A 230686-nucleotide genomic window follows, 5' to 3' on the forward strand; every position below is an offset into this window, starting at 1 on the left:
CAGAAAATCAAGAATACTACCCAAATACAACCATATGCCGAGATTAACACTTTGGATAGTTTGTTAAGTTATGTTAATCCACAATATTTTTATAACAAGTAAAAGCAATTTCATATATATATTCAAAAATATAAAAAGAGAAACTATCATTAATTTCATTGACCGTATTAGTAATAAAAAATAGATATTTACAATAAAAAATAGTGGCGATTTTAATAGTTGCGGCTAATTTAATCTATGGTTAATACGAAGTTTTTTAAAATAATTTTACTCATACTGTGTAAATTATAAAGGGGTGGGACTATGGAAATAAAGAAAGTAGTAATCGATGGAATCAATATTGCGGTCATTAGAAACGATAAGGTATTAATATCGGATGTTCAGTCTGCATTAGATACTATAGCAACAGTTCAATATGAGGTAGATGCGAAACATATTATTATCCATAAATCTTTAATAAGTGAAGATTTCTTTGATCTAAAAACACGCCTTGCTGGTGATATCCTTCAAAAGTTTATAAATTACAGAGTAAAGATTGCTATCATTGGAGATTTCTCTATGTATACGAGTAAAAGCTTAAAGGATTTTATTTATGAATGTAATAAAGGAAAAGACATTTTTTACTTAGCAACTGAACAACAAGCAATTGAAAAACTAAGTACATTAGAATGATAACAATACCTCTTTTTCATGTCGTTTATTATTTACAACATATAAGAACTGACGTTTGTGGTAAACTAAGAAATGAATAAAGGGGGAGTTCTCTTGAACAATTTTAATGATACGATCCGAAATTTAAACAATATAGTTTACAAACCTAACAATTTAATAATTACGAATTTAAAAGAAGAAAAGCAAAACGCAGAATATGCAGGATGTTTATTTCACTTAAATAACAAAAGCATTCGTTTTAGAAAATCAAAAATTACTCCTAATAAAATTGGTCAATTTGTTTCTTTTTGGGAGAAAGATGACAATATGCAAAATCAAGCGTTTTCTTATGACGCTGCTCCTGAATTATTAGTTATCACTTGTATAGATGATAATAAACTAGGACAATTTATTTTCCCTAAAGAGATTCTTCTTAAGGAAAAAATCTTGAGAACACAAAATCAAAAAGGCAAGATGGCTATGAGGATTTATCCTATATGGGATAACCCTGTTAGCAATCAAGCTAAAAAGAGCCAAATGTGGCAACTTCAATATTTTGTTGATTTAAGCGATCATAATAATTTACCTATAGACAAACTATTACATTTGTATTCGTAACTTCTTATCTTAAGTAATCTTGTGAGTTAGACTTTTTGTACCGGTACAGTTAAACGAAATGTACATTGTTTCCGTACCCCATCAAATTTACAATCAGCATATACTATTTTAACTTATACATTTTAAGGGGTGCTGACTATGACAAGTCTACAACATAAGCTTTTTACAAGATTGAATCTTGCAAAGCGTACTGAAGTGAAGTTTGAAGAATTAAATACAATTCTCTTTGCATTTGCACACACTATACCATTTGAGAATTTGGATGTTATAGCACGTAATACGAATGCAATTACTATGGAAAATTTACAGGATAAAATTTCAACTAGATCCCGCGGCGGACTTTGTTATGAATTAAATACTCTTTTTTACTACTTTTTAAAAGATTGTGGTTATGATGTACAACTTGCATTAGGTACCGTATATAAAAATGATATAAACGCTTGGGCACTTGAGGATGGACATATAACGATTATTCTAAATTATGATAACGTACGATACTTAATTGATGTAGGTATTGCTTCCTTAGTACCTTTAATCCCTATACCTTTTACTGAAGAGCCTGTTTCCTCTAAAAATGGTTCGTATCGAGTGAGAAAACGAGACACAAGTAAAGGAAATTACGTTCTAGAAAAAAAAGATACGAACGGAGAGTGGAAAGTTTGTCATGCCTTTTATAATCGTATCATTGATGAGGCAGTAGTGAATGATGTTCAAAAAAGAGTAATAGAAGATGAGAAATCTATTTTCAATAAAGGACCTATTGCGGTCAAATTAACAGACTCTGGCCATGTCTCTTTAACGAATACAAGTTTAACTGAAATGATTCATGGGGAAAAAACGAAACGTGAAATTACAGAAGATCAATATAGAGAGCTTTTATATACTTTATTTGCAATTAAGTTATGATAAAACAAATAGCCGGTTCTTATTCAGAACCGGCTATTATATTAATTTTGATTTAAAATAACTATTAAAGTTTAATTTTCTTAATAGATATAATACACTAGAACGGTATGAAAAAGTATGTACAATGAATTTTGAATGTAAAGGAAGATTTTTATGTCAGTTATCGATAAATTGAAGCTTAACAAGTATACGAATATGGTTGTTATTAATGAACCAAGTGATTACGAAGTTTTTACAGATAAAGAAACTGTATTTTCAAAAGAACACGATGCCATTTTTATTTTTGTAGAAACACTTGATGAAATGATGAAACAAACGAATTATATTATTAGTAATGAAGAGTTACTAATTGAAAAAGGTTATATATTCTTCGCATATCCGAAAAAAGGTAACTCTCGCTACAGTACGTTTATTCACCGTGATGAGATGTTTCCAGCATTAAACGTTGGAGAAGATGGATATGTGGGAAAAAGCGATATTAAATTTGCGCGAATGGTAAGTATGGATGACGTTTTTACTGTTGTAGGTTTAAAGCGTGAGAAGAAAAAAGCGACGAAAACGCCTGCCATGAGCCAATGTGTAGCTGATTATGCAGATCGAATTCAAGATGTTGAAGTTTTATTAACTAATCATCCAAATGAACTTAAGTTTTATCAAAGTTTAACACCTGGATACCAAAAAGATTGGGCACGTAATCTGTTTTCTGTAAAACAAGAAAAAACACGTGAAAAACGTCTTGAAAAAATGATTGAAATTCTTTCACAAGGCTATAAAACAATTGAATTATTTCGTAAAAAGAAAAAGTAAGACTAGGCAATTCACAATGATGCAACAATTAATTGCGTTTGGCACATTGAAAAAAGGATTCCTTTCAGTATACTAAAGTATGTTCTTATATTTAAATAATTAGCAAAAGAAAAAAGGTGTTTGAAATGAAATCGTATATTGTAGTTGGAGCTGGCATTTTAGGAGCGTCTACTGCCTATCATCTTGCTAAGGCTGGCGCGAACATTACTATCGTTGATCGTCAACAAGTAGGTCAAGCAACGGATGCAGCAGCAGGTATTGTCTGTCCATGGCTTTCGCAACGTCGTAATAAAGCGTGGTATAGAATCGTTAAAGGCGGTGCACGTTACTATTCTTCCTTAATTCAGCAATTAGAAGAAGACGGTGAAACGGATACAGGTTACAACCGTGTAGGTGCAATTAGTTTACATACTGATGAGAAAAAACTAGATCAGATGGAAGAGCGAGCTTATAAACGCCGTGAAGATGCACCAGAGATTGGTGAAATTACGCGTTTATCAGCTGAAGAAACGAAAAAATTATTCCCGGCATTATCAGAAGAATATAGTTCTGTTCATATTAGTGGTGCTGCACGAGTAAACGGAAGATTATTACGCAACGCATTAATAAGCGCTGCGAAAAAACATGGTGCAACTTTTATAAAAGGCGATGCAGTATTAGTCTGTGAAGGTAATCATATTAATGGAGTTAAAGTAAACGATGAAACAATTTTAGCAGAAAAGGTTATTGTAACTGCAGGTGCATGGGCGAACGAAATCTTGAACCCATTAGGAATTAATTTCTTAGTTACGTTCCAAAAAGGACAAATTGTTCATCTGCAAATGGAAAATACAGCAACAGAAAATATGCCAGTTGTTATGCCGCCAAATGATCAATACATTTTAACGTTTGACAATGGCCATGTCGTAATTGGTGCAACACATGAGAATGATACTGGTTTTGATCACCGTGTAACGGCTGGTGGTTTAAATGAAGTTTTCCAAAAAGCATTAACAGTTGCACCTGGATTAGAAAATGCTACCATGCTTGAAACGAGAGTTGGATTCAGACCATTTACGCCAGGATTCTTACCTGTTATTGGCCCGCTTCCTAACTTTGAAGGCATTCTCGTTGCGAACGGATTAGGTGCTTCAGGTTTAACTGCAGGTCCATATTTAGGGTCAGAACTTGCTAAATTAGCGCTGGGACAATCAATTGAATTAGATTTAAATGATTATGATGTTGCTGGCGCAATTGAATAATATGGGGTACTGCTAACATTTAGAAAAAAACACGCTAAGCGAATTCGACAGGAAATAAGCGGTTTTTCCCTCCGTTAAGAGTAAGTCTGTATATGAAAAATAAAATTCTTTAAAAATAGAGGGCTGACACCATAAACCTGCATTATTAATGTAGAATTGTGATGTTTGCTCTTTATTTATATTTATTTAAAGCTTATTTTTGAGAGGAGGTTAAGCAATGAGAGCACCATATCAAGTATTAATATTTCCTTATATAAAAACTGACGATTCTATTCAATATGCCATTTTCAACCGAAGTGATTATGGTTATTGGCAAGGAATAGCTGGTGGTGGAGAAGACGGTGAGATTCCTATTGAATCAGCAAAACGGGAAGCGTTTGAAGAAGCTGGTATTACAAGAGAATGCCCATATATAAAATTAGATTCTGTGTCTTCACTACCAGTAGAGGATGTAGTTGGAGGATTCCTTTGGGGAGAAGATGTTTATGTAATAAAAGAATTTTCTTTCGGAGTTAAAGTCCCTACAAAAAACATCTCATTATCTAAAGAACACTTCAATTATAAGTGGTTATGCTTTGAGGAAGCAGTAACGCTTTTGAAATGGGATAGCAACAAAACAGCATTATGGGAATTAAACAAAAGACTATTAAAATAATTAAAGTGTTAGCTAATAACGATATTAGTGGAACAAGAATTAAACAATTTAAAAAAACCTTGCTACATATGGAGTGTAGCAAGGCTTTTATTTTTCGTAGCAATATTTATAGACATATGTAACACATCCCTTCTTGTTTTCACATAAACATTTTTTCTTTTATACAATAAAAGAAATTTAACAAGAATATATATACAGCATTACAAATCAATATTTTCCTGTTAAACCACCTGTTTTAAATAGAAATACGACTGATAAAACGATAACAACAGCCTTCAAACTTCCCCAATATGGATAAACAGTATGATCTGTTAAACTAGCATATTGAAAAATATTCTCTAAACCGAAAATTCCTATAATGACTGCCAAAAGAAATGCAGCTTTTCCTATATTCGTATTACGATAGAGGGTAAATAAGTATATTGCACATATAAGCGGTACGATGATTTGTAGTAAGATTGCCATAGATTGTCCCCCTAATTTATGTTTTATACTTATTATTATACTATAAATGTAATAATAAGGGATATAAGTTAATTGATGCTAAGTAGAAAACTGACTTGTCTATAGTTTTGATACTAATTGAACTACTCTAATCATATTCTTCTATATAAAAAAGAATACAAAGGGGTGTAAAGTTAATTGACAAAAGTTAAGGTTAGTTTACGACCCATTGTTCATAACATAAATTTACCCACTGTAATAAAAACAGTTATTCTTCCAGGCGAATCGACTGAAAGGCTATTTATCGCAACCCAATTAGGGGAGATTTTCTACATAGGAGACGGCGTCATAAAAACATTTTTAAATATTCGTCATCTGATAATTACATTAGGCACATCTGAAGAAGGTGTTTCTAGTAGTGGCTATGATGAGCGGGGATTGCTAGGACTTGCGTTTCATCCACAATTTTATCAAAACGGTTTATTTTATCTTCATTATTCAGTAGCTGGAACCCAAGGTCCAGGTGCGCTTTCTGAACAATTTAAACCGAATCCTTGTGACCCGAAAACTTTAAACTTAAAGTGGCTAAATAGAGATACTCAATATGATCATATTGATACAATTGAAGAATGGATTTTACAATCAAACGCTCAACCTCAAAAACGGAGAACATTACTTCATATAAAACGCCCATTTTTTAATCATAATGGAGTAAATACATTAAACTTTTCTCCAGAGACGGGGAAACTTGTTTTTACAAATGGTGATGGTGGCTCGGGTTATGATCCATTTAATTTAAGCCAAGATGATTTAGAAATAGCAGGTAAAATCATTGAAATCGATGTAAGCAAAAATATATTTATAAATAATCCTCCAGTAGTTACGCGCTTTAATGAACTTCCTCTATCTATACAAGAAACACTTACAGTAATTGTGAAAGGTGTTCGTAATATAACCGGCATTTCATTCCAAAGATTTTATAATCAATATATCAAATACGCCGGTAATGTCGGGCAAGATATTGTAGAGTCTATTTTTTCATTTGTCCAATATAAACCGATACCGGTTACTGAACTTGTTCAAATGCATGTAATGAGATTAACTCCCAATCAAGATGGATTTATTAATTTTGGTTGGAGAGGATGGGAAGGAGAATTACCTACTTCTTTTATAAGGCACTGTTCTGAGAATCCTAATTTGGATAAGAGAACAATGGCTTATTATAATGAAACAATAGAAACATCAGTGAAGCGAATTCAGCCACTAATTAGTTATTTTCATAAAGACCCCAGACCAGATAAGTTTGGAGGAACTTCAGTAACAGGAGTTCAGCCATATATGGGAACTGCAATCCCAAATTTAAATGGTAGCGTTGTGTTTACCGACCTTGCTAAGAAAGAAGATTCACGGCCGCCAGTTAAAGGTGTTTTAGCATATGTTAGGGCAGGTACAGACGGTAAACATACTGACTTTCATGTTATTGAAACCAATTATGATTTCGGTACGCAAGCAGCTTATTATATGAGTTTAGGGACAAATTCGGATCAAACCAGGTTATATTTAGGAGTTTATGGTTCTATGAAAGTAACTGACTTTAACAAAGGTACTATTTTTGAAATTGTTCCTTAATATGATATAAATTCTCTGATTCATTCTTTTTACAATTGTCTAATGTATAGTGATTGATTTCTAGAGGAGGATACAAATAAACAATAAGTGTATGAATAAAATAGAAAAGTGATGAATTAGGTATCTTTAGGGGGATTTTGATGAATCGGTTTGTACGTTATTGGTGTCAACTTATGATAGAGAATGATGCGAACTTTGTTCATAAAAGAAAATTGTCCCTAGCAAATAAGTTAGTCATTACAGCTTTAATGAGTGCTGTGGCCACTATGTTTCAAGCGGCGGGAAACTTAATTCCTGGTATAGGATTATTCATTAGTCCTTTTGCGACATTACCAATTTTTTTGGCTATTTGCTACTCTATTCGTGAGGGAGTACTTTCTTATATTCTTACTATTCTCCTATTATTTATTATTGAGCCAAGTGAACTAATTGTATTTCCCTTTACTACAGGCTTATTAGGTATAGCCTTAGGACTTTCCTTTATACAATTCAAGAGGAGAATTTGGGTAATTTCCTTTTCTGCGATTTGTCTACTTATAGGAATTATGATTGTTCTAGATATTTTCCGTTTTCCAGTACTTGGTCCTACTATTCATACAACTATGGATATAAAAATTATTTTATCAATATTTATACTGAGCTTTCTATACTGCTGGATCTATGCAGGGCTTTGTAGAATATTGTTGAATAGAGTATATAAAGTATGGTTCTAACAACTGCATAGAATGGAGATTTAAATCATGTATAACATTGAAATTAGAAGACCTAATTCGGATGATTTAGTGGAACTTCACTTGTTTTTCCATATAGTTATAACGAATGCATATAAAGACGAAGGATTATCACAATTATCGGATGACATAGAAAATGAAATTAACATGAAAAAGCAATATTTGAAAACAGATTTTGATAGTAATGGAGAAAAACGTTACTTTTTATTAGCAATTGATACAAATAACGATAAAATCATTGGAACAATTGAAATTGGTTCAGCAAGTACGTTGATTAATAGTTGTACAGGCGGTGTACTTAAGGATTTGTATGAAATAGGAACTGTATTTATACTTCCGGAGTATCAAAGAAAGGGTATAGGGAGTTTACTACTAAACACAATGTTTCTTACGCTACTTAGCAGGGGAATAACAGAATACTGTTTAGATAGTGGCTACAAAAAAGCGCAAAGTATATGGACGAAGAAGTTTGGAGAGCCTAGTTATGTACTGAAGGATTATTGGGGAGAATCAAGTGATCATATGATTTGGAAGAAGAGTTTACATGATACTCCTATAATATTTGAATTATAAAATGAAATATGCCTCTGAACGTAGCTTTTCTTACGTATGTATGCTATTATTTATCTTTATAATAAAAGAGGACGTGAATGAACTTGATTAAAATTAATATTCCTGAAGCTGATGTTTCAATTACTGAACGTAAACAAGTTATTAAAGGAGACGAGCCAATAATTACTCCAATTAATGGATTTATCGATTTCCACTTGTTCCCTAGAGATAAAGGCGGCATTTTTATGTTTTACAATATTAATGACGAACTTCTTTTCGTAGGTAAAGCTCGTAAAATTAGACAACGTATTAAGAAACATTTTGAAGACAATGTTTCACCAATTAAAAATCACCGCGATGAAGTGTACCGCATTGATGCATGTATCGTAGAAGATCCAACAGAAAGAGAAATTTACGAAACATATATCATTAATGAATATAAAGCAAAATATAACGTTGATAAAGTATTTTATAAATAAGCAACAAAAAACAATCCTAGCACATATACTGGGATTGTTTTTTTGTTGTTTCATTCTTCATTTCTTTCTCCTTTTTTAAAATGATTAGCAGCAATTAAACAGAAAAGCCCTATAAATAAAATTATAATTCCAACAGTTTTATGTTTTCCCTCAAAGAAAGGAATATCTGAAATAACATTTGTCATACATAATCCTATAAATACAAGGATAGGTCCTGCCCAAAGTAATACATTGCCGAACTTCGTATGTTGCCACATAGTAACCCTCCTCACTTCTTTTTACATATATATCCATAAAATGAAAGTAAATTCATAGAGAAATATAGTTTTTTTCATATCGAAAATTTAACCTTCATATATTGGTACAAGCAAACGAGAAAGGGGACCATCATGAATTGGTTAGAAGCTTTTATATTAGGGATCATTCAAGGTTTAACAGAGTTTTTGCCGATAAGCAGTACAGGGCATCTTTATTTAGGAAGGCATTTGTTTCAATTGGATGAAGCAGGATTGTTTTTAGATACGATGCTACATATTGGGACTTTACTTGCGGTATTTATTTATTACAAAAAAGAATTTATATATTTAATTAAAAATCCATTTTCAAAACTAATGTTACTACTTATCGTCGGGACGATACCCGCAGTTGTAATCGGCTTATTATTTAAAGACTTCTTTGAGGATATTTCAAAAACAGGTATTACGATAGGATGGGAGTTTTTAGTGACAGGATTCTTTCTCTACATGGCTGATAAACAAAAAAATGGTCGAAAAAAAATGGATAACATTACATATAAAGACGCATTTATTATCGGTTCCTTTCAAGCTGCTGCTATTTTTCCGGCAATTTCTCGCTCTGGTATGACAATCGTCGCTGCTTTATGGAGGAAGTTAGACCGTGAAACTGCTGCTTACTTTTCTTTTTTATTATCAACTCCTGCTATTGTTGGAGCTATCATTTTACAATTTGCAGATGTTTTTCAAGGGAAAGCTGAATCTATTTCTAGTACATCTTTAATTGTCGGAACGTTATCAGCAGCGTTCTTTGGTTACATAGCTGTTTCATGGATGATTCAATATTTAAAAAATCATTCCTTAAAAGTGTTTGCGTATTACGTATGGGGATTAGGCATTTTAATTTTAACGTTGCAATTTACTCATGTGTTTTAATTTAGTAACCATTCGTTTAGATCCTGTTTCATTCATACAAGGCAGGGTCTTTTTTCATTAAGGGGGAAAATATGTTTAATAAGGCTATCGTTATTGGTGGAAGTATCGCAGGAAAACTCGCAGCAAAAGCATTATCAACTTCTTTTAAAGAAGTAATCATTATAGAAGCTGGCGAAAAATGGGATGGAAAAACTTCGAGAAAAAGAGTTCCACAAAGTAATCATCCTCATGTGTTATTAAAAGGTGGAGAAAAAGCGATTGAGGAATTGTTTCCTAATATCACTAATGAATTAATCGAAGCAGGTAGTATCGTAAATAACTTTACTCGTGATATAAAATGGCATCAATTTGGTTTATGGAAACAGCCATTCATAGGAGAAATACATATGATTCAACAAAGTAGGTTTTTGCTTGAATGGCATATTCAAACACGAATAGATCATATTTCGAATATCACGAGTAAATTTGAAACATTGGTTGAGGGATTATTAGTAGATGGGAAGTTTAACAAAGTATGTGGAGTAAAAGCTAAATGTTTAGAGGCGGGCACACAAGAAGAAATTCAAGCAGATATTGTTGTTGATGCAAGCGGATTTGGTTCAAAAAGTATAGCGTGGTTACGTGAATACAATATTGAAGTGCAAGAAGAGAAAGTGCGCATTGATTTGTTTTACACAACTAGAATGTTTAAACTCAATGAAAATGAGAAATTAGACTGCTGTAATATGCTAATGTCTCCAAGTTTCCCTGACAATCCGTATGGTGTTCTTATTCAAACGATTGAGGATAATCGCTATTTTGTTACTTTCAGCGGATATGCAAATGAGAAAGCACCGCAAACAGATGATGAGTTTTATGATTTTGCTGAAAACCTATCAATTTCTAATGTGACAGATTTTCTAAATAAATCTGAGGCAATTTCAAATATCAAAACGTACAAAATTCCTTATCAAGTACGTCGGCGATTTGATTTAGTTAATCATTTACCAGAAGGGTTGTTAGTAGTTGGGGATGCACATTGTCGTTTTGACCCTGTTTTCGGGCAAGGTGTTTCAGTTGCTGCTATGGAAGCTCACCAATTGCAGTTACTTTTACAAAGGAGACAAAAGTTTGATAAAGCATTTACACAGCAATTTTATAAAAAGACCTCTAATATTATACAAACTCCTTGGGAAATGACTATAACGGAAATATCACGTCATCCGCAGCTAAAAAGAGAATTAACGATAAAGCAAAAAATTCAGCTTTGGTATACGAAACAAATCTATCAACTATCTGCAAGTGACTCTGACGTTTATATTCGATTAGTAAGAGTGATGAATTTAATTCGTAGTCCATTTCACCTATTTCATCCGAAAGTGCTACTTGCTGTTTTACTGAAGCGAAAGAAATAGCAGGAGATGAATCGATTGAAAAAGAATATATAACAGTTAGTAGATATAGAGGGAGTAATCGAGATGAAAATATACATAGAACAATTAAAGAAACACGATGCGAAGGATTTATTTACGTTTGAACTTACGAATAAGTCTTTTTTTGAAACAATGGTGCCAAATCGTGGCTCACAATATTACGATTTTGAATATTTTCAAAAACTACTAGACGATTTATTATTAGAACAGGCGGATGGAGATTCTTATTTTTATTTAATTCGTAATGAAGAAAAAGAAATTGTAGGACGAATAAATTTAGTAGATATAGATACGGAATTTCGAAGCAGTTCGTTAGGCTATCGAGTCGGAGAAAAGTTTACTAAAAAAGGAGTTGCAACAGCAGCTGTAAAATTAGTTTTAGACGTAGCGCAAAATAATAAAATTAATGAGATTCATGCTAAAACAACTACTAATAATCTCGCATCACAAAGTGTATTAGAAAAAAGCGGGTTTTCTTCTTATCAAGACGAAGCAGATATAAATTCTGTAGAATTAAACGGGGAACATGTGAAGTTTGTGCATTATATATGGAGAAATACTTCGCGCTTATAATAAGGGGGACTTATACATGAATGATTTACGTTATCCAATTGGGCAATTTACATACAAACGTCCTATAACTGAAGAAATGATTGATACATGGATTCAAGAAATTGAAGATTTACCTAATGAACTAGCAAAAGCAATTAAAGATTTAGATCAGAAGCAGTTAGACACACCGTATCGAGTTGGTGGATGGACGGTTCGTCAAGTAGTTCATCACGTTGTTGATAGCCATATGAATAGCTACATACGCTTTAAATTAGCACTAACAGAAAAGAATCCTACTATTAAACCATATAAAGAAGAGAAGTGGGCAGAACTACCTGATTCTAAATTACCAGTAGATGTTTCACTAGTAATGTTAGATTCATTACATAAAAGATGGGTTAACCTTTTATATTCTCTAGAAATTGAAGATCTAGAAAAGACATTTAATCACCCTGAAACTGGTGAAACAAAACTTGCTGCTGCAATTGGACTATATGCATGGCACGGACGTCATCATACAGCTCATATAAATTCATTAAGAAAGCGACTAAATTGGTAACATGGATATTACATTAGAGAAGGCAACAGAAATTGATGCAGCAGTTTTATTTCAAATGCAAATAGACTCATTTCGCCCTTTATTAAATAAATATAAAGACTATGAAACAAATCCAGCAAATGAATCTATTGAAAAAACTATTTTAAGGATAAATAATCCGAGTAACAACTTTTATAAGATGATAATTGATTCGAAACTTGTTGGAGCGATTTGTATATCCCAAAAAGAAAGACCTTATAAGTTTTGGATCAGTCCAATGTTTATTCATCCAAACTATCAAGGGAAAGGAATCGCTCAAAAGGTACTTATTTTAATTGAAAAGATGTTTCCAAAAGCACGGAGCTTTGAACTTGCTACGATTTTAGAAGAAGAAAGAAATTAAATGATAAAACTACACTTATTTATTACAAAAAAGAAAGGTAAAGCATTTGAAATACGCTTTACCTTTTTATGTTATTTCAGATTAAATATACAAAAACAATGCATATTCTTCCAAAATACTCGGGTTAGTAATTTTGATGATGAATAAACATACGGAAAGGCGTTATTTCGTCGTATATGTTACTAACGCTTTTTGAATGCTTAAAACACTATCGTCACCTTTAAATTCCTTCGTAATTGGCGTACTCAAACTAGATACCCAAATTTTAAGCTCAGCATCTAAATCAAAATGCCCAGCTGTTTCAATGCTAAATTGTGTAATACTTTTATAAGGAATAGAATGATACTCTGTTTTTTTACCTGATATCCCTTGTTTATCTACTAAAATAAGACGACGATTTGTAAATACGATTAAATCACGAATTAATTTATAAGCGTGTTCAACTTTCTCATCGTCTAACATAATCTTCTCTAAATCACGTTCTACACTTTCTGTACTCGCATTTGATGCATTTCCTAAAATACCGCTAAATAAACCCATAGGAAATTCCTCCTCCGTTATTTGTGGATTGTGTTACTTATATTGTACCATGCTATTTACTAAGAAATTATGACATTACTTTAGTAGTTTATGGTTATTATTGCAATTCATTTATATAACCTCATCTTAAAGTCTTGTGCTAACATGTAAGTAAGAAAAAAGAAGCAGAGGGATATAGCATGAAAAATATAGGTTTAGTATTAGAGGGCGGAGGAATGAAAGGTCTATATACTGCAGGAGTACTCGAATATTTTATGGAAGAGAACTTATTCTTTCCGTATGTAGTTGGCGTATCCGCTGGTGCATGTATGGGCGCAACTTATTTATCACGTCAAAAAGGAAGGAATAAAAAAGTAAATACAGAGCTAGTGTCAGATTACCGATATATATCTTATCGAAATTTGATTCGAAAACGTGAATTATTTGGAATGGACTTTTTATTTGATGAAGTCCCTAATAAAGTTGTTCCATTTGATTTTCAAACTTTCTTAAACTCAAGTGAACAGTTTGTCATAGGAACGACTGATTGTGATTCAGGAAAAGCAGTTTATTACAATAAAACAGAACATGGAAATGATATTTTAAAAATCATTCGCGCATCAAGTTCTGTCCCATTTATAGCGCCTGCTGTAGAATATGATAATCGAAAATTGTTAGATGGAGGGATTATAGATCCTATACCGGTTCTAAAAGCACAAACTGATGGTTATCAAAAGAACGTTGTCATTATGACAAAGCCAGAAGGATATGAGAAGCAACGAAATAAATTTTCAGGATTGGCTAAAATTTTATATAGAAAATATCCAAATATCGCAGAGTCTTTAGTAGAACATTATCGTTTCTATAATGAGACGATATCTTATATGAATCATATAGAACAAAAAGACAACTTTTATGTCATTCAGCCTAGCGTACAGCTTCCTATAAGCGGAATAGAAAGAAATAAAGAAAAACTCGTTAATTTATATAATCTTGGTTATACAGATGCTCAATATCATTATGAAAAATTATTAAGTTGGATAGAGAAATAAAGGGGTGGAAAGTTGAAGTTAGGAAAACGAATTATTTTTAAGGAATTGCAGAAAATACATAGTCCACTGTACAAACCATTTCCGAATTGTGACATTCGAAAAGTACGAAAAGATTTTAATAATATGTTTACAGAAGATGATTGTATAAGCGCTGATTTAAATTGTTATTGGATGCATACAGCAGGTACTTTAAGTTACGTACTTAATAACAACGAAAAGGAGATTGTGTTTGATCAAATAAAGTGGCTAAGGAAATCATTTTATGAATGGTTTCCACAATATCGTTTTATAGAAACAGAAATTGTGAAGTATCCCATTTTATATAGAGATTTCATGAATTATGAGAAGGCCCGAAAACTATTACTATATTATCTTACTGAATAAAAATAAAAACGTACAAATTATGCTACTTGTACTTTTTTTGTTCATAAAAAATACAATTTTAATACCTTGTTTAAATAGGGATTCTAATACGAAGAAAGAAGTACATATAGAATGATGTAAGGGAGGGAGAGATGTTTAGTGGCCGTTTTCCTTTAATTCATTGTCCAACTCGAATATAGTTAGTTAACTGTGTTAAAATATTTCGAGTGAAATCAAGTACTTATTTTATCAAACATTAAACAAAATAAGTTAGAAGGGACAACATTAACATGGAAAACGTATCAAATATAGATAAATTGGAATCAATAAAATCTTTACAATCGACAATTCGTAAACTTGAAAATGCACTATCACAGATGACTGAAAAAGGTGCAAATACTATATTAGTGAAAAAACGACTTAATGCTGTTTGTGTAGGGTTAGCAGTGCTAGAAAACGTGTGGAATCAAGAAAGCCACCAGTATAGTCAAGAAGAGTTAGCAGAAGCTCGTCATGTACTTGCTGGTTTGCTTCCATCAATTGAGAGAGCCTATGATAAGTCTAAAGTTGGTAGTCCGCAAAGAACACTTTTAACAAGACGGATCAAAGCGTTGGAACTTTCTATTCAGGCAATTGATAAACTTACCTAATAAAAAGAAAGAACCACAACGAAGGAGGAAGTGGGGGTGACTTCAATAATTAGTCCTAAGTTAGAGGAACTGAATAATCAATTAAAAAATAGAAACGAGAAAGCTTTTTATACTTTTTTGCATGAAATAAAGTCAAATCATACGCCACTAATAGAACAATGTCCTGTAGATAATCAGTATAAGCTTATAACGTATTTATGGTTAGGAGACCAAAAAACTGAAAATGTTTATGTATTCGGAAGTTTTCCTGGTTGGGATCTGTCTGTAAATCAATTAAAACGATTGTCACAGACAGATATTTGGTATGTTACGTTTAGGACGAATCAGAGTTTTATTTCAACTTATTATTTTACAGAAAATGATTTTTTCGAAAATGATTGGATAAAGCGTAGTGAACAGTATCGACTAGACCCATATAATGAAAATACATTTGGAGAAGGTGCTAATAAAGCATCTGTGTTAAATATAGGAATGGAAGTACAGTATAGCAGTCGTTTTCCTTCAAATCATTATCCATCTGGGAGAATTGAAACATATTCTTTTCATAGTTCGGTTTTAAATAACACACGTAACATTCATATTTATACGCCTCATGATTATTCTCACACTTCACATCTTCAAAAACTTCTCATTGTATTTGATGGAAATTCATTCATTAATGACCTTTCAATCGCAAAAACACTTAATTATTTAATTTACGAAAAAGAAATCCCATCTTGTATTGCTGTTGCTATAGAACCAGTTGATCGATTAGAAGAGCTAACTTATAACGATAAAATGAATTTATTTTTAACGGAGGAATTACTTCCATGGATTCAGACAAAGTATCGTGTGCATCAAAAAGCGAACCATACAACAATTGCTGGATTCAGTCTTGGTGGCTTAGCAGCTTTTTATGCAGCGCTTCAAAATCCACATGTTTTCGAAAACGTGTTATCAATGTCTGGATCCGTGCATTGGAAAAAGGATGGTTATGAAAATCAAATTCCTTGGATTGAAAATCAAATTTCATCTATAGATTCCAATACGAGTCAAACTCATTTTTACATAGCAGCAGGAGAATTTGAAAACAAACCTCTTTTAACGGCTAATAGGCGCCTGTATAAAGCTTTAAAAGAAAAGGGATACCAAATTCACTTATGAAGAGTTTCGAGGCGGACATGACGGTGTGTGGTGGCGAGAAAAGTTGTTTGATGGATTGAAAGCATTAAAACTTAAAAAAACGACACTATAAAATAAAAAGGAGCGAGAATCTATGAATCAAGAAGAAATAGATAAAAAACTGAAAAAGCAAGAGATTTTAGTAAAAGATGAGAAAGTTTGGTCCTATACGTATGAGGATCATATTAGTTCTATCGTTAAAGAAGCAGAAAAGAAAGGGTCTTTTGATAATTTACTCGGTAAAGGGAAACCTCTTAATCTTGATAAAGACCTTTCGTACAATCCTGAAAAACAATTGTATAGAACGTTAAAGAATAATCATGTTTTACCTAGGTGGATTGAGCTTTCAAAGGAAATTGATGAATTAAAAGAAAAACTAAAAGATAATACAAATACTGCAGAAGCGGCGGATCTAATTCGAACTATTAATAAAAAGGTATTAGAACATAATTTACTTTGTCCACCAAGTGCGCAAAAAACGAGGGTGAAAACGGATTTTTAACAATTTTCAATTAAGCCATCTCTTGCTATATAATTAAGTAAGGTATTATCCATTCATTTTTAAAGGGAGGCAAATGTGATGAAGAATACGTATCAACTTCAAATTCCAAAAGAACTAGAAAAATATCGTAGTATTTTAGAAGAAAGTGTGAAACCGTATGTTAAAGTGTCTGGAACATTAGCAGAGACGACGCTTTTTGAGAGTAAGTTTGGTGGTTATCCGTATTTACCTATAGATCAAGAGCATCCTAAAGATTCAAATGGACAACCTATGATGTTACTTGCGCAGTTAAACTTTGAAGAAATGCCGCATGTTGAATATATGCCTCAAAAGGGAATATTACAGTTTTTCGTAAGTGCTGATGATGAGCTTTATGGAGCAGATTTAGATCATCGAACAAACCAAAAAGACTTTCGAATTATTTATCATTCTACAATTATAGAAGATTTAAATAAGGTTATTACTGATTTTAGTTATTTAAACACTTTAGAATTAGAGGACTTTATCATACCCGAAGCAGCGAAACTAAAGTTTGAATTAGGTTATCAACCCGTAACATCAAGAGATTATCGATTTGAAAAGATTTTTAGCGATAACATTGATTGGGAAGCAATTGTTGATGAAGAAAATAATACAGAATTAGGCGAACTGTATGATGATTTATGTAAAGATCAAGGGCATAAAATTGGTGGTTATCCATTTTTCACACAGACAGATCCAAGGGAATGGGAAGAAAAATACCAGCAACATGACATGTTATTGTTGCAAATTGATACAGATGATTCATTAAATATTATGTGGGGAGATTCTGGTGTTGCTAATTTCTTTATAAAGAAAGACGATTTATTAAATCTAGATTTTTCCAATGTTATTTACAATTGGGATTGTTATTAAAAACATATAACTAAAATACTAGCAAGCTAAAAAATCTTCCTAAAGGTGAGGGAGATTTTTTTATGTTAAAAATAAACGTTATGTTAACTAGAATAAAAAACAATGAGTGTAATGAAAGTCAAGCGTAAATAACAAAATAACAACAAATAATGTAAAGTTGTAAAACGTGTGTAAATAGCAATAAATTCATTAAGTAAAACATAAAATAAAATTACTAATTTATATTTTGTATAGAAATAATTTTTCTGTATAAAAATTTCTTGCCGATCAAAAATGATTTTGATTCGATAATTCTTATTGGATTATTGATTTGAATTTGCTGTGATGGATTGTATAGCAAAACAAACGATAAAAACTGTAGAAATACGTCTAGATAAAATTTTATGCAAATCTCACTAAAAATCTCCGTTTCGTCTCATTAAGTATAGTTTACTTGGTTTTTGATACCTGATATCGCTTTGTTTCTATAACTGCCTATAATATATATTATGTCAACTAGTAAAAAGTAATAAACTTATCATAAGTTAGTAATGTTCGGTATACTTCCCTTTTCTTTTATTTATTAGTGAATAGTTCGTTGATGCTGGATTAGTGTAAATAATCATTAATAAAACATAATAAAAAGCAACTTGTTTAATTATTAAATTTAAACAAGTTGCTTTGAACTTGAAAAATATTGTATTTACGCTTTAAATGCAAACCTTTATTTTTATAAATCCACTGTGAAAATTTATTAACATTATTTTTACCACTTAGGTAAATACGATATTGTTTTTCTTTGTCAACAAAACTTAATTGGAATTTATTATTCTCAAGGATATCTTTAAAAGAATTCATAAAATTATATGATCCTCCAACAAAGCTAACAAAGTATTTATGAGAGTTAACATGACCATCCCCATCAAAATATCCACGAACAAAATGATGTAAATATTCTTTAGGCACGAATGGAAATTTGATATTTAATGATTTACATGGCATAATTCCGTGTATGTTCATAAGGTCGTCTTTTATTGTTTTGCTATTAATATTTAGCATATATACACCTGTTTTTTTGTTTTGGTATAGCGGTTGATTTGTTTTTAGTTCTTTTTTTATATCTTCTAAAATATAACTTTCTTTTTGTGATACACTAACACATTGATTTTCTTTTTGTATGACACCATCCGCTGCTATAAACCCTAAAATATAAGCCATATTATGTGACCACGTTTTAAAATAATTTTCTGTTATGTCATACTTTCTCTTCCAACTCCCTATAGCGCGCCTTGGAACGTTGCTGTCTGATAGAACCATACGAATATACCTCGCAGACACATTAGCAAGCATAGCGATTTCTGAGGTACTCTTCCCTTCTACATACAGATGAATAATTTCAGATTTTGATAGTTTACATTTTGCTTTCTTTTTTCTCTCTATTTGCACTTACGTCCTCTCCTTCCTTTTAATAATTAGAGACATATTTTCTTCTATAACATATAACGAAACGTACGTTCTTTGCTGCTTATAAGAAGAACTTTACAAAATGAAAACAATTTACATTTACTTCGTATTCATTTTATCTGCTGCTGCATGGTTTTTATTTTATATATAAGAATAATGAATTTGACAAATTTATGAAATGTACTGCATTTAAGGTGAAAGGTAAAATGATTTCGTTTAAACTACAGATAGCTACAATAACAACATACGTATATTGTTAAACGTAAAAAGGAGAACGAATGAAAAAGAAATATATAAATCAAATCGATACTGATGTAAGTTTTAAACCGAAAGATATTATAGGTTTAATGACTGATTACTTAAAAATGAAGACAAAGCTGCGTCCTATAAAGAATTTACCGATCGTTTTATCAAATAAAGATAATGAATCTTTAGAGAGTGTGACATGGTTTGGCCATTCTGCTTCTCTTTTAAAAATAGAAGGTAAAAAATTGTTATTAGACCCGATGTTTGGAGATGCCTCTTCCCCGTTTCCTCTGTTTAATAGTAAACGTTATAGTGGTACCTTTTCTTTAGAACGTGAAGAACTTCAAGAAATTGATGCGATTATCATTTCTCATAATCACTATGACCATTTGAATTACAAAAGTATTATGCAGTTAAAAGATCGTGCAAAGCACTTTTATGTTCCATCTGGAGTTGCGCAATATTTAATTAAATGGGGCGTTTCACCTAGTAAAATTAGTGAGCATAATTGGTGGGACGAAATTACGTTTGATAATATTAAGTTAGTATGTGCTCCTGCAAGGCATTTCTCTGGACGGAGTATGACAGATAGAGATTGTTCGTTATGGTGTTCATGGCTTATTCTTGGTCAAGAGACTAAAGTTTTCTTTAGTGGTGATAGCGGGTATGCTCCTCACTTTAAGGAAATTGGAAGTAAATACGGTCCGTTCGATCTTACTTTAATGGAATGCGGGCAATACGATCCGAGGTGGTCTGCTATTCATATGTTGCCAGAAGAGACGGTACAAGCTCATATTGACGTGAAAGGAGAACTCCTTCTTCCGATTCATTGGGGTGCTTTTACATTAGCATTACATGAATGGAGTGATCCTATTGAACGTGTGACAAAAGAAGCAAATCGTTTAGGAGTTAATATTGCAACACCTCAAATCGGTGAATCTATTACGTTGAAATCTACAGACTATCCTTCATCAGCCTGGTGGAGAGAAATTTAATTATAAATAAAAAAAGAGCGCACCTTTCTATAAGTGATTCGCTCTTTTTTCTGTATTTAAGTTTATATCACTATATTCGCTTTCCTGCTTTTTATAATTGAATTATATTATCTATAGAACTGTCCTGCTTAGCCAATTCTTCATTCCTATAATCTATTAATTTATGATTAGATAAAACAAAGTTGTGTTCTAATATTAATTCATTGAGGAGTACTTCAGATAAAAAATTTGGTATCATCTCTCCTACGCCGTAATTATAATCACTTAGAATCCAAGAAATCTCTTTCCAATCTAGAATTCCTTCTGAGACTTTTTTGGGAGTTAGATATGCAAATTCATTATGTAGCTCTACTAGATAAACATACATACCGCCAGAATATGAAGAATCCTCCCATTTAATAATACCTTTAAACTGAATATTGTCATGCGTAACTTCTATATTAGTCTCTTCTTTTATTTCACGAATTGCATTTTCTAAAGCTGTTTCTCCCTTTTCTATCTTTCCTCCTACCCCATTCCACAATCCTTTTACAGGGTCATATTCTCTATTTAACATAAGTATCTCTTCATTTCTTTTTATAAAACATAAAGTATGCTTGTACATCATGTAATTCCTTCCTTTGTTATTAATAAGGTCTTACTGGAGATATAAGATGTACTGCTGCAGATTGTTTCCCTGCTTCAATTAATATCGGTCTCATAGAACCGCTGAAACTTAAAGTAACCGTTTCTTCTTTTATCGCCTTTAAAGCATCCATCATAAATCGTCCATCAAAAGTTATGTTTAATTGTTTTTCACCTTGAATCATATCTATCTGTTGTGTCTCGGATATTTTTCCAATCTGAGAAGCGTTAGAAGAAATTTTAATTGTTGATTCGTTTATGATTTCTAAGTTTACATTGTTATTTGCCCATTCACTTGCTAATAAGTTTGATCGATCTACACCTTGTAAAATCTTTTTTCTATCTATGTTAATGACTGTCTGAAAATCATTTGGAATTAAACTAGATATACTAGGATATTTCCCTTCAATTAGTCTTGAATATAATGTAGTTGTGCCGAATGTAAAAATAATGTGACTTTCTGAAAGATAGATGTATACGACTTCGGAAGTACTGCTCATTAATTTTAAAAGTTCACTAATAGTTGCACTTGGTACGATACAACTTGCTTTCACATCTGTAGATATTATCGTTTCACGTATAGCAAGTCTATGTGAATCGGTTGCTACACAAATTAATTTATTATGATCTAACTCTAAATGAACGCCAGTAAGAACAGGTCTTGATTCATTTTTAGCTACTGCAAAGACAGTTTGTTTAAACACCTCAATCAAGCTTTCTGTTTCCACTTGTATTTTTGCATGATCGTCTATAAGTGGTACATTCGGAAACTCATATGCTGGAAGTCCATTTAAGTTTAATGTGATTTCTTCTGACTGTATCGTAATTGTTTGGTCATTCTTACTTTTTATTACTATATCACTTGGCATTTTCTTTATTATTTCAATGAAATACTTTGCAGGTACGACAATAGTTCCTGCTTTTAAAATAGTTACAATTTTTTCGTCTTCAATTGAAACAGCAAGGAATTTTTCGATAAAAACATTTGAGTTACTTGCGATTAAAATAATTCCAGATTGATCCACAGTTATTTTTATGCCGGATAATATAGGGATAATAGCTTTAGTAGATATAGCTTTACTTACTTCTGAAAGTGCTTGAGTGAAATGTTTGTGATTAACGATAAACTCCATTCTTTCCCCGCCTTACATGAAATGATAATTTTATGAAGATTGATGAACGATTGTTCCATTAAAAAAGTAAGGTACTGTTTCTTTCCTTTGTAATCTATTTAGTAAATGTTCTGGTATACGTAAATATGGTGCTGCTCTATGTAATTCCATCCAAGTAATCTCTTCAATTTCTTTTGGCCTTGAAATATTTGTCTCTCCGCCAATTATTTCACCTAAAAAATTAAAGAAAATTGCATGATGACCTCTCTCTTCGAAAAAAGCTTCGCTGATGTAACAAATACCGTTTACAGTTATATGTAACCCGGTTTCTTCTTTCACTTCCCGAATTACTGCCTCTTCTAACGTTTCTCCCAATTTAACTGCGCCACCTGGTAGCGTGTAATAAGAACCATTCTTCCCTTTGTTTTTGACCATTAAGATCTTTTCATTTTCTTTATCGTATAAAATTGCATATGTAACATTTACTTTTTTCATCTAAGTTCACCTCTAATAACAGGAATTTTCTGTCTTTATTACATTCTACCATTTAATCGTTTTAAAATATAAAAAAGTTAATTGAGTATTTCATTTATCCGCTCTTAGCAAAGTTAATAATCGATAATCCTTCATTACTATATAAAAAAGAGCGTATTTTGAAAGTGGTCATTTAACGTACGCTCTTTTTTTTGCTATAATTCATTCATTTTTAGATTCTATATACTTTATAACCTTTTTTCTAAATAGTATCGATTGTGCCCTTTAGGGTGGTCTTCACTTACTCCAATCACTTTATATCCATGCTTTTTATAAAAATTAGGTGCCTGAAAGCTAAAAGTATCTAAATTGATTAGCCCACAATCTGTTTCAATTGCAAATTCTTCAATAAGTTTTATTAACCTGCTTCCGTAGCCTTCGTGTCTATGTTCTTCAGAAACCCATAGGAAATCAACATGCACGTGGTGCCAAAATGTAATTGCAGTTATTCCGCCTACTATGTCTTCCTTTTCATTTTTCACTATAAAACTAATTTTTTCTGAAGGCTTTTTATCTTCATCTGAAATATGTTTTTGGTTATATTCAATTACTTTTTCTCTTATGTAATCACTATCTTCCTGGACCCATTGTTTTACTATTTTCATTTTAAATAGCACACTCCTTTTATGGTATCTATTCAATTTAATAATCGTAATATCCTGTCTAACTTAATAGTCATAGGGCACTGTTTCATTTCACTAAAATAAAGAAAAACCCTACTACATTTCATCTGTAATAAGACTTTTATACGCTGTATAGAATCGAATTAATCTAAAGGAATGTAATTATCGAAAATATTTACGTTGTTCGATTCTTTTTTAATTAAAACTTCCGTAAGTTCAACACCTTAGTAGAATAATTGAATTGTATCACTGCGAAAAAGAATGAATATTCCTAAACCAATTAGAATAATTGGAACGATAATATGGCAGGTTTTCTCAAGTGCTTTAGCTAGAATAGGTGCTCTTATCAATGTGTAGCTAATAAAACACCATATTGCTATCATAGAAAAAAGATAATTAATGTAACAATATTCGTTTTAAGATTTTGACTAGCGAACAGTGGTATATAAATTGAAATATTGGCAGATCCATTAGCTAATGTAATCAAAGCTACTTTAAATAATGAACCAGAAATGTTATCAATGACTTCATTACTTTTATAAGAACGAAGTGACAATAGTCCTTTAGCCCCCATATAAATTGGCACGAATCCTAATAACCCGATCCACGAAACGGGAATGAAAAAAGAGCTTAAAGAACCAATGATGCTTAGAGAAATAATTACACTAAACCCCAAATATTGTCCAATAACTATATAAAGTCCTTTTACCTTAGCTTTTTCGCGGACGGCTCTACCTTCTTTTTTAATTACTCCTGTCCTTACTTGTGAAAATAAAACAAGGAGTATAAAAATGTCATCAATATTCGTTGTAGCGAATGCCATAAAAGAAGAAATTATGATTGTAACCAATATAAGCCAACTACCTTTATAATAAAATAATGGTATTTAAATGAATTTGCCTAATAGCAAAGCTGGTTTACTGTAGTTTTATAACAACATTTTGATTCCTTTATAAAACAATATGAATATTTTACTAATCTGCTACTTGGTTCGTTAAGAAATAAATTACTTTATTACTTTTCAAATCATTTCACTTTGAATTAAGTAACTCTATACTTCCTACACAATGACTAAAAAGGGAAAATCAAATGTTTTGTAATATAAAAAGAGTCCTTTATGAGGACTCTTTTTAAAATTAAGCTATTTTCCGATGTAAATGTTTTATTTCCTTTTTCTTCTCTGCTTTTGGTGGACGAATTAATATCGAAATAATGAAGGAAATAACGCTTAAAACACCGATTATAATAAAGGTCGGTTGAAATCCACCAAGTAGTGCTCCGATGAATGATCCTGCAAGCGCACCAAATCCGAAACCTTGGTAAACAATTCCGTAATTTGTACTATGATTTTTCAAGCCGAAGAAATCACCGACAATAGCTGGGAATATAGTGATATTACCGCCGAAGCAAAAGGCGACACTTGCTACACAAGCGAAATAAATGCCGTAATTTAGTGGGATAAAACTTAAAGTAAAGACTGACAATCCAATAATAACAAACGTCGCAGAGACAATTTTCATTCGGCCAATTTTATCTGATAACGTTCCAAGAACAATTCTACCTACCGTATTAAAAATTGCAATCATTGCAACGGCGTTAGCGGCAGTTGCTGCACTAAGTCCAACGAGCTGTACCCCAATATCTTTTACCATACCGATTAAATATAGACCGCCCATACACGATGTGAATAGCATAAAAAATAAAAGATATACTTGTTTCGTTCGCATCATTTCACGAGGCGTATAATCATTGTGTAATGTCTCAGTTACAGCATTACTCACTATTGCTTCACGTAAGAAGAACGATCCGGTTAATACTAAAAGTAAAACGATGATACCCCAATATAGAAATGCTTGTGATACACCAAGACTATCGATAAGACTTCCGTTTATATATCTAAAGATTAAGCTGCCCATTCCATATGCCGAAACAGATATGCCAGAAATAAGTCCTTTTCGATTTGGAAACCATTTAATTAAATTAGATAGTGATGTAATATAAGCAGTTCCATCTGCATAACCAACAACGACACCAGCTAATAAATATAGTAATGGTAAGGAAGAAACTTGTGAACTAAGTATTAAACCGAGTCCCAGAACAATCCCTGCAGTAGCGATGAGTTTACGAAGTCCTAATTTTTGCTGCAACTTTCCTGCAAATAAGGTTGAGAATGATAATGAAAAACTTGTTATGGAGAAAGTTATCGCTACGGAATTGAGGTTCCATCCAAACTTACTAACAAGGGGTTGATTAAATAAACTCCATGTATAAATTGTTCCAAGGCCAATTTGAACAATAATTGTACCTAGAACAATTAGTAAAGGATTTATAGAAGTTTGTTTCATACTAACTGTCCCCTTTTTTTATCTTGACATGAATTTTCACAGTTAGTATAACCATCATAAAATGCAAGATACTGTGTGAAAAATGGAAATTAAGTTCATATACACAAAAAAACACTTCATAATGAAGTGTCTTTTCGCAGGTTATATTAGATTTACTTAAAGAAAGCTTTGTTAAGATAAGACATTTTCAAATGCTTATGTATATAGGATACCAAAAGATTTTTGTTATGTGATGGGACTTAAGATGTATTTTTCATTCATCATATAGTCCGATGAATGAAAAATTAATATTCAATTTCATCAAAATCTTTCGGCTGCGGTACCGTTTGCATATTAGCAGCATCTTTAGGATCACTATAAATAGCATTTTGTTCTGTATTTACATCTTTTATATTTTGCTTTTTGTTTTTATTCATTTTATCTTTCACTTTCTCTCACTCCTTTTCATTATAGGAGTAATTATGCCCTATTACCGTTACGAAATGTATCAGCGACTAAATTGCTAAATTCACGTAAATAATATAAATAATTATCACCGCCGTAGTTATATCTTTTATTATACATTTTCGCAACAACTACATTACATTCAGGTATTACTAAAAGAGTCGGTCCTGTAATTCCTAATATTTGATACGACCCTTTCGGCACTCGTTCACCAAGTTCACTTGAAAGCGCAGGTTCATTTTGAACAAACCAAAACAACCCGTTTTGTGGTAGTTCATTGTTTGTAAATGTTGGACTTTGCAAACTCGTAGCAATTTTTATAACTTCTTTTGGAACAATTTGTTTTCCGTTTATCACACCTTGATTTAAATGAAGATTGCCCCACTGTGCAAATTCTCTAGCTGAGACAAATAGATTTTTTTCAGTACCATCATCTACCGTACCAATTTAACTAATCGCGTCTTCATTTGGATTATCAACAACTTTAACTAATTTTTCATGTTCTTGAATTCTCCAACCTGTTTCTTTGAAGTTAGCTAGATCAAATACACGCTTCTTTAACAATTCAGGAAAACTTTTGTTATATAGCTGATAAATAAGACGTGTTATCATTCTGACATTAATATCTCTATACGCCCATGCTTGTCCAGGTTCAAATTCACGAAAAATTGTCCCGTCATTCGTTTCTCCTAAACCGTGCGAATGGGTTACTAAATGTCTTATCGTTGTTTTACCAAGTAATACAGGGTCGAAATCATTAAAGTACTTTATCGCCTCGTCATCAATAGAGTTTATTTTCCCCTCGTAAAGCGCATATGCTACCATTAATCCTAAATAACTTTTTCTCGCAGAAGCAACGTTGAATTGTGAAGATGCTGTTATTTTTTTACTTGTAGATATATTTGAATGATGGCCACTATAATGCTCTAGTACGATTTTGTTATCTTTTATAATACAAAGTGCTGTTGCAGAACTATGATTATTTTCTTTTATATTTTCTACCCAAGAAATTAACTTATCGTATGTATACAAATAAATCCCCCTTAATACGCATAAAAATTACAGCTTGAAAGAAAAGTGCAAAATAGTATTCACACCTTTCTTTCAAGCAAAATAGCTTTGATGTTTTATACTTAAATGATCCACCAGTTCCAGCAATTAAAGCAACCGAAACATCCAGCACAGCCTACACATCCGCCGCAACGACCTGCACAACCACCGCATCTACCGCCACATCCGCCACAGCGTCCACCACAACCTCCGCATCCGCCGCAACGACGCGCGTCATCTTGAATGTAATAGTATGGATATTGATTTTGTTGCAGTTGATCCCAATACACAACATTACCAGATTGATAATCATTAAGGTTTAATGATTGTAGTTCTTGTTGAAACTGATTCATTACGAAACCCTCCATTTATAAATATAAATTCCGTCCAAATATGAAAAGTAATATATTTTTGCAAACAAAGTAGAAATAAGGCTATCGACTAAATGCGTACATCAACAAAATATGAACTTACACTAGGTGATGTACCTTGTTTTTTAGCCTATTTTCTTAATCTTCTTTCGGTGGACGTATTTATTATTAATAGAGGTGTTTAAAAATTACTAATCCAACAGTTTAGTAGTTCATCGCTTAATTTTCTTTCCAGTAACTCTTTAACTGAAGGCGCTGGCATGATTTTATACGTATGTAAAGCTTCTTGATTATAATCTATCCAGTGAAACGCTAAATGAGATTCTTTAGATTTTGGTCTTAAATTAATATGTAACTCTTGCGAATCTACTTCAAAAATGTGATTGATTTCATAATGAAGAACTTCTCGGTCTTCCCATTGGTTTTCTATGACTCCTAAAAATTGTTTTATACTACAGTTTACTCCGAGTTCTTCTCGTAGTTCTCTAATTAATGCATTCTCAGCTGATTCGCCAATTTCAACATGACCACCCGGCAAAAAATAATGATGGCCAATATATTCAGCCACTAACAATTTATTATCCTTTAACATAACAGCTCGTACAATATGATGGAATTTATTTTTCAATTGTTAATCCTCCCAGTCATTCACTTTATATTTGATTAAAATAGTCATTTAATAAAGGGATAATATAAATCATAGGTGTTTCATACGGGTGAATTTCGTTAATAACTTTAAGTACATCCTTTACAAGGTCCCGTTTACACTTTATTTCAATTTTACATTCTTGCCCTTCGCATATTTGACCTATTTCCCCATTAAAAGGTGATGCATCGTCTAATGGTCTCCAGTATCCTTTCACGGAACTATAGGAACGACAATGATCATATTTCCCCGTTTTACAAGCTCCAATTCTATTTAGTTCATTCCGTAATATTTCAATGTATTCTTCGGGAATAAACACTTCGATTTTCACTTCTGAAAATTGCATCTTTCATTTCACACCTTTACTTCATAATGGTTAAACGAATAAACGATATACTTGCTCTCCATCATAATCATGTCCCAATGGTTGAAAACCGTACTGTTCATATAGTTTCTTTGCAGAGATATTATCTTTATGTACTGTTAATCTAATTTCTTTACACGCCTTACATGTATTTTTTATTAAGTAAATACTTTCTTGCAACGCCGCTTTTCCATAACCATTACCTTGCTGCTTTTGATCGATAATAAAACCGTTTATCCAATACATATCAGTTGTCTCTCTTACAACAGCATGCATAATAAAACCAACTATTAGATTGCCGTCGTAAATCGCAAATGGTATGTACTCCACATTGTCACCATCTGGTTTTATATACACTTTAGCAAGTGAAACTGCTACAACCGGGACAAATTTTCTTTGATCTTTTTTAACTTGTAACTTTAATGCATCTTCCCAATTTTCTCTCGTAACAACCTTTAACTGGACATTCAATATTGTAAGCTCCTTTATACAGAGAATATATGTTTTTATATTCTACACAGTGAAATAACTTCCTTTTTCGACAACAACTTATAACATGATTTTTATAAAGTCTTGAATGAATTTTTGTTCATCTATCTCTAAAGCTATACGGGCTCCTTCAGATAAAGAGCTAGGGCGAAAATCAGCAAATGTTTGTCCTTTCGTATCTCCGAATGTATCTACATTCACTGTACGATGCGCAAATTTAAAAAAACTTGGGTTAACTAATCCACTTATAGCAACCACATCATGTAGCAAAGGCCCTTCGATAGATGGATTAAGTTTTTGGTATGCAGATAAATAGTAATCATACATTGGTTTCATTATCGTATGAAATGGATTCTTTGAATTAGCTTGGATATAGTTAAATACATTTGGAGTTAACGCAGCTTTATTTGTTACATTCAAAGGGAATATAAATAAATTCTTTGCTTGCTGAAAAATAATTTTACTTGCTATAGGATCTCCATACACATTTGCCTCTGCTAATGGCGTAACGTTACCTACTTCTAAAAAGACACCACCCATGAAATAGATTCCTTTTACATTCAGCATTAAATCATTCCATAAATTAAAAGCAATCGCTAACGAAGTAGATCTGCCTACATCGACAATTGTTAAATCCTTTCCGTACCTTACAAGAATCGAAGCAATACTACCAAAATTGTATATTGGGATAGACAATACACTTTCCGGCACATGAATAGGACCTAATCCTTCTGGTCCATGAATTTCAGGATAATATGCTGTAATTTCTTCTGTAAGTGGTTTTGTTGCCCCGCTAATTACAGGAATGTCTTGTCTATTTGCTAACTGTAAAATATACGCTGCATTATGCGCAGCATGTATATGTTCAACATTTCCATATCCGGTTACAATACCGACAATTTCAATTTCGGGATGCAATAAACCATACATAATGGCGAACGAGTCATCAATACCTGGGTCTCCGAAAAATAATACTTTTTCCAAGAAATCCCGCCCTTTCATAAGGAAAATAGATGATGTTAATTATGTATATGTGAAAATATAATTAAACTATACAATTTTATATGAATATTACTAGTAAGAATTGTATAAATAAAAAGGATTAACATTATGTTAATCCTTCCTCTAATAAGAAATCTAATTAACAGTTCTATGAAATTTCTTGCAAATACTAACCAAACTACCTTGCTGTATTGCTGTATTGCTGTATTGCTGTATTGCTGTATTGCAGTACTCTTCACTTTGCATTTCTTTTTTTAATGATACATGTGCAATTAAAACCCCAAGTATAGTAATTCCCCCGCCAATTATCGAAACAAATGTGGGCACTTCACCTAACCATATCCAAGCAATAAAACATGCAGTTACTGGAGTTAAATATAGAGAACTTGTTGCCTCAGCAGCACCAGAATGAGATATGATATATGCCAATGCGATATATGGGAGTACTGTTGGAAATAAACCTAAATATATAACGCTCAAATTCACTTCAATTGGAGATGCCAGTATTTCTTGATAAACTCCTGGTAAAAAAATAAGCATACATATAGTACTAGACAAGATTGTATATATGGTAAATGGCAAGAAGCCATACTTTTTCAAGTAAGAAGTTTGGAAAACGAAAAATAAGCTTTCTGAAATCGCTGCTAATAAAATAAATAATCCTCCACTATTCAATTGAATAGCATCTCCTTGACTAAATGATATGAAAGCAATTCCTATAAAACTAATTACACCACCGATCCAACCATTTAATTTCATTTTTTCATTCAAAAAAACAGATGCAAAAATAGCCGTTACTATAGGTGTGACTGAAACAATTAAACTTGCAGATCCAGCATTTACTGTTTTTTCGCCGTAGTTTAATGCAATGTGATAAAAAGTAAATCCTAAAGCACCAAATATAAAAATTGCTGGGATATCCTTTAAATCTGGCAGTCGTAACTTGTATATAAAGGAAAACAACAGAAGAATAAATGAAGCGATTAATAAACGTAGTAAAGTAAGGTGCTCAGGTGTATAAGATTCGAGCCCCATACGAATTGCTGGAAAGGCAGTCCCCCATATTAAAATCGTAAAAGCATGAGCACAAATAATCCGAAAGTCCCATTTTTTATAATTCATGTTTTTTTCTCCCCCTTCAAACCAACCACTTTATAATTACCAATTATTTCTTTTCATCATATTTAATAGTTGTTACAATGTCTTCAACCAGTTATTTATCGTAAAAACCAACCACTTGGCATTTATAAAGTGAACGAGGGAGTTTTTTTATGACAACTAATAAAAAACTGCCTAAGTATCGGCAGATAGTAGACTATATGAAAGAAAAAATTGAAAATGGAGAATGGCCTATTGGAAGTAAGATTCCTAGTCAACGGCAGTTAGCCAAATTATTTCATGTAAATCGAAGTACTGTAATAACTGCGCTAGATGAACTTATGGCAGATGGATTGATTCAAGGGAAAATTGGAGCAGGAACAATTGTAACAAATAATACATGGTCATTATTAGCGACGAATCCCCCGCCTGATTGGAGTGAATATGTAAAAGCTGGTATTCACAAACCTAGCAAGTTAATGGTAAGAGAAATCAATGAAGCAGAAGCAAATAAAAAACTTATCCATCTTAGTAAAGGTGAACTTGCGCCTCAACTTTTCCCGCTAGAAACTATGCAGTCCATTATGAAAAGCGTAAGTGACGAAATAGATTATTTTGGATACGAAGAACAAAAAGGTTTTTTGCCGTTACGTGAAGCAATTAGTAAATACGTAAAATCATTCGGAATACATACATCAGCCAGTTCTATATTAATCGTCTCTGGTGCATTACAAGCACTCCAATTAATATCAATTGGTCTTTTGCATAGAGAATCAACCGTTTTACTTGAACAACCTTCTTACTTATATTCACTTCATGTATTTCAATCAGCAAATATAAATCTCTCTGGTATATGTATGGATCATCACGGTATTTTACCTAACGAATTATTAAAACGTATTAAATATAGTCAAAAGAAAAACATTTTATATTCTATCCCTAGTTTTCAAAACCCAACAGGGATATTAATGTCTAAAGAGCGAAGAAAAGAAATAATAAAAATATGTGAAAAGGAACAGTTACCTATAATTGAAGATGATATTTACCGAGAGTTATGGATTGATGAACCACCTCCAGCTCCTTTAAAGTCGATAGATAAACACGGACATGTATTATATGTTGGTAGTCTTTCTAAAACACTTAGCCCAGGACTTAGAATTGGATGGATCATTGGACCCGAACCAGTTATTGATAGATTGTCAGATATAAAAATGCAAACAGACTATGGATCGAGCTCTTTATCTCAAAGAGTTGCTGCTGAATGGATAAATAAAGGTTTTTATGAAGAACATGTTGCAAACGTAAGAATCAAACTAAAAGAACGAAGACAAATCATGATACGAGCTTTAAATAAGTACTGCGCAGATATTGCATCGTGGGATATTCCTAGTGGTGGATTATTTATATGGCTAAAGATTGTACCTAGCATTCCGATGAAGAAATTATTTTCAGAGGCGCTATCAAAAGGAATTCTTTTAAACCCAGGACGTATATATGAAGAAGAATCAGATCGGTACATTCGTTTATCATATGGATATGCTTCTACGGAGCAAATTAATTATGGGATGAAATTGTTGAGTGAATTAATCCGTAAGTTAATGACATAACAAAAACTCCTCTATAAATAAAAGAGGAGTTTTTGTGTATCGTATTTACCACAATCTCATTTCCTGTCCCAATAAAATAAGTTCGTCATAAGGATCTCCGTCAATATTTAATACTTGAGCAAAAGCAGGTTCTGTTTTTAAACCGTTCTCTTTTAAGTGAAGAATTTCTTCCCTTATATGGGGATGCTGCATTAATAACATGTGCTCTACTATCATATGTCTATATGCATTTTGGTTACGTACTGGCTTAGGCTGAGCAAATAATTCAAATTCAAAACCTTCAAACTCAAAATTTACCTTTATCGATTCTGTAGTTTTAATTTTTTTCTTTTTTATTTTGAATCCTTTATAAGAACCGTATAAAGATCTCATTTCCTGTTCAAAAACATCAAAGTTATGTACTTCCATTACTATATCTAAGTCAGATTGAAGAGTATCAATTCTAATAGGAATTGTCCCGCAAAGAACCGGACTATACAAAGTTAAATCCTCCATAATGTTAAGTTTATTCAAAACATCATACACTTTTTGTTGCTTCTCATTCCCAGATTGTAAATATGTAATTGATGTAAACATGGAAGTCTCTCCTTCATTTCACGTAATACGTGTATCATTAAATTCAAGAAAAATTTATCCGTTGAAACTTGTACTAGGAGTACCAATACTTCAATATATTAAGACGAACAAACAATATGTTTCAACTTTCCTCCTATACTGCAATACTATAAAAATAAAAAAGGAGGAATTATTATGAGCATTTTTCACATTCTTTTAACCATCCACATATTATTTGGAACGATATGTTTAATCACCGGTATTGTAGCGATGGTTGCTCAAAAGAAGAAAGGAAAACATACGGAATGGGGTGAAATATATCATGCATCCTATGTTGTTATCGCCGTTACTGCAATTATATTATCCATTATAAACTGGGATAAAATCGCATATTTATTTTATGTAGCAATTTTCTCTTATTTATTTGCGATATATGGATACCTCGCACGAAAAAAACGTTGGAAAAATTGGCTTCACCACCATATTAGAGGTATGTTAGGCTCTTATATAGGTGCCGTTACCGCACTTTTAGTAAACGTCGGTATTCATATTCCCATAATTAATTTATTACCGCCTATATGGTTTTGGTTTTTACCTACATTAATCGGTATTCCTCTCGTAGCCAGTGTATCAAAAAAATATAAAAATCGTAGTTAAAATTCATTACAATTTCGTTACTTTCTGATGGTAATTACAAAAAATCATACTCAATGTAATATTTTATTAACAAATTCAAATTCATATTGCTTTAAGTTCGTCACTTAGAGCTAAATAAAAAGAATCCAATAAAAATATTGGATTCTTTTTCGGATTTCATTTCAATATCGGCTCTATGTAGATGACGAACTATCTTTGTATACTTGTGGGTACTTGTATTATTGATTCAGTGATAATTACACCATTATAGTTTAAGGTTGTAATAATGAATGTAAACGATCTGGGTAATTCGTAAACATCCCGTCAACTCCCCATAAAATTAACTTTTTCATATCTGTTTCATTATCTACAGTAAATGGATGAACTTCTAATCCGTGTTTCTTTATTCTCTTTACATAAGTTGAATCAATATATTTATAGTTCATCCCAAGACCGATACAGTATGTTTTATACTTTTTCATCTCTAATTCAGTTAATTGAGCTGCCTTTTTGTAAGGTAGTAATTGTACTAGAGGTATATTAACATCTAAACTATGAATCTTTTGCAAACTTGCTTCACTAAATGATTGAATAATAACTTTATCATTTATTCCGTAGTGCTTTATAATTTCTAATAACTTTTCTTCCATACTAGGATATTCATCTGGTGATTTTGTTTCAATATAATAGTTTGCATTATGCCCGAACGTTTTAATAATTTCTTCTAGTGTTGGAACGTTCGCATTTTCAAATTCTTTCTTTGCTAAACTTGGATGCTTTTCATAAAAAAAAGAACCTGCATTAAGTTGCTTTATTTCTTCTAATGTATGTTCCTTAATTAGCCCCGTACCGTTTGTAGTGCGGTTTACTGTTTCATCATGCATAGCTACTAAATGTCCGTCTTTTGTCATTTGGAGATCAATTTCTATATAATCTCCTCTCAATTGTTGCCCTAATTTATACGCTGCTATTGTATGTTCCGGCGCATACGCAGAAGCGCCTCTATGTGCAATGTTTTTTATATGATTTAATTGACTAATAGCTTTCGTGTACTTAAGTTCATTTGCTTTATGAAAAACAAAAGTACCTATTACTATAAAGGTGCAAATGATTGTAACGATATATATCTTCTTCATAATGATGTTTTAACTCCTACATGAAAGCAATTTGACTTGGATGATTTATTCCATTAAATGTCGATTTTCAAAAACAGTCATTTGTCCTACAGATTGAAAACCAGTCTTTTTATAAATATTAATGCCATCAGGTGAAGCTTGTAATACGCATTGAGCAACTTTCAATTCCTTTGCTTCTTGCAGCAAGTAATTAAACATAGCAGAGCCGAACCCTTTCCCTCTCAATTCTTCTTTAGTTGCTATATCATAAATACCAATACTATCTTTTGTACATACTAATGAACCAACCGATACGACTTCTTCTTTATAAAATCCTAAGTACAGTTTCATTTGTTCACTATTCCATAAATCGAAAGAAGCAGTTTGATTGTAGAACGCTTGAACATGTATACCTTCCTCTGATGTACCAAATAGACTAGCTAATGTTTCCCCAAACTTTTTAATTTGTCCTGGTGAAAAGGCTTTTTGTATCTTAAAATCTTTTGGCATATTTATTGTTGGATGTATTGTTTTTAAGTTTGCTACCATCGCGATATTTTGTTCTGCTTCTTTTAAGCCAAGTTTTATTAATTCGCTTTTTATAGTCTGCTCATGCCTATCATCCCAAAACCAAACACTCATTGGAAGTTTCTTTTGATTATAGTTGTTTACCACTTTATATAGTTTCTCAATACCTTCCGTTAAATTATTGTTTAGTATAGTAATGATATTAAATGTATCTGCCGGTAAACCACATTCGACAGCAATGTAGTCCTTCGTTTCTTTTACATTCATTCCATGTAACTGCCGCGCAATATATGAGGTTTTATATGTGAAGTTATCTATTAGTAACTGTTTATAATTCATTCATTTTGCTCCTTTCATAAAAATTCGTTTTCGAATTCTTCAGTATTAAATATAACACATAAGAAATGTATCTATTTCTATAAAAATATCTCTATACATTACTCTTTTTTCCCCTAAAAGAATTAAAAATGATATAACGTTGTCGGAATGAAAAAAGTGGTATATAATAAACAGTAACATTACTAGTAATTATTTTAGGTATTCCTAGAATAAAGGAGCGATACATATGAAAATTACTATTTATTTCGGAAGTCATGAAGATCAAGATGTTCGTACTATGGACTGTCATTTAGATGTAGAAGATACAGAAGAGATCGTTTCTGTATCATAATATAAATAGTTGGGATGAACCCTCTTCCCTACAGCGTTTAAGGCACCTTTTACAGGTGTCTTTTTTGTTATTTTTTCATCAAAAACCCTTTACTTTAGAGCGTTTTAATAGTAAAATATAAATATACGAACAAACGTTCTTTTTATTTTAATTGTACATGAAGGGATGATTTTTACAATGGCTCAAGCAAAGCGCAGAGGAAGAAAAAAGCAAACACCTATTATTTCAAATACAGGCTTTATCGGCTCTGTCTTTATTGATACATTGGAGTTACAAAAGAAATCCTATTATTTCGCTCGTAAAAAACTTCAAATTGTTCATCACGTACTTGATGGCCTCTCTGGAGCAACAAGTTCTCTATTTAAAGAACATAACATTTCAGCATACATGTCATGTGTGTATTTACATAAACAAAAGAAAATCGGCTTTGTTCTTTCAACGAAACCATTTGAACAAAGTGACGGTGTTTCTTACTTTATAAATTATTTAATCGAAAAGAATTTTTACGGTAACGAAGAAGTAGAATATCAAGAAGTATTTAATACAGGTTTTATTGGTGTAGTATTTGCTGATTTATGTAGCATAGATCGCTTTAATTTCGAGTTTGAAATGGGTATGTTAACGAAATTAATGAAAGATATGATTATTCCGGTTAAAGAACTCTTTTTACGCCACAATGTACCGGCCTACATCTCCACTTCTCATTTAGAGGAACAAAATAAATTAGGTTTCGTTCTATCTGTAAAACCATATGATGAACGTGCAGAGGCAGATTTATATTTTGAGGCGTATTTAAAAGAACGCGGTTTATTTATTGGTGATGAAGAAGATGATATTGATAAGATTGTTATTAGAAAGACAGCTGAATTACGATAAAAAGCGCAGGATAATAATCCTGTGCTTTTTATAATTTATGAAACGGATTTACCAAATAAACGGTATTAGTTTTTTTGTTTTCTGTTTATACACCGTAAATTGTTCACCGTACTTATTCTGTAAGTAATTATCCGATTGCGGAATATAGTCAAAAACAAATACAAAGAATAGGCCTATAGGAATTAACAAACTATAAATTTCGTTTTATAGTATTTGCTTTTCTTAGCTTGAAAGAGGTAGCAGTATCCATTCTATAAATAATCTAAGAATCTACTAAGCACTATAATCTTTCGAATGAACCTCTAACATGAAACGATTTGATGAAACTTTAATTACTATTAAATATAAGAATCCCCCTACAATTGGAATGGTGTACGCTGGGATATAATTTAATAATAGACCGGATAGTGCCATTGCTATAGGGAGCATCATTTTACCTATACTTAATCCAATGCTGAGAACCCTTCCCCTGTATTCATCGGGAATCTCATTTTGCATGAAATAAATTAAAGGAATATCAATTAGCGCTATAATAAACCCTAAAAAGATCATAACAACACAATACGTAATAACGAATACTAAATCATTCACTTCAAAACTTTTGAATAAAACTGGAATTCCTAAAATAATCATAAAAACTGACAACATAGAACTTAGTTTTTTCAAAAGATAAGAGTAAGAAAAACGATCAGTTATCTTTTTTACTACAATTGCACCAATTATCATCCCTACTGGAAAAGTCCCTTGAATGATACCAAATTGTTCAGAACTCAGATTGAGAACTGTATTAATAATGTATGGTAATGGAACAGTTACAGCAAAACCTAAGAAAAAATTAAGGGAAATTAATATATTAAACGTATTCTTTAAGCTTTCCTTTTCAAGTAAGTAAGAAACCCCCTCTTTTATATCTTTAATAAAATTAACTCCTCTTTTTGAATTTCCCTCATTTATGTTGTACTCGAACAGTTTAAAATGAATAAATAGTAATGCTATCCCTGAAAGAATAAAAGAAATACCGTTTATAATTATAAAAGTCTTAATATTAAATACTGAAAAAACGATGCCACCTAACATAGGGCCGAGAATTAAAGATACAGAATCGATAATTTTACTTATAGAATTAATACTCATAAGCCTCTCTTTAGAGACGATATTTGGTTTTGCAGCTTCTAATCCTATTCCAAAAAAGGTTGTAAACACTGTCATAAGAAAGGTTGTAGTATAAATGATGAATAAGTTTAATCCATAATAGCTGCTTAATATATAAACAGCTATTAATAAGGATCCACTTAGTAGATCCATACAAACGACGAGTTTCTTTTTATCAACTTTATCAGCAATTACACCCGCAAATGGATTCATAACAATCATTGGAATCGTTCCTAATATGAGCGTAATTGCGAAATTTAACGCAGATCCAGTTATGTGTAAAACATATAATCCTAGTGCGAAACTATACATAGAGCTACCGAATATTGATACTGTTTTTGCAATTGAGTATAAACAAATATTTCTTAGTTCTTGGTTTCTTTTTTTATTTTCTATATGTAATCGTAAACTTCCCATCACTTTTCCCCCTGCCTAACTTTGTATTACGTACATTGTAAGTTCTTGGGTCAACCCGATAGCAATATGTACTATTTGAAAAGTATTAAGGGAAAATAAATAAAAGATGGGGTTAACCCCATCTTTTTCCGAAAAATGAATATGTATAAATTTCTTCTCCTTGAACAAAGAAATCCTCGTACTTTCCTCCTCGTTTCAAATAATTTGAAGTGCTTTCATCGATGGATTGAAAGTGTAGATTTTGGATTTCTTTCGTTACTTTTGAAAGTGTAAAATTTTCTCGAAAGTTATTTGTAATTTGGCTATTTGAGCTGAAATTTTTAAATAAAATAAATAAACTTACTAAATAACAATCCGTTTTAAAAAGTGGATTTAGTTCGTGAAGTAAAAAATCCTCATGCTCAAAACTATAATTGCTCGTACCAGAATGATCAATTACAATATCAACTGACTGATTCTGAATAGGGATATTCAAAAAATCAGCACAGATAAAGAGAATGTTTCTTTTCGGATTTCTTCTCGCTAATACATCTTTTAAAAATAAAAGTTTATTTAAATCTCGATCCACTGCAATGTATAGGCAATCTTCGGGCAGTTCTTCATAAATGTTTCTCAAAAAGAATCCAAGTCCCGATCCTAAATCCAGTATTAATTTGTTATTTAAATTTAAATGTATTAGTTTCTTTTTCGCCCATTCCCCTTCCCTATGCATATTTTCCAAATAGGCATTATCAGTTTCATGAATATAATCCGAAATAGTATCTTCAAGTGACGTTTGCTCATTTACTTTAAATGATTTACCCGCAGTTATAATTCCTGAAGTAATAATATATTCTTCACCACAATTACAAATTAGCTTCCCCTCAGTAATTTGATTGTTAGTAATAATTCCATCTTGAAGAATTAGTTTTTTGCTACAATTAGAACATGTAAGTAAATGAAGTACGCTTAAATCTATCCCAATAATTGAATTTGAAGTTTCATTTGTTAATAATAAATCTTGTAACACTTCCTTTAATTTATCCCGCCTCTTCCCCAAAAGCTCTATTTCCTGTTCTATCTTGTCATATTTCAATTTAAATAAAGATTGGTAAAAAGTATCATTTTCGTAATTCATAGATTTCGCTAAATTTTTATAAAAAAATAGTTCTTTAATTTCATTCAAGCTAAAACCTAGCTCTTTGTAATGTAATATAAGCTCTAAATCTGTTTGACAATACTCGTCAAAAAAATTGTGACCGCCCTTTTTTTCAGGAATAATGAGGCCGAGATCCATATAATGTCTAATTGTATCAATACTTATGTTATTTACTTCTCCAAACTTTCCAATTTTCATAACATCCCTACCATTTGCATATATTTTTATATAGATTTCTATTTTTATCTTTAAAAATCCTTTTATCTCTCTATACAACAGAATTTAAGGTATGTATAGGATATTTCAATGCCACATATTTTGTAAGTGTATAATACATGTAAACGGATATCGTCACCTCTCCTTTATTTAACCAGTGGAGCAGGACTACTATTCTGATGACACTTTTATTTCTATTTCTGTATGTGATGAATTACACCAACTTGCTCGAGAAAGTTAAAGATTCTCATTTCCAAATACCTTACGAAGTTATTGCTAAAAATGTTGGTTTTGTAGAACGAATCGGTAGAAACTAAGCAGAAGATTTAATTGATTTATATGTTTGGGTGAGTTAAAAAATTGCTAACACCTCTTTCAAATGCATGGAATATACAGGGATTTATAACTTAATATAGAACATAAAACAGGAGAAGTTCATCTTGTAAATAACGGGCCATACTTATGGAATTAGAATCAAATGTTAAAGTAATTGTTTTATTAGAAAAGTTAATTGGCACTGGTAACAACAGTAAGGGGTGGATTAGAAAATGAAAATTGCAATAGTCTGTTTTGATAACTTTACTGATATAGATGTTTTTCTACCATGGGATTTATTAAATCGTGTACGTTTAGTTGGCGGTATTTCTGATTGGAACGTTCAACTATTAGGAACGGGAAAAACTCATATATCCATGTCTGGCTTACGTATTCCCATGACAGGAAGCATATCTGATATTCCGTCTGCTGACGCTGTAATATTTGCAAGTGGTAAGGGTGTACAAAATTTATATAAAAATCAAGAGTATCTTAATAGCATTCATGTAGATCCTCAAAGACAATTAATAGGATCTATGTGTTCTGGTTCATTACTACTAGGAGCTAAAAAATTACTAACAGGTAAGAAAGCCACTACATATCCGTCCGTAGTAGAACAGCTTAAAGAATTTGATGTAGACGTTATTGAACAAAGTTTCGTAAACGAAGGAAATATCTCGACTGCTGCAGGCTGTTTTGCTGCTCAAGATCTCTCAGCCTGGATTATAAGAACCCTAATCAATGAAGAAATGGTCGATACTGTTCTAGAAACTGTTCAGCCAGTAGGCAAAGGTTTATATTTTTAATTTCAAATCAAGTTGAGAGATTGGTTGCTCCTCAAAACGATAAAATGAGCCTTTTTGCTTGATGGCGACATAATATCCCTCCATTTTCAATTTAATTTAATAAAAAACCCGCGAATCATTCACGGGTTTTTTATTAATAACTAATTGCTATTGTACCTTCACCTGCATGTACTGCAAATGAAATTGGTAATGGGTATAATTTGAAATCCATTTCAGGGAATGCTTGTCTAATATCTGAAATCCATTCTTCAGCTCCATCTTTATCGTTAGCATGGAACATATGAAGTACTTTTGGTAATTCTTTTTCAAGTTCATTTTTAATGTATTCTCGACATTTTTGGATTTTGCGAACTTTCTTTTCAAGTAAAAGCTCTCCACCTTTTACTTCTAATATTAAGTTGACACTTAATAAACTTCCAAGTAAAAATTGAACTCCCTTTACACGTCCACTTGCGTAAAGGCCTTTTAAACTTTTCGGGAATACGTGGAAAGGTCTTCTTTTTTCATCTACTAATGTTTTGTGTATATCTTGTAACGTCATACCATCATTGTATAACGATTTCGCTTTTCTAATTAGTTCATCCATTGGATAACTTGTTGTTTTACTATCCAATACCGTTAATGGGAAACCTGCCATGTCTGCAGCTAACTTCATGTTTTGATAAGTTCCACTTACTTTTCCGCTAATAGCAACTGCAAATCCCTCTTCATATTCTTCTTTGCATTTCGAAAATAACTCTACCATTTCCCCTATGTTAGGTTGTGATGTAGTGACAGTTTTACCTTCGTTTAACGCATTATAGACGCGCTCACGCACACCATCTTCACAATCTTTGTACGACACACCATCAATAATAACTTCAATTGGGATAACAAAGTTATCTCCTTCTGTTGTAAAACTCGCAGTTGTACTATCAGTAATCCAAGCAACACGCTTCATGTTGTTCCTCCCTTAATTCAATTCCTCTTTTCTGACTTTTCTATATATTTATGTTACGAAAAGAGAATATCCCTGTAATAGTAACAGGACTTTATTGTTTTGGCTATAGTAGATGGATATTAAATGTGAATATTTTTTGTCATTTTCACGAAAAAAAGAAGAAAACCGAAGTATTTGCCCGATTTTCTTCTTTTTATACATTATTTAAAGGTTTCATTATCTAAAATTACAACATAATCATTCGTCAATCGGCCAGCTTCCTTCGTATAACTAACAAGTCTTTGTACGTTATCACAGCAAAGTTTCGCTCCCCATACGAGTAACGGTACGCCGATGAAGTCGATGTGAAATCTTCTAGAAAACAGACCACCGAAAGTCATTGGTAAAGGTACTGTTGGTGATGTATTAGAAAAAATAATCTTTTCATGACTTTGATAATGTTTTTGCAAAATCTCTCCTAAATGTTTCATCGCAGGTACAACGACTTTTGATGCGCCACATCCAATTGTATAAACCGGATTACCATTTTCATCTATTCCATGAAAAATGATTTTGCCCATATCTTCTGTTTTTAATTTATTAAAGTAATCTACATTCAAAATTTCTTTTTTCGTTAACTTACGATCAGTTGGTAATTTATTTAAATGATAAGCAGCAGCGAGTGAAGTTGAATGTGTTCCACCAAAATCTGTATAAATGAATATCATATTATCATCCCTTGTTGTAAAAGTTCAATGTTATTTAGTATTACCGTTCACAGCATTGATAAACAAAGGATGAATGTATTTACAATTTTTTTGTTAATTCATTATATATTTTTCAATTATACTATCGTCTATTTATTACGGTACATAATGTAATAGTCGTAAGCATTATTAATAAAAATAAACAGACGTACTTTTGACTCGTACATCTGTTAGCATCTTTATTCAAAACAAACATATCTATTAACCCGTATGAACTGTCAATTATCAATAGATTCTACACCTTTAGAATTAGTCTTATTTAATACTTGAATATTAAATTTACTAGCTAGCATTAAAGTGATTTTATAAATAAAATATCCTACAATAGAACCTATAACGTTAAAAATCACATCATCAATATCAGTAATACGTCCCCATCCACTAAATAAAGACTCTGTTAGTTGTAATAACTCAATACTAATTGATATAGCTAAACCTAATAAAATAGTATTTTTAATTTTTTTGAATTTATCCCATATAATTGGTGCTAAAAATCCTAAAGGCATTAATAATAAAATATTTCCACCTACATTTCTTACGATGAGGCCAATCATAAATAGAACATCACCATCATAAGCAATTCCTATTTTATCAATATCTTTAATAATTGAAGCAAAGGGGATACTATTGATTGAAAGTCTTATATGCCCAAAACTAGTTGGAAAACCGATTGGAATAGGGAATAAAGTTATTGCAACAACCATACCAATATATATTACGAATAGAAAACTAATTAGTTCTTTCCACCAATTCACACCTTTTTTACTTTTCATTCCAATAAAAATACTTCGTACAATCAAATAACAGATAACTCCTACTATGATAAACACACTACCATTGATCATATACAAACTGTTAACACATCCTATCATAGTAATATTTTATAAATCTGCAGATATAAATATAATGTTCTTAAATTCACTTGTATAGAATTATATTTCATTCTAGAAAACATTTATTTATAAAATAAATGTTTTCTAGTTAAAATACTTTTCAAAACAAAAACAATCGTGAACTCGTTTAAATTGTTTTCTTATCTCTTCTTTATTTTCACCTGTATAATGAGCAAATGTTTGAACTGGATATAACTGATCAACGTTACTTTTCATTACACCTTTTATCTCGTCTGTATGATCGGAATATACATGTAAATATGAATCTACGTTTACAAATCCGTTCTTTTCATACCATTCGTGAACCCATAAATTGTCCCTAGTCCACGCTTCCAATCGATTTAGGTTAAGTTCTTTCGCTAACTTTTCTGCCGCATTTAATAGTTGATTAGCAATCTTCATTCTACGAAAATCCGGATGAACTGCAATATGCCAAATCATGCCGCCAAGACCAGTTCCTCTTGAACAAACTGCACGTTCTTCTAATTCATATTCGATATCTATTAAACCCACAATTTGATTTTCATATACTGCTACTAATTCAATAGCAGGATTTTCATATTTTTCTTTCTCTCTAAATACATTATCGTAATATGCTGTATCTAAAAAAGACAACACACGACAACGTACCCAACCAGCTTCATCCTCTTTTCTATACGCTCTAATTTCTATATCCATATAATTAAAAAGCTCCTTCTATTTCTGTCATTAATTTTTCGGGTCCTGCTCCTTTATTTGATGGAATAACTAATGTAATTCCTACACCTGGATATACGGCTGAGCGAAAACTGACTCCTGGATCATATCCCATTACATGATATTTGAATGTCTTGTTTTCTCTTGTTTCAATCCATATTCCATAGCCGTAAGACTGATTTTTATTTACTTGAATGTGCGGAGTTAAAAGTATGTTTGTATATTCTCGGCTTATGATTTCATAGTTAAATAACGCTTCCCAGAATTTCAGCATGTCTGGCGCAGTAATAAAAGCACCACCATCAGAACCACCTTTTATTGGTATAGAGTAGGCGTTTGTTCTCCAATTTTGGTTAATTTCGTCTTTTATATATCCTAGAGCTGTGTGTCTTGGTAATCTATCTAAAGAAAAATAGCCAGAATCATTCATACCAATTGGATTGAATATGTTTTTTTCTATATACTCCGTAAATTTAAGTCCTGTCTGTTCTTCGATTATTAATCCAAGTATGATAAAACCTGCATTGTTGTAATGAAACTTACTTCCAGGTGCAAACATCATATTTCTGTTTTGGAATAATGGTAAGAAGTCTTTTAAATTTTTTAATAGATACATAGGAGTTTCTTTCCAAAGATCCTCAAAGTTATCCATAATACTTTCATCAAAATAATCCGGAATACCCGAACTATGCGTCAAAAGATGATGTATTGTAATATCTTCATTAAAGTTTGGAAAGTTTATACGTAAACACTCTTTTAACTTTGTTTGAAGAGTAATTACACCTTTTTCAACAAGTTGACAGATACCGATAGCAGTGAATATTTTACAACCGGAGGCAATTCCGAACCTTGTTTGTAGCGTATTATTTATACATTCATTGCGATTTGCGTAACCAAACGCCTCTTCATAGACTAAGCCTTTTTCTTCTTTTACTAAAATTACCCCAGAGAAATCTATATACTGATGCATTTCTTTTACAATGCTGTCTATTTGATCTTTTGTTTTCATTACAAAAACCACCCTCGTTTATCAATATTGTTCACCTTTCTTATATTTCCATATATAGGAGGGTAAACCCTCCTATTGAATACCGTAAATCAAAACCAAGATTACTATTTTGAATTGATTGACTCAGAGGAATGCACTTTAGACTGTGATGGCAATAAAATAAACACACATAATATGATAGTTATAAGCAGCATTACCAGTGAGCCTAAAATAACCACAAGTTGGATAGAAATAAATTGAGTTGCGACTCCGAACAAAATCGTAATTAAAATGGTGATGCCCGCAATCACAAGCCCATATATACTCCCAATCCGTCCCATCATATGGACAGGTATATTATTTTGATAAAAGGTATAAAATCCTGTATTTGCATACGCCATAGAGAAAGATAAAATAAAGAATCCGATAGCAGCTATTAAAAATTCATTTGAAAAAGCATAAATTAAATAACCGATTGCTATGAATAATGATCCTATTCTAATTAAAAATGAAGGCGATATTTTTTTGGATAAAATTGTATTTGTTATAGCTCCTAAAATAAACCCGGCTCCAGCGATACTAACTAAAAAGCCATATTCACTATCTGTTAACAATAAAACTTTTTTCGCAAATGACAATTCAAGTGAATCAGTTGCGGCAACTAAAACCATCATCCCTTGAAATAAGAAATACACAAAAACGATATATAAAGATTTTTTACTGAAATTTAAAACGATGTTCCAATCTTTTTTTAGTACAGCTAAAGATAACTTATCATTTGACGTAGTAATATCGGATTTTTTATCAAGATTAGGTAACAGCAATGTAATTACTCCTGATAAGAGAAATGCTATAGCATTTATATATATAGCAAACTCCGGTGTACTTGCTATTAACAATACTCCCGCTATCGCTGGACCAATTAAAGATGCACCAGATCCTATTAAACTACGTAATGAGTTGAAACGTTGTCTTTGCTCTACTGGAACTAATTTCGTCATATATGTCATAGCAGCAGGCTCATAAATCGCATTTGCCATACTAATAAAGAATACGAATACATAAACAACCCAAAGTGATGGAAGTAACGGTAAAATAGCGATAAATACCGCACGATATATATCGAGGTGAATCATTAACTTCCGTTTATTTAAACGATCAATCATACTTCCTGACCAAGCGTTTGTAAATAAAGCGGCTAATGGTTTAATTACATATAAAGTAGCAACAGCTAAAGCTGATCCCCCCATATTATAGACAAGTACATTTAGTGCTATTAAGTAAATCCATGCCCCTAAATTCGCAATACCAACTCCAGACAGTAGTAAAAATGGATATTTCCAATCTTTAAGTAAGTTTTTCATTTTAGGCCCCCGCTTTCCAAATTGTTGTGAAACAATAAAAAAATCCCACCCCCAAGACTTTTAGTCTTAGGGACGAGATTTATCATCGCGGTGCCACCCTAGTTTGTTAATATGTCGCCATATTAACCTTATCAGGTACTGCATTCTAATTCATGCTTATACCATAGCTCTATAACGGGAGCTCCCGTCACACTATCCCCTAATAAAAGGTTCCGATGTGCTGCTCAGAGGCTTGGTTCAATAAAGAATTTTTACTCCTTTTCAGCTAAATGGAGCTCTCTGTGAAAAATTCATTTTATTTACTCTTCTCTTCACTGCATTTGATTTTCCCCATATTATCACAAGTTTATTTAACTGTAAATATAAAATAATCAGATATTTACCGACATGTCACTGGTGATTATCTTATTTATTATTTTTTCAAAAAATTACGGTGCGTGAAATTACTTAAATCTATAAAAAAAGAGCCTATTGTATATAGACCCTTCACATTGCCCAAATTAATTTGTATTCGCCTCTGCTAACGGTTGTAACGGTGGTTCTAATTCTAGTTCTAATATATCGCCTTCTTGTATATCATGTCCCTTTTCAATGCTTTGACTCGTTACATAGCCCGTACCTGTAGTTTTTAAATCTAATTTTAATAGTTTAGAGAAATACATAACATCACGCATGGACCAACCTTGTAAATTTGGCATTTTTGCGTTATTCCCTAGTAGAAATATACGATCGCCTTCACTCATTACTTCGCCAGACTGCGGATATTGTTTCATTATTTTTCCTTCTCCTAAAATTATCGGTTGTAGTTTCTCCTTTTTTACACTATTCTCTACCGTATCCATTGATTGATTGACATAGTTTTGTACTTTTAATTGGGATCGTTTCGTTGCATCTGCCATTTGTATTTCTGTATATGGTTTCACCTTTAAATATTCAAGGCCATTTTTCATAACTGGTTTAAATATTTCAGCAAGCGGCTGAGCTCCATATTCGTCTCCTTTTAACTTTGGTTGCTTAATAGCTAAGTATACAATTAACTCTGGATCATCAATTGGAGCCATTCCTAAAAATGAAAAAATATAATTCTCTTTTCCTTCCATATATCGTCCATTTTCAGGATTCGGAATTTGAGCTGTTCCTGTCTTACCTCCTATTGGATAACCATCCACTTTATACATTGTACCAGTACCTTTTGAGGACGTAATAACACGCTCCATTAAGTTCCTTACCTTGTCCGCTGTCTCTTTTTTTATTGGATTCCCAATTTCTTTCGGTTGATTTTCCATAATAACTTGTTTGTTTGTTGGATTTACAACTTTGTCAACGATATATGGTTGCATCATTTTCCCGTCATTTGCTATAGCAGTAGCTGCTTGGATTAATTGAATGGGAGTTACTGTAGAACCTTGTCCGAAAGAAGATGTCACTTGTTGAATTTGTGTATTTAATAATAAAGTATTTTTACTTTCACCAGGTAAATCTATTCCGGTTTTTTGGTTGAATCCAAATTTTTTCATGTATTGCTTAAATTTATCCGGTTTCAATAACTGATCTTCTAAAATAGAAAAAGCTACGTTTGATGACCTTTCAAACCCTTCATCAAATGTAATAGATCCCCATCCAAACCCACCGTTATGATCTTTAATATCAGATGAACCAACTGAATATTTTCCGGATTGGAAATATTCTTTCCCGTTATATACCCCTTCATTAATTGCAGCAGCTAACGTAAATACTTTCATAGTTGAACCTGGTTCAAATGCATTTGCGATTGGGTCATTTAAAAAATATTCAATATCGCCTTTATTAGGATTAAAACTTGGTTTACTAGACATCGCTAAAACTTTCCCTGTCTTTGGATCCGCTATGATTCCTACTAACATAGAAGGATCATAGTGATCTTGTGCCTTATTCATCGCTTCTTCTAAAAAACTATTAATTTGTTTATCAAGCGTAAGGTACACGTTATTTCCATTTTTAGCGGGTTCTATTTTTCCTATATCATTTGTAAGGGGGATGCCTTTTCGTGCTCCCACATATTCTATTTTCCCATTTGTCGAGCGCAAATATTTATCCAGACTCTTTTCAAGTCCGAATTTCCCTTCTGTATTTCCTTTATCGTCAGGTCTAGCAAAACCAAGAATATAAGATGCAAAATCTTCATTTGGATACACTCTTGCTTTCTCTGGCATAAAAGAAACACCCGGAATTTTCATTTTTCTGATTTGTTCTTTCAATTCTCTAGATAAATTCCGACCAACTTTTCCGATTTCAACTTGCGTACGTCCATCATGAAATTTTTTTAATACGTCCTCTTTATCAATTTCAAGCGCATCAGCTAATTGCCTTGCGGTTTCATCTTTATTTTTCACTTTATTTGTTCCTTTTAAATTCACAACAACACGGTAAGTTGTGGAATCTTGGACTAATACTTTTCCAGCTTGATCATATATTGTGCCACGATTTGCTTCCAAAACACCCTTTTTATTATGTTGTTCAGTTGCAAGGTCCTTTACATCTACATTATGGACGACCCCTACTGCTTGAATATAGAAAAAACGCAAAAGCATAATAAGAAACAAAACAATAAAAGCAACCATAAAATACCGCGCGCCTTTATTCGTTTGAAGTTTATGCATATTTATCCCCTTTCTTTCACAATTAACTACTGCAGAGGTGTGCTACAATTATGTAATTTTTGTTTTCAATACTATATGTTTCGAACTTTTCCTTTTAATTCCTTTAAATCGTTCTGAAAGTAGCTGTTGTTTCTGCTTTTATTTTTCTATTTACAGTACGGTGCGTGAAATTTAAGAATATTCCGTCATAAGATGGTTAACTTATACAAATTTAATAGGAACTTATGATGCTAATTCCGTTGTTCTTTCGCCACTCTTTTCATACGCATACCCTTATCTTGTGCATAATAAAAAAGTTCCCTTCTGGATTTCCAAAGGAGAACTTTTTAACAAACCTATAAATAGTTATTTATAAAAATTAAGCTATATGATTATATTTCGCTAAAAAAGGAATTCGTTTCGCCACCAATACGTACATTTTAAATACAAATTTCGCTATCGGTTCAAACATACGTGTACTTCGCACTACTAAACCGCTCGTAATAAATGTTAAGAAAGCTGCACCAAGTATATCTAGAGGATAATGAACTCCTACGTACATACGTGATACACCAACTAATACTGCCCAAATAAGAGCGACATATTTAAGTTTTTCTCCTCTAAGTAAAAATACAAATGCGATGGAAAATACAAGTACAGAGTGATCACTAACAAATGATGAGTCTGCTGCATGTGGTACTAATTGATGTACATCATGTGATACAAATGGACGCGGATGATAATAAACCTCGTGTATAAGAACATTTACTAGTAATGTAATAATAACTGAAAGTGTCGTATATAAAACTGTATATTGTTTTATTATTGCATTCTCTTTCTTTCCATTATTAAACCATAAGATAAACATAAATAGAATGGCTACATATGCAGCGCTATTTGTAATAGCAACCATTAGCGTATCTAATAGTTTGGACGATCCAGCAAAACTATTAAACCATTGAAATACTGTGTAATTCATAATACTCTCTCCTTAAATAAAAGCATTCTTGATTTACACAGTATACAACATCAATATGAAAATGGGCTTAAACTTTTCTCATCTAATTCTCATTTTATTATTACTCATTTGACAATATTGAGACTAATTATTACGACTAATTATGTATAAAGCTGAAAAACCTTTAAAACAATACGAATTACATACTTTTCATATGTAGAATACATAACATTGTTACTTAAATATAGTAGTTGCGAAATCGTATTTTTAATACATACGAAGTGCGATATTACCAAATTGTTCTCCTTGTTCCATACGACTTAACGCCCCAATGGCTTCTTCTAACGAATATACTTTATCAATAATTGGTTTAATCTTATGTTTCTCAATAAACTTAACCATTTCATTAAATTCCTCACGGCTACCCATAGATGTCCCCATAATATCGATTTGGTTATAAAATAATGCACGTAATGGCAATTCAATTTTATCTCCTGAGCTTGCACCAAAATTAACAATTCTCCCATTTGGTTTTAATACATCAAAATATTGTAAGAATGTTGCTGGACCTATACTATCGATTATTAAATCTACTTTCTCTCCGCGTAAACTCTCTTCCCAATTTCCAGAACTATTAAAAGAAAAGTCTGCGCCATATGTTTCGGCAAACTGTCTTTTGTTCTCTACCCTTGATGTAACACTTACTTTTGCGCCAATTGCTTTCGCAAATAACATCACAAATGTCGCTACACCGCCGCCTATTCCCGGAATTAAAACATGTTCTCCACACTTCAATTTACCCTTTGTAAAAAGCGCTCTATATGCTGTTAATGCCGATAAAGATAAAACTCCAGCCTCATCCCAAGTAAGATATGACGGTTTTGCCACTACATTTTCAGCTGGCACAATAACAAATTCAGCAAACGTCCCATCTTTCGGTCCACCTAACACCTCTGGTAAATCTGGTACTTCGGCAATATTTTCCCATCCAATGCTAGGATTGATAATAACCTCGCTATTTAATAAATTATTTGAAACACCTTCTCCGATTTCTGTAACAATTCCTGAACCATCTGACCCTATTACTAACGGCAGCTCCATTTCTTTTCTATTGTATATAATAAATAAATCCCTATGATTTAATCCTGCAGCTTTTAACTTTACTTTTACTTCACCGGCATTAAGATTTGTTTCAGGTAAAAATTTATATTCTAATCCTTCTACCCCTTTTTTATATTGATGTACAATAGCTTTCATTGTTTAATTCCCCCTTAATATTTTCAATGTACTAGAAATATCGAAATAAATAAAATAATCCGTCTCCAATAATTAGAAATAATGTATATCGTTATGACAAAAGAAAAAATCCCTCCCTATAAATAACGTAGGAAAGGTTTTTAAAATTTTTTAGATAAGAATCTGTAATTTTAGTTTTTTTGAGTTTTGGCCAATTCTAAAATTCTTTGAATAAACGGTGCCTTTTCCTTTGTATATGAAACACGATCAAAAGGATATGTAGTTGCAAGTTTCTCTTTTAATTCTCTATATTCTTTACGTGCCCATTCATGTTTTATTAGAAAGTCTCGAAATAAAAGATTGTTTTTCCATTCGTCACTATTATAAATATAAACATGCAAATGATGGGTACCAGCTCTCCATTTTCCCTTTCTAAAAAAACGTCGATTAGGTGTTTCTTTTGGAACATACTCATATCCAATATTTAATAAATCTTCAATCCACTTTTCAGTAATTTGTAAATCCGTTACGCCAATCATCATATCAATTAGAGGTTTCGCTCCTAATCCTTGTACAGATGTGCTCCCTATGTGTTCAATAGCGATACATTCTCCTCCAAATAATGAAATAAATTTCTCTTTTTCTATTCCATACTCTTCATACCAATCTTTTTGATATGGTTTAATAACGATTTGTTGTTGCATATTGTTCACCCTCTTATAAGTGTTTATTATTATATTTATAAAATTTCATGTGATTAACATAGGATTTTTACAAAATATGTCGAATACTGAAATATACAACTTAATTATAATAAATGTGAGGTATATTATGAAAGATATTCCAGTTGAAATTCAATTAAATCAAGTAACATTCCAATTAAAAGAACATCATAATTTTGATTGGCTTATGAAATTAGGAACCGTATTTGCGGTTTTTGACCAGCAAGATTCAGGAAATCTATCTTTTGGTGTAGAAAAAGATGGTCATAAGAAATTTATTAAATATGCAGGGGCACATACAATTGCATATAATGGAAAGACCAGCGATGCAATTGATAGATTAAAAAATTCAGTTTCCTTATATGAAGAATTAAAGCATAAGTCACTTATACAATTAATTGAACATTTTCCCGTTCAATCTGGATATGTCTTAATTTTTGATTGGTTTGATGGCGAATGTCTTCATTCACATTGGAGTTTCCCGCCTCCTGAGAAATATAAAAATCCAAACTCTCCTTATTATAAATATAAGCATTTATCTGTTTTGGAGCGAATTCAATCCTTAAATTCTATGTTTTCTTTCCATACATATGTCGAAAAGGAAAACTATGTAGCAATAGATTTTTATGACGGTAGTATTTTATATAATTTCCATACAAATGAGACGAAGATTTGTGATATTGATTTGTATTCTAAAAAACCATACGTGAATAAAATGGGAAGATTATGGGGTTCCTCGCGTTTTATGTCTCCTGAAGAATTTAAGCTAAACGCTATGATTGATGCAAGAACAAATGTATTTAATATGGGGGCGATGGCTTTCGAAATTTTAGGAGGTGGAAAAGATCGTTCCTTTACAAAATGGGAAGCAAGTAGGAATTTATATGAAATAGCGTATCGTGCTGTAAATGAAAGCCGAGCTGAACGATATGAATCAGTTAAAGTATTTTATGAAGAGTGGATAAACGTGGCAAATGCTGAAAAGATATAACCTATATTATTAAAAACATAAAGTTTCTACTATAATCATGTATAATACATATAAAATGGAAATTCAAAATAACGAGGAAAATATTATGAACTTTGTTTATATTAATCAAAACGTATTAAATAATCTTCTTTACATTTTAAGTAGTATATTTATTTTTTATTTTATATATGATAGCGGACGCTATTTAAAGAAATATAAAAAATTACTTATTATCCTTTGTACGAGTATCCCTCTTATTTTATGTATGCGCTATCCAATCTATATGGATGAAAATTGTATTCATGATTTAAGACAAATACCAGTTATAATAGGCACACTTTATGGTGGCTTCCCTGTTGGTATCATTTTGTTTGCTATTTTATTAATTACAAGATTTTCATTTTATGGATTTAGTATGTTAACAATACTAGTTTATGGCACAATGTTTATCGTTACAGCATTCGCATCCGCAAAATTTAATAAGTATAATAGAAAAATTAAAGTAGCTTATGGAATGTTTTTAACATTTTTTCTAGCAATATTTACAACTGTAATTGTATTAACTTTATCAGATTTTGAAGTGAATAATTTGTACATTATTTATTTCATAATATTACCAACCATTTTGATGTTGTTTGTCATTTATTTTAATGAAGTTTTAAAAGATGCAGTATGTATGCGATCGAAGATGATTAAAATGGAAAAAATGGAGATTGTTAGCCAACTTGCTGCTAGTATATCGCACGAAGTAAGAAATCCCTTAACTGTCGTAAAAGGATTTACTCAACTTTTAAAAACACCTAATTTAACTCCAGAATCAAGAGACGAGTATATTGAACATATACTTGAAGAGTTACATCGTGCACAAGGAATTATTGATGATTATTTAACGTTTGCCAAACCTGCTTCAGAAAAATCAGATCATATTTCAGTAGAACAAGAGTTAACTCGAGTTATTAATATGATCTTACCTTTATGTAATATGAATACAATACATATTACGAAAGATTTCTCTAGGGCATCAATTGTTGGTAATAAACAGCACTTTCAACAATGTTTTTTAAACCTAATAAAAAATAGTATTGAAGCAATGCCTAATGGTGGTACTTTACATATCTCCTCATCTATTAGTAATAATAAAGTTATAATACGAATTGAGGATAGCGGAATTGGTATGTCACAAGAGCAAATAAATCGATTTGGCGAACCCTATTTTAGCACAAAAACAAAAGGTACAGGATTAGGTACAATGGTTGCTGTTAAGATTCTTGAAACGATGCAAGGTAGTTTAAAAATCCGAAGCCTCGTTAATAAAGGTACAACTTTGACAATTACATTGCCGAAATGTAATACGAACTCATCTGAAAACAAATAAAAAAGGAGCATAATTGCTCCTTTTTATTTGTTTCGATACATAAGTATCTTCTATGTTTTTTTAGTTTACATTTGTGGAGACTAATTAGAAATTAGTACCCTCCGCCCCAGCAGCTGCATCCAACGATAATTAATAAAATAAATAACACAACTAGTAAAGCGAAACCTCCACCAAAACCACAAGAACCACCGTAACTCATATTTTCTCCTCCTTTTGGTTTGAAAACTAATAGGTAGTTGATCATTTTAACTGGTTCGTATTATACATTATGTGAATATCCCTTTTTTGAGCATGTCTACATAAAAATAAGTAAAAGCACTCATTTGAGAGTGCTTTAAAATGGATACCAAAAGTTTTGAAATACATGTAACTTTAAATATACTGCAATAATTAAAATAAAAACACCTACAAATAAAGCAATGAAATCCCCTTTTTTCGCTTTATTTGTATAAAACCATGTACGTTTATCCTTCTTTCCAAATCCTCTTAAATCCATTGCATTTGAAACTGTATCGATTCTATCTAGTGAATGAATAATTAAAGGCCAGAAAATTAAGACACGGTTTTTTATACGAATCCATAAACTTGCTTCTCCTTTTTCAAAAGCTACTCCTCTCGCCTCTTGCGCATGTTTAATAACTTTATATTCGGACTGAATATCAGGTATATAACGTAATGCAATATTTATTGCATATGTAATCTTATAATGAATTCGAAATTTACTTAAGCTACTCACAAATTTGCTTGGATCAGTCGTATATATAAAAATAAGTGTAAATGGTAATAACGTAAAATATTTTAATGAAAGTGTAGCTGCATAAAATAATGTTTCATATGTAATTGTTGCATATCCGATATGTAAAAACGAAGTATATGATTCGGTTAATTCAGATCCATGAGTTGGTGTAATAAATAAAATCATGACAGAATTTAATAAACTAAATGTAAATATAACAGTAAAAACAAGGAAAATTTTACGAAATGGGATTTTAGCAATAAGTAGTCCGATACATCCAATCATAAATACAAATAGCAATATACGAAAATCAAAAAACAAAAAAGTAAGTGTCATACAAAAAATAAATAACAACAATTTCACTGCTTCATCCATGCGATGAAAATATGTACTATACACCTTCCTCCCTCCTAATATCCTCAAAATAATGTTCCATAAACCTTTCAGGATATGAAATCTCACTAAATTTAACTAGTTTCAATAAAGAACTTTCTCTTAGGTTCGCCCTTTGTAACGTTTCTGTATCCCCTAATACAACGGACGCGGAATTATTCGCAATAATTTCCCCTTCATCTAGAACAATCGCTCTGTCTGCATATTCTAAAGCGAGATTCATATCATGTGTGATAAAAATAAAAGATATTCCCTGTACAGCTAGTTTTCTAATAAACGACATAAACTGTTTATAATGATAATAATCTTGTCCCGCTGTCGGTTCATCTAATATGATAAGTTTCGGATTTGCTATTAGTACAGATGCAATCGTTACTCTCTTCTTTTGTCCATAACTTAATGCCTGAATTGGCCAATTTCGAAATGGATACAAACCACAAAGTTTTAATGTTTCTTCCGCTCTAAGCTTAATTTCTTCCTTTGAAAACTTTTTTAATTTTAATGAAAATGAAACCTCTTCTATAACAGTAGGTTGTGTAATCATATGATTTGGATTTTGCATCACATAACATATAACCTCACCACGTTTACGAATAGACCAAGAATTGATATTTACTTCATCAAATACAATCCTATCATTTTTTGTTTTGTTTATGCCTATAAGACTATGAGCTAATGTTGATTTACCGGCTCCATTATGGCCCAAAAGTGCTACAATTTCACCTTCATATATGGAGAAATTTACATTGTCCAATACTTTTTGTTTATTAGGATAGGAGAATGACAAATTCTCTACTTTCAATAATTCTTTTTTTGTAGGAGTACCTTTAAAAGAAACTTGCTTCTCCATCCACTCATTTATTACGCTACGAACACTTTCCCTTTGAAGATTTTCAAGTGGGTAGTATATTACGTCATTATTACCATCAAACTGCAATTTCTTTAATACTTCTACGTACATAGGCTCTCTTAAGCCGATAGATGGTAATATATTTGACGCTAAAATCTCTTCTGGTGTCCCTATCGCAACAATTTCCCCTTCATTCATTAAAATGATTTTATCTAAATCCAGGTTTAACATTTCTTCTATTCGATGTTCAATAATTACAATTGTTTTATTATATTGTTTATGTATGCCTTTAATAAGTTCTATCGTATGTAAACTACTTGCTGAATCTAAATTTGCTAACGGTTCATCGAACAATAATATATCAGCATTTGTTGTTAACAAACCTGCTAAAGAAACAGTTTGTTTTTGCCCTCCTGATAATTCATGTGGACTTTGTTTATGAAAAGCATGCATCTTTACCTTTTTTAATGAGTCCGAAACAATCTTTTTCATATCATCTTGATTTACACATTCATTTTCTAAATAAAAAGCTACGTCCTCTTCTACTGTAAGACCAATAAATTGAGCATCTTGATCTTGCAAAATTGTTCCTACCTGTTTACTCAGTTCAAAAACACTCTCTTTTCTCGGGTCTTTTCCGGCAATTAAAATATTACCAGTACTAATCCCTTCATAAGAAAAGGGGATTAGCCCATTTATACAATGAGCTAACGTTGACTTCCCTGAACCACTTCGTCCAGCAATTAGTACTTTTTCTCCAGGGTATATATGAAATGTAATGTCTTTTACAGTAGGCTGCGCAGCATGTTCATATTGAAAGCTGAATTGTTCAAAAGAAATGATTGGTTGCATGTTAACATCCCTACTTTTCAATTTTTAAATGTGTATGTTTCTTATTAGATTTAGCTAGACCTATTGTAATTGGCAATCCAAGAACTAAAAATACAATAACATCAGCAATTGTTGCTCCTAATACTTGTATAATAATTTTGTCAAATGGTTCTCCCATCACAATAACATCGAATGCCCCAGCAAATATAATAGCAATGACAATACCAATTAACCCAGTAATAGCTAAATAAGAAATATCCCGCTTATTATACGCCCCGTTTTTCACACTAAAGCTAAATCTTTTTTGAATGAGTCCCATTGCAAAGCCGATAATGCCTGAACTAATAACCCACCCCCACCAAATACCCCATCCAGCGATTGTATCTGTTACGGTATGACCGATAAGTCCTATTAAAAGTCCTGCCACTGGACCAAATAACGCTCCAAAAACGGTTAAAATAGCTAATGCAGGTTTAATAAATGTATTGGGTGCAATAGCAAATCCCCAAAGTCCTAATATCCCGTATAATGCTGCTCCAATTCCGATTGCTACTACTAACTTTGTTGATAATTTGTTCATTACAATTCCCCTCCCGTATTAGTCAACTTTTATTACTCTATATTTATTTTGAAAATGAATTATGCATCGACACTCCCTTTCTATACAACAAAAAATGACCCCTTACATAAGAGGTCATTTTCTTCACGTTCAAGAATCCTCTTATCTTCCAAAAAACACATCGTGTCCTCTGCGGAATTAGCACCTTCCTATAAATTTATATAGGGGTTGCTGAGGTTTCATAGGGCCGTTCCCTCCACCTCTCTGGATAAGTATTAATTTGTAATTCGTATTATGGCACTAATAAGTATAAATTTCAATACTTTTCTAATTATTTTTATTTTTCGTTTAACGGTGCGTTTAAATCATTGTATCCTTATCGGAATTGTGAAATAATGAATTCAAGATAGTTACGGGAGGAATGTACGATGAAAGTAATCGGTTTAATTGGTGGACTAAGTTGGGAATCTACATCGTTATACTATAAACATATTAATACACTTACACTCTCTCAATATGATCAAAATGCGAAGCTTGTTTTATATAGCATGGACTTTGGTGAAGTAACTACTTTATTACAAAATCATCAATATGAAGAAGTGAAAAACGAATTAGTCACAGTTGCAAAAAAGGTTGAAAAATCCGGAGCTGATTGTTTATTAATGTGTTCCAATACGATCCATTTATTTGCTGAAGAAGTAGAAAATGCAATATCTATTCCACTTCTTCACATTGGTGATGTAAGTGCTAAAGAAATGGTAGAACAGAATATAAAGCGTATCGGACTATTGGGTACGAAACAAACGATGGAACAAGACTTCTATAAATCACGTCTAGCAAATTTTAATATTGAGACAATCATCCCGACTGAAGAGGATAGAAATTTTATTCATCATGTTATTTTAAATGAGTTAAGTAAAGGAATTATTTCAGAAACATCAAAAGAAAAACTTTTACAAATCACAAACTCATTAATTCAAAACGGCGCAGAAGGTATATTGCTAGGCTGCACTGAAATACCATTGCTCATTTCCCAAAACGACCTTACTGTACCTGTTTTTGATACCGCTTTTTTACATGCAAATACTGCTGTGCAGTTTGCAGGATAATAATATAAAAGCATAGAGGATTAACCTTTATGCTTTTATATTGTCTAAACTATTTATTTAAAAGAGATGTAATCACTGCAATTGCTTTTTTTGAACCACCACATTCTAAAAAACTATCATTCAGTTTTCGTATACCATGCTTATACTTTTTATTTGAAAGAACATCTGTTACCGCTTCTTTTAACGTTTGCACATTAACATTCTCTTTCAATAACCTATGTGCTGCTTCAAGTTCAGTTAATCTTTGCGCTATCATTGGTTGGTCTTTATCATGTGGAATGATGACAAATGGGACATTGAAATAAATAGCATCGTGTACGCTGTTCATGCCGCCATGTGTAATAAAAACATCTGCTTCACTTAATATTTCTGATTGGGGTACGTATGAAGCAATTATAAAATTGTCTGGAGCTTTCTTAATTTTAGAACGATCATTTCTATCACCAATTGCCATTACAACTATTCCATCAAAATCCGAGAAAGTATCAATACACGTATTAAAGAATGGTTCAAGCTCTTCAAGCAGTGTCCCCATTGAAATATATATAACTTCTTTACCTTTAAGCAATTCAAGTGGAAACTCTACATTTGTTTTACGATTTGAAATACTAGGACCAATAAAAATGTTATTTCTTCCAAATAAATCGCTATTAGGTTGAAAATAGCGACTTGTGTACACAAGAGTAATATCTCCCTTGTTATGCATAAATTGAAGATTATTTTTAGGCGTTACTCCAAATTCATGTTCCATTTGATATAGTAACTGTTCAGAAATTTTATCAGGTTGGAATGGTATTTCTGCATTTGGATGAAAAGGTAATGTTTCCAAAAAATTTTGAGGAATTAAAAATATAGGAGAAGAAACTATGCCTGGAATATGTAAATACTCCTTTACTAACTCTCCAGCGCCAAATATATCATAAATTACGAAATCAAAATGTATGTTTTCACATAATTGTTTCGTAATTTCTAATATATATAAAGAAGTTTGAACATGTACACGAAAGAAAGAATTCAGCCCATCTGGAGTTTCAGAATCAATAGAAATCTCCTTTAATAAATCTGGATGTGTATATACAGTAGCTCCCAAATCTTCAATTCTGCCTTTAAATTGTTCTGTCGTAATATAATGTACGTGATCACCTCGTTCAGTATAGGCTTTGACTAAACTTAATGTAGGATTTACATGTCCCTCTGCTGGAAAATTAACCACTAAAATATTTAGCACTTATCTCTCACTCCTTACATTTCAATACTCTTATTAATCATACTGTAATTATTACCGTCAATCTTCACCTAATAGTCCTAATATGCTTGCGACTTTAGGTTGATAAATAATTGTTAGTGATTAAATTAAAAAAGGCATCTACATAAGTAGATGCCAAACCGTGATAAGGAGTGTTCTGTGAGGTTAGAATAAGCTTTTCAGCTTGTCCTATGCTATCAATATATGATTTATTTTATAAAATGTGAATAATTGATAGAATGATTTTACCTCTCTATCACCCATTTTGAACCTATTTCTAAATAAGTCGACTCTAGTTTCTGTACTATTTCATATGTTTTAACCTTCTTGAGAGCTATCTATTTTTATAGTTTCTCCAGTCAATCTCTTATTTTTCAATTCAAAATAAGCATCTAAAACTTCTTTTCCAATATCAGAGTTAATACCAGATTTATCATTAATAACCCACGGCACAACTACAGAGAATGCTACTTCAGGATTATCATACGGCGCATATCCTGCTAACGTTAAATTATAACATTCTCTTCGCTCACCTTTTTCATTTCTTCCAATATCACTTTCTCCACCGTATACTGTCTGTGCTGTCCCTGTTTTACCTGCTGGCTTATAAGATGCTTTTTGGAACGCCCTTACTCCTGTTCCATCACCTTCTTGGAATACCTTTCTAAATCCTTCTTTTACTTGATTTATATATTCCTCTTTCATATCTATCTTATTTAAAACGATTGGTTCTACTGCATGCACCACTTTACCAATCTCATCTTTTTGCGACGTTTGCTCTCTTACCTCTTGAACAATTTGTGGCTTCATTCGATATCCACCGTTTGCGATTGTTGAAATATACTGTACAAGCTGAAGTGGCGTATAGGTGTCATACTGGCCAATTGAGTAGTCTAGTAAGAAACCAGGTTGATTATCTTTTTTACCAATTTGTCCAGCTGTTTCATTCGGTAAATCAATACCCGTTGGAACACCTAATCCAAATTGCCTGAAATAATACCTCATTTTATCAAAGTACTCCTGTTTAATATTTAATGAACTATTTTTTACATAATCTACACCTGCAATTTTTAATGCTGTATTAAACATATAAACGTTTGAAGAGACTTGTAACGCTCTTAAATCATCGATATTTCCAAACTCTTTCCAAGACTTTTTTTCCTTAGTTCCTTTAAACTTCATAGGTGCATCATAAAAATAAGTACCTGGTGTTATAGCTTTCGTTTCAAATCCAGTTAAAACTGTCGCACCTTTAACTGTTGATCCAAGCTCATAAGAACTAGTCATTGTGCCTAATGCATAGTCTTCAACTTCTGTTTTTCCGTCTTTTTCTACAAGTCTTTTCCCAGCCATGGATAATACTTGTCCGTTTTTCGGATTCATCATTACAACGAAAGCACGGTCCAACATGGATTCTGACGCTTTATATGCCTTTAATATTTTTTCAATACTTTCTTCTACTTTCTTCTGTAATTCCATATCTATTGTTAAAGTTAAATTCTTACCGCTCTTTCCCTCAGAAACGGTTTCCGTTCTAATTGTATTACCTTGTTTATCTGCAACGCTTCTTACTTCTTTTTTTGTACCATGAAGTACATCTTCATATTGCTGCTCGATATAACTTTTTCCAACCCTATCATTTCGGCTATAATCACGTACCAAGTAGTAATCTAATCGTTCACTTGGTAATCCTTCATCGGAATTAGAAACATTTCCAAGAACAGATCGGAATAATCCATCATTTACATACACTCTCTCCCAATCCACCGATACGTCTACACCTGGGAGATTCGCTAAACCTTCACTAATTATAGTAAATTCCTTTTCACTAACATCTTTTTTAATAATCTGAGGAGCCATTTGATAACCAGAAGTCATCTTACTTTTAATAGCTAACACTTTTATATCTTTCTCTGTTAATTCCTGAAGATTTTTATCTGTAACCCGTTTTCTTTTTAACTCTTCTATTTTTTTATCTAGCTTCTTGCCGCTAATATCCTTTTCTCTAAATGTATCTATTTCTTTTTTCGATACTAGATTTTCAGCCAGTTTCGGATTTAATTGCATCCAAAAATCTTTCTTATCTGTCTCATTTAACTTATCTATATCTTCTTGCGGCATTTCAATTATGTCTACAAGTTGTCTCGCGGTTTTTAATATATCTTCTGATTTTACACCTTTCATCTTTGTGTACGTGATCGTGCGTAAAGATGTATTATCAACAACTGGATTCCCTTCTCGATCAAATATTTTTCCACGTGGGACAGATAGGCTCACAGTTGCATTTTCTCTCTTTTCTACTTCATTTTTATAAGTCTCTCCATCGAAAATTTGCACTTTACCTAACTGTATAATCATTGCAGAAAATAATAAAAATACACAAAGAAATAAAATATTTAACCGCGTCGGTATTGCTCTACCACTTTTTTTCTCATGCTTTTTCACCTTGTCATAATCTCCTTCTTACAGAATTCCTAATAATAATTGAATCTATATATTAAAAGTAATGCACATTTTCTATACAGTACTTTGCACAAATATTAATATACTGATAAAAACTTAATAGAAATTAAAACAAAGGTTAAGAAAAGGTAAAGTTTACTAAATTAAATATAAAAATCCCCAATAACCGAAAGCTTAACTTTTGGTTATTGGGGATTTAGTAATTTAAGAGTTAATAATTGCGTATTGATTCGAATCTATCATCATAATTTGATAGAGATTTTTCACTCTGAGCTTTCGGCAAGTAAATCGTTACTGTTGTCCCGACTCCAACTTCACTCATAATACTTATATTCCCTTGATGACTTTCAATGATTTTATAACTTAACATTAATCCGATACCGGTACCTTTTTCTTTCGTACTATAAAAAGGCTCACCTAATCTCTTAATTCTATCTTCAGGTATCCCTATTCCTTCATCAATTACATGAATAATGACACCTTCATCGTTTATCTCTTTAATATGAATTGTAATTTTCCCGCCATCTGGCATAGCTTCGATTGAATTTTGCAAAATATTAATAAACACTTGTTTCAATTGATTTTCTGAGCATTCAATGCTTATGTCTTTGTTGTCTGCATATAGTTCCACTTGAATATTCGTCATAATTGCTTTTGTATTCATTAACGATACGACATTATTATAAATTTGATAAATATTTTTTTGTTCTGTATTTATCTCATCTGTTTTAGCAATTGATAAAAACTCTTGAAGAATCGCTTCTATTCTTTCAATTTCAGAAAGCATTAAATCAAAATATTTTTCTTGATCTTCTTTATTAATTTGAAATAACTGTATAAACCCTTTAATGACAGTTAATGGGTTCCTCACTTCATGAGCCACACCAGCTGCTAATTGACCAATTGCTGCAAGTGTATCTGATTTATTTAGCAATTCCTCTGTCTTTTTCCGTTCTGTAATATCGCGTACAATGATCATAATTTTATCATGTAATAATGGTAAGCATCTAGCTTCAAAGAAATCGACACTCCCATTAATTGTAAGTGGATATTCAACAATTACATTCGTCCCTTTTTCCTTCACTTGATGAATTGCTTCCTGAAATTGCTGTGCTACTGGAGATGGTAATACTTCGAAAAACTTTTTTCCCATAAAAGCTTGTGCCGGTACGTAAAATTTCGAAGGGGATCCTGCTTTATAATCTATAATTGTGCCATCATCTTCTGTTAAGAAACATAAATCTGGTAAAGCCTTAAAAATTAATTCCAATTCAGACGTTTGTTGTTTTAACTGGTCTTCTATCGCTTTTAAATGTGTAATATCTACTCCGACAGCCCAGTAGCTATATCCTGTTACAGGAAACTGTTCTGATATATTGGACCACATGATTGTTTTTATTTCACCATTTTTACATGTTAAGTGCATTTCCCAATCTCTGAAATTTTTTCCACAAGTTAAAAATTTCGTTTGTATTTGATGACGATAATTATGATCTGGGTACAATAATTGTAGGGCATTTGGATTCTCTATTATTTCTTCAGCTGTATAACCTGTTACAATTTCACACTCCCGATTCCACAAAACAAAATCTCCATTATAATCAAGCGCATCAACCATAACAGGCATGTTTTGTAAAATCGTGTGCAGTTCCTCCTCTTTTCGAGAAAGCAACGTTGTATTTTCACTTTGAAATACCTTCGTTGCTCCATCTATAATTAGATTTGAAAGCATTTCAAAGTATTTTTGACAATTGAAAATGTCACTTTTGTTTGACCATACTACAAAAGATCCTAAATGTTGATTGTATAAAAAAATGGGGATTTCAATTTTGGGAAGTTTACATATTTTCATCTCATTTATTCCAAAAGAAAATATACATTCTTTTTCAGCATCAAGAAGTTGATGTGATATGTTGGTTAATTTATAAAACTGTTCTGCCATGGTTTCTATTGTACTCACATCAATAAGTTCCATTAGCCGCGCATTCATTCCTTTTTCACCTCAATATGTAAAATTAATACAAATTCAAAATTTATACTTCTCCATTATACGAAGAATGTGCCTTTAGGTATATAGCTGCAGAATAATTATTCGAACAAATTTTATTTTTCAATTAAAAAGAGAAGAATTTACGTATAAAATGAAACTTTAATCACTATGTATTCCATCAAACACCAATTTTAATTTGACAAGCAACCGAAAACGCGCCCTCATGCATAGATTTAACTATGACAATAGCATTATTCATATCGCTTGTAGTAGTATAAAAACACAAAAAATATAAAGTAATAAGGCTTCTATGAATCTCATAGAATACCTTACCCCTAATAAAAAGAAAAAAAGAATCCATTTGGATTCTTTTTTTCTTTTTATATTACATTACATATTTATATAAAGCATGTGCAACACCGTGTTCTTCATTTGATAAAGTTTCGTATTTACACATTGCTTTTATTTCTTCGACTGCGTTCCCCATTGCAATTGATATGTTTGCTTTTTCCATCATGGATACATCGTTTAGCCCATCACCTATCGCTACAGTATTTTCAACCGGAATATTCAGATGTTCTGCTAAAGTATATAATCCATTTCCTTTTTGGGCATCTCGATGATTAATCTCTAAATTATGCCAATATGAAGATGTAATTGCTAAATCAGTATTATGCAGAAACGCTGCTTTTAACTTTTTTAACTTTTCTATGTCATAAGAAAATGGTAAAAGCTTATGCACATGTATTTCTGTTTCTACAATTGGTTTACAACTTTCTGCACTATGAAATGCTGTATGTTCAAGATATAATGCTGCAATCGTTTCTAACTCTTTCAAATCAAAATCTTCTTTTGAATTCTTCACATATTCGATCTCATTACGTACACTCTCTACTCCATAATCTGGTACATATACACCTTTATTAGTATAAAGCTGATAATATAAGCCATTCTCTTCAAGATAGTCCACAATCTCAAGTGCCTGCATATTTTGAATTGGATATCTCTTCATCATTTTATTATCTTTATATATAAGCGCACCATTTTCCGCAATAATTGGACACTCTAAATTAACTTCTAACAACAATCTTTCAATGTCGACGATAGAACGTCCTGTACAAATTGCTACAACATGACCCGCTTCCTGACATTTTCGAATTGCTTCTGCATTCTCTTTACTAATCATTTTATTCCCCGAAAGAAGAGTTCCATCTAAATCAATTGCGATTAATTTCATTATTCCTTCACCACTTTCTATAAATACACGAGCTCATTATAAACAATAGGTATCGTTTTCATACTGATTTCGTGAAGTACTCCTTATTTATAATTTATGAAAAGCGTTTCAGGTCAAGAAATAATTAAAAATAAAATCAAAAGCTTTTCTTTTTAAAGAAAAGCTTTTGATTTTAAACTATGAACTATAACTAATATATTTCGTCTCACACATGTACACATTCTTTTCTTCAGTTGGGACATATATTTTAAACTTTTCTAAACGTTTTCCGTAAATATGAATAGTGACAACGCTTTCATTTTTACCTATTTCAAGAATATGACAATCAGCTGGTGGAATGACTTTATCTGTTTTTCCTTCTCCCAAATAAAGATTTCCTGTATGTGTTAAATAAACAAGTGAATTTTCAAGCTGCTTAGTTTGTATAAAGTTTTGCACCATTATCCTCCCTGTAAAAACGCCTTCTACTCCCCATGTACCATCATGATCATGTAAAGGTGTAGATTGTCCATCTTTCCATACAAGAGCTAATACTTCAAATCTCTTTAAAGGATCTTCATATAACAAGTGTCGTGCGTATTGAGCCGAATTAGCCTTCTGTTTTTCTAACGGAAGCCATGTTTTCTTTTCTAAAAGTTCTTCTAATAATTTTTCAATCGCACAAACAATTTGATCTTCTAATAAATTACTATCCATTAAATCCGTTACAGCTTTAATAAATGTTTGAAACATTTTACTTCCATTACACGTTAACATAAGTATCCTCCTCTACTCTTCTTTCACACACTTCCATACTATAAAACACACCAGAATTTTACAATTGAGAAATAAAAAACAAGGTACATTACAATGCACCTTGCTGAACGTTTTACCTAGTTTTCAAAAGAATAGGTAAGTATTTTAATGTTTGTTCATTTTCCAATATACATTTTTCTAAATTGAACGATGGAGATAACTCTATTTTTTCAAAGACATTTATAAAAGTAGTTAAAGCAATTTCAGCTTCTAAACGTGCAAGTGGTGCCCCTAAGCAAAAGTGAGCACCTTTACCAAATGTTAAATGCTTTTCATTTCCTATTCGGTGTATATTAAATTTAGAGGCTTGCGAAAATTTTTTCTCATCTAAATTTGCTGCACTTACCCACGCAACAATCATTTGATCCTTTTTCATAAAAGGCCCAAATATATTTGTATCCTCTGTAATCCTCCTAGCTAATGTAACGGGAAAGCGATAGCGCAATACTTCCTCAATTGCCTTTGAAATTAATTTAGGTTCTTCTCTTAATTCTTTATATGTTCCAGGTGAATCCACTAAAAAGCAATAAAAGCTATTAATAATTAAATTAGTAGTTGTTTCATTGCCTGCCGCTAATAAACCTAAAGAAAAAGTAACAATTTCTTCATCTGTTAATCTTTCGCCTTCATATTCAGCTCGTATTAAATCCGAAATAATATCATCGGTTAAATGGTATCTCTTTCCCTGAACAATCGGTAGAAGATATGCTTTAAATTCATTTAGTGCTATACCCTTTTCCGCATCCAGATCATTAAACTTTTCTTTACTATACGGCATAAATAAAATATCAGACCATGCTTTAATTTTTTTACGGTCCGTTGTTGGCACTCCTAATAAATCAGATATGACGGTAACAGGTAAAGGTGCAGCAAACTCTTCAACAATATTAACCTCACTATATTTTTCGATATGTTCTATAAGTTCATTTGCGATTGCCTGTATTCGGGGTTTCCATTGTTCTAAACTTCTTGGAGTAAATGCTTTAGAAACGATAGAACGTACATTGCGATGTTCTGGTGGATCAGTAGAGTTTATATTTATCCTAGTTTCTAAAGGAGGGATTGCGAATTGTCTTCGCTCCCTTCTACTTGAAAATAAGCGATAATCCGATAAAACTCGATTTACATCATCGTATAAAAAAACATTCCATACATCTTGCTCTTCATCGTAATGTACTGGGCGATTATCCCTCATAAATTGATACCACTCATACGGATTCCACAATTCTTCTTTTGTTTTCAGCTTTGAAATTTCATGAACTAAAATCACATTTTCCGGCGAAGCCATAGTTCTTTCCTCCCTTTTCTTTTACAATAAAAGTGATAGGTCGGTAGTTCAAAGTTGTATAATCTAACATATGTTATTTTAACATATAATAAAGGGGATTTTTTATGTATGTTGATATTTTATTACTCGCAGAATTAACGTCAGGGCCAAAGCACGGTTATGAAATAAAGAAAAATATCCAAAATCAGTTAGGAGAGAATTTTGAATTAAATCATAATATGCTTTATCCTTCTCTTCGACGTTTTGAGAATATGGGGGCTATAACGAAAAAAGTACATACACAAGTCGGAAAGCCAAACCGAAATATGTACGACATAACTGAAACAGGTGAAGAAATTTTTTCAGAAATGTTAAGAGAGTTTCCTGAAAAAATTGCGACAAATAACGCTGAGTTCCTTGTACGTATCGCTCTATTTGAAAAACTTGATTACGAAGGTAGAAAAGAAATTTTAACAATACGCCAAGACGTACTACATAAACAGCTTACTGCTATTCAATCTTTACGTGTTAGCTCATCTTTTATTACAGAAGTCATTGAATTTAGTAAATCACGTATTGAACATGAATTGCTCTGGATTACATCACTTATGAAGAAAATATAAAAATTAACAAGAAAAGTTAAAAACAATGAATGAAAATGAGATTTATTATCAATACTATAATTAATAAAAGGGCAACCACGATTTGGCTACCCTTCAAAAATTTATACTTCTGGATCGAAAGTTTTGCAATCTGTTTCTTCCGTAGTTGATGCATGTTTCCCTTTATGACTTACTACATAAATTGCATCTGCACTACATTTATTGCCGTTAGCCCAAAATTTACAGTTGTTTACTTCACATAAAACGTCTTGTGCCATAGTATCACACCTCCTTGTTCTATTATCATTAACAAAATTCGGAGGTATGATACTCTTTGTCATGCATTTTTTATTACCTTTTTAGCTTTCTTAATGGTTCAATATTTCCTTGTACAATAGCATCTATATTTTCTGTTATTTTTTCAATGTCAAAATGCCACCATTGAATTTGCAATAACTCTTCTACTATTGTATTTGTAAATCGTTCCTTTATTTTATTTGCAGGGTTTCCGCCAACAATTGTATATGGTGCGACGTCTCTAGTCACAACAGATTTAGCTGCAATGATTGCACCATCCCCTATTTTTATTCCAGGCATAATCGTTGTATCCATACCAACCCATACGTCATTTCCTATAACTGTATCCCCTTTGTAAGGTAAATCAGACAAATTAGGTGTATACTTCTCCCACCCATTCCCAAATATATTAAATGGATATGCCGAAAATCCATCCATCCGATGATTCGCTCCGTTCATAATAAAGGTAACTCCATTTGCAATACAACAAAACTTTCCAATAGTAAGATGATCTCCAAGAAATTCATAATGATGTAATACTCGATCTTCAAATGTTTCTCCATCTTTCGCATCATAATAAGAATAGTCACCAACGAGTATATTAGCTTTCGTTATTGTATTTTTTATAAAATGAACGTTTTGATTTCCTTCAATTGGGTATTTTACATTTGGATTAGGATTCATGTTGCACAGCACTTCCTTTACCATTTATTTCACTTTCTAACGCTATTACTGGCTTTAAATTGTATATAGGTAAAATAAATAATAATCCAATTATAAATAGTAAAGCTGTGCCCTCATACATCGTACTTAATGAGAACACCTCCTTTAATGAACCAGCAATACTCATTGTTACTACCATTGAACCGGTGAATAGTGGACTTAAAATGCCATTTACACGACCGATAAAATCAGTATCGCTGTTTTGAATAATGAGCGTATTAATACCTATTTGGATACACGGAAGAGCTAACCCACTAAAAAGTTGTGCTGTAAGTGTCACCCATAAGCTCGTCGAATAACCAATAATACCAATGCCGATCGCCTGACCGAGCATCCCTACAATTAACATCTTTTGCGGAGCAACATTTTTCGCAAATACCATCGCTAAAGCACCGCCAACAATCATACCCGCGCCATTTACTGTTAGTAACCATTGCAAACTCTCTTTTGATAACCCTAACTGCTCAGTCACAATAAATATACCTAATGGCTGAATTAAACCGATACCTAGTCCTGCTGCCATAAAACAAAGCCCTAGCAAAGTTAATGCTTTTTTCTTTTTTACGTATTTAATACCGTCTAGCATTTCCTGTAACAACGTGATTTCTTTTTTCTCATTTTTATTCTCAAGATCTTTCGGAAGAAATAACAACACAGCTGCTGCCAGTAAAAAAGCGATACCTGTTATGATGATTGAAATATAAATTCCAAAACTATGAAAGATAAATGTTCCAAGAATCGGTCCTAACACCATAAAAATCGCAAATATTGTTTGATATATAGACATCGCTAATTGGATTTGTTCCGTTGATAAATGCTGTTTAAACAATTTCATACCTGATGGTTGAGAAAACTGCGAAAGGATTGCAGAAATAAGCGTGACAAAAAACACGATTTTCCATGTTCCAAACATAAGTGTAATTAATACAGCGAATACTGAAATGGAACTTAACGTTTCACACCATATCATTGTCTTCTTTGGCTTCCACCTATCAGCAAAGGTTCCACCTATAAAGGAAAAGATGAAAATTGGAGCAAACTCAGCAACCGAAATCATTGAAATAGCAAAAGCATCACCTTTCGTCATTTCCATTACATATAGTAATACCGCAAAGTTCCGAACCCATATTCCAATTTGTAAAAATAGTGCTGATGCAAGAATTCCTTGCACAAACCGATTTTTTAATACTTGTGATACCCCATTGTTTTGTTTCGTTACTACATTTGTCGACATAAAAAAGCCCCCTATTTCATGTTCTGAACAGGAGGCAGCACAAATCATATAAAAAGACTATATATTCGCAGAGCGAAATACATCCCTTTTCTATAAATGCACAGACTAATCCTATTCAGAAGAATATTTCGTTTTTTAACGAAGATCTCTTACAAATAGAATTAGTTGATCATTGGGATGTTTTCACCCTTCCGTTTCGAATTTAAATAACACATACATACTCTATGTAAATCATTTTCTATGTATGCATGTCTACAATAAATATTCTAGAATGTTAATGGTAATTCCTCTAAAGAACGCATTAAATAATTACCTTGCCATTTAATGTCTTCACGGTTCCCTTTTATTTGTAGTTCAGGCATTCGATTAAATAAAGTAGTAATGGCAATCTTTGCTTCTAACTTAGCAAGTGGAGCACCTAAGCAGAAATGGCTACCATGGCCAAAGGCAATATGACGATTATTCTCCCGAGTAATATCGAATACTTCCGGATTTTCAAATACCGTTTCATCACGGTTTGCAGAAGCTAATGCAATGACAACCATATCTCCTCTTTCGATTGTTCGGTCGTGAATTTGAAAAGGTTCATCTGCCCATCTTGAAGTTGTAACTTCAACTGGAGAATAATATCGTAATCCTTCTTCAATAGCTGCATCAATTAATTTTGGATCTTCTTTTAATAACTGTAATTGATCCGGATTTTCGAGAAGTGCTAATACCGTATTTGTTATTAAATTTACCGTTGTCTCATGTCCCGCCACAATTAGTAACATAATCATTGAATATAGTTCTCGGGCGCTAAGTTTATGCCCTTCATTTTCCGCAAGTATTAATGCACTCACCAAGTCTTCTTTTGGCTCTTTTCGTTTATTATCAACTAAATATTGAAGATATGTAATAAACTCAGATAGTTGCTTTTCAGTTTCTCTTATTTCTTCTGGTGTTTCTGGGTAAGCAATGACAGCATGAGACCAAATTCTAAATTTCGCTTGATCTTCTTTTGGAATGCCGAGCATTTCACTTATTACAATAATCGGTAAAGGAAACGAGTAATCATCAACAAGATTTAATGAACTTTTTCGCTCGACTTCATTTAACAAATCATCTGCAATATCCTGTATTCTTCCTTCCAATTGCGTGATTATCTTCGGTGTAAAAGCTTTTTGTACGAGTGATCGTAAACGATTGTGGTTAGGTGGATCTGAATTTAGCATGTGCGTCGTTAAATAATCACTATTATCAACAGTAAGAAAGACATTCAATGTATCTTGAGAAAATACATTGGCCGGATCTTTTTTTAAGCGATTATCTTTTAATAGTGGCAAAGCATCTTCATATCTTGTAATAAGCCACTCTGCACCTAATTCAGTTTTATTTACAAATAAGATCGGTTGCATTTTTCGAGATTCTTTATAAATTTCATATGCATCTTCTTTAAACTGAGCTGAAGCTAAATTAATTCCATCCTCTATTCTTAGCCCAACTTTATTTTTCATTGACATCGTATTCCCTCACTCTCATTTGTTTTTGAAAACCAACCAACATATGCATTATACTCTAATAAAAACGTGAAAATTGTAAATTTTTAATCAAAACCTTACTTCATATATTGAAAAATAAAAAAGTGAGGGAGTAAAATCTTTCTACTCTCTCACTTTTCTTTATGCGAAGCACATGAAATTACTAATTTGTTGATAGCGATAACTTACTTTACGACGGCGACCACCTTGCCAAGTGTAACCTGAAACCCCATTTCTCCTCACTTCAGTCGGAAAGAACCATAAGTCTCTTCCGAAAGGTCCAGGACGATGCAAACGTAAATAGCCCCATCTTCCTAGACAGTTACACATCCATGATTTCATATTCCCTGCTTGTGCTGGAGAAGCAAATGTAGACGGTAACGCTGGCGCTTGAGACGGTGGTGGTGACGTTGGAGCATCTTCCGCATCATCTGGTCTATAATCTTCTTGTTCCATATCTCTCATTTCATTTACAGATTCATACCCGTAGTTTTGTGGATTATAATACATCCCTTGATCATATGGATAATTTTGCTGGTTATACATATTAACAAATCACCTACTTTTCATTCAGTACCTTTAACATTCATATGTAATATGCGCTCTATAGGAAGCTTATGTTATAGCCCAAATTCAATTTAAAAACCTCGTATTATTTAAAATACGAGGTTTTTAAAAATAAAATGTATTTATTATTTCCTTAACTTTACACTATAAAAACGCATTTCTTTTAGTGAACCTTCAAATTCAAATACGTCTTGTTTAATTAATTCCTTTAAGCGATATTCTAAAAACATATCGCCGACTAACTGCTCTACAAGACCAAGCGCTTCACCAATTACTCTTGGAGCTTTTAGGAATTCTCGATCAGCACCTATATTTTTCGCGCATTCAATAATAAATTGATCAAAATAATCTTCTTGTACAGAACGCACTTCATTTTCTTTCCAAACTCTTAGAAACTCCGTACTTTTTGATAATCTATACCACTCCTCTTCAAACCTCATTCGCTTCTCTTCAGTTAAATACTGAGATTCTGCAAAACTTTTTTGGAATAGAGCTAAACTGTCAGGCGGTAATTCTCCTGTTCCACGAATAGCATACTCTTTTTTTAATATTTCTTTACTTGCTTCAGACGTATTAATAACGCGAATATTTTTCTTATCTTTTAATTGTGCCATTACAAAACATAGACCTACATGTTCATGTGCGTTATTGGCTTTCCAAATTGTAATAGGCGTTTCAATAGGAATAGTGTGTAGTTCTTCCATAGTTTCTAAAAACCTTCGTAAATACTCTTCTTCAAAATAATTATCATAAGCATTTAAATTGTTTACTAACCATTCCTGTCTTGCAAGTTGTCCCTCATTCATATGTAACTTGTTTATCGGTCCAATTGAAAAGAATTCAGAAAAAGCAACAACCATCTCTTCCAATCGTTCTTCTTGACCCAGCATATGTTTTAAACATCCAGCTGTTGAATCATCAAAAGCAATATGAACGTGTGAGCTTTCTTTTACATTTCTTTTATAAGATGTATTATTCGTTAGTTGTTTTGGAATATCCATTAAATTTTTAATTGTATCTTCACTATAGTTTTCTTCTAATAAATTTAACTGAATTAGAATACTTTGAAGTAAATGTTTTGCTTCATCTTCGTACATATCTTCTACAACATTTTTGATTTTATCTATCATACAAATCCCTCTATTCATTTCATAAATAACGTATATTATAGTGTATCATTTTAGTATCATTCTTTTAAAGTTTTTTTAAGTAAAAGCATTTATTATTCAGATTGCTACAGCTATCCACATTTTCAACAAAATCTCTCCTACAATTCTTAATTACTACATATCTTTTGTAAATTCTTTTATTTTAATGTATAATTATATAGAAAATAAAAAATACAGGAGCTATATGTATGGAGAAAGCGATTACTACTTATAAACATTATTTAAAAAATTGGAGATTTATATTTATTTGTATATTACCTGCTATCGCCTTTTTATATGCTTTCGATGTAATCTTTGAACTACTATTTCATCAAGATTTCTATTTATCTAACTTAATTTTTGCTATTATATTATTTTTAATATTTATTAACATCAAAGATATGTTTAAAATTGAAAGTTAAAGAACGGGATAACAAAGAGCACCCTGCAATTGGATGCTCTCATGTGATAGAGGTTTTTTCTGAGTATTAAGTAGGACACGAAGGTCTTGTCCTACAATATAATATATGCTTGTACTTATTTTATTGTGCATCTATTACACATCAAATGTATACGTATTGCTAAAAATTCTGCTCATTTATTAATTGTATAATTATTATATTTATACAAAAAAAACATCCCTATGGATGTTTTTTTGTACCAATTTTTAAGCTTCCATAAACTTAGCCGGTACACCAATTTTTTCAACTACAGAAGATATATTAGTAGGATTAATCATTACATTTTCAATACTAACTAATTTATTTTCTAATAGTCCATTCTCTGTAGTAATAAGTTCTTCAAACCGATCTAAAGTCATCGAGAATTTGTGTTCACTTCCGCCATTCATACAGACTTTTACATACTTCATAGTGTCACCGCCTTTCATAATAATCTATATTTCGATAAGAAGACGCTTACATCCTTTTTATTTACTACTAGATTTCTCACTTTTACTCCTTACTAATTCACGTTTATTTAATTTAGAAAAAGCAGCTACTATTTAATGTTCACGTTATAATTGCTAGTAAGAACGATAAAGACAAAAATGCACAAAGTGGTATATATAAAACAGTATCCATTTTAGCAAAATGCGTATCTTTTTTTCGCTTAAAAATACCAAAATAATGAAATTCCCCAATTACTCTTATGAAAAATACAATCATACAAATCCAAGAGCCTAATTGAACAAATACATTAGGAACTGGAAAATGAATAATATTTGTTTGTTGTAATAAAATCATTGCTGCCATACTTAATAACAACGCAATGAACAATGTCATTCCTACACCTGGTATAAACGCCTTTTCTCCAGATTTTGTTGGAATGACACTATTTGTCGCCCACTTACCTCCGAAAGCCCAGTAAACATGTAAAAAGCTAACTAAAAATAATATACAGACAGAAATATATGTAATAATAAGCATTTTGTCCTCCCATTATTTTATTTAAGTCCTTAACTTTAGGGTATGCTATAAATTCCGCATTAGCAATCTATATATAATTACAAAAAAAACCTTCAATGATAAATCATTAAAGGGTTACTCAAATATCTTATGCATTATACCTATTTCTACGACGTTCCATCCTCGTTTGTCCTTGAGCAGTACCTTCTTTATATGGATCTATTTGCTCTGGCATTTCATATGTTGCAGCTGTAGCTGGTTCTTCGTAATTATGCTCACTTATTTTTTCTGGCTTTTTTCGTTTTGATACTTTTCCACCAAACTTAAATAACTTCATCTTAAATTTAGGTAATCTAGGAAGTGGAATCTTAAATGATAATTTTTTGCGCTTCTTTTTTTGTTGAAATAGATTTATATTTTCTTTATTATCCTCCTCTTTACGGTGTAATAACATAGCAATTAATCCACCAAATATAAGTCCGCCAACTAAAAGCATGAGGTATTTGAAATTGCTTGTCATTAAACTCGACATACGTTCAAGTATGACTAACGATTGCACTTCTTTAATATCCCAAAGTAAAGCGGCCCATAATGAGAATAAACCGAAAGTAAGTCCATATGTACGAAAACGGAATAAACATGGAATTAAAGCAATACAAGCGGCAATTTTCGCATTCGCTATGATTGAACTTGTTGAAATATCTTGATACCAAATGACTAACAGTAATGTTATAAATGACGCATACGCTATCCAACTACATATGCGTGAATATATTTTTTTCGCAAAATAACTACCGAAACTAGTGAAAAATAAAAGGCCTCCAATATATAAAGATTGCTCTAGTGGGATTTGCTTCATAATTCCTGCAACTGGAAAGAGGCCGCTCAATAGCATTAATAGTACATCTAATTTCTTCACAATTCCTCATTCCTTTCAAATTTCTTTTGAATCAATTCATATTGCTTTTCAAAATGATGTAGTTTTTTATTTCTAAAAAACATCTTAATCCTGTATGGAAATAAAGTAAATACGTAAAAGAAAAGATACATGACAAAAGATATCCTTATTTACATGAAAAAATGACAAATCCTGATCGATATAATGAACAAGATTTGTCTACTATTATTTAAAGAAGAATAATTGAATCTTTCTTTTCTATTTTCATTATATCTACATCCAATTCATCATCAAACTCTTTAAACTCTCTTGCATCTATATCAGTCATATAGCTTTTTATTACTTTCGCCATATGCATGGAATACGGCATGTGTATATTCTTTTCCAAAAGCATACTTGAATTACAGCACATGTAATGTACCATTTTGGCAATATAATTCCTTTCTACAGCTTTTACACCTAGCGGTAAAATTTCGAGTATGTATCGCTGCAATGTTTCACTACCATTAAACGAATACTCACCAGTGCTATAATACATTCCTTTAGGATCTACATATAAACTCGTACCATCGAGTACATCATCACATTCTATCGCACCGTATTTTGGTACATCAAAAGATGTATTTATCCTTATAATATTTAAGTTTGGAACCTTTAACACATCCGGAACAATCTCAGGGAAAGTATCTATATCAATTTTATTATTTTGTAACTCTTTTATCCAATGTTTTCTTAAATTCGCACATATAATGAAATATACTTGCTCATTTTGCTCTTTTGCATATTGTAAAATTCCCGTTAGTGTTTCAGAGACAAATTGTTTAAATTGAATTCCCATGTCATTTCTTTTTGAAGGCTGTGGTAAAAAACTATTATGTTTATTTATATTTAATAATAAACGATCAATCGTTTGCCATTCTGTATTCCCATATAATTTATATGAAATTTCTTTACCTTTTATTTGTGAAATAATAGGTAAGAAATCAAATTTCGAGATTCGTTCAATTGATAAATTAACATATGTACAAGGTAAATTTATCTTATTCCAACTACGTTTCAAAAATCCTCTTTGTTCTAATAAACTAAAAATACAATTAATAATTGTTTTACGAGATACACTTTGGCCTATAAATAAATTAATAAATGCCGAAATACGGTTTGTTCGTGCGAACCCTTCTCTAACGATTTGCTTTGGATCAATTTTTTCACGCCCATCACAATTTTTCATTGCGATTAACGCCAATGTCGCATCATTACGCTCACCTGCAGTAGCATAAATCGCTTTCATAACATCCTCTACTAAGTTTGTTTTGTATTTCTGGCAATATTGCATTTTATATGGATTTTGCAATACTTTTTCAATATTATATTTTACTATTTTTAACAATACTGGAGAATCTGCATTTAATACATATGAAGACTCACCAATTTGAGCTAACACAATTTCACTTTCAATTAACGCTTGTTCTACTTCCATCGATATTTTTTCAGACCATATCTCTAACGTTATAGTCTCTAATCCTTTTGGTGCAATTAAAGGGAATAATTCATTTTCATTATTTGTTGCTATCTTTTTACATTCTGGTAGTAATGTGAAATAAGAGAATTTTTGCTGAAACCATTTAAAAAGATACTCACTTTCCTTTACTTTAATACCAGGTTTTATTTTTGTACCTTGAACTTTATATATTCTCTCATTGTATGGAAGCAACACCCTAATATTTGCTCCTATCATATAATCTTTCGGATATTGAAGAATATGCTCTAATTCAACTTCTCCACCTATACGAAAATCATCTTTTAAATTTCTAAATATTTTAATCCATTTTATGCCGTTTGTAGCTTGTTGTACTTTTAGTTTTACAAATCGTAATTTTGTATTATTCGATGAAAATTCTGGAGTAGAAACCAATATCATGCCCCGTTTTCGTCTTAATAGCAAAGGAATATCTGGATGATTATATTCTTGATAAAACCTCCGAATTCCTATTGAAACATTTAATAATGGAATATTCTCGCCACCGCGCGTGATACATTCGAACCGATATACATAGGCGAAATAATCTTGAGTTTTTTCATCTTTAATAGGCACTGACATTGCCTCACAAATATTTTGTGATCTAAGAGGAGAAAAATATATATCTTCTTCGTTCATATTCCCTAATCGTACAGATTGTTCACAAAAAATATGTGAAATTAAAGCAGGCACCCACTTAGAATATATTTCATTATCATGTAGTACTGTTACATTAGAAATTAAATCGTAATGCCATTCATATTTTGGCGATTCTATTAATTTATTAGGTTTCCAATCATGAATCACCTCATACCAACTTTGGAAAATATAATCGAGTTGTTCTTTTCTAATAGGTTCTTTACATACAATCCATGGTGTATTTTCATTTAATACATACGGATTATGCTGAATAAATAATATATCAGAAAACATATCATATAATCTTTCATTCAATCGTTTCAACTTACTCGTTAATAAAAATGTTTTATAATGTATCTCTACAATGTCGAGCCATTCAATAGGGAAATATATAAATGATACGCTTTCGTTTAAAAGAGGTTCTACTATATTTTCAAATGTTAACAACTTTAATTTTTCCATAAGATGATTACTTCCTTTCTTCATTTGTCTTGATCACAAAAAGCTAGAAAAATTAACTCTTAATCTAATCGATTTATACCAAGTATTTAAAAGAAAAGTAAAAACATTCCTCCGAATAATATATTATTAAAACGATTTATTTAAAAATTAAAAGTAATTATCATATACGACACCTCTAATATTTTTATTTTAATACATTAGAATTATACAATATAAATGATGTAATGTATTTAAAATTTACAATAATTTTACAATAAAACTAAAAAAGAACACCTTAAGTCGGTGCTCTCCTTACAAATATCAACCATTATGTAATTGAACATATAGATAACATTAATCCTCCAAATGAAATTGCTCCTAGTAAAACTAATACAAATCCTGTTAAACAAATACAATCAGCAAGACAAATGGATGACTGCGATAATGGAACAAATGACCTACTTGTACTTGATCCATATTGTTTTATTTTCTCATAATTCATATCTAACATTACTTGTAGACATGCTATACCTTCCTCAATAGAATGAAGAGATTCTTTTTCTAATCGATCCAATAATTTACTATTAAAAGTAATTGGAAGAGGATACGGTTTATCTAATTTCATATGTTGATAAATTAATTGTAAACGAGATAATATATTATTTTTCTTTTTTTCACATGTTACTGTGTGTTTCATTTTATTAAATTCATTTAATAACAGTGTCAATTCATCTCTGTTTCCGTATAAATCCCTTGCTATTTTTCTCTTTAGTTTGTACGAATGGATAATAGATTTAAGTTCAATCATTTTAATACACTTCCTAATAGAATTTTACTTACCCCAATATTTTAAAAATAAACAGTTATTTTAAATCTTATTTAAAATACACTCAAGTATCTTCATTTACTATCGATTAACATTACATTAACCTTACATAGTTGTAATAATTTCTTTCGCTACCCACTAACTAGAAGCAACAGATTCCTTATTTGATGGTAAAAATATAAAAAAGCAATGATTAGGTTTCAAGTCTAGTCATTGCTTTATATATCTTATCTTGATTTACAACTAAAAATCTAAATATCATTCTTTCACTTGAATGCTACATGTGTTTTTATTAAATTCTTTAATAAAAATTATATAATACTTCACTATTGGATTCCTTTTTTCTCTTATCAATATTCATATGTTACAATAGTACCAGTTGTATCAGTAGTACCATTAAAACCACTAAAACAATTAGAACAACTACCACAACTACCACAGCCACCACAACCGCCACAACCGCCACAACCAAAACAACCGAAGCAACCAATACAGCGGAATCCGCCACAACGAAATCCACCACAGCGACCTCCACAACCTCCACAACGACCACAACCGCCACAGCGACGAGCAGCATCTTCAATATAATAATATGGATATTGGTTTTGTTGATCCCAATACACAATATTTCCAGATTGGTAATCATTAAGGCTTAACGCTTGTAGTTCTTGTTGAAACTTATTCATTTTCATGACCTCCGTTTATAAACTTCAATCTTTTCAATGCTTTCCTATATTTCTGTTCGTTAAATCTAAGTAGAAATAGCGCTATAAACTAAGTTCAATACGTACCCCTACAAAATATGACCTATCACTAGATGATGCACCTTGTTCATACACCTATTTTTAGGTTATTTTTCCCATGGGCTCATTTTTATAAATTGAAAAAAGACGCACTTAGATTGATGCGTCTTTTTTCAATACTTCTTTTGTGAAATCATATACATAAGTATTATCCATACCTGTGAATAGCAATACCCCTACTCATTATCCCATTACATCTTCTACTTCTGTATTCACTGGCCACTTTTCTAAAGTATAAGCCATTTCCCAAAATGAATATTCATATTGACTGCTAATAATGAAATGCTGTTTCATTCGCTTACGTTCAGACTCTGTTACGTTTTCAGCGATAGTATCTAATCTTGTAATTTGCTCTTCAACTAGCGTACGGAACCAATCAGATCCATAAGCAGAAATCCATTCGTTATAAATTGGCTCTTCTGGCTGACACTCTTTTAAACGCTCACCAATTTCATAATACAACCAATAGCAAGGTAAAATTGCTGCAATGATATCACCTAAATGTCCTTCATACGCAGCACGATACATATGTGAAGTATAAGCGTATGCAGTTGGCGCAGGGATAAAATTATCTTTCTCTTCTTGTGTTATCCCTAGTTTCTTCGCAAAGTTCTCATGTAAAGATAATTCCGCCTCGTATGTATTTTGAGCATGATGTGCCATACGAGCTGTCGTTTCTAATTCTAGAGCTTTTGCAGCTCCTAAAGTTTGTACTCTAGCAAAGTGACTCAAATAATATGAATCTTGAAGCACATAATAGCGAAAACTAGCTAAATCTAACGTTCCTTCACCAAGTTGTTTTACAAAAGGGTGATGAAAACTAGCTTCCCAAATTGAATCTACTTCTTGACGTAATGATTGTGAAAATTTCATTTAAATCCCTCCAATAAAGTATAAAATTTAAGTATTTATCCACAGTTATTAAATCTTTAAAATAAAAAAACTTTCTTTACAAACGTAAAGAAAGTGAAATTGACAGTATTTATTCATAAAATAGTAATGTCTTCCCACTTCCCTACGCTAGTATTAACCAGATCAGGTACTAAGAGTCTCAAATTCCCATTTGATCTCAGCCTATAATAGGCCCCCCTAGTGGATAAATATTTAATTTTCGTATTGTATTCATCATAACATACTTCATGTTCCTGTCAAAAGTATTCATGATACTGCTACTTAAAACCCTTCTTCTTTTCTTACTTTTAATGAAGTTTCAATAATCATATCTAATAGTTTACTATAATGAATACCAGCTGCATCTGCACTTTTCGGTAGTAAACTTGCTTGTGTCATCCCTGGTAATGTATTAACCTCCATTACATATGGAATACCATCCTTCACCATCATATCTACCCTTGCATAAACGCTGCATTTCAATGCTTTATAACAAGCCAGTGACACTTTGTTTACATGTTCCTTCAATTCAGCTGGAAGTTCGATAACTTCTTCAATTGTACTAACATCATCATATTTTGCATTGTAATCAAAGAACTCAGCTGCATGTCGGATTGAAATAATAGGTAACTGTTTTCCATCAAAAATTGAACATGTAATCTCATCACCTTTTATATACTTCTCTATTACTACTTCAGAATCCCATTCAAACACAGTTTCCAGCATTGAAATTAATTCATCTTTATCATATACAATCTTTACCCCAACACTTGATCCACCAGAGTTTGGTTTTACCACTAACGGAAATCCTAACTTATCTAATTCATCAAGATTTAGATCCGCCATTTTTGTAAGTTCAATCCAATCGGGTGTTTCTATACCTTCATAGCGTAAAATCTTTTTCGAAATATTTTTGTCCATACACATACCGCTAGATAACATATTGCTCCCGCTATAAGGAATACCTAAACTTTCAAGCGTGCCTTGAACCGTCCCATCTTCTCCGTATTTTCCGTGTAATGCGAGCAGCGCAAAATCAATGTCTTTCGCTTTTTCGATTAAATCCATTTTTTCATTTAACGTAATTGGTACGATTTCATATTTATTTTTATCTAAATTTGCAATCATTTCATTTCCAGTCATAATTGATACTTGTTTTTCAGAGGATACTCCACCCATAATAACGCCAATTCTCATTTCCTCAACTCCAAATTTCATTTTTTATTGTATCACCGATTATTTTGATTCCACGAACTATTTCTTCTTCTTTCAGACGTGAAAATCCTAATCGAAAAGTAGTCGCTCCCCCTCCATCAGAATAAAAAACATCTCCAGGAGAAAATGTAACCCCTTGCTCATAACACTTTTGTAAAAGTGTGCGGGCATGAATTTTTTCTTCTAACTCTATAAATAAATGAAGTCCACCATCACCGGTCATTCTTTGAAACGGAATGTACTCGTTACACGCCCCAACAGCTAACTCATATTTTTTCTTATAAACTGATCTTGCCTTTTTTAAATATTTTTCAAAATATCCTTCATGTAAATATTGAAATAGAACAGCTTGATCTAACGTAGATGTGTGAATCGTTCTTGCTCTTTTTACACTTTCTAAATGATGAATCAGTTCTTTATCTGCGATGATCCAGCCTACACGTAAACCAGGGAAAAGTACCTTTGAAAAGCTACTAATATAAATTACATTATTACCAGCGCCAGCAAAAGTTAATAATGGTGCTAAATGTGATCCTGAATAACGTAGCTCTTCATTAAATCCATCTTCTATAATAGGAATCTTATATTTTGAAAATAATCTCATCAGTTCTGTTCTTTTCTCCGAACTCGTAACTATACCGGTTGGATTATGATAGGAAGGAATTAAATACGCAAAATCAAACTCTTTTTCACGCAAGCTTTTTTCAACTTGATTCGTATCAATACCATCCTCATTCATATTAATTCCGTGAACTTCAAGTCCATGTAAGCGGAACAGCTTCAACGCAGCATGGTGAGTTGGATTCTCACAAATAACTCGACCTGATTTCTTCGATAACGAGGATAGTACGATGTCTAATCCTTCTGTAAATCCATTTGTAATTAAAATATCTTTGTTCGAAATATCTACACCTTTCATTTCCATATAATGAAGTAGATATTTCATTAACGGTCTATAGCCTTTTGCGTATCCGTAGTTTAATACGACATCACCTTCAATGGACATACGAGTAAGAAAAGCTCTTTTGAAATTTTCCACATCAAATAGCTTTTCGTCCGGAGCGATGCTGTTAAAAACAATCATTCCTTTTTCCCAGCGGACACCATGTTTCATTAAATCTAATTCATCCGCTAACAAGGTAACTGTATTAAGTTTATTTTTCCAATCTATTTCAACAGACGAAGTGTTCGATATATCAACCTTCGCTACAAAATTCCCTTTACCTTTAACTGCATAAATGAGTCCTTCTTGCTCTAAATCTGCATAAGCAGCGAGTACAGTATTTCTGCTCACACTTAGTAATTCACTTAGTTCTCTAGTTGAAGGGATTTTTTGATCCCCGAGCAAATGACCTTTCATAATCATCTTTTTCAAATAATCTTTCAATTGAATATAAACGGGACGATCTTTCACAACTTTAAAATCTTTAAACAATTCCTTACCCCCTGCAATCATTTTTGCATATTTATTTCTTTCTCAAAAGGTCCACTACATATGTATTTTTTATAAAGGGCGGTACGGTCTTATAAAGTGAAGGCTAGTAATCAATGAGGGATATTACCCCTCGTTAATACGGTACAAATCTTTACGATATAAGTTAATAATATCTTTAAAAGCTGCTGCTGCGGCTCCGCGTGGATTAGAAGCACCACCAATTGTAGTAACTTGCCCCATCGTATCTGTAAAGAACGTAATTCCTTTTTCTGTCCCATTTACTTTTGCTAGCGGATGATTTTTATCTATTTTGTACGGTTCCACATGAAGAGACACTTTACCGTCCTTATCCTTATATGCTGAAGCTATTAATTTAATATATTTATTTTGTTCCTTAGCATTTCGAATTTGTTCTTTTGTAACGTTCTCGATTCCTTTTATATGTATATCTGTAAGTGTATTCTCTACTCCCATTAAACTATTTGTCAAAAGTAACAATTTACATGCACTATCAGAACCACTTACATCTAATATTGGGTTCGTTTCAGCAATTCCTTTACTTTGCGCTTCTTTCAGTGCTTCTTCAAACGTAATATCTTCCTCATTCATTTTCGAAAGGATATAATTTGTAGTCCCGTTTAAAATTCCTTCTATTTTTTCAATACGGCAACCAGCTAAACTAAATTGACCAATATCAAGTGTCGGTAATGCCGCAGCAGTTGCACCACTATATCGAATTCGTACATTTGCGATTTTTGCTGCTTCATTTAGTTCCCTCCAGTTTGTAACGAGTGCACCTTTTGAAATTGCTACTATATCCATTTGTTTCTCAATCGCTTGTTTTATATATTGTTTTCCTGGATTTCCATCTTTAAGATTTGTAACGGTTGATTCTACTAATACAGTTCCACTTATGCTAGTTGTTGCTCGTTCCCCTGGATGATGTTCAATATATTCTTCAATTGCAGCGCTACCGCCACCATACATTAATAAGTGCTGAATAGATAATCCGTCCTCATTATGTATTGCAATATTTCTACCTAATACGCCACTTACAACTAATTGAATCCCATATGTTTCATATATATATGAATATTTTTCGTTTAATAATTTTACAAACTCTCTGCCAACTGTTCCATATCCTGATAATACAACTTGAATTCTCATAATATACCCCCATATTTTTCTACCATATCCCTCTTTCAATATAATATAAAGCGCCCTCGAATTCCATCGAGAGCGCTTTATTATTACCTATTTTGGTAAATGTGCTAGCTTTTCAGCAATTGTTCTATAAAACTCTTGAATGCTAGAAAAACCTAACGTATCTGAAACACTTAATCCTACCATGTCGAGATGGTCCCAATTTGCTTTTGTTTCAATATGATTCCATTTTCCAATCTGTAAAGACTCCTTACTATTTAGTGTAGCATTAGCAGATGGTGCAATCATAGAACTTGTATTTACTACACCGTCATTTTGCCACCAAGAAGTATCAATTAATGGCCGGTTTTCTTCATATCTTGCGTAAGAACCTAAGAAAAATGCATTACCCATTAACACTTTATTCATCGTTATATGAGGCAAATGTAAACCGGTTATAGGTGCAGCTTGCGATGCCTGTCCACTATAGGATAAGTAATATACATTCGATTGCGTCTTTACCCAATTATTTAACTCATTTGCACCATCAGTACTTAAATCCCATTGACTAATGTCTTTTGTATTTTTCCAAATTGAACTATTTAAAATACGATCAGTATATTGGAAAGGGGACTCTCCAGCATTCTTTTTTAACCCCCATTGATCCAATTTAAAATCGTATAATGATAAATTATTGTTTCCTCCTAAACTTGCAGCTGTAATGAGTAAATCTTTAACAAACGGTAGTAGAAGACTACCATCCGCAAGTGTTGTACCGTTGTGAGGGGTTGCTAATGTTGTAACACTATGAACATATGATTTCTCGCCCTCAAATAGTGGTGATATATTGGTGTTCGGATGATTTTTCACATAATTTTTTTCTTCAAAACTGCCTTCTTTTAATAGCTGTACTAATGTTCTAATCGTTTGTCCACCCATGCTATGTCCAACTAAATGTACTTTATTTGTTTCACTCCAACTCGGCGTGAAACCACTATAAGTTCTTCCAAAACGATTATGTCCATGTTTCTCAGCATGTGCGGCACCATAGTCTACTGTACCGCCGTTAATTTGCGCATATAATTCACATGCACGGTCCCAGTTACTAGAAACAGGTCCAACAGCTGCGGTATGTACCGTATAACCATTTCGTTTCAAATCTTCCTGTATATCATGAACACCACCCCAATATTTAACCCCTAACATTTCCTCTCTACCCCACCCAGCAAATCCATTCACTAGTATGATAGGATAATTATTTTGTTGTTTCTCTTCAGCGTAAGTTATTTTTGCTGCGAATAAAAACACAGTCCCTATTGCGAATAAACATATTTTTAAAAATAATTTCCCCATGCTTCCTCCCCCTAATAAAACGTTTACATTTCCCTATTAAAAATGAGTTCTTAACTTAAACATAATGTAAAGTATTTTATATACATTGTATATAGAGAAAACATACAAAAATGTTGATAAATATTAATTCAAGCAAGCATTTACTTTTCACAATACAACTTGTAAATCTATTTATTTGAATTTATAATCAGATATAGTTTCCTCGTGTTAAAAAGATTTAAAAACCATAAGAAAACTAATCTCATTGCTTGAAAAGGAGGAAAAAACATGCAAATCGGATCAAATATTCATACATTATCTCAACCTACTAAAATAACTCCATCTACTCTTGAGCATAATACTATCTCTTCTACTAAACTTGAAAGTAAGAACGCAAATGATCCTATCAAGTTCGATATTCGTTCATTCGAAAAAGAAATGAAACAGCCAGAGCATAAATTTAACGAATTAGATTTATGGAAGATGTTAAAAGATAAAGGTGTTCCTTTATGGATCATACTTGAAATGCTACAAAGGTCTCGTAAGGAAAAAGAATCTCAAAATAATTCAGTTCAAAATTCAAATGCGATTGAAGAACCGAGCGAGACCCGATTAAATGAAGTAATGTAAACTATGTTATCTAAATGGTCTAAAATTAAAAAGAGTTCAAGGCTGATAAAATCCCTATCAACCTTGAACTCTTTTTTATGATTTTTCTCCAATCGTGACAAATTGAACTGATACTTCTTCCTCAAAATCTTTAATTAACTTTCTTACTTTTACATATTCATTAGTCAATATATTATCTGTCGACATTTTAGGTTTTTCGTCACCTAAAGATTTTTTCAGATGAAGAAGTTGCATTTTTGTTTCATTTGCCTGTATTTCTTTATATACACTATTGCTCGCCACAATTACATACCATATTGTTCCATAATTTCGATTATTACCAAGCCAAGCATCACTATCATATGTAACTGGTATCACTTTTCCTTCTATTTCAATACTTTTTATATTCTTTTCTTCTTCATTTATAAATAATAGTGAACTTTCTTTTGGAAAATTCGGTAACGTATCTAAAGGTTTAGAATGAGATGAATGATCTCTTTTACGAAAAATTTTTGCTTTAATCATCGCTTTTGCAGTAGATTCATTTAATATCAAAACCCTTTTTTGGTCAAATCTACCTGTTTTCACCGAAAAAACTTCAAGTTCTTTCGTATTTTCTTTATAACGATTCATAACTGTTGAAGTATTGTTCTCATCTCCAATGATTAATACACCGTTAGCTGGAAATCTGTTTTCATTTTTAGAGCATGCACTTAAACTTATTAAAATTAATATACTTAATATGAAAATAGAGAGTGTTTTTTTCATCACAGTTCCTTTCATAACTCAAATTGTTTTTTTACATGCTTTTCTGCAATCTTACTTGCTGATATTCTTTACTGTTCCATAGTTTTATAAAGCTTTTGTAAGTAACGCCAACGAGTTATAAAGAAATATAAAACTTGTATACATATAAATGAAATTAAAATTATGATAGAGCTATTCATAATAGAAAAATCGACTAATTGTTGTAATGCCATATAAGCGACCACAGTATGAATCACTGCAACAATAATCGGTAAGAAGAACATTAATACTAATTGTCTTGTTACAACTTTTTTCAACTCTCGTTTACTTAATCCCATTTTCGAAATCATCTTATATTGCTGCTGATCGCGGTCCAAATCAGTATATAACCGGAAATAAATAAAACTAGCAGCGAAAGTAAAGAAGACGATTCCAACTAAAACACTTGCCATAAGTAATAACCCATTCGTTTGTTTTGCACTTAACAACTCTATAGTTAGTGCTCTAAATTCAAAATGTATGTCTCTCGGATCTTGATCGAATATATCACTTAATTGGTTTGAAATCTCTTTTGTTTTTATCCAATCATCTACAACAAATCCATAAGTTCGATATTGAATAATATTTTCAAAATCTAGATTACTATTAAGCAGAATTTCATCATACACATGATCTTGAATCGCAATATTAATCCCTTCCGTATCGTGTGGCAAAACTAAATTATCTACAGTTTTTTTCACATGAAATGTCTTTGTCCAATCGCCTTGAATGACTTCAATATTCTTTTTATAATCACCATTTTTAAACTCTTGTTTTTGTGATACGACTCCAGGGATTAATAACATTTCATCTTCTTTTTCAATCGTTTCTTGTTGGTACCCGAGTGCTCTCGCAAGTTCGTTATATTCACTTAACTTCATTACATTTACATTACTTTCTGTATAAATATCTGAAGTGGAAGCCATTCGATATGGAATATTAGAATCAGCAAGATGTTTTTTTATAATCGAGAGATGTTTATCCGTTATTTTATTTTTATCAGGAGCTGTATACAGAAATGTATACGGGTTTGTCATCCTTACCAAATCTTTGTTTCCAAGAGCTGCTGTCGTGCCAATTGCTGTAAAAGCAACTGCTGAAATAATAGATACTATAAAAAACATTGTTGCATTATCTTTCATACGGTATATTAATTCTGAAAATGTTAATATATTGGTTCTCTTTAAAAAGAAAGATTCACTCCTTTTCACAAGATGCAATATATAAACGCTACACTGTGTATATAAAAAGTACGTTCCTATAATTACTAGGAGCACACCCATTCCGAGCGTAATAAAACTATAACTTGGGATAAAGCGAAATACTAAAATATAGCCATATCCTATACTAAATAAAGAAAAAATTGATAATAACATTGACGATTTCGGTTCAGGCTTTGGCTTTTCCCCTGCTTGAATAAGTTCCACAAGTTCTGTTACTTTTATCATTTTAAAAGTAACTAGCGAAACAAGTAAAAATAAGAATAGAAACGTGATGCCAGTTAATAATACCGCCTTCACTGGCATATAAAAAGGTAAGCCGTTACTAATCATTAATACACTGGCACTTATTAATAAAACTAGTTTAGAAAATACGAGGCCGATAAGAATCCCAATACAAATCGAACCAAGTCCAATTAACATATTTTCAATTAACACTAACTTCTTAAGCTGTCTCATTGACATACCTTGCATCATTAAAATGCCAAATTCTTTCTTACGCGTTTTTAAAAACGAACTCACTGAATATAGAATGAAGAAGAATGAAAAGACAAAAATCAAACCTTGAGAAACTTCAAATCCTAATGTACCAAATGTACTTATTGTTTTACTTGTCGATTTCAACTCCCCCTGTAAATCAGGATGGAATAATAAAAGAGCATACGTAAAGAAAATCATTATAGAAAATGCACTACTTAAAAAATGGGCAGCATATGTACGCTTATTACGAAAAATATTATTAAATGCGAATTGACGAAAAGTCATGCCTTTTCCCTCCTAACAAAGAAAGGACATCCATAATCTTTTGATAAAATGCTTGCCTGCTTTCACCACGATAAATTTCGTTATATAGTTGACCATCTTTAATAAAAATTACTCGGCTGCAAAAACTCGCTGCATACGGATCATGAGTCACTAACATCATCGTAGCTTTTTCTTCCTTATTTAGAGTATCTAACATCTCCATTACATCATTTGAAGATTTAGAATCTAAATTCCCTGTTGGTTCATCTGCAAGTAATAATTGCGGCTTATGGACGATTGCACGTGCGATTGCTGTTCGCTGAGCTTGGCCCCCAGATATTTCAAACGTTCTTTTATTCAATATATCTGTAATATTTAATTTCTCTGCGATTTCTTGTACGCGTTTGTTCATTTCTTGCACAGAAACGCCATCTAATGTCATCGGCAATACGATATTTTCCTTCACTGTAAGCGTGCTAAGTAAATTAAATGATTGAAAAACAAATCCTAATTGTTTCCTACGGAATAACGCTAAATCTTCTGATGATAACTGGAAAGGATTTGTACCGTTTATTACTATTTCTCCTGAGGACGGAGAATCGATAGTAGATACCATATTTAATAATGTAGTTTTCCCGCTACCAGATGGCCCCATGATCCCTATAAATTCACCTTCTTGAATTGATAAATCAATATCTACTAATGCTTTAAAAGGTATTTTCCCTTTATATACTTTACTAATATTTTTCGCATGTAAAATTTCCATTTCTATTCTCCCTTCATTTGCACTTCTCACAATAGAGTGTAAATGAATTGTCTTAATGCTCATATTGATTCATCTTTCATTTATCTTACACGCTTGTAAGCTTTCTAAAAAAACTGATAATAAAACTATTTTCAAACTAAAATTAACGCATAACTATCTTATAATAATTGTATAGTGGTAGAAAATACAATTGTATATCAAATCTTTATTATAAAAACAAGAAAAGACCGATTGCTTTATCGGTCTTTTCCTTCCCAAAGTTATATTTTTATCTAATGCCTTTAGTTGAAATGTTTTTGAGATACCCTTTTTTATTGTCTTCCACTTTATAATAACCTCTACAAAAAATTGAGTTCTTCGGTTTAATCGCAATTAATAATGAATTATATATATCTGAAGCAGAAATGATTGTGTTTATCCAACATACAAATAATAAAATTGATTTAATATTTCCTGATACATACAATGATACAATAGCAGGAACGACCGATAGTACAATAATAGGCAAGCTCATAAAGATCCAAAATCTCGTTTTGGATAAGATTGTATTTGTATTTAGCCAAAAAAATATTCCACTACACGTCAAGCTAATATCACCTTTTTTATTTATAACAATAATATGTAGACATTCGTGAACAATGAAAACAAAAATACCTATGATGATGAGATAAAAAATATTAATATGAGTAAAACTTGCTCCAAAATAATACGGTATTAGAAAAATACTGATTTGAAGTACATATACAAACTTCATATAATGTTTTCGGTGCCAATCATTTTGTATAAAAGGAGTCCATTCTGACAAATCCATACTTATTTGTGGTAAGTGACGAAACCAAATGATAATATGCTCTCCCCTCCCTCATTTAAACTATTCCATATTCCGAAAATTCGGAATCCACTAACACTCAACCGCTAATATTAAATGCAAACCTTCGCTTGCCTTCACGTTTGCCGTACATTCTTCTATTTAAGCCTAAAGTGGTTCATGTTTAGGATGATTTGAGTAAGAAATTAATGTTTTCATAGACATATACATTCGACAAAATCCCCCAAATACCTTTTAGATATAATGTTATGAAATAGTTCTCGCATGTACAACTTGCTGCATTTGTTTTTGGTGAAAAATACATCCAGAATCTACACTTTAGTATGGTTAACTAGTACTTTAGAATGCAAAAAAGCTTAGAGTTTTAGCTCTAAGCTTTTTTTGCATTATCGCTCCCTTTAAAGAGCACTATTTTTTATCCATCCGGATTTACTCAATACATAATGATTATAAATTTGGTTTTCTATCATCTGTTGACCCAAATAAGTAAACCCGCATTTTTCAATAACTTTATTTGATGGCACATTTTTAATTAAAGCAATTGCGTTAAGGACATCCACATTTGTATTTTCAAATAAATAACCGATCAAGCCTTTTGTCGCTTGCGTTGCATAACCATTATTATGATATTCACTTGAAACAGCATACATAATTTCTCTGTTCGGTGCAGGGAGTTCAACTTTCATGCCTGTGCAGCACCATCCAATAAATTCATTTGTGGTTTTCTTAAATATTCCTAGTCTTAATATGTGATTATCTATGTTAGTCGTAGTTCTCACTGCATTAAGAAAGGCTTTATTTTCAGGTATTTCATAATTTACAACCCAATTAACCCTTTGTTCTTTCGTTGATTTCCAGTCTGGTAAAAACTTTTCTATTTCCGGTTGATTTGCTATTTTATAAATACTCTCTGCATCTTTGACCGTAAACTCTTGTAGGTATATATCACCACAATCTATTCTAAATAACTTAGTCAAACTCTTTTCTCCCATCTTAATCCCCCTTCCTTACGTTAAAGCGCCTTAATCTGCTTCGTAAGTTCCATAAACCGTTCATCTAGTTCTTTATATTCTTTGTCTTTAGAAGTTAAAAAGCTTAATTTCCCTAATACTTCTTGTCTTTCTGTTTCTAACGTTAAACGTAGCTCTTCAATTTCATCCCTTGTTTTCGTAGGTTCTTCTAGCTGTTTTTGTATCGTATTGTTTAAAAACACGAGTTTTGTGTTAGTTGTTTTCTCCAGAAAATATCGATCGTGAGAAACGATAACGAGTGTTCCATTATACTCAGCTAATGTATTTTCAAGCTGTTCGCGCGAAGGTAGATCAAGGTGATTCGTCGGTTCATCTAAAATAAGTACATCTTTTTCATCTAAAATATAAGCCATGAGCTTACATTTCACTCGTTCCCCCATACTCATATATTCAATCGGCTCTTTCCATTGGGAAGATTCAAATCCTAAATGTTTCATTAAATTTTGGACTTTTCCTCGTTCTTCAAATGTCTCTTTATAAAATAAATCTTCTGGTGTTTTATCAAGTGGTAAATCAAATACTTCTTGTGTTAAATAACCGATGTTTGCTGAAGGTGAAATCCATACTTCTCCTTCAACAGTTTCTGTTCCCATAATCATCTTCAGTAATGTTGTTTTCCCGCTACCGTTTGGTCCAATAATCGCAATCTTCTCACCGTGCTGAATTGTAAAATTAACGTTTTTAAATAATGTTCGGCTATTAAATTCTTTCCGCAATTGTTTTACTTCTAAGAAACGTTTTCCTACTTTTTTACTCGCTTGAATAGTAAATTCAACTGAATAATCCTCTTTCACACGTTCTACTTTCGTTTTCTCCAGCTCTTTTTCAAGACGCTTTCGTTTCGATTTAACTTGCGCGTCCATTCGCTTCGCCTTTACACGATAAAATTCTTTCACTCCTTCTTGTTTTGTAGACTGCGCATGTGCCTTTTGTGACCATGAACTTAATTCTTTTATATGAGTTTCTACTTGTTCTATCTTCTTTTGTTGTTTTTCATATTCACGCTGCTGCGTCATTCTTTTCTGCTCACGTGCTTTCATATAACTCGTATAATTACCACTATGATCAATTAATTTCTTATCCTCAATTGACCATATTCTTGTTGCGATAACATCTAAAAAGTATCGATCATGCGATACGACGAGAACTGTACCTTTCATGTTTTTTATTTGTTTAATGAGAAATTCCGTACTCATCTCATCTAGATGATTTGTCGGTTCGTCTAATATTAGGACATTAGGATTTCCGGCAAATCCTTTTGCTAATCGAACTTTTAGCTTTTCACCACCACTTAAAGTTAGAAAATCGTTCGTTGGCACGCCCCATTTTGCAAGGAGTTCCGCTTCTTTTGCAATTATATCCTTACTAACAAATGATTCTTTTTCTTGTTCAACATATGCTCTTGTCACATTCATTTGCATCCATTCAACAGTACCTTTTGATGGTTCAATTTTCCCATTTATTAATTGAAGTAACGTTGATTTACCAGCCCCGTTTTTACCAATTAACCCGATAACATCCCCTTGTCTTACTGTCACATTCATTTTCTCTAACAAAGTGTTTTCCTTTATTTCAACATAAACATCATTTAATTTTAATAGTTCTTTCATAATACCGATCCCTTTCATTAAGGGGAGAATAAAAAAATCCTCCCAAATAAATTTGGCAGGATTAGTCGTTAAAATATTTATACCCAAATAAGCTATTGCGTAACATAAATAGCAATACCGTTGTATGGAAATTGGGCAGACTAATCCTATTTTTTATAAATTGAAATTTATTGAATTTCAACATTTAAAAATAAGATTAGTTAATCATCGTCCACCCATCATTCCTTTCCGTCGTTAGTAACCATATTGTACCATGATAGTACTGTATGAGTAAATGCAATTATATGTGCTATTATTATGATTGCTTTCTTCTAGGTCTATTTATCATTTCTTAGCTTTAAATTGAACAAGCATACTTTACATTTGCTATACTACTTTTCCTTTAGATTTCCCTAGTAATAAACTTGTAAACACTCCCTCTTATATAATTTTTATATAACTGTATGATTAATTTTATATTATACATACTACATTTCAATTTTTATAATAAAGTTATCATTTTTAAGGAGGGATTCTACAATGGAATATAGCAAACTCGGAAACAGTGGATTAACAGTAAGTAAGATTGCATATGGTAACTGGATAAATCATGGTGGAAAAGTAAATGAAGATATTGCAAATGAATGTGTGAAAGCCGCATTAGATGTTGGAATTACAACGTTCGATACTGCAGATGTTTATTCAGACACTATTGCTGAGGAAGTGCTTGGCCGCTCTTTGAAAGGTATACGCCGAGAAAGTATAGAACTTTGTACAAAAGTATGTCATCCGACCGGACCTGGAAAAAATGATCGAGGTTTATCACGAAAACATATTATAGAAAATTGTAATGCATCGTTACAACGGCTACATACAGACTACATTGATGTCTATTATGCACATCGATTCGATACAACAACACCTCTGGAAGAAACAATGTTAGCTTTCTCAGATCTTGTAAGACAAGGGAAAGTCCTTTATTTAGGCGTAAGTGAATGGACATCGGAGCAAATCACACGCGGTGCAGCACTTGCACGAGAATTGAAAATCCCTCTTATTGCTAGCCAACCTCAATATTCGATGTTGTGGCGAGTTATAGAAACTGATGTGATTCCAACATGTCAACGTGAAGGACTTGGCCAAATTGTTTGGTCTCCCCTCGCACAAGGTATTCTCACTGGAAAATATCAACCAGGTAAACCACTCCCCGCCCAATCACGTGCTAATTCAGATGCAGGAAAACCCTTTTTCAACAAACTCGTGCAACGTTGGATGAGTGATGATGTGCTTACCGCTATCCAGGAAATTAAACCTATCGCACAAGAAATTAACCTTACCTTATCTCAACTCGCAGTTGCTTGGGTATTACAAAATCCAGCTGTTTCCTCTGCAATTATTGGCGCTTCAGATCCAGAGCAAATAAGAGAAAATGTGATTGCTTCTAGTGTTACATTGTCACCTGAAATTATGGGTCAGATTGATAGTGTACTAACAGGTTTTGCTGAGTATGATCCTAGCAAAACAGGTTGAAACATGAGTGAGCTTTACCTATAATGAAGCTTACCTTTCCAAATCCCCCACTGCCCATCCTATGAAGATGGGCTTTTATCTTTTAAGTTCACATTGTGAAGTCAAATAAACCTCTCTAACTACCGTTAAGAAGTTTTCTAACACTACAGACTTTTCATCTTGCCTCCATCCGGCATATAAATTTATTATTGGTGTGTTCTCTTGAATTTCTTTATATATAACTCCCGATTTTTTATAACTTTCCACAGATGATGGAACGACAGAAATCCCCATACCTGCTGCAACTAAATTCACAATCGTTTGCATTTGAATTGCTTCTTGAACAATATTTAAACTTACTCCATGCTCCCAAAAGTAACTAATAATTAAATCATAAAAGTTAGTACCGAAATGACGAGGAAATAAAACAAATGGTTCATCTACTATTTCTTTAATAGAAATATTAGGTAACGAAACTAATGCGTGATTTTCATGTAAAACCAATTTTAAACGTTCTTTAGAACAAACTTCGGAAGACAATATTTCATTATTCTGCTTAGAACGAATAAATCCAATGTGAATTTGTTTTTCATAGAGTGCTTTTATTTGCTGGTCTGTTGTCATCTCGCGTAATATAAGCTGAATTTTAGGAAACCGTTCTCGAAAGGTTTTTAATATGTCTATAACTGTTTCTGTAGAATCGACAAAACCGATGATTAAACGCCCGATCTTCCCTTCATCCGCGAGCTGTGTTTCTTTAATGGTTCTATCTACTTGAAGTAACGTTTGTCGCGCACCTTCTAAAAAGATTTTCCCCGCATCGGTAAGTTCAACCATCCTTTTTGTCCTGTGAAGAAGTTGAACACCTAATTCTTCTTCCAACTTTCGAATTTCTTGACTTAAAGGCGGTTGTGCCATCATAAGACGTTCTGCCGCACGACTAAAGTTTAATTCTTCCGCCACTGCTATGAAATATTTCATTTTACGAATATCCATTACAATCCCCCTAACATTCACAACTAGCAAAAAAATCCCTCCTTCTAATAAATTATTAATAAAAACAGGAGGAAACTATATCAATCCCTTTTCGTTTCTTATTTATCATAAATCATTTCATGAAAATACGAGAGATTTATACTAAGTTGAATTACATGTTTTGGGCAATTTCATTACTTGCATATATTATTTGATTTACTATTTGGTTGAGTAACGAGTACTTGATATTTTATTCACCCAATTATAAAAATAAAATGTTATTCGTTATCCAACAATAACTTATTGTTTTTCAATAAATTTTTATTGATTACTCCCCTACAATAAGCTATTATATGTTTGTAGAAAATATTAATCTAAGGATTGATTTTATGGACAGGACATTAAAAATCACAAAGTTAAATATGTTTTTAAGGATTTTTCTCATCCCGATTATAGTAGGGATAATTGTTGGTATACTAACTAAATTAGGGCAAGGTATACTTCCAGGACATTGGAATTCATTAGCTAATCTAGGAAGTGTTTGGTTAGTTCCATCCTTTTTTGTGGCTAGCTTTAGTTATTCTAAGCGTACAGCTATACTTTCTGGTATCCTTGCACTACTCGGTATGGTATTAGGCTACTATGGTTATGCAATTGTTATTAAAAATGTAGCTCACTCTATTTATTTTATATCTGTATGGATTGTATGTGCATTTATAGGAGGAACTATCTTTGGAATTGCAGGTTTTCTATGGAAAGATACTACAAATCCACTTCATAAATTCGGAAGTGCGCTTATTAGTGGAGTTTTTGTAACGGATGGACTTCACATTCTTTTAAATTTTGAAGACTACAGTCACATGTTACCTGTTGGATATACCGAAGTGATAGTCGGAATTATCTTGATTCTTGTATTAGAACGCTCTAATGCTAATCGAATTTCTTCTTTCTTAATGATGGTTCCTATCATTATTTTAGGATTAATTGGATATACATTATTAAGTTTGTTTACTTAATTACAATACTGTATCATGAAAAAACAAAAGACTAATTCTATTATAATCCACAAAACATATCACGAATCGAACATTATACTTATTAATGTTGATACACTTATTCATAGGATGAATTCATGAAGCTATCTCTTTCAAAGGGGTGGCTTTTTTCTTACAAAAACTATTTATCAGCTTTTTATTAAATACTTCTAATTTAACAAGCGTATTTATTAGCGTGTCATTATACATACTAAGATTACCTTTTACCATTTCATATAATCGCTATAAAGTGAAACTTTAATCAGCGGGGGGGGTCTTACTGCCCATTAAAGCGGGATAAAATAAGGCTAAAAAACTTATCTCCAAAGTTCTTTAGCCCTGATCACTTATTTACACATTAAAAAATATAATTCGTACAACGGTAGCTTTACCAACTTCTGAATGGATTTCTACACTATGTCCTAATTGTTTCGTAATTTCATATACAAGATATAGCCCCATTCCAGTTGATTCTTTAAAATCTCTGCCATTTTCCCCTGTAAAGAAAGGTTTAAATACTCTAGGTAAATCTTGCTTCGGTATCCCTACGCCATAATCGGTGATTTCAAGTATAACGTTATTATCTTCCTTACAAGCTTTCACTTTAATCTTCTCTCGACTACCAGATGAATATTTAATCGCATTCGATAGTATTTGTCCAATTAAAAATTGTAGCCATTTTGCATCACTTTCTACAATAATGTCCTTATCAATTTTAAGCTCTGGATATACAAAATTCCGGATAAAAAAGCGTTTATGTTCATGTACAGAATCATTCACTATTTTATGTAGCTGTACTTTTTCGACATAAAAATCTTGTGTAAATGCTTCTAAACGTGCGACATACAAAGCCATCTCTAACCCTTTTTTCAATCTATCTGTTTCCTCATTTATACTTTCAAAACGTGGGTCGACTTCATCTTGTGTAATTAATTCTATTACAGATAAAGGTGTTTTCATTTGATGTATCCACTGATTCATAAAAGTTAAATGATCATTATTTTTTCTCTCTTGTATTTGCAGCTGGTTTTGATAATGTCGATATTGCACCTCAAGTAGCTCTTGAAGCATAGTAGATAAAACTGCAAAATCTGATTTTTGAACAGAATCATCCAAAGAATGCAACGGATTTGCTAATCTTTCATAGAAGGTACGATGAGTAAAGTAACGAAACACTAAATAACCTACCATAAAAAAGACACCTAAAAACATTGCATATAATGCCGTTGCAATATGATTATGCCCATCAAACCAATATACAAGAAATATGGCTAGTAACTGGATTACTGTAAAACAAATAAGTGGTATATGATCACGAATAAATAATTTTATCATTTCTCCATACCATTATCCCAAGTTATATGTAATCTATAACCGACACTACGAATCGTTTCAATTGCATCTTCAATCTGTAATGTTTTTAATTTTTTACGCACACGTGTTGTATTTACGCTTAAAGTATTATCATCAACATAAGATTCGCTATCCCATAATTTATTTAATAGCACTTCTCTACCCACAACACGCGGATAATTTTTCATTAACATCTCTAATAAAATAGCTTCATTTCTTGTTATATCAATCTCTTGATTCTTAAGCTTTAATACAAGCCTTTCGGGATATAAACAAAGACCTTGTTGCTCAACCATCCGTTCTTCTACTTTCGGTGCATAATCTCCGTAAGCACGCCTTAAATGACTACGAATTTTAGCCATTACAACTTCGTAATGGAATGGCTTTGAAATGAAATCATCGCCACCGTTTTCAAGCGCCATAACTTGATCCATCGTGCCTTCACGAGCCGAAATAAATAATATCGGACATGTAGAAACTCCGCGAATTTGACGACACCAATAGTACCCATCAAAACTTGGTAAATTAATATCTAATAAAACTAACTCTGGTTGTTCTTCTAAAAAAATGTTTAATACATTTTGAAAATCCGATACAATAATTCCTTCATACCCGTATTTCGCGACATGTGTTGATAATAGTTCTGCAATTTTCATATCGTCTTCTACAATCATAATTTTAACCATGTGTTTACTCCTTTTTCGATCCACAATCTTATATTCAATTATATAAAATAAATACTACCTGTTTTTATATCATCCGTAAATCAAAAAAAGGATACTTTTATACAACAGCATCCTTCTTCTATTATTCTTATTTAATATGAAATTTACTCAAATTAAAACCTAGCTTCTCCACATAGTCCATACCTAGTTCCATTCGTGCTGTTTTCAGTGGATCTACAACTTGGCAAACATTTAAATCGCCTGCAGCTGATAATAAAAGTGTTGCATCAGCTTTAGACATTTCTAATTCTTCATGTAAAAATGTCACCATATTACGTACAGCGCGATTCGCTGCATCATCTAACAATTTCTCTGAAGCAATCGTCATAAGTTTTTCTTTTTGGATCGCCATTGGGAGTGGCCATTTCTTTCCTTTTATATTTTGAATTGTTACAGTTACCTCACCAGCAACCTCTACTCCACTAACACCAATTTCACCATCACCCATCGCTGCGTGTAAATCACCTAATGCTAATAGAGCACCAGGAACATTTACAGGTAATAGTAATGTTGTCCCTTCTTTTATTTCTTTACAGTCCATATTCCCGCCGTGATCATGCGGTGTGCCACATGAAATACTCTCTTCTTTCGGCGCAGTACCAATAACACCGATCATTGGATTAATCGGGATTTGTAATTCATTTGAAAACAAAACATGTTCATTATGGATTGGGACCATTTTCACTGTGTTTTCGTTTAGCTCTTCACCCATTACACCAAGATTCGCCCCTGTAGTTAAAACACCTTGCTCAGCAATTTTAATTTTTTCAATCGTTACGACTAAAATATCACCAGGTTCTGCACCTTTAATATATACAGGTCCAGTCGCTGGATTAATTCGGTTCCAATCTAATTCTTGAAACGCAACATCTTCAGAATCAATTTGATTTTCAAAGCAATCATATGTTTCAAATATAAGACGACTCCCAATTTCTACTTCCATACATGGTTTATTTTCTGGTGACATTGCGTAAATGATATGTTCTTTATGGATTCGATACATATTATCTCTCCCCTTTATATTGGTCTACAATCACAAATTAGCTTTTTTCATAAAAGCTCCTTTTAATAATTAATGAATTTACATATAGAAAAGCACTTAGCTTATTTTCATACATACACTCTTTACTATAACAGGTAAAGAAAGGTGGTATCACTATGCCCCTTATTCCATATAACGAAAGCGATGTTGATTTACTAGCTCGTTTAATTCGTGCTGAAGCTGAAGGCGAAGGTCGACAAGGTGAACAACTTGTTGGCTGCGTAGTAGTAAACCGTGTATTTTGTGATTGCTTAGATTTTAAACAACTTCGATCTGTACGTGATGCAGTATATCAAAGCCCCGGTGGATTCGAAGCCGTACAATACGGATATTTTTATCAGCGTGCTCGTGAATCAGAAAAAGAAATTGCAAGAAAAGTTTTACAAGGAGAATGGCGCTGGCCTGCACGATGGGCCCTTTGGTATTTCCGTCCAGTTGGAGCTTGCCCACCTGAATGGTATAATCAGCCGTTTGTAGGACAGTTTAAAAGCCATTGTTTTTATGAACCACGTGGTGATGAATGTCCGAAAATGTATTCACGGTAGCAATATTTGAAACGCAAGTACCTAGCTGAGTACTTGCGTTCCCTTTATTTTTTAGAAATCTAATAATGTGATAAATTTTTCGATGCCTACTACATGTATTAATAACGGTATACGAGGGCCACTAGACTGATTTATAATGAGCCTATAAATTATAATAAATAATTGTTTTTGATTTTCTTTCATTATTTTTTTATTTTCATGATGGCAAATCGAATACAATTGTTCCATTAAGTTAGAATAATCTTTGTTAGAACGAAGTATGTTGCAAACTTCTACTAACCATTCTTTCTGTCTTTCATCTAATGTGTTGTAAAACTCTGTATTTCTCTCTTGATTTACCGCAATTAACTTTTCAGATTGAAAGTTTTTTATCCAATACTCTGCGCGGTTACATATCGCTATCATAGCATCTAATGTATAACCTCTATCTATATTTTCTAATGTATCTTGTAAAATAGATGCATCAAAATTTAATAGCGGTAACGTTCCTGCTACTTGATTAAATTTCGGATATTCTTTAAACCCGCTATCAACTCTAGAAAGTTTAATTGCATCAAGTAAATCTTCATTTTTGAGTGTTTTATTTTCATAACTACTTTTCAATCGCTCATATTCTGTATAATTGCGAATCACATCTTCATCAAGACCGATATGAAAAGCTGCGTTTGGTCTATATTTTGCAAACATAAACAGTATCACTTCTGGTAAATACAATTTTAACAACTCACTTGGTGTAATACTATTTCCTGAAGAACTAGACATTTTTTCATGATTGCCTTTAATTCCAATGAAATCATAAGCAACATAATGAGGAGCTTCACGATTGAATATTTTCATTGCAATTTCCTTTGATACATTATAACTACCCGTTTCCGAGGAATGATCTCTTCCGCCCGGTTCAAAAATAACATCCTCTATCATCCATCTCATCGGCCAATCGATTTTCCAATTCAGTTTCATTTTATTTGTATTTAATACCGATAATTCATTTTGATTTCCACATATACATTCATACCGTACTGTTTTTAATACTTCATCAAAATGTGTAATCGTTGTTTCATCTTTCTCGCATTTCTCACAATATAATGTAACCGGATAAAAACTCTCTCGCTCTTTTGCACTACACTCTCCAGTTTTAAAACTCATTAAAATATCATATATTTCTTTTCTTTTATACAAAGCCTCTAATATATTTTTGTTATACCTTCCGCTTCTATACTCAGCATGTTGATATATGAATTCCACCTCAACCCCAAATACTTGAAGCGATTTCTCAAACTCTTTTTCAAAATGCTCTGCATACGAATTATGACAACCATATGGATCTGGAATATCACAGTATGGCATACCAATATATTTTGCAAAAGATGGATCAATATTTTTAGGGACTTTTCTAAACCTGTCATAATCATCCCATGAAAATATAAAACGAGTCTTTTTCCCTAAATCTCGAAGGGCTCTTACAACGAAATAAGTCGTTATTATTTCGCGAAAGTTCCCGATATGAACAGAGCCAGATGGACTGATTCCAGATGCGCAAACAAAAGTTTCTTTGTTTGGATGTTTTCTTATTAATTCATGTGCTACTTCATACGCCCAATGCATATATTACTCACCTCATTTTTTTGTTTTCACACTTTCAGTTTTATACAATAAAAAAACTCCCACCCCCAAGATTATTCATCTTGAGGACGAGAGTTGTTAGCTTCGCGGTACCACCTCAGTTTGTCAATATGTCGCCATATTAACCTCTTCAGGTACGACAAAATATGCTTATACCCTATCTCTATAACGGGAGAACCCGTCGCACCATCCCTAAACAAATTAGTTCCTTGCGCAGCTCCAAGTCTTTTTTCGTTAAAATGTATACCGCTCTTTCTCAGCTACCAGAGCTCTCTGTACGTATCCTTTTTTAACTACTCTTCTCTTCCATGCCATTTTATATATTAGTTTTTTTATATGATAATTTACAACGCTTTTATTGTCAAACTTTTCCGGAAATAAAAGCTATCTAAATAAATGCTTTATCGCTTCTAATTGAATTTTATGGCTACATTCATCACAACAATATGTTCCCTTCGTTTTCTCTTTAAATCGTTTATATTTTTCACTACCTTCGTAAACACGAAATATATTTTTACAAGAAAAGCAAACAATTTCATAAAACATCATATGCATTTTCCTCTCCATGTTTATACATTTTTTTAATCACTTAAGAAAATCAGTTTTCCACAGTAAAAATCTTAATATCTCTGGCTAAAAGGTTTACCTATATTCTTATCGAATTATATAAATATCTTATAAAGCGAGGTGAAAATCTTGATCAGTAATATAGAATTAGTTTTAGATGCTTTAGCAAGTTTTGCTAAAGGACCTCGTTAGAATGAAAGTATTGGAGTTGAAATACAATGAATCGTATTAATTACATAAGACAAGAAGAAAAGAAATATCATGACCTTTGCTATGAACAATACAAACTATTTGAAACTGGCTCTTGGCTTTACAAACCGGTTAAAACAGTTATGGACTTAATGGAGTACTTTGAAGGACAAAATAACTTACAAGTACTTGATCTAGGCTCTGGCGTTGGAAGAAATAGCATTCCAATTGCACAAATAATAAAAAATAATAACGGCACTGTTACTTGTGTGGACTTACTGGATTCCGCTTTAACAAAATTACAAATTTATAGTAAAGAACATGATGTTTTTGAAGTTATAAAAACAGAACAAGCAGCAATTGAAAACTACTACATCCAACCTGATATTTTTGATTATATCGTTGCAATATCAAGTTTAGAGCATGTTCAATCAGAAGAAGATTTAAAAAACGTGCTCCATTCTATGAAAAAAGGTACAAAGACTGGTGGTATCAATTGTTTAATTATTAACTCGAACATACAAGAAATTGACTTACATACGAAAGAAGAATTAGATGCTTTAATTGAAATTAACCTTCCAACTGAACATATGATATATCTATTAAAAAGCATTTATAAGGAATGGCAAGAAATAAAAGTTGAAATAAAAGAAATAGCTTATAATATAGTCCGAAACGAAAGACACATTCAATTAAAAACAAATGCTATTACGTTTGTCGTTCAGAAATAATCGTATAATTAAGATGTGACTCTTTCTCTCAAATTCATTTTTATTGTACAAAATTTGTTACTTTATATATTTATTAATCAAAACACAAAAACCATGCTTCAGTATCATTAGAAACATGGTTTTTATTATTGATCATACTAAATTGCTTAGCTATTTAATGAATTCATTAACTGGAAGAAATGTTCAGGTTCATGTGTCTTATTTAATTCATACCATGAATGGAGTGTATCTGGCGCAAATACATCTAATTTTTTCAGTACCTCCACTGCAAATTCCAAAGGAGCTACTCCAGATGCAGTAATAAGATTTTCACCAGACGCTACAGATCCCATTTCATATAAATTTTCCCCTTTATATGTAGGACAAACCATTTTCATATAATCTAAACTATTACTTGTATGCTTTCTAGAATTTAAGTATCCGTAATTTGCAAGGCCTATTGTTGCACCACAAATTGCAGCCACAATAGTACCAATCTTTAAAGCTTCTTCAACTTTTTGCAATATGGGTTTATGTATGTTTTCAGTCCAAGTATTTCCTCCAGGTAAAATCAATAAATCATTACTCTCAAGTACACATTCATCTAGGGAAATATCTGGCTTTACGTTCAAGCCTCCCATTGAAATAACCCTTTCTTTATTTATTCCAACTGTAACTACTTTAAAAGGTGCTAAACCCTTTTTAAAATATCTACCTGTATTAAGTTCAGCAATTAAATGTCCGTATTCCCAATCGGACATCGTATGAAATACATATAAATAAGCTTTTCTAGTTTGCATTCAATAACACTCCATTCACAACTTAATCTAATCTTTTCTAAAAGATAATCTATTTATTATTTATAATTGCTTGTCGAGCTTTTTCTTTATCATCAAAATGAATAGTCAAATCCTTTAAAATTTGATACGTTTCATGCCCTTTCCCTGCAATCAAAACAATATCATTAGAAGATGCCATGTTTATTGCATGTTTTATAGCAAGTTCACGATCTACTTCAACTTTATAATTCAAATTATTATTCTGTGAAAATCCTTTTTCAATATCTTTCATTATTGCCTGCGGGTCTTCCGAACGTGGATTATCAGAAGTAATATAAACAAAATCGCTATAACTTCCAGCAATTTCACCCATTATAGGTCGTTTTTTTGCATCTCTATCCCCACCGCAGCCGAAAACAGTAATGATTTTACCTTTTGAAAACTCGCTAATTGTAGTAAGGACATTTTCTAACGCATCAGGCGTATGAGCATAGTCCACGATTACAAGGAAATCTTGATTTTCGTCTATGATTTCCATTCTACCTTCAATGCTCTTTAAATCAGATAAGCTGTCACTAATATTTGTAAGCGGAATACCTTCAACCAATGCAGCTGTTATTGCTGCTAATGCATTATATACATTAAAGTGGCCTACTAGATTTAGATTGATTTCTATTTCTCCATTAAAGGACGAAACTAAAAAACGAATACCTTTTGGGCTTAAAGTTATGTTCTTCGCTTGAACATCTGCTCCATTATGTATCCCATATGTAATAACCTCAGCTGAAGTAATTTTTTTAAAGTATTCTACCGATGGATCGTCTGCATTCAATATAGCAAAATTTTTATCTGTAATAGAAAAATCATTTCCTAATCTTGAAAATAGAAGGCCTTTTACATGCTTATATTCCTCAAATGTTCCATGGTAATCCAAATGATCTTGCGTTAAATTTGTAAAAATAGCGGTTTTAAAGTTACACCCTTTAACTCTTTCCATGTGTAAACCTTGTGAGGTAACTTCCATAACACAATAATCTGTATTATGATTTTTCATCGTTTGCAAATTCCGCTGAAGTATCGGTGGTTCTTGCGTATTAATATCAGTAGGATACCATTTCGAACCAACTTTCACTCCGTTATTCCCCATAAGCCCTGTTTGAAATCCATAATCAGTCAAAATCTTTTCAAGTAAATAGGAAGTAGTTGTTTTACCATTTGTTCCTGTAATTCCAATTAGCTTCATTTTATTAGATGGGTAACCATAGAAATGTGATGCAATAACTGCCATAGCATACCTAGCATCTTTAACAATTATTTTAGGTATTTCAATATTTATATCTCTTTCTACAATTAACGCCACCGCACCATTTTCCACTGCATCTTCAACAAATTGATGTCGATCTTCAAGAAAACCATCGATACCTGATACACATATAAATAAATTCCCACTAGTTATTTTTCTAGAATCCATTTCTAAACCCGTAATTTCTACATTCATATCTCCATTGGTATCTTTAATCAATAACAAATCCGCCAGCTCTTTTAGTTTCAAATCCCTCGCCCCCTTACAAATTCCCCTTACTTATTTTACCACTTTATATAAAATAGTGGTTTAAAATTCCATATTAGTCGGACGAAATTTAATCATCTTCAATAAACAAAAAAATAAAAGAGCACTTGTTTCCGCAAGTGCTCTTTTTGGGGATTTTGAGATATCCTATTAAAGAAAGTTAAGGTTACTTAAAGTTAATAGGTATTTCTATTATATGCTTGTCCTTTTTATTTGTGCATAATCCATATATAAGAATTTATATTAACACTAAATAATTTTATTAATTACTGTTTTAGAATAAAGGTTATTCAACTCATTGCAAATAGCCTAAAAAAGATAAGCCAAAACTATTATTAAAATATAAGTTTAATATCATACATTACTTGTTCAGCTACATTATCAGCTAATTGATTAACAAATTGATAAAACAAATACTAAATTTATTTTAAACCTAAAATCGGTAAGATTGTGTAATTAATCCTATATCCTTCAAACCCTGATGGCTTCACATCGTATTCCCACTTATGGAAGCATTCTGTTAACATGTATCCTACTTTTCCTTTATTCTCGTCTGTATTATGATTAATATAGCCGCATTGTTGGTGCGAGGTAATGATATCCTCAGAAATTTTCTCCACATTCTTAAAACGGCTAAGATCAGGCGTCACATCTATCCAACTTTGATTTGTTACTTTATCATAACGAGCTTTTAAACGATAAATAATCCAACCATTTGGTTGTTTGAGTACACTATTCTCTAAAGAGGCCTTATCTGAATAGTAAGTAACTACATCAATCTCAACTTCTTCTTTGTTTTTCATATCTTCCATGAATTGTACAACTTCACTATAATCTGTTTCTTTTAGTTCTTCCTCAAAAACACCAAGTGATACTAAAATTAGTATGAACGCTGTAATTGAAAATAAGGTAATGATTATCTGTTTTCTTGTCATGTAGTTCCCCCTAATTATATTAAACACTACACATGATATGGCTTTGAATATATTCACTCTAGTGGTCTAACGTTTTTCCTCCATTTTAAATTTCACCAAAATTAACCACATTATTGTTTCTAGAAATACTAAATGAAAATCATATTTTCAACATGGTTAAACTTCATTTTAAACAGACAACAGATAAGGTATACCTCGCCCGTTATGATATGACTACCTACTAATCTTTTTCTTTTGTACAAGCAATTAATAGCCGTAATTTTCACAAAACATTTTGACGTATTACTTATTCCAATATAAAATTATATGCAAACAATCAAAATTAACCTAAAATATATAAAGGGTATACCATACTAACAGTTAAATGCTTAGATTTGTCCTTTGCCATAATTAACAAGGGTAGAGTAACATGAAAATAGAGAACGAGTACCGTTACTAATCACATGCAGGTTCTTTGAAAATTACATTTTCATACTATAAACATAAATAAAAGGGGTACATACGAAATGAACGGTTTAATGGAAAATAATTTAAGAACTTTGTTCCTTCTCTTTGTAAGTATAATTGTACTAGTATTTCAAACTATTATTTTTGTAAGAATAGTAAGAAACTGGTTCAAAACCAAAAATATAGATAAATTAAAAGAAGATAAACAGTATATTAAAAAGCTAACTATAGTATACATAGCAATTATGGTAATAGGCGCTATTACAAACTTACCTTTATTCGGATTTATATTGTTAGGCTTTATGTCTAATACTATTATATTAATGTCTTTAAAGATAGAATTGTCTAATACAAAATCAAGTCAGTTGAAAACTGTGAAGAACTCAAAGCTCATGTTATGGTTTGTAATGAACACTATACACTTAATACTTTTCTTTGTTGAGGGGATAAAACTCATTAAAAGTATTTAAGGCGATACTTTGAGATAACGATACGACTTCTTAGGCATCACTTAATTGCATAAAATTGACAATTTTATAGAAGCGATCGTATCTTTTAAAAGAAACAGTCGCTTCTATAAACATATATGTATTAAGATTTATATTTTTTTACTGTACAAGGAATAGTTACGATATACAAATCTATAACATAGATTGTAACCCAAATCCTTTTTTTGTTTAGTTGAGATAAATGCTCTGAAACTTTTCTTTTCCCCCACCTTCTAGGAAAGCATTTTTTCTCCTTTTCTTCTTTTTCTGACATTAAAACTCCACAAAAAATATCAAACACATTTTATTTCTAATTTTATCACTGTATTTCCCCATATTTTAAGCGCTATCTAATCTTGCTTCTCTAGATTTATCTCTATTAAGACTTCTAGTTCATTTATAATTCCTAGTATGTTTGCTTTTATTATTTATGCAGAATATACAATCAATATATACTAATTTTTCACAGGTCTTTTCTACATTTTATCATTAAGAAATTAATTGAAGGTTTATTTTCTACATTCTTATTTGGTTCGTCAATTTCCGAAACTTGTACTAATCCATACTTATTAAAATCTTGTTTTATAGATTCAGAATTATAGAAGAACATTTTTACGCCTTCCATTATCTCATAATAGTCTTTATCCAACTGGTTTCCTTTTCCATACATAGGAGCTTTTTTAGAAACTGTTGTGAAAACCATATATCCACCTGGTTTTAACTGATTATAACAATCTTTAATAAAATTCTCTCTTTCCTGCTCATTCAGCAAATGAAGAAGTGCATGACTAAATATCCCATCATACAGTTTATTATCAAAAGGCATTTCGTTTACCGAACCGTGATACATACTAACATCTTCTAGTCCGTTTTCTCTTGCTAAATCAATTGCAGTTTTTGAAATTTCAATACCAGTTACATTTATACCATTTTCGATAAATACCTTTGCGTTTCTACCATATCCAATACCCGGAACTAGTATGTCTTTAACGTTCTTTTCTAGAAAAAAATCTTTTGTCAAAATTGCAGATTCTGTAGGTTCAAAACCCCACATCGTTTGTTTCTCAATAAAGCTTGATTCCCAAAACTCCATTTTATTTTTATCTCCTTATTCTTATCTCATGTATAACATCACATGAAAGACCTATTAATTTTAACGCCGCTTTTTTCCCCACAGTCACTATAGGTCCATTGAATATAGCATATTAATAAGCCTATATCTAATTTAAAGATTGGCTGAATATCTATTCTAAATATTAACCAGTACGTTTAGAGAAAATATAAAAAAGCCAATACTTCCGTGTAGTATTAGCTTATCTAAAGAGAAATTATTTTTTTATTTTTTGCTGACCTAATATTTTTTCTAACATTTCTAAAGTTATCGGTTGAGCTTTCTCTATTAATTGATAACCAATACGCCCATTCGGTTCGGCCGTAACTTGCTGTAAACTCATTAAATCATGAATTCCTTTTTCTCTTAATTGCATATATAGTTGTTGTTCCGACATTTTTGCCTTCAGCAAATTCTCTTTTACAATTTCTCCGTTTTCAACAATTACAATGCTACTGCCATTTAGAAATCGCTCCACCTTCTTTGATTTCAATTCAAAAAAATGAATGATAAGAAGTATGCTTGCAAATATTACAGCTGCAAATATAGATGGGACTACTTTCCTACTTAATACAGGCTCTACAATAATACGTCCAATTGAAACTACTATAATTATTTCAGCTCTCGTCATTTGGCTAACAGAATTACTACCTGTCATTTTTAATGCAATCATTCCAGTAAGAATTAAAATAATACTTTCCCAAATTATATTCATAATTGCCCAATCCTTTAATGGTGAATGTTACTAGCATTCCCATTTCATATAGCATTCTAAATGCATTTTAATTAAACTTTTTTGTAAAAATCAAACTTACATATACTGAAAAATAATCTATTTTGATCAATCTTTTTTCAATAAGGGTTTGATGATCCATCTTCCATTGTCAAAAAAATAAAAAGCACCCACATGGATGCATAGATTAAACTTATTCATTATTACTCTCTCCACTTTTATCATCAACTGATTTGGAGTCTAACATGCTGCCTATATCAGGCGGTAAAGCTACTGGTTGATTATCTTCATTAAACCATTGTTTCTTAAATTTACTCAATTCTTCATTTTTCTTATTTTCATCCATATTACCCCGCCTTTTATGTACATGATATTAAACACTTTACTTAATATGTACATTGAGAAAGATAATATACAATTTGTACATAATGAAAGAGCAACAACCCTTCTCTGTTTACGCAACCCGTTGTACCCAATAAAAATCCCCGTACATGCTACTCCTCATTTTGTTATCATATTAGTGACGAAATATATGTGAGCTACGTGACAAGTACGTGGTCATTTTATTCATATGAGACAAATACTTTTAAAGGAGTAATTATCCGCTCACTTAATTCCTCAAAACATTTTTCAAGAGCATTATAGTGAATTTCATGTTGAAAAATCTCTTCTATCCATGGCGTCTGTTCTATTTGATTAAAAAACCAATCTGCATGTTTTTGATAATCATATCCGTCACTTGAACCAATGATTTGCAATTCTTTTCGATAAAAGTCAGCGGTTAATGTTAGGTCTTCTATATTACCATCAGAAAGAATACATATTTCTCCATTACTATTAATAGCCTTTTGTAATGTGTGAAACCCACTATTTGTAGCAGAACATTCGAAACCGTAATTATATGTTTCTATTATTTGTTCTTCTGATTCATATATGTTTTTCGCACCAAATTTCTTTGCAAAATCTCTTCTATTTTTATTAGGTTCAACAACATCTACATGCTTAACACCTACATAGTATTTTAAAAAATAACAAGCGAGTAAACCAATAACTCCCATTCCAGTTATAAGTACTTTTTCATCCTGTCGCAGATTTAGTTTTAATACTCCTTTAGCAGCATCACACGAAAGAATAGATAATAAAGCAACTTTAGGTGTTATATAACTAGGCACTCGAATTACTTTATCCCCCTTAACTATTCCTATCGTTTCATGTCCATAAAAAGAAACTACTCTATCACCTACGTTTAAATTTGTTACTTTATTACCAACTTGAATAACTTCCCCATAACTTTCATAACCAGTTTTTCTTGGATAGATAGGATTTGTATCTGTAACATCCGATTCTTTATACTGTGGTAACTCTGCTCCAATACTTATTGCACCTGCAATTGTTTTAACGATAATTTCATCATCCTGTATAGACTTAATTTCGCGCGTTTCCCACTTAAGCCGTTTTGGTCCCTTTAAAACTAATTTATTTTGTTCCATTTATAACCCTCACATTTTATAAAAATATATTCTCACAAAATTTCAAACAATGTATAATAGATTCAACTAAAATTTAAGCTATAACGTTGGCTAGCACCCAACAGTGATAATATGATAATTGAATTTGATGGATATAGAATAAATGAGTATGTTATTGGCCTTACTTGTTCTCTTGACGAGTTAACACTAATGTATTTAAATGTCAAAAACAAACAGATATCTAATGAGGACCTTCTAAACTTATTTTGTGTACGTTATCATTATGAAAAAATTCCAAAGTTACTACAAGATAACTTCATGAGCGATGTCGTCATTGATTTAGATACAGGCTATATTTATATCCCTAATAGATAACAGTAAACTAGATTGATTGAATAGAAATTACGATTCAGCTAAGAATTTAATAAAATAAGTAATTGTCCAAATTACTGTCGCAAATTGAGTGACAAAATACATTGTCCATTCAAAACCAGTCAATTTTCTCTCTTGTCTTACCTTTTTTAAATATCTGTAAAATATAAATGTACATAAAAACATTAGTAACAACGATAATTGTTGTAAATCATCGACTAAACGTACTGCCATAGACTCCATCACCCTCCTATTCAAAATAAATGCTACACTTTAAGGTTATCATTTATTGGTAGTTTATTTCCATTTAAATTACTTATGTCCTAAATAAAAAGAGCACTCAGCTATTGAGTGCTCTAAAAAATATTAATTTTAAACTTATTCCTTGAAATGATTTCATGTAATTTCTCTTACCTTTTATAACTCAGTTCTATCACTTCCGGTATATGCTTGCTATCATATTTCCTCGTATAGATTTCACCATCTGGAGTAACAAATTGTAATACAACCTCACCACAAACACCATGTGGTATTTCAAATTCACCTTGTGCATTTGAAATGCTGCGTTCCTTACTTTCAATAGAATCTTCATAAATTTTCACATTAGATATAGGTTCGTTATTTTGATCTACGATAATACCTCTTGAATACTTACCAACCGCAATGCATTGATCATCTTTTTTATAATATTTAGTCACAACGATAGTTCCAATTATTATAGCGATACACACAAACAAGAGAATTATTTTGCGTCTCACAACAAACCTCCTAATTCAAATTATTCTTTTCTAAACTGAAAATTCAACTGTCCTGATTGTTTGATTTCCTCAATTACTTTACGAATACCTTCTTCAATTTTATCTTCTTTTACATTCGATACGTTTAACTTTAGCAACTTTTCTTTATGAAAATCATTTAAATAATTTCTATCAACTGAATCGATACTTATTTGATTTTCTCTTAATGTTTTTATGAAAGTTTCTATAGCTATGTTTTTTTGTATTTCTAAACAAGTGTGTATTCCCAATGTGTTTTGTCTATTATATGCAAATAATGATGGATTTTCATTTTGCACTTTTTTTAATGTTTCCGCTAATTTTATTGATCTATTATAGTAGGAAGATTTAATTTTATTTTTATGACGTTCAAACATACCACTCTTTATATAAATTTCTAAAGCCGCCTGAGAAATCATCGGACTATCAATATCTAATATCTTTTTATATGTATGGAAATCATTTGCGATGGATGGCGGAATGACCGCAACTCCAACCCGTAAACCTGGAAAAATAATCTTAGAGTAACTTTTCAAATATATTACATGATTACAATTATCCAAGTTATATAACGGATCTGTTTTTGAATCTGTTTCTAAATCTGCTAAATAATCATCTTCCACTATAAATACATTATATTTCTTAGCCAATAACACGATCTTTTCTTTCTCGTCTTTTGAATAAGAAGTTCCAAGCGGATGATGATATCTTGGTATTGTATAAAAGAATTTTATTTTACCTGTTCGAAAAATACGTTCCAATTCATTTAAGTCAATACCTTCATTTGTACGTTTAATACCGATTACAGGAATTTTATTTATTTCTAGATACTCAATATATAGATGATATGTTGGCTGTTCAATTAATATCGTTTCATTCTCATTTGGAAATGGTATAGAAGTTAGTATAGCTAGCGCTTGTTGTACACCTGACGTTATAAAAATATTTTCTTCTTTAGTGAAGACTTGATAATTTGCTAGTTGTTTTTGAATGACCGGAATTAAAGACGGTAAACCTTTCGGCGTTCCATATACGAACAAGTCATTTTTATATGTATCAATGGCTTTATTAATACAATGTTGAAAATCTAAATATGGAAAAACATCTGGATCTGGTGCTGAAGAGGCAAAGTCAATTATCTCGTTACTTTCAATGGTACTCCCTGATTTTTTAACAACGTAGTATCCACTCTGAGGCACGGAATAAATAATATGACGCTTTTCTAATTCGTGAAGTGCACGTATAACTGTTGCCTTATTACATTTATATTGCATAACGAGTGACCGTATAGACGGTAATTTCTTTCCTTCTTTTATCTCTCCATATTGAATCATATTTTCTAAATCATTTAAAACATGTAAATACTTATACATTATGACACCTCTTACGCTTATTTTGTACCGGTACAGTTTGTATTTATTCACATTGTAGCACTAGATCAGAAAGATTAATATGTACGTATACTGGCCAGTAAAAAATCAGTTACTATGAGGTGAAATTATGAAACTTACAACAAAGGCATATTTATCAGCTTTACTCTATTCATTTATTATTGGATTTTCCTTTTTATTCGTGAAACTAACACTAACCATTACAAGCCCTCTTGATACTCTGGCTCATCGTTTTACAGTTGCTTTCATAGCAGCAAATATTCCGATTATTTTTGGATTCGTAAAGTTAAATATATCATTAAAAAACATACTTTCTCTTTTACCAATTGCGTTTTTTTATCCAGCACTTTTTTTTGCTTTTCAAGCTTTTGGCTTAGTTTATACAAGTTCCTCTGAGGCGGGAATTATACAAGCGGCAATTCCTATATTTACGATGATGTTAGCTTCCTATTTTTTAAAAGAGTATACAAATACATGGCAAAAAATATCTGTACTCATTTCTGTCATCGGTGTCATTTATATATTTATCATGAATGGTATAGGGACTCATGAAACTAGTTTCATAGGTGTTATTCTTATTTTGCTATCGGCATTATCATCTGCTTTCTATAATGTGTTAGCTCGAAAAATGACGAAGGAATTCAAACTAATGGATTTAACTTACACTATGACAGTAATCGGCTTTATTAGCTTTAATTTAATCGCAATCGCCAGCCATATAAGTAAAGGTACAATAACGGTATACTTTAAACCTTTTACGAATGGAACATTTCTTATCTCTATTTTATATTTAGGGTTACTATCGTCCTTGCTGACGGCATTGCTATTAAACTATTCCTTATCTTATATTGAAGCAGCTAAAATAAGTGTTTTCAGCAACTTATCTACACTTATTACAATTATCGCGGGTGTTGTATTCTTACATGAACAAATCGCATACTATCACATCATCGGAACAATTTTGATTGTTCTTGGAGTAGTGGGCACAAACTTCTTAGGAAAAAAAGGGATTGTAGTAAAGAAGAAGAATACTTCCTTAAGAAAATAAAAAGTGAGGGATATATATTGCAACGTGTAAATACGATTGATATTAGTAACGTTCTAGAATTGGAAAATGCTCTTTCTACTTTATTAAATGAAGCGATTTCTTCAAAACTAGAGCTTGAAAACTGGTTAAAAAAACAATCTACAGTCATTTGGGAAATTGAAGAACAATTAACATCGCACTATATCGCCTTTCAATGTAGTACAGATAATAAAAAAATAAAAGATACTTTTGAATATGATCAACAATATGTACGACCTCTTTTGAAACGTTATCAAAATTCATTTGATAATAAATATTTAGAGTCCCCTTTTCGAATGGAACTTGATCCAAAAACGTATAGCTTACTAGATAAAAAAATAAAGAATGCGCAAACATTATTTTGTGAAAAGAACATTGATTTAGAAATAAGCGAAGACAAATTAGTAACCGAGTACTTCGAAATTACAGGTGGTTTAACTGCGCTATGGGACGGTGAAGAAAAGACAATTACTGAACTACAGTCTTACTTACAAGATCCGGATCGTGATATACGAAAAAAAGCAAAAACGCTCATTTCTGAAACATTCTTATCTGTTGAAGATACATTACAACATATATTAAATGAATTAATCGCAATCCGTCACCAAAAGGCCAAAAACATTCAATTAGATAATTATCGTGATTATATGTTTAAAAAACATGAACGTTTTGATTATACGCCTGATGATTGCTATGAGCTTGCTGAATCTATTCGTAAATACGTAGTACCACTTATCGATAAAATATTTAATGAGAAAACATCTGAACTTCAAGTAGATAGTCTTCGTCCATGGGATCTAAAAGCAACCGCTCCAAATCAAAAAGCCTTAAAACCTATCGAAGACGCGAGTGAATTAATCGAAAAAAGTTCTCATATTTTACACAAGCTAGATCCTAAATTTTCAACATTACTGGACCGGATGCATAAAAATAATTGCTTAGATTTAGAAAGTCGTAAAGGAAAAGGTCCAGGAGGATTTTGCGAATATTTACCTGCATCTCAATTATCTTTCATTTTCATGAATCTCAATCATACACATTATGATGTTACTACTTTCCTCCATGAAATGGGCCATAGTATTCATAATGCGTGTATGAAGCAGTTAGAACTTCAAAAATATTTAGAAATCCCTTCAGAATCAGCAGAACTCGCTAGCATGACAATGGAATTATTTTCGATGGAGTATTGGGATACTTTTTATGGGAATAGAGAAAAATTTATAAAAGCAAAATTAGATTTCTTTAAAGATATTGTTAAGTATTTACCACCAATGCTTATCGTTGATCAATTCCAACATTGGATGTATGAAAATCCTAATCATACTGCTAAGGAAAGAAACGAAAAATATTTAGAATTACATAACACTTACCAATCGAGCGTCGTAAATATTGAAGGGTATGAAAATTGGATCGCAACTGGTTGGTTACCTGTATTACACATATTCGAAATACCGTTCTATTACATCGAATATGCTATCGCACAACTTGGTGCATTGCAAATGTATAAACAATATAAAGAAAATCCTAAACAAGCACTAGAAAATTATAAAAAAGCTTTATCATTAGGTAGCTCTAAATCTTTAACTGAAGTATATGAAGCAGCCGGTATTCGTTTTGATTTTTCTGGAGAAACGATTAAAGAACTCATGTTATTTGTAGAGGACGAATTAGAGTCCCTTGAACAATTGTAAGAAGAAAGCTGTTCCTATATTTTAGGTTCAGCTTTCTTCTTTATTTTATTTATCAATTCTATGTACTGAGAATTACCATATCCGATTGTTGGAAAAAGATGAAACAACTTTGTTAATAATTCTTGATTTGATAAACCTTGATTTTTAGAGATGAATTTCATTACGATATTATCTTCTTTTAGCATTTCTAAATATAAGTCTATAGCCTGATACATTACAGGTGGTACCTTACGGGAAGTCTTTTTATGGTTTATTAATACTTCATTGTATATAGAAGAATAATTCCCCAATTCAAGTTCAATTTGACTTACTTTAAATTCATCCTCCCTGAAACTATTTAAGTATACTTTTCCTTCATAACAAGACTGTTCAAGATATGAAAGGATAGTAAGTAGATTCATTTGGCAAAACATATCTTCACCAAACCATAAAACAATGCATTTATAATTTTTCGTAAAAAGGTTTTCTAAAGGGTCTATAACCTTTTTTGTATAACATTCTATTGAACTGTTATGACCTTCTGCTCTTGTTTTAATAAACTCTTCATTAAAAACTTGTGTAGTAGCCAGGTTCACACACATTGCCTCATTAAATGGTGCATATTCAGAATCACCCATTAGCTTTTCATTTTTAAATTCTTCATACATCATTTGACCATTTAATATGTTTAGTACATCTTTATCAAACAGCTCTCTTTTTGCATTTCGTAACTGCTCAACCTCTAATTTTCTAGAAACGTTCATTTTAAACTCCCCCTCTATTTTTAGTTTAATAAATGACTGAACAGGCATTTTGTTAAGTTGGAATTCTCTTGGATTCATTCCAAAAAACATTTTTGAAAGCTCTACTATAAGCCTCTTGCGAAGAATAATCATAATCCAATGCAATATCTATTATCTTTCTATCATTCGTCAACTCCCCCGTAGATAAATACAATCTTCTCAAAAGAATATAACGTCTAATACTAATGCCTGTTACTTGGTGAAATCTAAAAGAACAGTAATACGGAGAATAACCCATATAACACGATAATTCATTTAATGAAAATTCTTCTTTTAAATTGCTCTCAATCCAATCAATCATCTTCTGTATATGTTCATTCATTTACTCCCCCCTTATTAAGCATTATAAAAGATGTTCATTACTTTCTTTTGATACTTCTTGTGTTTTATAACATGGGCCATTCATTACATCGCTTCATTTTAAAGGATATCAAAAATAAAACACGAATGTTGTAAATTAAGAGTCTTTTAGTTCTCAAGTAAAAAATTAAAGTTTGGAAAGGATGTTACAATGAACGAGCTAGAAAAAGAAATACTTCAATTAATAAATGGACAATATTCGTTAAATTTTATTAACATTAAACCAATAACGAATGAAATGTATCAATGTCTTACAGAACTAGGTACATACTTCATTAGAATTACAAACTACAAAACATATGAAGAACAGTTAGAAGAAGTTACATATACGAACTTTTTATATGAAAATGGTTTAGCAGTTCCTCCAATCATACATTCTCTTAATGGGAATTTAGTAGAAAAGTTAACATTAGACAAAGAGATTTTTGCTGTATTATATAAAGCTACGCCTGGCATACATTTACCAAGGTACGAATGGAATTCTAATATATTTAGAAAGCTTGGTAAACAAATTGGAAAATTACATCGTATTTCTAAAAGTTTTGAACAGACTAAACCGGTTAAACATATAAACTATTGGTATGAAAATGAAGAGTATAATTTTCTTAAGTATATCCCTAAAGAAGAAACTACTATAAGAGAAATTGCATCTGACGTTTTAACTTCTATAAAAAAGCTACAAAAATCCACTTCAAATTACGGCTTAATTCACGGTGATTTATGGTTAGAAAACATTTTAGTTGAAAACAATTCAAACTTAACAATGATTGATTTTCAAGACTGTGAAAAACATTTTTACATATTTGATTTAGCAGTTCCTATTTATAGTGCGATAGAATATTCATTTGCTGGAAATGGGAATATCGTTGACTATGAGCATTCTATTACAAATGCACTATTTGAAGGATATCAAGAAGAAAATGAACTCCCAAAAGAGATGATAGACAAGTTTCCATTGTTTATAAAATTAAAGGAGATTTTTGAATATAGCTTAATGCATATGTATTGGGATAAAGAAAAATTAACTGAGGAACAAGTACGAATAATGAACCTTTATAGGATGAAGATCGAAAATAAATATACCTATATCAATGTTTAAAAATGCTATTGTTTAACTACAAGGAAACTTTAGTTAAACAATAGCATTTATTTATTAATTATCTACTAAACAACCTTTGTTTTATTACTTATAAATACTGCTTCAATAATATATTTAAATACACTTCATTTTGCGGAGATACTTTCTCAGAAAATCTAGCTGCAATAATAATAGGAGCCCATTGAAAGATCTCATCTCTTGTTAGATCAGTATTACTGCAATATATTTGTAAATACATTTCTGCTAATTCTATAGAAGCCTGTGCATACAATAAATAGGTACGAAACACATCTGCGCGAATGTCACCTGAACTAGCATCTACCCAATCTATAATATTCACGTTCTTATTACTCAAAATTAGATTAAACGGATGGAAATCCCCATGACATAATCTAGGTTCAAATTTAATTGAAGCTAACTTATTCAATATATTTTCCTTTTGTTGTTCATCCAATTTATAAACAGATTTAATTTGTGGCTCTAACCTTCCTCTCATTGATTCTATTTCATCTATGTTCACACGTATAGCATGAATCTTTTTTTGCTCATTGACACAAATATTTATGTAATGCTCTGCTTCATTTAGATTGTTTAGTAGGAGATCCCCAATACTTTCTCCTTTTACATATTCCATAATAATTGCCTGTCTAGCTTGTACCTTTGTCACTTCAAATACATTTGGAACTGGTAGTCCACATGAATAAGCATATTTTTGTTTTTTTGCTTCATTCATAGATTCTTTATCAGTAAGATATTCCTTGAATAATTTAATTACTTTATTTTCATAAAGATATATGTTAGCAGTATTTCCTTTAGCTATCGGCTCACCTAAATCCAAGTTTTCCCCTCCTATCCCTAATACCTTTAGTTTAATTCACTTTAACTACTGTATATCCTTCTACTCATCTAAACCTTATCATTACAAAGACCTTTAAAATGATAAGGAAAAAATACGTATTGAAAATAGCATTTATATTTCCGCATATTTATAAGACTTCTTTAATGACATTCATAATTTTTTGCTTCGTATGACTTAAATAATTTTTATTTTTAGAAGAAATTAATATACCAATCGGAATTTTAGAATTAAACCCCTTAACCTTAAAAGATAGTACTTCTTCATTCAAAATTGTACCTTTCGGGATAATTCCAATCGTATTCCCAAAAAGCATTTCTGGAATGAGATTTAATGCACTACAATTGTAAATTCTTTTAAAAGATAAATTATTTTCCGCTAGGAGAGAACTTACAGATTGATAGGAATAACAATTACTTTCACCTACAATAACGGGATAATCTACAATATCAAATACTTCAACAAATTCTTTTTGTAACAAAGGATGCTCGGGATTATTCACTATAAATTCAATTTGTTCATCACATATAACAATAAATTTTACATTTGATATATTTTCATTATTTCCACACACGGCAAAATCAATCTTATTATGGTCTATCATTTCTGATAAAAGTGCTGTATTTCCTACTACAAAATCACAATGTATATATGGTTTTTCAGCATTTAAAAACTTTAATATTATCGGTATTAACCTTTTAGAAACAGATTCTAATAGGCCTATTCTCAAACTCCCTTTCTCTTCATTACTAATTCGTTGAGCTTGAGAAATGGAATATTCCCAATGAATTAATAAATTTTCTACTTCTTCTGCAAAAAGTTTTCCTTCTTCTGTTAATCTTGCATCCCATCCTCTTTCAAACAAAAGAAAACCAATTTCACTTTCCAGCTTTTTTATATGTGCTGTAACTGTTGATTGTGCATAGTTTAATTGTTTAGCAGCTTGTGAAAACGTTCCTTCTTCAATAATTTTTTTAAATGTAAGTAATTCTTTCATTTCCATTTCAAACACCATCTTCATCGGTTTTATTGATAATAAGTTAATATATTTTCAATTATACAAATGGAAGTATTGGAAGTAAAATGAAATCAAAAGAAAAGGAGTGCTATATTATGCCATTTGTCACTGTTTATCATCCTGAAAAATTATCCGATAATAAGTTATTAAAAAATGTAAGTAAACAAATTCACCATTCGTTAATTGAACATTTCAATATTCCCGAAAATGATTATTTTCAAATGTTTTTACCTTATCCTTCTCATCAACTTTTTTATAATTCATCTTACCTTTTAGAAGGTTCAATAAAACGATCCAACAATATGATTTATGTTTCTATTACGTGTGGACCAGGAAGAACAATTAATCAAAAAAAGGATTTATATAAAGCTATAGCCACTATTACAGCTAATATATTACAAATCTCTACTGCTGATGTTTTCATTACACTACATGAGACACCTATAGAGAATTGGTCATTCGGTCAAGGAATAGCTCAAATGTTAAATCAACATAATAACTAATTTTTCATTTCTAATAACAAAATTAAACTTACCGCTCTCTATAATGATATAGAAAGTGGTAAGTTTAATTGATTAGGAATATCAGAATGAAACTCTTGTGTATACAAGAGAGTAAATGCATATCCCTGCTCAATAAAAAATACTTCATTATGTTTACATTCATATGGAACACTATTTTTCTTAAAATTATTTTGGATTTGCTGTAAAAATACAAGATCTGGTGTTCCGAAAGTAACGTGTACTTTCGGTGGTAATGCTTTCATCGCAATTGGAATCCAAGGTCGCTGCCACCAAGTCGCAACAATATATGCAGTTCCACCAACTACAAAGTTGAAAATATCCCCATCTTCCATCGTTTTCAAATTTAGATTTGATTTCAACCATTCTGTAAATACAGGTACACTTTTAACAGGAAGACCGATTTCCCTTACATATAAAATGTTTAAAGGAGACTGCGGTACTAATACATCTTCTTTAACATAACTATGTGCGATAATTTCGAGAAGATTTCCATCACCGTCTTTAAAATATAAATTGAATAGGCCATTCTCTTCACCAATTGTATTTCCATCTTTCCATTTCACTATAAGTAACCCAGACTTTTCAAGCCATCTTGCTGTTTCATGAAATTTTGAATATGGAATCTCAAAAGCGAAATGCGCAGGTGCAATTGGTTCGTATACTTCTTGAAAACTAATTGTTGTATACGGTGTGACTTCAAATTGAATAAATGATGCTGTTTCTTTTTTTATTGGAAAAGATAATATGTCCTTATAAACTTGTTTTACCCCTTCTATGGAAACCGTTTGTAGTTTTATATCTGATATATGTGTAATCATTATAATTAACCTCCAAATTCATTATATTTATTAGTATTGTATTTCAAAAACTAACAGGAAAAATCCACCTGGAGATTGAAACTTTAATTAACAAACTAATACTTTTGTATTAGAACAGTTAAGTTAACATTTTCGGCTAATGCCACATATCTTAAACTAAAAGGAGTGTTGTATTGTGACTCAAAGAATTTCCTACTATGAAGCTGCACCTGACGCTATGAAAATTATGATGGACATGGAAAAGTACACAAAGCAATCTACGATTAATCGCACGATTAGAGAACTTATTAAAATTAGAGTTTCTCAGATCAATGGCTGTGCTTACTGCTTAGATTTACATACATCTGATGCACGAAAAATGGGAGAGACTGAACAAAGAATTTATTGCTTAAGTACTTGGGATGAATGTACTTTTTATACAGCAGAAGAAAAACTCGCTATTGAACTAGCCGAGCATATTACACTAATTCCTACTAAAAGAGTTCCTGATTCCCTATATAAACGAGTATGCGAACATTATGATGAAAAACAATATATTGACCTTATCTTGATTATTAATCAAATTAATAGTTGGAATAGAATTTCTATCGCGATGGGAAATACACCGGCTAAAAAATAGCACTCTAAGCAACTTACTTACTCTATACATTATTTCTTTATTACATATAATTCAAAAAGGTTGACTTTGCCAATGTTACCTTATTTCTACTACTATTACTTCTGGATAATCCCAATAAAAATGCTTAGAATCTGGGATTAATTTTACTGTCGTACTTGTTCTCTGTATAAAAATACTCGCTGCCTTACCTCTATATCCATCCCAATTTTCTGTTACTGAAGCACGAATTAATATTATATTAAATGGAGACCATTTTGTATAAACTTCTTTCCCGCACAAAAAGCTGCTTTTCTTAAAGAAAAGCAGCTTTTACTTTATAACATATTATAATTTTACAGCAATAATCATAAACCTTTTTGAATTTGTACGAATCCCTTTTTCAGAACTATTTGTGTTAATGAAATTTTGTAAAATAGTAAAATCCTCATCCTCTTCTCCAAACCTAGGAATAATAGGCGTATGTTTTAATAAGAAAATGAGATCTTCAGCCGTACTGTAATAATCAGTAGCATCATATTCACTTATTTGCACAAGTTCAAATCCTGCGCTACTAAGTTCTCTCATATACTTTTCTTTTAAAGTGCCATCTCTTTCGCCAAAGCATTGTCCTCTTCCAAATGCTTCTTTCAAATTTAATTTATCATGTTCACTAACTTGTTGCGTTAAGAAAAAAGCATCCTTTTTCATTACTTTTGCTAATTCAGTCGCTGCAAATGGCGCATGACAACTTGAAGCTATATCAAAATGCACATACGGAAACGCTAAAGCTTCAGAATCCATTTGAAGAAACTCAACATTTTGTAAACCTGATTTTTTCAAGTTAGAATGTGCTGTTTCAATCATTCCGTTAGAACTATCTATTCCAATTAATAATTTAGTCGAAGACGCTATGTTAAGTACATTTTCTCCTCCGCCTGTACCAACATCTAGTAAAATATGTGATGGCTTGCATCTTTCTTTTACCTCTCTATAAAAGTCCCATGAATCTCCTACAGTTTCACATTTTATTTTACTAAAATCCCATCCATTTAATCTTCCTACTTTATCATAAAAGTTTTTGTACTCTAATTCGTTCATTTAATTATTTCCCCTTTGTTGATACTTATATATTCCACAGCTTCTTAAGAAAAATGAGCCATCAATTATTTATTCTATATATGCAAGCCAAGCTTCATAAAACGCTTGAACAGTGCGATATCTTTTACTTTTTTCTTTATGCAACGCTTTTGTACATATATTATATAATTCTTGTGTGCTCTCCCATTTTTCATAGCTTTTATCACTTTTTCCGCCAATAAAGGCAAAAGTAATTCCAGCTAATACGTACACATTCGTTTCGCTTGTAATTTGTGCATGCAGTTCATATTCCTCCGGTGCTTTGAAGCGAGCTGTCCCCCAAAAATCTTTCCCAATTTCATTGAATACAGGTGTTTTTTGAAAGAAATCAATATCACAAATCGTCAGTTTTGATTGCTCGAAATTATATAAAATACTACCGTCATAAAAATCAATCATGACATAGCCTAGTGACTCCACATAGGTTGCAAACTCAAAAATCTGAGTCAATATGTTAAGTCTCTCCGTCACGGCTAATTGTCTTAACTTAACAAAAGGTGAATTTGGTGAATGGTGCTTTTCAAACGGAGTAAAGTCCCAATGATTGTGCATGCATTCCCCATCTATCCAATGAAACTTTAAACAAAACCCATTTTGCATTTGAATACAATTAATATATGGAACTAGTAAAGGATGTTGAATTTGTTCATATACTTCTTTTGCTTTCATTAATCGTTGGATTGCATCCTCTAAATTACCTTTGTACTCTAAATTACGTGCACCGGCATACTTCAAAAAGTAACGATGTCCATTTTCAATAATACCAAAGCTAATATTTCCTGAATCTTGCTGATTAAAAACAGTAAACACTTCTACATCCTTTAGCCAATCAAAATTATGATCCTCAGCCAATGCTATTGGTATTGATTTTTTCCAATTTTAATATTTATCATGCGCTGCTCCTAGCTTTGAGCGAACGTAGTTTATAGAGGCATGATACGCATACTCAAATTATTTTCACCTCATATTTTGTCTTCATCTGTTTGTTCATAACACATCACTCCTTTCAAATAAAATCCTTTTATTCATTAACTACCAAAATCTTCTTAATTTCTATTATATATTATAAAATAAAAATTATAAGGAAAATATATTTCATACGCACAAATAGTTTACATAATAATTTTATGGTTTATTTATGTGTATAATCTACCTCTCTCCCCAACTACATATACTATTTAATACAGGACAGACTGTTTTTTCATTTTCTCCTTAAAATGCCTCTAAAAAGTAGGATTCACCAAAAAATTACAGAATTCTATATATAACAAGTATTGGACGGATAATTTTCAAATTCCTCTATAATAAAGGTGGGATAAGCAGTGTGAAACTTATACAAGAACGAAGAAATACCGTAAAAACAACTTTCTCTAAAGAATTCAAGATTTTCATTTTTGGTTTGCTCATTTCACGAATTGGGGATTCACTCTATACTTTTGCGTTGCCTTGGATTGCCTATCAATTAACCGGTTCAGCTGTAATTATGAGTTCTTTATTTGCTATTAATGTATTGCCAATTGTTTTATTTGGCCCTTTAGTTGGTGTAATAATTGATCGATACGATCGAAAAAAGTTACTTTGGATAGCTGATATTACCAATATTATTTTAGTAAGTCTCGTACCAATTCTACATGCATTACATCTATTAGAAATCTGGCATTTATACGTAATTACTTTTACCTTAGCAGTTATGTCCATGCTTTTTGATGTAACAACTGTTACAGTCATTCCACATATTGCAGGTGCATCATTAACGAAGGCTAATTCTTTCTGTCAAATGGTCAATCAATTCGCTAGTTTGTTTGGTCCAATGATAGCTGGTTTTTTCATTTCTTTTATTGGTGGCTTTCAGGTGCTTTGGATTAATGTTCTTTCATTTATTGCAACATTGGTTACTGTGATATTATTACCGTCTATGAAAACCGTAAACAAGAAATGCGAAGATAAAAATACACTTCAAAATGTACTAGCTGATTTGGTTAATGGATTTAAATGGCTCAAAAATGACCGCTTAAATTTAGCTTTATCTTTTCAAGCTATGATTGGAAACTTTGGAGCAAGTGCGGTTTTAGGTATGTTCATGTATTATTTACTATCCACATTGCAACTTACGCCGGAACAAAGTGGCTTTAATTATTCACTAATTGGAATAGGCGGGCTTTTAGGAAGCTTGATTGCAGTTCCTTTAGAAAAAAGATTGCAGCGCGGCATTCTAATTCCTCTACTCCTATTTGTTGGAGCAATTGGTTTAACTTTTGCGCTTTGGAGTACATACTGGCTTGCTCCCGGTATTGCTTTCGGTATTGCAATGACTTGCAATATTGCATGGAATACAATTGTAGCCACAATTCGTCAGGAAACCGTTCCATCAAATATGCAAGGAAGGGTTTTAGGATTTTCGCGTGTACTTACACGATTAGCTATGCCACTCGGGGCATTAGTAGGAGGTATTATTTCAGCCTATAATCCAGTGTTTATATTTGCTTTAGCTGCTTTCACTAAGCTACTCGAAGTTTTTATTGCACTATATAGTCCGATACGAAAACTATGAGGAAAGGAAAGATAATTATGTATGATTGGTTAATTGAAATCGAAGAGCAAAAATATCCAGCACCTACTATAAATGAAGATTTTTATATAGAAAAGGTATCTCCTGTATCTTCAAATGCTTCTCTCAGTCCAATTTGCCAACTTTTCAGTGGCATGGATGTCATACTTGAAGAGGACGTTTATACGTCCTTTCCCATTACAAATGACATTACTTTAAATATAGTTAAAAATGAATTAATCCCTCATTATAACGATGTGAAACAAGTTTATATTAATAATGAATTGCATGAAATTTTCATGATAGGTTTAAAGGAAGAATCAAAACAAACTTTAAAAGAACTTCTAACAAACGGTATATATCCTGTAGTGCCTGATTTATACCGAAGTTGTTCTTTTAATAGAATTGTCGGTAGAAGAACATTAAAATATTATTCTGTACTATTCGATTGCATTGATCCGATGTTCTTAAAAGAAACTCAAGAAATAGCATATTTCCTCAAACATTCATTCTTTGAAAAAGAGGATTGCATTTCTTTAGTACCAACAGGTTGGATTTTAGAAGATTCATTAAAGGAGTCCATTACACTCCGCTCATTTTGTACATTTGCAAATAAAATTGTACTAGTAGTTGACGAATCGAATCAAGAAGTAATATCTCTTAATATTTACGGATAAGTTGATAAAGAAAAAAGACATATAATTAATGCCTTTTTTCTTTGTCATCATTTAACTGGATAACAAACTTCTGTAACCCACTTATTAGGATCCGATTCCATCGCTGGGCTCACATGATAAATATTAAACATCGGGCCTGCTAATTCGTAACCTTCTGTCTCAATCCATTTTGCTGCAGCCTCATTTACAGCTGTCATCTGTTCATAACTTCCATTAACCGTTATGGAAGCTACATTAGTGGATTCAATTTTTTTAAATGTAACGTCTTTTGTATTTTCATGCGTACCTAAAATACTTAGCTGTATTTCTACATCTACATCAATTTCTTTGTATTCATGATCATGGAAAACCGCAATACTATAACTCGGATGGGCAATACTAATATTTTTCATTTGAATTTCTTGCATTAATATACCCCATAAATCCCCTTCACAATTATATGATGGAATAATCTTTCTAACACTAGCTACATTTCTATCTGGAATCTCTTTTATTGAAACATGATAGTTCATCTCAACAACATCCTCTCTCATCATTTTCATTGAGGCTTCGAGAAGACGTAATTGTTTTTGGAGGGTATCCATATCATCCTTTATTTGGGCACTACGATTTTCAAATTGTGATTTTATTACTTCCATATTATCGCTCGCTACTATTTCTTTAATAGTAGCAATATTAAACCCCATATCTTTTAATGTTTGAATTTGATTTACTTTCTTTAATTGGGCCGCTGAATAATATCGATATCCACTTTGTTCATCGACTTTTACTGGCTGTAATAATTCCACTTTATCGTAGTGTCTCAACATACGAATACTAATGGAAGATAGTTTCGAAAAATCACCTATTTTAAACATATTTTCCTCCTATGAATTACAACTACTTCGAAGCTCAATTTTATCTTAAACAATGACATTGTGTGAGAGTCAACTGTTTTTAATAATTCAAACGAAAATTAAATGTGTTGTATTTACACAATTAATATCATGCATTTGTGTCTTTACAATCAATTATTTTAAAACCATACTAGTTATTCCGATTAATTATTTATCTCCAAACATTCATAAACCGCCATCATTTCTAGTTTATCCAATTCGCGAATGCGATTAAAAATTGATATTTGCGAAACAGTTTCTGTTATTAAGCTCTCACCCACAACATCACTAACTTTTCCAGTTAACCATGTTTGTGCATCCACGCCTTCAACAACTTCTTTTAACCCTTCGTCATTAATACCAGTTGCATTACAAGTTACACATGGAATTGTTAGTTTAAATACACCATCATGTAGATTATCTTCCGTTATAACTTTCTTTCCTTTACAAAATGGACATGGATTACTTTTTTTAATTTTATTAATTTGGGTAACTAACTTTTTGTATCCAAACGCTTCGTATACATACGTAAGTTTTTTATATTTACCATTTGTGAAATACTTATCTATAATGTTTTCTCTCGTTTCATATACATTAGGGAAATCACAAACAGTTACTTGATTATTAACACTAATGGATTCAATATTTCCTTTTATTTCGTCCCAGAATGGTAAGACATTTTGTAACACCATTTCATAGTTTGAAAAGCTTGCCTGTTCTAATTCAAACATTTTCAGTGCAACTTGTGCTTTTCTTGGCAGTAAAGAAACATCTTCTGTCAATCTCATATCGCCACCAACAATAAATTTCAATTTTTGAAGTGCAGGTAAATCACCGACTATCTTCAACACTTCATCAACTGGTTGATTGATAATTTCACGAATATCGAAGTTACCAAATTTAAGCGGTTTATGATGATTTAATACCGTCCCTTCACAAATTGGACATGTCATCTTTTCTTTAGAAGTCTTAATTTCTTCTTTAATAGCTGCTTTTGAAATAACAATATATCCACCAATAATCGTATTAAATCCTACCCATGTTCTGCGTGTCTTTCCTTTTTTATCATAAAATGATTTTTCAAAATATCCGTACCAAAATGTATGCTTTTCTTCTTTTGACATATCATTATAGCTCTTTGATAAATCGTGACCAAGCTCATTTTTAATTTCTTCAAATAGAAATTCTATTTTTTCATATTGATAAAATTTTAATACTTTCATGATTTCCGGATCGAATAAACCGTCCCAAAATGGAACGTTTTTATCTTGAATTGTAATATCTTTATCGAAAACTTCAATTTGAAGACGTCCAGAACAAGATGGACAATGGTTGTCCTGTGAATAGAAATCAAAACTTCTCGTATCTTTATTAGTTGGATGAGCAGCTACAATATGATTAATTAATCCACCAATTTCATATAAGAAACTATATTGACTATATAAATGTCTTTCAAGATCAATAGCAACAACAGGTGCAATTGTATCAGATTCATATTCACCATAAATTAAACGGGCCATTGATGATAAACTTTTTAAAATACCACCCTTATAAATGTTTTCGGCATTTTTAAAATAGTTAATATGATTTTCTTCTAAATAGTGAACGCCTTCTTTATGCTTAAGCGCTGAAGAAATATGTATTTGCTCAGCATTATTCACACTGCTTTTTTGACGATAATAATCTTCATGACTTACTACATCAAGATGCTTTATAGATTCAAGCTGTCTTTCCCCGAAATCTACAATATAATCAGAGCTTTCTAACATATAACTATTATGTTCAATCATGATGATAGAGACTGATTCATCTTGTAATATCCCTCTAACACTATCTATAAATTGGTTTAAAATATTTTGTGATAAACCTTTTGAAGGCTCATCAAAAATAAATAATGTATGTGGATTTCTTGTGTTTGCAAATAACTCCGAAACTAAATGAACACATTGGAACTCACCTGTTGATAATGTTTGTGTTTTTCGTTCTAACGTTAAATAACCAAGTCCTAGTTTAATTAGTAGACTCAAGCGTTTAAACGCAATATCTTCATTTGGAAGTTCATCTATAATATCTTCAATCGAACGCTCAAAAATATCATCAATTTCTTCGCTATACTTTGTGAGTTTCTTTTTAATATCTAGGAAAGTGGCTACAGTTGATCGACTTGTAATGGATTGATTTCGATCTTGTCCTACCATAACTAATTTATCTTTGGGATATCGTTTCAAGAAATCTGTAGCTAAACATTCATTGACAAGTGTAGATTTCCCGCATCCAGATTCTCCTGTAACCGTCACAAGCCTATTTTTAGGAATTTGAAACTCCGCCATTTGGATATTACGGCAATATAATTCTTGGAATATATAATATTCTGTTGGTACTTCTTTATTTAGATCCGATAGTATTGGTTTTGGTCTTGGCGATTCTTTCACAATTTGTCCACCATATTTTCCGCTACCAGGTCCAAAGAACAATTGCTCATCTGTTGTATCCAGTACTGTATCTGAATGATCAATGAGCCAAATTTGATTTTTACACCCTAACTGCTTAATCTCTTCTAATATTTGTAATAATGTTTCATAATCAAGTCCAACTGAAATCTCATCAATAATAATTACAGCATTTTCGCTTACTGCCATAAATTCAGCCAAATATAGTCTTGTTAACTCTCCACCTGACAACGTACCCATAATTCGATTTAATGTTAAATAGCCAATGTTCATATTAATTATATTTTGCAGTATATGTTGCTTCGCTTCACTAATATTTAACTCGTCCGCTAACGAAAGAATAGACTCAACACTTAAATCATTAATATTTGAAATTGTATGTGGTTTAGCAAATAAATCTATCGTATGTTGTTCGATTTCTTCGCTATAACGTTTTCCCTTACATTTTTTACACTCAATATTTTTAGTAGTGCCTCGGCCTTTACAACCAATACACCAACCTAACTGATTATTAAACGAAAAAACCTCAGGGGAAAGATGAAATACTTCAGCTAGTTTTTCGCGAATTTCAGTAAACACTCCAGTATGAGTACCTATTGTTGAACGTGGGTTGGAAGAAATCGATGATTTTCCTAGAAAAAGTACTAAAGGCATATCCTCCATCTTAATAGCACTAAAATTTGTTTCCATGATATTAGGAAATAAATATTGATATTCAGCCTTTGGCAATAAAGAAACTAATCGTTTTTTTGATTCTTCGCCAATCGTTTGGCAAAAAGTTGTTTTACCCGATCCTGATAAACCAGCGATTCCAAACGACTTATTAAATGGAATAGCTGTATCTAATTTATTTATGTTATTAGCAATTAATTGATTTACTTTCATATTAACCTCTATTCTTATTTTTCACGAAAACTATTTTTACAATATAATAATTACATAATAAATATATTATCTTACGTAATTATCCTCTCACTTCAAGAACCTTATCCTTATATATTTCAAACCACTGTTGCCATTCATCTTTAGAAAATTCTTTTTCTTCTCCTTCTAGAACGGAAGAAAAAAGATCTAAACAAATATGCCAACCAGCTATATCTTTCGGTGTATGATCTGTTAACTCATGAATGTATTCTTTAAGAAGTAAAAGAGTACCATTTTCCTCTTTATGTATTTCAAATCGGACACGATCTTTATCCCAAGTAAATTCAAGCACTGCGTTTACTTGACACTCTAAAATATCAATATTTATAAATGAACCGTCCATCATGTCAAACTTGATTATTCCACCTGTTTTAAGGCTTTCAATCTGTAAATTAGACATCCATTTTTTAAGCTTACTGTTTTCTGTTAAAACAGACCAAATTTCCTCTATTGTATATGGAAATTGTCGTTCAAATTTTACAATATATCCAGCAGTTAGTTTCCCAATTTCAGCTATCATCTTGATTGCCCCCTTATACAGAATGTATGTTCTCGCTCTATTTTACACGAATATACATATAAAATAAATCTTTATGTCAACGAAGTATTAATTTAAAGTTAATGGTTATAAGAAAGATTTGAAAAATTTTCAAATCGAGTTATAGCATGTTGAAAATTTAGTATCATGTATGTTTCCTCATTAACTATAGATTTACGCACAAATAAAAAGAGCCGCATTTGCGACTCTTGAACTTATAGAATTACTCCTGTTTTTGTTGAATGATTTACCGTTTAATCGCATCAACAATTAGCGATGGAAAACCAAGTTTATCGCCTTTATTTCTAGAATCATACCTTTTCGAACGGAAAATAACACCGTCATTTGCATCCCATTCGTTGTAATAAAACTGACCATTTTCATCACAATATTCAAGTAAAACTACCTCAAATCCAGCAGCTTCAAACATTTTCGTTAATGTTTTATAATTATGAACAATTTTATGACTTGCTGCTGGATGATCTTTCGGGCCAGGTCCGCCTATTTGAACTATATTTTGGTATGCTTCGTCTCGGAAAAATGCATCAGGAACACCGCACCGAATGTGCCCTGCTGGCTTTAAAAATTCATAACAAATTTCTGCTGCCCTTACACCTTCTTCAAAAGTAAGGTGTTCCCATACATGCTCAGCTAAAATAGCTGAAATAGAATTGTATTCAAATCTTTCTTCCCATGTAACTTTATCTAGTAAATTAAGTTCATCTTCTTGCGTTTGTATCCAACCTGGATTATTATTAAACACCCCGGCTCCGACTACTACTTTAATTTCGTCTTGTTTTATTGCCATCACTTTCACCTCGTAAAAATTTCGATTTATTAATATATTCTATATTTACTATTATCCTTCCTTCTTCAACAAATTTAGTAGCATGAATCTAGTACAATGCCGAACTCATCCCCTAAAAACTATCTAATGTAACGATTTTTCTTACAGAAATATAGCACACCAAACATTAGCACAAAACCAGTCACGTAAAAACTTGTTGTTCCGCTGCCACCAGTATTAGGAATTACCCAATTATTCTTCACATTTTTCACTGTTAGTTTTTGTGTCCTTACCGCTTCTGTAATTTCTATTTCTATTGGATCTCTAAGTAACATATATCCGTTTGGCGCTTTTATTTCTTTAACCGTATACTTTCCAATTACTAACTGGTTGGAAATCACCTTTCCTTTTTCATCCGTTGTTAATCTAGTAACTTCTTTACCTTCTTTATCTAAGACTTGAAATACAGCGCCTTTTAGTTTTAAATTAATATCCTTATCATCAACTTTCTCAATTTCAAATTGCCCAGTCGGGTCTGGTAATTTCTTATTCCCTATTTTAATTTCTACTACTGTATCTTTTTCTATTTTTACAGCTATTTTATCTTTTAATAATTCATAACCTTTAGGTGCTTCTACTTCCACTAGAGTATAGTTACCTAGTGGCAATTCTTTTGATATCGCTTCTCCTTGTCCATCTGTTACTAACTCACCAACTACTTTTTTATTTGAATCTTCAATATGAAACTTTGCCCCTGCTAGCTTTTTATTTTTATCGCTCGTATCTACTTTTATTAACTTCATTTTCCCCATTGGATCTGGTAATTTCTTATTTCCTATTTTAATTTCTACTGCTGTATCTTTTTCTATTTTTACAGCTATTTTATCTTTTAATAATTCATAACCTTTAGGCGCTTCTACTTCCACTAGAGTATAGTTACCTATTGGTAATTCTTTTGATATCGCTTCTCCTTCTTCATTTGTTACTAGATCTCCAACTACTTTTCCTTTTGAATCTTCAATTTTAAACTTTGCTCCTACTAACTTTATATTTTTATCTCCAGTATCTACTTTCACTAGCTTCATTTTCCCCGTTGGATCTGGTAATTTCTTATTTCCTATTTTAATTTCTACTACTGTATCTTTTTCTACTTTTATAGCTATTTTATCTTTTAATAATTCATAACCTTTAGGCGCTTCTGTTTCCACTAGAGTATAGTTACCTATTGGTAATTCTTTTGATATCGCTTCTCCTTTTTCATCTGTTACAAACTCACTAACTACTTTTTTATTTGAATCTTCAATATGAAACTTTGCTCCAAGCAACTTTTTATTATCATTATTACTATCTACTTTTTTTATCTTTACTTTTCCTGTACTAGGTTTGTTCCATAGTTGCCAGTTAAATTTGAAATTGTGAAATTCAAATCCACCAGTTTGTTGTACTGCACCGACAAATGCTTGTCCATTAATCGAACCGCCTTTTGTTTCTAATACAGCATTTGGAGCAAACACACTCCCAACGACACCATATCCCTCTGTTGTGATCTTTTTTGCATTAGGAAAAACCCAAATCACCTTCCCGTATAACTCAGTGAACGGTGATTTAGGAGAATAGGGTTGTGATGTAGGAATGATATCCGTAGCCCTTCCAATATTGTTCGTGTCATATAGAATGGACCCATTTTTAAATGTAACCTCTATTGCATCCGAATACATAACAATAAAATCTTTATCCTTAGCATTGGGTAAAAATACATCTCTTATATCTAAATTGATTTTCCCTACCAATTCTGATGAAACATAAATATTAGGATTGTTTATATCTTTTCCAATACCATAACTCATATTTGAAATTGGGGTATCCGTTTTATATTGACCTGCATTTTTACTGACTTGGTTGGCTATGTTGCGAAATTCATTAAATTTCGCATCAATTTCTAGTTTTTCTTTATAAACGATACGATCATAATAAGATTGTATGATACGATCTGGATCACTCTCTTTTGTCATTGCGACTATTCCGTTTTGAATAATAAAAGATTCCTCTCTTGATTTTTTAAATTTTCCAGACAATAACAAGGATGGATATCCCTCATCACTCCATTTTTCACCTACTATATTAGATGTTCCTGCTGCTGCACCTACAATCGTATAACCTGATGCATCCATATCACCTTGAACTGCGATTGCTCCTTCAATGTCGCCACCTACTGCTATATGGTTACCAAAGACAACAGCATTATAACGCGATATATCCCCTAGACCTTCTAAGTTAGTCGTGGATCCATATGCTTCTTTTGGTGCATATACGACAAAACTTACACATAACATTAACAAAACCATAAAATGAATACTTACCAACTTTAATTGTAACCTCAATTCCTTTGTTCCCACCTTTACCGTATTTTTTCTACAGTCGAATAAAGTGAAACTTCTTTCAGTGAGGATTTACTTCATCCTCTATATACCTTCTTTGCTTATCTCTGGATTTTCGGTCCCACTGCCCATTAATACAGGATAAATAAATTCATTCTATCGAGTTAATTTTTTCTTATAAATTGCGACTAGTAACACACATAATAATAGGATTAAGACTACTACGGTCCACTTATTAAACATAAATATCTCTTTACGCATTTTTTGTTTTTCTTTCTCGTTAAACTCCACACGCTCACCTCGAACCAGTAATCTATTTGTGTTTACTCCATAAGGCGTACATGTAATTAATGTTATATAATCTTTATTTTCCACAATTTTTAAATCGTCCGTTTCGTGTGGTAAAACTACTTTAATTTGATCTACTTTATAAGCAAGAACTTTGTCTAAAGAGTGAATATAAAAACGGTCTCCTTCACTCAACTTATCTAAATCTGTAAATAATTTTGCTGATGGTAAACCACGATGCCCTGTTAAAATAGTGTGCGTATTTTCTCCACCTACCGGGAGCGAAGAATAATCTAAATGACCTACCCCACGACTCAATACTTCCTCAGAGGTCCCTTGATAGATTGGTAGTTTTATATTAATTTTCGATATTTCAATATAACCCATTACATCACCTAAATTTAACGCATCGGCATACGCTTGATGATTACTTTTTTCTTCAGAAAATGGATCTGCAAATGTTTTCATGGAAGTTTGAACTTGTTTATTATATTCGGCTGCTTCTTTTTCTCTTCGCTCGATTTCTTGCTTGTGTAGTGCTTTGATCTTCTTATCGTAAGAGCTAACCTCAGAATAATGTGCACGAGTCGCCAACCAATTACTAATAGTAGGATATAAAAAAATACCTAAACCAAATAAAAAAATACCTCCTAAAATAAGATTTCGTTTCATATTTCCACCTCTGTATATACTAAAATATCGAAAAGAGGGAAGCATTTTACTTCTCCCCTTTTCACATCACATGGTTACATGTTCCTAAAACCTTAATTATTAGCAACCTTTTTTCTAAAGAAAACAAATGCCGCTGTAACCATTAACACAAGACCTATTACAGTAAAAAGAGTCGTTCCTATACCACCCGTAACTGGAAGCATCCATCCACTTTTATTATTTTCTATCGTTAATCTAACCGTTTGATTATTTTCGCTAATTTTTACATCAATGGGGTCTTTTAATAATTGATAAGAAGCTGTTTTACCATCTTCTTTTGTATATGTTGGTGCTTTCGTTTCGAAAATTTGATAGTCTCCATACGGAATGTTAGTCCATTTAATAACACCATTTTCACCTGATACACCAGTGACTTCTTTACCTGCCACAACAACTATTTTCCCATTTTTATCTTTAAGTACAAACTCTGCACCTTTTAATTTCTTATTATCAGCACCATCAACTTTTGTTAACTCGATAATTCCAGTTGTCGGAACAACAACTACAGGTTTAGATTCCTTTTCTCCAAATACATCATTTTTATTTATAAAATCAATTTTTGCTGTATTTAAAATTTCCGAACCAGATAGTACGCCTTCTTTTACTTGTGATTTAATTTGTAAATGAAATTCTTTTTTACCATCTAACTTTGTGAAATCTTTTACTGTGGCTGTTACTTTTTGGCCTTCTACAGCTACCTCTACAATGCTTGCATTTACTTCCGCTCCATCAATTTTCACAACTGGTTTTCCTTGAATCATTAAACGATTGTCTAAAGTATCTGTTACTACATATTTTTTGTATTCTTTAATGTCTTCTGGAATTAATGTTTTGATATCATAATTGTAATTAGTTAACGGATTAATTGGTAACGCTTCCAAATCCCCGTTAATCTTTTTATCAATATTTGGTTCTTCATAGTTTTGCACTTCTACTTTAACTACTGTACCAGAAGTAATTGTTCCATCTTCGTTGATAGTTCCGGAGGTCTTTATAAAAAACTCGTGTTTAGTCGGATCTAGTACATACCCTTTCGGCGCTTTTGTCTCTTGGAAATAGTATTCCCCATACCCTAATCCTTGCACGCGAATATGCCCATTACCATCTGTTGCTAACTCTTTTTTCACTTCTGTACCATCTTTTTTAAATAAAGAGAATACTGCACCTGCTAATGCTTTTTCATTTGCACCAGTCTTTACTAAATCAACTGCACCACGTTTAATCTCATTTTTCGGATACATATGAACATCATAGTTTAGCACCTTACCCTCTTTATTCGTTAAAGGAATATCCACTGTATACGTATTTGGATTTAGGTTAACATGCGGAGGTCCTGCCACTTCTTTCACTTCATAACGTCCTAGCGGCAGTTCTTTTAATACAGCTTGTCCGTTATCATCCGTTACTACTTGAGTTGGAGTTGCTCCTATTACAGGCTTCACATCTTCTTTCACGATTTTCCCATCGTTTGAAATTTTTTCAAACGACGCAACCCTTTTCACTTCAAAAGTTACACCTTTTAACGGTTTCGCATTTGTTGGTACCTCTTGATTTGCAGAGCCATCACCTTCTAGCCCCGGTGCACCATCTTTTTCTTGTTCATATTTATGAATCGTTAAAGTACCTTTGGATGGTGAAGCTGCCTTTACTAATACACTAGACCATGTAGAAAATGTTAAGAAAAATACTAAAAGCACACTAAATATTTTTTTCATTTCTCTTATCCCCTTTACAACTTCTATCATTTTAAAAATCCCTTTATTACTATTACCCTCTTAAAAGCAATAGTGTGCCAAGTACCAGATTTAAACGAGTAACCTAAAACATAGTCGTCCAACAATCCATTGTTTACAAACACTTATTCACTCTACTTATTTTCTATTATTACGTTGTTTCTCCGTATGATATATGTAGTTTTCTCCTGAATTACACTTATATCTCTACTTCAAAAATCGTTACACATTTACTTCTATCGCTAATTTTCATTAATTACTTCACTTCAATTCATTAATCTCTCCCCTCCTATCCCTATTTAAAATCCAATCTTAATCATTTTTGATACATATAAGCAATGAACAACGAATAAGTGTGACAATTCATATTTTACGTTACACCCTAAAACTATTACCTGTATATTCAAATAATATGTGCTATTCATGTTAAATTATGGTATTATTCTTAGAAGTTTATAATTTTTATAGATAAAGTTTTTCCGTTTCTACATATGAAAGAAAGGAATATATAAACATTCAACTAATACGCACAACTGTAAGGAGGAATAATATGACTAAAAAGCTCAGTCTAGTTGAGATAGAGTACGTTTGTAATATGTTTTTCCGATATTTTGAAATTCCAGTTTGTTTTTTAGATTGTAACAAAAATATTCTTTTAGAATTTACATCAAAAGATGATTCACATTCGTTTTATAAATCAAAAATAGAACAGTTACATGTGCTTTTTCAAAAAAATGATTCATATAATTCGCCTATCTTCAGAACTCACCAATATTTAGGGCACTTCATTTTAATTCACATAAAGAGCCATTATATGGTGAACGGTACTGTTATTATTGGGCCCTTGACACATGTAAATTTTTCTACAAGTAAAACGGATAGTAACCTTAATTTTATTTCGAATTATAAAAGAACAAGAGACCATTATTTTTCATTGTCAGTCAAAGATCAAAATTTCTTTGTAAATATAGCAATATTGTTCTATAACATTCTCTATAAAAAAAATTCAGATGTAAGTACCTTTTCAAATAACAGTGACTCATTTCATGTAAGTCATAGCAGTATCTTAAACGAGGATGTATATATTTCAATGCAAAAAAACAAATCCATCTGTCATAATTTGTATATAGAGAACCAACTACTTGGAGCTATAGAAAACGGGGATAAAGAAAGCGTACTCAAATATTATTATGAATTCCAACAAGAGACTCTTTCATCCTTATCTTCATTCCATCAATTAAGACGTCATAAAAACATTTGTATTTCATCCATCACACTTGCTACTAGATATGCGATAAAAGGAGGACTTCCTTCCGGGATTGCTTACAAGATTTATGATCTATACATCCAAAAGACAGAGGATTTAAAAGACGCAGAATCTGTTTGGGATTTATTAAGGAATGTTTTCTATACTTTTGCAGACCGTGTAAAAGCACAAAAAGTACAGAAACACTCAAAGACTATCGCTATTTGCAAAAACTATATTTTTGAAAATATTTACAATCAAATATCTGTTAAACAACTTGCTAAATTTGCAAACGTAAATTCGGATTATTTATCTATATTATTCAAAAAAGAAGTCGGTATTTCATTAATTGAGTACATTCAACGTGAACGAATTGAAGAAGCAAAAAAATTATTAACTTTCACAACCTATCCCTTATCAGACATATGTGCTTCACTCAACTTTAGTGATCAAAGCTATTTTACTAAAATTTTTAAAAAATTCACTAACGAAACACCTGGTAAATATCGAAAATCTCATGTTGTCATATAGAGTTAAACTTTCATTAAAACAAAGTGTTTCTAGTAACTTATCAATGGCAGATTAGAATTACTTCCACACCCATGACCTTTTGAATTTAGGCTATTTTTAAAGCAAAAAAACACGTTACTATTCTTTTATTTGAATGAGAATAGTAACGTGTTTTATATGTAATGTAGGTCTGTAGGCAAAATAGCGTCCAAGCACAAATTTTTATAGAAGCAAAATACACTACTTAAATACTAAAATCTTATTAAGTAAAAAATTCATCTAATAATTATTGTGTGAGAAATAATCCCTACTATTATTTTTATATCTTTCTAAATTTGCGAGCCAAAGTGAGTACTGTACCTGCAATAACCATCCATATGCCCATTGTTGCACTGTTAGTTGTACTGGCACCCGTGTTGGGAAGCTCTTTATATGTAGATTCTTTTTTATCAGAATTAATGCTGTTCGGGATATTACCGTTATTAGTAATACCTTTAGCTTTGCTAGTGTTTTTATCCTTCACTAATACTTTTTGTATTGCATGTACCTCATTACCTACAGAATCTGTTACTGTGTACGTTAATACGTAAGTACCTGCTTTAGAGGTATTCATTTCACCATTAAGTTTTACTTTAGAAATAAGATCACCGTCTTCTTTATCGATAGCTAATACTTTTTCCAATGGATCGAATGAATCTCCTACGTGAATTGTCGCTCCAACAGGCACTGTTAATGTAGGCTTTAAATCTAATAATACCCTTTTTATCTACATGAGCAGTCAATTGGTGTCCGTATACTTCTTTACCTTCATATATTTGTTGCATACGCACAAGTGTAGTCCCATCATAAGAACCACGTTTTTGAATAACTTCGTAGTCTACCCCTTCGTCTCCACTAACTTGTTTTGGTGACAAAGCATGCTCCGTCTTTTCCTTAAGCGCATCTTTCACTACGTTCTCAGGCATCTTTTGTCATGGTTGTGTAAGTTCACCTGAACGGAACGAATCCCCTTGAATTTCGACTTGCATTTGACTCTTTTCCTCTGCATAACCTACTCCATATGGTGTCACAGTTGTTAAGGCCAATCCTGTTGTTAAAGCAACTATAGCTATTTCTTTTTTATTATTCATGTTATTTTCCTCGTATAATTTCTTAAAATATGAAACTGCTTAAATGTATTCCTATCAAAAATAAAAAGTACATCACATTACGCAAAACTGTATTATAAAAAGATGACTTCTGTCATCAACAAAAGTCACCTCTTCAATATGTCATATCCCTAATATGTTTTTAATGCATACTTTCTATATGAAAAAGAAAAAGTATTCTTTAACGAGCGTTTTGCAATACTTTTATTAGGTCATTTATATTTTCAACTTTTTGCTGAAATTGATCAAATCTGCTATGTAGCAATGATGGATTCTTGTCTTCAGTTGAAATAACTTTTTTTAATTCCTCTTCTAATTTATCATATGTATCAAAGAAATTATCAAATTCTACACTTACAAGTTCTTCATTTTCACGATAAAATCTTTTTGATTCTATATATGTCATATATGATTTATTTAAAAATCCTAATGAAATTAAATATTTAGAAGTGTTTTCTTGATAAATAGCAATATCACATGCTATTTTAATATCAGAATAAGTTTTTTGAACGAAACAATGCAATTCAAAAATCTTAAACTTTAATCCATTATTCATTTCATCCCCTCCCATCCTATCTATTCTACATAAAAAAAGAATATTATACAAAGTAAAATATCAATATAGTACAAAAATAAAAAGCGAAAGAATAATCCCTTCCGCTTTTTATAGCAAAACATACATTTCAAATTGTGCTAAAGAATTCTTTTCAAATCCAGTTTTCTTTAAAAATCCTTCTAGTAAATTGTTGTTTGGAAATCCAATTGATAAACTTGATACATGTAAGCTTTCTTTTGCTACTTGTAATAATTTTGATCCAATACCACGATTTCTATAGTCTTTGTCTACGAAAAGAAAACTAATTTTACCTTGTTCATTCACACATATAGCACTCTTTAAATCATTATCGACATATGCGCCGTAAAATTTATTATTTGTTTTTTCGATATAATCCATATCATTTTGCCAATTTATATGGAAGTGTAACCATTTCTGAACTTCAAGTTTAAAAGATGGAAAATCTAATTGTTTTACTTCAATTCCCTTACAATCTTTATTAATTATTTTAGTCATATCTTTTAAATTATAATAAGATAGATCGTACACTTTTTCATAGCCTAATTTCGTATAAAAATGAATCGCTCGGTCATTGCCTACAATGACTTCAAGAAAAAGTTGCTTACACTCATTTTGAAGCGCCTCTTCTTTATGCAGTTCAAATAACTGTGGACTCACACCAATACCACGGTAATTAGGATGCACTGCTAATGTTCCACAGCGCATTGTTTTTATGTTTTCATAATCCTTTATCCCGCCAAGTATTACACCAACAGATTTGGCATCGTCTAAAGCAAGAAAGGAATGTTTTAGTGAATTCCCTTCTGGTCCAAAAAATCTTTTTATAAAATCTTCTTTTGAAACTTCCATTTTAATAATGTAATCTGAAAATCCATCTTTAAATGCTTCATATACTAAATCTATACTTACTTCACTGCATCTTTTGTATTGAATCATATAAAATTATCCTCCACTTACTCGTGTTAAACTTAACGTCCAAATACATGAAATGTACTAGTTCCACTCTACCCATTATTCTTTAATTATTAACTCTGCCACTTAATTTGAAATGAACGGACACTTTCCTACATATCTCTCACTGTTAATTTGTTTTATAACAAACGGTGCAATATCCCCATTTTGTATTTTGATTCCTGGCATATCTACTAAACTCTCTTTTATATTTCCAATGCCCTCCCCTTTCATAACAAATGGTAATCTAACAATTGTCCAATCTACTTCACTACTTTGGATAATTTGTAATTCTTTATATTTATCTTGCATCATTTTTGATAAAAAAACTTTAAATAAGGTAGCCCCTATTTTATTTACAATTCCCTTTTGATCTCCTGTAACATTTAAAGAACCTCCGGAAATTACAATATATCTTTTTATTTCAAACTCCTTCATTGCTTCTAGAATATGATTCGTTACTGCGCTAAAAATATAAGATTCATTTTTCGGTTGACCTACCGCATTAATTACAGCTCGACAACCTTTAAGTAATTCCCGTATTGAAGCAAAATCACGTGCATCTCCATTAATAATCTCTAAATTTCCATTTGTTATTTTGATATTATTAGAATTTCTTGTTAATATTTTTACTTGATATCCCTTTTCTAACGCTTCGTTTACAAGGAATTTCCCGGCTTTTCCGTTTGCACCTAGAATAGCTATTTTATTTGTACTTTCCAATATTAACCCCTCTTACTATCTATTCTTTACTACATTAATCTCATGTACACGTAAAAAAGCAATTAAATGCTCGCACGCTCGTTCACACGCTAACATTTTAAAGATTTTTTGTTCCTCTTTCGTTTTATCATTTGCTTGATCTGATGCAGCTTTTAAACTGAGAAAAGGTTTGTTATTGATTTGACACACATAAGCAAAAGCTGCCACTTCTTGATCAACCGCTAATGCTCCATATACAGTATGGAGTAAATATCTCATTTCCGAATTACGAATACGTTGATCTCCAGATAAAAATGTACCATAATGAATCGGATCATAAGATCGTATCTTTTTTATTCTTCTTACAAGTGACTTTGTTGTTTCAATAGGTGCTGTCCTACCATTATATAAATTAAAAATATCTTCCCCTGAACCAGCAGCAGTAACGTCGTGTTGTATTGCATTAAGGGCTACTACAATATGTCCATTTTTCACCTTATTTGATAGACTTCCGCATATTCCTGTCATAAACAACTCATCTGGCTGAAACTCACTAATTAATAATTGCACACAACTAGCACAACTTACTTTCCCAACTCCAGTTATTACGGAGATAACTTCCATATTATTAATATAGTGAAAATGAAATTCCCAAGCTGCTCGTTTTTCAATACGTTCACTTGGATAATATTGATGCAAATACGTAAGTTCTGGTTCCCATGCGGATACGATTGCAATACGTTTCATTACACGCTTCACTTCCCCTATTGTTATCATGTAAATACTTTATCTATACTTTCTCGTTCATAATCTGGAATCCACTCTTTATATTTCTCATATAAATTTCGTATTGTTTCTTTATTCTTCGCAATTACTTCACATCCTCTATCATCGTAAATAAACATGATAATATCTTTCGTTACATTTATGAGAAATACATCTGGATAAGAAATCTCTTCCTTACGTCCAAAACGAGGATTAAGACCTGGAAAATCTTCATGATTCGCAGCTTGAATAAGTGGTTTATACTTTATATCGCTAGCAAAACATTTTAATGAAAATTGATATGTACAATATAAATCAGCTTCTTCATCTTCAAATAGAAAAGGTACTGTTTTTTGTTTTATTTGGAACTTTAAATCCCTCTTTTTAATAAATTTATTATATACATTTATTTTCTGTGAATTTTTCATATTTTCCTTTTTAAATCGATAAACATTTGTTACTAAAAACACTTCATCTTCTTTTGAAAATATATCTTCAAATAAGTATTTATTATATGTATAAATTTGAGAGAAGTATTCCATATTTACATCGTCGGTTCCTTCTACATTTTGATATTTCCCTTTCCCAAAGTTAAAATGCAGATGATTTTTCCACTGAAAGTATATATGTGGTACTAATGTAACCCCAGGGAATGTTTCATTCATATATTCTTTTAATTGCATTCTTAATTCCTTTCTACTCTACAATTTCTTTTAACTGCCAATATGCTTCTTCTAGCCATGGATGTATAACTTTCAACGTGTCTTTTCTATCCCACAAATATGAAATATATGCAAAAGCAGCATGTTCTAAAGATTTTTCTAATTCTTTTTTTACTTCTACTAAATATGGTGGTCTCCATTTTGATCCCATTCTATTTTATCAGCAACAAATAACACTAAATCCATTTTCGTTGCATGTTTACGTAGTGTAGTATGGCAGCAAATAACATTTAAGATTTCTTCATCATCCACTTTAAATATTTCTTTTGCAATTACTCTCGATAACTTTTGATGAATAATCATTGGAAATTCTCGTTCTTCTTGTAATATCTCTATTCCAAATTGTTCAGCAACTGCAACCCGATCTTCATTTGGAAAGATTGCACTAATATCATGTAAATATCCTGCAATCGCTGACTTTTCTTCATTTACATGATACGTACTCGCAATTTTACGGGCTTCTTTTGCCACCCGAATTGAATGTTTATAAGTAAGTTCTTTATTGTATTTTAATAGAAACGATTTTATATCATTTTCAATTTTTCCAGTTGGAGTAAATGAATATATATCCATATATAACATCTCAAGTCACCTTTCTTCCTAATATTCAATATAACGCTGTATTTAAATATCCTTTTTATTTGTATTCGTTATGAATGTTTTAATCCCTTTTTTATACGTTACATGAAATTTTATGGCGAATCATTGCTACAAAATACATAAATGTTTGATATTATAGTAATGTTAATGATTTGTTAGGAAAGGAACTACATAATGAATAAAAACATATTAATTATTGATGATGATAAAGATATTGTTGAGTTACTTGCTGTTTATTTGCGAAATGAAGGCTATAACATTTATAAAGCATATGATGGAGATGAGGCATTGCAAATGATTTCTACATATGAAGTTGATCTTATGATTTTGGATATTATGATGCCAAAGCGAAATGGATTAGAAGTTTGCCAGGAAGTTCGTGAGAATAATACTGTACCTATTCTTATGCTGAGTGCAAAAGCAGAAGATATGGATAAAATATTAGGTCTTATGACAGGTGCAGATGATTATATGATTAAGCCATTCAATCCATTAGAATTAGTAGCTAGAGTGAAAGCTTTGTTACGAAGATCATCTTTCCAAAATGCCACTTCCTCCAAAAATGAAGATGGTATTATTCGTATTCGTTCTGCTGAAATACACAAACATAATCATACTGTTAAAGTAAATGGAGAATATATTAAACTTACATCTATTGAATTTGATATTTTATATTTACTTGCGAGTAATACCGGAAGAGTATTTAGTTCCGAAGAAATTTTTGAACGCGTTTGGAATGAAGATGGTTATGGTTCAAATAAAACTGTAATGGTTCACATTAGTAATTTACGAGATAAACTTGAAACAGGAATGAATGGAGAGAAGTTTATTCATACTGTTTGGGGAGTAGGCTATAAAATTGAGAAATGAAGCATTTGATATATTAAAAGATATCCCAAAATGGAAGTTAATTTTTTGGTTCATGTTAGCTATCACACTTACTCCTATTACTGAATTAATTATATATCGCCTCGTTACAAGTGTAATTGAAAGTTCACTTACGTTAAGCGAGCTTGGAAAAGAATTCATTCGAATTTTTGGATATGAAAAATATAAAGGAATAAAGGAATCTCTATGGATGATGATTGTATCTTATTTGTTTTTATTTTCTATTTTCTCATCCTACCTATACATTTTTTATCGTCATGAAAGAAAGATTTATTATGAAACTTGTATTAAAAAAATGATAGAAGAGATTCGTTATATTGCAAATGGAAACTTCAATCATAAAGTCTCTATCGTAAACCATAATTATCTGGAAGAGTTAGCAAGCGGGGTTAATCACATTGTTGAACAATTGAAAGTTTCGATTGATGAAGAAAGACAGGCGGAACAAGCAAAAAGTGAACTTATTACAAATGTATCGCATGATTTACGTACTCCTCTTACCTCTATAGTTGGATACGTAAATTTAATCCACCATGATAATTATAGAGATGAAGTGGAATTACGCCATTATATACAAGTCATTTACGATAAAGTAACCCGTCTTAACGCATTAATGAATGATTTGTTTGAATATACACGTGTTCAAAATAAAGAGTTAAGTTTATATTCTGTTCCCATTGATATTGTAGAGCTACTGGGGCAATTAACTGTTCAATTCCGCATACAAGTTCAAGAAGCTAATATAGAATGTCGACCTTCTTTCCCATCTCAAAAACTCATGGTATTAGCTGATGGAGACAAATTAGTACGAGTGTTTGAAAATCTTATTATAAATGCTATCGCTTATGGAAACGATGGTGGATATATCGACCTTGCTGCCTATGAAAGCAATAATATGATTAATATAGATATAACAAATTACGGCCAACCTATTCCTAGTACGGATTTACCTCATATTTTTGAACGTTTTTATCGCGTTGAAAAATCTCGCTCTACGAACACTGGTGGATCTGGACTCGGATTGGCAATTGCAAAAAGTATTGTGGAATTGCATAAAGGAACAATTGAAGTATATAGTGATGATAAAAAAACAACTTTCACTGTAAAACTACAACCATATAAATGTTAATACAACTTAATTTTAGGTCCAATTTCTTACCATATAAGAAATTGGACCTTTTATTTTCCATTAAAATCCAAAATTTAATAATCCTTTATAATTCTTTAGAAATTCTTTACCTTTTCTTTCTTCCTAATTAAGCATTCCTTTTTACAATAGTATTATTGATGTCATAGTAGGAGGATCGCTTATGCAATTCTTGAAAAAGTTCACAATTTTATTCTTATCTTTTGTTATTACAGCACTTATCGTTTTATATTTTTACCTCTATGTAAATGGTCCAATTATTCAAGCTAAATCAGCTATTTTAATAGATGCTAATTCAGGTGAAGTTGTTTATAAAAAAAATGAAGAAACTCCTATACAATCAGCTACTTTATCTAAATTAATGACAGAGTATATCACCATGGAACAACTGAATGAAGGAAAAATACAGTTAGATGAATTAGTAAAAATAAGTAACGAAGTTTTCCGAGCAGAAACGAGTCCTATACAAGTAACTTCGAAAGATAAAACGACAGTTCGTGATTTACTTCATGCATTGTTTTTGACAGGGAATAATCGTTCCGCACTTGCCCTTGCAGAACACATTGCTGGAAACGAAGATAACTTTACACTTTTAATGAATGAGAAAGCAAAACAACTAAAGTTATCACAACCATCCCCGTTTCTAAATGCTACTGGAATGAATAACGATACAAATAAACAATCAACTACAACAGCTATAGACGTAGCTAAACTAGCGACACAATTAGTAAAAGACTTTCCAGATGTATTGAATGTTACGAAACTAACCTCTTACCAATTTACCTTCAAAGATTCAAAAGTTTTCAACACAAATAAAATGATTTATTCTCTTAATAAAAACATTAAACTCCAAGGTGTTGACGGCTTACAAACTAGTTTTTCAACTAATGGTAATTATAGTTTTGTCAGTACAGCAAAACGAGGAGATACTAGACTTATTTCCGTAATATTAGACTCCAATGAAGAAAACAGTACTTTTATTGAAACAAAAAAGTTACTACAGTACGGTTTTGATCCTTCCTCGTACTCTGCACTCCAAGCTTTTAAAGATGCTGTTACATCTTGGACAGTTTTGCTTCAGTTTAAAAATTTAATCATACAAACATTGTTGATTTTCTTCATTATTACCTTTTTAATGTTTTTACATATACGTCAGAAAAAATCCGAGGATTTCAACTAGGAAATCTTCTTATATATAAAAACCGGCTTGTATTTACAGTGCAAGCCGGTTTCTAAATCTATAGTCCTCTTCCAATTAAATTAGCTGAAACAGGCTGAAGATTTAGCTCTCTCGCCCATATAGATAGCTGACCAATGTGATGAATTTCATGTACAATTACATGCCTTAACACTTCACCGTATGTATATGTTTTATCTGTCCACGAAGCTTTTAATATCTTACATTCTAGGCTAGATGACCACAACTGTAAAAAATCTTCTAATTCTCGTTTATATAAATCAGATAACGCTTTCACTTTTTGGATTGATTGATAATCTTTAAACTGCGGTTCATTATCTTCTTTTCCTTGAAGCGCACTAATCCAGCTGTATTCAACATCGACAATATGGAATAATGTTTCTAAAATACTTCCTACACCACCTACACGCTTGCGGAGCAATTCTTCCTCTGAAAGTTGTTCACACCACTTAAACCAATCATCTCTTACTTGCCAATTGTATTGAAATAAAGTGTACATATTTATCTCTCCCCTACCCAATAATCCACTTAACCGCATCTATTACATAATACGGCTCATCTTTTTGAATATAGTGACCGCTTTGTGTTGCAATTACAAATTTATTATTGCTTGATAATCGTAATAATTCTTCTTGCAATTGCAACCATTTCATTTGTTCATCTGGCGAATAAAAAGCTTTTTTACCCGCAGCTAACACGACAAGTGGAATATCATTCATTGATTTACAACATCTATCTACTTCACTTAAACTAAATGTAAACTCTTCATATGAACTTTCATATACAAACTGTTTATAGTAAGCTTCTTGAAATTCATTAGACATGATTGGCAGAAAATCTTCTTTATAATTTTCTGGTGTCGAATCCGCCAAAACGATTCCCAACATATCTTCGGGATAAAAAGTCGCAAATAAACGTGCATTTATACCACCAAAAGAATGTCCTACAAAAATATAAGGTGGTTTCAATTGTAATTGCTCTAAGCAACTTCTTAAATCTTTTACCATTTCAGAACTAATACGTCTCTTGGAACTCTTCCCACTTTTCCCTAATCCCGCTCGATCATATGAAAGTACCGTCCCATATTCCGTCAACTCTTCAGCAATATGATCCCATGTGTTTGAATAATCGCCATAACCTGCTTCCATTATAATAACAGGTTGCAACTGCTTTCCTTGGAATACTTTTGAATACATTTTAAAATCATCAACTTGTACATATTCCTCTATACATTTAACCATTGACGATTACTTCTCTCCGATTAAGTGACTCTAAAATTTGATTAATTATTTCATCGACAGATAAAGATCCATCCAAAACAATATCTGAATTTGGCTTTACGGTATGAAGTGCCTCTAAATAAGCTTTTCTAGCATATGTTATATAGTGCTTTAAATCATTTTGTATTTCACTCATTGTATCTTCCTTAAAATCTCGCAAAATTCTTCTAGCCATCGCAATATCTAAAGGTGTGTCGATAAATATGGTTACATCAATGAATTGTCGCATTTCACTATTTAGGTATGCAAAAGGATAATCTACAATAATATAATCTAGATAACTATTTTGTAACAGATGCTGAATATCCTTAATTAATGGTGTGAGTACCCATTCATCATAATTTGCTCCATCATCAATCCATTTACAAATATCAGCAGGACAATTATCAAAGTTATAACTATCAAAATATAGTGCTTTTGAATTCATTAACTTGTGAGTTAAACTTTCTGTAACAGTAGTTTTACCTCCTCCTGAAACAGCTGCAACTGAAATTACTTTAGTATTTTTATTCATAACTTCCCACCATACCCCTTTTAATTGACATAACATAATTATAAAAAACTATTATTTTTTATCACTCCATTCATATTCTAACATACTCATTTCCCATAAATTCCAATATGTTTCTCCTACTTTTTTGGATTCTCTTAATAAACCTTCTTTTACAAATCCTACTTTTTCATAACATGAGATGGCCGACGTATTAAAATCATAAACACCTAGAGTTACTCTATGTAGTTTTAATTCTTCAAATGCAATTTGTAATACTGCTTTCATCATATGTTTCCCTATAGAACGCCCTCGTATTTTCGTATCACCAACTAACACTTTTCCAATTCTTGCAGATTTATTTATATTGTCAATTTGCCCAAGTGAAATATGACCAATTACTTTTCTAGTCTCTTCATCTATTACTTTAAATGCAAGCGTATTTTTGCTTTCAATATATTTTTCTAATTGTTGTTCATGTAAAGGGTATGTAAATACATTTCCTGACCACTGTATTAAAAATTCTTCGCAATCAATCCAATTTATTAATTGTTTGAAATCAGTTCTTGTAAATTGTTTCAGCTTGATCACTCTCATTCTCCTTTCACACAACCTTTTATACACCTTCAAATTTATTTCTATATGAAAAATATATTCCCTTTTAAACAAAATAAAAAGCCATTCATAAGAATGGCTTTGCAATCAATAAAGCATAATTACTCTTTATTTGCTACGTCAACACCGTTAAAATCAAACTCATCAGCAACAGTTGTAGCAGGTGGTAAAATCGCTTCAATTTTACAAAGAGATATAATTGCTGCAACTGAACCAGGAATAGCAGCCAGCTTAACAACATCGCAAGTTACAGAAGAAACAGTACCTATATAAGTACGTCCTTCAGTGTTAATTCGCACTGTTTTATTAATTAATTTTTTAAGTTCGTCTCTAATTCCTTGTACACAAGAGCTGTCACATTTCTCATGCTGTTCTTTTTTACACTCTTCAAAAACATCCCAACAATCATCATGTTTACACGTACATTTTTTTCTACAATTATTAAATCGAGAACCCAAATCCTCACCCCCTAATCCTTTCTATTAGTAAAGTATGTCCAATAGCTTAAAAGTGTACGAGACAAAAGCATAGAAACAAAAAAACAAACACTTGTACTAAACCTTTTTATATATATTAAAAACGAATATACTACTGTATGAATACTCAATTCAAATACTCCAAATATGTAGCATTATTAGTATAAACGTGCTTTCAACGACAATAACATTCTTTTCTTTATTAATAACAAAACGGACCTCTAACAATTAAAGGCCTGTTTAATGATTGGACTTGGATTTAATTCTGCTGAATTTAAAATTTAGACAGACCCTTTCTCAAAAAAATTTTTTATTAATAAGCTGACTTTTTAAAGAATCTCCAGCTATTCCTATTACTTCACATATACATAGACTTTGTTTGCAGTAATATAGTATATTTTTCCTTTGCTGTTTTGAAGTATACATTCAGAAAAACATACTCCAAAATAAGATATTATTTATAATCAGAACGTTTTCTTCACCAAGTGTTTATTAATCAATCTCATAACCAGTAGTTCTCTCCACTATTTTGTAAAATTTAGCATAGTTTGTATGGATTCTATATCTAGTAGAAAGCACTCTATCATTTAAAGGGAAAATAATAGGTGAATAAACAAGCCATTTTTTTACTAAAACATAGAATAATAGTAATCCTATTGAAGGGAGGTATAAAAGAATGTCCTGGAAAAATGATTGCTGGAGTTCTAAGAAAAAGCATTGTTGTGATGACTGGTGGAAATCTAAAGAACAGCACCATTGTGATGATGATTGGTGGAAATCTAAAGAAAAACACCATTGTGATGATGATTGGTGGAAATCTAAAGAAAAACACCATTGTGATGATGATTGGTGGAAATCTAAAGAAAAACACCATTGTGATGATGATTGGTGGAAATCTAAAGAACAGCATTGCAATGATGATTGGAGTTCTAAACGAAATAAGTGTCGCTGTAAATGTTTCTTTATTTGTTGTCATTGTAAAAGAAAACATTGGTAATATTTTAAATGTCAACTTAAAGGAAAGAATATATAAAAAGCTGACTAAATATAGTCAGCTTTTTATATATTAACACGTAGAGATTTAAACTGACATCTATAATTACTAGTTGAGTGGAGTATTGAAAAATAAGCTGACTCTTATAAATCGACTCTTTAATTACTTCACATACATATAAGCTTATTTACCAGCAGTATGTTTTTCCTTTGCTATTGTGCATCTTGTATTGTAATGTTCCTTTAACACTTGCTTTTGCATCAATAATAAACTCTAATCATACATTAACAGAACCAGCAACGTCTTTATCCTGCCAAGTTGGTGAATCATAGAAACGTAAATTATTCCTTTTAGAAACACCACGTTTTCCTCCAATAGATGAATCTACTGTACTTTTTTATCGAACTTCACATCAAAGAATCGTATTTAATCTATTGCTCTTCGCCAAGATTCAACCAGCCGTCTATGAGTTTTAAAAATGTACGCACCATTTTGTCTAACTAAAAGACCACATACACCAAAATCCCGAACACTCGCAAATTCTAATGCTCCTATAAATTTTTGAGCATATAAATTAGGGAATGCACGATTTGTAAGCAAGAATTTCTGACCATTTCGCAATGGAACATTCTAAAATTAGTATTATTATGGAATTTCCTCATATTTTATTAACTTCCTTATTAGAAAAAGATTATTTTATATAGATTACTATAAGCATCCATAAAGCCAAGGCGCCAATGATAGCGAGCACTATACGTGTAGATAGTACCCTTACTTCAAAGTCTGTTTTCTTGGAAGGTTCAGGATATGCAATTATGTAGATTCCCTTTAATAATGCAAGCCATGCAATAAAAGTTAGGAACCCCTGCCAGTTGAATACCCATACATTATGTAGGATTACACTACCTAACCCTAGGAAAATCGATAGAAAACCATACATAATACCAAATCCTCTGTCTTCAACCACTAATTTTTTCAATTCACGTAGTACCGATGGACGTACGAAAAGTATTCCCGATACGATAACCGTTACCCATCCCCAAAACAATCCTAAAAAAGTACTAGTTTCCATTATTAATTCACTCCCCTCAATTATTTATATTTCAGATATTCCCCCCTTTAGAACAATTCCAACATCTTTATATATAGGCGAAATTCTGCTCTTTTTTAATACAAATAGGGCATATTCTATGCCCACCCTTAATCACCTTATTTCTCTACGAAATGAAATTTTCACATCATTCTTCGTCATCATCTATCCGAATCAACCAAAGTCGCTTTGTACTATTACCACACACTTTTTCATAGCTTGGAGCTAACATGCACCGAAGCCAATATAATGATTTATTCGCCTTTTCACTAACCTCTAAAATTGTCCCCTCTTTAATAAAATAATCACCTTGATACAATGTATACTCGCTTGTCCCATGGAATCATCATTATTCCCCTCCCTATTAAAATAGCATTTTTGTTTCAAATGAGGCTCTCATTAATTCGGATGAATTCACCAGTATTTTCACCAAAAAATTCATGATATCTTTAATTAGTGGAGTACTTCATTACTTAACCATTATCTTCAAGAGCCCCATAGACAATCGGGGTTTCTTTTATTTAAATAAAAATTTTGTTTAAACTTTACAAAACTCACCTATATTAAAATATCTTCTAAAATCCCTATTGAACATTTATAATACTTTTAAATGGTTTAAATTCTACAATCAGTAATGGAGGCATTTTAATGGGAAACATCCCAAATGTATCATCACAACAATCAAATCCTAATATACCCTCACAGCAAGTGAACCCTAACACCCAACAAGGTAATAATAAAAAAACAAGACGCCGTATTATAACTATTTTGGCTTTAATATTACCTATCATTTTTGTCCTTCAATATTCTCTTAATAACCAACAAGAAATGATTAAAGAAAAACAAATCACGCTTAATACGGAGCAACAAAAATTATCTTCTTTAAAGAAGGATGGTCATTCCCTTAAGAATGATGTTAAAGCTTTAACAGATAGTGAAGAAGAAATTTTAAAATTCGCAAGGAAACTGTATGGATTTTCCAAATCGAATGAAACTATTTTTAAAATAACTGAATAAAATTACACTGCATTACCCAAAAGGCGATTTGAAAATACTCGCCTTTTTATATTTAATTTCTAAAGGAATCATACTAATCTCTCTTTCTATCAAATAAAAATTTTGTTTAATTTATTAAAATACAACCGCTTGTCCATTTCACTTTGCTTTATCATTACATTTACTATTAGTAATACGATTTTTAGAGGTGATAAATAATGGACGAGTTTTTATCTTTTGCTGCACTTAATCCGGGGTCTATTGGACCTACACTTCCACCTGTTCAACCCTTTCAATTCCCTACTGGTCCCACCGGTTCTACAGGAGCTACGGGTTCAACCGGACCAACTGGTTCAACTGGACCAACTGGATCAACTGGACCAACTGGATCAACTGGACCAACTGGACCAACTGGTTCAACTGGTTCAACTGGTTCAACTGGACCAACTGGACCAACTGGACCAACTGGACCAACTGGTTCAACTGGTTCAACTGGTTCAACTGGACCAACTGGACCAACTGGACCAACTGGACCAACTGGACCAACTGGACCAACTGGACCAACTGGACCAACTGGATTTAATCTTCCTGCTGGGCCTGCATCTATTACTTTGACTTCTAACGAAACCACGACATGTGTATCCACTCAAGGAAATAATACTTTATTTTTTTCGGGTCAAGTATTAGTAAACGGTAGTCCTACTCCAGGAGTAGTGGTCAGTTTTTCATTTAGTAATCCTTCTCTTGCTTTCATGGTTCCTCTTGCTGTCATTACAAATGCTTCAGGTAACTTTACCGCTGTATTTCTAGCCGCTAATGGGCCTGGAACAGTAACCGTTACTGCTTCACTTCTTGATTCTCCTGGAACAATGGCTAGCGTTACTATTACCATTGTGAATTGTCCGTAATGGTTTTATCTTTAAGTACTAAGCAATTTCTGATAAGATGAGCACTGATTTACAGTGCTCATCTTATCATTGGGATATTCCTTTCAAATGAAATTTCGAAACACCCTACTAAAATAAAGCTTTTATTAAGAACTAATGATCTTTATATTTCTTAAACTTGTCATCACAAGTGATTTTTATAATTAGTTAAATTCTCAATATAGTTTATGTATATAATTCCATTCAAAGAAACATAATACCCACGTAACTATTTAAAAACACTTCGTTTTTATATCTAAATTCAAAAAGGAGCTACATAACATGGATAAAAAAAATCTATTAAGTCAACAACTTGATTATGTGTCATCGGATGCGCTGAATACTCCTAGTAAAGCTCAAGAGCAAATGCAAGAAACATCCCAGGAGGCACATGATTCAAACAAAAAGGACAGTACTCAAGCTTTACATGGCGACGATTTACCAATTTCAGATGTATATAGAACAACGAACAAGCAGTAAATTTGAAAGGGAAAAATCTTAAGAACGAGTGAACTTAATTCTTTTCCCTTTTCCTATTTAATTAACACTTTTATATGAAAACCGTACACATTTTTGACACATCCACTATCACAATCTCCTGAAAATTCGTGATAATATTAATTTGTCTAATACGCCAAATTTCGACATTGAACGACGATGATATTTCCTTTATTGAATCCCTGTCCCCCAGGGATTTCTCCTTTTATTCATTACTTTTTTCTTCACTAAATTTTCATTCTTAACAAAATTCAATTACTCCATTGGATAGATATGCAACAGTATCCTATTTTGATAAAAACTAAAAACAAACACAGACATACTTAACACTAATAGTAGATTTTTTAACTTCAAATTTACTTTTTCTCTCTTATCTTTTTGTAAACATTAAAAATGAGCTCTATTTACATAGAGCTCATTCGTAATTTTATAGTTTGCTAGACTGTAACCCCTGAATAAACGGAACTACTTCAGGATTTACAAGTGATGATAAATCACCTAATTCTTTTCCTAAGTAAGCAGCTTTAATGACGCGTCGCATTACTTTAGAATTACGTGTTTTTGGTAAATCTTCTACAACGTGAATATCTTTTGGACACAATGCTTTTCCGATATGAGAGTTTACTAAACTCATTAATTCTTTCTTTAACTCTCCTGTGAATGTTACATTGTCCCTTAATACTACAAAACAATGACAAACTTCACCTTTTACATCATCAGGTACACCAATCGCGGCAGCTTCTATGACATCATTATGCTTCACAAGAATAGATTCATATTCTGCAGGTCCAATACGTTTTCCAGCAATGTTTAACGTATCATCTGAGCGTCCTGTAATAATATATTGCTCACCATCATAAATCACCCAGTCACCATGAACCCATTTATTTTCAAAACGTGACCAATATGTGTTCACATAGCGTTCATTGTCTTCCCAGAAGCTTTTCGTCATACCAACCCAAGGTTTCTCTAAACATAATTCTCCAACTTCATCACGAATTGGATTACCTTGATCATCGAGCACAACCGCTGCCATTCCTGGTAAAGAAGCGTTAAAGCTAATCGGTGCAATTGGTTTAATAAGGACGTTTCCGAAAATTCCACCAGAAATTTCAGTACCGCCTGAATAGTTACAAATTGGTACATTACTTTTTCCAACTGTTTCAAATAGCCACATCCAAGGGTCTGGATTCCAAGGTTCACCTGTTGATGCGAATACTTCTAAACTCTTTAGTGAATGTTTATTAACATACTCATCACCTTTTGCCATTAACGCACGAATTAATGTTGGTGATATACCGAGATGTGTAATTTCATATTTATCAACCGTCTCCCATAAACGATCTGCCTCTGGAAAGTCAGGAACACCTTCGTACATAACCATCGTTGCTCCATTTATGAGAGAGCCGAATAGTAGAAATGGTCCCATCATCCATCCCATATCAGTTACCCATAACACGCGGTCACCTTGTTTGATATTCATTCCAAATCCTGCATCAAATGCAGCTTTCAAAGGGAAACCAGCATGTGTATGTACTGTTCCTTTCGGTTTCCCAGTTGTACCTGATGTGTAAATGAGCATTAACGGATCATCACTATGCATTTCTTCAGCATGTGTAAATGGTTTTTCTTTTTCTAGCGTACTCCATGAGAAATCGTAATGATGCGGTGTAAAATCATTTCCTGCATGACGAACGATAACAACTTTTTCAACAGTTGGACAATGCTCACAAGCTTTATCTACTTCATCTTTTAATGAAACAATTTTACCGCGGCGTGAAAAACCATCTGCAGTAATGATCATTTTTGACCCTGCCGCTTGCACGCGAGTCATGACTGCATCAGACGCAAATCCTGAGAAAATTGGTGAAATAATTGCTCCGATTTTCATAACAGCTAGCATCGCAACAACTGTTTCTGGAACCATCGGCATATAAATTGTTACACGGTCACCTTTTTCAATACCCGCATGTCTCAAACCGTTTGCAACGCGACTTACCCAGCTGTCAAGTTCTTCATATGTAAATGATTTTGAAGTTCCATTTTCTCCCTCGTACTGTAGTGCTAGTTGCGTTCTTGTTTCATCATCTGCAAGCCAGCGTGATAAAACCGATTCTACAACGTTACATGTTCCGCCATTATACCACTGTGCAAACGGCGTACCATTTTCTAAATCTAGCACTTCTGTATAAGGTTTCATCCATTGATAGCCAACCGCTTTCTCAGCTTCTCCCCAAAACCAAGCTGTTTCTTCAATAGATTTATTATAAAACGTTTCATAATCTTCATAGCCCAATGATTTCATCCAACCATATAAACGCGTTTTTTCTTTATACTCTTCTGTTGGAAACCAAACTGCTTGTTTCAATGTTTTCCCCTCCTTGACTTTTGAGCAAGAAAGCCCTAAATAGGGCTTTTAAACTGGATAAACTGGATGTTTACGATCCGTAAATACTTGATATTTACTCATATACATTTCGAATCGTCCTTTTAACTCTTCTCGTAAATTGTTTGGATGAACAATACCATCAATGACCATCTCTGATGCTAAATGGTAAATATCAATATCTTTCTTATACTCTTCGCGCTTTTCAGCAATGAAGCTATCACGCTCTTCTTCTGGTAAAGCTGCAATCTTATTTGCATATACAGCATTGACCGCGGCTTCTGGACCCATTACCGCAATAGAAGCTGTCGGTAATGCTAGGCAGCAATCTGGTTCAAAAGCTGGACCTGCCATCGCATATAAACCAGCACCATATGCTTTACGAACAACGATAGAAATTTTCGGTACAGTTGCTTCACTCATTGCAGAAATCATTTTTGCACCGTGGCGAATAATACCAGCACGCTCTACTTTTGTACCAATCATAAATCCAGGTACATCTGCAAGGAATAATAATGGAATATGATACGCATCGCATAAATTAATAAATTTCGCTGCTTTATCAGCTGAATCGTGGAATAATACGCCGCCTTTCATACGCGGTTGATTTGCAATAATACCAACTGGCTTACCATCAATACGTGCTAAACCTGTAATGAGTTCTTGAGCAAATAGTTTTTTCACTTCATAGAAAGAACCTTCATCAATAACTCTATTAATGAGATCTTTCATATTGAAAGGAGCATTTTGATTTTCTGGAATGATTTGTTCTAACGTTTTATCGAATTGTTTCGGTTCTTGAGGTGTAACCAATGGAGTCTTTTCTAAGTAGTTGTTTGGAAAATATGAAATGTATTGTCTTGCTTGTGTAATCGCATCTTCTTCGGTCTTACATAAAACATCTCCGCATCCTGATACAGAGCAATGCATACGTGCTCCGCCCATTTCTTCTAAGGTTACCTTCTCGCCGATAACCATCTCAGCCATACGAGGAGACCCTAAATACATAGATGCATTTCCTTCCACCATCATAACAACATCACAAAAGGCTGGAATATATGCGCCACCAGCTGCAGAAGGTCCAAATAATAAGCATACTTGCGGAACTTTACCTGATAATTTCACTTGATTATAGAAAATTCTTCCTGCACCACGGCGCCCTGGGAACATTTCAACTTGATCAGTAATACGCGCTCCAGCAGAGTCAACTAAATAAAATAACGGAACACGTAATTTTTCTGCCGTTTCTTGAATACGTAAAATCTTTTCAACTGTACGTGCCCCCCATGATCCAGCTTTTACAGTTGAATCATTTGCCATCACACATGCCATACGACCATGTATTTTACCCGTTGCCGTTATAACACCATCAGCAGGTAATCCAGTTTGTTCACAGTTTGCAAATAATGCATCTTCTACATATTCACCATTATCAAATAAAAGCGCTAAACGATCTCGAACGAATAGTTTTCCCTTTGCTTTGTTTTGTTCATGATATTTTGGTGCGCCGCCTTGTTTAATCGTTTCAACTCGTTCTTCAAATGTATTCGATTGTTGTTTTTGGTCTAACATATTTACTCCCCCTTATACATTGGTGTGCGTTTTTCCTTGAATGCTTGTAATCCTTCTAATCTATCTTTCGTATGGATTACACCTTCATACGCTTGTTTTTCCATTTGTAATCCGGTATGTAAATCAACTTGAATACCGTTTGAAATTGCTTCTTTTGCTAATCGAACAGCAATAGGACCATTACTAGCAATTTTCTCTGCTATTTCAATTGCTTTCTCTTCAAGTAAATGAGCTGGTACAACAAATTCTACTAAACCATATTCTTTTGCTTCTTGCGCCGAAATACGTCTTCCTGTATAAATTAATTCCTTCGCTCTACCAACACCAATTAATCTTGGCAAACGCTGCGTACCACCTGCTCCTGGTATAATTGCAAGTGTAGTTTCAGTAAGACCGAGACTTGCAGATTCAGCCGCAATTCTAAAATCACAAGCTAAACTTAATTCCGTACCGCCACCAAGGGCGATTCCATTTATAGCAGCAATAACTGGCTGTGGTAATTGTTCAACCATCTCCATAGTAGTACGAATCATACTAACAGCATGGCGAACTTGTTCTTCATTCATGCCAGCACGTTCTTTTAAATCAGCACCAGCACAAAAAGCTTTTTCACCAGCACCTGTTAAAATAACTACGCGAGTATTGGACTCTTCACTTATTTGAGTTAATATATTTTGTAACTCTTCTAATAACGCTAAAGATAATGAGTTTGCTTGTCTTTCACGATTTAATGAAATCTTTACAACGTGAGGTGTTACATAATCAACTGAAATGTTTTGTAATTGTAGCATCTTCTCACCTACTTATCGTTTTATGTTGAAGCGCTCTATACACATGACTCGGTAATTGGATATTTAATTTACTTTGAATGAAGTGACTCGCTTTCAATAACTTCTCTTCATCAATATTCGTTTGGACCCCTAACTTATGGAGCATATGAACTAAGTCATCGGTTGCAACATTGCCTGATGCTCCTGGTGCATATGGACATCCACCAAGACCACCACAAGAACTATCAAATGTTGTAATACCATATTCTAATGACTTAACTACATTCGCCAGAGCCATTCCATACGTATTATGGAAGTGCATTGCAAACTGCGAAGCATCATATTTCTTTAATAAATGCTCTAATACTCGCTCTACTTGTAGTGGATTCGCTACACCAATCGTGTCACCAAGAGATACTTCATAAATGCCGTATGAAAATAGTTGATTACATAATTCGTCAACTGCTGTGGCACTTATATCCCCTTCATAAGGACATCCAAATACAGTAGAAACATAGCCTCTTACCTTTTTCCCTTCGAACATTGCCTGTTTTGTTATATCTTCAATTACAACTAATGCTTCTTTAATTGATTTATTAATATTACTTTTATTATGAGATTCACTTGCTGATAAAAAAACATTCACCTCATCTACATTTTGCAAAAAAGCTCGTTCCAAACCATTTTGATTTGGAACAAGCGCTGCATAAGTAACATTGGGATCCCTTTTCAGCTCAGAAAATACATCATTTGCATCTGCTAATGCAGGGACCCATTTAGGGTGAACGAATGAGGAAACTTCAACGTACGATAATCCCGCCTCTGTAAGTAGTTGAATCCATTTTACTTTATCTTTTGTGCCAACAATCTTTTTTTCATTCTGTAAGCCATCACGTGGCCCGACTTCTTTAATGACAGCAAAATTAGGTAGTTTCAATTCGCTTCCCCCTATATCTCCCTATTCAATTTCTAGTAATACATCTCCTTCATTTACAAAATCGCCTTCTTGCACATTAATTTTCATAACTGTGCCAGCTTCTTCTGAAATGATTGGAATTTCCATTTTCATAGATTCCAAAATGACGACATCCTGCTCTTCCTCTACTGTATCTCCTACTCCTACAACAATCTTCCATACATTTCCTGCCATCGATGCATATACCTTCGTCATCATTTTTTCCCCCTTAATATTGTTAAATCTTATTTTTTAACAAGTTGTTTCGTTACAAAACCCGTTGTATAAATACCACTTTTGAACACATCGTCTTCCAATACTTGAAGTAGCATTGGCGTGTTCGTTTTAATACCTTCTACTTTTATTTCTTCTAAAGCATCATGTAATTTTGAAATTGCTTCTTCACGAGTTTCACCATGAGCAATGACTTTCGCAATCATTGGATCATAGAAAGGTGTAATCGTGACTTGATTCTCTAAAAAATGATCAATACGTACATTTGATGGAAGCGCTAAATCTGTAATTTTCCCAGGTGATGGGAAGAAAGTTTTCGGATCCTCTGCATAAATACGTGCCTCAATGGCATGACCACTACGTTTTACATCATCTTGTGTAAATGATAGTTTCTCACCGTATGCAATTAGAAGTTGTTGTTCTACAAGATCTAAACCAGTAATTTCTTCTGTAACTGGATGCTCTACTTGTAATCTCGTATTCATCTCTAAGAAATAAAAGTTCTTCTGATCATCTACAAGAAACTCAACTGTACCTGCGTTTGTATAGCCTAGAGCTTTGGCAGCTTGTACAGCAACTTCTCCCATCGCTTTTCGCGTACCTTCATCTAAAAATGGTGAAGGTGCTTCTTCAATTACTTTCTGATTTCGGCGCTGCACGGAACATTCACGCTCCCATAAATACACTGTGTTACCATGTGTATCTGCTAAAAGCTGAATTTCAATATGATGTGCATCTGCAATATAGCGCTCTAAATACATTTCTCCGTTACCGAAGAAGTTTTGTGCTCTTGTTTTGTTACTTTCAAATGCTTTGGTGAGCGTTTGCTCAGTTTCCATCAACTGCATTCCAATGCCTCCGCCGCCTGCGGATGCCTTCAGCATTAATGGATAACCAATTTGTTTTGCAATTTCAATTGCTTCTTCAGCAGTTTCAATATTTGTAGTAATACCTGGAACTACTGGGACATCTGCAGCTTGCATTGCAATACGAGATTCGATTTTACTTCCCATTTTCGTAATGATTTCTTCTGATGGACCTATAAATACAATCCCTTCTTCTCTACAGCGAACCGGAAAAGACGGATTCTCTGATAATAATCCATATCCCGGATGGATTGCTTCAGCATTTGTCTTCTTAGCTATTTCAATAATTTTTTCAAGGTTTAAATAGCTTTCTTGGACACGCGATCCACCTACTAAGTAAGCTTCATTTGCCATTTTTACATGAAGGGCATTTTCATCAGCCTCAGAATAAATAGCAACAGTGCGAATGCCAAGTTTTTGACAAGTTTTTATAATACGAACTGCGATTTCCCCGCGATTAGCAATTAATATTTTTTGAAACATAGTGATTCCTCCTTTTTATCTACATCCTAAATGTCTTGCAATTACGAGACGTTGAATTTCAGAAGTTCCTTCACCAATTTCTAATAGTTTTGCATCACGAATATGTCGTTCCACTTCATATTCACGCATATAGCCGTATCCACCGTGAATTTGTACCGCTTGATTTGCAATACGACTAGCAGCCTCAGATGCAAATAACTTTGCCATAGCCGCTTCTTTACCGAAAGGTTTATCATTATCTTTTAACCAAGCTGCTTTATGTACTAAATTACGTGCAAGTTCTACTTCAGTCGCCATATCAGCTAATTTAAATTGAATCGCTTGGAAATTAGAGATTGACTTTCCAAATTGTTGACGTTCTTTCGCATATTGCAGCGCACGTTCAAATGCAGATTGTGCAATACCTACTGCTAATGCTGCGATTGAAATACGTCCTCCATCAAGTGTATATAAGAATTGTTTAAATCCTTTATTTACATCACCAAGAATATTTTCTTTCGGTACACGTACACCATCAAGTACGATTTCACATGTATTAGAAGCACGAACACCCATCTTATCGTAAGGACTTGAAATCGTTAATCCTTCACTTGTAGTCGGTACGATAAATGCCGAAATACGCTTTCTACCATTATCTTCAACACCGTTGATAGCGGTTACAATAATTGTATTTGCATACTCTGCATTTGTAATCCAACACTTTTCACCACTAATAACATACTCGTCTCCATCTAATACAGCTTTCGTTTGTGTACCACCTGCATCAGATCCAGCGTTCGGCTCAGTTAATCCGAAAGCACCTAATGTTTTACCTGACGCCATTGGAACTAAATATTTCTGTTTTTGTTCTTCTGTACCGAAATAATAAATTGGAGAAGCACCTAATGAAATTGTTGCAGCGTAACTTAATCCTGTCCCACCACAAGCACGACCAATTTCTTCAACTGCTAACGCGTACGATACAGTATCGCCACCTGAACCTCCATACTCTTCAGGGAATGGGATACCTAATAATCCTAGTTCGCCCATTTTTTGAAATGTTTCATATGGAAATTCCGCAGTTTTGTCATAATACACAGCTTTCGGTGCGATTTCCTTTTCAGCAAAGTCACGTACCATTTCTTTAATCATTTGTTTTTCGCGAGTTAGAGTAAATTCCATTCCGCTACACACCCCTTATCGAATATTGAGTTTCGACAGCGTGCGAGTTTCTACTACAAACATTACGAATTAAAAGACACGAATATTAGTTAGACAATTGCTACAATTCTGTCATAACTCAATTTTAAAACAGATTCTGTACTAATGCACAAAAAAATTCCTACATTGTTCTACAACAACATAGGAAGTTTTGTGTCGAATTATGTAATTTATTGTTTAATAATCTCTACCTTTTCCCGAATCAGAAATTTCTACTAAAGCTTCAGGGTATGGTTCAAAATATGTTTGTCTTAATAAATACTTATCGTCAAATCGAATGGCCCATGATTTTAAAATTGTAAGTAAGCTACTAAGCGGGACTTTCTTTTCTATATACTTTTGTATCAAATCTAAAAAATGATCTTTTTCTTGTTTTTTCAACTTTGTTTTAAAATATCCAAAAATATGCTCACATACATTTACATTCGATGTATAGCGGGGGGTGCGCATAAATAATTCATATAAAGTCTTCTCATAGTTTTCAAATACAACTTCAATCGTTTCATTTTTTTGATTTGCAATAATACGCCCTAATTCTTTTTGTTTCACTTGATTATATGCCATAAATAAATACTTATAGTCTGATTGAAATGATACGAGTTCTTTTATGTTTTTAGTATGTTTAATCATTTTGTAATGCGCGATTGTAAACAGTCTTGTAAAGAAATGTTCTCTAATAATAAAATTCGACAATCTACCCTCTTCTTCAATTGGAAGATGCGAAAATTTTTTTATTACTGCTCCGCCAAATAAGCCAGATCCCTTTCCTTTTACTGGCGCTTTTTCAAAACCAGAATAAATTTTCACATCGCGCGTACCACAACTTGGCGAACGATTCTTTAAAATAAAACCATCCACATCGGATATCGTTTGTAAAAAGTCATTTGAAAATTGCTTCATTTTTTCAGTTACATCTTCTCGTGTCGACGGCTGTACAAGCCTATTCACACCATTTTCTTCTACAATTCGTATCGTTTCACGAGGAGTCCCCAATCCGATCTCGACTTCTGGACAAACAGGTATAAATGTAACAAATGGCTGCAAATTTCGTATTGTTACATCTGGTATCATCTCTGCATTATAACGACAGGCATCAAATTCTAAACATTTACTTACAACAATTGTTGGTTTTGCAAATTGCCGCATTTCATTACCTCCATGGTATCAATCCATACAATCTAAATTGTACTGATATTAGTATCTTAAGCAAAGTCTGTTTATATTGATTATTTTTATAATAACTATAAATTTAATGCTATATCAACTGCAATTCAAATCTATTTCGTATATGTATTAACAAGTTCTTGTACAAACTTGTTAACACTTTTTTGTCTAAACACAATCCATCTTTACTAGCATAGTTACAGATTCTTTCCTTTCCTCTTTACATTTAAATTAAAATAAGCCTTAATATGAATTTTAATCCCAAGTTATTTAGAATATATTCTTTAAATTTGTACATTATAGACTGAGAAAGTATTACTTGTAGTTAGGGTGTTCCAAATGAATTTTAGAAACCTACTTTCTTTATTACGGAACATTTTCAGAAGTATTTTTTCTTTGGTAAGAAATATTTCAAAAAATCCATTCAGTTTAAGGAGGCATATTAAAATGGGAGTATTAAGTGGTAATCCCCAAAATGAACCAATGCATTACGGAGAAGTCTTTGCAATTTGGAGTTATCTTGCAGGGGCACAAGGTGCAATTGCTGGTTACCAAGTTCTTGTCAATCATACTGGAGACGAGGACTTAAAAAAGTTTTTAGAAAATCTTATAGAAAATGATATCCAATCAGAAGTTGAAGAACTAAAAAACTTGTTAAAATCAAACGGTGTGGCATTACCACCAGCACCTCCAGAACGTCCAGTTGCATCTATTGAAACAATCCCTCCTGGTGCTCGTATTAATGACGCAGAAATTGCAGCTAAAGTTTCTATGGATCTTGCTGCTGGACTAGTAGCATGTAGCCAAGCGATGGGACAATCACTTCGAGAAGACGTAGGAATGATGTTTGGACAATTCCATATGAAAAAAGCACAAGCAGGTGCTACTTTACTACGGTTAAATAAGAAAAAAGGCTGGATTATTCCTCCCCCTTTACATGTTCTTCAATCTGATCAAGCATAACATGGCATAAGCGGTTAACTTTTGTTAACCGCTTCGTTGTATTTACCTGTACTTTTAATAATGGAGATTAAAGATAGTTCTAATAATTTTAACTTTATGATTTAGATACTGTGATACGAATAATGTACAAAAGCAATGGAAAAATTAATACATAAGAAAGGAGGGGAAATTTATGAAGAAAAAATTATCATCTATTTTAAGTGTTTTAGCACTATCTATTATGTTTTTAGGCACATCTGCCCAAGCTGAATACGATGGAAATCATATGAATAGAGTTAATAACACTGATATGTCAACTCGAGTTAATGACAATAACTTGAACAGAGTTAATGATAATAACTTGAACAGAGTTAATGATAATAACTTGAACAGAGTTAATGATAATAACTTGAACAGAGTTAATAATGATGTGAGAACTCGAAATGTAAATACGACAAATGATTTAAATAATAATCGTGATAGAAATAATAATTGGGCTTGGCTCGGTTTATTAGGTCTAGCAGGATTATTAGGTCTTAGAAGAAGAGACAAAGAAACACGCTAATTCAAAATATTTTTAGTAAACAAGTACTTATTTATCAAAATTGTATAATGAATATAAATCGCCTTTTTAAAGGCGATTTATTATTTGCTTAAAAATAGTATATGAAATTCACACATCAACATATTTTTACTTATGATTAAACCTATTAAATTACATTTATTTAAATACAAAAAATCAAACCCCTAAAATGTTGTTATAGTTAGATTCGTGGCGTTAATCCATACAATATAAATTGAATCGTATTTTCAATCTCCACTTCATCATCCCATTTTTCTTCAGGCAATAATAAAAACCTTGTTAATAGTAAACCTAATACAGCTGATAAAGTAAGACGTAATACAGAAGATGGAGGCATCTCAATAATTTCCCCTTCTTCTTGAAACTTTACAATCAACTTTTTAAAATGTGAAAGTAACTCTGTTTCTACTAAATGTTGTATTTCGTTTTTCAATTCTGGCTGAAATGGCACTTCTTGAATTAATATTTTTATCATTGGAAAATGCTTTTTTGCAAATTCAAATCTATTATGAATAACAACTCTTAGCAGCCCTTCATACGATTCATACTGCGATTTGAAAATTTCCTTTGCGAAGGCTTGTACAAAAAATGGTGCAGCAAACTTTGTTAATGTCGGCATGACGACTGCTAACAATAAATCTTTTTTCGTTTTATAGTAGCGGAAGATTGTTCCTTCCGCTACACCAGCACGCTTTGCAATTTCACTTGTAGAAGTTGATGCATATCCTTTTTCTCCAAACATATCAACAGCTGCCTCTAAAATACGCATTTGACGTTCATTTCGTTTATCCGTATTAGTTGCGGCAATTAATTCATCCAACCAATCCTTCTTCATCTATAATGCCCCTTTGTATCATCATTATATTTTCCGATGTTTCTTTAATGCAAATACATTCCCTATTGCAAATAATAGAGAAAAAAGTAGTAATACAGTTAGATCTAACGCAATCTCTGTAAATCCTTGATTTCGAATCATCACTTGTCTCATTGCGTCAGCTCCATATGTGAGCGGAAATAATTTCCCTAACATTTGTAGCCACTTATTCATAGATTCAATTGGAAACAACCCAGAAAAGAAAATTTGGGGCACAATGACAAGCGGTATGAACTGGATCATTTGAAATTCATTATTTGCGTATGCTGATAAAAACGTCCCTAAAGTTAATGCCGTTAAAGAAAGCAGGCATGTAATAAGTAGCGTTAGCCATATGGAACCAGCTACATACAAATCTAAAATATAAACTGAAAAATTCACGATTATAATTGATTGTATAAACGCAAAGATTCCAAAACCAATAATATATCCTACAACTATTTCCCATCTTCTCACTGGAGTGGACAATAACCTCTCTAATGTACCACTTAAACGTTCTCTAACAAAGGAAACTCCAGACAATATAAATACAAAGAAAAATGTAAAGAAACCAATCAATACGGGACCAAGCCCATCAAACATTGTAAAGTCTTTAGAGCCATGTAAGTAATTTACCTCAGGCTTCATAACTGATACTTCATTCTTTTCTGTACTCTTTTGTAAAACTTGAAGTACAGCACGATTTTTTGATGAATCACTTCCTTCTAATAAAAGATTCATTTTCCTATTCTCTAAATAAATTACTGCATCTACCTTTTGCAGTTCTAACTCTGAAATTGCTTTCTCTTTGCCGTATTCATAAATTGAGGCTTCTTGAGTTTTCATTGTTTTTACAATAGGAGCAGGCACATCAACTACAGCGATATGCGGTACATAGTCTTTTTGTGTAAACACTAGAGACAATAACCAAAGTAATAACATTGGTGCCCCAAACATCATCGCTAACGAACGTTTATCTCGAAAAAATTGGCGAATAATACGAATGATTACACCAGTAACTCTCATAATAGAGCCACCTCTTCCAACAAAAAGACATCTTCAATCCGTCCTGATGATACCCGTTTTTTCAATTCTTCAGGTGTTCCAGTCGCAACTAGCTTCCCTTCTCTAATTAATCCTAGGCGTTCACAAAATTCAGCTTCATCCATAATGTGCGTCGTTACAATAATAGTTGTGCCTTTCTTTTTCAAATCATAAAATTTTTCCCAGATTGTTTTTCTAAGAAGTGGATCTATCCCCACTGTTGGCTCATCTAAAATTAATATTTCAGGTTCATGAAGGAGTGCTATCGCTAATGATAAACGCTTCTTCATCCCACCTGAAAAATGCTGCACTTGCTGTCTTATATGTTGTGATAATTGTACAAGGTCAAAAACCTCTTCGATTCTTTCTTTTTTATGTTTTCCCTTTAATCCATACATCGTTGCAATAAAATCTGCATTTTCATATGCTGATAGTTCTTCATATAATGCATCAGCCTGAGCCATATAACCAATTCTTTTCATTTCATTTAAATTAGGCATGTTCGTGTTGTATACAAGCACTTCACCTTTCGTTGCCTCATTAATACCTGCAATCAATTTAATAAGAGTCGTTTTCCCTGAACCTGAAGGCCCAACTAAACCAAATATCTCTGCTTTTTCAACTTGCAATGAAAGATTGTGTAACACTTCTTTTTTTCCAAAACTTTTTGATACAGTCCGTAAAATAATGGCAGGTTGCTGCACGTATTCTTCCCCCTTTTCTAAAATGAGTGAGTACTCACTTTTATTTTACTCTTGCGTAATTATATGTCAAACTTCATTGATTAGTATGTATTTTCAATCTTAAACAATGAAACAGAGTCGACATTAGAATATCATTTCTTAAAGTCGACTCTGTTTCATTTAAATTATATATTTTATTTTACGTTTTTAAATTCATATATTTCCTAATTCTAGCAACATCTAAAGAATATTCGATAACTAATTGCTGTAACGGTAATATAACTGTGTCGGGATATAAATGGGCATATTGTAATGTTTCTGCATATTTTTCTAACCTTTTTTCTAAATACTTTATAATTTGATCAGGATGACTTACTAATAAGCATTTACAATAATAATGTATTTGTTCCTCAATCGCCGTATACTCTTCAATTTCATATTCTTTATGCATGTGTACACCCCTTTATGTTTTTATACAGATTCCTTATCACACTTTTCACTCGACTAATTTTTAAGTTTTTTGATTATTTACACTATAACAAACTTTACGGGTCAAATTTTGTTACTTTATGTAACGTAGAAAATTTTTAACAAAATTGTAATGTTAACTTGTATAAATTACATATGGCTTATTTTTCTATACAAAAAATCGTACAGTTCAATTTAACTGTACGACTACAAGTTCTGGTCTATTGAAAATTCTTTGCGGAATGATACTATTACCTAGTCCTCTACTTACTACCATAGACGTATTTTGTTTTTCATATAAACCGGCTGTATATGTAGGGAGAACCCCTTGATTTGGAGCAACTAAACCTCCGATAAATGGCAATCTAACTTGCCCTCCATGAGCATGCCCTGATAACACTAAATCTATTTGCTCATCAGCATAATTCTGAATAAATTCAGGTCTATAGAATAAATCATCTATTGCTCCTATATATAGATATACTCCTATGTAATCCGCAATTTTCCTTATCGGATAAATTAATAAAATTTATTTCCCTACACATTGCGATTACATGTTTTATAAGGAAGCTCTTCTTTTTGCCATGCAAGAAATCCTCCCTTTAAATTCACTACTTCCTTTATACCTGCTCTTTGTAAAATACTAGCTGCTATAGCGGAACGCAATCCGGTTCGACATTGTAAAACTATTGGGCAATCTTTTGGTATACAATCTAGCTGCTTAAATAGATTTCCTAAAGGGATATGTATTGCATCATGAAGATGTCCTTCCTCCCACTCTTTTTTACTACGCACGTCGATTAACTTAACACTTCCACCTTTTATATGCGGATATAATTCGATTGATGTGTCTTCTTTGTAACTTTCTAATCTATTCAATCTTTGTATTACCTTTACAGGTACAAAAGCAATAATATTATCTAGCCCAATAGATTCAAAGTCTCTAATAACTTCCTCCACTCTAACCTTTTCCTCATCTAGAATGATTAAAGTTTCTGTTTTATAATCTAGTAACCATCCACACCAAGTTGTAAAGGAATTGTTATAAGGTATGTTAATTGATTTCTCAATGTGACCAGAAGCAAAACTCTCTACATCCCTTATATCAACTATTTGCTGAACGCTCGTCATAACTTCTTGAAGTTTTTCTACTGTTTTAATAGCAATAACATCTCTCTTCTTACGATTTGGAGGACCAGACTTATTTAAATTCTTCATTAATGAAAAATACTTTGGAGGCTCTGGCTGTCCCGTCAATAAAGTCGATACAAAATCACTTTCTTCATTACACTGAAATGCCCAATTGAACATCTTTTCATAACCTAATGTAGAAGTTGGAATTGCTCCTAATGCTTTTCCACATGCGCTTCCTGCACCATGTGATGGCCATATTTGCAAATAATCAGGGAGTATTTTTATTTTTTGTATAGAATTAAATAATTGTTTCGCTCCTATTTTTGCAGTATTTTTCATACCTACAGCAGTTTCTAATAAATCAGGTCTTCCTATATCTCCTACAAATATAAAATCACCTGTGAATATTCCCATCGGCTTATCATTTGTATAATTATTTTGACTTGTATCAGTTACTAAAAAAGAAATACTTTCAGGCGTATGCCCTGGAGTGTGAATTACATTAAATTTTATATGACCTATTTTAAACTCTGTGCCCTCTTTAACCAATTTGTATCGACCTTCGTTAAGATATTGATATTTCCAATCACAATTTCCTTCATCAGATACATATAACTTTGCATGATAAAGATTAGAAAGTTCTCTAGACCCAGAAAGAAAATCTGCATGAATGTGAGTTTCAGCCACAGCAATTAATTCCATTCCCTCTTTCTTAGCAAATTCTATATATTGTTCTATATAACGACCTGGATCAATTACAATTGCTACGCCTTCCTTCTGACAACCGACCAAATAGGAAGCATGTGCTAATTTTTCATCATAAAAATATTTTAAAAGCATAGCTATTCCCTCCAAATAGTTATTTCAAATTACTTTTCCATTTGTATAACTGCTTTCTATCTTCTCCTATAGCATCCCTTTCAACATAAAATTCCAATACATATAGGGCAACATATATCTTTTAAGTAAAAACATACTATATCGTTCTTTCGCTTGATTAAACGGAAATGTTTCTTGAGGCTCATGTTCATAGTTAAATTCAGCGAGTATAAGACTTTTATAACCTGTAACAATCGGACAGGATGTATATCCATCATATTTAGCATGCAAGTCTCTTCCGTTAAGTACGTCCTTAATATTTTGTTTTAAGACAGGTATTTGTTTTCGAATTGCCGCTCCAGTTTTAGAGGTGGGTAAATTGGTACAATCTCCAAGTCCGAAAATATTCTTATACTGTACATGCTGCAAAGTATAAGGGCTTATATCTACCCACCCCTGAGAATCACTTATCTCACTCTCTTTAATAAAATTAGGTGGCCCCATTGGTGGAACAACATGGATCATACTGTATGGTACAGTTTCTCTTTTCAGTGTTTGCGTATCTTCAAAAATTGCTTCTCTTTTTTCGGCAATAATTTCTACTAAGTTTTTATTATAATTCGTTATAATTTGCTTTCTTTCTAGTACTTGTTCTAATGTACTAGCATAACGTGGAACCTGAAATATATTAGCGTTCGCCGTATAAAACATTACTTCACTTTTGTTTCTTACACCGCTATTAGAAAAATACTCTTCTGCTAAATACATAATCTTTTGTGGAGCACCACCGCATTTAATTGGAGTGTTTGGGTGGGTAAAAACTGCATTTCCTCCTTTAAATTTTTCAATTTCTCTCCAAGTAGAATCAACATATTTATAAGAGTAATTGCTACAAACCCCATTAGTCCCAATAGACTCCTTTAAGCCTTTAATGCCGTCCCAATTTATTTGTATACCGGCTGCTACAATAAGTATTTCATACTCAATCAGCAGTCCATCATCTAAAAGTAGCTTATTTTCTTCCGGAAACAACTTAACGACACTTTTAGGAATCCACGTTGCACCTTTTGGAATAAGCAATTCTTGATCACGCATCGTACTTTCCTTTGAAACAATTCCTCCCCCCACTAAACTCCATAGTGGTTGAAAATAATGTTTTTTTGATGGATCAATAATTGCTATACTTTCTTTCAATAGGGGTACATTTCGTAACAAATGTGCAGTAGAAGATATTCCTGCAGTCCCAGCACCAATTACAATAATTTTATAACTATCTCTGGTCTTCATTATCCTCTTCCCATCTAAATTTGATTTTTAAAATAACTAGTTCGCAGCCGTATTTTCATTGTAGTAACATTATTATAAGTTAAAAGCACCACATATTTATCTGAATCAAATGAAAATTTTGTTAATTTTACCATCAATATTACTTTATGCGTAAATCCCCTATGCTACTTCCATCTTTTATATTTTTCAATACTAGTCTTTACCCGACCTTACTTTTATTTCAGTTTCTCTCTACGCTCAAAGCTATCTTTAAAGACCCATGTAATTTCATATGTAAAAAAGCCCCTTTCTCATCTAAAGGAGGCTAAGGATTATTCTTATTAAGCTAACACTTTGAGGTATCCCTAAAACAAAAATTTTATATAACTACAACCATTATTTATGAGAATTCAGGTCATTTTTTTCATTTTGAGGAACAATGAATTTCTTAGGTTGATGGGCATGAGACGCTACCCCAAAATACAAAAATCTCCTTCAAACAAAAGAAAGGCGCCTACACACCTTTCTTTTGTAATTCACTTGTACTCTCTTCAGCACCCAAAATCCCTTCTGAATCACTTAAATGCATCATTGTACGGACCTAATTGCTTTTTTGAAAAGTAATGAATTGTCTCCTTACTTTTCAGTAACATATTTCCTTTTATAATAAAAAAATAGGTAGCTACTAGAAAATAGATTAAACCTAATATCCAATCCAAATTTGTAGCTAAATTGTGTAAAAGAACATATCTCATATATGCATAACCAATCGGAACATGTAGTAATACAACCGCACCTAATCCTGGGTTATATATTGTTTTTGCTTTTATATTCGCAAAAATACCATGCCATATGAATTGAAAAAATCCCATTAAAATAGGTGCCAATCCAAGCCATATAATATTTGGCAAGAAAACCGGAAGTAAATAAAAAACATACGCAATCAAAATATTTATTACCATAGCAGATTGCGTATTTAATGGATAACGATCTGGTATATCACTTTTAAATATAACTACATTAAACAGACCAGCGAAATAACCTGGCCAACGATACTCTTCAAATTGATGCACTAAAATGGCTACAAAACTTAACGCTAACAGTACTTTTATTTCACTCATTTCTCCAAAATTTGCGACTAAACAACCTACGACAGCAATAGCCATTACTAAGCCTACATCACACCAGTGTTTTCTAAAAAAACTAATCATCTCTACCACCCACTATCTCAATTTTTATAAAAATAGCGTTCAAATAGGAAATCAATTTGTTTTTCTACAGGCAGTATTTTTATATCTGCTCCTGATTCAAGAATTGGCATCATTAATGCTGGAAGAAAAACGGATCCGAATATTTGCACTGTCATCATCATTAAAATTTCCTGTTCCGTTTCATTTGTTATTTCACTCAAAGTATTCTTCACTTTACTAAAACCAAGACTCTTCAAAAAATCTCCATATTCGTATTGAGATGTAAATACCGTAGTTCCCATTGCAATAATTTTCCTAACTAACTCAGGGTATTGCCGAATTACTAGTACATAATCAAGTAAAAATATTTTTAATCTTTCTTTCGCTGGCACTTTAATATCATCTAAAATAGAAAAAGTGCCTTGAAAGCTAATTAATAGGACTTTAATTGTTTCGCTAATCAACTTCTCCTTTGAGCCAAAATGGTAATTTACAAGCGCGATATTTGTATCTGACAATGCTGCAATTTTTCTTATTGTTACACTTTCGAATCCTTCGTCTTTAATTAACTCCAATGTTGTATTTAAAATCTTTTCTTTCGTTGATATGTTTTCATTTCCCCTCAACTTATCTCCTCCTCTAAAATTTATCAATTAAACAACGTTTTAAACATCGTTTAATTTTATGGTATCACCTTCAATTTTTAATATCAATTTAATCCTTTCGACATTTCCGATTACCTATTCTTTTTTTATCTTTGTTATTAAAGTTTTTACATACATTTAAGAACGTCTTTGTTGTTTTCCAGTCACTCAATAATGTGAGCGGTCGGTAATTTTAATAATTGAGCGGTTGTGTAAAAAATTATATAAATTAACTTTTTTTCTTTTCTAGGAAAAAAGATGAACACAATTTTTTATGCATCCTATTTGTTGGTAACTAATGTATTACTGTGTCCTAGTTTTATTTAACTGGAATTGAATCCCCTTGTTATAGATTTTTATTTTATTATTAATAATTACGGTACATGAAATTATTAATAATAAAATAAAAAAAGCCCCCTGAAAGGAGCTCCTTACATTACAAAACACTTAAGAAATCCTTCTAATAACAGCTCTACTTAAGATTTTGGGTATGGTTATCACTCATCCACCCTCTGTTTATTACGATAAACAATTGCCCTAAGACTATTCTCTTTCTGTGAATTATTTCAAGCTCTCTTGATTTTCTCCTTTTGTAAAATTTACCTCAAAACAAATTAACTAGATAACAAAACGTAAAATAATAATGCAGCTGCCTCTTGCCGTTTCATACTTTGTTTTGATAGATAATCTGCTGATCCATCTTCATTATATATAACCTCAGGCCCTACTAAACGATGACCTACAATGTTTTTCACGGATTCTATTGCCCATTCATCAGTTTCTCCCTTTAATGTTGCATCTGCAGATGGCGCTCCTAACATTTTTAAATACTGCCAGGTAATCCATGCTGCTTCTTGTCTAGTAATTGCACGGTCTGGATGGAATTGTTCCCCTTCTTTTTCATATAAAATACCAATTTCATATAACTTTTGAATATGTGGTGCATATGGATGATTTTTCACATCAGAAAACACTGGTTCTTTTTTTGAAGGTGGCGTAAAGTAAGCAATTTGAGATAACCAATATGCAAATTCTGCTCGTGTAAGAGAAGATTCTGGAGTGAAATTCCCCTCCTTATTTGCTTGTAATACCTCGTATTGATGTAAAGGATTTATAAACTTAGCATATGGATGATTTTCATCTACGTCTTTAAATCTCTCAGGCTCACTTAGCTTCACCGCTGAACTACCAGAGTTCCAATGTATCATTTCTTTCACGGTACCATCTTTGTGAAGTTTAAACGCCATATAATTCCCTTTTTCATCCTCAAATAGTAAAGGGTCTATTTGTTTTAGCTCCTGTTTACCATATGCTTTATCACTTACATATAATTTTCCTTCACTTATGTTTACATGTGACATTAGGTTTTTTAATCTCAAATCTCGGTAAACCCCTTCAAATTTCTTTAATTCTTCTTCATTAGGGTTTAAATATTCAGGTTTTGTTTTCTCTGGGAAATATTGATTCATAAAATCATCAAATACTTCAACAGGTAGTGCTGAACTATCTTTATTTGTAACAACAAAAACTCCAATTTTATGCTCTGGAATTAACCACATTAAAGATGAAAAACCTGGTATATTTCCACCTTTACCAAACACATATTGCCCATTATGACTTTGCGGTGAAAAGAACTCAAATCCGTATGTCATATTAGGGTATTTGGGATGTAAAGCAAATTTTGTTTTTTGCATATCTTCTACAGTTTCTTTTTGTAGTATTTGGTTATTTTTAAATTTACCATCATTCAATTGAGCAATCATGAAATTGGCTACATCACTCCCTGTAGAAAACATACTCCCTTGTGGCATATCTGTTGGTCTTGTTTGATAAAATGGGATGGCATTACCTTTAGCATCATATCCTGTTGCTAACTTTTCTTTAATAAAATTAGTCATAACAAAACTGCTATTATGCATTTCTAAAGGGTAAAAAATATTTTTGGCCATATATTTGTAAAAAGGTGTGTTTGTCAGATTTTGAACAATATACCCTTGAAGCATAGAAGCAAAATTATCATATGTATATGTATCTCCTGGCTTTCTCACTACTGTGGGCATATTATCCTCTACATAATCTTTAAGCATTGTGTAATCATTATCTTGATAATGGATGTCCTCTGGTCTAGGGTCTACGTAATCAAACCCTGTTGTATGGGTAAGTAAATGCTCCATTGTAACTGGTTCACCCATGTTATTTTGGTACTTTAGTCCCCCCATATAATTTAATATATCTTTATTTAAATCAATTTTCCCTTGTTCAACTAATTGCATGACAGCACTAGCAGTAAAAACTTTTGATATTGACGCTAATCGAAAAACTGTTTTTTTAGGATCGATGGGAGTATTCTTTTCTTTATCGGAAAATCCGAACCCCTTTTGAAATAGAATTTGATTATCCTTTACAACGACAAGAGCTACACCAGCTGCGTTTTCTTTTTTCATTTTTTCTAGAATTACTTTATTGGTGAATGCTTCTACATCTTTAGGATTTAATGTTATAGGTGCAACGGTTTCGGCTTTTGAATAATTGCTTCCCAGAAAAACTAACAAAAAACAAACACTTACAGCTACTAACCTTTGAAAATAATTTTTCATTCTTTTTTTCCTATTCCCCAAATTAATTCCCCCTTTAATAATAGATTTATTGATTATTCAGCCATAGGTTAACCAACCATATTCTACCATTATATAGGTATTTTTTCTAATTTTATTTCAATTCTGTCATTTATTAACTACTCTCCTTTGGAATTAGTTCATATATATCATTAGGTTTTAGTTATAGTAAATGATATAGCATACAAAAATGTGTGACAGTCTTTAATGTAGACTTTCATCGACAGGTTTTTCATAACATCCTATATGAAGAAAACACCCATCCTTTATAATCAATACATTTGGATGAGTGTTTTGTAACGCATTACTTATTCTATTCTTACTGGCTATTAAGATATCTAAAATGATATCTTATTATTTCAATTTTTATTTAAATTCTATTAACTGTATATATCTTTTTCTATATTCTTTAACAACATTTCTAACCTATCCCTAGTAACTTGATTAAAATGTGGATTTAATTCCTTTATTATGAATTCAAGTAACTCATAGCTTATGTATTCACCCAATTTCAGTGAATACTGTTCAGCTAAAAAAGACTTTAATTTTTTAGAGATATCAATCTTATCCTTTTTACTAATCTTTATCCCCATTCGATAACAAACCCCTCTTAGATTAATCTTACATGCTAATCAAAATAATTTTTTAATATTTATGAAACTTTGCTGTTTACTACCTTATTAGATATACAACAAGGTAGCCTATTCATGTCATAATATTCAATCACCTGAGAACTAGTCACTGTTGCTTATCATTTTTATTTTCGAAGTACCTCTGATGTATATATTACACATTACAATATACAAAACAAAGCCCAAATACGGAACTTTTAACTTTATCAATTTTTTTAGAGACTTCACATAAAATTACCTTTTTCATATTATAAAAAATTTTTCTATAAATTTTTCATACTTTCTACCTTTTTGGCACTTTCATTACTATAAGTTGAAATTTTCCTCATTTTTAAAATAATACAGCCTAGACTCAATGCAAAAAGAGAAAATATCCCAAAAGTAACAGTGATAGTATTTAATGATAGACTCCAGCTAATTAGGAAAGATACTAATGCCCCCCCTAAACTGGCCGATGCAATAAATAGACTAGTCACTTGATCAATATTATTTTCCATAATATAGGAAGCTAAGATTAATGTTATTGGAAAAACACCCGCTATAACTAAACCAATAATAAAGATGATAAACAAGTACATACCTGCACCTCGAACAAAGGGAAATAAAGATAAAAGAATTACTAATGTAAAGCAACTAGATGTAATGTATGTCCAATAATTAAATTTATGGGCTAGCTTACTTACAAGTATTCTTCCTATAACTATTGCTAGCCAAAAACAAGATATACTTACTGAACTGATTAATTCATTATTGGTAAGAAGCATTATTGTAGATAAAAAATTTGCAAGATTAGTTTCTATGCCTGCATATAAGAATGCAAAAAGTGAAATAAATAATATAACTGTAATCTTTTCACTTTTAAATTTCAGAGTGAATGAGGAAAGGGATGCTCCTCCCTTTTCATTATTTTGAGGAGAAAAATTTAGAAATTTTGTACGTCCAAGCATGTACCAAACAAATAGTGTAAAAATAAAGAATAGTAATATCCCATAAGGAATAAAATACCATTCATAAAATTTTGTAATATAATTAACTAGTAACGGAAACCCTAGCGCCCCAACCCCAAACCATACTTCGAGAATACTAAATTTAGCAGCACTATTCCTTTCTGCTGAAATAATAAAGGAACCCACCGTAGTTTCTAACAAACCTGCTCCATAGCCTAATACAAAACAAATAACGGCTAAATATGCCCATTCTTTAATATATATAAAACCTCCTAGGACGATGGACATTACTAAAACACCTAATGTTATTGTTTTAAAATAATGATACTTTCTTACTAGTATGGGTGAACTTAGAACACCAAATAAAAAACCCGTAAATTGAAAAAATATTAAAACACCTAATTGATCAGGAGTTTTTCCATAATATTGTATTAATGAAGGAATTAAACTACCTATACAAACATGTATTATTCCTACAATAAAATAAAACAAGCAACCATAATAAAACATTAACCGCATCTTTTCTCAACTCCAATCCAAAATAAAAACAGGGATTTAAGTAAAAGTTTTAAACCCCTGTTTTTACCATAAAACTAAATAGTTGCTACAGATCGTTCTTTATTACTACTGCTTTTATCAAAAAACATATCCAATATTACTTGTGAACGAAATCCATCTTCAAATGTTGCTACAGACTTATTTGGTCCACCTTCCGCAGCATTAGCCCATTCTATAATTTCACTTCTAAAAGAATCAGACCATTCAAAAATCTCGTTTTCTGGATCGACTAGTAAAGGTAATGGTAACGGGATTTCATGTTTTTCCAATCCATCAAAGAGTATATATTTATTTGGCTCTTTAGAAGAATACTTATATTCTTTCTTCGTACCTATTACCTCTATACTAAAACCACAATCGTCAAGAAATGAACTTTTAGATGTTGTAATATTAACAAAAACCTTATTTTTCAATTGGCCATAAACCTCAGCATAGTCATCAACAAAAACTGGTTTGCTTTCTTTTTCCTTAACATTTGTTTTAATTTTAGTACGAACGGTATCCTCTCTAAAATCACTCTCAAATAAAAACCATAGTAAATCTATTAGATGAATTCCCAAATCTCCCAAGGCCCCACTAGTTCTATTACTTTGAAAATCATCTCGCCAAGTAAACGAAGTTCTCCTAAAAGCGCTATTCTTTTTAAAATGCAACCTTACCACTACTATTTCCCCTAATTCTTCATTTTGAATTAATTGTTTTAAAGCCTTAACATAAGATAGATAGCGATAGTTAAACCCCATTGAAGCTACTAAATTAGTATTTTTTGCTATTGCCATCATGTATTTTGCTTCTTCACAAGAAATAGCCATTGGCTTTTCACATAACACATGCTTATTTTTTAATAACGCTTGAACTGCTTGAGATTTATGACAAAAATTCGGGGAAGATATTATTACCCCATCAACTACTTCTAGTAACTCTTCATAGCTATTAAAAACCTTCCCACCAAAATCCCCTATCAATTTATCGGCATTCTCATAATTAACATCATACACTCCAACTAATTTACAATTATCAACAGTTGATAATGCTCTAGAATGAGCTCTTGCAATACTTCCTGCACCTATAATTCCAATATTCATTATATGAACATCCCCTTTTAATTAATAATGTGCTTTAGAGTATTTAAAATTCCAATCGAGTATTCACCTTGAGCTAACATTGAGTGTATTTTTTTAGCCTCTTCTGTTGCATTTTCTACTAAATAACCATGTCTTACAGCTTGTAGCATTCTTAAATCATTCCCACTATCTCCAAAAGCTATTGCATTTGTTTTATCTAGTTCGTACTTGTCTAAAATAAATTTCACTATCTCATCTTTACCTGTTCCAAGTGGAATAAAATCTACATCATAGCAATTTTCTGGATCACCAGCTAATGGATTACATTTGTTAATATTAACTCCAACTTGGAATACTTCTCCGATTTCTTCTATCTTTTCTAAATTCTTTGCATCAATAAATTCATTTTGCTCTTCATAATAAAAATTAAATTTGTACTTAGAACTTCCTAATTGTGTCTGAGGTCTTAAAAAAATTTCATATTTTATTTCTAGCAATTTGATAATTCTTTCAATCTTCGAAGAATCAAATCCACCCTCTATAATTCTGTCTTCCCAAATTTGATCATCTATAGTAGTCCCATTACTCTCAAAGTACGTTATTTCTGTACCTAATCCACTCGCCACAAAATGAGGAAAATACTGAATACCACCCTTTTTCATTTTTTCAACAATTGATTCTAAACTACTTCCCGTTACCCAACCAATTACTATATTCCCTTTACTTCCGTGTTCATACAAATACTTTTCTAACAATTTCATATTGCTTCTTTTAGAATCATCCATGTTATGAGGATAATAAGTTTCATCAAAATCACAGAACACTACATATTTCGGGTTTTTAACCTGTGGTAGTCTTTCAAAATTTAAAGACTTTAAAACTTCATTACTTATTGACATTGAATAATCCCTCCAAAACGAAATTTTGCTCTTCTAACATCATATTTGGATGTAAAGGTAGATGTAATATTTCTTTATGAACTTGCTCTGTATTTACCATATTATTCTGCAAATCATTTTCCTTTACCCACTTGGTATTTTGTTTATGAGATAATACTGGATAATAAATATCTGTTTCAATGTTATACAATTGGTACAATTTATTTTTCAACTCGTCTCTTCTTCCATTTTCAATTCTAATCGGAAAAAGGTGCCAGACATTATCTTCTGTCATCATAGGTAGTTTTATTAATTCCCTATCCTCTAAATCCTTTAACTCACGAATATATCGTTGAGCTAAATACGCTCTTTTTAAATTGTTGTATGATAAATACTTAATCCTTTCCAAACCAATAGCTGCTTGCAAATTATCAATTTTAGAATTGAATCCAAAGTCTAATACCTTTTTATTTTTTTTATCAATTTCAAATCCATGATAACTATATTGATTGCAACGTATTGCAAGAGTTTCATTATCGGTAACTATTGCACCAGCCTTACCACATACACCAAAATTCTTATATGGGTTAAAACTAAGAACAATAATATCTCCATATTCTCCAAGATTTGAAGAACCAATAGCTTGACATGCATCTTCAATAACTCTTAATTGATATATATCCGCGATTTCACGAATTTTTTTCATTTCACATTGTTTACCATACAAATGTACAGGCAAAATGCATTTAGTTTTTTGGGTTATAGCTTCTTCGATTTTAGACGGATCAATACAATAACTCTTCTGATCTATATCTACAAATATAGGTTTTGCTCCGACCGCTAACACAGCATTTTCAGTAGCAGCAAAACTATTAGCTGGCATAATTACTTCATCCCCCGGCTGGATACCAATAGATAACAATGACACCATAAGAGCATCTGTACCACTACTTGTTGCAATTACAAACTTTTTATTTAAATAACTTCCGATTACTTCTTCTAGTTTTTTTGAAAATGGTCCACTTGTAAATTGGCCTGTCGGTAAAACATCTTTTAAAACTCCTATAATTTTTTCAACCTCATCTTGAGAAATCAACCGATTAACTGGCATAAATTCTATTTTCTGTATATTTTTTCTGCTATAATTGAAAATATCTTTGTCTATATCAATATCTATTTTCAATTTATTTTCCCTAAATAATTTCTCTTTCATCCTGTGATTCGGTAATATATTACTAATTTCAAATTCTTTTTCTTTTGTTTCCCCCTGTAGGCACTTTAATAAAGCTAAATTGTCTTTACTATGTCCAGAAATTGTAGTAAGAGTTTTCACGTTAAATCACCTCTAAGAAATTATTTTGAAAATCATGAGTAGACTATATTTTATGTTATCGATTACATGTCAACATTTTTTTTACGGAGGGTTTCTCTATGGTAACAATTAATGAAATAGCTAAATTATGTAATGTATCAAATGCTACGGTTTCAAGAGTTCTAAATAATCATCCTTATGTAAATTCAGAAAAACGTGAGAAAATAATAAAAGTAATGCAAGAATTCAACTATACTCCTAGTTCTATTGCTAGGAATCTTAGAATAAATAAGACACAAACCATTGCACTATCAATTCCAAATATAGATCATCCCTTTTTCGGAAAATTAGCTAGAGAAATTTCTAAAGAATTATTAAAGCATAATTACAAATTGCTAATTTATCAGACTTTTTATGAGAAAAAAATTGAACTTGAATTACTTTCCTTACTAAAGAATAAGGCTGTAGATGGTGTAATTCTCGCATCCCTAGAAAATAGTTGGGAAAATATAGAGCATTATTTAGCATATGGGCCCATAATACTTTGTAATGAGTATGAGGAAAATGCACCTATTCCAATAATTTGTTACGATGAATTTGAAGCTGGATACAAAGCTGTTAAACATTTAATAAGTAAAGGTCATAAAAAAATTGGCTTTTGTTTTGATTCTCTTAATAGTCAAGCACAATTAAAACGCCAACAAGGTTATCTGCATGCCTTAAAAGAAAAACAATTACCATTCAATAAAAAATGGCTATTTGGAGATGCAATTACTATTAATGATGGGTTTAGAATTTTTGAGAAGCTAGATAAATTAAAAGATAAACCTACTGCATTATTTACAGGAAATGATCAAGTTGCTGCTGGAGTTATTAAAGGAGCTACTATTAAAGGGTATTCTATTCCAACTGACTTAGCTGTTTGTGGTTATGATAATCAATTAATTTGTACAGTTACAACCCCAACAATTAGTACTATTGATATTCCAATTGTTAAACTGAGTAAACGTACCGTTAACGAGATACTACTATATATAAATACAGATGAATCTATTAAACGTAAAATTATTGAATATCCTACAAACTTAATTATCCGTGAATCGACATAATTAAAACAAAAGTTTCTTCTTAAACTTATCTAATAAATAAAAATAAAAAGAGGACGTAAATAATAATGCGTCCTCTTTTTATATCAAATTAAAATAATCCATCAAAATGCTTTTCACGAAGCTAGATAGATAATGTTTTTAAGAAAGATAACAACTTACATATTAGCTGTTACAATAGGTGGTATCACATAATTCACACCTATTACAAGCATTACATATCACTCATATTCCGATACCCTTTTTAGATATATAGAATAATAAAAAAATGTGAAATTTTATATCATTATGTAAGACATTTGATATCAAATATATTACATTCACTATGAAATTAGTTTATTTATAGGATTTCTATAGATAAACAAGGTACTAAATTGACTCTTAAGTAGTCATTATCATTACATTTGTCGGAAAATTGAAAAAATATGTGTAGATAGATATCATTGTGAATGAATATATAATTAATTTTAATTTCCTGACATAATTTCACATAATTCTTAAACTAGTTTTTTGCGTGCATTATGAAATAAAATATTGCATCGTGTCAGTCTTTAAAAGATTATATATCATAACTTTAAGGGAGGAAGAAAAACTATGAAAATGAAAAGAAAAATCATGATGACGACAGCACTTGCAGCTACATTAGCTACAGGTGCACTACCGACTACATCGGTGTTGGCTGCAGAAAAAGAGGCTCCTATCCAACAAAAAGAGGAACAAATGAGTATTCAACCATTAGCACAAAATAATTTAGAAACAGCTGTTAATGCTGCCTTAAATGGTCCAGAAGTCAAAAAAATAAAAGTGTTTGAGCATGAATTTAACGTAAAAGAAATAGAAGTAGTAAATCTAGGTGCAGGAAAAAAATATGTTAAGGGACAAATTTCACATCATTTAAGTTTCCGTCCAGATGATCAATTTTATTATGAGTTTACTGTGCAAGATGGAAAAGTAGTAGATAAGCCTGTATTTAATATTGATAGAGGTGGTTGGACACCATTTGCTGCTCCGCTTTTATCAATTCTTGCTGCGTATAATGGGATTCCAGTTAATCCAAATGATTTAAATGTACTTGGTCAACAGATTGGAAAAGTTATAGATGGAAGCTGGGAACATGCAGCCCAATCTATCGCAACTGTAGTTAGTTTAAGTTTTAATGAGTAGAATTTTTAAATTTTTTATTAGCCTTGCAGAGGCCCATTTTTCGTAGGTAGCCTTGTTATAAGAGATTCTGAAACAGCTATAAATAGATTTTTACCACTCAGTCACATTATCTTGATTTGTTAACCACCTTATCATTCATTATATGTCACAAAATAGAAGTCTTTTTTAAGACTTCTGTTTTGTTTGTATACAGTACCGCGGAAAATTTGTTTTTCACCTATCTATGCTTCTATTCTTTAAGAATCCGTTTGGCTATTAGATACAATCTATTACAACAAACTATTAAAGTCTCAAGTAAATTACTACCTCTATTTTTAATTTTTTCAATCACAAAAATTCATTACTTTAAGAATGAAAACAATAAATATAATAAAAAATCATTTTATTTTATTGTATCTATTATTTAAAAGTCAGGAGAGATAAAATGAACAAAATAAAAATGAGAAATTTCTTTAAAATTAGCATACTCACATGTTTTACACTAGCAAGTTTAAGTACACCATCTCCTATTTTAGCTGATAGTCATCCAGGTTATTCCTATGAATCCAATATAGGATATCAAAATCCATCGTGGATGTCGAAAGTAGAAGATTCAACAAAACTAAGTAAAATATCTATTCCAGGGACTCACGGTACAATGGCTTTACATGGAGCAAGTTTTCTTGATGAAAATTTGACAAGAAATCAAACTATGAGTCTACCCCAACAATTAAATTCTGGAATTCGATATGTAGATATGCGTGTTAAACGTGTAAAAGATTCTTTTGCAATGTACCATGGGATTGTAAATCAAAAAGCAATGTTTGAAGATGTATTAAAAGAGGCAATTCAATTTTTAAAAGATCATCCTACAGAAACAATTTTAATGCGCTTAAAAGAAGAAACTACTCCTGAAAGCGGCTCACTATCATTTGAAGAAATACTTAAAAAATACAAAGACCTTAATTCCTCCTATTTTTGGGATTCAAGTTCTGTACCAACTTCAAAAAGAAATAATCCTACTCTAGGCGATATCCGAGGGCAAATTGTAATCTTACAAAACTTTACAGCCTCTCAGCAATATGGCATTAATTACGATAGCTTAAATATACAAGATACATTTGAAATTGAAAACGGACCAGACGGAATGTATGAAAAATGGAATGCGGTGAAAACCCACCTTCAAAATACAAATAATAATTTTAACAATGATAAAATCTATCTTAACCATTTTAGTGGCACAGGTGGTGCAGCCGCATTTTTAAATAATGTATATCCTTGGTTTGTTGCAAGTGGAAAAGAGAACAGAAATACTGATAGTAGTCCTAAGTTGATTCAAACGAATCTCACTAATGCGTGGAGTGATTTCCCCCGCGATAGAAATGGACAAGTATATTATGGTGGTATGAATACACTTGGGACCGAACTCTTGCAACAAGGTGGAATTAAACATTCTGGTATCATCGCAGCTGACTTTCCTGGGCCAGGTTTAATTGACAATATCATTAAATTAAATGGTATACATTTGAATGAAAAAGAAATATTAATTTCGCAGATTTCATCCGAATCTAGCCCTTTATCCGGACAAAAAAACCGATCCAGTCAAAACTTTAAAATTGATAGTTTACCTGTAGGTACTAAGGAATTAAAATGGGTTATTGAGCCTTCAGAAAAAGATCATCCTTCTACTATTTCTTTCAATGTAATGATTGATGTTTCCCTAGGTACAGATTCTACTCGTTGGAAAAATATTTCACATGGATCTAGGACTGAAGCTTACACGAATACTAAATATTATATCGCAAGTCCAATTGGTGCCACTAACAAATTTACAGTGAAAATATACGCTATTACAAATTAGAAAATAAAGAATCCCAATGGAATTCCATTGGGATTCTTTAATAATTTCATTTCGTATATGTTGAGATGGAGATTAAAAACTTCACCCCTGTTTCGGTATTGCACATAGAATTAGTGATAACTACCCTTCCCCGCTTATCATTTATTCAAAACTGGCTTCCAAAGCGATAGGGCAAAAATCCAATTTGAGTCGCCATTTCCTTGATGATTTTGAACCGCTTCATACACTTTTCCTTCATGTACTACTCTATCACCTTTAGTATATGCCTTTCTTGCATCCCATTTTTCATATGTGGAATCCTCTGACTTTGTCGTTACATTCAAAACATCACTTCTACTAGATTCATTTCCAGCTAAATCAACCGCCGTCACTACATACTTATACGATGTATTAGTCTTCAAATCTTTATCCATAAAGGATGTATTATCAGCTGCCCCAATTTTATTCATAACCCCAGCGCTTTCTCTATATACAATATAATGGTCAACACCTACATTATCTTCAGACGGACTCCACATCAAATCAACAGTTGTCGCTGTTTTACTCATACTATGTAATCCTTTCGGTTGAGTCGGAGCTTCTGTATCTGGAGTTTCATTTGTTGTCTTAACCTTTAGTTTTTCACTTTCTTTTGATATGTTTCCAGCAGAGTCTAATGCCTTTATAGTATAGGTATATTCCGCATTTGCTTTTAGTTTTTTATCAGTAAAAGTTGTACCTGGTACCGTATCAATTACTTCTCCATTGCGTAACACTTGATATTCTTTTACACCTATATTATCAGTAGAGGCCTTCCATGTTAGTGCAACACTATTGGCAGAAACTTTAGACGCATTTAATCCAGTTGGTTGACTTGGAGCTACTGTATCGGGAGTTTCATTATTTACTAGATTTACATCAATTACATTATAAAACGCATTTGACGTATCTGCTACATCCCATACAGCTAAAATAACATGATAACCATTTCGATCAGTTGGTACATTAATTGTATGTGTTAAATTATTTGATGCGGCCGAACCGTCATGGTTCACAGTTCCAATTGGTTCTAATTCAGCACGTGTTAATGGTTTATTAGGATCCCATCCCTTTTTTGTAATGTAATAATGCCATTTACTTGTAGAATGTGCCGCTGTATATTTCCATGTAAATGTATTTGCTCCACCCATAATCGTATTTTTAAACCAGCGATTTGATGTTTGTTGGTCAAGAATTCCTCCAAATAGTCCTCCTGCCGAAGCGATTTTCCCATCAATCGGTCCACCATCTGGGAATCCTTTAGGTGCTTCTAGGCTTTGAGGCTCGTACATTATATTTCCACAATTTAAATTCAATGCTCCATAATTCTGACTACATAAAGCAGCACGACTGCTTGGCTTTTCAACAAATCCATGTGCATACGCACTTTGAGGAATCATTGTAATAGCCGTCATCCCTGCAGCTAAAACACAAGCACCAATTCCTTTTTTACTTTTTCTTAATCTTTCAAATTTAGATGTAAATTTCAAATTCATTCTTGTCCCCCCCAATATATTATTGTTATCGCTAATATAATAGCAATATAAAGATAAACGAACAAATTACTAGTAAATATACTAATATCACTCATACATTGTTACATTTATTATTATTTTTAATCTCATATAAAAATAAAATAAATACAATAACTCTATTTTGTAACATTATGTATTAATAGAGGAATAAAATCCTTATATTATTTCACAAAAAATTCAAATATTAATTTAAAGAATTATATTTACCCTCATGCTGAAAAAATACAATTTTAAAGTAAAAAAGTCTGGAAGAAGCTGATTAAATCAGTCTCCTCCAGACTTCACACTTCTACTATACAACATACATACAAGTCATTTCCAAGGCTAAATTCACACATATTTTCTAAACCCGAAAAAACACAATAAATAATCTGTTTATATTCAAATGGTGAATGCACACAAACCCTTTAATCTTAGATACATATTCCTATAAAATACCTCTAGATATCCAACTTAACTTTATAGTACTTGTGAATAGTCATCTTCTACCCTGTGAATCCTTACTTTAAACAAATCATCTAGAGATTGATAATGTAAGGTAAAAAAGAGAATTGACAATCCAATTCCCCCATAACACCCTATTAATTTATTATATGATTTTTACCTAATAAGGTACAGGAACAAACAAAAAACTTCAGTGTGATTGCAATTATTATAAATATAAACGTTTTTAGGGTGAAACGTTTAAAGGGTACTTTACTGAATTGTTATTAACTGCTCCTGTACCTAGTATTTAATTTAACTTATGTCAATATATTTTACAATACAAGTGTTAAACGTTACATATTTCTATATTTAATGATACATTTCATCAATATAGCCCCCTAATCTTTAGGCTAAATATAGAAATTTAGGCTCGTTAGGATTTAATTGTGGAATTCTCATCATTGCAAATGAATTGATTAGGCACATAACTGTCACAAATTAATTACTTATCTATTTTTTCAACTATGAAAATTTTATTACCAATTCAATATTTACTCTTAAACTAAAACACATTTATACCTACAATTAATTTATTATCTTTCAAAAGAGTCGATAGTTTTATATTTTTTATTTTTTTATTGTACATTTGTACATTTGATGTTAGGATTATGCCTATTAAAATTGAATCCTAACGATTCTTCTTTATAATTTCTATATTTTAAATACCAAATAAAAATATAGATTCTGAAACACGATCAAAATCAGAACAAAAATGTCGTTATTTTACAATGATGTCGTGGAATACCTTTAGAATGGAAAGATACATGCAACAACGTGTTAAGGGGTTACAGGGGGAACAAAAATGAGAGACTTTTTTGATGATAAGTATAAAAATATTGAATTAAAAAGGAGGTTAATAAATTTAATAAGTGACATTAGCGAGTTCAAAGGAAAATTAGCTGCTTATCAGGAACAAAACCCTGACATATTTAATAATTTAGAAAAAACTATACCACTACATTACATAAAAAATTTCACAACTATTTATGAAGATGTAAAAGTTCCTAATAAAAGATTAAAAGAGCTTATTTTAGATGATATAGTACCTCAAAATATTTCAGAAGATGCTATTTTTTGTTATTATCAAACACTTTCTTTTGTACATAAAAACTCCTGTACTTTATTAATTAATCCAGCAACTATACAGGAATTGCATTTTCAACTAATACATTACATTACCTCGGACAGTGCCAAATGGCGTGAAAAACCTTTTATTATTCCAGGAATTCCAGAACATGGAATGCACTTGAATAGTTACCGCATTCTTCCGCATGAACTTATTCCACAGTTTATGGAGCAATTATGTGATCAATACAACTCATTAAATACTAGTAAGGGGCTACATTCACTTTTATTAATAGCTCGTTTTATATTAAATTTTTATTGCATAGTCCCTTTCAATCAAGGTAATAACAGGCTGGCATTTATGTTAATGCAATTACTGTTAATTAAGAGTGGACATACATTTGTAAAATATGTATGTTTGGATAAATATATTAAGAAACATGAATCTGATTATTACAATTCGATTTATAAATCTTCGGTGAATTGGTACTGCGAGGAACATAATAATAGCTTTTGGTTAAAAACGTTTTTAACAATTATATTAGAGGCTTACAAAGATCTTCATAACACAGTTCTAGATTCTATATGTAAACATACTAAAGTTGAGAGAATCCAGGATTTTATACTTAAACAAAAACAACCCTTTACTAAGGAAAGTATTCGTAACACTTATCCAGACATTGCAGAGAGTACAATCAGTAAGGCTTTAAATTCCTTGCAATTATTTGGCCATATTAAGCTAGTTACAAAAGGACGAAACGCAACGTGGATTAAAATTTGACCATACTTTCAAGATACCTGAGGTTCAAAAATTCAATTATAACTTTATCATTGAATTTCATGACTTTGAACTCATATTCATTGAATTTCACTTTAATTTTTAGCTATTATTACTTTTTTAGTTATTTCTAATTCCAACAAGATATTTTATAGGAAAAGGTCCGCTTTCCTCCGCCTTTTCCTATAAAAAAATTAGATATAAACATAAAATAATTGTCGAAAAAAGTCGTATTTTAATATTTTTTCTTTATTTTCTAGTTGTAAACGCTTCAATTTCATGTTAACATCTTAATCAAACAATAGATGGTAATAAAAATGAAAATATTTCTTTCCCTTAGAAACATATAAACGTACGGTACTATCAAGAAAATAAGGCCAAAGAAATATTTGATACTTACCAAAATAACCAATAAGAATTTTGTTGTGCTTATTTTTCTGATAATTAAGAAAACTCATTTTGTCCCTAAACAAAATTTATTAGCACGCAAAATTCAAATACACTAGAACACCCAAATAAATGAAATGTCCTTTTTTATTGAGCATTGAGGTATGAAAAAATAATTCTTCCTACAAAATTCAGCTGAGTAACATAAAGACATCTAAATTAATACCTTTATCGCCATCTATTGTTGACAACATATTTACCAACTAAAAAAAGAACCTATCAAGGGTTCTTTTTTATTATAATTATTCAAATTTCAATTTTATCTTGATACTTAGATTGCCACACAAATTACATCTACTTTTTGCTCTCAATTATTGAATTAATAATATAGCACATCAAATTTATTAATCCTTATCTCCAATTCGTTTAAATTAGTGAATAAAATTCAATCATATAAAAATAATAACTACAACTAATCGTTATAAATTAAAGAGGTGTCAATTTTGTCCTTAATTGAAGAGACCTTAGAAACTAAGACAGATAAAAACATTGAAAAGATCCAAACAAGTAACTTAAAACAACTTAAAAATACACTAGATAATATCTTTGATATTAGTGCAGATTTGATTGAACATTCTTTGCAATTAAAAACAAACACGAATATTTTACTATATTATTTTGAAGGCCTTACAGATGGTGTTGCATTAAAAGGAAATGTTGTTACACCATTATTACAAGAAGTGAATGAAGACAGTCAAATATTTAATTCTAATATTATTGCTACTCATACCAAAATAGTATATACGTGGAATGAAATTAAAGAAGGATTACTTGAGGGACAATGTGTACTGTTTATGGAAGGAGAAAAGAGGTCCCTTCTAATAAATACAAAAGGCTGGGCAGAAAGAGCGATTCAAGAACCCATTTCAGAAGTTACTATTAAAGGCTCACATGATGGGTTTATTGAGAATGCCACAAAAAACATAGGCTTAATTCGTCGATATATTCCTTCTACTGAATTGAAAATTAAAAAAATGACAATTGGCGAACGCGCTACTTCTTTAGTCTATTTAATTTACTTAGGGGATGTAGCAAACGCAGATGTAGTCCAAGAAATAGAAACTAGAATCTGTAAAATTAAAACAGATGCGGTATTGAGTATTGGGGAACTATCTAATTATACAAAAGATCAAAATTGGACTCCTTTTCCACAGGCTTATTTAAGCGAACGCCCAGACGCCATTGCAAATCATATACTTGATGGAAAAGTAGCAGTGTTAATGGATAGATCCCCTGGTGCAATGGTTGTTCCAATGAATTTAATTGGATTTTTTCAAACTCCAGATGACTATAATATTCATTGGCTCATTGCATCATTTTTTCGTTTATTACGATTTGCAGGATTTATTATTGCTATTTTTTTACCCGCATTTTATATTGCTATAGTCTCTTTTCACTTTGAAATCATTCCTATAGATTTATACACTTCTATTGCAACATCTAGAGTCAAAGTCCCTTTCTCTCCCTTATTGGAAGCTTTTATAATGGAAATTACACTAGAAATGCTACGTGAAGCTGGTATTCGTTTACCACAACCCATTGGACAAACCATAGGAATTGTTGGAGGGATTGTAATTGGACAGGCAGCTGTTCAAGCTGGTCTTGTAAGTAACGTTATGGTTATTATCGTATCTATTACAGCCATTGCATCATTTATTGTTTCTAATTATGATTTATCAAGTTCTATACGCCTTATTCGTTTCCCAATGATGTTATTGGCATACTTTTATGGGATTGTAGGTATTGTTAGTGGATTAATGCTCTTATTTGCTCATTTTGTTTCACTAACTTCCTATGGTTCACCATACGGATTGCCAATCGCACCATTTCGGCTCCAAGAGTTAAAAGATTCTTTTGTAAGATTTCCTATTTCTATGATTACCACCCGCTCGAGTACAGGACAGCCGAAACAAAAAAAGAAAAAAGAAGGTGGTTCGCATGGGGAATCTTAAATTTCAAAACATAACTTTATTCGAATTTATTATTTTCATTCATTCACTGCAACTTGCATCAGGTATGTTAATTATGCCAAGCCCACTTGCTACTACTGCTGGCACAGATGGCTGGCTTTCAATCATTCTTGGATGGATAGTTACTTCTATAATAGGCATATTTATTATATTAATGTTACAAAAAAATCCTAACAAAAATTTCTCACAAATCTTAAAAACATACTTTGGGAAATGGATAGGGACAATTCTTTTTCTTTTATATGCCTTTTATTTATTTTTTGCTGGCTTTAATACTTTATTAAAGGCAACTGATATTGTAAAAGTGTGGATATTCCCTTCCACTCCTGCTTATCAAATCACCATATTATTACTATTACCTTTTATTATTTTAGCTCTGAGTGGGTTAAGGGCTCTTACTAGTTATTCTATGCTTGTTTTCTTCTTCACTACTTGGATGCCACTATTTCTTCTTTTTTCACTAAAGACTAACTACACCCCTTTACACCTACTACCTATTTTTAAAGATGGATTATACCCTATTGTAAAGGCAACAAAAGAAACCATTACTCCTTATGCTGGCTTAGAAATTGCATATTATATATACCCGTTCTTACAAAAAAAACAAAAAGCCATAAAAGGACTACTAATAGCGAATACTGGAACCATGTTTTTCTATCTATATGTGACTATTCTTTCTTATATATACTTTAGTCCAGAGGGGATAAAAGACGTAATCTGGCCAGTATTTCATCTATTAAAAGGGGTTCGTTTTTCTTTCATGGAACGATTAGAAATTATATATATCGCTTACTATTTAATTGTATTTTCCACTACGATATATCCGTATTTATTTTTCAGTTTTGAATCTGTGACCATTTCACTTCAAAAAAACACCCGCAATTGGGCGCTGCTTGCTTTTATGTTATTTATAGTTGGCATATTTATTTTCCTAAATCCCGATGTGGATCAATATTTGTTTATATATTCTCTTATGGATATCTTAAATGTCGTTTTCTTTATTCTATTACCAATCTTATTTTTCTCTTACAGTATTCTTTTTACTTGGATTATTAGGAGGAAGCAACTTTGATTCGAAAATGGATATGGATTGTAATTTGTTGTGTATATATAATTGGTTGTAGTCAGAGAATTCCTCTTGAGAAGGTTTCATTAATCCTGTTAATTGGCTTGGATAAAACCCCTAATGGAGACATAAAAGTTGGAACAAGCATACCACTCTTTCATCATAAACAGCAAAAAAGTACTATAGAACATTGGACACATGCATCAACTGTATATACTGGATTCAGTAAGATAGATACGAAATTAACGGGCTATATGACAGCCTCCAAAGCTGAAATCATTTTAATCGGGAAAAAATTGGCAAAAGAAGAGAATTGGTTGCAGGAGCTTGATTCATCATACCGTGATCCTTACGCTACCATTAATACTAAAGTAATACTTGTAGATGGACCTACAGAAGAAATTTTTAAAATTCATAAGCCTAGTAAACCATCACTTTCATCTTATATAAATGGTGTAATCGAATCCTCAATTCAAAATAACCAATCCGTCTCTTCTACAATTCAACAATTAATGAGAGAACAAAATGAAGAAGGAATGACGCAAACTGTTCCAATTATCAAAAAAACAAAGAATGAAATCGACACAGTAGGAATTGCATTTTTAAATCGAAAAGGGAAATATTTAACTCATATCCCTAAAAAAGATGTTAAATTTTTCAATCTTATAAATAAGCCAAAAAGTAACGGCCGAATGATACTACACCTTGCGCTTCCTCCTAAAAAGTCCAACAAAAAAACAAACACTTCTATCTTCGTACAGAACGCGACAAGGAAAGTAGATGTTGATTTTCAAAACGGAAAGTTTATATTTAATTTCAATATATATGCTAATGTAGCTTTAATAGAAAAAACCAATGCGAATTTAATTAAGGGGCACTATGATAATAAAACAAATATAAATAATATAAAAAGTGCTATTGAAAAAGAAATTAATAAGAATTTACAAAATATGTTGAATGAAATACAGCAGAATAAAATTGATCCAATCGGATTATCCCTATATGCTAGAGCTTTTCAATATAAAGAATGGAAAAAAGTAAAAGGAAATTGGTTGCAAGCGTTAGCAGAGGCTAAAATAAATGTAAAGACACACGTCAAAATAAAAGATACTGGGACCATTAGAAATTAGTCTTAGATTTAATAGCATTTCTCAAAGGAATCACATATTGTTCTAGTGATTCCTTTTTATGAGAGAATAATGCCTTGCTTTAACGAAAATACAATATATGCAATTATTCATTTATTTGTTCTAGTTATGAAAAAATCTATTCCTGTCAAAAAAGCTTAGTTCAAAGAAAAACTTTCTATGAATCTATACTTATATCTTAAATCCACCAATTAACTCTTGAAGTTCTTCTGCCATCTGTGCTAAGTGTATCGCTGAAGAATTTATCTCTTCCATGGAAGCATGTTGTTCCTCAGATGAACCTGCTATCGTTTGCATGCTTGAAGAATTTTCTTTCACAGCCATAGATATTTGATCAATTGATGTATCGACTTTCATTGCATCAGTTGTCATTTTATTTGATAGTTCCACCATACCATGCACTTTTGACACAATATCATTTGCGGATTTTGAAATCTCATAAAAACTTTGTTTTGTATCATTCGCAACCTGAATTCCCGACTGTACTTCTACACCTACTTCATTCATGGCTTTTACAGTCTCATGTACATCTGATTGTATTTCCTTAATTAAACTTCCAATTTCCATTGAAGACTCGGATGATTGCTCTGCTAACTTCCTAACTTCATCAGCAACAATTGCAAAGCCTCTTCCCTGTTCTCCTGCTCTAGCTGCTTCAATTGCTGCATTCAATGCTAATAAATTTGTTTGTTCCGCAATATTTTGAATCGCTTCTAATATACTTCCAATTTGTTGCGATTTCTTATCTAGTAATTTTATTACATTATCAGATTGAGAAACAGAGTGATGTATAGACTGCATTTGTGTTACAGTTTGTTCTACTAATTGTTCACCCTCATTGGCTTTTTGTTTTGTGTATATGGATGAATCCGATACTTCAGAAGCATTATCAGCTATGTATTGAATATTTCGTGTTACCTCACCAATTAATTTAGCTCCAGATTCAACTTCATTATTTTGAACCTCTGCACTGTTCGAGATTTCCTCCATTTCTTTTGTAATTTGTTCTGTCGCAACACTTGCTTGCTCTACGCTAGCAGTTAGTTCCTCAGAAGAAGCAGCTACATGTCCTGCAGATGTATTAATTTGAGTAATAATATTACGTAACGACTCTGCCATTGTATTAAAACTACCACCTAATTGACCAAGTTCATCCTTTGAACGAATATCTATTTTCTCAGTTAAATCTCCCTGACTAATTCTTTGAGCTGAAATTACTAATTGTCTTAGTGGAGTAATAATTGATCTAAGTATGAAGAAAATTAAAATTCCACCTAACAATAATGAAGCCCCTATTATAGTGAGCGTTTTATAAAAAATAGGATTGGTAGCTTCTTCAATTTCTTTCGTAGGCATTACACCAGCTATTTTCCATCCTGTTTTTTTGTTTGTCTTAAAGCTTATGTTTCGATCTTCACCATTAAGGCTATAAGTAATTACTGCATCTTCTTTCTTGTACAGTTCATCCGCTAAAGTTTTCTCTAATTTCTCACCAGGCTTCAGTGATGGATGAACAACTATAGTTTTATCTTGACTGACTATAGATACAAAGCCTTGCTTTCCAATTTTTATCATTTTGGATGTTTTTACGATATCATTAATATTCAAATCTACGCCAATGACACCACTTTTATCTGCATTTTGCTTTGCAATTGCAATTACCATATTTCCTGTAGCCTTTGATTTATATGGAGATGAAACAATAATCCCTCCATTTGCTTTTACTGCATCCTTATACCAACTACTTTCTAACGGATTAAACCCTTCTGGTATTTTTCCAACAGGTGCATGAATAAATTGATTGTTACCGGATGCCGTATAAATCGTTTCTATCTCTGGATGTAACTGTATATATTGATCAAATTTACTCTGTACATTTTGTAATTGTTCAGGATTATAATCGCCTTGTGTGAGTACCTTTGCAAAATGAGTTACATCTGTATGTTTATTTTCTAATTCATCATCTACAATCTTATCTAAAATACTTACATTATCTTTTGCTGATTGTAGGATTGTTTCATTAAGATCTGTTTTTGCCTTATTATAGGATGATACTCCTACGATAAGACTAGGTATAATTAATATTCCGATAAATGCCATAGACAACTTCGTTTTAAGCTTTATTTGTCCCATTCTTTCTTTTATATTAAACACTAGATACTTCTCCTTTTCATTCATACTACTTATATAGTTTATTTACATTTTTTCTCCTTTATTTTTTCCACATTCACTTATGGTACCATTAGAAATGAAATCATTTTCATATTCATTTACCTTTATTTTCATATGTAGCGATTTAAATTCCACAAGCTGAGTTTTATATATCCTCCTTTCGAATATGTTTTTTAGATTAAGCAATTATTAGACTACGAATTATTCCAAATAAACTGGATGAAACATATACTTCATTTTTAAAAAATTATTGGCTTTGTTTGGATAAAATTTTAATTTAGCGCTATACAAATCATGTGAAATCCTTACCACAATAAATGCACTATGTATAACTAAGTGAATTTATTCTTTTAATAATTATATTTAACTGCCTTTTAACTATTCTAACTGCATCACTTCATTCATTCATTTATCTATTTACTACAGCCACTTTTGTTGTATTGAATCACTAAACCATAAATTCTAAATAGAAGAATAAAATAAATTGGAAAACTTCATTGTAACATGTATATATAAGTTTTAAATATTAAAATTGAAAAATATATTATTTTTAGTTTCATAAAATGCTAAGGACTTATTATGAAACTTTTTTTGACAACCGCATATATCAGGATAATACTAACATTAGAATACACTTTCGCAGGAACCGATATGGATTTTGGAGAATGAAATGTTATGAAACATATTAATATTAGTAGGAAGTATGACTAGCATTGAAATAATTTCACCAATAAAAGAAGTTAAAACCACAGATTCTGATCCTTTTAATGACGATTAGGGATTTAAAACCATTAATGAATTGGAGGAAGCTGAGAATAGTACATACCAACCCGACTGGAATATGGAATACCTCATAAAGGAGATACTTACTACTTAATTCAACGTTTTGGTGCCAAAATAAAAAATTTCAACGTTAACCCTTCCGACTCTTTACAACATTTTATAACAATTGAATCAGAATTTATTACTACTCCGAAAGGGTTAGAAATTTAGAGAACACCGATTACAAATGTATATACTAAAGGGACATATATTGCACTAATTAAGTATAACGGAGAATTTACCTACTCAAATCATTTTCAAATTAATTAACTCTTTCCTACTCAGTAGCTAAAATTGATTAATTAGGTAGCTATGAAGAATTAAGATCTTAACCAGCTTCAATTGGAGTTTAACTTTTTTAATATAAACACAGTTTACTTTTAATAGAAGTAAGTTAACTATTCTATCCACCTACTCTTCGTATACAATATTGCATACGAAGGACCTTAAATATTTTGGTATACTATGCATGTGGATTTTTCATCCAAAATTCCACTCAAACGCATATTTATGTATATGCCGACCCTAATTGCTAAAAGTGTGCTTGTACTTAGGTCTTTAGATATTTTACATTTTGAATCTTAATACTAATCCACGTATGGAGTCAGTTGTTTTCTAAAAAAACATTCCAGCGTTTTTATCAATTGATTTTAGAATAGTTAAATAATAACACCATATACAAGCTCTGCATAAATTATTCATTTTCTTTTATATAATACCTACCTTTTTACTTCTGATAAATCATTAAACATTGGATTATATTTCACTTTTATATAAATAAAAGCCAAATAGCCGTTCATAATGAACGACTACTTAGTATCTAACTAATAATTTAAATGTTCTTCATGTTAATCTATTTTGTTTAATCCCGTTGAAGTAACTTGATAGATTCTTTTTTTGCCTATATATTCTTGTTTATTATTCTCAAGGTTAGTAAGTGTAGCCCGTGTCTTTTCATTTACTGCCTCCCCTTCTATATGGGTAAACTCAATGTAATCTCCCACTTTTACGGGCACCACTTGGCTTTCAGCAGTTTGTTGTCTATTTCCCACTATTTCCTTATTGTACACAACACTACCGGATGAATTCTGTACTTTAATACTTGCATACGTATTATTAAAGTAAGAATGTGGTACACCTGCTTCTAAATTCACCTGCATTTTCTCTGTTACCCTATTATAATCTACTTTTGCGATTTCTCTATCACTATATCCCTTTAAAGACCAGCCAAATTGATTCCCGTCTAAAACCGTTGTTTCTGGCATTTTTTCTACTTTCTTCAGACCTTCTTTTGTAACTTCGTACATTGCTTTTTTTCCAAAGCTTTCTTGCTTACTGTTATCTACATTTGTTAAAGTAGCTCTATGCACACCTTCTAGATGTGTTAACTCAATATAATCTCCTACTTTAACTGGAACTTTTTGCGATTCAGCATTTTGTTGTTTGTTTCCATAAATGTCTTTCTTGTATACTACTTTGCCTGATGCATTTTGTACTTTAATACTCGCATATGTTTCATTAAAATAGTGATGTGGTACGCCTGCTTTTAAGTCCATTTGCATTTCTTCTGTCGACTTATTGAAATTGATTTTAGCAAACTCAAAATCACTTATTCCTTTTAGTGACCATGCAAATTGATTCCCATCTAAAATTGTTGATTCTGGCATTTTTTCTATTTTTTTCAGGCCTTCTTTTGTAACTTCGTACATTGCTTTTTTTCCAAAGCTTTCTTGTTTACTATTATCTATATTTGTTAAAGTAGCTCTATGCACACCTTCTAGATGTGTTAACTCAATATAATCCCCTACTTTAACTGGAACTTTTTGCGATTCAGCATTTTGTTGTTTGTTTCCATAAATGTCTTTCTTGTATACTACTTTGCCTGATGCATTTTGTACTTTAATACTCGCATATGTTTCATTAAAATAGTGATGCGGTACGCCTGCTTTTAAGTCCACTTGCATTTCTTCTGCCGACTTATTGAAATTGATTTTAGCAAACTCGAAATCACTAATTCCTTTCATTGACCATGCAAACTGTCTTCCTTCTAAAATATTATTTGCATTAGGCACATTTGGTTTAATCGGATTAGAATCAGTACCCTTCCAAATCTCTGCTGTTAAAATTGGATATCCTAATGCAGCCACTTTTTGAATGGTATCATTATTTGGACGTAATCCCCACTTCTCAAAGAAAGGCATCAAATTTTGTTTGGCTACTTTTGATGCTGAGATCATAAATAATTGTTTTTTATTTTCATCTGTTTGTGGAAGTTCATCAGAAGGCATATCTCTATACAATTGATGCAGTTTAGGATAGAAGTCTTCTCCATATGCTAATTGTAGTTGCCAAAGCATAACAAGCTTAACAAAAGCATCACTAATTTCATCATAATTTTTATTAGATTGTTCTAAGTATTGAAATGCCTTAGTATAAGCACCCTCTTGTTGCAATCTAAAAGGTTGATTAGATGTAAATGCTTTTTCTACAGAAAGGCTGTAAATATTATTTTGTACTTCTGTCATATTATAAAACTTCCAAGGTGATTGCTGTCTCAAATGCCCTGCCTCATGCCATGGACCCCAACCATCTTTTATAAATTTATTAATATCTAACACGTATTGGATTGCGTCTCCCACATATGCGGTTCGATAAGAAGTTGCATACATATAATAATCAGGAGAATGATTTTCTTCTACGTAATGAATATAATGTTTATCTGCTTGTTCTTCAGATAATCCAGCTACTTTGTCTTGAATTCGAGTAGCTTCATCCATCTTTTTTAAGAGTTGTACAGGATCTGTATTAGAGCCTAACAAATATTTCTTAACACGTGCCGGGCTGGCCGTAATTAATACACGTTCTCCCTTTAACTCCACTGCATGTGCATTTGGATATTGGTCCAGCATGTTTATTAAATCTTGTTTCGTATGTTTGCCTAGTTCAAAGAAAGGAGTAGTCGCTCCACCCGTTGTGACTGTTGTTCGAATAGTGCCACCTTGTTGTTTATTATAAAAATAAATCATCCCCCCATTTGGAGATTGGATTGTGTTTATACCAGGTTTTAATGTAAATGATTTTATTTTAGAATCTTCTCTCCAAGAAGCATCATACGAATACGTTCCAATGTATGCTTGAATATTTTGATTTCCTTCTACATTAATCGTTATTTGTTCATTTGGCTTTGCATATAAACCAGTGGGTTCATATGGACTAAATGCCATACTTTTTCTTTCCTGTTGTTTCAGTATCTCAACATCCCCTTTTCCTGGGACTGTATATATTCTGTTTTCTGATTTAACTGACTTTCCCTCTTGCAGTGATGTTGATAATTTTTTTTGCTGCTTTGTTTCCTCTGCAAAGACATCTGATGAAGAAATCATTCCAGTCGCAAGCATAGTTACTGTAGCAGTAGCTGCAAGTATTTTTATAGTTTTATATTTTGAATTATTCCCCATATTATCTCCCTCATTTTTCCTTAGTGCATGTAAGGATTATTATTTTATTTATTATTTTTTTACACCAAAAATTATTTACGCTATTTATGTTGTATCTAATACTCTATTTTTTCTCATAATAGTCTCCTTTTCTTTATTTCTAATTGTTTATAAATGTTATTTGATGACACATAAAATAACAACTTTACGATAAACTCATCAATAACAACCTATTATGTTTTGATTTAGTATTCTTAACTTCCATCTAATTGTATAAAAGTATTCAATTAGGAAAATAAGAATATAAAGCTCACTAATCATAGATTAGGTTTTACGGAAAAATTCATAAAAATTATTCACCTTAAAAATTCAAACTTGTATAACTACTTTCTACATATAGGATGGAATTATAAAAATATTTCAATAAAACAAAAGACAGAGGCCTGATTATACCTCCGTCTTTTCAATTTATAAAGAACAAAAAATCATTTTATAACTGTATAAATGCCCTTGCAACAAATACCGTATTCCGCTATTTTTTTGAAGAAACAGGATCCATTTTTAATGTTTTTATCCCTTCTTTTAATGTAAACGCATCCGCTCTCAATGTTTTCCAACTATCTTTCGCTGCATTCAAATTAGGTTTTAGGAATTTGAATTTATTTTGATCCGCTTTTTGGGATGCTTTATCAATATGACTAAGCACTCCCGAATATTGAGAATCTAAATCATGCCATTGTGCAGACATATAGGTAAGTGCATTAATAGCCGATCCAATCGCATTGTGCATTTCATTAATATTATTATACGCAACACCAACTACACGATTTAATGTTACTTTATAATCTATAGTCTGACGTAATTGTGCTAACAACGGCTCTAACGTACCTAAATTATTTCTTGCTACCCCTATCATTACACCACCAGCAATCCACGTAGGAATTGAGGGAATTGATACAGTTATTATTCCATCTGATTCTACTTGTTTAAAATGTCTAACTTGCTCTAAAACTTCATTTAGGCGCTTTTCATCTTCATCAATTCCAGATGCTTGGTTTTTCAGAATCGAATGCAAAATATCTTTATGACCTCCAAATGCCCGGACATCTTCTCCAATACTATCTCTTAACTTAGCTAGTTCTTGTATTAAATTCTGTGTATATGCTTGATTTTGTTTAATCTCACCTTGTAAATCTGTAATGCCTTCTTTTAATGTGTCTGCATCCCCTTCATTAATCGCTTCTACTAATGTGTCATAATAATTGTCGAATTTAGTATCATACTCTACAATCCCCGTCAGTGTATCTAAAAGTTGTTTTTTTATGTGTGAATCCCATTTTGTAGCATGCTCTCTTGCATTCTTTTGATCTTGTAGAATTTGACTAGGTAGATTTGTATATCCTTTAATGTCAATTCCTTCAAAGTTAACATCTGGGTTTTTAATTAACAAATAAGAGTAATCATTCATAGATTTTGCAAATACCCCAGCATCTTGCAAAGCTTTTTTCATCTTTTCGCTGTTTACAGAAAGAGATATATCTTCGGTACTAGTTTGTTCCATTTTACTTTCACTTGCGAAGGCTGCCACTGGAGAAACTACAGTAGTTGTTGTCACAGTTAAAAATGTCGATACAGCAATTAGTTTATAAGGAAAGTTTTTATTCATTTTAATTCCTCCTATACATATATATTGATTTTTAATTTGTTTTTTCTTGTTTAAAAGCAATGTCTTTTGAAATGAATTCTGCATCCTTATGAATATCATTCCAACTTTGTTTTGCAGCCTTTAAATCATCAGGTATTAAAGAAAGTTTATGTTCTTGCATTTGGTCGATATTATCATATAAATCTTTATAATTTGCTCCCATCGTATTCCATTGTTGCTGAATATTCGTTAGAGACATGATTGCTTGATCCACTGTTTGATACAAATATGTCAACGTGTCTTTTGTATTAGTAAGTGAAATAACTGCTTGGTTAGCAAGATCGGCTTTCATACTTAATTCTCCGATTTTATTAGAAATTTCATTATAAGAGTTCATATGATTAGATGCCGTAACACCAGCTGCTGTTCCTAAACCGATACCAGCTGCCCCTAGAGCTGTTAGACCACCAACAACAGCTGGTGTCGCTGTGCCACCGGTCACAACAATTACTACCGCTCCTGCAATCGTTCCAATAACTAAAATAGCTGCTCCTAATCCACCACCAATTGACCAGGCTAATACATTATCAAAATGTGCTTTCTGCGTAGAACGTAAATTCTCAATTTCGGCCTGAAGTTGTGGGACTAGTGCTTGTTTTCCCGCTAATATAGCCGTTAATCCCCCTTGTCCATCTGGACCTCCAACATTATTTTTAAAATCTACAGTATTTGTATACAACTTTGTTTTGAAAGCTTCTAACATCTTAATAACTTCCGTAACTTCATTTGAATTTGTATGAATTGTACCGATTAAATCCGCTATTCCTTCTTTGAGGCCCGCCTTATCTTTCTTTTTTACAGTATCTACTAGTGTGTCGTAATAATTTTGAAATTGTTCATCATAATTTACAATATTACGTGCTGTCTTTTGAATGTTTGGCTTCGCTGTATCTAGCCAGTAATTTGCATTGATTCGTGACAGTTCCTGATTCAGGTGAATGTTTTTGATTAATTCTCCCCCTCCTGAACCTAAATCAACGTTGGATAAATTTACATTCGGTTGCTTAATCATTGTTTTTGCGTACAAATCCATTACAAGAATATGAGAGCCTGTTTCAGCCAACACTTTCTTTAACCCTTCAGGTCCTAACGCATAATTTTCTATTTTCTGTTCTTGTGCTGTCTGTTCTTGTGCAAGTGCGTGAATAGTACTACCATTCGTAGCAGTTATAACCGTTGCTAAAGCGGCCAAAGTTATGACCTTAAATGGAAATTTCATTTTTTAATTCTCCTCCTTATTTCCAGTTGCGTTATAATTTTTTTATTAAACCTTATTTCTTAATATTAAAATTTATTAACTTGTTCTTCGAGTTGATTTGTTACATTTTTTAGTCGTCTTAATGTATCTTTTTGAGACTGAGTGTTATTCGTATCAACTTCAGTCGATAATTTTGTAATACTCTTATTTATTAGATTCAAATCCTCTTTATAACGTTTCATTAGCTCAATTTCTCCATCTACTTGATTAGCAAATGTATGCAAATCATTTTGCATGAAAAGAATCATTGATTTTTGTAAATCTACTACTGTTAATTTAGTTGTTAAGTCATATAATGTCTGATTTTGTTTCTCTAAATCATTTAAATATGCTTTTTGCTCTGCTGTTAGTTTATTAATTTCGGCAAAGGTACTATATGTTTTTTTAATTTTTTCAGGATCAATCACTTTCATAAGATCATACTCTTTCGTTTTGGTAACCGCAGCTGCAGCAATTTCACCTTTTTTACTTTTCTCTATCGCTTCACGCGCTTCTTTTTTGGCAGCTTCAATTTCTATAACTGATTTTCCCTTTTCTGTTGCTTCTTGCTCTGCTTTCTTCTCTGCTTCTACAATAGCATTGTTTATTTCTTTTCCTTTGTTATACGCCACTACTGCGGTTTGAGCAGCCGGTTCAATGATATCTTTTGATAGACTATAAATTTCTTGGAATACCTTTAGCCCTTGTTCATTTAAAGCTCCTGGTAATAATGCTATTTGCTCTAAATCATTTTGAATTGATTTTTTTGTATTTAGCATTTCATTTTTTAATTTGTCTATTTTTCCTGTTCCCTCTGAACTAAGTACACTTTGTGCTTTTACCACATCTGTATCAAGATTTTTCAGTTTCTTATCTACCTGTAGTTTAAGATCTGTTAACTCATTAATCTGACGTTGCACGTTTTCTTGGTTTGTTATAGTCATATCTTGAAGAACTTCCAGTCTATCTAAAAACCCTTCTTTATTTTCCTTATTATCTACAAATCCTTTTAATGTTGGATAATAGCTATTAAATTTGGTTGCAAATCCTTTACTTTTTGAATTTAGTAGAATTAATTTTGGATATAGTTCTGAGGACCACTCTTTCATATCTTGTTTAATTAGAAATTGAGTTGTATTTAAAGATGGAACTTCTTCAAGTTGCACATTCGGACTTGCTAAGGCTCCATCTATAAAGGTTTGTGTTAATTTGGAGTGTGCACCTATTTTTCGTAATGCTGAGGAAATATCTATATTTTCTTGTTTCGTTTCTGCCTGAACGGTTGGCGTTGCGAGAGTATTGATAGGAATAGTCGCTCCAGTAACGATTGATGTTATTAAAAATCCTGTCATAATTTTATTCTTCATTCCGTACACCTCTTCACTATTGTTTTTTACAGTTTTAATCGTAAATGTTGTACAACCTAACGTTAGGATTTCATCACACACACTTGAGGATAGAAATTTTTTCAAAAAAGTAATTCCATCTCGTTTTTTATTTATTTTTGAAACAATATAAGGGCCTTACTTCCCCCTCATTTTAAACACTATGTTTTTCATAAGTAAACCAGAAAATCGCTTTTATTAAATTTGATTTTTCAGATATTTATTATTCAAATTATAAAATATTATATTTAAAAAAGTTAAATCCAAATTTCATTTCATAAAGTGAAATAATTATACTATGATAATTAAACATAAAAATCCTTTTATTCACCAAAACCTATATCAATCCCTCATCCAAAAATGATTTTAATATAATTTAATAGTAATTGACGCATATGTGTCTTTTAGATGGATATGTAAAATTACATATCCATCTAGGAGTAACTAGCATACATACGCCAACAATATTATTATCGTATAAATAATAATATTGTTACTACGAACACCACAGGAGAAAACTCCCCTCATGCACTCTAGGGGATAGAATGTCTATGTAATAAAATTTTTTACTTATATACTTACTATTCATTATAGAAATACAAAAAAGCGATTCTTTTCACATGAAAAGAATCGCTTTCTAGGTTCATATTTTCAATTACGTTACATAAAGAATTGAGGAATTATCATTTAAGAGACTTAACTATCACTTCAGTTGCCTCTGCAATGAGTTGATTATCATAGGTAGCCTCTTTCTCATCTTTACTAGATAAAATTGCGATGATAATGGGTGCTCTATTTGGCGGCCATACGATAGCAATATCATTTCGTGTCCCATAACTTCCAGCTCCTGATTTATCTCCAACTATCCAGTCAGTTGGTACGCCTGCACGAATAAGTTTGTCTCCTGTAGCATTTCCTTTCATCCACTCTGTAAGAATGTTACGTTTATGAGCTGGAAGCGCATTTCCGACCGTGAAAGCTTTCAGATTAGTAGCAATTGCTTTCGCTGTACTAGTGTCACGAATATCTCCTGGAATAGCTTCGTTTAACTCTGTTTCAAAGCGATCAGCCATAGTAATCCGATCACCCATCTGTCTAAGCGCTTTTTCATATCCTTTAGGTCCGCCTATTTTATTAAATAAAATGTTCCCTGCAGTATTATCACTTGAACGAACAGCAGCCTCAGCAATTTCTCCTAGTGTCATTCCAGTATCTACATGTTTCTCTGTAACAGGTGAATATTCAACTAAGTCTTCTTTCGTAAATTTAATGACTTCATTTAATGTATCAATTGAGTTTTGCTGTAGTAATACTCCTGCGGCTAAAGCCTTGTAGGTTGATGCGAAGGCAAATCTTTCGTTAGGTCGATAAGAGATTGTTTGATTTGTACCAGTATCAATCGCATATACACCTAATCGAGCATCAAATTTTTTCTCAAGTTGAGAGAACTCTTTATGCGTCGCCTGATTTTTATGTTTCACTTGTCCAGTCTTTTCTTTCGCTTCAACTTGCAGTGACCCTCCTGTAAAAGCTTCTAGGCTTGTAACACTTAAACCTAATATACCAACGCATATTCCTATTTTTAGCATCCTTTTGTTTTTCAAAATCATCATTCCTTTCAAATTTTCAATACTGAAAACAAGTAGTAAATTCAATACACTGTATCCTATTTAAAAACCTGTTTTTATACGTACACATAATAGACCACCTAAGAAACAAGTTTGTTCCATAAATTTAAAACCTTTTTAACAGTAGCCAAAATATTAACAAAAGTAAGAGATAGCAACTGTGATAGTTGCCATCTCTTATTTCAAATCTTCCTTTAACTTATAAAGACTTTTATATAAACAGGGTCTCTTCCCCTGAGAAAAGTACACAAATTTTACTAATTTTGATTTGAACTATCTGTATTAGTATCTCCACCATGTATACGTTGCTTTTTTAAATCAAAGTATACATCTAAAACTTCCTTTCCAATTATAGAATTAATTCCACTTTTATCATCATGAAGCCATGGGACTACTATAGAAAATGCTACTTCTGGATTATCATATGGAGCATATCCAACTAACGTTAAATTGTAACATTCCATACGTTCTCCTTTTGCATTTCTACCAATTGGATCATCTCCACCATATACAGTTTGAGCTGTTCCTGTCTTTCCTGCTGGTTTATATGGAGCATTTTTGAAATGTTTCACACCAGTTCCATCACCTTCTTGGAATACCCATCTAAACCCCTCTTTTATCCGATCAATATGTTCTGTCTTCATATCAACTCGATTTAATACGACAGGCTCTATAGAGCGTATAACTTTGCCAACCTCTTCTTTTATTGATTGTTCTCGTATTTCTTGTACAATTTGAGGTTGCATTCTATAACCGCCATTCGCAATCGTTGAAATATATTGTGCCAATTGCAATGGCGTATACGTATCATACTGACCGATAGAAAAATCTAGTAAAAAACCAGGTTGACTATCTACTGTTCTCGTTTGTCCAGTTATTTCATTCGGTAAATCAATACCTGTTGGGACACCTAAACCAAATTGTTTAAAATAATAGCGCATCGTATCAAATGCTTCTTGTTTAATATCCAACGTACCATTTGGTACGTAATTAACCCCCGCGATTTGCAAGGCCGTTTGGAACATGTATACATTCGAAGATACTTGTAAAGCTCTTAAATCATTTACATTACCAAATCCAGATACATTCCACGATTTCTTAGCTTGTGTACCTTTAAATTTCATCGGTGCATCATAAAATTGATCTCCTGGCTGTATTGCCCCTGTCTCATATCCAGTTAATAAAGTAGCACCTTTTACAGCTGATCCTAGCTCATACGAAGTTGTCATGTTACCTAATGCCAAATCCTCAATCTCCATTTTCCCTTCTTTTTCTACAATCTTTTTGCCTGCCATAGATAAAATCTGTCCATTATTTGGATTCGTCATGACGACAAAAGCTCGGTCCAACAGTGGCTCTGAACTCTTAAAAGCCCTCAAATTTTTCTCTATACTTTCTTCCACTTTCTTTTGTAATTCCATATCAATCGTTAATGTTAAACTATTACCACTTTTTCCTTTAGAGATTATTTCTGTGCTAACAATATTTCCTGATTTATCAGTAATGTTTTTCACTTCTTCTTTTGTACCGTGTAATACATCTTCATATCGTTGTTCAATATAACTTTTTCCTACACGATCATTACGGTTATATCCACGTACCAAATAAGAATCTAAGTTTTCTTTCGGTAATCCTTCTTCACTGCTTGTAATATTACCTAACACGGAACGAAATAAATTACCATTTACGTAATTACGTTCCCAATCAACCGTTGCATCTACTCCTGGGAACTCCATAAGCTTTTCACTTATCCGTGCATACTCTTCATCTGTTACATCTTTTTTAATAATTTGTGGTGTCAGTTGATAACCTGAACTCATTTTACTTTTAATAGCTAACACTTTTAAATCTTGTGCTGTTAATTCTGCCAATTCTACTTCTGTAACGCGACTTCGTCTTAAGTCATCAATTTTTTTATCTAACTCTTTTCCCTCTATTCCCTTTTCTTTAAACTTTTCTATATCTTTTTTAGTAATCTTTGTCTCCGCATGTTTCGTATTCAACTGCATCCAAAAATCTTTTTTATCGATTTCAGTTAACTTATTTATATCTTGTTCGGGCATTTCAAGTACTTTCGCTAAGTCTTTTGCTGTTTTTAAAATATCTTCACTCGTAATTCCTTTCACCCTTGTATACGTAATTGTGCGAAGAGATTTATTATTAACGACTGCTTTCCCTTCTCGATCTAGTATTTGTCCACGTGGAACTGGTATACTAGTTGTTTCATTTTGACTGCTCTCCACTTGGTTCTTATAAGCCTCTCCCTCAACGATTTGTACTTTTCCTAGCTGCATAATAATGGCTGAGAATAGTAGAAATATGCAAAGGAACATTATATTTAATCGAATAGATATATATGTCTGCTGCTTTTTTTCTTTTTGTTTTTTCATAAATCCTCCATATAATTCTTCCGGAACTCCTCACTAATACTTAGTAAATAAATACGTTCCCTATATATTAGAAATCACCATTCAGTTATAAATAGTGTCTTATCTTTTTTTCTACATCCTTGTAAGCATCAAGCCTTCTTCGTTTAGCCGCGTAATTGATAAATCCCCTTTCCTGTTTTTCTCTCTATTTTTTTATTGCTTGCATTAGAAACGCTAAACTGTATAATGACTCATATTAAGCTTAAACATAGACTTGCTAGTAACTTTTCATACTAATTATTCCTTTCTTCATGCTGTTATACTTAATAGACAACCTAAATAATAAAATTGTTCCACATTTACAAAAAAAATAATTAACTATAAGATGAAATAGGCTACATAAGGGAGGGTTATATGTTACATATAAAAAGATGGAGATTTTTTGCGGTTCTTTCTATTGTAGGTTTGATTTTACTAATTTTATTAAAAATCAACTTCATCTCAATTACTATCGCAACTTCTTCAGCTGAAAGAGGAAAAATTTCCGATCAAAATGGTGTAATACTAGCTACAAATAAGAAAGTTAAGTCTCTATATTGCACTTCTAATGATGAAAAGGTATCGAATCAAGATACATCAAACACATTAGCTTTTTTTAATCAATTTTCAAACGAGTTTCAACATGACATTTCGGCAGAGGACATAAAATCACAATTACAACAATCTTGTAAAAAGCAAACTATGAATGATTTACCGTTATACTCTGACATAAATGAGAGTGAACTTACATTCATAAACAAGAACAAACCCAATAATGTAATAATTAAAGATGAATGGATTCGATATTATCCTAAACACGAAGTTGGTTCACAGATAATTGGGTATGTAGAAAATGACCTTAATTCTAAGTATGGACCTGTTGGAAAAAGTGGGATTGAGCTTCAATATGAAAATGATTTAAAAGGAAAACCCGGAAAAACACTGATTTTTAAAATGAATAATAAAAAATTCTTATGGAACATTCAAAAAGTTCAAAAAGGAAAAGATGTCCAGATAGCTTTAGACTCTAAATTGCAACAAAAAACAGAGGAAGCATTAAGATCTCAAATTAAGAAAATACGTGATGCTAAAGCTGGTTATGTTGTAGTAACCGATGTAAAAACTGGCGCAATTTTAACTATGGCCAACTCGGCAGTGTTTGATCCAAATACATTAAATACACATGTATCATCTAAAAATGAAAACATTAAATCACTTTCGCAAAATAAAGCAATTCAAAAATTAAAGTATGGTGAATCTTATGTAAATATGGCCTCAACTATAAAGCCACTTACTATTTTAATTGGATTAAACGAAAAGCTTTTTCAACCTGAAGATACTTATTTAGATAAAGGTACTTTTCAATATGATAATCAAAATAACATTACGAATGCACCTGGAACGCCAACAGGTGAGATTACACCAAGGCAGGCTATCATTAATTCATCTAACACATTTATGACAGCAAAAGTAGCTCTACCCTTATTCAACCAAAATAATGGGAATATAGAAAAAGTTGCACATATATGGACAGAGTATTTAAAGCAATTTGGCCTTCGTTCTAAAACCGGGGTTGATTTACCTTTTGAAGAAGACGGACAATATGAATTTCATCCAACAAACAAGTTTGAAAATGGTATCTCCGCCTTATTAAATGCCTCTTGGGGAGGAAATGAAGTACACACTCCTCTTCAACTTGCTCAATATGCAGCAACTTTAGCAAGTAAAGGTGATAAATATAAACCTCAAATCGTAAGTGCTATTATTGATCAAAATGGTAAGGAAACAAAAAAGTTTAAACCAATTTTAGAAAGTTCAAATCGTTACCCGGTGAAATTTTGGAGTGTCGTGCAAGGTGGGATGAGCCAAAATATAGAGGAAATTAAAAACTTACCCTTCCATGTCGCAGGTAAAACGGGTATTACAGGTTTTCCGAATGAGCAAGAAAAAATGATAAATCATTCTCTTTTCATTGCATATGCTCCTACCGAAGATCCACAAATCGCCATTTCTGTCGTTATTCCTGGTAGTAATTCAGAAAAAAACATCGCTGCTCTCGTTACATCGGAAATTTTAGAGTCTTGGCATACACTTCAAAAAAAAGATAATAACAAAGAGGAAGGTTCATTAAAGTGAACCTTCCTCTTTTACCATATAGAATCTATATTTATTATTTTCCAATCACCATTATCATTCTTTTCGAACATAAATGAATACTTAATATCAGTTAAAACATACTCTTTTTGTACATATCCAGTATTACCGTTAATTGTCGATATTTTTATATATCCATCATTTTGCACTTTTTCTGGAATCCAAGCTTTTACCATTTCATTAGATACTTCATATAAAACTTGTGATTCTCGTTTTGGTTCAGCTAAAATTTTTGTTTTATTTCCAGTAACCGTTGCATATATAAAATGCGCTTGCTTTGGTTGGTTACTTTCTGTCAATCCACTTGGTACTTTGTATACTTTTTTTGTATCATTTGCAAATTCTCCCCCCATTGTAAGAGCGACTTGCAACTCATGAAAAATATCTTCATCAAACTTCAATTCATCCTTCTTATAACTCTTCCCTTTAAATAGAACTTCATCATTTAACGCTCTATACAAGTCATTTTCATTTTTTGAATTTGTACTTTGATATAATTCATTCATAAATTGTTTTAATGTTGGATCTTGAGCAGACTCATCTTTAGTTTTAGGCTTAATTTGTGTACTACTTTGGACCGGTGATTTATTATCATCAAGCCATGGTTGTTGAACGATAACAAATAACATTGTACAAACCAAAACAACTACTATAGGCAATGCTCTTTTACGAAACGGTCTTTTATGTTTTACAAGATCCGCTTCATTATTTTCATATATAGACTGCTTTATTTTAAAAATAAACTCTTCTTCATCTTTACGATTCTCCATTGGGCCTTTTTTTAATTGTTTATACCAGTCAGGATTTTGTTTATTGTTCATCACTACTACCCTCCCCTATTAATTTTGAAACCTTACTTCTCGCACGGCTTAATCTAGATTTTACAGTTCCAATGGATACTCCTAGTGTTTCGGCCATTTCTTCATAAGATAATTCATATTTCGCGTCTAAAATTATTATTTCACGGTGTTTTTTAGGTAGTTTTAATACAACATCCCACACTTCATTCATTTCCTCTTGATTAAAAAATTCTTTTTCTGCCGATGGAGATTGCTTATCATCACTAAAAAAACCTACTAATGATATCCTTTTAAAATAGGAGGATTTCAAATAGTTTATTGCTGTATTTCTTGTAATTTTTAATATCCACGTTTTAATAGATGACTCCTTTCGAAATGAATTCCAATTTTTAAATACCTTTATAAATACATCTTGCGTGATATCATCTGATAAGTGTGGATCTTTCGTAATAATAAATGAATAATTCCATACATCTTGCCAATAGTCTTTTATAACATAGTCAAGCTCATCATGAATACACTTTTCAATAAACGTCTCTTCCATTTCCACACCTCGAACTTATTTGAATAAAGATAAAACTGCCCTCACTTTTATTATGGTTTCAATATATAGACAAGATACAAGTTTCATTTGTTCCGTTCTTTATCTTTTTTTAATAAAAAAATCCTCCTAAAAATGTAAAGCGGTGCAATTACTTTCATAACATAATCATCTATACATTCTTTTACATGACAGGCTCCTAACAACAAGTAAAGCATACAATGTTAAAAATACACTCAAAAAAAATCTGATTATTATTTGTGCATTTCACGCAAAACTCCACTTGTATCACCCTTTTTCTTAGAGCATACTTATTTGTGTGCTCTATTTATGTTTTACTAAATAACTGTTTTGTTAAAGTTTAAAATTCCCATCACTTGTCCCTTTCAATTTGTTTTACTCTTCTATTTACTATTAGCAATACCAACCTTTCAAAAATGAAAACAAAGATGAGTTATTATCTTTATTCAGCCACAACAAAAAAGCATTCTCGATTAAGGAGAATGCTTTTTCGAAACTTAATTGTTCTTTGTATTGCTCAATTTATACCTTCGTGTTAAGCAAACAATGAATGTAGTAAAAGATTTCACCTTATAGTTACTTATTTTTTCTGAAAAACATGTTTTACTTTTTCGCCTGGAACGTTACTCCCCCCTCTTCCTTTTACATCTTCGATCATCATGGTAACGATCATGTCGGGCGCATTTGCATCAAAAGCTGCAAACCATCCAAGTTCTTTTCCGTCTGCTTCTTTCGACTCCTTCAGTTCTGCTGTACCGGTTTTACCAGCAAGAGTTATACCATCAACCTTAGCAATTCTCCCCGCGCCATCAGGGTCATTAATGACTTTTATTAATGCGCTCTTTAATATCTCTTGATTCTTTTTAGAAACCACATTTTCTTTCCAATTCCCCGCTACTTTTGCTTCTTTTAAAAGATGAGGCGATGGAATATTCCCTTCATTCACAATCGGTGCATATGTTAATGCTAAATGAAGTGGTGTCATTAATACTTGTCCTTGTCCATATCCCGTGTCTGCTAGTTGAATATCATTTTTTATCCCATCTCTTGCAATGATTGAAATAGGAAATTCGTATTCGATTGGTAATTTTTCATGAAATCCGTATTTCTTAAATTCATTTACATACTGATCTTTTCCCATTTTCAAAGCTTGTTGAGCAAAATAAATATTATCAGAGTACTTCATTGCCTTATCAAAATCAATTGGACTAGCTTCCTTCACACGTGTTACATAATAATTTCCCCAAGATGAATCTTTTGCCCACTTTAATCCTTGAATTTTAAATTCTTCCTTAGGGTTTATAGTGTTTGTTTCCAAACCAATTGCACCAGTAATCGTTTTAAATACGGAACCTGGTACAAATGCTTGTGTAAAACGATTCATCATTGGTAGTTTCGAGTCGTTATTCCATGCTTCTCGTTGGGCTTTTGATGCTCCTCTAACTATTGTATTTGGATTATAAGCAGGGCTACTTACAAGTGCAATAGTTTCACCTGTTTTAGGATTGACCGCTGCACTAGATCCTGCTTCATTTTTCATCTCATTAAAGATTTTTTCTTGAATTGCAGCATCAATTGTTAACGTAACGTTTTCCCCTTCTTTTGCTTCTTTTTTTGCTATGTTTTTAATCTCTTTCCCGTTCTCATCTTCCATAAATACGCGTCCACCCTTTTCACCACGTAATTTATTCTCTAATACTTTCTCTAAACCGGTCTTACCTACTAAATCATCTGCATGATAACCTTTTTTTTGAAGCGATTTTAACTCCTCTGCATTCACCTTTCCTATATATCCTGTTAAGTGTGCCGCTGCTTCTCCTAATGGATACGTACGAATATTTACTGGACGAGATGAAACTCCTTCTAATTCAATATAATCATTCTGTCTAGTTCCCTCTTTTAATATACCAATTGGTACAAAGGAGTCTGGTTTTATCCATTTCGCTGAAAGCTTCTGATCGACCTCTTCTGTAGACATATCCAGTAACTGTGCTACTATTTCTTTTGTTTGTGCTGCCGTTTCGCCTAGTTTCTCCGGAATAATTCCAACCTCAGTCGCTTTACCATTCGTTGCTAGACCTTTCCCATTTCGATCGTATATTTCTCCACGTTTTCCTTGTTCTGTTTGCATACGTACCTTGTAATCTTTTTTCATACCTGGAAAAATGAAATCTGGTGTCCAATCTATTTTCCAAGATTCTTTTTCTTTCACAAGTTTTGCTTCATGGATAAATGAAGCTGTTCCTCCATCCGTATCCATCTTAACTTCAAAAAGAAAAAGTTCTTTATCTTTAGCATTCTCTCCTTTCGTTTTAACTTTTAAATTCTTAACGCCAATACCTTCATAGATTTTTTGATATTTTTCTGTAAATTCTTTTTTAGAAATCGTTTTTTTTGCATGATCTGATAAATAATCATACATATTTGCAAATTTTTTATCATTCCATAAATTGATATATTCTTCAAATACTTGTTTTGGCGGTTCATTTTTATTACATCCTACCAACATAACTGCGAAACAAATGAAAAACAGCATCCATAATTTTTTCAATTCAATCTTCTCCCTTAATTAAAAATCATTATTCCTTTCTTAATTTATTAAATAAAAAATGTTTCAACGCTTAATAGACATTGTAAGTAATGACATTGTTCCATATTTACAAAAAAATTAATTTACACTTAAGTTGCATTAGAAGAGGGAAGTTTGTAAGCTTCTTACAAGCTTAAGGAACATCTATATTTAGCAAACGTTATCATTATTAGTGGTGTTTTGAAAAATTCATTTAAAATACCTTTTAGTTCGTTTTCGCCGATTTTACCTTTTTTCTTTATAGATTTTTGAAACAAAAAATAGAATCCTAATAATAAGGATTCTATATCAATAAATATCAAAAATCACTTAGGGTATAAGTGTTATTTTCATCACTTCGAGCCGTTAATAGTTAGATTTGTTTTTCTTAATCTAATGGTGATGCGATTCTACCCATATAGACTTTTTTACTTTTCCGTAATATTTATAAAATTCACGGCTCTCTTGTCCTCAGTACCTAACGCCGTATTCACTTTATCTATTTCCTTGCTTAATTCTAGTGCTTTCCCTTGATTGACTAAATTAAGATTTCCAAAAGATTTATTAAAAGATAGAATCTGTCTAGTTTTTTCTTTCCCATTTATTTCTTTGAATAATGTATCCTCTACAATTAATAGGATTACGTTGGATCCACCACGATGCGGAGATAGCCATACATCCCCTTCATATTGAACATTCATTTTTTTCTGATCAAATGTTAGTTCTTTCAAGTCTTTATATTCTTTATTTGCAAATAAGATAGTTTCATCTTTTTCTATTTTTGGTAACGAACCAATAGGGACTGATGATGTAAGCCCCTCGTTATTATCTCTTTCGCGTATAAGCCCCTTTTTATTCATTTTTTCAGCAGTTGTTCTACTAATAAATAGTAAATTACTAGTAGCAGTATCCATAGAATCCCCCAAATTAGTCGGTAGCTTTATGTCGAGCTTGTTATTATCTATCGTCCCTTCTTTTAATTGATATAGGTCTTGTGAGCTTGTTATATCTTTGTATGAGTCAATTATAGAGCTCCTTGTTTGTTCGTTTATCGCTCCTACTTCTATTGAAATTCCATTTGCTGGAGAGTCTTTTGTACTAAATAATGAACATGCTCCTAACACGGTAATCGAAATACCAGCTACTATTAATAACCCAAATCTTTTTTTCATTCTATATTCTCCTTATTTTTATTTTTTTGAATTGAATTAAATCATTGTTTTATACATTTTCTTCAAATATTGAGCACGAACAAAGTAGAAGTATATAATTTGTAAAACTAAGAAACAAACCAATACTATAACGGAACTACCCAAGACTGAAAAATCAGCTAACTTTTGCAAGGCCATAAAAGCTACGACACTATGTGTAATTGCTATTACAATGGGTAAAAAGAATAGTAATACAAGTTGACGTGACACAATTTTCTTTAATTCGAGTTTACTTAAACCAACTTTTGCTATCATTTTATATTGCTGCTGATTTCGTTCTAAATCTGTGTATAATCGGAAATATAAAAAACTTGCAGCAAATGTAAAGAAAACAATGCCTATTAATACACTCATAATGGATGCAAGTCCAAAACCTTGTTTCATCCCTATCCAAGTAAGAATTAAAGTCGAAAATGTATATTTTTCGTTGTCTATTATATGCTCATTTATACCTTTATTATCCTTCTGAAAAGCAGCTACAATATTTTCCGCAACTTTTTTTGTTTTCTCCCAATCTTTCACAATAAAACCATTAATAATGTATTCAAAATAATAATTCTCTGGATCCACTATCATTTGATTATATACAGCGTCTGGTACAATAATTATCGTTACTCTTGTATCTTGTAATTCTTTCGGAGTAAGTATTTTATTTACATGCATATCTTTTTTTATATCTCTATACAACAATTGAAAGCTATTTTGATTAGATTTTGAATTAGCAATTTTTTTTGAAGGTATGACAAGACTATCATTTTCATCTTTTAAGCTTTCTTTTTCAAAACCAAATGCCTTAGCTAACTTATTATAATCACTTAATTTTATAACGGTTGATAATATATTACTGTTATAGAGAGTATCTTGAATTTGTTTTATTGAATAAGTCACCTGTTTGAAATTAAACTCACCACCATGGAGTTCGCTTTCTATTTTTTTTAAATGTTCTTTTTCTAAATGGTTATTATTATAAGACTGATAAGAAAATGCAAAAGGACTTTCCGATTCAGCCATGGATGAGTTGCCTAATCCCATACAAGTCCCCACTGCAGTGAAGGCAACGGTAGAAATAATAGTGACCATAAAAAACATTTTTGCATTATCTTTTAATTGATACACTAAATCTGAGATGGTTAGTATGTTTGTTTTCTTAAAGAAAATATTTTCCCTTTTCTTTAATACACGTAACACATACACACTGAGCTGTGTAAATAAGAAGTACGTCCCAAGTACAACAAAGCTCACCCCTGTCGCCATCATGAATAATACATATTGCATATCCTTGTATTGAATTGCATTAACACTATGGAATACAGCCGTATATCCTAATCCAATACAAATAAGTGCGAATAAAGACAGCCAAAAGGATGATTTGGGTTCAGGCTTTGGCTTTTCTTCTGCTTTTATTAATTCTACTAATTGCTCTACATTTACTAGTCGAGAAGTGAAAAGTGAAATAAATAAAAATAATAAGAAGAAAGCTCCAAATGTTATTCCAATTGCTTTAAAGGGCATGTAAAATGGGAGTCCTTTATCAATCATTAGCAGATTGTTGCTCATAATTAAGATAAACTTAGAGAACGCCATTCCAATTGTAATTCCTGTTAAAATTGAAGCGATACCAATTATTATATTTTCAATAAATACTAATTTGTTCAATTGTGAACGTGACATCCCATGTAGCATTAGAATTCCAAAATCTTTTTTTCTTGTTTTTAAAAATGCACTTACAGAATATAGGATAAAGAAGAATGAGAAGAAAAATATTAACCCCTGCGATATTTGTAATCCTGACTTTGCAAATGTATTGATTGTTACACTGGTAGCAAGATCGCCTTGTAAATTAGGATGAAATGCAAGTAATGCATAGGTAAAGAAAATCATAATAGCAAACGTACTACTTAAAAAATGAGCCAAATATGTTCTTTTACTACGAATAACGTTATTAAATGCGAACTGTCGAAAAGTCATTTGCATTTCCTCCTAATAATGCTAAAACCTCTAGAATTTTTTGATAGAACACTTTGCGATTATCTCCACAATAAATCTCATTGTATAATTGTCCATCTTTGATAAACACAATTCGATCACAATAACTTGCAGCCATTGCATCATGTGTCACTAACATCATCGTTGTGCTATTTTCTTTATTAAGCTTTGTCAATAATTCCATCACATCACTAGCAGATTTTGAATCCAGATTTCCTGTAGGCTCATCCGCAAGTAATAATTTTGGATTATGAATAGTAGCACGTGCGATTGCAGTTCTTTGTGCCTGCCCACCAGAAATTTCATACGTACGTTTATCTAATATTTCAGTTATCCCTAGTTTTTTAGCAATAGCTTCTACTTTCCCTTCCATTTCTCTAGGACTGACACCATCAAGTGTAAGTGGAAGAACAATATTTTCTTTCACTGTCAATGTATTAAGGAGATTAAATGATTGAAAAACAAACCCTAATTCACGTCTTCGAAATAAAGACAGCTGATTTGGAGATAACAGATACGGATTTTCTCCATGAATTAATACTTCTCCTGATGTTGGAGCATCTATAGTAGACACCATATTTAATAGCGTTGTTTTACCGCTACCAGATGGTCCCATAATTCCTACAAATTCACCTTTGTTTATTTTTAAATCAATATGGGATAATGCTGTATAAGAAATTTTCCCAGGATAAACCTTCCCTAAATCTGAAACATGTAGTATCTCCACAAGTATTTCACCTTCCATTTCTCTTTTCGATATATGAAGTGTAACCTATATATAGTATGTCTCATATCGATTTCCCTAACAGTTATCTAACAAGTTTGTAAGATTCAAAAGAAAAACCGATGAAAAGTATACCTTTCATCGGTTAACGAGATGCATACGGGAATATGATTCTAACTTTTGTTCCCTTACCTACTTCAGATTCTAGCTCAATCTTATGATTTAATTTTTCACATACTTCTTTAACAAGATATAATCCCATTCCCGTAGACTCTTTAAATTTCCTACCATTTTCTCCAGTATAAAATGGATTGAAAACACGTGGTAAATCAGCAGTAGGAATACCAACCCCATGATCTTTTACTTCTAAAATAATTGCTCGTCCTTTTGAATACGCCGATACTATTACTTTCTCTTTCTTACTTGATGAATATTTAATTGCATTTGATAGTACTTGATTGAGTATAAATCGAAACCATTTCTTATCTGTTTCTACAATAAGATTCTGATCTACTTTTACCTCTGGATACACATAACTACGTATAAATAGACGTTTATTTTCATGAATAGCAGAATCAATCATTTCCAATAACTGCAATCTGTCCACATGAAAATCCTGTTCAAATGTTTCTAAACGAGCAACATATAAGACCATTTCTAATCCTTTTTTGATTCTTTCCGTTTCTTCATTAATACTGTCAAATCGAGAGTCATCTGCATCTTGTGTAATTAACTCAATAACAGAAAGCGGTGTTTTCATTTGATGAACCCATTGATTCATAAAAGTCATTTGTTCTTGTTGTTTTCGTTCCCATTTTTTTAATTGGTTTTGATAATATTGATATTGAGATTGTAGTAATGTTTCTAAGGCCATTGATAATGGAGTCAAATCACTATCTTTTATTGACTCATTTAAAGTTTCCATTGGTGTTGATAGACGCTTGTAGAATGAACGATGACTATAATAACGATATATTAAATAACCCATTAATAAAAAAACACCCAAAAATACAGAATATAATGCCGTCAAAATATGTGGATAACCATCAAACCAATATATAAAAAGAATGATAAGCAATTGGGCAAATGTATAACAAATGAGTGGAATATGTTCCTGTAAAAATAATTTCATTATTCCTTTCCTTCCTTCTCCCAAGTAGCATGCAAACGATATCCAGCACCACGAACTGTTTCCAGTGCGTTTTCAATACCTAAATCTTGCAATTTCCTTCTAATTCTACCTATGTTTACACTCAATGTATTTTCGTCTATATATGAGCTATCCCATAGTTGTTCTAAAATCACTTCACGTTTTACAAGGAGCGGAGACTTCGTTATCAATATTTCTAATAAAGTGGTTTCTTTTCTAGTAAGTAAAATTTTCCTATCATTTAGTTGAAGTTCCATTCTTTCTGGGAACAGGAATAATCCCGATTGCTCAACTATCCGTTCTTTTACTTTAGGAGCATATTCACCGTATGCTCTTCTGAGTTGACTACGGATTTTAGACATTACAACCTCATAATAGAAAGGTTTCGTAATATAATCATCACCACCATTTTCTAAAGCCATAACTTGATCCATCTCTCCACTCCTTGCAGATAGAAATACAATTGGACAAGTAGAAATTGCTCGTATTTGGCGACACCAATAATAACCATCAAAATTAGGTAAATTTACATCTAATAGCACTACATCTGGTTTTATCTCTTGAAATATTTCTAAGATATTTTCAAAATCCTCTATAATAATACTTTGGTATCCATATTTTTTTATATGAGTTCCCAGTAATTCAGCAATTTTCATATCATCTTCTACAATCATGATTGTATTCATAACGTACTCTCCTTTAATTTAGGCGCAATTTTTAAAGTTCATTTGGTATTCAATATTTTACTTATGTAAAAAAGATGATATTTTACCTACCCTCACAAATGCAATAAGTATCCAATAAAGCGTATATTTGTTGTTACTTAATAAATTGAATAGGGATTGTTTCTATCTTTTTTCTTTACTTAAGTCGATTCTTTTTTAAACACATAAAAAGACCGCCACAGTTTTGTGACGGAAAAACAGAAAAATTTTAATAACTAATTACTATTATTATTTATTTGTAGTTTTTAAGGTATCTAACGCTATTTTGGTTGCTTCTGCAATAAGCTTATCATCGTATTTAGCATCCTCTTTATCATGATTAGAAAGTATCGCAAGAACAATTGGCTTTTTATTTGGTGGCCAAATAATTGCGATATCATTTCTGGTTCCATAAGATCCCGAGCCTGTTTTATCAGCTACTTCCCATCCTCCTGGAACTCCAGCACGAATTAAGCTGTCTCCCGTAGTGTTCTTTTTCATCCAATCTATTAATAAATCCCGTTTCTCAGTTGAAAGTACATCTCCTAGCGTAAAAGCCTGAAGACTAGTAGCTAATGCCTTTGGGGTACTAGTATCATGTACATCTCCTGGATGCACTTCGTTTAACTCTGGTTCAAAATGTTCAGGATTTGTAACGGTATCTCCTATTTCTCTCAGTGATTTTTTGAATTCACTAGGTCCACCTAATTGTTTAAGAATAAGATTTTGTGCAGTATTATCACTATATCGAAGGGAAGCATCTGCAAGCTCTTTCAGAGTCATACCTGTATCAACATACTTTTCTGTAATTGGATTGTAATTAACAAGATCTTCACGAGTATACAAAACTCTTTGATTTAGATCTTCTATTGATTTCTTTTGTAAAAGTACTCCCACAGCTAAAGCTTTGTGGGTAGATGCGTATGCAAACCGTTTATCTGATTGATATGTAACGGTTTGATTCGTATCAGTGTCCAATGCATAAATACCGAGTTTAGCATCAAATTCTTTTTCAAGTTTAGCAAAAGAATCATTACCAGTAGTTTCTTGTTTGATTTGATTTGTTTGTTTCGTTTGTTTAAGTGATTCAGATTGAGTATTACTATCGGAACAGCCTATAAGCGTTGCACATGAAAGAAATACTACAGGTACCGCCTTTTTGTAATGTAAAATGTTAAAAAACTTGTTTAAGACTATCATACATTTTCAACCTCTTTCAAGAATATATGGTTTTTCTAGGTGTTATACATACCAATAAAATTAAAGAGTATATCGGATATCACTCTTCAAGCATCCAACTTATCATAAACACCTGTTTTATACGAATACTTAATAGACAACCTAAGTAACAAGTTTGTTCCATACATTTAAAAATATTTTAATCAACAACAAAGTTATTAACAAAAAAGTAAGGAGTGAATCGACTGTTCACTCCTTTGAATGATAACCGTAGAGGTCCATTTAGCTTTGAAATAAAAATTGATAAAAAAGTGCTTTAAGCTTTTTTTAATAGCAAATGTAAAAATCCATTTTCAAAAAAATTTAATCAAAAAGGTGTTCAGGGGAGGCAATCTGAATAAAATTCAAATGTTTCATTCGGTTTATGACAGATAGTCCTTCATTAACTCTATGTAATTCAAGCCATCTTTCGAAACCAGAAAAAAAGGAAGAAAAGCCAATAGATTTTTGCAAACTGGGCGTATAATTTGATATTGTAAAGCCCTCTGGCATCAATTTGTTCATCACCTATCATCATGTATCCCTTGGTTGAAACCATCAGCTTTTCTGTACCGCTTCCCAGTGAATAGCTCGAAAAGTTATGGGTGTTGAGCTCAACTTAACGACGACGGGAGCTGCCCCCAATTAGTGATGAAACCCATTATCACATTTCGTATCATGAGGCATAGACCCATCCAGGGAATCCAAAAAGGCAACAGCCTGTTTGAGGTTTCTCAAAAATAAATGCGCGAGATCCATGGAAAATCCATTTCGAACCACAACGCGCATAATCGTCACCGCTTCTAGATTTGGAGGCAATGGATAGGCAGGTACTTGCCAACCGAACACACGCAATTGTCGAGATAAATCATAAAGATTCCAGTTTGATGTGTGACCATTTTTCAGTCGCCAAGCGAAAACCGGTATATCCGAACCATCGGACAAAAGTTCGAAAGGTTCCATCTTTTGAATCGCCTTGCTAAGAAAAAGAGCGACTTTCTGAGAAGCCCTTTGGACATCATAGTAACCCCTTTTCCCCAAACGCAGGTAATTGTAATATTGCAGGAGTACTTGTGCACCAGGACGTGAAAAATTCAGGGCAAAAGTTGGCATGTTGCCGCCTAAATAGGAGACGCGGAAGATTAGATCCTCAGGGAGATCATCAGCTTCCCTCCAAATTATCCAACCCAATCCAGGGTAGACTAATCCATATTTATGTCCGGATACATTGATGGACTTTACCCTCGGCAATTGAAAATCCCAGACTAAATCTGGTTGAAGAAACGGGGCTATAAATCCGCCCGAAGCCGCATCCACATGCATAGGAATGTCGAGTCCCGTCCTCTCCTGTAAATCGTCCAACGCTTTTGCAATGGCAGCAACTGGTTCGTAACGTCCGGTATAAGTCTCACCGAGAATCGGTACCACACCAATCGTATTTTCATCCACGGCTGCAATGACCCCCTGAGGATCCAACCGGGAATGCTCAGGGCTAACCTTTACATAGCGTGGTTCAACCTCCCAATAGTTCGCGAATTTTTCCCAAACGACTTGAACAGCAGAACTAAATACAATATTAGGCCGATCCACCGGCTTCCCCTCTCTTTTGCGTGCATTTTGCCAGCGTCTCTTTAACGCAAGCCCCCCGAGCATACATGCTTCCGACGATCCAGTTGTTGAAACGCCCATAGTTGTAAGGGGGCTAGGGGAATGCCAGAGATTGGCTAAAATGCGAACACACCGCTCCTCAATTTCAGCTGTCTGTGGATATTCGTCCTTATCAATCATGTTCTTATCAAATGATTTAGCATATAGCCGCTCTGCGGTAGGCTCCATCCAGGTGCTAACGAACGTTGCAAGATTCAAGCGTGCATTGCCATCTAGAGTAATTTCATCATGGACGATTTGATACGCTGTTTCTGGTAACATGCCTTCATCAGGCATGTTAAATCGCGGAACGACTGATTCTCCTTTGCGGGCAAACAGAGGATTTATAGAAAATTCGGGAGGCAGCTCCATTTGCACATGACGTGGTAGATATTGTGGATTATCTGGCATAATCTCTTTTCCTTCATATGTATCGTTTTGAACTTCTTCTTTTCGATCCTGCGGCATACTAGTCCCCCTTAATTAATGGTTTAACAAATATATTATTTACAAAAAAATATTTGTTAAACCAAGGAGGAAATTCTATTAAAAGGTACTGCCACCATTCAAATTAAAGAAATATAGTTTGTGATTATAAAATAGAAATCGATTTATATTATAATGAAAACATCGAATATATGAATGTGATTTTCTGAAATTTCTAAGACTACATTACAAATGTGAATAACTAAAAAACTATCAATTCAAATAATTTGAGAATATGGAACATTTTAAGCGAGATTGAGATAATTATATTCACAAAAGAATTGATGCAACGTTAAAAAGAATGAGCCCGGTACAATACCGGACTTATATTCATACAACCGCCTTATTTTTCTATTTAACTGTTGGGATTCAGCTCATAATGAAACATACTTTTACATAAAAGACTTTCGTATATAAATTTTTCAAATGAGTTATTAGCGAATTGTTGACCAATATCACTTTCTGAGTGAGTAATTTTTTTGATTGATGATGTAATAAATTTTGTTCTTTTCTTTTATGTAAAATATTCTAGTTTTGCATTAGGAAAGAACTGTTTCATATAGGAATACAGATAGTTTTTTATATCCTCTTCTTCTTCTTTTTGATAAATGTATTTTCCGATTCCATATTTCCCCCATTTATACCTTCTTTTCTCTTCATCTAATTCTAATTTTGTCATCGGGTAGTTTTTTTCAATCATTCTCTTAGCTGGCTTTGTAAAACGATGTTGAATAAATTCAAATGTAATATCATCCCGTGCATCAAGAGGTAATTCAGCATTTAGGCGTTCAAACATATGATAGTACCCTTCCTGCCAGCCTTCATGCAGGTAAATAGGAGCTACAATGAAACCAAGAGGATATCCGGCTCTAGCTACTTTTCCTGCTGCCTCAATTCGTTTAGCTAAGGGAGAAGTTCCTGGTTCAAAGTTTTTAATCACATAATCAGCGTTTACACTAAAGCGAAATCTTGTTTTTCCATTATGTTTAGCATCAAGTAAATGATCTACATGGTGAAATTTCGTAACAAATCTCAATTTCCCATATTCTGATTCTCCAAAATGCTCAATAGCCCGTTTAAGGGTATGCGTTAAATAATCGATTCCTACAATATCTGAAGTACACGACGCTTCAAATCTTGTTACTTCAGGTGCACGCTCTTTCATGTATTTATCAGCAGCATCTAAAATTTCTTCAACATTTACATACGTTCGTATATAAGGCTTACTTCCCATCGTTGTTTGTAAATAACAATAATGACAATGCCCCATACATCCCGTTGCAAAAGGAATTGCATACTCTGCTGAAGGCTTGGAAGTATCAAATTTCAGTGTTTTTCTAACACCAACAACAAGCGTAGATTTTGCTACTCGATACTTTTGAAAATCATTATCGCCTGGCAAATCTCTTACTTGATTATGGGAAGTAGTATGTCGAATTTCAACATCCATCTTTGAAAACTTCTCAAACAGCTCTTTTCCCAAAGGATAATCTAATGCTTTAGGTTCAAAATATACGAGCTTAGGCATAAATGGCTTATTCATTCCAACATCCCCTCTGAAATATCACCATAATAGTAAGTGTATGCTTGATTTGCTTCATCTTCGGTAGCATATATAGCCATCTCATTTGTTAGTGGATAATACGTTTCGTAAAGAAATAGTGCTAATTCAGTAGGTCTTTCAGGATTATATACAACTGCTGCAGCTTGTATATTAGCTACGTCTTGAGTATGAGGATTTCGATAAAAAATATAGACAATGTCACCAGCATGATACGTATTACTTTCAGAAGAAAATTCCATTCCATCACCATCTCATTTCATAAAATTCAATGCTCAAAGTTTTACTTTCTAATTTCCCTGTAGTGTAGCTATTTAATTTCATTGATAATGATTACGTCATACAAACATACTTTGAAAAATGAATAATAAATGCACTACCAAAAAGGCAAGCATATATCAATGCTTGCCTTTCGTTCTAACGACGATGTTCAACAAGATCGATTACACCTAAAACGACGTGAGCTAAACCAAAACCAAATACTGTATTTGCAATCATTTTATTAGTTCCACGAGTTTGTTTAAGAGCATAACCTGCTGCGGTCACTGCTGTACCTAAAGCTGTTGGAATTAATCCTTCACGAATGTCCACAGTGATGCCTCCTTGTTTCGTAGTTAGTAAATTTGTTTTAATGCCTCGAAGTAAAGTATTAAAACAAGTATTAGTATTTTTCTTTTTAATAAAATTATGTGAAATTTTCATAAATAATATTTTAAATCCATAACAGCTATAAAGATTGAAAAAATTATTAATTAACAAATAAGAGAATATCTTCAAAACGTATTTTCATATAAAAATTGTATACCTCAGACAAAAAAATTCTTTGTGGAAATTCTCTCCATAAAAAAGTGCTCCTACATTTATATAGGAGCACTTTTTTATGAAACACTATTCTTTATTTGCCTATGAACCACTTTATTATAATAACCATGCTTTACAACTTGCCTAACATCATCTACCTCAATATCCATTCTTTCCGCAATATCTACAACAATTGTATTTTGTAAAACATTCACTACAAACCCCATTAATTGTAAATTAGGGTTTTTACGATATGAAAATTGAACGTAATCCCCAAGTGTTACTTCTTTATTATGCTTCATTTGGCGCCCCCTAAATTATTGATAGTTATACAATAGTTTTCCCTTTTTTTACTTCTTCATAATGGGGTTACCAGTTTATCATTTTAGCTAATTCATCTCCCACCTACTCACTCTACGTTCCTTGAGGAAGGGGTCTTCTTGGCTAAAACGATAAAAGTTATGCATATAATTAAAAAAGACAAACTCTCCAAGATGAGGAGTTTGTCCAAAACCATGATCTCTTTAAATCAAAAATATAGAATTCAGTTCCGATAAGAATCTTTCTTTTTTCCATATCACACGATTTTTGCATCAGAACTAACTACAGTAGATTAAAATAATGACTTAATACTTGCTAGAACAGTAAGTATCCCTATAATAATTACAAATACATTACTCATTTTCCCTCTGTATTTTGCTAGTACTGGTACTTTACGAATCGCATACATCGGTAATAGACATAAGATAGCAGCGACTAACGGACCGCTAAGGGCATCAATGATTCCAAGAATACTTGGATTTGTATAAGCAACATACCAGCATGTTAATACAACAAAAGTAAGAATCATTGTCTTAACTGTTTTTTCTCCTATATCTTTCCCACGTTTTTTACTGGACTTGATAATCATGTCACGCATTACCTCATACGCTCCTATATAATGGCCAAGGAAAGACTTTGTAATAGCCACAAACGCAATGATAGGAGCTGCAATCGTGATTACTGGTGAATTAAGCTCATTAGCAAGATATGATAGGATTGACAAGTTCTGTTCTTTTGCCACCTTAAGATCATCTGGAGTCAAACTTAAAGTACTGCTCCAAACAAAGAACATAACAACAGCGAATGTGATGATATAACAAACTTTTTGTATTTGGGCACACTTGGCATCAGTAGCGTCTATTCCATACGTAGCTCTCTGTTTCATAACGAATGACGAAATCATAGGAGAATGATTAAACGAGAATACTATGATTGGTAGTATCATCCAAATCGTTCCGAAATACCCTGTTCCAGTTGAAGCAGTAAAAACACTTGAAAAACTTAGCATTGAAGTATTCCATTGTGGAATTAAAGATATTGCAATAAAAAGTAGGGAAGCAATGAAAGGATATACTAGCATGCTCATTATCTTTACAGTAATATCCTGACCAAAATTTAGTATAGTGATAAGACCGAGTACTAATACAAGTGATAAAATAGCCCTTGGAGGCTCCGGTATGTGCAATTGGTGTACAATAAAACTACTTGCAGTATTTGTAAGTGCGACCGAGTACATCAGCACGATCGTATAAATGGAGACGAAATATACAATGTTAAAAATGATACTTGCTTTATTTCCGAAATATTCTCTTATTGTACCTGTAATCCCCTCATCGGCAGAATTCGAAGCGTAAATCATTTTAGCAAGCGCCCTATGTGAGTAGTACATAACTGGATATGCAAGTATGGTAATTAACAGCAATGATAATAAACCACCTGAACCTGCATTAATCGGTAAAAAGAGTACCCCTGCTCCAATTGCTGTTCCAAAAAGGCTCAATGCCCAGGTAGTATCCTGTTTATGCCATTTTTTAGGGTCTAGATATTTTTCATTT

General features: G+C 32.0%; 215 protein-coding genes, 11 pseudogenes, 2 riboswitches and 2 other annotated features (2 of these 230 cut by a window edge). Of the genes and pseudogenes, 65 read left to right on the plus strand and 161 right to left on the minus strand.

Going from position 1 to position 230686, the window contains the following annotated elements; translation table 11 throughout:
- The 7 genes from QEP67_RS14315 to QEP67_RS14345 all read left to right on the plus strand — a co-directional run.
- Positions 1-102, plus strand: partial view of an HAD family hydrolase gene (locus tag QEP67_RS14315; protein WP_000895700.1) — the 3' end only. It extends 576 nt beyond the left edge of the window; only the last 102 of its 678 coding nucleotides appear in the window; its start codon lies off the left edge, out of view; its stop codon occupies positions 100-102.
- 201 nt (positions 103-303) lie between these two features.
- A complete protein-coding gene (locus tag QEP67_RS14320) occupies positions 304-672 on the plus strand; it encodes a DUF4180 domain-containing protein (RefSeq protein WP_000403455.1) in 369 nt (122 codons plus the stop codon).
- Between the two features lie 93 nt (positions 673-765).
- Entirely contained in the window at positions 766-1269 is a 504-nt protein-coding gene (locus tag QEP67_RS14325) for a MepB family protein (protein ID WP_048566321.1), read from the plus strand.
- A 138-nt stretch (positions 1270-1407) separates the two neighbouring features.
- Entirely contained in the window at positions 1408-2175 is a 768-nt protein-coding gene (locus QEP67_RS14330; RefSeq protein ID WP_000202764.1) for an arylamine N-acetyltransferase, read from the plus strand.
- 153 nt (positions 2176-2328) lie between these two features.
- A complete protein-coding gene (locus QEP67_RS14335; RefSeq protein ID WP_000110853.1) occupies positions 2329-2982 on the plus strand; it encodes a YdeI/OmpD-associated family protein in 654 nt (217 codons plus the stop codon).
- A 125-nt stretch (positions 2983-3107) separates the two neighbouring features.
- Positions 3108-4223: an FAD-binding oxidoreductase gene (locus QEP67_RS14340; protein ID WP_000844359.1), complete on the plus strand. Its 1116-nt coding sequence runs from the start codon at positions 3108-3110 to the stop codon at positions 4221-4223.
- A gap of 217 nt (positions 4224-4440) precedes the next feature.
- A complete protein-coding gene (locus tag QEP67_RS14345) occupies positions 4441-4878 on the plus strand; it encodes an NUDIX pyrophosphatase (protein WP_001202599.1) in 438 nt (145 codons plus the stop codon).
- Positions 4879-5085: 207 nt separating this feature from the next.
- On the opposite strand, the gene QEP67_RS14350 is transcribed toward QEP67_RS14345, so the two are convergent.
- Positions 5086-5343, minus strand: coding sequence for a hypothetical protein (locus tag QEP67_RS14350; protein WP_000996284.1), 258 nt, complete (start codon positions 5341-5343; stop codon positions 5086-5088).
- Positions 5344-5520: 177 nt separating this feature from the next.
- Between QEP67_RS14350 and QEP67_RS14355 the strand changes: the two genes are divergently transcribed.
- The 4 genes from QEP67_RS14355 (at position 5521) to QEP67_RS14370 (ending at position 8713) form a co-directional block, all read left to right on the plus strand.
- Positions 5521-6951 (plus strand): PQQ-dependent sugar dehydrogenase, encoded by a 1431-nt coding sequence (locus QEP67_RS14355; RefSeq protein WP_000169985.1) that lies wholly within the window; start codon positions 5521-5523, stop codon positions 6949-6951.
- A gap of 140 nt (positions 6952-7091) precedes the next feature.
- Positions 7092-7664, plus strand: a complete 573-nt coding sequence (locus tag QEP67_RS14360) for a hypothetical protein (protein ID WP_001079204.1) — start codon at positions 7092-7094, stop codon at positions 7662-7664.
- A 27-nt stretch (positions 7665-7691) separates the two neighbouring features.
- The gene (locus QEP67_RS14365; RefSeq protein WP_000282325.1) at positions 7692-8255 is read left to right on the plus strand and encodes a GNAT family N-acetyltransferase; all 564 of its coding nucleotides are present in this window, start codon (positions 7692-7694) and stop codon (positions 8253-8255) included.
- Positions 8256-8332: 77 nt separating this feature from the next.
- Positions 8333-8713, plus strand: a complete 381-nt coding sequence (locus tag QEP67_RS14370) for a nucleotide excision repair endonuclease (RefSeq protein WP_001048941.1) — start codon at positions 8333-8335, stop codon at positions 8711-8713.
- A 50-nt stretch (positions 8714-8763) separates the two neighbouring features.
- Here the strand turns inward: QEP67_RS14370 and QEP67_RS14375 are convergent, their stop codons facing one another.
- Positions 8764-8970: a hypothetical protein gene (locus tag QEP67_RS14375; protein ID WP_000267715.1), complete on the minus strand. Its 207-nt coding sequence runs from the start codon at positions 8968-8970 to the stop codon at positions 8764-8766.
- A 132-nt stretch (positions 8971-9102) separates the two neighbouring features.
- On the opposite strand from QEP67_RS14375, the gene QEP67_RS14380 reads away from it, so the two are divergent.
- The 5 genes and pseudogenes from QEP67_RS14380 to QEP67_RS14400 all read left to right on the plus strand — a co-directional run.
- On the plus strand, positions 9103-9882 hold the full coding sequence (locus QEP67_RS14380; protein ID WP_001104275.1) for an undecaprenyl-diphosphate phosphatase: 780 nt from the start codon (positions 9103-9105) through the stop codon (positions 9880-9882).
- A gap of 71 nt (positions 9883-9953) precedes the next feature.
- Positions 9954-11276 (plus strand): FAD/NAD(P)-binding protein, encoded by a 1323-nt coding sequence (locus QEP67_RS14385; protein ID WP_000482031.1) that lies wholly within the window; start codon positions 9954-9956, stop codon positions 11274-11276.
- Between the two features lie 63 nt (positions 11277-11339).
- A complete protein-coding gene (locus QEP67_RS14390) occupies positions 11340-11867 on the plus strand; it encodes a GNAT family N-acetyltransferase (protein WP_000708339.1) in 528 nt (175 codons plus the stop codon).
- Between the two features lie 16 nt (positions 11868-11883).
- Positions 11884-12405 (plus strand): YfiT family bacillithiol transferase, encoded by a 522-nt coding sequence (locus tag QEP67_RS14395; RefSeq protein WP_000999065.1) that lies wholly within the window; start codon positions 11884-11886, stop codon positions 12403-12405.
- A 1-nt stretch (position 12406) separates the two neighbouring features.
- Positions 12407-12784: pseudogene (locus QEP67_RS14400) on the plus strand (GNAT family N-acetyltransferase); the annotation flags it as partial.
- A 165-nt stretch (positions 12785-12949) separates the two neighbouring features.
- Here the strand turns inward: QEP67_RS14400 and QEP67_RS14405 are convergent.
- Positions 12950-13327: a PH domain-containing protein gene (locus tag QEP67_RS14405; protein WP_000522465.1), complete on the minus strand. Its 378-nt coding sequence runs from the start codon at positions 13325-13327 to the stop codon at positions 12950-12952.
- A 179-nt stretch (positions 13328-13506) separates the two neighbouring features.
- Between QEP67_RS14405 and QEP67_RS14410 the strand changes: the two genes are divergently transcribed.
- From QEP67_RS14410 to QEP67_RS14435, 6 genes and pseudogenes are all read left to right on the plus strand, one after another.
- Positions 13507-14358 carry a patatin family protein gene (locus QEP67_RS14410; protein WP_064459917.1) on the plus strand — a complete coding sequence of 284 codons (852 nt, stop codon included), beginning with the start codon at positions 13507-13509 and terminating at the stop codon, positions 14356-14358.
- A 12-nt stretch (positions 14359-14370) separates the two neighbouring features.
- Positions 14371-14742, plus strand: coding sequence for a YxiJ-like family protein (locus tag QEP67_RS14415; RefSeq protein ID WP_064459916.1), 372 nt, complete (start codon positions 14371-14373; stop codon positions 14740-14742).
- 269 nt (positions 14743-15011) lie between these two features.
- On the plus strand, positions 15012-15371 hold the full coding sequence (locus QEP67_RS14420) for a hypothetical protein (RefSeq protein ID WP_000432662.1): 360 nt from the start codon (positions 15012-15014) through the stop codon (positions 15369-15371).
- Between the two features lie 36 nt (positions 15372-15407).
- Positions 15408-16605, plus strand: a pseudogene (locus QEP67_RS14425) (alpha/beta hydrolase-fold protein).
- A 21-nt stretch (positions 16606-16626) separates the two neighbouring features.
- Complete coding sequence (locus QEP67_RS14430) at positions 16627-17034, plus strand: DUF1992 domain-containing protein (RefSeq protein ID WP_001070899.1); 408 nt, start codon at positions 16627-16629, stop codon at positions 17032-17034.
- 78 nt (positions 17035-17112) lie between these two features.
- Positions 17113-17928, plus strand: coding sequence for a YwqG family protein (locus QEP67_RS14435; protein WP_061672258.1), 816 nt, complete (start codon positions 17113-17115; stop codon positions 17926-17928).
- A gap of 633 nt (positions 17929-18561) precedes the next feature.
- On the opposite strand, the gene QEP67_RS14440 is transcribed toward QEP67_RS14435, so the two are convergent.
- On the minus strand, positions 18562-19353 hold the full coding sequence (locus QEP67_RS14440; protein ID WP_353706295.1) for an LAGLIDADG family homing endonuclease: 792 nt from the start codon (positions 19351-19353) through the stop codon (positions 18562-18564).
- A 296-nt stretch (positions 19354-19649) separates the two neighbouring features.
- Here QEP67_RS14440 and QEP67_RS14445 point away from each other — a divergent pair, with 296 nt between their 5' ends.
- Positions 19650-20612 (plus strand): MBL fold metallo-hydrolase, encoded by a 963-nt coding sequence (locus QEP67_RS14445; RefSeq protein ID WP_000731427.1) that lies wholly within the window; start codon positions 19650-19652, stop codon positions 20610-20612.
- Between the two features lie 91 nt (positions 20613-20703).
- On the opposite strand, the gene QEP67_RS14450 is transcribed toward QEP67_RS14445, so the two are convergent.
- The 14 genes and pseudogenes from QEP67_RS14450 to QEP67_RS14515 all read right to left on the minus strand — a co-directional run bounded on the left by QEP67_RS14450 (position 20704) and on the right by QEP67_RS14515 (position 31338).
- The gene (locus tag QEP67_RS14450) at positions 20704-21216 is read right to left on the minus strand and encodes an 8-oxo-dGTP diphosphatase (RefSeq protein WP_033658842.1); all 513 of its coding nucleotides are present in this window, start codon (positions 21214-21216) and stop codon (positions 20704-20706) included.
- Positions 21217-21238: 22 nt separating this feature from the next.
- Positions 21239-22369 carry a DNA polymerase III subunit beta gene (dnaN, locus tag QEP67_RS14455; protein WP_000394456.1) on the minus strand — a complete coding sequence of 377 codons (1131 nt, stop codon included), beginning with the start codon at positions 22367-22369 and terminating at the stop codon, positions 21239-21241.
- Positions 22370-22399: 30 nt separating this feature from the next.
- Positions 22400-22843 (minus strand): NUDIX hydrolase, encoded by a 444-nt coding sequence (locus QEP67_RS14460; protein WP_000757600.1) that lies wholly within the window; start codon positions 22841-22843, stop codon positions 22400-22402.
- A gap of 227 nt (positions 22844-23070) precedes the next feature.
- The gene (locus QEP67_RS14465; protein ID WP_016087658.1) at positions 23071-23487 is read right to left on the minus strand and encodes a GNAT family N-acetyltransferase; all 417 of its coding nucleotides are present in this window, start codon (positions 23485-23487) and stop codon (positions 23071-23073) included.
- A gap of 242 nt (positions 23488-23729) precedes the next feature.
- Positions 23730-24355, minus strand: a pseudogene (locus tag QEP67_RS14470) (cadmium resistance transporter).
- Between the two features lie 286 nt (positions 24356-24641).
- Entirely contained in the window at positions 24642-25850 is a 1209-nt protein-coding gene (locus tag QEP67_RS14475; protein ID WP_000815160.1) for an OFA family MFS transporter, read from the minus strand.
- A 284-nt stretch (positions 25851-26134) separates the two neighbouring features.
- Positions 26135-26266: a hypothetical protein gene (locus QEP67_RS14480; protein ID WP_255255875.1), complete on the minus strand. Its 132-nt coding sequence runs from the start codon at positions 26264-26266 to the stop codon at positions 26135-26137.
- Between the two features lie 43 nt (positions 26267-26309).
- Positions 26310-27326 (minus strand): annotated as a pseudogene (locus QEP67_RS14485) (serine hydrolase domain-containing protein).
- A 101-nt stretch (positions 27327-27427) separates the two neighbouring features.
- Positions 27428-27697, minus strand: coding sequence for a heterocycloanthracin/sonorensin family bacteriocin (locus QEP67_RS14490; protein ID WP_001071373.1), 270 nt, complete (start codon positions 27695-27697; stop codon positions 27428-27430).
- Between the two features lie 199 nt (positions 27698-27896).
- Positions 27897-28343, minus strand: coding sequence for an NUDIX domain-containing protein (locus tag QEP67_RS14495; protein WP_048566328.1), 447 nt, complete (start codon positions 28341-28343; stop codon positions 27897-27899).
- Between the two features lie 25 nt (positions 28344-28368).
- Complete coding sequence (cutA, locus tag QEP67_RS14500) at positions 28369-28707, minus strand: divalent cation tolerance protein CutA (protein WP_048566329.1); 339 nt, start codon at positions 28705-28707, stop codon at positions 28369-28371.
- A 30-nt stretch (positions 28708-28737) separates the two neighbouring features.
- Complete coding sequence (locus QEP67_RS14505; protein ID WP_001102677.1) at positions 28738-29196, minus strand: GNAT family N-acetyltransferase; 459 nt, start codon at positions 29194-29196, stop codon at positions 28738-28740.
- 78 nt (positions 29197-29274) lie between these two features.
- A complete protein-coding gene (locus QEP67_RS14510) occupies positions 29275-30198 on the minus strand; it encodes a nucleoside hydrolase (RefSeq protein WP_000416772.1) in 924 nt (307 codons plus the stop codon).
- 153 nt (positions 30199-30351) lie between these two features.
- The gene (locus QEP67_RS14515) at positions 30352-31338 is read right to left on the minus strand and encodes a DMT family transporter (RefSeq protein WP_353706296.1); all 987 of its coding nucleotides are present in this window, start codon (positions 31336-31338) and stop codon (positions 30352-30354) included.
- A gap of 149 nt (positions 31339-31487) precedes the next feature.
- Between QEP67_RS14515 and QEP67_RS14520 the strand changes: the two genes are divergently transcribed.
- Positions 31488-32921: a PLP-dependent aminotransferase family protein gene (locus tag QEP67_RS14520; RefSeq protein WP_064459914.1), complete on the plus strand. Its 1434-nt coding sequence runs from the start codon at positions 31488-31490 to the stop codon at positions 32919-32921.
- Between the two features lie 45 nt (positions 32922-32966).
- On the opposite strand, the gene QEP67_RS14525 is transcribed toward QEP67_RS14520, so the two are convergent.
- Positions 32967-33497 (minus strand): DUF4269 domain-containing protein, encoded by a 531-nt coding sequence (locus tag QEP67_RS14525; RefSeq protein ID WP_000495200.1) that lies wholly within the window; start codon positions 33495-33497, stop codon positions 32967-32969.
- A gap of 174 nt (positions 33498-33671) precedes the next feature.
- Between QEP67_RS14525 and QEP67_RS14530 the strand changes: the two genes are divergently transcribed.
- Positions 33672-34133, plus strand: a complete 462-nt coding sequence (locus QEP67_RS14530) for a DUF2306 domain-containing protein (protein ID WP_064459913.1) — start codon at positions 33672-33674, stop codon at positions 34131-34133.
- A gap of 251 nt (positions 34134-34384) precedes the next feature.
- Here QEP67_RS14530 and QEP67_RS14535 read toward each other — a convergent pair whose 3' ends face one another.
- Together QEP67_RS14535 and QEP67_RS14540 are read right to left on the minus strand one after the other, a co-directional pair.
- On the minus strand, positions 34385-35248 hold the full coding sequence (locus QEP67_RS14535; RefSeq protein WP_064459912.1) for a glycerophosphodiester phosphodiesterase: 864 nt from the start codon (positions 35246-35248) through the stop codon (positions 34385-34387).
- Between the two features lie 45 nt (positions 35249-35293).
- On the minus strand, positions 35294-36094 hold the full coding sequence (locus tag QEP67_RS14540; RefSeq protein ID WP_001107076.1) for a GNAT family N-acetyltransferase: 801 nt from the start codon (positions 36092-36094) through the stop codon (positions 35294-35296).
- A 508-nt stretch (positions 36095-36602) separates the two neighbouring features.
- Here QEP67_RS14540 and QEP67_RS14545 point away from each other — a divergent pair.
- On the plus strand, positions 36603-37301 hold the full coding sequence (locus QEP67_RS14545) for a hypothetical protein (protein ID WP_033657770.1): 699 nt from the start codon (positions 36603-36605) through the stop codon (positions 37299-37301).
- A gap of 273 nt (positions 37302-37574) precedes the next feature.
- Here the strand turns inward: QEP67_RS14545 and QEP67_RS14550 are convergent, their stop codons facing one another.
- A complete protein-coding gene (locus tag QEP67_RS14550; protein ID WP_151035434.1) occupies positions 37575-38870 on the minus strand; it encodes an MFS transporter in 1296 nt (431 codons plus the stop codon).
- Positions 38871-38982: 112 nt separating this feature from the next.
- Entirely contained in the window at positions 38983-40206 is a 1224-nt protein-coding gene (locus QEP67_RS14555) for a methyltransferase domain-containing protein (RefSeq protein WP_000690070.1), read from the minus strand.
- Between the two features lie 566 nt (positions 40207-40772).
- Between QEP67_RS14555 and QEP67_RS14560 the strand changes: the two genes are divergently transcribed.
- Complete coding sequence (locus QEP67_RS14560; RefSeq protein WP_000684448.1) at positions 40773-41345, plus strand: DJ-1/PfpI family protein; 573 nt, start codon at positions 40773-40775, stop codon at positions 41343-41345.
- Positions 41346-41478: 133 nt separating this feature from the next.
- Here QEP67_RS14560 and QEP67_RS14565 read toward each other — a convergent pair whose 3' ends face one another.
- The 10 genes from QEP67_RS14565 to QEP67_RS14610 all read right to left on the minus strand — a co-directional run bounded on the left by QEP67_RS14565 (position 41479) and on the right by QEP67_RS14610 (position 52488).
- Entirely contained in the window at positions 41479-42285 is an 807-nt protein-coding gene (locus QEP67_RS14565) for a DegV family protein (RefSeq protein WP_000831935.1), read from the minus strand.
- Between the two features lie 200 nt (positions 42286-42485).
- Positions 42486-42992 carry a DUF3189 family protein gene (locus tag QEP67_RS14570; RefSeq protein WP_048566332.1) on the minus strand — a complete coding sequence of 169 codons (507 nt, stop codon included), beginning with the start codon at positions 42990-42992 and terminating at the stop codon, positions 42486-42488.
- A gap of 257 nt (positions 42993-43249) precedes the next feature.
- Positions 43250-43903, minus strand: a complete 654-nt coding sequence (locus QEP67_RS14575) for a VanZ family protein (protein ID WP_071742476.1) — start codon at positions 43901-43903, stop codon at positions 43250-43252.
- A 105-nt stretch (positions 43904-44008) separates the two neighbouring features.
- Positions 44009-44602 carry a GNAT family N-acetyltransferase gene (locus QEP67_RS14580; RefSeq protein WP_000350622.1) on the minus strand — a complete coding sequence of 198 codons (594 nt, stop codon included), beginning with the start codon at positions 44600-44602 and terminating at the stop codon, positions 44009-44011.
- 4 nt (positions 44603-44606) lie between these two features.
- On the minus strand, positions 44607-45629 hold the full coding sequence (locus tag QEP67_RS14585; protein WP_000849941.1) for a serine hydrolase: 1023 nt from the start codon (positions 45627-45629) through the stop codon (positions 44607-44609).
- Positions 45630-45733: 104 nt separating this feature from the next.
- Positions 45734-46972, minus strand: coding sequence for an MFS transporter (locus QEP67_RS14590; RefSeq protein ID WP_353706297.1), 1239 nt, complete (start codon positions 46970-46972; stop codon positions 45734-45736).
- A gap of 65 nt (positions 46973-47037) precedes the next feature.
- Positions 47038-47296: a binding site (T-box leader), on the minus strand.
- 176 nt (positions 47297-47472) lie between these two features.
- Positions 47473-49611: a penicillin-binding protein gene (locus tag QEP67_RS14595; protein WP_353706298.1), complete on the minus strand. Its 2139-nt coding sequence runs from the start codon at positions 49609-49611 to the stop codon at positions 47473-47475.
- Positions 49612-49969: 358 nt separating this feature from the next.
- Positions 49970-50569, minus strand: a complete 600-nt coding sequence (locus QEP67_RS14600) for an undecaprenyl-diphosphatase (protein WP_048566335.1) — start codon at positions 50567-50569, stop codon at positions 49970-49972.
- 246 nt (positions 50570-50815) lie between these two features.
- Positions 50816-51805: a zinc-binding dehydrogenase gene (locus QEP67_RS14605; protein WP_000644537.1), complete on the minus strand. Its 990-nt coding sequence runs from the start codon at positions 51803-51805 to the stop codon at positions 50816-50818.
- A 170-nt stretch (positions 51806-51975) separates the two neighbouring features.
- Positions 51976-52488 carry a GrpB family protein gene (locus tag QEP67_RS14610; RefSeq protein ID WP_001187285.1) on the minus strand — a complete coding sequence of 171 codons (513 nt, stop codon included), beginning with the start codon at positions 52486-52488 and terminating at the stop codon, positions 51976-51978.
- Between the two features lie 127 nt (positions 52489-52615).
- Here QEP67_RS14610 and QEP67_RS14615 point away from each other — a divergent pair, with 127 nt between their 5' ends.
- Together QEP67_RS14615 and QEP67_RS14620 are read left to right on the plus strand one after the other, a co-directional pair.
- Positions 52616-53497, plus strand: coding sequence for a protein kinase (locus tag QEP67_RS14615; RefSeq protein ID WP_353706299.1), 882 nt, complete (start codon positions 52616-52618; stop codon positions 53495-53497).
- 85 nt (positions 53498-53582) lie between these two features.
- Positions 53583-54851, plus strand: coding sequence for a HAMP domain-containing sensor histidine kinase (locus QEP67_RS14620; RefSeq protein ID WP_001012276.1), 1269 nt, complete (start codon positions 53583-53585; stop codon positions 54849-54851).
- 91 nt (positions 54852-54942) lie between these two features.
- Here the strand turns inward: QEP67_RS14620 and QEP67_RS14625 are convergent, their stop codons facing one another.
- The 4 genes from QEP67_RS14625 to QEP67_RS14640 form a co-directional block, all read right to left on the minus strand.
- Positions 54943-55050 (minus strand): YjcZ family sporulation protein, encoded by a 108-nt coding sequence (locus QEP67_RS14625; RefSeq protein WP_000120182.1) that lies wholly within the window; start codon positions 55048-55050, stop codon positions 54943-54945.
- A 135-nt stretch (positions 55051-55185) separates the two neighbouring features.
- A complete protein-coding gene (locus QEP67_RS14630) occupies positions 55186-55986 on the minus strand; it encodes an energy-coupling factor transporter transmembrane component T (RefSeq protein WP_000287571.1) in 801 nt (266 codons plus the stop codon).
- Positions 55979-57682, minus strand: coding sequence for a DUF3744 domain-containing protein (locus tag QEP67_RS14635; protein ID WP_341056419.1), 1704 nt, complete (start codon positions 57680-57682; stop codon positions 55979-55981). The genes QEP67_RS14630 and QEP67_RS14635 overlap by 8 nt, the downstream gene beginning before the upstream one ends.
- Before the next feature lie 10 nt (positions 57683-57692).
- Entirely contained in the window at positions 57693-58241 is a 549-nt protein-coding gene (locus QEP67_RS14640; protein WP_061671993.1) for an ECF-type riboflavin transporter substrate-binding protein, read from the minus strand.
- A 138-nt stretch (positions 58242-58379) separates the two neighbouring features.
- Positions 58380-58495, minus strand: a riboswitch (SAM riboswitch).
- Between the two features lie 153 nt (positions 58496-58648).
- Between QEP67_RS14640 and QEP67_RS14645 the strand changes: the two genes are divergently transcribed.
- Positions 58649-59329: an aspartate/glutamate racemase family protein gene (locus tag QEP67_RS14645; RefSeq protein ID WP_000864384.1), complete on the plus strand. Its 681-nt coding sequence runs from the start codon at positions 58649-58651 to the stop codon at positions 59327-59329.
- A gap of 49 nt (positions 59330-59378) precedes the next feature.
- Here the strand turns inward: QEP67_RS14645 and QEP67_RS14650 are convergent, their stop codons facing one another.
- From QEP67_RS14650 to QEP67_RS14675, 6 genes are all read right to left on the minus strand, one after another.
- On the minus strand, positions 59379-60557 hold the full coding sequence (locus QEP67_RS14650; protein WP_353706300.1) for a macrolide family glycosyltransferase: 1179 nt from the start codon (positions 60555-60557) through the stop codon (positions 59379-59381).
- A 336-nt stretch (positions 60558-60893) separates the two neighbouring features.
- Positions 60894-63020, minus strand: a complete 2127-nt coding sequence (locus QEP67_RS14655) for a penicillin-binding protein 2 (RefSeq protein WP_061671995.1) — start codon at positions 63018-63020, stop codon at positions 60894-60896.
- A 229-nt stretch (positions 63021-63249) separates the two neighbouring features.
- A complete protein-coding gene (locus tag QEP67_RS14660) occupies positions 63250-65028 on the minus strand; it encodes a PAS domain-containing sensor histidine kinase (protein WP_000994060.1) in 1779 nt (592 codons plus the stop codon).
- Between the two features lie 385 nt (positions 65029-65413).
- Positions 65414-66265: a Cof-type HAD-IIB family hydrolase gene (locus QEP67_RS14665; RefSeq protein ID WP_064057198.1), complete on the minus strand. Its 852-nt coding sequence runs from the start codon at positions 66263-66265 to the stop codon at positions 65414-65416.
- Between the two features lie 177 nt (positions 66266-66442).
- A complete protein-coding gene (locus QEP67_RS14670) occupies positions 66443-67021 on the minus strand; it encodes a cysteine dioxygenase family protein (RefSeq protein ID WP_064449400.1) in 579 nt (192 codons plus the stop codon).
- A gap of 112 nt (positions 67022-67133) precedes the next feature.
- Positions 67134-68348, minus strand: a complete 1215-nt coding sequence (locus QEP67_RS14675; protein WP_000168003.1) for a cytochrome P450 — start codon at positions 68346-68348, stop codon at positions 67134-67136.
- Between the two features lie 104 nt (positions 68349-68452).
- Here QEP67_RS14675 and QEP67_RS14680 point away from each other — a divergent pair, with 104 nt between their 5' ends.
- Complete coding sequence (locus QEP67_RS14680; RefSeq protein ID WP_000289103.1) at positions 68453-68950, plus strand: PadR family transcriptional regulator; 498 nt, start codon at positions 68453-68455, stop codon at positions 68948-68950.
- Positions 68951-69051: 101 nt separating this feature from the next.
- On the opposite strand, the gene QEP67_RS14685 is transcribed toward QEP67_RS14680, so the two are convergent.
- From QEP67_RS14685 to QEP67_RS14710, 6 genes are all read right to left on the minus strand, one after another.
- Positions 69052-69207, minus strand: coding sequence for a DUF1540 domain-containing protein (locus QEP67_RS14685; RefSeq protein WP_000046089.1), 156 nt, complete (start codon positions 69205-69207; stop codon positions 69052-69054).
- A gap of 73 nt (positions 69208-69280) precedes the next feature.
- Positions 69281-69910 (minus strand): Vat family streptogramin A O-acetyltransferase, encoded by a 630-nt coding sequence (locus tag QEP67_RS14690; protein ID WP_001069228.1) that lies wholly within the window; start codon positions 69908-69910, stop codon positions 69281-69283.
- Positions 69900-71183, minus strand: a complete 1284-nt coding sequence (locus QEP67_RS14695; RefSeq protein WP_048566342.1) for an MFS transporter — start codon at positions 71181-71183, stop codon at positions 69900-69902. Before QEP67_RS14695 ends, QEP67_RS14690 begins: the two co-directional genes overlap by 11 nt.
- Before the next feature lie 266 nt (positions 71184-71449).
- Positions 71450-72685, minus strand: a complete 1236-nt coding sequence (cypA, locus tag QEP67_RS14700; RefSeq protein WP_061671998.1) for a cytochrome P450 — start codon at positions 72683-72685, stop codon at positions 71450-71452.
- Positions 72686-72844: 159 nt separating this feature from the next.
- The gene (locus QEP67_RS14705; protein ID WP_000282701.1) at positions 72845-73249 is read right to left on the minus strand and encodes a hypothetical protein; all 405 of its coding nucleotides are present in this window, start codon (positions 73247-73249) and stop codon (positions 72845-72847) included.
- A gap of 146 nt (positions 73250-73395) precedes the next feature.
- Positions 73396-74400, minus strand: a complete 1005-nt coding sequence (locus tag QEP67_RS14710) for a DUF1835 domain-containing protein (protein ID WP_353706301.1) — start codon at positions 74398-74400, stop codon at positions 73396-73398.
- A 227-nt stretch (positions 74401-74627) separates the two neighbouring features.
- On the opposite strand from QEP67_RS14710, the gene QEP67_RS14715 reads away from it, so the two are divergent.
- Positions 74628-74840: a hypothetical protein gene (locus tag QEP67_RS14715; RefSeq protein WP_000409413.1), complete on the plus strand. Its 213-nt coding sequence runs from the start codon at positions 74628-74630 to the stop codon at positions 74838-74840.
- A 245-nt stretch (positions 74841-75085) separates the two neighbouring features.
- Here QEP67_RS14715 and QEP67_RS14720 read toward each other — a convergent pair whose 3' ends face one another.
- The 11 genes from QEP67_RS14720 to QEP67_RS14770 all read right to left on the minus strand — a co-directional run bounded on the left by QEP67_RS14720 (position 75086) and on the right by QEP67_RS14770 (position 86984).
- A complete protein-coding gene (locus tag QEP67_RS14720) occupies positions 75086-75289 on the minus strand; it encodes a hypothetical protein (protein WP_000878362.1) in 204 nt (67 codons plus the stop codon).
- Between the two features lie 139 nt (positions 75290-75428).
- Positions 75429-75845 carry a DUF3995 domain-containing protein gene (locus QEP67_RS14725; protein WP_000905590.1) on the minus strand — a complete coding sequence of 139 codons (417 nt, stop codon included), beginning with the start codon at positions 75843-75845 and terminating at the stop codon, positions 75429-75431.
- Positions 75846-75972: 127 nt separating this feature from the next.
- Positions 75973-76743 (minus strand): DUF3959 family protein, encoded by a 771-nt coding sequence (locus tag QEP67_RS14730; protein ID WP_000732211.1) that lies wholly within the window; start codon positions 76741-76743, stop codon positions 75973-75975.
- 208 nt (positions 76744-76951) lie between these two features.
- Positions 76952-79339, minus strand: a complete 2388-nt coding sequence (locus QEP67_RS14735) for an RNaseH domain-containing protein (protein WP_353706302.1) — start codon at positions 79337-79339, stop codon at positions 76952-76954.
- Between the two features lie 307 nt (positions 79340-79646).
- Positions 79647-80126 carry a homoserine dehydrogenase gene (locus tag QEP67_RS14740; protein WP_170828825.1) on the minus strand — a complete coding sequence of 160 codons (480 nt, stop codon included), beginning with the start codon at positions 80124-80126 and terminating at the stop codon, positions 79647-79649.
- Positions 80127-80494: 368 nt separating this feature from the next.
- Positions 80495-80836 (minus strand): heterocycloanthracin/sonorensin family bacteriocin, encoded by a 342-nt coding sequence (locus QEP67_RS14745; RefSeq protein WP_098116024.1) that lies wholly within the window; start codon positions 80834-80836, stop codon positions 80495-80497.
- A gap of 294 nt (positions 80837-81130) precedes the next feature.
- A complete protein-coding gene (gene tenA / locus QEP67_RS14750; RefSeq protein ID WP_000672762.1) occupies positions 81131-81820 on the minus strand; it encodes a thiaminase II in 690 nt (229 codons plus the stop codon).
- Between the two features lie 122 nt (positions 81821-81942).
- Positions 81943-82048: riboswitch (TPP riboswitch) on the minus strand.
- A 72-nt stretch (positions 82049-82120) separates the two neighbouring features.
- The gene (gene ddlB / locus QEP67_RS14755) at positions 82121-83035 is read right to left on the minus strand and encodes a D-alanine--D-alanine ligase (protein ID WP_002108225.1); all 915 of its coding nucleotides are present in this window, start codon (positions 83033-83035) and stop codon (positions 82121-82123) included.
- A gap of 4 nt (positions 83036-83039) precedes the next feature.
- Positions 83040-84488: a PLP-dependent aminotransferase family protein gene (locus QEP67_RS14760; protein WP_000471623.1), complete on the minus strand. Its 1449-nt coding sequence runs from the start codon at positions 84486-84488 to the stop codon at positions 83040-83042.
- 123 nt (positions 84489-84611) lie between these two features.
- Positions 84612-85655: a homoserine dehydrogenase gene (locus QEP67_RS14765; RefSeq protein WP_001222613.1), complete on the minus strand. Its 1044-nt coding sequence runs from the start codon at positions 85653-85655 to the stop codon at positions 84612-84614.
- An 87-nt stretch (positions 85656-85742) separates the two neighbouring features.
- Positions 85743-86984 carry a lipase gene (locus QEP67_RS14770; protein WP_048566348.1) on the minus strand — a complete coding sequence of 414 codons (1242 nt, stop codon included), beginning with the start codon at positions 86982-86984 and terminating at the stop codon, positions 85743-85745.
- Positions 86985-87251: 267 nt separating this feature from the next.
- Here QEP67_RS14770 and QEP67_RS14775 point away from each other — a divergent pair, with 267 nt between their 5' ends.
- Positions 87252-87593 (plus strand): DUF3914 domain-containing protein, encoded by a 342-nt coding sequence (locus QEP67_RS14775; RefSeq protein WP_001165520.1) that lies wholly within the window; start codon positions 87252-87254, stop codon positions 87591-87593.
- 75 nt (positions 87594-87668) lie between these two features.
- Here the strand turns inward: QEP67_RS14775 and QEP67_RS14780 are convergent, their stop codons facing one another.
- From QEP67_RS14780 to abc-f, 6 genes are all read right to left on the minus strand, one after another.
- Positions 87669-88340, minus strand: a complete 672-nt coding sequence (locus QEP67_RS14780; protein WP_000753237.1) for a lipoprotein BA_5634 family protein — start codon at positions 88338-88340, stop codon at positions 87669-87671.
- A 68-nt stretch (positions 88341-88408) separates the two neighbouring features.
- Entirely contained in the window at positions 88409-90343 is a 1935-nt protein-coding gene (locus QEP67_RS14785; protein ID WP_000144172.1) for an ABC transporter permease, read from the minus strand.
- The gene (locus QEP67_RS14790) at positions 90318-91088 is read right to left on the minus strand and encodes an ABC transporter ATP-binding protein (protein WP_000404254.1); all 771 of its coding nucleotides are present in this window, start codon (positions 91086-91088) and stop codon (positions 90318-90320) included. Before QEP67_RS14790 ends, QEP67_RS14785 begins: the two co-directional genes overlap by 26 nt.
- Positions 91089-91356: 268 nt before the next feature.
- A complete protein-coding gene (locus QEP67_RS14795) occupies positions 91357-91899 on the minus strand; it encodes a DUF3267 domain-containing protein (protein ID WP_050552251.1) in 543 nt (180 codons plus the stop codon).
- A 416-nt stretch (positions 91900-92315) separates the two neighbouring features.
- Entirely contained in the window at positions 92316-92909 is a 594-nt protein-coding gene (locus QEP67_RS14800) for a GNAT family N-acetyltransferase (RefSeq protein WP_000504209.1), read from the minus strand.
- 20 nt (positions 92910-92929) lie between these two features.
- The gene (gene abc-f, locus QEP67_RS14805) at positions 92930-94558 is read right to left on the minus strand and encodes a ribosomal protection-like ABC-F family protein (RefSeq protein WP_002108229.1); all 1629 of its coding nucleotides are present in this window, start codon (positions 94556-94558) and stop codon (positions 92930-92932) included.
- A gap of 519 nt (positions 94559-95077) precedes the next feature.
- Here abc-f and QEP67_RS14810 point away from each other — a divergent pair.
- Positions 95078-96067 (plus strand): aldo/keto reductase family protein, encoded by a 990-nt coding sequence (locus QEP67_RS14810; protein ID WP_000456788.1) that lies wholly within the window; start codon positions 95078-95080, stop codon positions 96065-96067.
- Positions 96068-96142: 75 nt separating this feature from the next.
- On the opposite strand, the gene QEP67_RS14815 is transcribed toward QEP67_RS14810, so the two are convergent.
- Positions 96143-97042 carry a LysR family transcriptional regulator gene (locus tag QEP67_RS14815; RefSeq protein WP_064459776.1) on the minus strand — a complete coding sequence of 300 codons (900 nt, stop codon included), beginning with the start codon at positions 97040-97042 and terminating at the stop codon, positions 96143-96145.
- 368 nt (positions 97043-97410) lie between these two features.
- Between QEP67_RS14815 and QEP67_RS14820 the strand changes: the two genes are divergently transcribed.
- Positions 97411-98037, plus strand: a complete 627-nt coding sequence (locus QEP67_RS14820; RefSeq protein WP_048566352.1) for a DUF6518 family protein — start codon at positions 97411-97413, stop codon at positions 98035-98037.
- 369 nt (positions 98038-98406) lie between these two features.
- Here QEP67_RS14820 and QEP67_RS14825 read toward each other — a convergent pair whose 3' ends face one another.
- The 3 genes from QEP67_RS14825 to QEP67_RS14835 form a co-directional block, all read right to left on the minus strand.
- Complete coding sequence (locus QEP67_RS14825; protein ID WP_000593188.1) at positions 98407-99390, minus strand: sensor histidine kinase; 984 nt, start codon at positions 99388-99390, stop codon at positions 98407-98409.
- Complete coding sequence (locus QEP67_RS14830; protein ID WP_000238984.1) at positions 99387-100094, minus strand: response regulator transcription factor; 708 nt, start codon at positions 100092-100094, stop codon at positions 99387-99389. Before QEP67_RS14830 ends, QEP67_RS14825 begins: the two co-directional genes overlap by 4 nt.
- A 127-nt stretch (positions 100095-100221) precedes the next feature.
- Entirely contained in the window at positions 100222-101136 is a 915-nt protein-coding gene (locus QEP67_RS14835) for an acetamidase/formamidase family protein (RefSeq protein WP_048566354.1), read from the minus strand.
- Between the two features lie 155 nt (positions 101137-101291).
- Here QEP67_RS14835 and QEP67_RS14840 point away from each other — a divergent pair, with 155 nt between their 5' ends.
- Positions 101292-101720 carry a cell wall hydrolase gene (locus QEP67_RS14840; protein WP_001128410.1) on the plus strand — a complete coding sequence of 143 codons (429 nt, stop codon included), beginning with the start codon at positions 101292-101294 and terminating at the stop codon, positions 101718-101720.
- Between the two features lie 51 nt (positions 101721-101771).
- Here the strand turns inward: QEP67_RS14840 and lysS are convergent, their stop codons facing one another.
- Together lysS and QEP67_RS14850 are read right to left on the minus strand one after the other, a co-directional pair.
- Positions 101772-103325, minus strand: a complete 1554-nt coding sequence (gene lysS, locus QEP67_RS14845) for a lysine--tRNA ligase (RefSeq protein ID WP_048566355.1) — start codon at positions 103323-103325, stop codon at positions 101772-101774.
- 79 nt (positions 103326-103404) lie between these two features.
- Positions 103405-103661 (minus strand) — a binding site (T-box leader).
- A gap of 66 nt (positions 103662-103727) precedes the next feature.
- Positions 103728-103898 (minus strand): DUF2197 domain-containing protein, encoded by a 171-nt coding sequence (locus tag QEP67_RS14850; RefSeq protein ID WP_016134570.1) that lies wholly within the window; start codon positions 103896-103898, stop codon positions 103728-103730.
- 230 nt (positions 103899-104128) lie between these two features.
- Between QEP67_RS14850 and QEP67_RS14855 the strand changes: the two genes are divergently transcribed.
- The gene (locus QEP67_RS14855) at positions 104129-104830 is read left to right on the plus strand and encodes a class I SAM-dependent methyltransferase (RefSeq protein ID WP_001079955.1); all 702 of its coding nucleotides are present in this window, start codon (positions 104129-104131) and stop codon (positions 104828-104830) included.
- Between the two features lie 146 nt (positions 104831-104976).
- On the opposite strand, the gene QEP67_RS14860 is transcribed toward QEP67_RS14855, so the two are convergent.
- The 3 genes from QEP67_RS14860 to QEP67_RS14870 form a co-directional block, all read right to left on the minus strand.
- A complete protein-coding gene (locus QEP67_RS14860; RefSeq protein ID WP_001194783.1) occupies positions 104977-105609 on the minus strand; it encodes a type 1 glutamine amidotransferase family protein in 633 nt (210 codons plus the stop codon).
- Between the two features lie 49 nt (positions 105610-105658).
- Positions 105659-107140 carry a UDP-N-acetylmuramoyl-L-alanyl-D-glutamate--2,6-diaminopimelate ligase gene (locus QEP67_RS14865; protein WP_048566356.1) on the minus strand — a complete coding sequence of 494 codons (1482 nt, stop codon included), beginning with the start codon at positions 107138-107140 and terminating at the stop codon, positions 105659-105661.
- A 440-nt stretch (positions 107141-107580) separates the two neighbouring features.
- A complete protein-coding gene (locus QEP67_RS14870) occupies positions 107581-108093 on the minus strand; it encodes a hypothetical protein (RefSeq protein ID WP_016134567.1) in 513 nt (170 codons plus the stop codon).
- 506 nt (positions 108094-108599) lie between these two features.
- On the opposite strand from QEP67_RS14870, the gene QEP67_RS14875 reads away from it, so the two are divergent.
- Positions 108600-109010 (plus strand): hypothetical protein, encoded by a 411-nt coding sequence (locus tag QEP67_RS14875; RefSeq protein WP_001013789.1) that lies wholly within the window; start codon positions 108600-108602, stop codon positions 109008-109010.
- Positions 109011-109491: 481 nt separating this feature from the next.
- On the opposite strand, the gene QEP67_RS14880 is transcribed toward QEP67_RS14875, so the two are convergent.
- From QEP67_RS14880 to QEP67_RS14895, 4 genes are all read right to left on the minus strand, one after another.
- Complete coding sequence (locus QEP67_RS14880; protein ID WP_000397602.1) at positions 109492-110121, minus strand: class I SAM-dependent methyltransferase; 630 nt, start codon at positions 110119-110121, stop codon at positions 109492-109494.
- A 235-nt stretch (positions 110122-110356) separates the two neighbouring features.
- A complete protein-coding gene (locus QEP67_RS14885) occupies positions 110357-110854 on the minus strand; it encodes a YetF domain-containing protein (RefSeq protein WP_001021695.1) in 498 nt (165 codons plus the stop codon).
- 211 nt (positions 110855-111065) lie between these two features.
- Complete coding sequence (locus tag QEP67_RS14890) at positions 111066-111218, minus strand: hypothetical protein (protein ID WP_000344139.1); 153 nt, start codon at positions 111216-111218, stop codon at positions 111066-111068.
- A gap of 217 nt (positions 111219-111435) precedes the next feature.
- Entirely contained in the window at positions 111436-112362 is a 927-nt protein-coding gene (locus QEP67_RS14895) for a zinc-binding dehydrogenase (protein ID WP_000437352.1), read from the minus strand.
- A gap of 111 nt (positions 112363-112473) precedes the next feature.
- On the opposite strand from QEP67_RS14895, the gene QEP67_RS14900 reads away from it, so the two are divergent.
- Positions 112474-112716: a hypothetical protein gene (locus QEP67_RS14900; RefSeq protein ID WP_046955964.1), complete on the plus strand. Its 243-nt coding sequence runs from the start codon at positions 112474-112476 to the stop codon at positions 112714-112716.
- Positions 112717-112743: 27 nt separating this feature from the next.
- On the opposite strand, the gene QEP67_RS14905 is transcribed toward QEP67_RS14900, so the two are convergent.
- From QEP67_RS14905 to QEP67_RS14915, 3 genes are all read right to left on the minus strand, one after another.
- Complete coding sequence (locus QEP67_RS14905; protein WP_000290978.1) at positions 112744-112947, minus strand: hypothetical protein; 204 nt, start codon at positions 112945-112947, stop codon at positions 112744-112746.
- A gap of 176 nt (positions 112948-113123) precedes the next feature.
- Positions 113124-113471 carry a hypothetical protein gene (locus tag QEP67_RS14910; protein ID WP_001253113.1) on the minus strand — a complete coding sequence of 116 codons (348 nt, stop codon included), beginning with the start codon at positions 113469-113471 and terminating at the stop codon, positions 113124-113126.
- 20 nt (positions 113472-113491) lie between these two features.
- Positions 113492-114862, minus strand: a complete 1371-nt coding sequence (locus QEP67_RS14915; RefSeq protein ID WP_000280139.1) for a PLP-dependent aminotransferase family protein — start codon at positions 114860-114862, stop codon at positions 113492-113494.
- Positions 114863-114989: 127 nt separating this feature from the next.
- On the opposite strand from QEP67_RS14915, the gene QEP67_RS14920 reads away from it, so the two are divergent.
- Together QEP67_RS14920 and QEP67_RS14925 are read left to right on the plus strand one after the other, a co-directional pair.
- Positions 114990-115928: a DMT family transporter gene (locus QEP67_RS14920; RefSeq protein ID WP_000779454.1), complete on the plus strand. Its 939-nt coding sequence runs from the start codon at positions 114990-114992 to the stop codon at positions 115926-115928.
- A 17-nt stretch (positions 115929-115945) separates the two neighbouring features.
- On the plus strand, positions 115946-117637 hold the full coding sequence (locus QEP67_RS14925; protein WP_048566361.1) for a M3 family oligoendopeptidase: 1692 nt from the start codon (positions 115946-115948) through the stop codon (positions 117635-117637).
- A 14-nt stretch (positions 117638-117651) separates the two neighbouring features.
- On the opposite strand, the pseudogene QEP67_RS14930 reads toward QEP67_RS14925, so the two are convergent.
- Positions 117652-118741: pseudogene (locus QEP67_RS14930) on the minus strand (AraC family transcriptional regulator).
- A gap of 189 nt (positions 118742-118930) precedes the next feature.
- Here QEP67_RS14930 and QEP67_RS14935 point away from each other — a divergent pair.
- Positions 118931-119878, plus strand: a complete 948-nt coding sequence (locus QEP67_RS14935) for a phosphotransferase (protein ID WP_001003815.1) — start codon at positions 118931-118933, stop codon at positions 119876-119878.
- 88 nt (positions 119879-119966) lie between these two features.
- Here the strand turns inward: QEP67_RS14935 and QEP67_RS14940 are convergent, their stop codons facing one another.
- Both QEP67_RS14940 and QEP67_RS14945 read right to left on the minus strand, forming a co-directional pair.
- Entirely contained in the window at positions 119967-120716 is a 750-nt protein-coding gene (locus QEP67_RS14940; RefSeq protein ID WP_064470448.1) for an aminoglycoside phosphotransferase family protein, read from the minus strand.
- 148 nt (positions 120717-120864) lie between these two features.
- Complete coding sequence (locus QEP67_RS14945) at positions 120865-121737, minus strand: LysR family transcriptional regulator (protein ID WP_000425261.1); 873 nt, start codon at positions 121735-121737, stop codon at positions 120865-120867.
- 110 nt (positions 121738-121847) lie between these two features.
- Between QEP67_RS14945 and QEP67_RS14950 the strand changes: the two genes are divergently transcribed.
- Positions 121848-122255 (plus strand): tautomerase family protein, encoded by a 408-nt coding sequence (locus QEP67_RS14950; RefSeq protein WP_001117406.1) that lies wholly within the window; start codon positions 121848-121850, stop codon positions 122253-122255.
- A 38-nt stretch (positions 122256-122293) separates the two neighbouring features.
- Here QEP67_RS14950 and QEP67_RS14955 read toward each other — a convergent pair whose 3' ends face one another.
- The gene (locus tag QEP67_RS14955) at positions 122294-123094 is read right to left on the minus strand and encodes a glyoxalase (RefSeq protein ID WP_048566363.1); all 801 of its coding nucleotides are present in this window, start codon (positions 123092-123094) and stop codon (positions 122294-122296) included.
- A 175-nt stretch (positions 123095-123269) separates the two neighbouring features.
- Here QEP67_RS14955 and QEP67_RS14960 point away from each other — a divergent pair, with 175 nt between their 5' ends.
- Entirely contained in the window at positions 123270-123713 is a 444-nt protein-coding gene (locus tag QEP67_RS14960) for a carboxymuconolactone decarboxylase family protein (protein WP_000194103.1), read from the plus strand.
- A gap of 75 nt (positions 123714-123788) precedes the next feature.
- Here the strand turns inward: QEP67_RS14960 and QEP67_RS14965 are convergent, their stop codons facing one another.
- The 3 genes from QEP67_RS14965 to QEP67_RS14975 form a co-directional block, all read right to left on the minus strand.
- Positions 123789-123992: a hypothetical protein gene (locus QEP67_RS14965; protein WP_000334476.1), complete on the minus strand. Its 204-nt coding sequence runs from the start codon at positions 123990-123992 to the stop codon at positions 123789-123791.
- Between the two features lie 45 nt (positions 123993-124037).
- Positions 124038-124790 carry a class I SAM-dependent methyltransferase gene (locus QEP67_RS14970; RefSeq protein ID WP_001003845.1) on the minus strand — a complete coding sequence of 251 codons (753 nt, stop codon included), beginning with the start codon at positions 124788-124790 and terminating at the stop codon, positions 124038-124040.
- A 69-nt stretch (positions 124791-124859) separates the two neighbouring features.
- On the minus strand, positions 124860-125639 hold the full coding sequence (locus QEP67_RS14975) for a serine/threonine protein kinase (protein ID WP_353706303.1): 780 nt from the start codon (positions 125637-125639) through the stop codon (positions 124860-124862).
- 514 nt (positions 125640-126153) lie between these two features.
- Between QEP67_RS14975 and QEP67_RS14980 the strand changes: the two genes are divergently transcribed.
- On the plus strand, positions 126154-127380 hold the full coding sequence (locus tag QEP67_RS14980) for an MFS transporter (RefSeq protein ID WP_074650404.1): 1227 nt from the start codon (positions 126154-126156) through the stop codon (positions 127378-127380).
- Positions 127381-127397: 17 nt separating this feature from the next.
- Positions 127398-128054 (plus strand): hypothetical protein, encoded by a 657-nt coding sequence (locus QEP67_RS14985; RefSeq protein WP_000272438.1) that lies wholly within the window; start codon positions 127398-127400, stop codon positions 128052-128054.
- Between the two features lie 47 nt (positions 128055-128101).
- On the opposite strand, the gene QEP67_RS14990 is transcribed toward QEP67_RS14985, so the two are convergent.
- The 7 genes from QEP67_RS14990 to QEP67_RS15020 all read right to left on the minus strand — a co-directional run bounded on the left by QEP67_RS14990 (position 128102) and on the right by QEP67_RS15020 (position 138720).
- On the minus strand, positions 128102-128911 hold the full coding sequence (locus QEP67_RS14990) for a MerR family transcriptional regulator (RefSeq protein WP_064459773.1): 810 nt from the start codon (positions 128909-128911) through the stop codon (positions 128102-128104).
- A gap of 182 nt (positions 128912-129093) precedes the next feature.
- The gene (locus QEP67_RS14995; RefSeq protein ID WP_064459772.1) at positions 129094-132264 is read right to left on the minus strand and encodes an ATP-binding cassette domain-containing protein; all 3171 of its coding nucleotides are present in this window, start codon (positions 132262-132264) and stop codon (positions 129094-129096) included.
- A gap of 79 nt (positions 132265-132343) precedes the next feature.
- Positions 132344-132823, minus strand: a complete 480-nt coding sequence (locus QEP67_RS15000) for an SRPBCC family protein (protein WP_048566371.1) — start codon at positions 132821-132823, stop codon at positions 132344-132346.
- A 265-nt stretch (positions 132824-133088) separates the two neighbouring features.
- Complete coding sequence (locus QEP67_RS15005) at positions 133089-133649, minus strand: hypothetical protein (protein WP_000985676.1); 561 nt, start codon at positions 133647-133649, stop codon at positions 133089-133091.
- Positions 133650-133768: 119 nt separating this feature from the next.
- On the minus strand, positions 133769-136009 hold the full coding sequence (locus QEP67_RS15010; RefSeq protein WP_064459771.1) for a SpaA isopeptide-forming pilin-related protein: 2241 nt from the start codon (positions 136007-136009) through the stop codon (positions 133769-133771).
- A 153-nt stretch (positions 136010-136162) separates the two neighbouring features.
- A complete protein-coding gene (locus QEP67_RS15015; RefSeq protein ID WP_000827953.1) occupies positions 136163-136966 on the minus strand; it encodes a class C sortase in 804 nt (267 codons plus the stop codon).
- 92 nt (positions 136967-137058) lie between these two features.
- Entirely contained in the window at positions 137059-138720 is a 1662-nt protein-coding gene (locus tag QEP67_RS15020) for a SpaA isopeptide-forming pilin-related protein (RefSeq protein WP_000719292.1), read from the minus strand.
- Between the two features lie 568 nt (positions 138721-139288).
- Here QEP67_RS15020 and QEP67_RS15025 point away from each other — a divergent pair.
- On the plus strand, positions 139289-140515 hold the full coding sequence (locus tag QEP67_RS15025) for an AraC family transcriptional regulator (RefSeq protein WP_000162861.1): 1227 nt from the start codon (positions 139289-139291) through the stop codon (positions 140513-140515).
- 298 nt (positions 140516-140813) lie between these two features.
- Here QEP67_RS15025 and QEP67_RS15030 read toward each other — a convergent pair whose 3' ends face one another.
- The 8 genes and pseudogenes from QEP67_RS15030 to yqeK all read right to left on the minus strand — a co-directional run bounded on the left by QEP67_RS15030 (position 140814) and on the right by yqeK (position 145941).
- Positions 140814-141176, minus strand: coding sequence for an immunoglobulin-like domain-containing protein (locus QEP67_RS15030; protein ID WP_064459770.1), 363 nt, complete (start codon positions 141174-141176; stop codon positions 140814-140816).
- A gap of 64 nt (positions 141177-141240) precedes the next feature.
- Positions 141241-141624, minus strand: a pseudogene (locus QEP67_RS15035) (peptidase M4); the annotation flags it as partial.
- Between the two features lie 199 nt (positions 141625-141823).
- Positions 141824-142198: a hypothetical protein gene (locus QEP67_RS15040; protein ID WP_001059013.1), complete on the minus strand. Its 375-nt coding sequence runs from the start codon at positions 142196-142198 to the stop codon at positions 141824-141826.
- A gap of 108 nt (positions 142199-142306) precedes the next feature.
- The gene (locus QEP67_RS15045) at positions 142307-143155 is read right to left on the minus strand and encodes a GNAT family N-acetyltransferase (RefSeq protein ID WP_000617081.1); all 849 of its coding nucleotides are present in this window, start codon (positions 143153-143155) and stop codon (positions 142307-142309) included.
- Positions 143156-143257: 102 nt separating this feature from the next.
- On the minus strand, positions 143258-143893 hold the full coding sequence (locus tag QEP67_RS15050; protein WP_000446314.1) for an SDR family oxidoreductase: 636 nt from the start codon (positions 143891-143893) through the stop codon (positions 143258-143260).
- A 15-nt stretch (positions 143894-143908) separates the two neighbouring features.
- Positions 143909-144646 (minus strand): 5'-methylthioadenosine/S-adenosylhomocysteine nucleosidase, encoded by a 738-nt coding sequence (gene mtnN, locus QEP67_RS15055; RefSeq protein ID WP_074650815.1) that lies wholly within the window; start codon positions 144644-144646, stop codon positions 143909-143911.
- Positions 144646-145320 (minus strand): DUF3885 domain-containing protein, encoded by a 675-nt coding sequence (locus tag QEP67_RS15060; RefSeq protein WP_048566375.1) that lies wholly within the window; start codon positions 145318-145320, stop codon positions 144646-144648. The genes mtnN and QEP67_RS15060 overlap by 1 nt, the downstream gene beginning before the upstream one ends.
- Before the next feature lie 13 nt (positions 145321-145333).
- A pseudogene (gene yqeK / locus QEP67_RS15065) lies at positions 145334-145941 on the minus strand (bis(5'-nucleosyl)-tetraphosphatase (symmetrical) YqeK).
- Between the two features lie 192 nt (positions 145942-146133).
- Here yqeK and QEP67_RS15070 point away from each other — a divergent pair.
- From QEP67_RS15070 to QEP67_RS15080, 3 genes are all read left to right on the plus strand, one after another.
- Positions 146134-146829 (plus strand): response regulator transcription factor, encoded by a 696-nt coding sequence (locus tag QEP67_RS15070; RefSeq protein ID WP_001038798.1) that lies wholly within the window; start codon positions 146134-146136, stop codon positions 146827-146829.
- Positions 146819-147976 (plus strand): HAMP domain-containing sensor histidine kinase, encoded by a 1158-nt coding sequence (locus QEP67_RS15075; protein WP_001243286.1) that lies wholly within the window; start codon positions 146819-146821, stop codon positions 147974-147976. Before QEP67_RS15070 ends, QEP67_RS15075 begins: the two co-directional genes overlap by 11 nt.
- Positions 147977-148157: 181 nt before the next feature.
- Positions 148158-149174, plus strand: coding sequence for a D-alanyl-D-alanine carboxypeptidase family protein (locus QEP67_RS15080; RefSeq protein WP_001160065.1), 1017 nt, complete (start codon positions 148158-148160; stop codon positions 149172-149174).
- Positions 149175-149232: 58 nt separating this feature from the next.
- On the opposite strand, the gene QEP67_RS15085 is transcribed toward QEP67_RS15080, so the two are convergent.
- From QEP67_RS15085 to QEP67_RS15105, 5 genes are all read right to left on the minus strand, one after another.
- Positions 149233-149691, minus strand: a complete 459-nt coding sequence (locus QEP67_RS15085) for a DinB family protein (protein WP_048566378.1) — start codon at positions 149689-149691, stop codon at positions 149233-149235.
- 13 nt (positions 149692-149704) lie between these two features.
- Positions 149705-150433: an alpha/beta fold hydrolase gene (locus tag QEP67_RS15090; protein ID WP_048566379.1), complete on the minus strand. Its 729-nt coding sequence runs from the start codon at positions 150431-150433 to the stop codon at positions 149705-149707.
- Positions 150426-150986, minus strand: coding sequence for a hypothetical protein (locus QEP67_RS15095; RefSeq protein ID WP_001039243.1), 561 nt, complete (start codon positions 150984-150986; stop codon positions 150426-150428). Before QEP67_RS15095 ends, QEP67_RS15090 begins: the two co-directional genes overlap by 8 nt.
- 51 nt (positions 150987-151037) lie before the next feature.
- Complete coding sequence (locus tag QEP67_RS15100) at positions 151038-151559, minus strand: GNAT family protein (RefSeq protein ID WP_081253822.1); 522 nt, start codon at positions 151557-151559, stop codon at positions 151038-151040.
- A gap of 119 nt (positions 151560-151678) precedes the next feature.
- Complete coding sequence (locus QEP67_RS15105) at positions 151679-152035, minus strand: hypothetical protein (protein WP_000535579.1); 357 nt, start codon at positions 152033-152035, stop codon at positions 151679-151681.
- A 623-nt stretch (positions 152036-152658) separates the two neighbouring features.
- Here QEP67_RS15105 and QEP67_RS15110 point away from each other — a divergent pair.
- Complete coding sequence (locus QEP67_RS15110) at positions 152659-153123, plus strand: hypothetical protein (RefSeq protein ID WP_353706304.1); 465 nt, start codon at positions 152659-152661, stop codon at positions 153121-153123.
- A gap of 107 nt (positions 153124-153230) precedes the next feature.
- Here QEP67_RS15110 and QEP67_RS15115 read toward each other — a convergent pair.
- The 4 genes and pseudogenes from QEP67_RS15115 to QEP67_RS15130 all read right to left on the minus strand — a co-directional run.
- Positions 153231-153511: pseudogene (locus QEP67_RS15115) on the minus strand (N-acetylmuramoyl-L-alanine amidase); the annotation flags it as partial.
- A 1-nt stretch (position 153512) separates the two neighbouring features.
- Positions 153513-153699, minus strand: a pseudogene (locus tag QEP67_RS15120) (terminase large subunit); the annotation flags it as partial.
- Positions 153700-153738: 39 nt separating this feature from the next.
- Positions 153739-154119 (minus strand): hypothetical protein, encoded by a 381-nt coding sequence (locus QEP67_RS15125; protein ID WP_000450249.1) that lies wholly within the window; start codon positions 154117-154119, stop codon positions 153739-153741.
- A gap of 166 nt (positions 154120-154285) precedes the next feature.
- Complete coding sequence (locus QEP67_RS15130) at positions 154286-154456, minus strand: hypothetical protein (protein ID WP_000284255.1); 171 nt, start codon at positions 154454-154456, stop codon at positions 154286-154288.
- A gap of 329 nt (positions 154457-154785) precedes the next feature.
- Between QEP67_RS15130 and QEP67_RS15135 the strand changes: the two genes are divergently transcribed.
- Both QEP67_RS15135 and QEP67_RS15140 read left to right on the plus strand, forming a co-directional pair.
- Positions 154786-155154: a septum formation initiator family protein gene (locus QEP67_RS15135; protein ID WP_064459768.1), complete on the plus strand. Its 369-nt coding sequence runs from the start codon at positions 154786-154788 to the stop codon at positions 155152-155154.
- 197 nt (positions 155155-155351) lie between these two features.
- Positions 155352-155408: pseudogene (locus QEP67_RS15140) on the plus strand (exosporium leader peptide-containing protein); the annotation flags it as partial.
- Positions 155409-155425: 17 nt separating this feature from the next.
- On the opposite strand, the gene QEP67_RS15145 reads toward QEP67_RS15140, so the two are convergent.
- Positions 155426-155764 (minus strand): hypothetical protein, encoded by a 339-nt coding sequence (locus QEP67_RS15145; protein ID WP_353706305.1) that lies wholly within the window; start codon positions 155762-155764, stop codon positions 155426-155428.
- A 45-nt stretch (positions 155765-155809) separates the two neighbouring features.
- Positions 155810-156025: a hypothetical protein gene (locus tag QEP67_RS15150; protein WP_000237380.1), complete on the minus strand. Its 216-nt coding sequence runs from the start codon at positions 156023-156025 to the stop codon at positions 155810-155812.
- Positions 156026-156341: 316 nt separating this feature from the next.
- Between QEP67_RS15150 and QEP67_RS15155 the strand changes: the two genes are divergently transcribed.
- Positions 156342-156539, plus strand: a complete 198-nt coding sequence (locus tag QEP67_RS15155) for a hypothetical protein (RefSeq protein ID WP_000358738.1) — start codon at positions 156342-156344, stop codon at positions 156537-156539.
- A 445-nt stretch (positions 156540-156984) separates the two neighbouring features.
- On the opposite strand, the gene QEP67_RS15160 is transcribed toward QEP67_RS15155, so the two are convergent.
- The 8 genes from QEP67_RS15160 to QEP67_RS15195 all read right to left on the minus strand — a co-directional run bounded on the left by QEP67_RS15160 (position 156985) and on the right by QEP67_RS15195 (position 166169).
- A complete protein-coding gene (locus QEP67_RS15160) occupies positions 156985-158925 on the minus strand; it encodes an AMP-binding protein (protein ID WP_064459766.1) in 1941 nt (646 codons plus the stop codon).
- A 48-nt stretch (positions 158926-158973) separates the two neighbouring features.
- The gene (locus QEP67_RS15165; protein WP_000886749.1) at positions 158974-160515 is read right to left on the minus strand and encodes an acyl-CoA carboxylase subunit beta; all 1542 of its coding nucleotides are present in this window, start codon (positions 160513-160515) and stop codon (positions 158974-158976) included.
- A gap of 2 nt (positions 160516-160517) precedes the next feature.
- Positions 160518-161306 (minus strand): enoyl-CoA hydratase, encoded by a 789-nt coding sequence (locus QEP67_RS15170; RefSeq protein ID WP_000939808.1) that lies wholly within the window; start codon positions 161304-161306, stop codon positions 160518-160520.
- A gap of 4 nt (positions 161307-161310) precedes the next feature.
- Complete coding sequence (mvaB, locus tag QEP67_RS15175; protein ID WP_048561035.1) at positions 161311-162222, minus strand: hydroxymethylglutaryl-CoA lyase; 912 nt, start codon at positions 162220-162222, stop codon at positions 161311-161313.
- Positions 162223-162243: 21 nt separating this feature from the next.
- Positions 162244-162459: an acetyl-CoA carboxylase biotin carboxyl carrier protein subunit gene (locus QEP67_RS15180; protein ID WP_001987345.1), complete on the minus strand. Its 216-nt coding sequence runs from the start codon at positions 162457-162459 to the stop codon at positions 162244-162246.
- Between the two features lie 26 nt (positions 162460-162485).
- Positions 162486-163823, minus strand: coding sequence for an acetyl-CoA carboxylase biotin carboxylase subunit (locus QEP67_RS15185; protein WP_048566382.1), 1338 nt, complete (start codon positions 163821-163823; stop codon positions 162486-162488).
- Positions 163824-163838: 15 nt separating this feature from the next.
- A complete protein-coding gene (locus QEP67_RS15190) occupies positions 163839-164984 on the minus strand; it encodes an acyl-CoA dehydrogenase (protein ID WP_000397276.1) in 1146 nt (381 codons plus the stop codon).
- Positions 164985-165200: 216 nt separating this feature from the next.
- Positions 165201-166169 carry a DUF523 and DUF1722 domain-containing protein gene (locus tag QEP67_RS15195; protein ID WP_001248620.1) on the minus strand — a complete coding sequence of 323 codons (969 nt, stop codon included), beginning with the start codon at positions 166167-166169 and terminating at the stop codon, positions 165201-165203.
- Between the two features lie 465 nt (positions 166170-166634).
- Here QEP67_RS15195 and QEP67_RS15200 point away from each other — a divergent pair, with 465 nt between their 5' ends.
- Positions 166635-167150, plus strand: coding sequence for a DUF3231 family protein (locus QEP67_RS15200; protein WP_000538613.1), 516 nt, complete (start codon positions 166635-166637; stop codon positions 167148-167150).
- Positions 167151-167322: 172 nt separating this feature from the next.
- The gene (locus QEP67_RS15205) at positions 167323-167694 is read left to right on the plus strand and encodes a WGxxGxxG family protein (RefSeq protein ID WP_353706306.1); all 372 of its coding nucleotides are present in this window, start codon (positions 167323-167325) and stop codon (positions 167692-167694) included.
- 199 nt (positions 167695-167893) lie between these two features.
- Here the strand turns inward: QEP67_RS15205 and QEP67_RS15210 are convergent, their stop codons facing one another.
- The 15 genes and pseudogenes from QEP67_RS15210 to QEP67_RS15280 all read right to left on the minus strand — a co-directional run bounded on the left by QEP67_RS15210 (position 167894) and on the right by QEP67_RS15280 (position 183840).
- Entirely contained in the window at positions 167894-168547 is a 654-nt protein-coding gene (locus QEP67_RS15210) for a TetR/AcrR family transcriptional regulator (protein WP_000711163.1), read from the minus strand.
- 24 nt (positions 168548-168571) lie between these two features.
- Positions 168572-169591: an ABC transporter permease gene (locus QEP67_RS15215; RefSeq protein ID WP_001266752.1), complete on the minus strand. Its 1020-nt coding sequence runs from the start codon at positions 169589-169591 to the stop codon at positions 168572-168574.
- The gene (locus QEP67_RS15220; protein WP_001186988.1) at positions 169588-170313 is read right to left on the minus strand and encodes an ABC transporter ATP-binding protein; all 726 of its coding nucleotides are present in this window, start codon (positions 170311-170313) and stop codon (positions 169588-169590) included. The genes QEP67_RS15215 and QEP67_RS15220 overlap by 4 nt, the downstream gene beginning before the upstream one ends.
- 178 nt (positions 170314-170491) lie before the next feature.
- Positions 170492-170743, minus strand: a complete 252-nt coding sequence (locus QEP67_RS15225) for a hypothetical protein (RefSeq protein WP_000548621.1) — start codon at positions 170741-170743, stop codon at positions 170492-170494.
- A gap of 207 nt (positions 170744-170950) precedes the next feature.
- A pseudogene (locus QEP67_RS15230) lies at positions 170951-171208 on the minus strand (metallophosphoesterase); the annotation flags it as partial.
- 89 nt (positions 171209-171297) lie between these two features.
- Positions 171298-172734: an MBL fold metallo-hydrolase gene (locus QEP67_RS15235; RefSeq protein ID WP_000925294.1), complete on the minus strand. Its 1437-nt coding sequence runs from the start codon at positions 172732-172734 to the stop codon at positions 171298-171300.
- 66 nt (positions 172735-172800) lie between these two features.
- Positions 172801-174000: an FAD/NAD(P)-binding oxidoreductase gene (locus tag QEP67_RS15240; protein WP_000857302.1), complete on the minus strand. Its 1200-nt coding sequence runs from the start codon at positions 173998-174000 to the stop codon at positions 172801-172803.
- A gap of 554 nt (positions 174001-174554) precedes the next feature.
- On the minus strand, positions 174555-175190 hold the full coding sequence (locus QEP67_RS15245) for an HXXEE domain-containing protein (RefSeq protein ID WP_000622767.1): 636 nt from the start codon (positions 175188-175190) through the stop codon (positions 174555-174557).
- A gap of 17 nt (positions 175191-175207) precedes the next feature.
- The gene (locus tag QEP67_RS15250) at positions 175208-175795 is read right to left on the minus strand and encodes a TetR/AcrR family transcriptional regulator (RefSeq protein WP_001214842.1); all 588 of its coding nucleotides are present in this window, start codon (positions 175793-175795) and stop codon (positions 175208-175210) included.
- 632 nt (positions 175796-176427) lie between these two features.
- Positions 176428-178410, minus strand: a complete 1983-nt coding sequence (locus QEP67_RS15255; protein ID WP_002108263.1) for a serine hydrolase — start codon at positions 178408-178410, stop codon at positions 176428-176430.
- 398 nt (positions 178411-178808) lie between these two features.
- On the minus strand, positions 178809-179021 hold the full coding sequence (locus QEP67_RS15260; RefSeq protein WP_000511538.1) for a DUF2164 family protein: 213 nt from the start codon (positions 179019-179021) through the stop codon (positions 178809-178811).
- Between the two features lie 302 nt (positions 179022-179323).
- Positions 179324-180526, minus strand: a complete 1203-nt coding sequence (locus QEP67_RS15265; protein ID WP_001238649.1) for an MFS transporter — start codon at positions 180524-180526, stop codon at positions 179324-179326.
- A gap of 74 nt (positions 180527-180600) precedes the next feature.
- On the minus strand, positions 180601-181650 hold the full coding sequence (locus QEP67_RS15270; RefSeq protein WP_001020532.1) for a Gfo/Idh/MocA family oxidoreductase: 1050 nt from the start codon (positions 181648-181650) through the stop codon (positions 180601-180603).
- Positions 181651-181667: 17 nt separating this feature from the next.
- Positions 181668-182528 carry an HAD-IIB family hydrolase gene (locus tag QEP67_RS15275; protein ID WP_000028126.1) on the minus strand — a complete coding sequence of 287 codons (861 nt, stop codon included), beginning with the start codon at positions 182526-182528 and terminating at the stop codon, positions 181668-181670.
- Positions 182515-183840: a DegT/DnrJ/EryC1/StrS family aminotransferase gene (locus tag QEP67_RS15280; protein ID WP_000855155.1), complete on the minus strand. Its 1326-nt coding sequence runs from the start codon at positions 183838-183840 to the stop codon at positions 182515-182517. Before QEP67_RS15280 ends, QEP67_RS15275 begins: the two co-directional genes overlap by 14 nt.
- Before the next feature lie 98 nt (positions 183841-183938).
- Here QEP67_RS15280 and QEP67_RS15285 point away from each other — a divergent pair, with 98 nt between their 5' ends.
- The 3 genes from QEP67_RS15285 (at position 183939) to QEP67_RS15295 (ending at position 187929) form a co-directional block, all read left to right on the plus strand.
- The gene (locus QEP67_RS15285) at positions 183939-184928 is read left to right on the plus strand and encodes a LacI family DNA-binding transcriptional regulator (protein ID WP_000256376.1); all 990 of its coding nucleotides are present in this window, start codon (positions 183939-183941) and stop codon (positions 184926-184928) included.
- Positions 184929-185519: 591 nt separating this feature from the next.
- Positions 185520-186089: a methyltransferase gene (locus QEP67_RS15290; RefSeq protein WP_353706307.1), complete on the plus strand. Its 570-nt coding sequence runs from the start codon at positions 185520-185522 to the stop codon at positions 186087-186089.
- 424 nt (positions 186090-186513) lie between these two features.
- Complete coding sequence (locus QEP67_RS15295; RefSeq protein WP_001033587.1) at positions 186514-187929, plus strand: phosphatidylinositol-specific phospholipase C; 1416 nt, start codon at positions 186514-186516, stop codon at positions 187927-187929.
- Positions 187930-188066: 137 nt separating this feature from the next.
- Here QEP67_RS15295 and QEP67_RS15300 read toward each other — a convergent pair whose 3' ends face one another.
- Positions 188067-189443 carry a lytic polysaccharide monooxygenase gene (locus tag QEP67_RS15300; protein WP_001049445.1) on the minus strand — a complete coding sequence of 459 codons (1377 nt, stop codon included), beginning with the start codon at positions 189441-189443 and terminating at the stop codon, positions 188067-188069.
- 1327 nt (positions 189444-190770) lie between these two features.
- On the opposite strand from QEP67_RS15300, the gene QEP67_RS15305 reads away from it, so the two are divergent.
- From QEP67_RS15305 to QEP67_RS15320, 4 genes are all read left to right on the plus strand, one after another.
- On the plus strand, positions 190771-191814 hold the full coding sequence (locus QEP67_RS15305) for a Fic family protein (RefSeq protein ID WP_001204203.1): 1044 nt from the start codon (positions 190771-190773) through the stop codon (positions 191812-191814).
- 887 nt (positions 191815-192701) lie between these two features.
- Complete coding sequence (locus tag QEP67_RS15310) at positions 192702-194210, plus strand: spore germination protein (RefSeq protein WP_000052367.1); 1509 nt, start codon at positions 192702-192704, stop codon at positions 194208-194210.
- Positions 194197-195300, plus strand: coding sequence for an endospore germination permease (locus tag QEP67_RS15315; protein ID WP_000527372.1), 1104 nt, complete (start codon positions 194197-194199; stop codon positions 195298-195300). The genes QEP67_RS15310 and QEP67_RS15315 overlap by 14 nt, the downstream gene beginning before the upstream one ends.
- Positions 195297-196424, plus strand: coding sequence for a Ger(x)C family spore germination protein (locus QEP67_RS15320; protein WP_000619977.1), 1128 nt, complete (start codon positions 195297-195299; stop codon positions 196422-196424). Before QEP67_RS15315 ends, QEP67_RS15320 begins: the two co-directional genes overlap by 4 nt.
- Positions 196425-196613: 189 nt before the next feature.
- Here QEP67_RS15320 and QEP67_RS15325 read toward each other — a convergent pair whose 3' ends face one another.
- Complete coding sequence (locus QEP67_RS15325; RefSeq protein ID WP_000481872.1) at positions 196614-198596, minus strand: methyl-accepting chemotaxis protein; 1983 nt, start codon at positions 198594-198596, stop codon at positions 196614-196616.
- Positions 198597-199646: 1050 nt separating this feature from the next.
- On the opposite strand from QEP67_RS15325, the gene QEP67_RS15330 reads away from it, so the two are divergent.
- Positions 199647-199706 carry a hypothetical protein gene (locus QEP67_RS15330; protein ID WP_241033910.1) on the plus strand — a complete coding sequence of 20 codons (60 nt, stop codon included), beginning with the start codon at positions 199647-199649 and terminating at the stop codon, positions 199704-199706.
- A gap of 578 nt (positions 199707-200284) precedes the next feature.
- On the opposite strand, the gene QEP67_RS15335 is transcribed toward QEP67_RS15330, so the two are convergent.
- The 6 genes from QEP67_RS15335 to QEP67_RS15360 form a co-directional block, all read right to left on the minus strand.
- Positions 200285-202894 (minus strand): putative mucin/carbohydrate-binding domain-containing protein, encoded by a 2610-nt coding sequence (locus QEP67_RS15335; protein WP_074650382.1) that lies wholly within the window; start codon positions 202892-202894, stop codon positions 200285-200287.
- A 511-nt stretch (positions 202895-203405) separates the two neighbouring features.
- A complete protein-coding gene (locus tag QEP67_RS15340) occupies positions 203406-204539 on the minus strand; it encodes an HBL/NHE enterotoxin family protein (RefSeq protein ID WP_001038657.1) in 1134 nt (377 codons plus the stop codon).
- Positions 204540-204570: 31 nt separating this feature from the next.
- Complete coding sequence (locus QEP67_RS15345) at positions 204571-205797, minus strand: HBL/NHE enterotoxin family protein (protein ID WP_000671564.1); 1227 nt, start codon at positions 205795-205797, stop codon at positions 204571-204573.
- Positions 205798-205862: 65 nt separating this feature from the next.
- Positions 205863-207182, minus strand: a complete 1320-nt coding sequence (locus QEP67_RS15350) for an HBL/NHE enterotoxin family protein (RefSeq protein WP_000791004.1) — start codon at positions 207180-207182, stop codon at positions 205863-205865.
- A 701-nt stretch (positions 207183-207883) separates the two neighbouring features.
- Positions 207884-208810 (minus strand): class A beta-lactamase Bla1, encoded by a 927-nt coding sequence (gene bla, locus QEP67_RS15355; protein ID WP_064056613.1) that lies wholly within the window; start codon positions 208808-208810, stop codon positions 207884-207886.
- A gap of 275 nt (positions 208811-209085) precedes the next feature.
- Complete coding sequence (locus QEP67_RS15360) at positions 209086-211218, minus strand: penicillin-binding protein 2 (RefSeq protein ID WP_000744257.1); 2133 nt, start codon at positions 211216-211218, stop codon at positions 209086-209088.
- Between the two features lie 393 nt (positions 211219-211611).
- Here QEP67_RS15360 and QEP67_RS15365 point away from each other — a divergent pair, with 393 nt between their 5' ends.
- Complete coding sequence (locus tag QEP67_RS15365) at positions 211612-213372, plus strand: penicillin-binding protein 2 (RefSeq protein ID WP_000902386.1); 1761 nt, start codon at positions 211612-211614, stop codon at positions 213370-213372.
- Between the two features lie 11 nt (positions 213373-213383).
- Here the strand turns inward: QEP67_RS15365 and QEP67_RS15370 are convergent, their stop codons facing one another.
- The 15 genes from QEP67_RS15370 to QEP67_RS15440 all read right to left on the minus strand — a co-directional run.
- The gene (locus QEP67_RS15370) at positions 213384-214211 is read right to left on the minus strand and encodes an SH3 domain-containing protein (protein WP_001060749.1); all 828 of its coding nucleotides are present in this window, start codon (positions 214209-214211) and stop codon (positions 213384-213386) included.
- Complete coding sequence (locus tag QEP67_RS15375) at positions 214201-214734, minus strand: sigma-70 family RNA polymerase sigma factor (protein WP_000393076.1); 534 nt, start codon at positions 214732-214734, stop codon at positions 214201-214203. The genes QEP67_RS15370 and QEP67_RS15375 overlap by 11 nt, the downstream gene beginning before the upstream one ends.
- Positions 214735-215332: 598 nt before the next feature.
- Complete coding sequence (locus tag QEP67_RS15380) at positions 215333-217303, minus strand: penicillin-binding transpeptidase domain-containing protein (protein ID WP_000737738.1); 1971 nt, start codon at positions 217301-217303, stop codon at positions 215333-215335.
- Between the two features lie 446 nt (positions 217304-217749).
- Positions 217750-218493, minus strand: a complete 744-nt coding sequence (locus QEP67_RS15385) for a lipoprotein BA_5634 family protein (RefSeq protein WP_000745515.1) — start codon at positions 218491-218493, stop codon at positions 217750-217752.
- Positions 218494-218529: 36 nt separating this feature from the next.
- A complete protein-coding gene (locus QEP67_RS15390) occupies positions 218530-220500 on the minus strand; it encodes an FtsX-like permease family protein (RefSeq protein ID WP_000144195.1) in 1971 nt (656 codons plus the stop codon).
- Positions 220475-221245: an ABC transporter ATP-binding protein gene (locus tag QEP67_RS15395; protein ID WP_002108271.1), complete on the minus strand. Its 771-nt coding sequence runs from the start codon at positions 221243-221245 to the stop codon at positions 220475-220477. The genes QEP67_RS15390 and QEP67_RS15395 overlap by 26 nt, the downstream gene beginning before the upstream one ends.
- A gap of 142 nt (positions 221246-221387) precedes the next feature.
- Positions 221388-222374, minus strand: coding sequence for a sensor histidine kinase (locus tag QEP67_RS15400; protein WP_000765319.1), 987 nt, complete (start codon positions 222372-222374; stop codon positions 221388-221390).
- Positions 222374-223078 carry a response regulator transcription factor gene (locus QEP67_RS15405; protein ID WP_001092333.1) on the minus strand — a complete coding sequence of 235 codons (705 nt, stop codon included), beginning with the start codon at positions 223076-223078 and terminating at the stop codon, positions 222374-222376. Before QEP67_RS15405 ends, QEP67_RS15400 begins: the two co-directional genes overlap by 1 nt.
- A 267-nt stretch (positions 223079-223345) precedes the next feature.
- Positions 223346-224296 carry a class A beta-lactamase gene (bla, locus tag QEP67_RS15410; protein ID WP_000636452.1) on the minus strand — a complete coding sequence of 317 codons (951 nt, stop codon included), beginning with the start codon at positions 224294-224296 and terminating at the stop codon, positions 223346-223348.
- Between the two features lie 663 nt (positions 224297-224959).
- Complete coding sequence (locus tag QEP67_RS15415) at positions 224960-226429, minus strand: glutamate decarboxylase (protein WP_001135429.1); 1470 nt, start codon at positions 226427-226429, stop codon at positions 224960-224962.
- Positions 226430-226961: 532 nt separating this feature from the next.
- Complete coding sequence (gene splB, locus QEP67_RS15420) at positions 226962-227990, minus strand: spore photoproduct lyase (RefSeq protein ID WP_001039639.1); 1029 nt, start codon at positions 227988-227990, stop codon at positions 226962-226964.
- On the minus strand, positions 227987-228250 hold the full coding sequence (locus QEP67_RS15425) for a transcriptional regulator SplA (protein WP_000396093.1): 264 nt from the start codon (positions 228248-228250) through the stop codon (positions 227987-227989). The genes splB and QEP67_RS15425 overlap by 4 nt, the downstream gene beginning before the upstream one ends.
- A gap of 175 nt (positions 228251-228425) precedes the next feature.
- A complete protein-coding gene (locus tag QEP67_RS15430) occupies positions 228426-228599 on the minus strand; it encodes a hypothetical protein (RefSeq protein WP_000354585.1) in 174 nt (57 codons plus the stop codon).
- Positions 228600-228886: 287 nt separating this feature from the next.
- On the minus strand, positions 228887-229111 hold the full coding sequence (locus tag QEP67_RS15435; RefSeq protein WP_000682218.1) for a DUF2187 domain-containing protein: 225 nt from the start codon (positions 229109-229111) through the stop codon (positions 228887-228889).
- Between the two features lie 311 nt (positions 229112-229422).
- Positions 229423-230686: the 3' portion of an aromatic amino acid transport family protein gene (locus QEP67_RS15440; protein WP_001014204.1), read on the minus strand. 56 nt of this gene lie beyond the right edge of the window; the window shows 1264 of its 1320 coding nt (coding positions 57-1320); its start codon lies off the right edge, out of view; its stop codon occupies positions 229423-229425.

Source organism: Bacillus cereus group sp. MS39 (assembly GCF_040448665.1).
GTDB classification, from domain to species: Bacteria; Bacillota; Bacilli; order Bacillales; family Bacillaceae_G; genus Bacillus_A; species Bacillus_A wiedmannii.

Bases quoted from the DNA above. Each gene is read 5' to 3' on its own strand.
- QEP67_RS15235 (WP_000925294.1), bottom strand. From the start codon at position 172,734: ATGCTTTTAAAATATTTTTATGATGAAAAATTAGCACATGCTTCCTAT.
- QEP67_RS14555 (WP_000690070.1), bottom strand. From the start codon at position 40,206: ATGAAAATTGGAAAGTTTGGAGAAGTAAATAACATAAGTATTGATACA.
- QEP67_RS15335 (WP_074650382.1), bottom strand. From the start codon at position 202,894: ATGGGGAATAATTCAAAATATAAAACTATAAAAATACTTGCAGCTACT.
- QEP67_RS15060 (WP_048566375.1), bottom strand. From the start codon at position 145,320: ATGCAATTAAAAGAATATATGAATGAAACATTCCCTGGGGTTACATTA.
- cutA (WP_048566329.1), bottom strand. From the start codon at position 28,707: ATGCAATTTTCAGAAGTGAAAATCGAAGTGTTTATTCCCGAAGAATAC.
- QEP67_RS15290 (WP_353706307.1), top strand. From the start codon at position 185,520: ATGAAAATGAAAAGAAAAATCATGATGACGACAGCACTTGCAGCTACA.
- QEP67_RS14800 (WP_000504209.1), bottom strand. From the start codon at position 92,909: ATGGGAGAAAAGAGTTTGACTAAGTTATTTAGAATAGATTGTGGTGAT.
- QEP67_RS15375 (WP_000393076.1), bottom strand. From the start codon at position 214,734: ATGGAAGAGACGTTTATTGAAAAGTGTATTCATGATGAGCTTGACTAT.
- QEP67_RS14995 (WP_064459772.1), bottom strand. From the start codon at position 132,264: ATGAAAGTAAATCAATTAATTGCTAATAACATAAATAAATTAGATACA.
- QEP67_RS14740 (WP_170828825.1), bottom strand. From the start codon at position 80,126: ATGATTGAACTTAAATCTATTATCCATTCGTACAAACTAAAGAGAAAA.
- QEP67_RS14410 (WP_064459917.1), top strand. From the start codon at position 13,507: ATGAAAAATATAGGTTTAGTATTAGAGGGCGGAGGAATGAAAGGTCTA.
- QEP67_RS15215 (WP_001266752.1), bottom strand. From the start codon at position 169,591: ATGAGAGTTACTGGTGTAATCATTCGTATTATTCGCCAATTTTTTCGA.
- QEP67_RS15285 (WP_000256376.1), top strand. From the start codon at position 183,939: ATGGTAACAATTAATGAAATAGCTAAATTATGTAATGTATCAAATGCT.
- QEP67_RS14640 (WP_061671993.1), bottom strand. From the start codon at position 58,241: ATGAACAAATTATCAACAAAGTTAGTAGTAGCAATCGGAATTGGAGCA.
- QEP67_RS14850 (WP_016134570.1), bottom strand. From the start codon at position 103,898: ATGCATATGATGTTTTATGAAATTGTTTGCTTTTCTTGTAAAAATATA.
- QEP67_RS14690 (WP_001069228.1), bottom strand. From the start codon at position 69,910: ATGAATCCTAATCCAAATGTAAAATACCCAATTGAAGGAAATCAAAAC.
- QEP67_RS15365 (WP_000902386.1), top strand. From the start codon at position 211,612: ATGTTACATATAAAAAGATGGAGATTTTTTGCGGTTCTTTCTATTGTA.
- QEP67_RS14795 (WP_050552251.1), bottom strand. From the start codon at position 91,899: ATGGATTTGTCAGAATGGACTCCTTTTATACAAAATGATTGGCACCGA.
- QEP67_RS14445 (WP_000731427.1), top strand. From the start codon at position 19,650: ATGAAAAAGAAATATATAAATCAAATCGATACTGATGTAAGTTTTAAA.
- QEP67_RS15200 (WP_000538613.1), top strand. From the start codon at position 166,635: ATGGGAGTATTAAGTGGTAATCCCCAAAATGAACCAATGCATTACGGA.
- lysS (WP_048566355.1), bottom strand. From the start codon at position 103,325: ATGCATTGGGCGTATGAAGTAGCACATGAATTAATAAGAAAACATCCA.
- QEP67_RS14660 (WP_000994060.1), bottom strand. From the start codon at position 65,028: ATGAATGCGCGGCTAATGGAACTTATTGATGTGAGTACAATAGAAACC.
- QEP67_RS14520 (WP_064459914.1), top strand. From the start codon at position 31,488: ATGACAACTAATAAAAAACTGCCTAAGTATCGGCAGATAGTAGACTAT.
- QEP67_RS15080 (WP_001160065.1), top strand. From the start codon at position 148,158: ATGCAATTCTTGAAAAAGTTCACAATTTTATTCTTATCTTTTGTTATT.
- QEP67_RS14685 (WP_000046089.1), bottom strand. From the start codon at position 69,207: ATGGCACAAGACGTTTTATGTGAAGTAAACAACTGTAAATTTTGGGCT.
- QEP67_RS14670 (WP_064449400.1), bottom strand. From the start codon at position 67,021: ATGTTAACGTGTAATGGAAGTAAAATGTTTCAAACATTTATTAAAGCT.
- QEP67_RS14350 (WP_000996284.1), bottom strand. From the start codon at position 5,343: ATGGCAATCTTACTACAAATCATCGTACCGCTTATATGTGCAATATAC.
- QEP67_RS15360 (WP_000744257.1), bottom strand. From the start codon at position 211,218: ATGAAAAAACAAAAAGAAAAAAAGCAGCAGACATATATATCTATTCGA.
- QEP67_RS14905 (WP_000290978.1), bottom strand. From the start codon at position 112,947: ATGGCAGTACGTTTAGTCGATGATTTACAACAATTATCGTTGTTACTA.
- QEP67_RS15195 (WP_001248620.1), bottom strand. From the start codon at position 166,169: ATGCGGCAATTTGCAAAACCAACAATTGTTGTAAGTAAATGTTTAGAA.
- QEP67_RS15260 (WP_000511538.1), bottom strand. From the start codon at position 179,021: ATGGGGATAAAGATTAGTAAAAAGGATAAGATTGATATCTCTAAAAAA.
- QEP67_RS15180 (WP_001987345.1), bottom strand. From the start codon at position 162,459: ATGATGACGAAGGTATATGCATCGATGGCAGGAAATGTATGGAAGATT.
- QEP67_RS14820 (WP_048566352.1), top strand. From the start codon at position 97,411: ATGGACAGGACATTAAAAATCACAAAGTTAAATATGTTTTTAAGGATT.
- QEP67_RS14790 (WP_000404254.1), bottom strand. From the start codon at position 91,088: ATGGAAATTTTACATGCGAAAAATATTAGTAAAGTATATAAAGGGAAA.
- QEP67_RS14870 (WP_016134567.1), bottom strand. From the start codon at position 108,093: ATGACAAGAAAACAGATAATCATTACCTTATTTTCAATTACAGCGTTC.
- QEP67_RS14810 (WP_000456788.1), top strand. From the start codon at position 95,078: ATGGAATATAGCAAACTCGGAAACAGTGGATTAACAGTAAGTAAGATT.
- QEP67_RS14815 (WP_064459776.1), bottom strand. From the start codon at position 97,042: ATGGATATTCGTAAAATGAAATATTTCATAGCAGTGGCGGAAGAATTA.
- QEP67_RS14480 (WP_255255875.1), bottom strand. From the start codon at position 26,266: ATGAATAAAAACAAAAAGCAAAATATAAAAGATGTAAATACAGAACAA.
- QEP67_RS14565 (WP_000831935.1), bottom strand. From the start codon at position 42,285: ATGAAGCGTGTTGCTTGGATTACTGATAGTACAACTGCGAGTTTTACA.
- QEP67_RS15190 (WP_000397276.1), bottom strand. From the start codon at position 164,984: ATGGAATTTACTCTAACTCGCGAAAAACAAATGATTAAAGAAATGGTA.
- QEP67_RS15405 (WP_001092333.1), bottom strand. From the start codon at position 223,078: ATGAATACAATCATGATTGTAGAAGATGATATGAAAATTGCTGAATTA.
- QEP67_RS15305 (WP_001204203.1), top strand. From the start codon at position 190,771: ATGAGAGACTTTTTTGATGATAAGTATAAAAATATTGAATTAAAAAGG.
- QEP67_RS14335 (WP_000110853.1), top strand. From the start codon at position 2,329: ATGTCAGTTATCGATAAATTGAAGCTTAACAAGTATACGAATATGGTT.
- QEP67_RS14525 (WP_000495200.1), bottom strand. From the start codon at position 33,497: ATGTTTACATCAATTACATATTTACAATCTGGGAATGAGAAGCAACAA.
- QEP67_RS15045 (WP_000617081.1), bottom strand. From the start codon at position 143,155: ATGATTCAATACAAAAGATGCAGTGAAGTAAGTATAGATTTAGTATAT.
- QEP67_RS14330 (WP_000202764.1), top strand. From the start codon at position 1,408: ATGACAAGTCTACAACATAAGCTTTTTACAAGATTGAATCTTGCAAAG.
- QEP67_RS14950 (WP_001117406.1), top strand. From the start codon at position 121,848: ATGCCATTTGTCACTGTTTATCATCCTGAAAAATTATCCGATAATAAG.
- QEP67_RS15025 (WP_000162861.1), top strand. From the start codon at position 139,289: ATGACTAAAAAGCTCAGTCTAGTTGAGATAGAGTACGTTTGTAATATG.
- QEP67_RS14625 (WP_000120182.1), bottom strand. From the start codon at position 55,050: ATGAGTTACGGTGGTTCTTGTGGTTTTGGTGGAGGTTTCGCTTTACTA.
- QEP67_RS14645 (WP_000864384.1), top strand. From the start codon at position 58,649: ATGAAAGTAATCGGTTTAATTGGTGGACTAAGTTGGGAATCTACATCG.
- QEP67_RS15135 (WP_064459768.1), top strand. From the start codon at position 154,786: ATGGGAAACATCCCAAATGTATCATCACAACAATCAAATCCTAATATA.
- QEP67_RS14490 (WP_001071373.1), bottom strand. From the start codon at position 27,697: ATGAATCAGTTTCAACAAGAACTACAATCATTAAACCTTAATGATTAT.
- QEP67_RS15415 (WP_001135429.1), bottom strand. From the start codon at position 226,429: ATGCCGCAGGATCGAAAAGAAGAAGTTCAAAACGATACATATGAAGGA.
- QEP67_RS14775 (WP_001165520.1), top strand. From the start codon at position 87,252: ATGCAAATCGGATCAAATATTCATACATTATCTCAACCTACTAAAATA.
- QEP67_RS14955 (WP_048566363.1), bottom strand. From the start codon at position 123,094: ATGATTACACATATATCAGATATAAAACTACAAACGGTTTCCATAGAA.
- QEP67_RS14720 (WP_000878362.1), bottom strand. From the start codon at position 75,289: ATGAAGTATGTAAAAGTCTGTATGAATGGCGGAAGTGAACACAAATTC.
- QEP67_RS14535 (WP_064459912.1), bottom strand. From the start codon at position 35,248: ATGAAGAAGATATATATCGTTACAATCATTTGCACCTTTATAGTAATA.
- QEP67_RS14345 (WP_001202599.1), top strand. From the start codon at position 4,441: ATGAGAGCACCATATCAAGTATTAATATTTCCTTATATAAAAACTGAC.
- QEP67_RS15350 (WP_000791004.1), bottom strand. From the start codon at position 207,182: ATGAAGAATAAAATTATGACAGGATTTTTAATAACATCAATCGTTACT.
- QEP67_RS14320 (WP_000403455.1), top strand. From the start codon at position 304: ATGGAAATAAAGAAAGTAGTAATCGATGGAATCAATATTGCGGTCATT.
- QEP67_RS15100 (WP_081253822.1), bottom strand. From the start codon at position 151,559: ATGAGAGTGATCAAGCTGAAACAATTTACAAGAACTGATTTCAAACAA.
- QEP67_RS14855 (WP_001079955.1), top strand. From the start codon at position 104,129: ATGAATCGTATTAATTACATAAGACAAGAAGAAAAGAAATATCATGAC.
- QEP67_RS14830 (WP_000238984.1), bottom strand. From the start codon at position 100,094: ATGGTTAAAATTATGATTGTAGAAGACGATATGAAAATTGCAGAACTA.
- QEP67_RS14610 (WP_001187285.1), bottom strand. From the start codon at position 52,488: ATGCAACAACAAATCGTTATTAAACCATATCAAAAAGATTGGTATGAA.
- QEP67_RS14560 (WP_000684448.1), top strand. From the start codon at position 40,773: ATGAAAATTGCAATAGTCTGTTTTGATAACTTTACTGATATAGATGTT.
- QEP67_RS14665 (WP_064057198.1), bottom strand. From the start codon at position 66,265: ATGAAATTAATCGCAATTGATTTAGATGGAACTCTTCTTTCGGGGAAT.
- QEP67_RS15370 (WP_001060749.1), bottom strand. From the start codon at position 214,211: ATGAACAATAAACAAAATCCTGACTGGTATAAACAATTAAAAAAAGGC.
- QEP67_RS15390 (WP_000144195.1), bottom strand. From the start codon at position 220,500: ATGACTTTTCGACAGTTCGCATTTAATAACGTTATTCGTAGTAAAAGA.
- QEP67_RS14585 (WP_000849941.1), bottom strand. From the start codon at position 45,629: ATGAAAACAAAAGATCAAATAGACAGCATTGTAAAAGAAATGCATCAG.
- ddlB (WP_002108225.1), bottom strand. From the start codon at position 83,035: ATGAGAATTGGCGTTATTATGGGTGGAGTATCCTCTGAAAAACAAGTA.
- QEP67_RS14770 (WP_048566348.1), bottom strand. From the start codon at position 86,984: ATGGGGAAATTATTTTTAAAAATATGTTTATTCGCAATAGGGACTGTG.
- QEP67_RS14600 (WP_048566335.1), bottom strand. From the start codon at position 50,569: ATGAATTACACAGTATTTCAATGGTTTAATAGTTTTGCTGGATCGTCC.
- abc-f (WP_002108229.1), bottom strand. From the start codon at position 94,558: ATGAAAGAACTATTAAAATTAAATGATGTTTATGTTGAAATAAAGGAA.
- QEP67_RS14530 (WP_064459913.1), top strand. From the start codon at position 33,672: ATGAGCATTTTTCACATTCTTTTAACCATCCACATATTATTTGGAACG.
- QEP67_RS14590 (WP_353706297.1), bottom strand. From the start codon at position 46,972: ATGAAAAACTTACTTAAAGATTGGAAATATCCATTTTTACTACTGTCT.
- QEP67_RS14435 (WP_061672258.1), top strand. From the start codon at position 17,113: ATGAAGAATACGTATCAACTTCAAATTCCAAAAGAACTAGAAAAATAT.
- splB (WP_001039639.1), bottom strand. From the start codon at position 227,990: ATGAATAAGCCATTTATGCCTAAGCTCGTATATTTTGAACCTAAAGCA.
- QEP67_RS15085 (WP_048566378.1), bottom strand. From the start codon at position 149,691: ATGTACACTTTATTTCAATACAATTGGCAAGTAAGAGATGATTGGTTT.
- QEP67_RS14545 (WP_033657770.1), top strand. From the start codon at position 36,603: ATGGCTCAAGCAAAGCGCAGAGGAAGAAAAAAGCAAACACCTATTATT.
- QEP67_RS14680 (WP_000289103.1), top strand. From the start codon at position 68,453: ATGTATGTTGATATTTTATTACTCGCAGAATTAACGTCAGGGCCAAAG.
- QEP67_RS15435 (WP_000682218.1), bottom strand. From the start codon at position 229,111: ATGAAGCATAATAAAGAAGTAACACTTGGGGATTACGTTCAATTTTCA.
- QEP67_RS14885 (WP_001021695.1), bottom strand. From the start codon at position 110,854: ATGAATATAATTTGGGAAAGTATTATTTTAATTCTTACTGGAATGATT.
- bla (WP_000636452.1), bottom strand. From the start codon at position 224,296: ATGATAGTCTTAAACAAGTTTTTTAACATTTTACATTACAAAAAGGCG.
- QEP67_RS14715 (WP_000409413.1), top strand. From the start codon at position 74,628: ATGGAGAAAGCGATTACTACTTATAAACATTATTTAAAAAATTGGAGA.
- QEP67_RS14515 (WP_353706296.1), bottom strand. From the start codon at position 31,338: ATGAATTATAAAAAATGGGACTTTCGGATTATTTGTGCTCATGCTTTT.
- QEP67_RS14725 (WP_000905590.1), bottom strand. From the start codon at position 75,845: ATGCTTATTATTACATATATTTCTGTCTGTATATTATTTTTAGTTAGC.
- QEP67_RS14475 (WP_000815160.1), bottom strand. From the start codon at position 25,850: ATGAAACAAACTTCTATAAATCCTTTACTAATTGTTCTAGGTACAATT.
- QEP67_RS15020 (WP_000719292.1), bottom strand. From the start codon at position 138,720: ATGAAAAAAATATTTAGTGTGCTTTTAGTATTTTTCTTAACATTTTCT.
- QEP67_RS15170 (WP_000939808.1), bottom strand. From the start codon at position 161,306: ATGCTACAATTACAAAACATTTCAGTTGATTATGTAACACCTCACGTT.
- QEP67_RS14735 (WP_353706302.1), bottom strand. From the start codon at position 79,339: ATGGAAAAATTAAAGTTGTTAACATTTGAAAATATAGTAGAACCTCTT.
- QEP67_RS15270 (WP_001020532.1), bottom strand. From the start codon at position 181,650: ATGAATATTGGAATTATAGGTGCAGGAAGTATTGCAAGAGCTCATTCT.
- QEP67_RS14385 (WP_000482031.1), top strand. From the start codon at position 9,954: ATGTTTAATAAGGCTATCGTTATTGGTGGAAGTATCGCAGGAAAACTC.
- QEP67_RS14890 (WP_000344139.1), bottom strand. From the start codon at position 111,218: ATGGATGAAAATAAGAAAAATGAAGAATTGAGTAAATTTAAGAAACAA.
- QEP67_RS14745 (WP_098116024.1), bottom strand. From the start codon at position 80,836: ATGAAAATGAATAAGTTTCAACAAGAACTACAAGCGTTAAGCCTTAAT.
- bla (WP_064056613.1), bottom strand. From the start codon at position 208,810: ATGATTTTGAAAAACAAAAGGATGCTAAAAATAGGAATATGCGTTGGT.
- QEP67_RS14985 (WP_000272438.1), top strand. From the start codon at position 127,398: ATGTATGATTGGTTAATTGAAATCGAAGAGCAAAAATATCCAGCACCT.
- QEP67_RS14365 (WP_000282325.1), top strand. From the start codon at position 7,692: ATGTATAACATTGAAATTAGAAGACCTAATTCGGATGATTTAGTGGAA.
- dnaN (WP_000394456.1), bottom strand. From the start codon at position 22,369: ATGGAGTTTATCGTTAATCACAAACATTTCACTCAAGCACTTTCAGAA.
- QEP67_RS14360 (WP_001079204.1), top strand. From the start codon at position 7,092: ATGAATCGGTTTGTACGTTATTGGTGTCAACTTATGATAGAGAATGAT.
- QEP67_RS14605 (WP_000644537.1), bottom strand. From the start codon at position 51,805: ATGAAAGCTATTGTACATCAATATAAAAAAGGGGTAGAAGGATTAGAA.
- QEP67_RS14860 (WP_001194783.1), bottom strand. From the start codon at position 105,609: ATGCAAACTAGAAAAGCTTATTTATATGTATTTCATACGATGTCCGAT.
- QEP67_RS14430 (WP_001070899.1), top strand. From the start codon at position 16,627: ATGAATCAAGAAGAAATAGATAAAAAACTGAAAAAGCAAGAGATTTTA.
- QEP67_RS14920 (WP_000779454.1), top strand. From the start codon at position 114,990: ATGAAACTTACAACAAAGGCATATTTATCAGCTTTACTCTATTCATTT.
- QEP67_RS14835 (WP_048566354.1), bottom strand. From the start codon at position 101,136: ATGTATCGAATCCATAAAGAACATATCATTTACGCAATGTCACCAGAA.
- QEP67_RS15005 (WP_000985676.1), bottom strand. From the start codon at position 133,649: ATGGCAATAAAACAAGACGAAATTAAAGTAGTAGTCGGAGCCGGGGTG.
- QEP67_RS14580 (WP_000350622.1), bottom strand. From the start codon at position 44,602: ATGGATATAGAAATTAGAGCGTATAGAAAAGAGGATGAAGCTGGTTGG.
- cypA (WP_061671998.1), bottom strand. From the start codon at position 72,685: ATGTCAATGAAAAATAAAGTTGGGCTAAGAATAGAGGATGGAATTAAT.
- QEP67_RS14395 (WP_000999065.1), top strand. From the start codon at position 11,884: ATGAATGATTTACGTTATCCAATTGGGCAATTTACATACAAACGTCCT.
- QEP67_RS15245 (WP_000622767.1), bottom strand. From the start codon at position 175,190: ATGATTAGTTTTTTTAGAAAACACTGGTGTGATGTAGGCTTAGTAATG.
- QEP67_RS14550 (WP_151035434.1), bottom strand. From the start codon at position 38,870: ATGGGAAGTTTACGATTACATATAGAAAATAAAAAAAGAAACCAAGAA.
- QEP67_RS14570 (WP_048566332.1), bottom strand. From the start codon at position 42,992: ATGATATTCATTTATACAGATTTTGGTGGAACACATTCAACTTCACTC.
- QEP67_RS15095 (WP_001039243.1), bottom strand. From the start codon at position 150,986: ATGAATAAAAATACTAAAGTAATTTCAGTTGCAGCTGTTTCAGGAGGA.
- QEP67_RS15275 (WP_000028126.1), bottom strand. From the start codon at position 182,528: ATGTCAATAAGTAATGAAGTTTTAAAGTCTTTAAATTTTGAAAGACTA.
- QEP67_RS14765 (WP_001222613.1), bottom strand. From the start codon at position 85,655: ATGAGAATTCAAGTTGTATTATCAGGATATGGAACAGTTGGCAGAGAG.
- QEP67_RS15155 (WP_000358738.1), top strand. From the start codon at position 156,342: ATGGATAAAAAAAATCTATTAAGTCAACAACTTGATTATGTGTCATCG.
- QEP67_RS14370 (WP_001048941.1), top strand. From the start codon at position 8,333: ATGAACTTGATTAAAATTAATATTCCTGAAGCTGATGTTTCAATTACT.
- QEP67_RS15125 (WP_000450249.1), bottom strand. From the start codon at position 154,119: ATGGAAACTAGTACTTTTTTAGGATTGTTTTGGGGATGGGTAACGGTT.
- QEP67_RS14785 (WP_000144172.1), bottom strand. From the start codon at position 90,343: ATGACTTTTCGTCAATTCGCATTTAATAATATTTTTCGTAATAAGCGT.
- QEP67_RS14840 (WP_001128410.1), top strand. From the start codon at position 101,292: ATGCCCCTTATTCCATATAACGAAAGCGATGTTGATTTACTAGCTCGT.
- QEP67_RS14575 (WP_071742476.1), bottom strand. From the start codon at position 43,903: ATGATAGGATGTGTTAACAGTTTGTATATGATCAATGGTAGTGTGTTT.
- QEP67_RS15015 (WP_000827953.1), bottom strand. From the start codon at position 136,966: ATGAAACGAAATCTTATTTTAGGAGGTATTTTTTTATTTGGTTTAGGT.
- tenA (WP_000672762.1), bottom strand. From the start codon at position 81,820: ATGAAATTTTCACAATCATTACGTCAAGAAGTAGATTCAATTTGGGAA.
- QEP67_RS15400 (WP_000765319.1), bottom strand. From the start codon at position 222,374: ATGAAATTATTTTTACAGGAACATATTCCACTCATTTGTTATACATTT.
- QEP67_RS15255 (WP_002108263.1), bottom strand. From the start codon at position 178,410: ATGAAAAATTATTTTCAAAGGTTAGTAGCTGTAAGTGTTTGTTTTTTG.
- QEP67_RS14990 (WP_064459773.1), bottom strand. From the start codon at position 128,911: ATGTTTAAAATAGGTGATTTTTCGAAACTATCTTCCATTAGTATTCGT.
- QEP67_RS14635 (WP_341056419.1), bottom strand. From the start codon at position 57,682: ATGCAACCAATCATTTCTTTTGAACAATTCAGCTTTCAATATGAACAT.
- QEP67_RS15340 (WP_001038657.1), bottom strand. From the start codon at position 204,539: ATGAATAAAAACTTTCCTTATAAACTAATTGCTGTATCGACATTTTTA.
- QEP67_RS15210 (WP_000711163.1), bottom strand. From the start codon at position 168,547: ATGAAGAAGGATTGGTTGGATGAATTAATTGCCGCAACTAATACGGAT.
- QEP67_RS14875 (WP_001013789.1), top strand. From the start codon at position 108,600: ATGAACGGTTTAATGGAAAATAATTTAAGAACTTTGTTCCTTCTCTTT.
- QEP67_RS14340 (WP_000844359.1), top strand. From the start codon at position 3,108: ATGAAATCGTATATTGTAGTTGGAGCTGGCATTTTAGGAGCGTCTACT.
- QEP67_RS14945 (WP_000425261.1), bottom strand. From the start codon at position 121,737: ATGGAAATGAAAGAATTACTTACATTTAAAAAAATTATTGAAGAAGGA.
- QEP67_RS14695 (WP_048566342.1), bottom strand. From the start codon at position 71,183: ATGTCGACAAATGTAGTAACGAAACAAAACAATGGGGTATCACAAGTA.
- QEP67_RS15090 (WP_048566379.1), bottom strand. From the start codon at position 150,433: ATGGTTAAATGTATAGAGGAATATGTACAAGTTGATGATTTTAAAATG.
- QEP67_RS14540 (WP_001107076.1), bottom strand. From the start codon at position 36,094: ATGAATTATAAACAGTTACTAATAGATAACTTCACATATAAAACCTCA.
- QEP67_RS15240 (WP_000857302.1), bottom strand. From the start codon at position 174,000: ATGAAGACCAGAGATAGTTATAAAATTATTGTAATTGGTGCTGGGACT.
- QEP67_RS15300 (WP_001049445.1), bottom strand. From the start codon at position 189,443: ATGAATTTGAAATTTACATCTAAATTTGAAAGATTAAGAAAAAGTAAA.
- QEP67_RS14900 (WP_046955964.1), top strand. From the start codon at position 112,474: ATGATAATTGAATTTGATGGATATAGAATAAATGAGTATGTTATTGGC.
- QEP67_RS14915 (WP_000280139.1), bottom strand. From the start codon at position 114,862: ATGTATAAGTATTTACATGTTTTAAATGATTTAGAAAATATGATTCAA.
- QEP67_RS14375 (WP_000267715.1), bottom strand. From the start codon at position 8,970: ATGTGGCAACATACGAAGTTCGGCAATGTATTACTTTGGGCAGGACCT.
- QEP67_RS14390 (WP_000708339.1), top strand. From the start codon at position 11,340: ATGAAAATATACATAGAACAATTAAAGAAACACGATGCGAAGGATTTA.
- QEP67_RS14450 (WP_033658842.1), bottom strand. From the start codon at position 21,216: ATGTACAAGCATACTTTATGTTTTATAAAAAGAAATGAAGAGATACTT.
- QEP67_RS14825 (WP_000593188.1), bottom strand. From the start codon at position 99,390: ATGATAAAATTATTTATTCGTGATCATATACCACTTATTTGTTTTACA.
- QEP67_RS14595 (WP_353706298.1), bottom strand. From the start codon at position 49,611: ATGCATAAACTTCAAACGAATAAAGGCGCGCGGTATTTTATGGTTGCT.
- QEP67_RS15225 (WP_000548621.1), bottom strand. From the start codon at position 170,743: ATGCATAAAGAATATGAAATTGAAGAGTATACGGCGATTGAGGAACAA.
- QEP67_RS15315 (WP_000527372.1), top strand. From the start codon at position 194,197: ATGGGGAATCTTAAATTTCAAAACATAACTTTATTCGAATTTATTATT.
- QEP67_RS15150 (WP_000237380.1), bottom strand. From the start codon at position 156,025: ATGGTAATAGTAACGCTAGCCATTGTTCCAGGAGAATCAAGAAGTGAA.
- QEP67_RS15345 (WP_000671564.1), bottom strand. From the start codon at position 205,797: ATGAAATTTCCATTTAAGGTCATAACTTTGGCCGCTTTAGCAACGGTT.
- QEP67_RS14970 (WP_001003845.1), bottom strand. From the start codon at position 124,790: ATGAACGAATTAGAGTACAAAAACTTTTATGATAAAGTAGGAAGATTA.
- QEP67_RS15205 (WP_353706306.1), top strand. From the start codon at position 167,323: ATGAAGAAAAAATTATCATCTATTTTAAGTGTTTTAGCACTATCTATT.
- QEP67_RS15165 (WP_000886749.1), bottom strand. From the start codon at position 160,515: ATGTTAGACCAAAAACAACAATCGAATACATTTGAAGAACGAGTTGAA.
- QEP67_RS15385 (WP_000745515.1), bottom strand. From the start codon at position 218,493: ATGAAAAAAAGATTTGGGTTATTAATAGTAGCTGGTATTTCGATTACC.
- QEP67_RS15185 (WP_048566382.1), bottom strand. From the start codon at position 163,823: ATGTTTCAAAAAATATTAATTGCTAATCGCGGGGAAATCGCAGTTCGT.
- QEP67_RS14710 (WP_353706301.1), bottom strand. From the start codon at position 74,400: ATGATAGATAAAATCAAAAATGTTGTAGAAGATATGTACGAAGATGAA.
- QEP67_RS15070 (WP_001038798.1), top strand. From the start codon at position 146,134: ATGAATAAAAACATATTAATTATTGATGATGATAAAGATATTGTTGAG.
- QEP67_RS14880 (WP_000397602.1), bottom strand. From the start codon at position 110,121: ATGGAGTTTTGGGAATCAAGCTTTATTGAGAAACAAACGATGTGGGGT.
- QEP67_RS14465 (WP_016087658.1), bottom strand. From the start codon at position 23,487: ATGAAAATAGTAAAACAATGGGTCCAGGAAGATAGTGATTACATAAGA.
- QEP67_RS14675 (WP_000168003.1), bottom strand. From the start codon at position 68,348: ATGGCTTCGCCGGAAAATGTGATTTTAGTTCATGAAATTTCAAAGCTG.
- QEP67_RS14895 (WP_000437352.1), bottom strand. From the start codon at position 112,362: ATGGAACAAAATAAATTAGTTTTAAAGGGACCAAAACGGCTTAAGTGG.
- QEP67_RS15265 (WP_001238649.1), bottom strand. From the start codon at position 180,526: ATGCGGTTAATGTTTTATTATGGTTGCTTGTTTTATTTTATTGTAGGA.
- QEP67_RS14620 (WP_001012276.1), top strand. From the start codon at position 53,583: ATGAACTTTGTTTATATTAATCAAAACGTATTAAATAATCTTCTTTAC.
- QEP67_RS14460 (WP_000757600.1), bottom strand. From the start codon at position 22,843: ATGAAAAAAGTAAATGTTACATATGCAATTTTATACGATAAAGAAAAT.
- QEP67_RS15000 (WP_048566371.1), bottom strand. From the start codon at position 132,823: ATGATAGCTGAAATTGGGAAACTAACTGCTGGATATATTGTAAAATTT.
- QEP67_RS14935 (WP_001003815.1), top strand. From the start codon at position 118,931: ATGAACGAGCTAGAAAAAGAAATACTTCAATTAATAAATGGACAATAT.
- QEP67_RS14380 (WP_001104275.1), top strand. From the start codon at position 9,103: ATGAATTGGTTAGAAGCTTTTATATTAGGGATCATTCAAGGTTTAACA.
- QEP67_RS15040 (WP_001059013.1), bottom strand. From the start codon at position 142,198: ATGAATAATGGATTAAAGTTTAAGATTTTTGAATTGCATTGTTTCGTT.
- QEP67_RS14615 (WP_353706299.1), top strand. From the start codon at position 52,616: ATGAAAGATATTCCAGTTGAAATTCAATTAAATCAAGTAACATTCCAA.
- QEP67_RS15295 (WP_001033587.1), top strand. From the start codon at position 186,514: ATGAACAAAATAAAAATGAGAAATTTCTTTAAAATTAGCATACTCACA.
- QEP67_RS14405 (WP_000522465.1), bottom strand. From the start codon at position 13,327: ATGGGTTTATTTAGCGGTATTTTAGGAAATGCATCAAATGCGAGTACA.
- QEP67_RS14420 (WP_000432662.1), top strand. From the start codon at position 15,012: ATGGAAAACGTATCAAATATAGATAAATTGGAATCAATAAAATCTTTA.
- QEP67_RS14780 (WP_000753237.1), bottom strand. From the start codon at position 88,340: ATGAAAAAAACACTCTCTATTTTCATATTAAGTATATTAATTTTAATA.
- QEP67_RS14705 (WP_000282701.1), bottom strand. From the start codon at position 73,249: ATGTATAACCAGCAAAATTATCCATATGATCAAGGGATGTATTATAAT.
- QEP67_RS15425 (WP_000396093.1), bottom strand. From the start codon at position 228,250: ATGGAATTTTCTTCTGAAAGTAATACGTATCATGCTGGTGACATTGTC.